Source organism: Paenibacillus sp. FSL L8-0644 (assembly GCF_038008165.1).
In the GTDB taxonomy this organism is placed as follows: domain Bacteria; phylum Bacillota; class Bacilli; order Paenibacillales; family Paenibacillaceae; genus Paenibacillus; species Paenibacillus polymyxa_D.
This window is the reverse complement of the sequence record NZ_JBBOYN010000001.1, coordinates 412501-643186: the sequence shown is the minus strand read 5'-3', so window position 1 is coordinate 643186 and position 230686 is coordinate 412501. Positions and strand designations below refer to the sequence as shown.

Here is a 230686-nt window from a genome sequence, read left to right as displayed (position 1 = left end):
TACCGCTGTAGATGACTTTAACGGCTCGCTTTCCTGTCCACCTGATCCTCCCTGCTGGCAGGCTGCCAGTAATAGCCCTGGCAGGATCAGCCCTGGAATGAGCGCTTTGGTCCATCGCTGAGATGTGCGCGTCTGTTGTATATGTCGTTTCATGCTGGTATCTCCTCCAATATTGCAATTGATACATGACTTGCAGTGACTTTTCCGTTCCCCCATTGTAACTGAACTTTGGACACTCTTCGAAGCCGTTATCCCGTTCGATGAAGGCGAATAGACTCGAAAAAGAAAGTATATACCCGAATTGTTACGGAGTATGACGTTTTTGCGGAATTGCAGCTCGGGCCCGCTCGGCTACCCGTTCACGTATGAGTTTCAATGCCTCTTCCGCACGGGGTAAACCCGGCAGCAAAGCCGTAATATCCGCTTCCTTCTTAGGAACAAGCTTCTGCGGCAGATGAATCTCAATCGCATGAAAACCTGCACCGGGACGATGTAATGCTCCTTCTGCCGCTGACTCGGCAATCCATTCGCTAATCGCAGCCGATCCACTGCGTCCGCCTTCCGGCCGCGAGGTAGACTCAAGCGCGGGGGATGTCCCCTGCACATGAGATAACTCTCCGGCCCAAGCACTGAATACGTACTCCAGCAGCTCTTCCCGCGTCATTCCGATCAATTCCAGACAGGTCTGCGGCTCGCTTTCCATCCCGGTCTGAAGAGCCTTCTTCACATCGTCGACTACACCCACGCCATCCTCCATGCTGGAAGTGGCTGTCTCAGCTGCTAGCTGAACGATCTCATCCAGCGATAGACAGGTTTTCCCTTGCAAAAAGCGGTAGATGTCCAAAGGATCTGCTTTTAGCTGCTCCAGCCATGCCTTTCGCTGTTCGGGGTTTAGTACAGGCGCTGGACCCATCCATTGGACAGCATGTGCGGAAGGTACACCCGTTGATTCGCCTTCCAAGCCATTTCTGTCTAATTCCGCTATCCATTGACCGTCAGTTACTTTCAGCTTCACTCGCGGCCTCGTCATCGCCTTCATCCTTTCTCTGCTCACTCAATCCATACATCATTTTGCAACGCTATCAGACCGCGCAATTCATCATCAGACATTTCGGTGAGCCAATGTTCACCGGAGCCGACAACCTGCTCGGAAAGTGCCTTTTTGCTCTCGATCAGCTCGTCGATTCGCTCCTCCAGTGTACCTTGACAAATCAGCTTGTGCACTTGTACATTGCGGCTTTGACCAATACGGAATACGCGGTCTGTCGCCTGATTTTCCACTGCAGGATTCCACCAGCGGTCATAGTGAATGACATGGCTGGCACGTGTCAGGTTCAGGCCCACACCACCTGCACGCAGGGAAAGTACGAATATATTCGGCCCTTCTCCCTGCTGGAAGTTGTGAACCATTTCATCCCGTCTGGTTTTCGCCAGTCCTCCATGTAGAAAATACGGCTCTTCCCCGAAGATTTTGGCCAAACGGGAGACCAGCAATTCTCCCATCGACACATATTGGGTGAATATCAGCGCCGATTCTCCGTTCTCGCGAATCGTCTCTACCAATTCCAGCAGTCGCTCCATTTTGCCCGAGTTTTGCGTTTTACCACTATCAGCCCGACCCGGAATGATCAGACCCGGATGGTCACAAATCTGCTTCAACTTGGTCAGTGAAGACAGAACAAGCCCTTTGCGAGCTATACCGATCTGCCCATCCAGTGTTCCCAATAATTGATCCACTACGCCCCGATACAATCCGGCCTGCTCTGGTGTCAGTACACAGTAGGATTTCAACTCCAGCTTCTCCGGCAAATCCTTGCGTATATCTGGGTCGCTTTTGAGTCGACGCAGCATGAACGGGGAGACGAGGCGATGAAGCTCACGCAACGCAGACCCCCGCTCCTCTCCCGCCAGACTGTACCGTTGGCGGAATGAAGACGCCGTACCGAGGTAACCTGGGTTCAGGAATTGAAAAATAGACCACAGCTCGCTCAGCCGATTCTCTACCGGGGTACCCGTCATGGCAATCCGATGTGGAGCAGACAGCTTCATGACGCTTTGTGCTTGCTTTGTTCGTGCATTTTTTATATATTGCGCTTCATCCAACACGATGGAGGACCAGTATACCGCAGATAAATCGCTACCGTCCCGTCCCGCCAAATGATAGGTAGTGAGGACGATATCATACTCACGTACACTTTCCTGAAACAGCTCGCCGTGGAGTCGCTGGTTTCCATGGTGAATATACAGTGACAAATCCGGTGAAAAGCGTTTCAACTCGCGCTGCCAGTTGCCGAGCAAGGACGTTGGACAGATGATCAACGCCGGACGTTGATCATCTGCGCCGATGCCACCGTCGAGTAGGCAGGTGATGACCTGAATCGTTTTACCAAGCCCCATATCGTCCGCAAGGCAGACGCCAAAACCTAATCCACGCATCGCGGCCAGCCATTGAAAGCCGCGCTCTTGATAGGGCCGTAATGCGCCGTGCAGCGTCTCTGGCACAGGTCGCGGCTCTACCGAACGAAGTACGCCGCCCTCAGCCAAAGACGCAAGCAATCCGGCGGATTCCGCGCCAAAGATGGACAAGCCTTTCCATGAGGCCTCGCCTGCACTTTCATTTTCTGCGGCCAGATGCATCCATTCGGACAAGCTCATCTCACCGTTCTCACCGCGCTTGATAAAGCGCAGCACCTGACGAATTTCCTTAGGATCGACTTCGATCCATTCCCCTCCGAGACGTACATACGGCAAATTAGCGGCGACAATGCTTTCCAGTTCCTCCATCGTCAAAGTTGTATCACCCAGCACAGCCTCGGCATCAAACGAAATCATGCGGTTAATGCCGACAGTCGATGTATCGGCAATCACACCATCCGGCTTGGCACCCTGCTCTGTCGAACGCATTTTGAGCCGCAAGCCTGCACGTCTTCGGCCCTCCCGGCTCCAGCGTGAAGGCATTTGCACGGTAATACCGTTCTTTTGTAATGCGGGAACGGCTTCCGTCAGGAAGCGGAAGAACATCTCCGGCTCCAGTGTCAGCCCTTCGGGATAAGGGCGGTTCAACGCTTCTTGCAATATAGGTGCCGCTTCAGCAGCCTGTCCGAGCCTCATTAGCAGTTGCGCCTGCACTTGACGATATACAATTCCGCCGCGAACCAGATCGCGTTCAGGATGCGCCCACAGTGCCAGAGCAGGCAGTCGCAACCCCGGCTCAGCATCGCTTTCTGCCCAAAAGGTAATGCGCCATTCCTTCACACTCTCTTCCAGCGAAGGCTCCAAACGAAGGCACAACCGCAGTTGCCCTTCTATCGGCTCCTTGTCTTCCCGCTCCGTGACAGGCATTGCGCTTCCCTTAAGAGAGGACGCTTGGAGAACCAGCTCCTCCATCTCCGCGGGCGTTCCCTGAATCGCCACCGGGCGGGAACCTGTCAGCAGACTGTTCCACCATAGCTCTGTCAGCGGCGATCCTCCGCGCCGATACTCTGCACGATATCGTCCCAGCTCACGGTCTGATGCTGCCAACACCGCGGTCGTTTCCGCATGGATGACCGCACACAAGAAGGAGTACAGCACGATTCCGGCTGCATCCTCGCGTGTTTCAGGCTCCTTACCCGCGAAAACGGCAGGAGCCGCCATACAAACAGCCGGCATTGCAGCAGCCAGCTCATGAAAGCGGCGTATGTCCTCCTCTTGATACAGACGAGGAATCCACACCCCGACAGCCGCTTCCGGACCGCGACGACGCGGTCCCGATGGACGCGCCTCTGTAAGCGATGGCGTAATTTCGCCCCGCTGCATCAGCTCTAGCGCAAAATAAGCGGCTTTTTGCCAATATTGCATTTCCTCGCCCAGCGTAATGCCCGATGCCGCACAGCCCTTCTCGTCCATGCGGGTCAGCAGTGCCATCGTCTCGCGCGGTTCCAGCGCCAAGCCCTCCAATGTACGCCCCAGCATGGAACGTCTTTTGCCACCTCTGCCCGCGGTTTCCACACGAGCAGTGTTCGGTATTCGTACCTCGGCAAGGCGCAACGCAGCCTGCCGAAACGGCCGAAGGTCTCCCTTTAGCGTCAGCCTGCGAATTACACTGCTCCACGCATCGATACGTGGTTCCGACGTCTCACCAGAAAAGCAAAAAAACACATCTCCGAGCCATATCCCATAAAGCGGTTGATTCATATCTGTCTCCCGTCCAGCCTTTTGAATTATTACTCTTCATCATATACGAAAACGGGCTCTTTTCAAAACTTTATCACAAAAATAAATGGAAAGTCATAAGTCAATAACCTTAAATATTCATGTGGTTAACTATAAATAAGAGAATCAATTTACAGGATTAATTGTCTTTTTCTTCATCATCCGCTTTTGCATCCTTCAGATAAGGGTTCAGGCTGTCTTGCAACAGTTGCTTGACCTGTACACGCAGTTCTTTGGGAAATACGACCTCGGCCTCTGGCCCGTATTTTAGCAAAAGTCGGGATACATATCTAAACTCTTCGACCGGAATATATCCCTGCCATTCCTGAGCCTGCCCTTCCTGATGGGAAACATTTTGGAAGAGGGCATCTGATCCGGCCAGCCTGACACCCAATGCGGTAAATTTTATTTTGGACGGAATTCCTATACGGGAATCCTCCGAAGCCAACCATTCTTGAAGTGTAGGAAGGGTGTCCAAGGTGTCGTCCAGCATCGTTATTGTGATCACTCGATCTGAACGATACAAAATGATGCGGTCTCTGCTATACGCTGGCATGTACCAATATCCGTGATCAAAATACAGTCCAATCGGATATACCTGAGTCCACTTTGCCCCGGAAGCGGAGCGGTAATGCATGTTCACCCGGCGCTTATTCAGCGCAGCCTCCAAAATGATTGAGGTGTAGGGTGACTCTGCGTGAGTAGGTAGCATACGAAAAGAAATGTACTCCTTTAATTGATCGATGCTGTCCTGCACATCCTGTGGAAGTTCGGCATAATAGTGCTCGGATAAATGCCCACGAACTGAGCCAAAAGGGATATCTGGAATGTTCTCCAACAGTTGCAGCATGAGAAAAAGACCCAAGGCCTCGTCACGAGCAAGATGAAGGGGAGGAAGAAGCCGATTGGGAAGTGCCCGATACCCCCCATGAGGACCCATTTCGGTATAAAGGGGTAATCCGGTCTGCTGCAAATAGTCGAGATCTCTTTGTATCGTCCTGACGGAGACACCAAAACGTTCAGCCAGCTCACGCGCCGTATATTTTTTTCGGGAATCCAGTATCCTCATAAGAGCAATTCTGCGTTCGTTCATAAGGTACCCCTCTAATCAAAAAATTAATTTAAAATGACCGTTTAACTACGACATACGATGTCATAAATACATTGTAACATTAGGATATAGAAAGGAGTGAATGAACACTATGAAGGATTTGAAATCAAACGCAGTTGTGCTGTATATTGCCATGAGTCTCGACGGGTATATCGCTTTGCCGGACGGTTCGGTGGACTGGCTGTATGATGTTAAAGGGGATGGTGGGGACAATGGATATGCCGACTTTTACGACACCGTTGGTACGGTGCTGATGGGCAGACTGACGTATGAGGAAGTATTGAAGCTCTCAGATGATTTCCCTTATGCTGGAAAGCCATGCTATGTGCTCACACGAGCATTAACGGAGCAACAGCAGACGCCACATATTACATTTACGGACGAAGCTCTGACTGAACTGGTTCCACGTCTACAAGGACAATCGGAAGGTGCGGTATGGCTAGTCGGTGGAGGCCAGTTAGTCCAGGCCTTCTTACAAGCTGGACTGCTGGAGAAAGCTATCATTGCGATCATTCCCAAAGTGCTTGGACAAGGAATACCGTTATTTCCAGAGGGAACACTACCAAGTACGTTTGAACTCCAAGAAATAGAACGCCGCGGGGATATTGTTCTTCTCCATTACCATATATAATTAATTTTGCAAAAAAGCCTTCGTATGTTCAGGATCATGCAATTTCCCTGACATACGAAGGCTTTATCGCGTGCTTTTGTTCTTATTTAGTCTTCAAATTTTCCCATGTTTTCTGGAAATCATCGAATAGCTTCCCAGCATCCGATTTACCTGCCACATAGGCTTGCATCTGACTTCCGAATTCTTGCTGTGCTCCTTCAGGATAGCGGCTAAAGAACCAGCCCAGCAGTTTGTTTTCCTTACTGTACTTCACCACTTCAGCACCCAATTGGCCCATATCAGCCTCTGCCCCTTCGATGCTCTTGAACGCTGGAATAAACTTGAATTCCTTGGTGATATACTTTTTACCCTGCTCGGATGTTACCATCCAGTTTAAGAACTCTTTCGCCTCGGGTTTGACAGACGAATTTTTATTAACCACCCAGTTGTTGGCGACACCTACAAACAGCTTATCTCCGGCTGTTGCGTCTTCACCAATCGGCATAGGCAAAATACCCAGATTCAGCTTCGGATTAATTCCATCAATTTGGACTTGAGTCCAGTTCCCCTGCTGCATCATGGCAGCCTTTCCAGTGGCGAAGTTCGTTACCTGCGTGTTGTAATCAGTCGTGAGCGGCTTCGTATTCCCATACTTCAGTGTCAGATCGAACAACTTAACCCACTCGGCAAATACAGCGTTGCCCGGAATCTTTGCAGTTCCATCATTCAGTCCCTTAACGAAGGCCGAAGGGTCTGGCTGATTGGCAAATGCCACGTTCAGCAAATGATTGCCCAGCACCCAAAACTCCTGATATCCATTAGAAAATGGAGTAATCCCAGCGGCTTGGAGCTTTTGTGCAGCTCCCTCCAGTTCGGACAATGTTTTAGGGGTCTCCGTAATCCCCGCCTTCTTGAACAAATCCTTGTTATAAATAAAGCCGTATCCTTCCAGATTCATCGGCTGACCATACAGCTTGCCGTCTTTGGTCATCGGCTCTTTGGCGACATCGACCACATCCCCAACCCAAGGCTGGTCAGACAGGTCCTCCAAATATTCCAGCCACGTATCCAGCTCGCGGTAACCGCCGACGTTAAAAATATCCGGCTGCTCCCCGGAAGCAAACTTCGCCTTTAAAGCCGCTCCGTAATCACTGCCCCCGCCCACGGTCTGAATATCGAGCTTGATCCCTGGATGAGACGCTTCGTATTCCGCCTTCATGCGGTTCAGCGCTTCTGCAATCTCTACCTTGAATTGAAAAATGTGAATGGTTTTTTCCTTCACTTCCTCTTTGCCTGCGTTTTGTCCGCCACTGCTGTTACAACCTGCCAAAACCAGGGCAAAGGCCGCGAGAAGCAAGATTAATGCTTGAGCTTTCTTTTTAAAAGTATGCGTTTTCATTTTGATGTTCCTTTCTATTCTAAATTCATACCAGATGAACTCGAAAAATTCATGTGGAAACGGAGCTAACGGAATGGTGCTGAACAAGCGATAGCGCTCGCCTTTGTCTCTAGATTCCCACCTTTATTCGTTTATTCAGGGAAATCTGGAGGCTAACAGCGATGGTAAGCACCCTCGTTTGGGGAGTGGCACACCGTGTACATTTTCAGCTCATCCCACACTCAACCCTTGACCGAACCCGCCATAATACCTTGTATAATATATTTTTGCATAGCCAGAAAGAATGCGATGACTGGCAAGATGCCCAGCACCAGAGCAGGCAAAGCCAAATCCCACTGCTTTGTGTATTGTCCGAAAAAGGCATAGGTCGCAATCGGAATCGTGCGCAGCTCAGCCTTTTGCAGTACCAGAGAAGGCAGGAGATAATCATTCCAAATCCAGAGCGTATTTAAAATAATAACAGTTACCATCATCGGCAGCATCAACGGATACACAATTCGGAAAAACACTCCGTAAGGCGTACAGCCGTCCACCGTAGCTGCTTCTTCCACCTCGACTGGCACACCTTTGACGAATCCATGAAAGAGAAAGATCGACATTGGAGCTCCGAATCCCAGATAACAGATGACCAGACCACTTATACTGTTCATTAAATCCAGTGTACTTACAACCTTGACCAAAGGAATCATCACCGATTGAAAAGGAATAACCATAGCAGCTACGAACAGGCTGAACAACACTCGATTATAACGCGTCGGACGCCGGACCATTCGGTAAGCTGCCATTGAGCTGATCAGTACGAGCAGCAGATTACTAACTACCGTAACCACGAATGAATTCCATAAAGCTTCGGGAAAACGCGTGATGCTCCACGCTCTAGCGTAGTTGCTCCATACAAAGGTTTGTGGCCAGGCCGCAGAATCGGTGAGCAGGTCACCAAAGCTTTTGACCGAATTCACGAATAAAAAGTAAAACGGGACGAGGAATAACAATGCGACGAGGATCATCACTATCTCGGTCGCCCATGTTCCAAAGCGGTAGCGCTTGCTTGTTTCCATTTACGCTTCCACCTCCCGACTTTTCGTCAGTCGTACCTGAAGGCTCGTAACCAGAGCAACAATGATAAAGAAAATGAGTGCTTTAGCTGTTCCCAGCCCATAACGATTATTCACAAACGCTTCATTGTAAATATTGAGTGCAACCGACTCTGTGGACCCGAAGGGACCGCCTTTGGTCAGTGACAAATTAAGATCGAACATTTTGAATGACCATGATATCGCCAGGAAAAGACAAACCGTAACGGCAGGCATGATTAAAGGAAGTATAATCGACCGCAAAATTTGCATCCGACTAGCTCCGTCAATTTCGGCTGCTTCTAGCATATCGCGGGGCACATTGGTTAGGGAAGAGATATAAATCACCATCAAATACCCGGCAGTTTGCCAGATAAACACGATTACAATGCCCCAGAAGGCCGTGATCTCATCTCCCAACCAGGACAGATTGAAGAAGGACAAGTTCGTGCTCTCTCCGATTGCTGCAAATCCCTTGACGAAAATAAACTGCCAGATAAAGCCCAGCAACAGACCTCCGATCACATTGGGCATAAAAAAGATGGTCCTTAGTACATTTTTTGTTTTCAACGGTTTGGTTAGAAAATACGCCAGCAGAAAGCCAAAAATATTCGCAGCCACCACTCCTACCACCGTAAAACGGACCGTAAACCAGAACGCTGTCCCAAATTTGTCATCATTCCATAAAATGTGACTGAAATTATCCAGCCCGACCCACTTTGCCTGATTGGCTACTCCATTCCACTCTGTAAAAGAATAGTACATTCCGAGCATGAAAGGGATTACAATAATGATAACGAAAAATAACGTCGACGGCCCTACAAAAATCCATTGCTGTAGCCATTGCGACGACTTGGCGCGATTCAAACCGATCCCCCCTTATGTTGTCTATTGGTGTCTGGAACGCTCCTTTACGGCTTTCTTTCAGCAGTATGATGTTTGGGCCGTAAGGATATGCGATTCACATGTTCATTATGTCGAATAAGCGCTCTCGAGAACACGTAGGATCGTGAACCATTAAGGGGGAAAATATTGACCTCTGGCTCGCCTTGAATTGTGAAAGGAGCTCACTGCATGAAATTTTACAGTATTCGTTCTCGCCTAATCTGGTTTTTGCTCATTGCGGTCACCCTGCCGCTACTGCTGTCGATGACCATGACCTTCGTTCTCACCAAGCACTCCTTGCGGGAGCAGGCCACACAAGAAAATGAGCGGCTTATTTTTCAGGGAATTACGAATTTGGATAACTATTTACAGGGTTTGAATCGCGCGTCCATCGGAGTCTATAATGACCCTCATTTTCTGCGTAATCTGGCCAAAATTCCGGATGATTACCGGGCCGTCGCTGAAATATACACCACTCTGCAAACGATGATGAATGCTACGTCAGGCATTGACCAGGTGTATTTGCATTCTTTTGAGGCCGGGCAATCTACGCTGATTACCAGCACGGTTCCTCTACGGGAATTCCGGCTGGAGCCCTTTACCGGTTTTATTCATTATGGGCCTTCCGGACTGTTCATACAGCCCACGCATATGAAGCATTTGTACGGCTTTTCGGCGGTTTCCTATGCGGAGCACAGCACAGAGCAGCAAGTATTTACACTTCATCGGGCGATTCGGAACATTCCTGCCTCAGAGACGCTTGGGGTACTGGCTATAGATGTTGATCTGGAGCCGCTGCGCAGTATTTGCCGTCAATTGTATGATGCGGATACAGAGGAGCTGTTTTTAATTGATCGAAACGGAACGATCATATATAGCGGAAAAGAAGCATCAATTGGAACACACTGGAAGGAATCTGACCTGCTCAATCGAATTTCTAAAGAAGGCGAGCACGGAGTGATTGAGGATGATACAGCACTGCACGTGTACGGCAAGCTGGATGCCAACTTGTCAGGCTGGACACTCGTCAAGAAAATTCCACATCGTACGCTGTATTTACGGGCTACCCGCCTGACTCAGATCAATGCGGTCATTACAGGCGCAGCATTGCTACTTGCCATTGTTGCCACGTTATGGATTTCGATAAAAATCACGGCACCTATTAAGCGACTGACTCGTTACATAAACCAGATTCAGTCCGGTCAACTGGATGTAGACATTCGGGCCATGAGTAACGATGAAATCGGAGTACTGTCGCGCCGTTTCAGACAGATGATGGATACCATCAATAACCTCATTTTGCGGGAATACAAGCTGGAGCTGGCTAACAAGACACATCAATTGAAAGCGCTTCAGGCACAGATTAATCCTCACTTTTTATATAATACGCTACAGTCTATTGGAACCCTGGCTCTACAGCATGAGGTGCCGCGAATTTATTCGCTGCTCTCTTCCCTTGCCAAAATGCTGCGCTATAATATGAGGGACCATACGGTCGTTACACTTAAGGAAGAAGCCGAACATGTAAAACAATATCTTGATTTGCAAAAGGAACGCTTCGGTGAGCAATTAGAAGTCACTTACCAGTGGGAGGATGAGGTCCTGAATGATCGGGTGCCTAAAATGATTCTCCAACCGTTGGTGGAAAACTACTTTAAGCACGGTGCCGATCCCCGGCTGGGGCCCGGTGAAATTCGCATTACAGGCAGCCGAATCCGGGAAGGCATTGTGAAAATAACAGTGGAAAATAACGGAACTAACATTCCACAAGCCGAGTTGGAGCAACTCCAGCATATGTTAAAACGTCCGCTAAAAGCCTACGAGGAGCCAGACACTAGCGAGCAGGACTCCATTGGCCTTCGTAATGTTCTATTGCGTATTCAGCTTCACTCGGAGGATGGTTCTAACACCCTGTGCGTAGACAACATTCTGCCTCATGGTGTCCGGTACACACTCGAAATTCGCACTGAAGCCCATACGGAGATTCATATTAAGGGAGAGTGATCTGTCAATGAAAGTCCTGATTGTGGATGATGAGAAGCATGTGCGCCATGCCATACGGATGCTCGTACATTGGGAAGCTTGCGGTGTGAGCGAGGTGATTGAAGCCGAGTCGGGCGATCAGGCGATTGAGGTCATTACCGCCCTTTCCCCACCCGTTGTACTCACGGATATGCGGATGCCCGGCAAGGATGGGATAGCACTGATGGAGTGGATTCAAGTCAATTCCCCAGCAACCAGAGTCGTGGTGGTCAGTGGCTATGATGATTTTGACTTGGTTCGACAGGTCATCCGCCGGGGAGGCATGGACTATATTCTTAAGCCCGTGGATCCAGTGGAGATTAACGAGGCTGTAAAAAAAGCCACTCAAGCCTGGCGGACAGCAGAGCAAGACCGGAACAGGCAGACGATGCAGGCCATGGAAGTCAATCGGATGAGGCCACACTATACTGATAAGCTCCTGACTGAAATCGTTTCCGGGATAGCGAATACCCCTCTTTCCATTACGCCCTTACGCGAGGAGCTACGTCTTCCCGCAGCTATTCAGATATGTAATGCAGCTGTGATGAGTACTACTCAGCTGGATGCCGATATACTGGACAAATATAAAACGCGGCGTGCGCTTTTGAGCTTTTCCCTCACTAACATCTGCAACGAATTTCTCGGATCTTCTCAAACCGGAGTTGCATTCCGTCATCTGGAGCGTATGGACGAAATTATTCTGCTATATTGGGGCGATCCATCTCGTTGGTCAAAGCTCTTGCAGGATATTCATACAGGAATCAAAACCGCTTTGCGGTGCTACATGCACATCGGGGTTGGCTCTTTTGGTGCCTTTCCCATAGCGGCAGCCACTGCCTACCAAGAGGCAAGGCAAGCGTTGTGGAAACGGGATGTGTTGCAAGCCGACTGGATGCACCAGAGTACCCAGACACGGCAGAGCATTCGTCTTCCCCAGTTACCTGACATGGAAGAGGAACTACGGCTTAGTGCGCTCAGCTGTAATGCCAGTCGTGTGTCTATAGCGGTAGGCCGCTGGATAGCAGCCGTAGCCGAGTTGCCTTCGGTTACAGCAGAGCAGCTAGCCAGTTGGAATCAAGAGCTGGACTGGATGCTGGCCCGCTGGTTGAATGACAGACCTGGAGATACCGATGGCGAGGAGATGGCAGATGAGTCCGGCTCCATTCATGCCTTGCCGGTCGACAACCGCGGCATGCTTTCGTTGCCCTTATGGCAAAGACAGGTCGAAAACCGACTGCTGGCAGCCGGTCAGGCACTTACACCAAGCCATAGTCCAAACAACCCGACCATCCGTGATATTGCCCGCTATCTGGATGCACACTACGACGAGGACATTTCTCTACAGGATATGGCGAGCCGCTTTTACCTCAGTCGGGAATATATTTCTCGTAAATTCAAGCAGGAGTACGGGGTTAATCTGTCGGACTATTTGTGCCAGATCAGGATGGGCAAGGCAAAGCTATTACTGCTGAATGACAAGCTGCGCCTTCATCATATTGCCGGTATGGTCGGTTATCAGGATGAAAAATATTTTGGCAAGGTGTTCAAAAAACTGGAGGGTGTCACGCCTGGCGAGTTCAGAAGACGCCATTCTGCAAATCCTCAGCCGTTATCGCATACAGCACGTGATCTTCCCACACACCATTAATCTTCAAGTAGTTGAGAGCTAGCCCTTCGCGGCGAAATCCTGCCTTTTCCATCACTCGATTGGAAGGCGTATTTCTTGGCATCACTCCAGCTTGAATACGGTGTAATTCCAACTCATTCAGGGCGTAGCGTACAATATCCTTCACTGCGGAAGTAGCATAGCCTTGTCCGTGGTAAGCAGGATCTACAAAGTAGCCCAGATTGGCGTTTTGAAAGGGGCCTCTAGCGACACCCGACAGCTCTATTCTGCCAATCAGCTTATTATTTTCCGGCAAAAAAAGTCCAAACGTATATCCCTGTCCGGCTTGTGCCGCTTCCAAACCGTTGGAAATCAGACGCGCCTGTTCTTCCAGGGTAAAGTAAACTTCAGGCCGTTCTGGCTCGAACGGTTTGAAAAAATCAAAATTTTCACGTCTGATCTCTAATAAACGTTCTGCATCATTTACCTGTAACAGTCGAATCTGTAGCCCCGGATGGGTGGTGGACTTCATCAAAATCGCGCCATTAGTTCCATGCAACATTGTCAGTTTCCCTCTTTCTCAGTTATTCCTATATTATTGTGTTCACGGTCACGAGACAGGAAAATACCCCAGGTGCATGAGAGCAGCCTAGGGTATCTCCATCATTCAAAAATTTAGTCCGTAACAGGCATCCAGCCTGGAAGGGTCGTCAACGCACCCCACAGGTAGTCAGGAATGACTAGCTCCTGCTGGGCTTGCTTGGATAAGGTCGTGCGAATGGTATCTTCTGTGCCGTTTTGCACCTTCTGTACCCATTGCGGCTCCATCAAAAGCGGACGTCCCAGCGATACAAGCGGTACACCTGTCTCCAGTGCTGCAAGCGCCTCGTCCGGTGTATTCAGCGATCCGACTCCCATAATCGGCACACGGTTACCTACCTTCTCATGAATGAGAACGGTACGTGACCGTTCGTCACTACGGTCACGGAACGAACCACCGAAGAAATGATTTACGGAAATGTGCAGGTAATCCAGCCCTTGATCCGCCAGACGGTCTACAAGCACCATCGTATCATCCAGCGTGATGCCTGGCGTGTGTCCTTCCTCAGGAGACAAGCGGTATCCGAAAATGAATGGCCCCTTTGCATGTTCTGCGATCACTTTCTTCACTTCGTGAACAATCGCCAGCGGGAAGGTCATTCGTTTTTCAACACTTCCTCCCCATTCATCAGTACGAATGTTGGAATGCGGGGAAAAGAACTGCTGCACCAGGTAACCGTTCGCTCCGTGCAGCTCCACACCATCATAGCCTGCTTCAATCGCGCGGCGAGTTGCTTCGCCATAGGCGCGGATGACGCGGTGGATATCATCGGATGTCATTTCACGCGGCACGGGTGCGCCTTCTTTTTCCTCGGCTACTGCGCTTGCACTAATCGGTTGTCCGTCTGGAATCTGATCCGGTGGACACAGGCGGCCACCATGATAAATTTGCAGGATCGCTTTCGCGCCCTCCTGATGAATCGTATCCGCCAGACGGCGCAGGCTAGGAATCATTTCATCCTTGTCCGCACCAAACTCATTAACAAATCCTTTACCATCTGGAGTTACATACACACAAGCGGTAATAACTGCGCCCACACCCCCTGAGCGTTCACGGTAGTATGCCAGTTCCTCGTCACTCACTTCACCATTTTCGTGGGAAGCAAAGTTAGTCATAGGTGCCATGGTAATACGGTTCTTCAACGTAACACCGGATGGCAGGGTAAAAGCTTCAAATAGAGAATTATATTTTGGGTTCATTCTTTCTCTCTCCTTCAGTTAAATCAGATCAGATAATATAAGGCTGTTGAGCATGAAGCCAAATACGAATTCGATGTAGTTTTCCTCCATAACGACTCAAACTATTGTTGCTTACTTAAATACAGTGGTTATAATAACCACAGTATAATGATCCGCAACTATAAAGTCAAATCTATCCTTTCTGACCATCCCTAAACTGTTCGAAAAAGCTGAACCGTAGCCACTTGGCACAAGCCACTAACAAAGCTTAATGCTTCCCGGTTGTGCTTTTCTTCTCCTCCCGGCGGGAAAACCAAGTCGCGAGCAACGAGCCGGAAATATTATGCCACACGCTAAAAATCGCACTCGGTACAGCAGCAATCGGGTTAAAATGAGCTGCTGCCAGCGCAGCACCCAGTCCGGAATTCTGCATTCCCGTTTCCAGCGTAACAGCTTTACGCTTGGAAAGATCCATGCCGAACAGCTTGGCAAACCAATATCCAAGCAGGAACCCGATTCCGTTATGCAAAATAACCACACCAAAAATAATCGGACCTGTCTCCAAAATCTTGCCTTTGCTACCTGCAATCACAATAGCCACGATGAGCATAATCACCAGTGTTGATATGAGCGGCAGCGCCTGGACACTGGCTTCTGCCTGTTTGCGAAATAGCGATTTGATGATAACACCCAGCACAATGGGGACAATAACTACGATGAGAATGTCCATGATCAGGGACTTCGCATCAATATTCATCCAACGTCCAGCAAGCAGGTTAATCATCGCCGGGGTAGCCAGTGGAGCAATCAGCGTCGACACCGAAGCAATCGATACCCCCAACGCCACGTCGCCTTTGGATAAAAGCGTCATTACGTTGGACGCAGTTCCACTCGGGCAACAGCCTACCAAAATGACACCTACCGCAATATCCGGTGGCAGCTGCAATACTAATGCCAATCCAAAGGCCAGAAACGGCATAATCAGATAATGCCCGACCACACCAATAGCCACATCCACTGGACGCCGGAATACTTCGCGAAAGTCAGCCGCAGATAAAGTTAGCCCCATCCCGAACATGACAATGCCCAGAAATAACTGTATGTATCCTTTCAACCCTGTAAACGCCGCAGGAAAGAAAAATCCCAAGCATGCAAATAAAAGTACCCAGATGGAAAAGGTCCCTCCTACAAATTTCCCTACTTTCTCCAATCTATTCATTCAACTTATCTCCTTACTTCTATATAAGTTGAATTTGAGGAAATACAGCTTATATAGTGCTTAAAATTTTTATCATTGTACTACATATGACTGCATATACATACCACTTTTTATGATTATGCCGGGATCAAGAAACTTTTACCGTTCCGACATATTCGAAAGTAAAGTGGGTATATTCATAGTAGAAGATTGTGACCAGTCAGTCATTTTGGATCATCATTCGTTGAGGAGGAGATATCCCAATGTCACGAAGCCATCCGTATAAATGGTGGAATATTATTGTATTTATTGCTGTCGTTTTCATTAACTTTCTGGCTTCTACACTTCCTATCGGTGGCAGAAGTACTGCTGCTGTATCCAACATGTACCCTACCTTGATCACCCCAGCGGGTTACGCTTTTTCCATCTGGTCGGTCATCTACGTGCTGCTCGCCTGCTTTGTTGTGTATCAAGCTACACCTACAGGGCAAGCCAAGACAAGCGTTCAATCCATCGGTATTTTTTTTATTCTAGGCTGTCTTTTCAATATCATCTGGATTTTCCTCTGGCAGTATGTATACGTAGAACTGTGCGTCATCGTTATTATTTTATACTTGCTTTCCTTGGGCGTCGTGTATGTACGTACCCGCACACCTCAGCCAACCCGCGGAGAAATGTGGTTCGTCAAGCTACCGTTCAGCCTCAACCTCGGTTGGGTATCCGTTGCTACTATTATCAATATTGCAGTGGCACTGGAAAAGAATGAATGGAGTGGCTGGGGACTCAGTGATACGACATGGGCGATCATTATCCTGCTCATCGGCACCATATTGGCGATCATGGTCAGCTTTCCTTATCGTGACAGCATTTATCCTCTCGTATTTGTATGGGCCTATGTCGCCATCGCCGTCGAGCATCCGAACCATGAAAATGTACGGCTGGCTGCATTGATCTTGGCAGCAATCATTCTGGTGTACGCCCTATGGCTATTCTTTGCCCGTAATCGAGACCGGGATTAAAGAAACTATTGATATCTACTAGCAAAAACAAGCGAGTTCGGGTCTGAATCATCTAGCCCAAGCTCGCTTGCTTTGTTTATTCATTTTATCCAATATGATTAGGTATAGACTTTGATCAAATCTATAAGCTTGCTTGTCGAGTGATCTGCATTTATCTTCTTCATATTGATAATGTAATCCGACCTTTTTTCATACAAACGAAGAATCATGTCGACAAACCGTTCAGATTCCAACTCTTCCTCTTCTAAAAATTCACAAAAGCCTTGCGCCTTAAATGATTTTGCATTTAGAATTTGATCTCCCCGGCTAACCGCCTTTGAAAGAGGAATCAATAGCATAGGCTTCCGCAACGTCAAGAATTCAAAAATGGAATTTGAACCCGCCCTAGAAACAACCATATCTGCCATCGTCATAACATCCGCCAGTTCATCGTTTATGTATTCAAATTGCTTGTAGCCATGCATATGAATGGAATGATTCACTTGATCTTTACCACAAATATGCACGATTTGAAAATAAACGAGCAAAGCCTCTAAATTCATACAGACCATCTCATTGATCTTCTTGGAACCTAAACTCCCACCCATGATCAGAATGATCGGCTTATTTCGAGTAAAACCGCAATAGGCCAAACCTTTAGCTGCCACCCCATCTTTTAGTTCATCTCTCACAATAGCCCCTACATACCGGGTATGCTTAGAGCGAAAGTACTGAGTGGTTTCAGGAAAGGTAGTACAAATTTCTGTAGCAAATGTGCTGGAAATTTTATTAGCTAATCCAGGGGTAATATCTGATTCATGAATGATTACAGGGACTTTATTTAACCACCCAGCCAGTACCACAGGAACCGAAACAAACCCGCCTTTTGAAAAAATAATATCCGGTTTTTCTTTTCTTATAATCCGGTACGCTTGAGAAATCCCCTTCAGCACTTTAAAAGGGTCCTTAAAATTATCCCAATCAAAATATCTGCGCAATTTCCCAGTTGAGATGCTGAAATAACACACATTTTCTAGTCCGGAAATCAATTTTCTTTCAATCCCTTGTTCAGAGCCTATGTATTGGACACTCCATTGTTGTTCCAGTAAGTGAGGAATCAAAGCTAAGTTTACTGCTACATGTCCTGAAGAACCTCCACCAGTGAAAATTATTTTTTTATTAATCATCTCCACCTCCACTCTGTATTCAACAAAACAAAACACATTAAATTTGAGCAACCGGGTGCCTCTATTTAATAGGGACACCCGGTTGCCATGCAAACTTTTTATTTTATGAACGGACCTTTCAGACTATTCGCCCTTCAATGCAATGACTTCAATCTCCACCAGTGCATCCTTAGGCAGACGGGCTACCTCCACCGCACTGCGTGCTGGATAGGGTTGCTCAAAGAAAGAACTGTACACCTCATTGACGCTGACAAAATCGTTCATGTCCTTCAGGAATACAGTCGCTTTCACAACCTGGTTCATGTTGCTGCCTGCCGCTTCCAGAATGGCTTGTACGTTGCTCAAGGACAGGCGTGCCTGCTCCTGTACATCCTTACCAAACTCACCTGTTGCCGGATTCAGTCCAAGCTGTCCCGAAGTGTAAACAAACCCGCCTGCCTCTACCGCTTGGCTATAAGGGCCGATAGCACCGGGTGCTTTTTCAGTCGCAATTGTTTTTTTCATATGGGTTGGATTCTCCTTCCTGATACTGGTTCACCGTATTATAGCATGTGAAGCCCAAAGCCACTATTCCGTGCGACGGATTAACGCACTTGATGAATTAGAGATTACGATCGATGTGCCGCAACATACAGACCACCCATAAAACACAAATAACGCCGCTGCTGCCCGAATCATCGGGCAACAGCGGCGTTATTATCATTTTTAATCCTAAACGTGGTTTTACACGTTTACATCCGCATCCGCACCCGTTCCTGAACCAGTTTCCTCAACATCGGATGTTAGCTCCGCACCGATGACCCGAATGATGTCGTTCGGATAAATATGTACGCCGCTCGCCTGCGCAAGAGCGATTCGTACCATGGCTCGTGCGATGACCGAAGCCGGGATGGCACGGTAGGAAGCCAGCTTGCCCGTCATCAGACCGTCCAGCGCTTTCATGACAACAGCGGCAGCGGCTTCGCCCAAACGTCGTTCAGGTCTCGCTCCCAAGATCAGCGACGGACGGAACAAATGCAGCGCAGACAGCCCGATAGCGGCAAGCGCCTCTTCAGCCTCACCCTTGGTGCGATTATAAAACACGCGTGAATCTGGATCGGCCCCCATCGCTGAGATAGCTAGCATCTGTACAGCACCAGCCTCTTTGCCCAACTGGGCAGCTAGCACTGGATAGTCCACATCCACCTGACGGAACTGCTCCTTGGAGCCAGCCTTTTTCATCGTTGTCCCAAGGCAACAAAAAACATCATCCACCCCCTCGAAGGCGAACGCCGCTTTCTGTGGCTGTTCCCAATCGATAAGCGCCTGCTCCAGCTTGGGATGCTTGATGTCCAACGGACGTCTGCCCATAACCATGACGCGGTTGTATTCCTTTTGCACCAGCAGCTCTCGTACAACATAACCCCCGACAAGCCCTGTTGCACCCACAACGACCGCTTTACGTTCCATGATAGACCTCCTTTGTGCCATAACGCTCCTGCTCCTACAATTGCGATTAGGTTAATTTAAAGGGTTGTTCGTCCGCCTCCTTGCTTTTGGACGGACACATCGGTAGGTACAGGGAAAATGTACTTCCCTTGCCCTCCTCACTCTCCAGACGGATAAACCCGCCCAACAAGCGGGAAAAATCACGGCTGATGGACAATCCCAACCCAGTTCCTCCATATTTTCGATTAATGGAACCGTTCGCCTGCTGGAATGCCTCAAAAATAACGTGTTGCTGAAGCTTGGAAATGCCGATGCCCGTATCTTTTACAGCAAATACAACCCAATCTCCCTCCTGTCCCTTTCGATCCAGATGTTGTGTACTGATTTCCAGCAATACACGTCCTTCATGAGTGAACTTAAAGGCATTGGACAACAGATTACGCAAAATTTGCTGTACTCGTTTGGAATCGGACCGAATTTCATTCGGTATAGGCTCATGCTCCTTTAAGCTGAATTCCAGGTTTTTATCCTTCGCAGTGACTTCAAACTGCATCATCATCACCTGCGCAATTTCACGCACATTGACCGGCTCACTTACGATTTCCATGTGTCCAGCCTCGACCTTGGACAAGTCCAGAATGTCGTTGATCAGTTGGAGCAAATCATGCCCCGAGGCATAGATGAGATCGCTGTACTGGTATAACTCGTCCTCATCCAGTTCCTTTCCCTGCTCGTTGATAATCTGCGCCAGGTTAATAATGCTGTTAAGAGGTGTACGTAACTCATGCGACATCGTTGCCATAAAATCCGATTTATATTGGGAAGCCATCATCAGTTGCTTGGCACGTTCCTCTAGAATGACCTTTGTCTTCTGCAACTCATCTCGCTGCTCTGATAACAACTCATTCGCCTGCTTAATCTGATGATTCCGCTGTTGCTCCATCTGAAAGTCCCGTAAAATCAGAGCAAATAGAAAACTGAGGACGATGCCGATTGGCAGTGTCAGAGGAACAACCTCCGCTACATAATAGCGCCAGGGAATGACGCCCAGGCAGGCTATATTTAACGTATTTACGATATTAACCGCTAAAATGGTCACCGATGCCTTGATAATCAGACGCCAGGTGGAACGCCGCATCCAGTAGTTCAATCCGGCGCACAGGACGCCCAGAATGCTCATATTCAAAAAGCCGACCCACGCCGCCATATGCAAACCGAAGGTAAATCTCGTAAGTCCGATTGCGACCCCAATAATAATAAGCGTATAGGAGCGGGGATACACCAATGCCGCGATAATCAGCGGTACAAAACGCAGATCAAAAATAACCGTTTCACTAAAGTTAAAACCAAAGCAAGAGCTGACCCATCCGCCAAATATCACTAGCAGCACGGAGCTGACATATTTGAACCGCGAAGAGGTACGACTCAAACCATATTTATAAATCACGTTCGCCACATAGGCAACGGCAATCAGCATCCCTAAATTCATTAAAAACATCATTGAAAATTGCATGGACTCACACTCCCATAGCGCAAAAAATTGGATGCCAGGCCTATGTTAACCGCGTTTGCCTTTCTTGTACATCATAACATGAAGCCCCATCTTTCGACATGTCAAAAGATGCTTAGCTCCCTATATAAAAAAGCGAACCTCAATGGCTCGCTCTAATGTGCTGATACCTATAGAATCAGCTTGTGATGCCTTTGTTCCGGCGCCACTCCTTGACAAATAATTCGGCAAAATAAGGGTCCCATTGGGTTCCCTTTCCCTCCTCCAATATCATAACCGCCTTCTCTTCCTTCATACCTTGCCGATAGGGGCGATTAGACGTCATTGCATCATAAGCATCCGCTACAGCAATGATTCGTCCAAATAAGGGGATATCTTCCCCAGCGAGCTGGTCAGGATATCCTTTGCCATCATAACGTTCATGGTGCGAGCGCACGCCAGGCAAATAAGGGGCCATAGCATAAGCCGGTTCAACTTGCCGGAGAATGCTCTCCCCCATAACCGGGTGCATTTTAATCTGATCAAACTCCTCGTCCGTCAGCTTGCCGTCCTTGAGTAGCACAGCGTCAGCCACGCCGATTTTACCGATATCATGCAGCAAGGCTGTTTTGCGCAGCAAATCGATGTCCGCCTCATTCAAACCTCCCTTGCGCCCAATGAGTACAGAGTATTCAGCTACACGCAAAGAATGTCCTGCGGTATAGGCATCTCGTGCATCCAGTGCTGCCGCCAAGGTGGCGAAGTAACTGTCCAATAGCTGACCGTTCTTTTCTTCCCGTTCCTTTAGGCCCTCAATCATCATGTTAAATCCTTCGACCAGCTCCGCAAATTCGTCCGAATACAAATCGCTGGCATTACTGTTCAGGCGGCCTTCCTTCACTTCATTCATTTTTTCCAGCAGGTGGTGGATCGGCTGTTCGATCTCACGGGTCAGCAACCTGCCTCCCAGATAAGCAAAGGCTACACCAAAGATTAAAATCGCACCCGCCCATGCCCAATAGGAACTAGAATTCGCCGCCTCCAAACGTTCCAAGCGAATCTGTGTAGCTAAACAAAATAAAAATAAAGGAAAAGCACCAATGAGCGTCGCACTTAACTGAAATTTATGCCGAAGCGATAGCAGGACTCGTCCTCGCAGGGACAGGCTCAATCCATATTGCTGGTAGGTTCGATCCCGAATTTCCTCCAGCAGTGGTTTGATTGCTCTCATGGTCAGGAAAAATTCAACCAGTGCGTGCATGGAAGCGACCAGACAAGCTCCTATACAAGCGATTCCTACATAATAAAAGGGAAAAGTAAGTTGTCCAGTATGTATCATCCATAACGCAATGACGGTTGCCGGGATAGAGAAGCCTAACAAATGCGGTCCTACAATACGTAAAACTGACAAATTAGGCAGATGATGAACCCGGATATACACCGCTTCTACATCCTTGAGTGTTTCCTGGTTACCTAGAAAAAAACGATGAACCGGTCTCAAATGGATTCGAAACACTATGGTTTCACAAGCAATCATAATAACACTGGAAAATACAATAATTTTAACAAGACCCCAAATTTCATGGTGGGCTACATTTAAGGTGGAAAATACAAAAATCATACCTACCAACAATACAGCGATAAACGAACCTATAATATAGTTCAGGATAACATGCTGAATAAAGCGCTTATAGGTCGGCAAATTGCTACCCCTCTTTTCATCCGTACACTCTAAAATATCTTGTGTATTCAATATCGGAGTCCAACCATCAAAAGTTTACCTTCTTGCTTGAGCATTTTACAATACGAAGACGGCTTTTAGTCTGCAATTTATAGATGGGAAATCGTGCTATTCTTAATTAAGAAACCAAACACACCTTGTGTTTTAGATATATTCCTGCTATACTATTAAAGTATGTATTAACCCCATAAGATTCCACGCAACAAGCTATTACTCCTAATCACCGTATGGAGCTTCTCCAAATTTTATGTATAACCCTAATGTAGAATTTTGAGCTTTTGCCGAAGATTTTCACATTCACACTGGCGCGGTCATCGGAGCCGCAAGGACGAAAGAGAGGTAGGGCTTTTGTCGTTTGGAAAATGAACAGTGGAATCACACTGCCCCTTATGAACATGCTGACCATATATTGCAAGGTAGCAGGGGTTGAATATATATTATGCCATCAAACGATGAAGTTTGGGCAAGCTGTGCAGTACATGCAAACTGCACCCATCCTCCGGATGATCCCCGGGGGATTTTTCATTTTACGGAAACCGTATCATGAACAAAAAAATGACCCCGTCGATACATCGACAGGGCCTATAGCTTGATCAAAAAGGGGTTAATAGGGTCATTATAGTCTCGCTTTCTTAAAACTAAATGATATGCACCTTAAAAACTCATTAATTCTCCAGTTTTATATACCTTTTAATAATTCGTCCAATATTCTGTACCATCGGTCGGCATCGTTTGCGTAGTGGAACGTCTTGTTTCGGCTTGAGTGCGCCTTTGGGTCGAGGGACGCTCCCATCCTTCCAGTAAAACAACATGTTGGGTACCCGAATTGTTTTCCCAAGTGATGTAGCGCTCCTGTTCCATATGTCGCAAGGCGACTGTAATTTCAGCGTCTCGCTTGCCCGTTTTTACGGTCAATTCCGCCATTGTGGGCATGTGGCGATGCTGGGCGAAATAATTATACAAAATACGTAGCAGCTTTCGTTCCAAATCTGGCAACATCGTCTTCCCTCCTACAAAGAACATATGTTCCCATTATAACACATAAAAATGCACCCTCCTACTGGAAGATGCACTGGGCTTGTATTCCCATGTTGAATTCAGTTTTTTTCCTTCTCTTGACGACCGACAGAGCGCAGCCACCAAGCGACTCCACCAACACTTCCAAGTGCCAGAACCGTTAAGAAAATAATATAGAACAAATGAAATGCACGATCACTCATGGCAATCGCCTCCCTTACTTTATGTATACACTTTCCAGCTAAGCCTGTAAACCTCTTTTTGATCCCACATTCTAAATTTCCCCAAGAACTCGACAATAGATACTTGCTTGAGATCCATCGGTGCATACTAACTAAAAATGGTTAATACCAAATATGAGACAGACCAAGGAGGTTATCGAATATGAAATTCCTATTGATCGTGATCATCGTCGTGCTGATCGTTGTGTTGCTTATGAGAAGACGCAGATAAGCGGAGACATCCTGCATGGTTAAGAAGGAATACAAAAAGGGCTTTCGGCACATCACCGAAAGCCTTTATTCATATGAGGTTAGGGCTAAATTACGCCTTGTTCTTCTTGCTATATTTAATAAAAGCAATTACAAGCGCTACAGCAAACAATATTCCGCTGACTACCCATGTTGTCAGAAATGCCATACCCAAACCCACATTAGACCCCATCGTCGGGTGCTGCATGGCAGTAAACACCGAGCCCTGCATCATAAATATGGTACAGAATAAAACAACGGGCGCCAAAATAATCGTGCTTGCCGTCTTCCGACTACCAGATACTGCGATCACGCACAGAGCGGAAATCACCAAGATTACCCAATATATAACTGCTTCCCAAATCACTGAAGTGCCCACTGTTCAACCTCTTTTCTATCCATTCGTATATGCCTCTTCTATTGTAACAGACGTCACACAGTGAACCAAGCCATAATTTGATCAGAAAAGGGGTAAACTCTGCGAATAACGTAAATAATGTACAGTAGCAATCCTACATTAAAGACAGGAAAGGAAATGATTCCATGAGAAGTGCAAGCCCTTTTGTCATTGTAAACGACGTGCAGCAGTCAATTGACTATTACCAATCGGTTTTAGGCGGAAAAATCAAAGTGCTAAACAAGCAGGAAGGCAGACTCTTGCACGCTGAACTTCACCTGGGTAGCAGTCATATCCATTTTTCGGATTCCTACGGTAAGCCGCTGAAAGCACAGCATGTACAAATCATTCTCGACTGTGAAAGTGAGGACGAGCTTAAGCAGGCTTACCACGCACTAGCAGAAAAAGGTACCGTTACCGTGGAGCTACAAGATACTTTCTTTGGTGCGCTGCACGGCGAAGTAACGGATCACCTTAACCAGATTGGATGGGTGATGAACTATTTTAAGAGATGATCACGTTCAGCCATAACCGAATACGTCTTATAGCCACCATCAACGTTCCTCACCCGATAACCGTATTGGGTCAAAATTCGGGCCGCAATATAGCCTCGCAGACCAACTTGGCAGGATACCGCGATCTCCAGATCACTAGGGATTTCCGCCATCCGCTCTCTAATCTCGGCCAGAGGAATATGAATCGAACCTGGAATGGCTCCTGCCTGTAGCTCCACTGCATCCCTAACATCAATAATAAGACCACCCTTTCGGTGAAAATCATCAACTTCATGCCACTGTATCGTTTGGACCAGCCCATCCATGATATTCGAAGCCACGTAGCCCGCCATATTCACAGGGTCTTTTGCTGAAGAATAGGGAGGTGCGTAAGCAAGTTCAATATCAGCCAGTTCTCGGACGTTCAAATGACCACGAATAGCCGTCGCAATGACATCAATTCTTTTGTCTGCTCCATCAGCTCCAACAGCCTGCGCCCCATAGATCATCCCATTCTCGGGATTAAAGAGCAGCTTCATAGCGATGGGTGATGCGCCAGGATAATAACCAGCATGCGAACCGGGATGAATATGAACAGCCTGATAAGGAACGCCCAGCCGCTGTAATGTTTTTTCATTATTACCTGTAGATGCTGAAGTCAATGCAAAGGTCTTAATGACGGATGTTCCGAGCGCCCCATCATAAGAAATTGTCTGACCGTTAATATGATCCGCTGCCAAGCGCCCCTGACGATTGGCTCCCCAAGCTAGCGATACCATCGTTGCAAACCCATGATTGCGGTCCTTGACCTGGATGGCATCCCCCACCGCATAAATGGCCGGATCGCTGGTTTGCAGTTGGGCGTTGACCTGGATGGCGCCGCGAAAACCAAGTTCCAATCCGCTTTGCTTGGCCAACTCATTTTCAGGAACAACACCGATCGCCAGAATAACCATGTCCGTCTGAAGTACACCCCCGGAGGTCAAACGAAGTTGTGCACCCTGCTCTTCAAAAGCCGTGACTCCTTCCTCTAAACGCACCTCCACCCCGTTCAGTCTCATATGCTGTTCTACCCATTTGGCCATTTCAGGGTCCAGCGGATTCAATAATTGTTGTCCCATATCAATAATAGTTACTGCAAGTCCACGCTCTCGCAAATTCTCGGCCATCTCCAGCCCAATAAATCCGGCCCCGATCACCGTGACATGCTTTGGATGTCTTTCATCTACATATGCCTTAATAACGTCCGTATCATGAATATTTCTTAATGTAAATAGATTCATAGCTTCATGTAATCCGGGAATGTCCGGTATCATCGGTTTGGCTCCCGGCGACAATACCACAATATCATATGGCTGCTCATCTGTTTCCCCTGTAACCATATCGCGGAAATGGACGAGCTTCTGCTCCCGGTCTATTTGTATCACTTCTTTCAGTACCCGCACATCTATATTAAAACGGTCTCTTATCCCTTGAGGTGTTTGGAGAAACAGCTTCTCTCGCGCAGGGATTACCCCGCCAATATAGTAGGGAAGGCCACAGTTCGCAAAAGAAACATGCTCTCCGCGTTCAAACAGAGTAATCTCGTCTTCCTCATTCCATCTACGCAATCTCGCAGCAGCAGAAGCTCCACCTGCTACCCCGCCAATAATAACTATTTTTCTACCCACTTCTTCCCCTCCTTATATACCCTATGGGGTATAATATATACCTATGGGGGTATGTTGTCAACACGCAAAAAAAGACGGAGGTTGCCCCCCGCCTGATCAACCCTGAACGAATACCGATCTGGGTCGAAAAATCACTTGCGATGCTACACGAATGCTCTGTCACACTTAGTCTAAGAAGAGTCTACTGCTACTACTGCTGGCTGGCCGCGATCGCCTGCTCCAGATCATACAATATATCGTCTATTGCTTCTGTCCCGACAGATAGGCGTAACAGCTCCGGTTTGACTCCGGCAGCAACCTGTTCTTCCTCATTCAACTGCTGGTGCGTTGTGCTTGCCGGATGAATAATCAAAGACTTGGAATCACCTACATTCGCCAAATGAGAAAATAGCTTTACATTCGCAATTAGCTTGCTTCCCGCCTGGCTTCCACCTTTAATACCAAAGGTCAGGATTGCTCCTTGTCCTTTCGGCAAATACTTTTGAGCTAATGCGTAGGACGGGTGGCTCGGCAACCCGGTGTAGCTTACCCACTCCACATCCTTGTGCCCTTCGAGATATTGCGCTACCTTCAAGGCATTTTGACTATGTCTTTCCAGCCGCAGATGAAGTGTCTCCAAGCCTTGAAGCAGCAGCCATGAATTGAACGGAGAAATGGCAGCTCCCAAGTCCCGTAGCAATTGCACCCGTGCCTTGATAATATATGCGATAGGTCCCACCGCCTCGGTGTAAACAACTCCGTGGTAGCTCGGGTCCGGCTCAGTCAGCCCCGGGAAACGACCATTCGCTTTCCAGTCAAACTTGCCGCTGTCCACGATCACCCCACCAATAGACGTACCATGTCCGCCAATAAACTTCGTTGCCGAATGCACGACAATGTCCGCTCCGTATTCAATAGGACGCAATAAGTAAGGACTTGGGAACGTGTTATCCACAATCAGCGGAATACCATATTCGTGCGCAATCGCCGCTACTGCTTCCACATCCAGCACATTGCCCTGTGGATTGCCAATCGTTTCGGCAAAGATGGCCTTCGTTTTATCCGTAATGGCATGGCGGAAATTCTCTGGATCATCCGAATCGACAAAATGCACCTTAATACCCAATTTGGGCAGTGTGGTAGAAAACAGATTATATGTACCGCCATACAGGCTGGAGGCTGATACAATTTCATCTCCAGCTCCCGCAATGTTCAGAATGGAGAAGGAAATCGCCGCCATTCCCGAAGCTGTGGCCAACGCGCCAGCCCCGCCTTCCAGTGCGGCAATCCGTTGCTCGAACACATCCGTGGTCGGATTCATCAGACGCGTATAAATGTTGCCGAATTCTTTCAGCGAGAACAAATCAGCCGCATGCTCGGCATCCCGAAATCCATATGAAGTGGTTTGGTACAACGGAACGGCGCGGGAAAAGGTAGTAGGATCAATCTCTTGTCCGGCATGGACAGCGAGAGTTTCGAATGACAGCTTGCGTTCTTCTGACATGATTATTTCCTCCCTTGTTATACGTGCTGTATGAATCGTCTCTTCCTGTATGCGTAGTCATGGATGATTTTTCAATTATTCTCGCACAAAAAGAACGATTTGGGAAGATAATTCTCATTATTCAGGTAGGATATTATCATTTTATTTAAAGCATCAGGTTTCGGATCGAAAGGTTTTGCCCAAATGCTCACCCAGACCAAAATAATGGCGGAAATTATAGATGAGCGGACTCCACTTTGTCGGATCAATATGGTTCTCGCCGAGGATGATATCCTGATGAACATGCACCTGTATGGCTTGAGTTTCGACGATAGCAAAATAAGGAGAATGGTCAGGAATTCTTACATCCCTCACCTTGGCTTCAATTTGAATAGGGCACTCCCTAATTCGGGCAGGCTTGACCCTATTCGACTCAATCGAAGTGAGTCCGCTGATCTCATACTTATCTTTATGGTACATAAATCCATGTTCCTTTTTTTCCGCTGGAACAGGATTCTTACCTGTATAAGGAGCCAAACGTTCTACATTTTCCCACATGGAAGGTCCCGGAACATTGATTACACATTCGGGATGCCGCTCCATATTTTCTAATGCTTTGCCACCTGTTCCAATGCCTAGTACCACACAATCTCCTAATGCCCACGAGGAGGAAATCGGGCTAATATTGGTCGTTCCATCCTCATTCACCGTATTGAGTAAAATCACAGGGGTTCCGTAATATAAAATGCTAGGGTTAATCGTTTTAACGTTTGGGGTATGATTCATCTCATTCATCTGATTTGTTGGGTTCATTATCTCTTCTCCTTCTATTCAGATCTACCTCCCTATTGTAAAATATAAATATTTCAACCTTCATCGAAGTATGGATTACAAAGGGGGATAACCGTGCCATGAGTACCAAGTCAAATGTAGCTATGATTGCTTCTCTTGTTAGCGAGCCTTCTCGTGCAGCTATACTCACCGCTTTATTAGACGGCAGATTCCACACGGCAAGTGAATTGGCCCATATGGCAGGCATCAAACCGCAAACGGCCAGCTTCCATCTGGCTAAAATGACCGAGGCACACGTCGTTACTGTGGAAAAACAAGGGCGTCACCGTTACTATGGCATTCAAGACCCCGAAGTTGCCCGGGTGATGGAGTCATTTTTATCCATAGCTCCACCTGTTCCAATCAAGTCATTCAAACAAGCCTCCGAAAACGAGGCCATACGGTTGGCAAGAACTTGCTACGATCATGTTGCGGGTCAATTAGGCGTACAGCTCATGAATTTTTTCATGCAAAAGGGGATTCTTTCCGAGGATCAGGACGGGCTTCATATTACGGACCAAGGAGAGACTTTCTTCACTGACTTTCAGATTGACCTTACAAAAACAAGACAAAAGCGCCGCTCTTTCTCACATAAATGCCTGGATTGGAGTGAACGACGCCATCACCTTGCCGGTGCTTTAGGAAGTGCTATTCTGGACAGATTATTCGAATTACATTGGATCGAGCGTCTGCCTACAACCCGAGCGATACGTATTACAGCCGAGGGTAAAAGAGGTTTTAAAGAGATATTTTCGATAGAGGTCGACTAGATCATCAGAGTCCTTTTATTTTTCGCATTACCTCAAATCAAGCAGACTGTTTGAATTGGGCAATAGCAATGGCGGAGTCCTGAAAGTTAACTCCTGTCGTAGTAAGCAGGATAAATTAAGAAGCTTTCCCGCTCTGATCCGCCGCTTTTGCCCCATCTGCCGGAGAAGGTTGAATGGTATTATGAAAAAAAGGTAGCCACAGCCACATACGTCTCCTTTTCATAGTCAATGATGTGTATACATATGACTAATCCGCATATCAAGACTGTGCGTTTCCCCAGAGTAATGAAACAGGTGTGGGCTGGATGAAGCTGTTCATTGATCAACCTCTCTTGAAGAACTCTACCGTTTCGTTAAATGATTGCTGAGCCGAATGTACGTTATATCGGGGAGAGTACGGATCACTGAATCCGTGCTGTCCGCTGAATTTATGTACCCGGATATTACGGTTATCTAAAATTGAAATGAGCTCATCCACATTAAATGATGGTTCTTCCTGTGGGAAAAAAAGCAGTGTTGGACAATGTGGAGTTATTTCTAAATAATTCCTAATACGAGAGCCATAGTATCCTACAATTCCATCAACATACTTTTCTTTACTACACAGCCAGGCAACCGTTGCCCCTATGCTAAAGCCGACGATAAATACCTTTTTATAGCGAGCTCGAATACTTAATAATAAACTTTCGATATGATAGAAAGAGCGTTCAAATCCTATATTTTCTATAAAATTGGTATAGGCACTTTCCTCTTGCGAATAGTCATAAGGCATTTCTTTGCCTAGTAAATTTGGACAAATGACATCATAACCCTGATCTGATAATAGGCTACAAAAATTTTGTATATGCTTGTTAATCCCATAAATCTCATGCAGTACAACAATTAGGGTGCTCGACTTTTTATCTATGCTTATCATATTGTCCCCCTAACCAGTTTTGAATATGGGAAAATAATTCATCCGGATACGCGTATTTATACTTAGCTGCCACTTCCGAGGATAATCGTTTGAACAACTTTAAGGATACGACCAATGCTTCCCAACTATGATTGGGATCGTATTTCCCAAAAGATTTCTTCAAATCAGTAACAACATCTTGATCAGCCCATTCATTCATGAATTTCCCTGCATGCCAAGTATCATATTCCGATCCATGTACAGCTTTTGCATGCCACTCTATCATTTGCAGCAATAATTGTTTACAGTCCATATCTCTTTGCTTAGCTACCCACAGATCATTACGCAAAATTTGTTTAGCCACATATAGAGAGGCGAAGCAATACATGCTAACAACCTGTAGATAAGCACCTTCAGATATTAGAGGAGTATCCGGGATCGTTGTGGTTTGAGAAATGATTTGATTTCCATTCCCCGTCTTATCGAGCAGCATCCTGACCCCCCGCTGAAATCCTTCAGGAATACGTCCATTTTTGATTATATGATCCAGATCAGAAATATGACGGAATAGAAAATCAACCTCAGCCCCTTGGTCAAAGAGAACGAGTTTTTCCGGATCCCCTTTTGCCGTTCGAAACATAAAGCTGGTCCAAACTTTGCCGATGTTTAGTAACCATTGATCATTTTGAAGATAGTAATCTGGATTCGTTGAAAAGACGACTACATCCAAGTCAGAAAACTCATCAAAAGGCTTGTCCTCTCTTGCCCGGGACCCAACGATATAAACCGCAATAATTTCCTCATTAGAGATTCCCCATTCGGATATACGCTCCTCAAGCACTTCGTAAGCATTATTCATTACAATATATCCTCCTTTTTTAGAAAACATTATATCCAATCCAATAATTACGGTATATATTTTTAGTTAACATTCAAAGGAATGCTGCCTGATATACACCATTCATCAAATCAATTTCCCAATCTTCATCCTGTGATATAATTCTTTCAATATTACAGTTTGGAAGGATGGTGCAGATGTCGGAGCAGCGAGTATACATCCGGTTCTCTGAGGAGACGGACGCCGCAGAGTTGGCAGCAATGTACAAGCGCAATCGAGAATTCTTTGAGAAGTTTTCGCCAAACAACCAAGAGAAGTACTATACGGAGGAGCACCAGCTCCAGACGATTATTAAAAGCAAGGCCGACATGATGGAAGACCGGAAATATTCCTTCGTGGTATGCCACAAGGAGGACGACCGGATTATAGGCAGCATAAGCCTATCTTTTGTGGTGAGAGGACCGCTTCAGAGCTGTATGATCGGATACAGCCTAGATCAAGCATATAACGGCAAGGGCTATATGACGGAGGCGGTGAAGCAGGTGGTTCGCTATGTTTTCGATAAGCTAAAGTTTCACCGGATCTTCGGGGAAGCCTCTCCCCAGAATCCAGGATCCATACGTGTGCTTGAGAAGGCTGGCTTTCACAAAGAAGGCATCTCTCGAAGCAACGTAAAGATCAACGGAAAATGGGAGGATCACCAGGTTTTGGCGATTATAAATCCATCTGAGGATATCTAGTTTTTCGGAGTGAACAATCATTTAACCATTGTAGGTGGTAGATAAAAGTACCAAATTTCAATATTCTTATTATTGTAATTGAATTTCGGGAAATTCCAAGGAGGTTATTATGAAGTATCAATCCATCAAACTGAATGAAAAGTTATCTAAGTTTAGTGATCATTGGTCTCCGAAAGTTATTGGTGAAATGAATGACTATCAATTTAAATTGGTGAAAATAGTTGGGGATTTTGTATGGCATGATCATCAGGATACCGACGAGGTCTTTATTGTACTTGAAGGTGAGATGTTCATTGATTTTAGAGATGGACGGGTACAAGTTTCTCAGGGAGAGATGTTTATTGTGCCTAAGGGGGTCGAACATAAACCTTTCGCCCATGAGGAGTGCCATATCATGCTAGTAGAGCCGAGGGGAGTGGTAAATACTGGAGGAGCAGAGTCAGAATTAACGGCAGCCAATGATACTTGGATTTGAATATATAGCAATAATTAGAAGTGAACAAGAAAAATTGAAGCTGATCGGAGATGGGGCGTATGCACTCCGTAGCTGTCTATTATTGCATTAAGCAACGGGCAGGGGGGATAGTTAAACAAAAATTTCGAGAAAGGAAGAGTATAGTGGATGATAAGAAACGCAGAATTTAAGAATAGTTATGCAGGATGGCGAGAAGTAGAAATAAAGGATTCCTCTCTAGGCATTACATTTCCCATGATGGTAATGTATCCAACGAACGAACCCGAACAAATAGAGCGATTGGGTCCATACCAGTTAGAGTTGGCGAGAGAGGCAGGGCCATCGGAAGGAAGGTTCCCTTTGGTTATCATCTCTCACGGTACTGGCAGTACACCGCTTGTGTATCGGATTTTGGCGCAGTATTTAGCACGTAATGGTTTTATTGTCGGCATTCCAGAGCATCCATTTAACAATCGAAATGATAATAGTCTGGAAGGGACTGCCCAGAATCTTATCTATAGACCTAGACATCTTAATATGGCCACCGATTGGTTTTTCGATAGTATGCTTTTCAAGGACAATTTGATAAGGAATGCTGTGTCGCTCATTGGACATTCCATGGGTGGTTATACGGTATTAGCAGCGGCAGGTGGCGTGCCGACTTCTTTTCCTCACGAGACCTCGGACGGAAAGCCCCAGCTTATAGAGGTTACACCAGATTACCGAGTAAAATGCCTCGTTTTACTAGCGCCAGCGTCGGTCTGGTTTCGAGCTGAAGATAGCTTGCGTACGGTTAATCTACCTATCTTAATGATGGATGCAGAGAAGGATCAGTACACTCCTTCTTTACACGCGCGTATAATATTGGATGGCGTGCTGGACCCTAAGAAGGTACAATACAAAACAGTAAAAAACGCCGGACATTTCTCCTTTCTGAGTCCCTTCCCGAAATCGATGAGGACTCCAGCCTTTCTCCCATCGCAAGACCCTCCCGGCTTTGATCGCGAACATTTCCATAGGGGACTTAATGCTGACATATTGGATTTTCTATATGCTCATACACGTTAGTTGGATGACAACAGCGGCTGTCTAAGACTTTATCTTTCAAGTCTTGGTCCGCCGCTGTTTGATTTTTTGTTCAGTCTAAAGCTTTATTTCCACTGGATATTTTACAGAAACTGTGTTCTTTTGGCTGGGCTCTCTCAGTGCATGATTTCTCTCTTATTCACCTTAACACCTGATAAGGATTGATCAAACATATCGAGAATAAAAAGGAACCTCTCAGCTTCACGAAATACATGATCGGCTAATAAAGGATGGATAATGCTTTTTATTCGGCACTCGTCGATTAAATCACGCGCTGTTTTCTTAAAATCACGCAAGGACTTCACAGAGACACGGTTCTCATCAACAAATTGACTCAGGAGTGGAACGGTTTGTGACTGTGGTCGCATATGACTTAGGTCAATCGCTTGAAACATTAGCATATCAAAATCATTACTAAACTCCCTAGCTTGTTCAACCAGTTTACGTTCGGATGGATCAAGTAAATGGCCTATAAATTTTGCGTGATCGGCCATGATTTTTAAGAAAAATACATTTTCGTCAATAATAGCATCAGGTAAGGGTTCAAGTGTTCCTGAATTCAGTTCTCCTAAACGGTTTCTGAAATAATTTGCTTCCCGACTTACGTGATCTACCAGTAAAGGAAAATTGGTTTGTCCAGGAAGCTTGCATTGTAATATAAGGCCCAGTACCATCCTCTTAAATGCCCAAATATTCGTCGCCGCATTCTGAACTTCCGTATTAAACTCTTTGATTGTATAAGGATCTGTCTTGTTATTAAATTCATGCGACCTTTTCTCGATATCCTCGAAAATAGCGTAAAACTGATTGGCTTCTGTTTTAAGTTGAGTATCTTCCGCTCTAAAACCTAACCCCAGAAAAAAGGAATGCTCCTTCATAATCCTCGACCAAAATCGTATTTCATCTAATGAGCGCGCTACGAATGCATCCAATCATATCCCTCCTCTATGTGAGCAAAAAGCACTTACTTAGTCATATGGGATATGCCAGGTCATTATGAATGATGAAGTTCCAAATCTCATACAAATCTAATTTTGAAGTTGAGCTATTGTGACTCGTAACTCTGTTGCCTTATTTATGTACCTGAAATATTTCTTCATACTGGCTAATGACCGTCAAAGTTATTAGATCTTTTAGAGTTTTCTCCTTTTTATACTTTCGACGACCTAGGTTCCCCTGAAACAAATTAAATTCCATAATAATACTCATATTTGAATTTATATCATTTAATGTTTGGACAATTCTCCCATTCTAGTTCTATAATTCACTTGTTATTACATATATTTAGGAGGAAGTCATGAACAATATTATATTCAAAAAACTAGGAACAATAGTGTTAGCCCTTCTCATTGGAGCTTCGGTGTTCTCATTGTTCCCTACCGTTACAAAAGCTGAGACTACAAATGTGACTTGGAAAAACGGGTCTGTAGTAACTACTCTTGATGGGATTTCAACAAGCGACAGAGCGACAGTGGGGAAAACAAATGGGAAATGGTATTGGGAAGTGAAGGTCAACAATGTTGCTTCATTCGTAGGAATAACAGGTGAATCGGACAAACAATATCAAGCATTTTATGGGGCTAGTGGTGAAATTTGGAATAACATCAAATCACCAGTAAAGCTAGCCTACAATTATGGTTTTGGAGTTGATTACGTTATCGGCATTGCATTGGACTTAGATAACGATAAAATAGTTTGGTACGCTAATGGGGTTTCACGCGGAGCTAATTCCATTAAACCATCTGAACTAGAGGGGTCACAGATTTTCCCTGTGGTTTTAAGTGGAACTGGTCAGAAAATAGCTTTTGAGGCTAATTTCGGAGCAAGCGATTTTAAATATCCGATTCCTGAAGGATTTTTACCTTATCAAGATTCGGGTACATCTACAACACCTGATCCATCTACAAAGCCTGACCCGTCTACAACACCGGATCCATCCACTAAGCCCGATCCGTCTACTACACCGGATCCATCCACTAAGCCCGATCCGTCTACTACACCTGATCCATCTACAAAGCCTGACCCGTCTACTACACCGGATCCGTCCACTAAGCCCGATCCGTCGGATACAGATGGGGCCTCCCAACCAACTGGTGACCGCGCCATTCTGACTGTAACGATGGACAATGGATTTGATAAAGAATTCGATTTGAGTAAAAAAGAACTCAATGCCTTCATCGCATGGTATGACGCTAAAGATGCTGGTAGAGGTGCTTCTTTCTTTGCCATTGACAAACATAATAACAACAAAGGTCCATTCAGTAATCGCAAAGACTACGTAATCTTCAACAAAATTCTCACATTTGAAGTAAGCGAATATTCAACGAAATAAACATATGAAGGGCTTCATGTCGGCTAACATGCCGATGAAGTCCTTCTTTACATTTACTCTAATCTCGAGATCACGCCTAAACTGCTATACTGGACGATACATTTTTTCTAGACTAAAAGTTTGCAAATCGTTTTTTAAACAAAAAAGCACGGTTTCCAAAAAGCCTGGAAGCTGTGCTTTGCTTATGTATTCAACCCTAATATTCGATAATAAAGGTAACAAGATAAAATGAGCAACTACCTCAACCGATGAGGATACTCACAGGAGAATTCGTCATGTTAAAAAAAGCTCTACTCATTGCTCTACTTTCTGTAGCTCTAACAGCTTGTGGAAGCAATTTCAAAGAAGCAACGACAAGGTCTGGGTCTTCAAGTACATCCTTTGCTACTGAACAAACAGCAAGCAATGAAAATACTGCTCAGCAAGCTTCTACAAATCAGGTCACAGATAAACAATATTTATTTGCTGAATTCATGAAAGATGGAACCCCCATGTTAACAGAAGATCAAGCTTCTATGGAACAAACGTCTTATGACTTCATTGCTAAAAACAGTGACTTATTTCCTTCCACAGATAAAAGCAAAGTCATTAATCTAGTAGACAAATCCGTAACAACAAAACACTTAAATAAAAATTTGAACTTATACTTAAACAAATTTGTAAAAATAAGCGGCGATGTAATAGATATAGAAGAAGATAACATTCCTATAGGAACAACGGCTATCGTTTATATTAGTGATGAAAATGATAATACAGTAATGGCAGTTTATCCGGGAGCAAGTGGGGAAATTTTTGAAGGAGACGTTGCTACAGTTATTGGAGTTCCTATCGCTAATTTTTCATATGAAAATATTTCAGGTGGCTATACGAATACTACACTGTTAGCAGCTTCTTTTCTCACGAAAGAAAATCAATAAATTTTAATCATGCAAGCCCTTAAGCGAGTATTCAACTAAATACACAACGATAGAGACTCTATCCGGCTAAATAAAGTGATTAGGAAATTGTTCAAATGCAAAAAGCTCTGCCGACCCATAAGGTTAGCAGAGCTTTTTATCTAATCTAATTTCGGACAGAATGAAAGAAGGTCGTTCAACTTGATTGATGGGTCATTATCATACAATTCTTTTCGCAAAATTAAACCCAACATGATTTAAGGATGATAACCAAGAGGATATAGAGCACCAAAATAGCCGCTGTAGAAGTCCACACACCGCAAACAGCTGCACCTGCACATCCGCTCATAGCTTTAGCCCTCCTTTATTTGTCTTCATCTTAATATATGTGTAAATATGTTTTATGACCGGGCATTCAGGTAAACATAAAAAACACTCCATTTACGCATGCCAGCGGAATATTAGGATACTTTCCGATCGCGTGCTGATATCTTTGTTAATATGGAAGATGAGATATACACCGCGAAAAAGCCATGCTTAATAGTTCCTGATTGTAAATCTGATACTTACGGTTTTGATCTAACACCCAATTTGCAAATCCCACAGCTTTAGTGTAGCAATTATAATCATAGGGATTAATTTTAAACTCAAGAATATTCAGCATCATCTGATTCTCTTCATCTGATAATTCCAAGCCCAACTGGCTAAACTGTCTTTGACGAATTCTCCGAGCGGTGTCGTCTTGTATGGCTCTGTGCTGAATGGACACTTGTCCTTTATGTTGACGATAATATAATAAGCTTATGGGGAGGTTTGCTATTTGTACCTGAGAGGCTAATCGGTTCCACAGTTCGTAGTCTTCGGCATGAGGATAACTACTATCATATTGAATGTTTAGCCGATGTATCATGCTATTGCGTAATATTGTAGCAGGATGGCAGATACAGCAATGAAATAACAACCATGTTCTAATTTCTTCATGACTAGCCGGATTCACCTTAAGTGCCCCTCCACTAGAAGTAGTAAAAGCAGCACCACATACATCAATTAAGGGATTTTGATCCATGAATGATATTTGCACATCCAATCGATCTGGAGTAGAAATATCATCGCTATCCATACGAACGATATATTCACCAGTTGCCCTATTGAATCCCTCGTTTAAAGTAGCAACCAAACCTTGATTGGTACTATGGAATATTTTAACCACTCTAGGATCTGTTATTTGTGAAATAACAAAAGCGGATCCATCTGTTGAGCCATCATCAATAATAATCAATTCAAAATCGGAATAGGTTTGAGCTAATATACTGTGGATTGCTTCCCAAACAAAGGACACAGTGTTATAAACTGGCAGTATAACTGAAGCTCGTGGCACAAGAAGTTCCCTCCATTCTACATTTTAAAATTAGAAAATATTATTTTGCATAAAAGCCAACTTCCCTATTTTTCTCGAAAACTATTTCTTCGAATGTTCATGCTCCAAGTATATGTATTGAAATATATTTTGAGGCGGCTTCTCGGTAAAAAAAGCTTTCCATAGCCACCCTTTGGGGTATTTATAGAAAGCTAATCTGCTTTGCAGCGTCTATAGCGCTCACTTAAAATTTTTCAGGAAACTGTTTGACAATGCCTTCTGTCAGAATGTCCGCTAAATGAATCATATGGATCTCGTTTTTGTCGGTTGCTGCAATCCCCGCTCTCCAATCTCCTTTGGTATAGTCAAGGACTAATTCCGTAATCAACTGAAGGTGCGTATACAGCATATCTTGTAACGTTTTAAACTGCCAGTTCGGATTCGCATCACTTAAAAATTTGGCGATATCGTCGGCGTTTGTATGCCAATCCGCCTCTAGCTTTTTCACATCCGCCTGATTGCCCGCTTTGGCAGCCGCTACAATTTTGCCTGCGATCAGAATATGCTCCCTCAGGAGATCAGCCAGCTTATTACCAGCGGCTTCCCCATAATAAGGCTTGATCAGATTGCCTATATCCTGCTGGTTCCGTAAAAGCCTGTCCAATACGTCCTTCTGATCTTGAAGATTAGATATGGCGCTGACAATATAGTTCCTCGTCCATATCGTATGGTCGATCCATACCTTCTGCATATCGCCTTTCAGTTGCACCATTTTGGAACTTAGGCAAGCAGAACCCTTCTCCTCCCCTACCTTCGCTTGCGCGATACTAACGGAGTTATGCTAAAAACGAGCGCCAAGGTTAACGGCAACAGCCATTTGTTTTTCAATTTTATCTACTCCTCTGTACGTTTGGAATAAAACAGGCTGTCTTATTATGGTTGAAATATCCGAAATTTTATACAGAGGATTAGTGATTATCTACAGCTTTCCATCATTGTGGGAGCCATGCGCGCTCAAGTAGTAACAAGACGAGACAGTTGCCTTAATGGTTTCTAAAATACTTATCTTTGTATCTAGCAGAATGATGATCTTTGACTTGGTTCCACTCTTAAGAATTCTAATTGCTGCTAAAAACTCTCAAGATATGCATTATCACATTAGTTAGAAAATTGTTTCAATGGAACAAATAATGAAAGAAAATAACAGGAAATACCGATAATATGTATGGCAGATAAAAAGCAAATACCACAACCGATGTGGATATATGAGAACATTTAATAAATGAAAATAGTAAGTGTATAGAATTAAGTTCTAAATAACATAAGGAGAGTTAGAATGGAATATATGATAGAAGTATTCATGGGCTTGTTTGCACTAATTCTTATATTATATCCTTTCAAAGTACTGGTACGATGGTTATTAGGATTCTTAAATTTTAAAAATGTCGTCACTTCCTTTATTACTTTTGGCACGCTTGCATTGTCGTATCTAATATTTATTACAGTTAGATCACAATCAATAGAGGATATATTAAAAGGAGCTTCGATTGCCATACCTGTTTTTGTACTATACTTAATAATTGATCTTCAAAAAAGTAATGAACATAGTAAATTTATAAAATTTATTCATCATCTGGCGGTAAGGATTATTGTCTCTGTCTTTACTTTTATTTTGGTTTTGTCTTTCTATTATCAACAATTAGATGACATTTTCTATATAAAGTCACTTTTGATTGCTATAGTTTATATGTTCGTCATTCTTAGACGGAGAACTAAGAAAATAACAAGAAAAGTTAAAAATAACGAAGAGAAGGAAACTGCATTACCCACTACTCCATAAAACAGAAAAGATACCCTGACGTTTTAAGTAGCGGAGTCCTTTCATTTACTCTAAATTCACATTGATCACGGAAAAATAAGATTAGTTAATCTTAATAGCTATTCGGTGATCGGTGTGTTGAATCTAAAAGTAAACAATCCCCGCTAACCAAGTATGGTTAGCGGGAATTGTTTAGTTGTTTTTGAGTTGTTGTTTACGATTATCTTTTACTGTGGTTTTCAGGCTCGCGACGTTTTAAACCTGCCAAGCCAATTAATCCCAACAGGCCAAGCCACCCCCAATTATTATTATTATCGTTATCATTATTATTAGTAGTAGTTAGCATTTGTGTTCTACCATTGTCGTTTGTGGCCATATTGTTTTGACTGTTTTCAGCAAATGCTACTGCCGCTCCAAAGCTTGAAATCATTAATGCAACAACAGCCATTATCTTCATTTTTTTCAACATACCTAAACCACTCCTTTAAATTTGTGTTTGCAATCAATTTTTTAATGTATTTAGCATGCCAATTGAACTTATTTCTTATACACACATTAAATCTTCACTACTGGGAATCATAAATTCGTACATCATTAAAATTAAAAAGGAGTGGTTTTTATAATGGGTATCCTAAGCGGGAATCCAAAAGACGAGCCCATGCATTACGGAGAAGTTTATAGTGTATGGCAGTTTTCAGCGTTAGCGAAAGGCAGCGTTTCATTTTACCAAGCATGTTTAAACCACGCAGGAGACAAAGAACTCAAAAAAATACTGGATGATCTTATTGATCAAGCTAAACTGGAAATCCAAGAATGCGACGCAATGCTTACTGATAATGGGATTGCCCCAGCTCCTATTTTGCCTGAAAGACCCCCTGTGAAACTTGAGGATATCCCGGTTGGTGCAAGGTTTACTGATCCCGAAATCGCAGCTAAAATCGCATTAGATACCTCTGTAGGATTGACATCTTGCAGCCAAGCTATGGGTCAATCCATTAGAGAAGACATCGGGGCTTTATTTGCGAAATATCATCTAACTAAAACTGCTTTGGGAGTTCGTATTTTAAAAATGAATAAAGAAAAGGGTTGGCTAATACCTCCCCCTCTTCAATTAAAAAGACCTGAACCCGTTAAAGCCTAAATTTCCAGTACGATTCCTCAACATACTGTTCCCCTTAGATTGTTCAACAAAAATCCCCGCCGACCAGTTAAGGTTAGCGGGGATTGGTTTTGTTACGTTTAAGCACCTCCGATGGTAACGTAAGGCTGAATACTATTGTGGTGGTTAAGGGCTTGATCCGGCACAGTAACAATAAACAAAAAGCTAGCCGCGATGATTAGCAGTACCATTTTTTTCAACATTGGTCATCCACACCTTTTCCATAAAATTTAAAAATGCTGCTTTGGTTTCAGGAGTCGCATAATCCCGAAAATGTAAAAACAAACCCAAACAGTTTATAAAACAAGTCTCATTATTTAGTGTATGATAACTTACTAATGAATACATCAAATGTTTAAAACCATCAATGTAAGAACCTCGATGTAAATAATAATAAGATAACTCGTAACCAAACCACGCGATATAATCCGGTATCACTTGTTGGGTATACATATCATCTGATGATAGTTGCTGTTGTGCAAAAGCATTTATTTCGGCTTCAAATTGCTGAAGTATACCTTCTACATCTATACTATATTGGTTTGCTGAAATTATAACATTCAACAGTTTTGAGATTTTCTCATTCTCGTTAGTGGCGGATGTTGCTGCAATATATTCAACATAATCTTGAAGCACACTTATATCTCCTGACAACAGTTTATATACGTAAGTATTACCTTCTGCCCAACTTTTGAACAAGCTAATCCAGTGTTGAGTATCGTCGTCAGTCTCTTTAACCCAATCTAGATTAGCGTAGGTGTATGTATATTCTAGAGCTTGTTGATAGTTGCCTTGAGCTTCACAGACACTCGCACACAATAAATCGGCATAAGAAATGTATACAAACAAGGGACGAGTTAGCTTCTTAGTAGATTCATTACGCTCTCGACTCTTCTGTTCATGTTTCAAAGTATATTGGATTTCCGCTTTATCTCTCATTTTTCGGGCTAGTTCATCAACCTTGTCCCATTTACGTAAAGACCTATATACGTTAGCCAAATCCTTCAATGCGTCAAGCTGATCTAATTCATCTAGTCGCTCGACATAAGGCTCAAACAGTATAGCTGCCTTGATATTTCGGCTTTGATCATCTCCAATCTGAATCGTGAATATGCGATATTGACAGATGGCTAAACGTTCAGAATGTTGGTACTTCTCGGCTTCAGCTACGCCCTCATAGAGCAGCAATGCAGCATCATTTCGTCCCTGCGCTAATAACATTTCTGCAATCTCAAATAGTTTGGGTGAATAGAGTAGATTGTCCATGATGGTTCCCACCACTTGACGGATCGCGCCTAACTTGTCCAACTCCGCACAGCGAAACAAAAACGGCTCGATTCGCCTCATATTCGGTGGGGTGTCGATGATGTAGTTTTCTATGAATAAATCGTAAAAGTAGCCCTCCGGTAAACCCATAGCTTCAGTAATTAGGTCAAGCTGGTTAACAGACATAGACTTATTCCCCGTCACAATAGCGCTTACTATTCCCCTATTCATGCCTGCTATATGCCCGAATTGCGTTAGACTCATGCTCTCTTGTTTTAAGTATTTGTCTAATTCTGTTCGTATCGTAGGTGTATGCTTCATGCCATAGCCACCTTCCGCTTAAATATTCCATATTTTTTAAAAACTAACTTCATTTTTCACCAAAATTGACCATCTGTCAATATACTATGCAACTAATGTAAGAATTCGGCCTTTAGCATGAAACAAAGCAAAAAAACTAATTATATTTAGCATAATAATCCTACTAAAAAGACCTCAGCGTAGAAGATTGTCCAAAGTCACAAAAAAGCGCGACCTCCAAAAAGCTTGGAAGTCGCGCTGTGCTTGAGTTTCATAGAATGCTGGTGAAGGGAATTGAACCCCCGGCATACGCATTGATGCCTAATGCTCTCTAAAGTACCCTTCTCCGTCTCCTGCGTGCATGATATCTTCTGATTGCGATTCCAGTCCTCCAGAGGACGATATCCTGTAGTGTAGAATTATCCGCCTCCCTGTCTTTATCTCCAGATCCTTCATAGCTGGCATATTACAGCAGCCTACTGAAAAGTTGCAGACTAGTCTGAACGGCGACGTTAAGCTAACGGGTAGGATATTCCAATATGTAGCAAAATTGTACTAAAATGAGTTCGTCTAGGTAAACAAAGGTATCATCTTTTATGTGAAGGAGAGGAGTACGATTATGGTTAGTAAAGAAATAAGGGACATCATATTTCAGGAATATTTCCAATGGGGAAACCACCACTGAGACCAGAGGAATATAAGCATTTAGGAAGTTGGCAGAGCAATCGTCAACAACAAAGAAATTTATAAAATTATGCTACTCAAGTCTCAAGACCTATTCACCAAATAAATTTAAAATTGAATAGATCGTTTTACAATTAACATTGGTATGCGGCGAAGAGGGAATTTAATCGCCCGGAAAAGGTCAGTTGTTCTCTCTCCTATTCAGACATCTTACAAAAGAAGAGCACGTTAAATTACTCAGTCGGGGGAATCACTATTTTGAGAAAGCTATCATTCTTTATTTCCATTATTATGTTGGGTGCAATGTTGTCCGCTTGTTCTGCCATTACATCCACCGTGGATCAAGCGACTGCAGGCGTTACGTCCGGCGAGAGCAAAGAAATCGAAAAATACAATGCGTATGTGAGGCTGAATAACTTGATGACAGGCAGAATCAATGAGGTTCTGGTTCATTATTTCGAGAAGTTCGGAGTGGATACACAGCCTGTAATCGAGAAGAACTTCAGCTTCATCATGCTCGGCGTTGCTGAAACTGAGCGGGAAGTTATTGATAAAGCGAACGGCTATACCGCAAGCCAACCTGCTTTTGCGAACGCAGACCCCGTAGTGATCAAACTGACACCGGTCATCAATGATCTGTTGTCCGTCCTGGACGAAATGAAAGCCTACTATGATACAAAAGGCTACGTGGATGATGACTTCGCAAAAGGAAAACAGCTGCATACCAAGCTGGTAAGTGCCAATCTCGCTTACGAGACTGTCTCCAAACAATACTTCACGGCTATGCAAAAATTGGGTAACGAGCAGCGTCTGGCTGAACTGCAAAAACTCAAGGATTCAGACCAGCAGATCAGGTATAATGCCTTGAAGTTCATGATAGATGCCGAGGCTACGGCCATTGAAATGGATGAGCAGGGTATCACCGCCAACAATGTGCTGCAGCTTGATATGACGAAGTTTAAAGCCAAATACGACATTATGACCGCAGATCTAAGTGCGCTCATGACAATCTCAAAAGACAAGAATCGAGTTCAAAAAGAAGGGATTAACAGCTTCAGTATCAGAAACTACGTTGATTCAGCCACTGAGGCAAAAGCGGCTGCTTCGAAAATTATTGAACGCATCAATAAGAAGGAACCTGTATCTGATTCTGACCTGAACGGCCAGTTCCTGAACACTACGGATGGCACACCTGAGAATTTCAATTATAAGCTAAGCAAGGCAGTCGAACGATATAATGAAATAAATTAAGCGTATCTAACGATAGGGGCTGCGAAAACAAATACGGAGTTCCGGTAACGAACAAGCTCTGCCAACCATAAGGTTAGCAGAGCTTGTGCTTTAAAATCCTCCAATGGTAACTTGAGGGTGAATGCTATGATGGTGGTTAAAAGCTTATCCGGCACATTAACAATAAGATTTAAAAATGCTGCTTTAATTTCTGGAACCGCATAATCCTGAGAGTGTAAAAATAACCAACCTTACTTCTCAAAGCTGGTATTCATCCGAAGAACGTTCAAGAGCAACTTGGACATTCGTCTATCAATGTAACTCTGGATACCTATTCACATGTTCTTCCGAATCTCCAAGAGGCGGTGTTAAAAAACATTGGCGATTCAATTACAGGTGAGAGTATTAGCACTGAAAAACCCACTTTACTAGATTAAAGATTAGAAGAATGGTAGAAAAATGCTCACTCCAACAAAAAAAGCGCGTCCTCCAAAAAGCTTGGAAGCCGCGCTGTGCTTGAGTTGATAGCTATGCTGGTGAAGGGAATTGAACCCCCGGCCTACGCATTACGAGTGCGTTGAAATAGAGTTTTGATGGGTTCTACAAGGCCTCTATAGCCTATCCAACAATAAATAGGGTTCCGTCAGGTATTACAGATATCCGTATTCCGGTAGAAGATTTGGTAGAAGAAAATAATTGAGTAACAAGACGAGACTGATGCCTAATGCTCTTTAAAGTCCCCTTCTCGTCCTACGAGCATGATGATCTTTTGATTGCGATGCTAGCCCTCCAGATGACGATATTCCGTGTGTATAATTATCCCTCCCCATAAAGTTATATTGCTCTAAAGCAAGCAACATAACTTTTATGTCCTCTGTGCGCTTTCCCATCTTTATCTCCAGCCCTTAATAGCTGGCATCTTCGCGGCCTGCTGAAAGCATGTAGAATGAACGGCGACGTTAAGCTAACGGGTGTCATAGCCTAACAATAATCAATCACATCCACTTTGACGGTTTTCACAATCGATTGGAGGTAAAGATCATGATTAGAGCTGCTAAAATATCGTGATTGGCTGCTTTGTTCATTTAGCGCACAGTATATTTATAAAATGCTAAGCCCCAACCGACTGCATCCGGAAGTATTTCGACATGGATTTGACTCCATTGAAAACAAGATGAACGATCAGAAACGTTTGGCAACTTCCTTTGCTTTTGCAATTGCTTTTTCCTTAATAATTGGTGCTTGCTCTAACGATGCCACTCCCTCCACAAAAATGGCCTCAATAGATTGAATTCCATAGAAGTGTAATATCTTTTTTAGATAGCTGTATCCCATTTCAACTGGTGCAAGAGGACCTTCCGAATAAACGGATCCGGAAGCTTGAATGTGTAATGCTTTTTTACCGGACAACAGACCCACAGGACCATTCGTGGTATATCTGAAAGTCTTACCCGCAACTGAAGTCGCATCCGTGTATGCTTTCAACACCGGTGGGATCGAGAAATTCCACATAGGTGAGACGTACACATATTTATCGGCAGCCACGAATTGGTCAATAATCGCTTCATGACGAGCTACTTTTGATTTCTCAGCATCAGTCAGTTGATCGAAAGACAAACCTGATCGAATCTTTCCCCAACCGCGTAAGACATCAGCATCGATTTGCGGAATGTTCTCCTGGTACAGATCTAAATAAACAACTTCATCTGTTGGATTTGCCTTGCGGTATGCTTCAATAAATTCGTTCCCAACAGCGAGACTATAAGATGATTGAGGATCAAGAGGATGTGCGGTGATGTATAGTAGGGTTGACATGATTAAAAACTTCCTTTCGTAATTAAACTAAATATACTTTCTGGATTAATCATATCGTATATATACTATTTGGGAAGTACGCACAATCATGTGGTATAGTATTAAAAAAGGTACTGTAACGGAGGAGAACACATGCAAAAGAACCCTGTCCAATGTCAATTCGTTGTGGCGCTGGATTCAATTGTCGGCAAATGGAAGCCGATGATTCTTTACCATCTATTTCAAGGTGAACCTTTGAGGTTCAATGAATTAAAAAGATTGCTGCCTGATATCACGCAAAGGATGCTTACGCTCCATCTACGCCAGTTGGAGGAGGAAGAGATCGTGAAGCGAGTCGTTTATCCTCAAGTTCCTCCGAAAGTGGAGTACTCCATCACGGAATACGGCATGAGCCTTTCTCCGATTTTGGAAACCTTGCATCAATGGGGAATGTCCCATATGGAGAGAAAGCAGTTCAAAAAAGCGGAAAATGAAGATACAGAATCAGAATAGCGATCATTAAGAATCAAGGAAGGAACTTGTGCCTGTGCAAGTTCCGTAACGAAGCCTGTAAGAATTGGAGAAGTATGTTTTAATAACGCTGAATAGAAATAGCCAATCATTTAAATGGTTGGCTATTTCTTCGTATATCATATATTGTGCTAACTGGAAACTTTAGCTAGCGATTCTGAATAATACTTTGCTCTTTGCGTCCCATAGTATATCTTCCTTGCAAATATCTCAAAACTTTTCATAGAGTTAAGTTAGTAACATTCCAGCTTTCAAATCTTCAATTTTAGAAAACGGAGATTTGATTTTAAAGAATTCCTTATATGTCATTGGTTTTCGGCCAATCAGACGTTCAAGATCCCCAGACGTCTCCGAGAATTCTCCAGTGTTGATTCCTCGCACCCAACCTAATAAGAAATCAGTCATAAGAACAGGCAAGCCATTTGCTACCATAGTGTCTATATATTCTTTTTCGCTAATTGCCTCATAAGGGATATTTATCTCATTAATCTCCGAGAGGGCTTCAGCGATGTCTGCAAATGAGCTTCCCTCGCTGCCACTTAAAGTATATGACTTATTTTCGTGCCCGTTTTGAGTAAGAACGGCTACGTTGGCTGCCGCCAAATCGTCCAGAGATGCAGCGGCTACTTTACCGGAACCCGCTGGTACTCGTACGCCGACTTTAAGCGCATCTCCGAAATACGAATGCATGACTTCAAGATACGGTGGATTCCGCAGTATGGTATAGGCTAATCCGGATGCTTTAAGCGTTTGTTCAGCAAATAAGTCTGACATCGATACTTCGGGCACAATAAGATTTGAATTTTCTTTTCGTATGATCGACGTGAAAACCACTTGTTTGACACCAGCCTGTTTTGCAGCTGCGATGACATTGAAATGTTGCGTATTGCGGTCGGTAAATGCTTGCGCGGAAATAAGCATAACTTTTTCAACACCATTAAAAGCTCGCAGAAGTGAGTCATAATCAAAATAGTCGCCCTGGTGAGCTTCTATACCTTCTTGAACAAACTTTTTGATTTTCTCGGATTCCGGATTACGTACCAATACAGCGACCTGATTGGACGGAACCTTTTTAAGAAGAAGCTCTAGTGTCCTGCTGCCGAGATTACCTGTTGCTCCAGTAATAAGTATTTTACCCATATTAATAACCCCTTTGTACTTTTATTAATGCTTTAATCGTATAACTAGAAACCAATCACAACTTTCCGAATCGTTCACCAGTTTTATGACCATTGCTTGACTGAAAGCCCTTGTTTCACATTCTTATTCTCCAATAAGGTAAATGAGGTATGATATTATGTAAATGTAACAATTGTAGTTACATTACAATCAAAAAAAGGTTATTAACTTACTGTGTAAGTGATAATACTTACCTTTAAAAAAAATTACTGTCTAACATTCGTCAGTGTACTTCCCCATTCACCGACTGGTTCAAGCCAGCTTACGATTCTATCATCAATAAGGTTGGTAAGTGCACCTTCATACTCAGCACGATAAGGTTTAGTAAGTTCGTGTTGAACCCAACTTTCTCTTGTTCCCTGCCAGATCTCATAGATGACAAGATCATCAGAATGATCAAGATCATCGGAGACGATCGCATTGACAAAGGCAGGTTCACTTTTGAAGTTGCTAATCATTGCAAATAGACTTTCACGGAAAGCTTCTTTCTTACCAGGCTTAATTTTAAAACGTATATTGAGAATTATTTGATTGTTGTTTGTTGACATCACTACACACTCCTTTTATTAACTCTTTAATTTTCTTCATGGCCACAAGTCCCATTATGTACTATGTATCACTTTTAAAATAGTACGTACTTTTTGGTTATATAGTAACCAAGAAGTGATAATTGTGATGAAGTAAAGAATAAATTGATTTTTAAATTACTCTATTCTACATTTAATCTCCGATATTCATCCTTTTTCAATGTCTTCTCTGCATAATCCTGACCCCAATCACAAAGTGCTCGCAAAGTGGGTTCAAGTGACATACCCATTTCTGATATTGCATATTCCACTTTTGGTGGAACCTGATTGAACATTGTTCTTATAATCAAATTATTACTCTCCAACTCCCGCAAAGACTGTACTAACATTTTCTGAGAAATTGATGGGATGAGCCTTTTCAATTCACCGGTCCGTTTAGGACCTTTTATTAAGTAGTACAGAATAAGAGGTCTCCACTTTCCGCCAATGACATCTAAGGTTATTTCCAGATCACAATAAAAAGTTTTCAATTGAGAAACACCATCCCATTTAATTTTCAATTATTATATTACATGTGTTGATTCAATCAACCTACATTGCCGCATATTCTGTCTGTTTTTATCATTGTCAATAAAACTAAAATACATAGTTAAATTTGCTTTCGAGACAATTAAACTAACGGGAAGCGTTATTTCAATGAAACAGATGAAGCAGCGACAGTCTAGGGCATATTTTCTCGTCCTAGCCTACCGTTGTTTCTTTTATTGTAGTTATCAAAACTTTATTTTCTGCGAACATTTAAAAAGTGGATTCAGAGCACCTTGAATGTCGTCTGTAAACAATTTTTCAACTAAAAAGCTCTGCCGACCATAAGGTTAGCAGAGCTTTTTAGTTTATTTAAAGTATTCACTTACTTCAAACGTTAGAATACAATCCTACAACCTAAAATCCGTACAGCTGCTGAATGGACATTTGTTTTGTCATATTCTGCAGAAAGCAAATTTCAAAATCATAAAATTAATGACTATAGATGCAGGAAAATAGACCCATTTAGTCAAATTATAATAACTTATAGAAATGAAAAATTAGCATAAGGGCGGCTAGATGAATGTCAGACAATCAAATTCTAAATATTACCTTACCATTTTTATTTATCTTTTTACTGGTGATCTATGTATCTACTAGATTATTTATGTTTAAAAATCGCAAAATTTTGAACAAAATTATATTTCGCTATTTTATTATTTCTTTGATAACTTGTCTGCTTTTCTCGTTTATCTATTTATTTATTTTCGTTGGTGATCTTCAAGAAATTGGGGGGGATAATCTCAACCCTCTAAAACTCAAACATGTATTTTTCGAAAACTCAAACCAGTATTCAGAGAACAAATATCTAATATTATTAGATATATTTTTTTATAGTGCATCAGTTTATTTTCAGTTCCCATCAAATGTGCAATTCTCTGGGTTGGCCCAAATAGTCATTTTAACTGAACGTTTTTTGGGCAACATAATACCGATAATACTAATATGTCAAACTATCATGGAAATGAGAAGCCAAAAAAATAACTATCAGTTACTTCAGATATTTTTGAATCGTGGATGGAATATTTTAAGGATACGTGACAGCTATTATGGAAAATCTAAAGCATTAGAAATTATAGATTCTAACATGACTATTAAACCCTTGTTTGTAGAAAATATAGAAGAGATACAAGATGAATTGAAATACTTTAAAGTCAATTGGAATAATGCTGACAAAGAACTACTTCCGTATTTTCTGAAAGTATTAGAAGAACCACTTCGAGACAAAGATGTAGAATTATCATTAGAATCGTTACATCTCTTTTATAGTAGAGACACCGATAATAAAAAATATTATGTTCAATACTATGAATTTCTAAAAAAAATAGAGAAGCATATATTTACCAATGAATCAATATTTGGAGATTTTAATATTGTATTGGATGAGTTAGAACGTATTAATAAAAATATGATTGACCAATCATCTAGTCACTCAGAGGAACTTGCAGATGAATAAGAAACAAACATTAACAAGACTCTTTCAATTATCCATACAAGTTGCGATACAATTGGAGAAATGTAAAATTAACGCTATGATTTTAAATGTTCCTCGATTAATTAGCATTTTTATATTTTTTATAAGCATATTTCAGATTACCCCTCTTTATAAACTGGGGTCTACTTCACAAAACATTATAGGATATGTTCTAGTTGTAATCTCAGCAGCTTCCATATTCATAGACTTTCAAAGCGAGAAGAAGCAAATTTTTAATGATATGCATGTAAAATTGGAGAAGTATCTTAGTGAATTTCAAACGCTCTATGTACAAATTGAGGACTGTAAATCTAAAGACTTTAATGTACTAACCTATCATCTAATGATTGAAGGTTTCGAAAAAGATTTTAAAGAAAGCAAATTGCCATTTAACATTGTTCCCCATAACTTTGCTTACAAGATAGTAAAAAGAAAGGAGTCACAGAGTTCGCGTCTTTGGATTTTTGAAACTGATAGGAATGTAAAAATATGAGTAAAAGCAATAAGGAAACAACATTTACAAAATCCTTGTTCGTTATTGCTTTTACTTGATTTTGAATTTTCATAAACAAATATAATTATTATCCATCAGAAATTTTTACATCAGTTCTAAATTCAAATTGATTCCGTAAGAAATATGATCCATCAATTTTAATCGACTCAGGTGTAATCTTCTCCACTGTACCGCCATAATCCACAATATCTATCAAATTCTCTCCCAACGGCTGTACAACATATACTCTTACCTGACTTAATGCTGCTGTAAATAATTCAATATCTGATTTCAACACTTTATATGTATGGTTCATGCTGATCACCTCAATACATTCATTCGATGAATAGTGTGGTAATTCCTGCAAGTTAAAAATCCCCGCCGACCAATTAAGGTTAGCAGGGATTTGCTTTACTTACGTTTAAGCCCCTCCAACGACATCCTGTAGTTGAATAATTTGATGACTATGCGACTGAACAGGCACAGTAACAATAAACAAAAAGCTAGCCGCGATGATCAGAAGAGCTAATTTTTTCAACATTATCTAACCACACCTTTTCAATGAATTTTGAATATTCTTTCTTGGTTTCAGGACTTAGGTGAGCACGAAAACGCTCAAGCAGCCCTATACAGTTTATATAATAAGTCTCATTATTCAATGTATGATAACTTACCATTGAATACATCAAATATTTGAAGCCATCACTAAACATACCAAGATGTAAATAATAATAAGCCAATTCATATCCAAAGCGTGCGAATTGCTCTGGTATTACTTGGTTAGTGTACATATCAGATGATGGCTGCCCCTGCTGCACAAAAGAGTCAATAACCGTTTCAAAACGTTTAAGTATGCGATTCACATCTAACTGATATCGGTTAGCTGCCAACATTACGTTCAGTAGCTTTGTTACCATTTCTTTATCGGCTTTATTGGTTGATGCAGCAATGTATTCAACATAATCCGTTAGCACACTTGTATCCCCAGACAAAAGTTTAAATACGTATGTATTAACTTCTGCCCAGTGTCGAAACAAGCCGATCCAATGTTGGGTATCATCATCTGTCTCTTTTACCCAATCTAAATTAGCATAGGTGTATGTATAGTCTAGAGCTTGTTGATAATCACCTTGGGCTTCGCAAACACCTGCACACAGCAGGTCAGCATAGGAAATGTATACAAACAAAGGGCGAGTCAACTTCTTATGCTCGTCACACTCTCGATTTTTCTGTTGATGCTTCAAAGTGTATTGGATTTCCGCTTTAGCTCTCATTTTCCTTGCCATTTCGTCAACCTTGTCCCATTTACGCAAAGACCTGTATACGTTCGCCAAATCCTTCAATGCGTCAAGCTGGTCTATTTCATCCAGACGCTCGACAAAAGCTTCAAATACCGCTGCTGCCCTAATGTTACGACTTTGATCGTCTCCAATTTGAATCGTGAATATGCGATATTGACAGACTGCCAAACGTTCAGAATGTTGATATTTCTCCGCTTCAGCTACCCCCTCATAGAGCAGTAATGCAGCCGCGTGTCTTCCCTGCGACAACAATTCCTCTGCAATTTCAAATAGCTTGGGCGAATAAAGTAGATTGTCCATGATGGCTCCCACCACTCGACGGATCGAATCCAGCTTGTCCAACTCCGCACAGCGAAACAAAAACGGCTCGATTCGCCTCATATTCGGAGGATGGTCGACGATGTAATTTTCCACGAACAAGTCGTAAAAGTGACCTTCAGGCAAACCCATAGCCTCAGTAATGAGGTCAAGTTGGTTAACTGACATAGACTTATTCCCTGTTACAATAGCACTTATTATACCCCTATTCATGCCTGCAATTTGTCCAAATTGCGCTATGTTCAAACCCTCTTGTTGTATGTATCTGTCTAATTCTGCTCGAATCGTAGGTGTATGCTTCATGTCATAGCCACCCTTCGCATAGAAATTCCAGTATTTTATAATCATTTACTATTTTTGTCCAGTAATTAACAGTTGTCAATATCTTTTTTGCGAATCATGTGGAAAAGCTGCGTTTGTCATAAGAGCATCCCTAAAAACAAAAAAACACCCCACCGGCTTGAGCCAGCGGGGTGCTACCGATGCTTTCGGATTATAAGATAAGTATAATTTGTTTTTGAATGATTTTGTAAATACAATATATATGTTTATGCCGGTTACCTCAGGATAGGTATTCGGTAGTGGTAATTCCTTTAAACATAGAGACATCCTACTAACTTATGCCAGTAGGATGTCTTCATACTCAATGACACTATTTTTGTGTTACAGGCCGTAATAAATGCTTACTTTTTAGATCACGACTGCTTCAGCAAATCGCTATAATATCTTCTCATCGTATCCTCATTAATGGTTTGTTTTGAATAAGCGTCATCAGGAAGTCCCTTTCTTGCTTCCTTCCATGGTTCTTCATTATGCGTTAATGCTTCGAGAAACTTCGCATCATATGACCCATATACACCCCATACCTCAGTCATGATACGTTTTTCGCTTTTATCTAAAGCTGGTTCATTATATGTACAATCAATTGGATCCCAACCATAATCTTTATATTTCCTAAATAGTTCGGGATTAACTGGTCCATGAACCCAAGCCTGAAATTCACCATTAAACAATCTTTTATTATTGTTCAATACCAAACTCCAAGCTTGAGCATAATAGCAAAGTTTTTGAAGTTTCAAATGAGTGATTGGCATATCTATACTGTGTGATTTTTGAATAAAAAAATCTGCAACATCAAAAATTTTAGCCATTTTTTTCACCCCTTCTATAGTGTATTAAAACATACGTTATTGAGAAAGTAAATTATTCTTCACTTTTCATCTAGCTTTACGTACTCTTTTGCGTTCCTTAGAATTAGGTTTAAATTCTTTGTATCTCTCCTTCTCTTTCTTCAAATCATCACTTATAATTTCCAAAAAATCCTTTTCAATTCCTGCCTCATCAACAAACTTTGAACTAAAAAATAATAATCCATACTTGTCTCCAGCCTTTTTAATCTTCTCAACAAGATAATCTACCTCAAATTTAATACCTGAGATCTTTATTACTGGTTCCACGGTATTATTAAAATTAATTAGTATACCTTTTCTTAAAACAAATTTTTGTTGGCAGTATAATAATAAAGACATCTTTTCAAAACAATATCTTATTGTAGTGGAATTGAAATTAAAGGATACAGCCACATTAGAAATAACATTATTTTTAAGATAAGGGCTTTCTTGTTTTTTGTTAGTTATTAAATTATCAATTACAATACTATAAACCCTTTTGATAATATCTCCTTTAAAGTTCGTGACCATAAACTTTATTAAAAACCCAGTACAGCTATAATGGGAAAGTTCAATTGTTTTTACTAAAGCCTGAAATAACATGTAAATAATGCACTCATTTTGTTGAATGTTTTGTTCAGGGGTTGCCATAAAAGGAATAGGAATTCTCCCATTTTTCAATCTCATATCCTCTGTTTTAAAATTTTTTAACATGGAGTAAACAATTCTTGACAAGGATTTAACATCATTATTTTCTATGGCTATAATTAAAAGCTGTTTAAATATAATATTGACATCATTGACACTGTCATTTTTATGTCTATACGTTTCCATTATATTATTCAATCTGATTAAAATAGTGTCCAATATATCAAGCTTAAAACTCAAAATAGCAATCTCGTGCAAAGCAGTATAATACGCTGATTTTTTTGACTCGAGCTTCTCTAACATTTCAAAAGCGATATTAGCATCCTCGAACCTATGCGATTTTATCAACTTTATCAAAAGATTAATTTGGTTATTTAAAATGCATTTGTACAAATTTAAATAAAGATCATCTCCCTTAGTTAAGCTCGGTCCACTTATATACTTCTGATTTTCAGGCTTCTCATGTATGTCACTTAATATTCTATTCCAATTTTTAACACAGTAATCATAATATGTAGAAGTACTTTTATCAATTGACAAAAACATTAATTGATAAAGCGTCTCCACATTATCATACAGTCTGTTGAAGTACATCTTTTTTTGAAATTTGGCAAATGAGTATTTAAGACAATGTAAATTTTCTTTTATTTGTTTAATTGAATAATCTGTTTGAGATTTAACATGTAGATTTGAAATATGCAACTTTACAACAATAATGCCTTGTCGAAAAGCCATAAAACAAAAAATGAGCCATACACCAATAGTGCCTGAAAAGTATGCGTCTAACTTTTCGATTGGCATCGACGCTTTAGTTTTAAGAGCCACTGATAAATGAGTTCCGAAAGCTACAGCCATTATACAAGTAAAGACAAACGCGAGAGCAGAAGCATAAGAAAAAGAAGCATTACTAATAGCCAGCGCTTTTTGTTCTTTGTAACTAAAATAAAAAAATGTCAAGCTCAATGGGATAGCAAATGCAACAACAGAAGTCAGAGTTTTAATTACAGCGATATCTGTACTCAAACCAGGAGAAAAGTTCAAAACTGTATAAAAACTATGAAAAATATCTAATATTCCGTTTAGATGCATTCCCTGAGCGAAACCCAACAATAATATATATATTATTGGTAAAAGAAATATCGCGAGTGTAGGGATAGAAAAGACTTTTTTTATAACCCAATTAACAGAATCATGAAAAAATATGAAAAACAATGCTAATGGCCTAAATATATAAGTTTTGCCCCAAAAAAGTAGATTCCATAGAAATGAATAGATATTTAACATTACTATTACCCCAGTCAAATAGGATTATTTACCCAAATAATTATCCCATAAGACCCAGAATCTATCAACTTTAAATAATTTTTTTCCTAGTATTATACTGTTATTATACAGGAACAAGTGTTCTTATTCAAGATAAAATTCCCTCACTCTCCAGTTTCCATCCTACATCTGTACTGCATATATAGTTAAATTAATGCCCTACTTAACAACCAAGAAAACAAAAAAATCCCCACCAGCCGAAGCCAGTAGGGTGTTTCGTAATTCCAAACGCTTGTAAATTTACAAATCGTCAGTGGTTGATGTCTCAGCCGACTTACCATCTACGTAAGCCTCAGCCAGAATGTAAGCAATTACTGCACCAAATGCACCGATAACGCCAGTCACCTGGATAACTGTATCATTGTTCGCACCAAAAGCAGTTAGCAAACTCGTGATCAATGCGGCTAGTAACGCCCAGAACTTACGGCTAGACAATTTACGTTTCCAGTCTGTCATTATGCAACGCCTCCCTTCTTGAATACTCCAGCTCGGTCAAGCAATGTGACCAGTCTGTAAAAGTCATAGGAGCCATCGTTTGCTGTGTCCAATACTCCGGCAGCCTTAGCATTAATACAGGCTTGCTTGGCCCACGCTGGTACCTTGGTGAGTTTATTCGCGGTCTCCAATGCGATTACACGATCTTGCAACGCCTTAAAGGCCGCTTTTTCTTCTGCTGTCATTTTTTCATCCTCCGTTTTATTTATCTTAGCTAAAGCTGCATTAAGCTGCGTTTGAGTTGGGCGCTTGCCCTCACGAAATTGAGCCGTCGTGATTCCAAAGATCATCTGCAGGTGGGGCATGTCCTTAAAGCTGCGCCAGTCTCCTCCCCACTCAAGCCCTAGTTTCTTCGCTTCTTCAACAACTTCCGACCAGTCTGGAAGGGAATCCTTATCATCATCCTTCAGCGTGTCCCAGGAAACTGTGCGGCCATCTCGTAATAGCAGCGCGAAGTCGGCCGCAAACCCAAAGTTATGATTGCTATATCCGCCCCTGGCTTTTGTTACTTTGGGACGCTTATCTCCATTCCGTCCCTGGGCATAGAGTGCGTCCTGCTCCGCATATGTTCGTAAACCTTGGGTAATCACGATCCAAACACCACGGGCATAGCAGCGCTCAATTAATTTTTCCATTACAATTTTAAAAACTGGATTCAGCCCGACAAGCCGATTAAGAGACTTTTTTTGTATCTGTTCCAGCGTCAGTTGTACCATCCTGTCCATCTCCCTTGTCTTTTAACTGCTGCAAGAAACTTTTAAGCTTAAAGGGCAGTGGTATTCCCATTGCTCCCCAGTTCTCGGCCAAGGAAAGTCCTTCACGGCCAGCGTAGAAGTAAATAGCCGCCGTCCGGAAGATCGGTGCGCCTGGTTGTAGCCAATTGTCCAATTGTGCAGACAATCCCACCACCGTCAAAACCGTAGCCTTTCGAATGCCTCCCCAAAACATCACATCGCTGTCCATTTTTTTGTTTTTAATAGCTGCGGCAACTCCAAAAATATAATCCAATACCATCATCGTAAGCAGCACCTGAAGCGGCTTGTCCCACCCACCCAAAAATGTAACAATCAGACCAGTCAGCGCCGTCACTCCCCCTGCTGCCGCCTCCTTTTCCGATGTCCCAACGATTGCAGTCCATACGGTGCTGCCAAACATTTTTATTTGGCTCACTACCTTTTCCCCCTTAAAAAATAAAGCCCCCGACCACTCACCGAGGGCATAAAAATAGCGCATCCGGTTTGGATACGCTGGTTAAACATTTTGTGTTGTTGCTAAAATCGCTTCTCGTTCTTCCTCGCTAATGAATTTTGGCGTGTATGAAACTAGCCGCTGTTCATCAACCTTTTTCATAATCCACATGCTCAACAAAAACCCATACATAAGGCTTCACCTCCTTCCATTAAGCTTTTGTAACATCCATAAGAGCAAGCAAAGCGGCCTCCGTGCTGTCCTGGCGCGTCTTTAGTTCTGTCACCTGATCTGTCAGAGGAACTTGCTGTGTAGGAGTCTCGCTACCGCCGCCATCAATATAAACAAACTCCAGCTTCCCGGTATCAGGATTGACCACATACGACTTTGCACGTTGAAAGTCTTCGTAATACTGGTGATGGGTTAATTGCAACACCTCAACCTGTGCTGGGTTGAATCCCTTGAGTTGCGGGTAAAACCCCATATCATCCTCTTTGGTTGTCTCACGAACATGTTCCGACTCGATTTCCGGCGTGATGAAGATTACTTCTCCGCTGCTTTTTCTCCAATAAACCTTAGAACCGATTTGCATATTACCCACCCTTTCATTTTTTTATTCGAATGCCCACCATTCGTACGCCCATACTTTAGAAATGGGTGATCCTCCGGCGTATGCGTCTATTTTGCTGCCTTCGATGGTCGCGTTAAATCCGCCGGCTTGTTGACGCAAAGGAGGAGCCCATACACTGTTGCCTCTCCAGCCGTAAATGGTGTCTCCGGTCGCGGTGCTGAGGCGGGCGAAAGAATCTATGTGCCGGAAGCCGTCCGATTCAGTTAACCTAACTCTTATAAAAACCACAGAAGGCGTGAAAGAAAGACCTCCAACAGAAACCACCATTGATATGGACTGTCCCCAACTACTAGCCTGAGCACTTTGACCGTTGAACGTACCAGACGCAAAGCGTTTTACAGGTGCATTTGTGATTACTGCTGCTATCTGATCGCTACTCATATCAGAACCGGCGCCTCCAAATTTGCCGTTGATCGCGCCTACGATTTTATTTTTAAGATCAACGGCCTGCGTAAAAGCTTGGTCTGCCCGGCTGTATGCTTCATTGGCTCGATCATATGCCGTCTTGACCGCGATCGGCGCCGCTGCCTGATCTGTAGAAGTGCTGCTTACCGATGTATTAATCTGTACAATTCCGCGCGCCTGTGTTGATGCGGAAGGCAGATCCGATGCAGGATGCGTATGCGCCTTGGGTGCTGCATACTGTTCCGTATACTTCTTGGCATTGCCCTCTGCTGCATTCCATGTCGCTTGCTTGGCGGCTGTAACGTGCAAGTTGGTATCGGCAGCATGTTTGTCCAGTGCTGCCTTGGATGCAATGTCGTTCCCGGCTGGATCGGTTTTGATGCTCTCCAACTGCGCAGCCAAGGCCTGGTCATTTTCATAAAGCGTATCAATCGGCTGATTAAAAACATCGGCGTGCCCTTGATCCGTGGTAACAAATCTACGTGGCTGTTTTATCGCCATCAGACTCATCCTCCTTAGTAGATATCATCAATTTCAAATATAAACTCCATGTCGCTGTCCTTAATTTTGTTGGTCATGGTGCGAACAGCAGTCAACTTGCCCGCCGAATCTACCAAAGCAAGCTCATTGATGGCTTTCCCGGCTAGTTCGGTCTCTGCTAGCGAGCAGACATAACGAATAGTCGCTGGGGCTATAAATTCATAACTGGTAATATCCTTTTGCAGCAACTCCCCTTTTAAAGCATGCTCAGTACCGTCCAGCGGAAGTGGTTTGCCTTCTGCATCCACCCCGCCGCTACCGAATGCCATTTTGACCACCTTCGTTAGCATGCCACCTTCGGCACGAGCGCGGGCCATCTGCTCTCTGGCGTAGGCAGTTGTTACCGTTAATACTTGTTCAGCCATAATTACCTCCTATACAGTTTCTATTTCTTCAGTGGAACTGAGTAATCGGCTACCATCGAGCGCAACACTACCATTCAGCAGCCAATAATTCTGCCGGACCCTTACAATGCCTTCCTGTCGGTTCTGGATCGGATGGCTCACCTTCAGCTCCAACCGGTTCCGATATCGCTGGCGCTCTTCGGTCCATCCAGACAAGGATGCAGCACCGTTCAGTAACTCAACACCATCCAGATACCAAGGACGACCACCAAAGAAGCGAACGCGGGAGCGAAAATGAATACGTGAATGGATCTGGAACGCATGATGAAAGTCAATATGAATCGAGGGCAGAGCTTTGTTTATGTGGACAGGCCGGATATATTCGAAGTCTTCCATCAGGCTTTTAATATCCACATCCGATTCGACTGAGTAAACAAAACGAATTTGCTTGGCGAGAAAATCCTCTTGTATATCCAACAGTTTGCCGTATTTATTACCCATTAGCCGCAGTGTGGGCAGCGTAAATGGCCGCTTGGCCCAGCGCTTACGACGTATCGCATCACGGCGCTGCTCCAGTGTCCCAATCTGCTCCAGTGTCCCAATCTGCTCCTGTCGGAAATATATCCACTCCCAAATGGGCAATGCCCAAGTAGCAGTTTTCAAAACGAACTGATTTCCCAGATCGTCAATCGACTTTTCCCGATCGTTTACTTCCAACTCCATAACGTCAAAATGCCGCTCGGCCATGTCGATCTCATACATGTGTGGCGGCAGCATTTCCCGGTATCGCAGAGGTATCATGTCAGGTTCACCTCAATTTGCAATACGGACGTTACTGGAACCTCAACATCTTGAGTCGTTCCATTAAGCGTAAGATTTTCATAATCTTCCACGCCTTTGACCAACAAAGCTGCACCAACGTAATTAAAGACAAGCTTTGTACGACCAAGAGCATAATCAGCAATACGCTGTCTGATTGGTTCGACCAGTTCAGTAAGCGGAAGAACAGTATTTAATTTCGCAGCTACTTGCAACGTGAACACCGGGGCAGGATGAACGGCCAGATCATGCCCGGCAATCCGCTTACTTTCCCATAAATTCGTCTTAACTTTAGCGGCGAACTCTTCTGTTGCTGGTTTGCCCTGCAGGTCAGTCAGGTACAAATCTATGGACACATCGCTACGTGCCTTCTCCACGGCAACAGCACCACCAACGCCCTCCAGCTCCTTCGCCCATGTCTCATAATCCTTTCGACGCCCGCTGCCTTCCTCAGTAAACGCACGCTCAAGCATTCGCAATCGGTACGTGTCGTCGTCCTCCCCCACCTTCCGAGGCATACCATCCGACCATCCGTGACCATCTAAATACTCACTGTCTGCCCAAATGGGGAAGGCTTGGAGAAAGGCATATGTTAACAACTCCTGCTGTTCAGCGTATTCCATAGCGATGGGATACCACAGATCATAAAATAACTCTCCCGGATCCGTCGGGGGTGGAGGTAGACCGCGTTCTTGTGCCAATGTAATCGCCCGGTTGACCCATCGGCGGTAAACTTCCTCTGGGGTTTCCTCCAAAATTGCCATCGGTGGCAGTGCAGGAAGGTCTGTTAATTTCACATTCACAATTCAATCGCCTCCTCCAATTCTACTTCTCCGGCCAGCCCGGTTAATTTAATTCGCAAATACATGTTCTGGCCGTTCCGCTCCATCGACAACACCTCAGCTTGAGAGATTTCCGTATGAGCTGCCAAAGCTTCCTCAATGTCGCGTTTTATTTCAACGTCCTCCCAATTGGCCCATTCAGATCGTTCGACACCGATATCAGCGTCATACACCACATATTGAAATCGCTCGGTGTTCAGGATTTTTAGCGCCGTCTGCACAAGGTATTCACCATACGTAGCCGTTTTTTTGGGACGCCCGTCGTCGGTGGTTGCCATCTGCCGCGTGCGATAGTCGATCACGTACGTCCATTTGGTTTCAGATGCTACGGTTTCGGTCAGCTCCACCTCGTCCAATGCGGAAAAGTCTATATCCGGAAATAACGTTTCATCGTCAGCCACCAGCGCCCACATCCTTCCCATGGACGTAGTACCGCTGTCCGCTCAGCCTGGAGACAATCAGGCGATCTCCGACCTGCAAAGGGCTAGGAATAACCAGCTTGCCACGTAACGAACTGCGTAAACCCTGCTTGTAAGGCTCTCCTGTCTCGTATACCACCCCGTCAGCCAATATGCCTGTGACACTGCCTTTGGCTTCGTCACCTTCCAGGTATTCGGCCACTACAAAATCCGCTTTAACTTCCCGATCCAACAAATACTCAGCAAACACTAGCCTTTCCGCTGGATATGGCTCAGGGTCACCGTCAACCTGTATTGATGGGCTATCCGGCCAGTTCCGGAGTGTAGCTCTTTCAGTGTCCCGTGCGTCGATTCTGTCTTTGGTCTGTTCTTTTAGAAGCTTGAGCGCATCATTCAGCACCCCTATTCCCTCCTTTCCAGTTCCAACGTGACGGTATATGTTCCATTCTTATAGCTGCTATCAGCAGTCACCACAATCCATTTAGAGGTATGATCCGTCTTGGTGAGTACGAGCCAGCCAGAGCGTAAGCCGGATAACGTATGGTCCGTGTGCCGAACTATAATCTTCTTGATCTGTTTGGCAGCAGATAAAACTTTCAGCCGCTGCGTAGCGATGGTCTCCGGCTTTTCGTCCTCACCGACTTCAATGATTTCTTCCATTCGGCCCATCGCCTTCACCGCACCCGCTGCCGTTTTGGTAACAGCGGAAGCAATCTTATCATCCTTCCATTTTTGCGCGGTTACGACTGTATAGGTTTCCTCGATGCTGTATCCTGCCGTGCTGGAGGTCATCTGTTCAGGTACAAAAATAGGGACCTTGGTATTGGTCCCTTCGCGCATCACCTGCAGATAAAAGCTCTTTTCCGTCCTAACAAGGTCTATATAGTAACGGTAGCCGCTACGCTCATATGCCTTTTGCAATACGTCGAGGATGATTTCCGAATGGGCCATAGTCCCATAACGCTCGTCCAAATTAAAGCCGAGAGCAGGACAACGGAAGTCAATGCCTGTGCTCTTGACGTATCTTTGCAGCTCCGCTCCCGCTTCACCCTTTAAGTACGGTCGGGTCCCCTTGTTTTTGGACAAGTACCAGCCGATCTCCCGCCCTTCAATTTCCCAGGCGTTTGTGAATTCGTCTTGCTCATATTTGATTATCGGCCCGTGAAAAAATTGGTTTTTGTGATGATATAAAGCACCACCGACCTTTTGCGAAAAGCACATCAGCATACCAGCTACCTTTATATTGCTTGCATTGCGAAGCCGCACCGTAGCGCTGCGGGCAATCTCATCGCGACCAGAGGACCAGGATACTTCCTCGATGCCATCGGTCAGCATCTGCCGGGCGTTCTCCTTGCCATATACAACCGCAAATCCGTCCATAATACATCACTTCCCTTTCGCTTTGGAAACCTTGTCCGATATTCGCTTTTTGGAACCCGTATAGTCAAAAGTACCCCTAGCGTTTGGGTCCTCTTTGGCTTTTTTGCTTTTATCCTTGGCCTTCTTTTTTTTATCATCTTTTTTCTTATCGTTCTTTTTGTCCTTTTTGCCTGTAGTATTAGGGCGACTTTTCGACGGTTTAGTGATCACGGTTCCAGGCTTGAGAACCTGTTTAGAATTAGAGTAAGAGACGATTTTAACAGGCTTATACTCCACAAATGAATAGTTACCATGAAGATTCCCCTGTCCATCCTTGTACGTCTGATCCATCCCCTCCAAGAGCATCGTTTGACTAAATAGGTTCTCAAAGTTAAGTACAACCGGCTTACCTTTCCATTGCTCCAGCAGCTTCCACGTTACTTCCGGTGTTTTATACGTGACCGTCTGTTTGCTATCCGTCTCCCAAATTTCTTCCCAATAGCGTGGAAGAATAGCAGAAAAAGAAACCCGTTTCACCTTCGAGACGGGTTTCCCTGTGCGTTCCTGACCAGTTATGACAGTGAAGGTTTCAACTTCATTGCCTCCGGTTATTTGAATCTCTGCCGGGGTGATCGGAAAGGTAAGACGGATCTTGCCTTGCGATAGTGCCAGCATCGCCTACCCTCCATTCTCCAATACTTTAATCAATTCCTCACCAACCACCTTGCGGATCAGAGCTCGCCCCTGCGGGCTACTGAACATTTTTGCAAATTCTACAAAGTTGGTTATTCCCTTCGCGAGTTCACCAAAATCAATATTGATATTCTCAATGTTCACTGACTTCGGGGCAACCGAAGCGGATGGATTAAGCATCTGTGCCATCGGCATCATACTGGACGCACCGATCAGGCTTGGCCGTCCGACTTGGCCGCCGTTTGCATATGGCCGAACGCCCATAATAATCCCGGCCCGCTCCCACAGCTCCTGACCACGGTTGCGTCGGCTGGCCGACAACGGAATAATCATTTCTGGACCAGCTTCACCCACTAACCCAACATGAGGACGGTTAATATAGCCGCCTTGAGCATATGGACGTGGCTTGGGTTTCGGTGTAGTACCGCCTCCGCCAGAGTTACCGTCTTTCACGTCCTTCATCTTTTTAAGGACTACAGCAACGCCACTGACTACAGAGGAAAGTGTCGGAAACTGGCTACGCATCCCGGCAACAAAACGGGAAATAAGATCGCTACCCCAGCTATTGCCTTGGCCCGACACACTTTTAAGAGAGAGCAGATATTGCTTTGCTTTTTCAGCAGCCGTCTTGGCTGCATTTCCGACCTCTTGATAAGCTTGTTTGGTCTTGGCTGCACCCTTGGCTACTTCATCAGCGCTGCTCTTTGTAGCGGTTCCTACGGCCTTGACATCTTTTTGAGCCTTGCTACTGTCACCCATCTTCCAAACAGCGCCGAATGTATTTTTAAGCGCATTAAGGCGTTGCTTGACTTCTGGCTGTTCAGCAACAGTTTTCAGTCCCTCTTTAAGACCTTTATCGACTATACTTTTGCGCACATCGTCGCCAATCTGCTGAAGACGCTTCTGCTTCTGCTCAGTCAGATTGTTGATCGTAATTTTGGCTTCAGGAGGGGGGCCGGGCTTCTCTTCCTTCTTGTCTCCAGTAAACCAGTTTTTAACACCGCTCCAGCTATCCTTAGCAGAATTGAAAATACCTACTGCACCGTCCACCACTTTACGAGTCAGTCCACTTTCATCCGCAAATTTCCCTATCTTTTCACCGACGACATTGCCGATGTATGCACCGGCCATTGTGCCAAGCGGACCAAGAACAGACCCAAAAGCACCGCCAATAGCACCACCAGCTACACCGCCAACCATAGCACCGCCCTGAGTAGATACAGCCTCACGCAAGCCCTTATCCTTGGATGCTTGGTAGAGGTCATATGCGCCGGCTGCTACGCTTGCGACTGTTCCAACAATACCGCCAACTTTAGCCGCTTTACCTGCTCCTTTAAGAAAGCCTCTCAGGCGGCCACCGCCAGAAGGCGGACTCGGTGGTGGCGGTGGATTGGGTGGAGCAGGACGACGAACACGATATGGATTGTCACGCGATCCCCTTGGGCTTGGATTCGGATTAGGTGGATTTGGTGGAGTGGGACGGGGGCCATTAATGCGTATGCGTCGTCTACCGCCAGCGCCTCCTGCTCCCCTACGCCCTCCACGACGGTTTCGTCTACGGCGGCGATCTCTGTCACGGTCGCCACCATCGCCACCACCATCATCTGCCCCGCCGTCTCCACCACCGGACACAGAGCCATTAATATAAACTTTAGTCGCATTAACGGTCATCGAAGCAACAGAGCGTAAACCTCCAATACGATCATCGACAGGGTTACGGTTTCCACTCAATTGGCGTCTAATACCACGCCCACCCATCCGCTCCCGTATTCGTGCAGCTCGTTGGGCTGGTGTTTCTTCAGGCGGTGGAGCTGGAGGTTCAGGAGGTTTCCGACGAATCCAATTCCAACCGGCTTTGACTCCTCTGCCTGTGGCATTTGCCCCCGCTTTCCCCTTCTCTCCTACCCATTTAGCGGCAGTTGAAAGATCATCGTTGAACTTCTTTACTCCTTGTGCAAAGGCCCATAATTTTTTAGCTACCAGTACAGCAGCTAACCCCATTAAGGCAGTATTTATGGCTTTAAAATGATCTTTATAGAAGCTAGTCGCTCCGGTTATCGCACTGGTTATTCCAGTACCAAGCGCCTGAATGTTGTCCTTATTCTGCACTAGCAAGGCGTTAAACTCCTTCAAAGCTGGAAGGGCTGCTTGAGCAACGTTTGTTCCAATCTCTTGCATTTGCAAGCTCATTTCAGCACGAGTTTGCTTCATTTCCGTCATCGGATCAGCAGCTTGCTGCTTACGAAGCAAATTATCAGTCGTTCCTCTCATATCTGGAGCCTTTTCAAAAGGCGTTCCATATGTTTTGAGGATCGAATCAGCATTATCTTCCGCTGCGCCAGAGCCCAAAGTGACAAGAGACTGCTTTAACTGGTCACGTGATTGACTTCTTAAATCTGCTACTAGAGCCATAATGGCTCCCTGTGCTTGCTGCTTGTTCCCTGAATTAATATCGGTAGTAAATGATTGGGCTTGACGTTGTGCCTCATCCTTGCCTGCTCCGCGACTGATAAAGTAATTCGCCATGTCACCAGTGTTCAAAGCTTTTACACCAAACGTTTCCTTGAAAAAATCCGCAGGCTTGTCGAAGTTGAAGGCCCCACCCTTCACCGTCTGCGTTAAAAAATTACTCATTTGCTCTGAGTCAGTTCCGCTGCTGGAGAAGTAAGGACTGTATTCCCAGAACGTATCGAACAGATCCTGTTGTTTGTCACCTACCTCCTTATAGGCATACATCATGCTATCAGCGACTTGACTGTAGGATTCTTTAAAACTGTTCGACGTTTGAGACAACGCCCGCTGTACTTCCTCAGCTCCGGCATCCGGGCGAATGTACTGGATTTTAGCAGACGCACTTACGAAGTCACTCATCTTGGATTTGTCCTGAACTAAAGGAGCTGCATCGGCAAGTTGTCTGGTTCCTTCAATACGATCTGGGATAATGGCCTTTTTAACTAAATCATCTACCGTACTAAGGCTCTGCTGACGAATGTTTTCCGGCATGTAAGCCGCACTTCGCGCCGCCTCACGGCTGTAGTCGGACACGCCTCCAAACATAGAGTCACTAATGCCGCTACCAAGCACAATTCCGCCCGCCAAAGCTGCCAAGGCTGAAATCTTGTCAGATACCTGGTCAACGACTGGACTTATGGAATCCTCAGCACGTAATTTCACATTAGCATCACGAATACTACGGATATCCGCGTCCGCACGATCCGCTGAACGCCGAAGATCGTCGGCTCCAGCACGGGCCCGCCGAAAGATATCATCGAGCTGGATCTGATTCATACGCCGTACTTCGTCGGACGCGCCATTAATCCGTCTACCTAGATCGTCGGCGGATTCCCGAGCTCTACGGCTACCGGATACAAAATCATCGAACATGCTGCCCGATGCCCGCCGAAAATTCATTAAGTCGTCATGCGCCCCTTGAAGCATACGGCGCATATTTCGGACAGCGCCGGTTATCATATCTCGTGCCTCAAATGGCACCGTAACTGACGTAGTTGCTATTGTTCCCACCCCCTTCCTGTTTCGACCTGGTTATTTCCTGTTTAGACGCGCCATTTCTTCCTCAGCGATCATCGACGCAGCCAGGCAAAAATAATACTGGCGCTGTTCGTCTACTTCATATGGCAAGACTTCGGCAGGCAATTTCTTTTGGTTAACCCAAAAGTGGGCTACCCAACTCGCTTCTCCGTCTCGCCGGATGAGTTTTTTGCTTCGGCCAAAAGCGATTCCTGAGTCTCTTTAAAATTACGTACAGCCTTGCTGAGTGCAGCATAATCATCCGCATCATCCAAAATGCGCGGTGGCAGTTCAAATTTACTCGTTGCACCGTATGCTTTTAACAGGTCTTTGTTATTCCAATCAAATTCGTGTTCAGTAGCTTTGACGATCATCACGTCAACTTCCGTGTAAAAAGGAGATGTTGGTTTTCCGTCTTCGTCATAAGCAAGTTCATAAACCCGACGGGTTTCCAGTGTAGTCAAACGTTTTATAGACCAATCCTCACCATCAACCGATACTGAGATAAAGTCGTCTTTACGGTCTTCTTTCGCTTTGGAAAGGTACTTCTGCAATCTATCGTTTTTGTAGTTTTGTTGGTTGCTCATTGTTGTTTCCTCCATATTGGTTGTATTTAAAAAAAACAAAAAGAGAGCGAATAAATCGCCCTCTTACTCCCACATATAATCTGGGAACTTTTCGACAAAATCGAAATCCGTCGCCGTGCCCTCCAAAGTAATATCGATCCCGTTGTTATCGTCGATTTTGGCAATCAGGATGTCCATTTCTCCGTGAATGTGAACACCAGTAATCAATACTTTCTCCGTGTTGCCAGTGATCCGGTCTTCAAGACCGCCTGTAATGCGTGCCAAAAACATGGTCCTACCCGCTTTAAAATCCTCCAGCAATCGGTAACGCAACCGTGATTCTAATTTGGACATGACGATTTTGACCGGGATTTCATAACCTGTCAGTTGCTTTGTTTTCGTCATACGGCGTGCTCTGACAATATCCAATGTTTCCGTAGTCAGCTTAACCTCAACTTCCTTGACAGTATGAATGTCCTCGCCGTTGTCGTCTTGGAGCGAGAGATTTCGCCCAATAAGTTCGCGTTCCATCTATTATTCCACCTCCCAGTCAGTATAGAAAATTTCGATAGCATCAAGCGGTTTGGCGCCGAGCTTGAAATAGGCATAATCGTTCTCGCTTGTCTTATCTGGATTTTCCGAGAAACTGAATTTGTCTGCAATGGCCTTCTGCTGAGCACGAATTTTGAGATATTCCAACACAGCAGCAATAAACATGCTCCGGCCTTCCTTGTCATTATCAAGCTTGGCCTTCCAGCGCTTACCCGCTTCGTAGATATCGTTCATTACTTGGTCAATCGTAGCGGATACGCGAATCTTCCCAAAGTCCTCACGCTCATTTGGTCCGATTGTGGTCAGGGTGTTAATAGCAGATTCGATAATGTATTTGTAACCATCTCGTGTAGCCATCAGCGTTCCCTCTGCCAGTCCTTTTAGTGCCTCAGTATGGCTCCAGTCCACTTTTGCCAATGTCATAGGCACTTCAACACCCGTAAATGACTTATTGGCAGGCGTACCCGCAACCAGCCCAGCCACCCATGCAGCCCATTCGACGGATGTGTAGGTCTTGCCGTTGGTGTGTTCACCAGCCAACGAGCAGTTAATTACATAACGGGCATTCATGGCCCGTGAACGTGCGTTGTGCGCCTCAATGTCGCCGTCCGTAGCTGCCGGGCCAGCGACAACCACCGTCGCCAGCTTATGACCCTTATCGCGACGATCTAGCAGCCATTGTTTGGCGGCAGCTTGTACAGCCGGATCAGTAGCGGAAAGGTAAATAGTATCAAACGTCAGGCCGTACACCCGGTTGAAGATGCGATTCCAGTCGGTCGCTGCCAATGTGGCCGTGCCAGTTGTACCGCCATCCAGCTTGGTGTAAGCCGTATCTGTAAAAGCAGTCGCGCCGGTATCTTTAAACCGAACCATAGCGGACTTTTTAAGAGCTTCCACAGCAGCGGCTTTGTCAGCTACAAGATACGTTTCGGTATCATATACGCCCTTGGTGTCGCGGACTACGATCTCCTTTTTGGTGTCATCGATAAGAGCCGGACGCACCATGTATTCGAAATCATTGCCTCGTGTCCCTGGATAACGTGCCTCGATCGTGTAGCTGTCAGCAACAGCGACAGATGCAGCCTTCTCTTCCCCGTTTGTAACTCGATAGCCAATAACAGTCGCCCCGCTTTCGGCAGCAAGCTCCAGTACATCAACAAGCTTGCCGGACTCCTTAAGGCGCTCCGAATCATTAGCCATATCTACGGCTTGGTTCGGTGCGCCCCATTCGGCCTGATAGGGAATGAGTACGCGGCCAGTTGTTGGAACAACCCGAGACCGTGCCTTTACTAGCAATTCAATGTACGCGCTGGGCCTAACCCGCTGAATTGTCATTTGGCGTTTCCTCCTTTGGTTTTTTCACTTGTGGTACTTCTGGTTTAACAGGCATAGAAGCAGGGACTTCCTTGACCGGATGCAAATACGCATCCAGTCTTTGCTCCACTTCTGCCCGCGAAAGCAAGGCGCAAGCAGCGCAATCAAAAAGAGCGCCCGCAATCTCGTAAGGCTCTGCCTTCAAGACCACTGCGCTCCCTATCCATTCCTGCTTATTCCGTTTGTTTAAATCGTCAGTCATATGTCAAATTCCTCCCCGTTGTGACTGATGTAGAAATCATTAATCTTTTGTATCGTGCTGCCATCGTCATTCACCATCGGTTTCGGTATGTGCAACAGATAAGAGTATCGAAACGTAAGTTCCACCTGATCTGCCTTCTTCCGAGTTCGTGGTGGCTCGATAACCAACACAACCCCGAAGCGCTTGGAAGCAACGTTAAACCGCTGCTGCCGAAGGTAGGTGAAAAACGGGTCAAGATCAAGCGGTATAGGTTCCCCTTCGTTCTCTTCAGTAACTCGTTCCTTGTCATAGTGGAATACCAGCCCCACATCCTCAATTATCCTGTCAGCCCTCGGCGTGTGAACCTTGTCCGAAACAATGTCCGTCTCGATGAACACGGCTGGCAATTTGAAGTCACCAGCCATCCATTTAGACCGATCTCGCAGGATAGACAGATCAGGATACACCCGCCGCACGATCTCAGCCCAGGCTTTTACTCCCACATCCATCATCAGCGCAACATCCTTTCGAGTTCGACTTCCAGGCGTCGCATGATCAGTTGGTTCATCCCGCCCTCAAGGTGCTCCACGGCAATATCGAAATAGTGCCGACCGATGAAACTGCGGGGCTTTGCCATAAACCCGGTTTTGGCAGATGGATCATACACGAAAGAGCCACCACCATTCCAGTAACCCGGCACAAAATGTTTTTTCTCAATGGTGTAACCATCATTGACCAATTGTGCATAAGGCAGGTTGGAACCAAGCTCCAGCGTGATCGCGTTGCGGTCTACATCCCATTCCCATACGTTGTTATCGTCGCCACGGGAAAAGGACTGCCACATGGCCCCAGTGTCGATCAGATCCTGTCGGTCGATTTCATCAATGATCAGGTTGAGCAGCGTTTCCCCGGCTGCCTCTGCGATGTTACGTAAAATGCGTTCCATCCCCTCATCTGCAATGCGCCTAAAACGTCGGGCCAGCCCATCAAAATCATGCACGGTCATTTCCCTTCACCTCACATGTTACAAGCAGCTCGCGCCAGTAACGACGCGGAATGGAGTCGATCACCAGGTATCGGCGGCCTAGCAGCACCACTTCGTCGCTGAGTTTAACGTCAGCCTGTTTCGGAATACCTATCGTCTTTTTGACGATGTACATTACCGGCTTAGAATCTGCTTTCGCTTCCGTCTGTGTTTTCACGACAAAGCATTTCAGATCAGCAACTTTACCGGATTTCCGATCATCGAACAGGTCGTCATCATCCCTTTTGCTCTCTGTCCGATACACAGACAGTGGCGTGTGAAAACGATGGTTCATAACAAATAAGCCGTGATGTTTCCATCATCCGGTCCAGTCTGCTTCTTCACCCACAAGAACAGGATAGCGTCCACATCGGCATTACCAGTTGTTTTGCCCTCCACGGCCTGCCGGGTGTACGTCCAAGCCCCATCGCTTTCGGACGCGTAGTTACGCGCTACCGATGCGAGATATTCCTCGCTGTCCTGTAGGGCTAACCCCTCAGAGAGCTTCACCCAAGCAAGCAAGAGCTGCTTATCAGGTTCAGCCGGGAAGGGAACAGGCAAGTATAACTCAATCCGTACCTGTGCGTCGTCAATGTATTGTTGTAACAGCTCTGCCGGTGCCTCTTGGATAGGGGTTACGCGGCTACGCTGTTGGAGTATTGTTGGCGTCAGCATTTTTACCGTCAGCCCCTTCAGGTTTCGGTTGATCACCTGCAGGTGGCGTATTGTCGGTAGGCTTACCTCCACCGCGTAGCGCAGTGATCAGATCCTGTGTATTCATGTTGCTAAATCCCTTAATCCCGGCAGCCTTAGCTTTATCTTTAAGCTGTACCAACGTCAGGTCTTCCAGCGGAATAACCCTTTCTTCCTTGATATCAAAATCGGATCGTTCACGAAAATTTTTAATGACAGATTCGCTTTCAACCAACACTGGAACTTTGGCCGGGAAGCGGATGCCGTAAAGCATCAAAGAGGTGTTTTCTCCTCGATATGTGATATAGGCCATTAAAATTCCACCCCTTCGACGTATGCCACGGCTCCTGGCTCTTCGAAGATAGAGTCGTAATCGGAATGGATAGCGTAGAAACGCTTGTCCGCGAGAATGGCTTCTCTGCCCTCGGTCGTCTTACGAATCTGCATATCGTACGTATTGACCAAGACAAAGTTCTGTTGGTACGTAAAGATGATAGCTCCCTCTGGCATATGAGCTACTTCCTCAACCTCATAGCTGTTCACCTTCTTCACGCCGCCCGTAATCTGCAATTGGATGGATGCACTGGTGTCCTTCTCAGCCAAAGCCTGAAGCCGCTTAGAAAAGGTATTCGGATGCATGAAATACTTAAATACACCACCAGTACGCAGACGAGTTGGAATCGCACGTTCCAGTTCAAACAGTACACCCTTTTTCTGAGGGTCCTTCAACGTGGTCCAATCAATGTAATTGCCTTTGGTCTTCGCATGTTTCAACCAACCGTTATTCATACTTAGGAAAGCATAATCCGGGTCTGTATTCGGCGTAGCAGTATCCCCGTTAAACCCAATATCCTGCATATTTTCACCATAGTTTTTGGTCATGGCTGCCATAATAATATCCTCACCGTTCTGACCACGTACACGAGCGGTTTGACGGATAAATTCCTCGGTGATTTCGAATGGCAAAACAACTGGCTCTACGGCATACGGAACTTGCGGTAATGTTGGGGTAGGCGTATTGTCAGCCATAATATTTTCCTTTTTGCTGCGCAAGTTACGGCCAGTAACACCGATTTTGTCAAGTGTACCTTTAGAGCTGATCTTGTTAACCGTTCGAATCCCCTTTAGAAACTCCGTAGATTCATAAGCCATTTCGGTAAACTTGTCCACCTGCTCATAGTTCAGGGCTGTTTGGTCCGACGTAGTCGTGATGGTAGACTTAATAATTTGTCCGTTTGTTCTCATGTTTATCTCCCCTTTCGATTACAGAAGGCCGCCGAAGCTTACGCCGCCAGATTTTTGAATTTCGTCTATGGTACCGCCTTGAGCGGAACCACCACGGCTGTTCTTTACAACTTGTACGTCAGTAGCCAGCGCTTGGACCTGCTCAGTCAGCGGTGCCAGCGCCTTAGTAATCGCATCAGTCAATGCGTTTGCTTGTGGTTCAGCAGGCTGTTCTGTTCCCGCTGGCTGTTCAGGCTCCGCCCCTTCTTGTTTCTTCAATTCAGTAACTTGCGTCGACAGGGTTTCTACCTGCTTGGCAATTGGAGCCACGGCAGCCTGTACAGCCTTTGCAATGTCTTCAGCTTTCAAATCGTCTTCCTCCTCGTTCCCCTCATCTTCTTCAGGGGCGGTTTTTGTTTTTAATTCGGTTAATGCAGCAATGGCATCATCAATGTGCTTCAGGTTGCCGGCAGAAATCTTCTTCCCTGCTTTAGCAATCTGTTTAGGTGGGCTACCGATTGCCTTCACAATATCCTCTTGAACGAGCACTTCCTGAGCGATGTCCACAAAGTCCTGAAGGGCTTCGCGGATTAATTCAGGATCGCTCCCCATGCCGCTCTCCCAACTATCCCAACGAAAAAGAACCGCGTTTAAAGCATCCTGTGCAGCCCAAAATTCGCGGTTCTTACGGTTCTTATTGTATTTGTCAGCGACTGCGCCTTTCTCAATCAATCCCATTGCACCGAGCGCTTTAACGATTTTACCCAAGAGTCCTTTGGATACCTCCCCATCTTCATTGATCTCTTCCCGCTTACCGACCCCCCACATAGAGAAACCAGTAATTTCGCCTTTCTGAATGTCATCCCAAGTGTCGTCATCCGTTACCTTTACCCCAGCTACCCAGGAGCCTTTAACAATAGTCTGTTCACCGATTTCCATATCACAAGGAGCAATATAGGATTCGACTACATAACCCTTGTCCGTATCCAGATCATGCTGCTTGTCGATGTTATAGGTATGCTGTTTCTCCATGAAGAGATGGGCGGCCTTCTCAATTTCTTCCGCATCCATCTGATCCCCATGAGCGTCAGCCACGTCCGGCTGATATACCACACCGATTACAACCTTCTTGGCATCGTCAATCTTCGCAATCTGTACTTGCTTCTGGATGGCATTTTTTCCGGCAGATTTAATGATTGCAAATGGAACACCGTTGGCTCCTTTATCAACCAGCGAAATATGTGTAATCTTTGCATCTTTCAATTTAAAGGTCATATTCTCTTTCACCTCCTTTCTATATTGGAAATTATCCCAATTACTTGTATAATAAACTTACCTCTAAGAAAGGGAAGTGATTAGTTGACAAAGCTTTTGATCTTCCCTTGTTCTTCTAGATAGAAGTATTCTTTAATTTATTGAATCTGAGAGACCGAATTAGGTCCAAAGTGGACCATAACTAAGGTCAATTGTAGATGAAAAGTTTCAGAATACTCTCTCTGCCATGAGCTATAAGGGGATAATAATTTAGCAGGGTCACGTCTGCATAAGTCATGGCATCGCCCATAGAAGCTGAAGTGGCACCTTCAGTGTTACCGATTATTCAGCCAACGATGCTGAAAAACCAGCGGCCATACTGGACGGAGTTCCACTATCCGTGATCGGTATCTGCAGGAGATTAAGAAGTAAACAAGCGTGAGACAATCCCCAGGAGTGGTGCCAAACTCCTGGGTTTGTTATTGATTTAACACCAATTGCATTGTGCACCGACAATTAACAATCTCCTTTGCCTCACCCGCTGGATCACCGGGATACATCAGTTTACTGTCGCCGACTTTAAACGGTTCATCCAACGGAACCACCTGACCATTGGCCTTGCGGTGGCTCTTTCGGGTACGTGTGCCAGAAGCAGAGCGCCATTTCTTGCCCTTGCCAATCTCCGACTGTTTCCAGCCCTCCAGCTTGCCACCGTTGGCAGCCGCCGTGCTCATGGTTCGTGATACCCGCTGCGCACGTTGCATGCTGAAAGGTCCGTCCTCGCCGCTGGCAGCCTGTGCGCTGACCTCCTGCACCAACAAAGCCCGCTCCGAAGGTGTAGCTCCTTCCTCAATGGCTTTGCCGAAGCTACGCAGCAACACATCCGTAGAAGCTTTGTTCATGTCCGGTACCAGCTTCTTGAGCTTTTTGGAAAAACGGCCAGCAGCCTTGTTCCCTGTGCTCCATACCTTTTCCTTGTCCAGTGCCATCAGTTCCGTTTCACCGGCCAAGTGAAACAATGGCTCAAATGCTTCCTGCACCGCCTGCTCGAATAGCTCCGCGAACACATCCGTAGTGTGCAAGGCAATAAGCACCTTACCCAGTTCCCCGATATTGCCCAGGGCATCCTCGCTTAGTTCTGAAATGGCATCATGAAGGGCTTGCCCCTGTAACTCCAGAATCTCAGTTATGCGATCCTCGCCCTGCTTGTACAGTTCTTCCAGCACCTTACGCTCAACATAGCTTAGCTCAAGGCTATCCAGAAATTCATCGTCGTCAGCTTTGGCGATCAGCGCCCAGCAGGACTCACACATGTAAGCCTGCCTCCTTGTCAGCCTGTTTTAACAAGCGTTTGGCAATTGTAGCAACACGCTCTTGCAAATCGTCTGTATCGGTGTCAGGCTCTGGCTCAAGCAATGCGGGCTGACTGGCTGCAAGTTGTGCAATCGGTGTGTCCAGATATTCCTCGGTGAACTTGGTTTCGTCGATGGTAGTTCCCAGCACGTCCTCGGCAATCGGAATCAGATCCCGCACCAGCATAATGCCCCGGTCTGCGATAAAGTCCAGCATAGCCTTACGATCCGCAGGGTCAATGATCTTCGGCCCACGTAAAACAGCACGTACCCGGAAAATGTCCATAGCCGGAAACAAGCGCTTATTAAATATTTCTGCCATGATCCACTTGCGGTAAGGCTCAAAAACTTGTTCTTCTGCAAAGCGTAGAGCTGCATCGGCGGTCGCCCTGTTGTAATCCGAGCTTTGACCGACCAAGATTGGAGGCAGTCGGAAGGCGGACAGGATATCAGCTTTCTTTTCCTTTCCATACTCTAGAAAGAGTGCATCTTGTTGCAGCAGGTCGTTAAGCTTATCCAGCTTAATAGACACCTTCTCGACCTTTTCATCGATTGGGCCGCCTGTCTCCTCCCCCTTAGCTTCGAGATACAAAATCCCGCCTTGAGAATCGGAACCCTTCACCTTTTTAAGCAGCTCCATAGACTGTTTTGTCAGGCGGCCATTCGTAACGGTCAGCAACATAGAGAGCATACGACCATTGGAGAAGTAGGAAACGTTCAGTTCCTCGGCTTCACGGCTGCCGACCACGCCAGGCGCATTGCCGAACCAACGTGGCTCCCCATAGGGGCCGTCATGACCGATACGAAGCGGGATAATCTGATTTCCCTCCCTACCTTCCTCTGCCTCCGTACCAAATAAGCGAAACCATACGACGGAAGTATTACGTTTCATCGCATATCGCCGGGTGTAAAGCTCCTGTGAAAATTCTTCCACTTGTTTCGTAGAGCTGATTCGACGTTTGCGCTTGATAGTCGCCTTCGTACTTTCCTTCGTACAGCGGATATATTTCGGGTTCATCCGGAAGATAGTCGGGAACTCCGACCCTACAGGCCAAGCTACCTCTACATGAGCCATTCCCGTACTTTCCAAGTCTTCGATCAACTGACTTATAATCTCGTCCGGTGTGTCTTCCAGATTGCAAGTTTCGAGAAACTTCTCCGCCTTGTTCCAATCGTCCAGAGCGGTTTTATCGTTTTCCCCCGGCAAATACTCCAGGGCAATACCATAACCAGCGATGTTGCGTTTATATGCCTCTATGCATTGCGGTATGATGTTGGAGTTTTTGACCAGCAGCTTGCAGGAAGCAGGGTCATTGCCGAGTGCGAAGGGTAACAGACCGTGAAGATCGTACAGATCGTCAAATAAATCCGGCAATTGAGCGCTGGACGGTATATGTTGTTCATCGTCCGCCTTGCTGATCTGAAACCACTGTGCATTTCCCTCACTCATTGCTTAAATCCACCCCACTCCCTCGTTGTAATCATCACGGGATTCAGCCCGTTTTTGCTGTTTCTTCTTGAACCATTCAAACCATTTATCAGCTACTTGTCGCACCTGCAAGGCAATGGAGTACGCAAGAATTCTATCGTCATGGCACCCACTGTCTGCTTCAGCTCTGCCGTTCTTGTCTATTAACGTCATGCACTCGCTGTACAGTTCGGGGCAGTAGATATCATAGAGCTGGTCCCGAATCGCTTCTTTAAAGTCACTAATCATGACTGGTCGCGTCGCTTGGTTGGTATTCCAGCCTAAACTCTTCTTGTGCATGAACAACAGCGGATAGTGGCAAGTATTGAACAACGTATTCAGGACGGATTCCCCAGTGTTGTTGTTCTCCACGGCCAATAGTGCCGTATTGTAATACAAACCAAACGTGTTCAGCTTCTTGCCATACAAGTCGGTGTCCCATTTGCCGTGCAGAGCCGCGCACATTTCGCCAGTGCGTTCTTCCAGCACATAAGCCGCATCATAGTCACCGTCCTCTTTCCCCTTAGCAGTATCAGCCGCCAGAACGTACCTTTTTCCTTGCTCCGGCTGTCGATACATAACCAGCTCGCCAGCATGCGCCGGGATGATCTTGTTTTTAACAAAATCAATCTCGTAGTGGCTGCCAATGATACTGATTCCATCCCGCAATTGTTTGATAAATTTGTTATCAAAGATGCCTTCACCGGATAGTAAGAAAGCATCACCGGGCTCAGAAGGATACTCCTGGTCAAACTGCCGCGGATCGCCACCGCAGTCGTTCCGAATGGTATATCGACGCCATTGCAATTGTTCATCGTCCAAACTATATTTTGCTTTTAGCTCCCGTTCTTCTCCGGTTAACTCAAAGCCTGGCGGAACTGGCTTACGATAGTCAGGCATTTCGAACCACGCAAAAAAGAGCGGAGTAAAATCACTCTCGCCCTTAACGGCTGCATCCCACATTTTTTTGAACTCTTCCATGCCATTGGCGGTAGATTCGATCACGCCCAAGCTTCCCGGTTCCTTGGACAAGGCTGCCAGTAGGGACAATAGATGCTTCTTTTTCTTCTTGGCTGGCCAGAACGCCACCTCTGAAGCATGAAGATAATGGATCGTGTCCGAACGGGCAAGCACCCGGCTTTCCGCAGTCTGTACAGTGATCTTCGATTTGAGCCCCGGATTCTTCCGGCGGTCCGCTGTCCGAATCGTCGGATTTTCAAAGGTGAGTTTCTTAGCATTGTTCTTTCGGCTCATTGGTTTGATGATTGCCGGCACCTTTTCATAATAGAACTGGAACATATCATAAAGGTTGCTAGAAGCATCAGAAGACTGCGCGACGATAAAGGCGTTCTTGGCCTCTTGCAGGGACGTGAAATAATAGATAAGTGCTTCCGTGACAGTGGAAAAACCCATCTGCCGGGCTTTAAGGATAATAATCCGGACAGGCTTGCCAGCTTCGATCTGCCTAAATACTTCACGGACAAATGTCCGTTGAGCATCATTAAGCGTCAGCGGCATAATACGGCCACTCTTCGTTTTTATCTTGAGCATACGCCAGCAGAACTGTTCAAAGTCGGCTAGGATTCCTTTTAGCTCATCCAGTTTTTCAGGTCGATCCCTTAGCCGCCGCTTGGCTCTTTTTCGATGCTCCTTAGCAAGAGTAATTACCATTCGTCGTCATCTTCCTCATCGTCTTCATCACTTTCATCCCCTTCCGCGCCGCCATAGCCTAACAACTTACGTTTCTCCAGCTCCAGCCGTTCGCGAGCAATCTCCAGCTTTTCTTCCTCCTGCTGCAAGCTGGCAATAAGGTTAATAACCCGAAGCTTTTTATCACGGGTTTTGACCAGCGCTTCTTCCTGTTTCAAAATCTTATCCAGCTTGGAAGTAGTGACGGTCGTAATTTCAGTGACCTTCATCCCTTCAGTTTCAACGGACAGATTGATTTGCTTACCTGTCTTCGGGCTAGTGTAAGGAACCTTGTCCTTGCGCTGGTGTAGCTCCTGTTTGATCTTCTTTTCCTCATCCGTCAGACCAGCTTCAAGCTGCTTGACCCGGCGCATGTGCCGTCGCTCTTGGATAGACAGCATAATAAGCTGTTCGTTGAGCTGGGCCAAAGGGGAAGTATCAATCTGATCAAACAGCTCTTGCTCGTCTTCCTCCAACGTATCCAGAAAGATAGTTTCATACATCCCTGTCTTGAGGGCCTTTTTATTACGAAAAGGACCACCCAGCCCACCACTATTTCCCTTGGCGTTTTGGTTACCTGGGGGAGCACCGCCGCGATTGCCAACAGCGTTCTTGTTCCCCTTTGGCGCTCCCCTTGGGTTAGGAGCGTTCCCTTTCGTTCCATTTGGAACGTTCCCATTGGAGGAAGCAAAAACGTTCCCTTTCAATTCATCCTGCCAGCAGTCAATAGACTTCCATTTGCGGACCCTGCCTTCAGGAATAGAAAGAGCGGCGGCGATGTCTTTTAACTTCATCGTTCCGTCGCTCTCCAGCCACATCTGTTTTGCCTTGTCCCGCTCAGGACTTCGCTCTCTTGCCATGCTACACAATCACCACCCCCAACAAAAAAAGCGAGCCTCATAGGCTCGCTTTCCCAGCAATTATATTTAAAAATTCGTATTAGTACTAGTCCGAACTCCGAGCTTTCCAGACATGGAGCCAGAACCACTACTTAAACTAACATAAAATTTCCCTGAGGACCACGCCTTGCTTTTATTTAATATTTCATCGAATGTTTTACCGGGTTTTACTGTTCCACTGTACTTTTCCGCACCAGATACACTTCCCTGATTTACGGTAAAGGATATAGTAGTGTCTCCTGTATTTCTCAAGTACAGTCTTACGTATCCATATCCTCCTTTAATGTCAAAATCAGCAGAATCATTAAATCCAGCTACTGGACGATCGACAATTTGTCCATCAGTAGCCTGTGGAGTAATGACATGGTCACCAGTAGTTGTTGTAACAGCATCCTGGGTCGCCGTAGTGGATGTTTTTGCAGAATCAGTTACAGTATCTGAATCCGCAAAAATCGCATTGGGTACGGCAACAGCCCCTCCAATAATACCTAAAGCTAAGGCTGACGCAACTAAATGTTTTTTCTTCAAAGCTTATTCCTCCTATATTTGTATATTAAACTACCTCCTCATTCTACTAAAAGATTCCATGTTTTTAATTTTCCTTACAATAAAATCATAATGTTGTTTAATAAATCCATTTTTATGCATTGACTAACAATATTATAATACGGATTTACAGCTCATCCTTCTGAAGCTTAATATCCAATTCAATCAGGCGATCCAGATCCTGAACCGTCTGCATTTTTATATTTCCAGCCTGTAGGTCTTTGACCCACTGTGCGATTCCTGCCTTAACAATCTTTCGGTACTGCGCCTTGGATTCGAGGATTCCCTCGACGATCTCTATTTCACGTTGTAGTAATGCATCTTGTTGTTCGTTGTCTGTTCCCATTGTCGTATCCCTCGGCTTCCGTTATTATGGAATGCGAGATAGCGGATGTCTGCAAAATGCCACGCGTGGCGGGCCGCTGTCTCAGCCGGGGGATACCCTGGATTGGGGGGGAGGACGTTAGCGCGTCCTCCTTTTTCCTATACTACGGGTTCAGCCCGCTGCAATAGGACCGGCTCAATGCCGGTGTTCTCCAGGAATCTTTTTTTAATTACATCGCAGAAGATCGGGTCCAGCTCCAGTGTCCGGCATGTCCGGTCCATCTGATCACATGTCATGAGTGTGGAGCCGCTCCCGCCGAAGAAATCAACGATCTCGTCACCACGCAGACTGCTGTTCTTGATCGGAATAGCCAACAAATCAAGAGGCTTCTGGGTAGGATGGACATACTTGTTCACATCTCCCCTCGAAACCTCCCATACTGTCTCCGGTAGAGGGTCCTCAACAGGCAGACCAGCCTTCCATACCGTTGTCTGTGTCCGATCACCGTACCAGGCTGGAGCTTTGCCCTTCAGGTGGGCATAAAAGACCGGCTCATGTTTAAAGCGGTACTGTGCCCAACCGAAGGTAGCTGAATTCTTAACCCAAACGCATTGTGTCCGGACGACGATGCCGGCTGCGTTCATCGCATCCTCGAACTCCCGCTGATAGGACGAAGGATGGAATACATATATAGCTGCAGTCGGCTGCATTACCACTGCATAGTTGGAAAAAACGGCAAACAAAAAGCCCGCGAAGTCCTCAGCGGGCATGTTGTCGTTCATTATGCTGCTACGGCCATCAGCGGCCAGACGCTCTGAGACACTCTCAACGGCCACATTATAAGGTGGATCAGTAACGACCAGCGCTGCTTTGGCTCCATCCATTAAAAGTGCAACATCATCAGGCTTGGTCGCATCTCCACACACCAAGCGGTGCCGGCCTAGTTGCCACACATCCCCGCGCCTGGTCTCCGGCTCCTTGATTTCATCTAGAGCACGCTGGACGTCAAAGTCATCATCGGTAACCGGAAGGTCCAAATCTTCATCATGTGGCACAGCAAACTCTGCGGCCAGATCCTCGAACTCTTCCAAATCGAAGCCGGACAGGGCCAGATTAGCCCCACTCACCTGCAGATCATCAAGCAATCGATAAAGGGCTTCATCATCCCAACTCCCGCCGACCTTATTAAGCGCTAGGTTGAGAAGCTTTTCCTGCTGGTCGTCCAGGTCGACAACACTTACAGTCAGCTCCGTATGACCCAGCTCATTGACCATGATCTTGTACCGCTGATGACCGCCAACCATGTTCCCAGTGCGCACGTTCCAGACGATGGGCTCGACATAACCAAAGGATTCGATGCTGGCTTTAAGCTTCTCGTATTCTGGATCACCAGGCTGAAGGTCATCCCGTGGGTTATATGCTGCTGCGTTGATTTGTTCGATTGGTAGGACTCTGATTTCCATGATGAACACCTCCAAAAATTCTTCCGCACATAAAGATGTAGATAGATAGACTACTAGAGTGAGAACAAGAGAAGGGAGGAAGCTACATGCTTACCGCACTGAGTGTAACAATTCCATTCATCTGCTTGACGTTGGTTGTTTACTTCATCTATAAAATCATTGCTGTAGTCATCAAAAACTCAAGGTAAAACAAAGAGGGCAGACCATGACGGTTTGCCCTGTATTTGTGTTGAGTTGGTTTCCGTTATTCGGGTGGCAGGATAATAGGCTGTCAGACTGTGTGTATGCCCTCTCTCTGCTTTCTTATGCACTTCTTCCGGCATTCGTCCGTATAACAGGAAGAAGGCTCAGAATAGCTCACATATTGTAGAATGAGGGCAAAAGAAAAAGCACTCAATTATGAGTGCTCAGATTCTCGTCATTAATTTCACTAAGAGAGTTAATTCTCCAAAACCAAAATAAAATGTATAAAAACAAACACACACAACACACAACGACAGAATGTATCGTTCCCTTCCATTCTGCTCCAAGAATTCGATAGAATAGTATAATGTTTAAATATGATAAAACAGAAAAAAAGGTTATATTCAAGTTTAACATGAATAGTTGTTCAATTAGAGTATACGATAGTGACTGTTGTTTAAATTCACTCCAAATTGTCATTCTGGAAATAAATAAAAACAACAGAATTAGAATACTCAAGTATAAAGATGCCTCTATTACGATTTTACAAACAGGAATAATACCCGCCCAAGCATTAAATTCAATCTTCTTAGCAAAATACTTCATTGCTTGAACAAAACCTAGATAGACATCCGGATAAAAAAAATCTGTTAAGTAAATAACAATACTTATAAATAAAGACCCTGATAAAAACTTATTTAGCGTTAAATTCTTAAATTCTTTAAAGTTGAATAACATATCCATCTAAATATTCACTCCTTTAATTGATCATGATTCGACAATCAGAAAGATTTTTCCTCTTTGACACATGGTCGTAAGCAAAACTGTTTTACGCCATCCCATCTACCCCATACACAACCTTTGCATTTCTTCGGCTGTTTGGGTTGAGAACGTAGCGACAGGAGCTTATTACGTTTTCGGGCCATGACGACGTTCACTCCTATTTCTTGGTGCTTCTGCTCGGCTGTGCGTGACTCTAATCAGCCATTTAATGAATTTCACCATGGATATAAACACCCCTGGACTAATCCGCGCTCTGAATCTGGATTCTCGTTGGCAACAGCTTCAGCGGTTGATTGACAATACGGGCATTTCAGATCTTTGCCTTAAGATTTTTTGATGTTTACAAGGAACGATTCTCTACACTCTCTATTAATGCATTCGTATTTCTCCAACAATGGTTGTTCCATGTTACCGCCCCTTTGAATGCCAAAAAAAGCCGATCCATGAAGGAACGACTTTGGCTGATATATGTACGATTTTGGCTGTTTAAATTACGTTTCCGCAAAAAAATACCGCTATCTGCTGCTATTACGTCTTATAAGAATGGCGTCCGTACCGTCCGCAGTAAAAACGCTGCGCTCTTTACTAAAAGCAATTGAACTTAGTAACAAGAGAGGAAGAACAAGACCATTTTACTGATTTCAGAAATTGGCCGTCAAAGAACTAAGACCGGACAATACCGGAAAATGGGCAGTTAAACCATTATAAGCTGGCTTTTGCTCACTTTCTCGATATTAATCATCCCAGACAATTCTTTCACCCAGTTTATCCTCATCACCCGACTTCATGGTTTCCCAGCACGTATCACAAAAGGATGCACCCATTGTTGTGTTCTCTGGATTCGGATTGGGGTCATTGCAAAGCATACATTTCCCTGCTTTCGGGCTCTTTTTCACAATATCGCTCCCATCGATGAAAAAATAAAAGACACGCTGCGGAATTGAACCGCGCAAGGGTTCTGACCAGGCTGTTTCATGTTTCCGCTGGTTAACTGGTTCCTTGCCGCCTGCGCGTGCCATGAGTAATGTGGGCGGGGGCCACTCTCCCCCGCATGGAATGACTTACCGTTTAACCGCAATCTGCAAACTGTGTCGATCTACCGCTGTGCGTTACGGGTGCCCCTAAGTGAAGCAAGGATCTACCCTTGTTCGCGGCCACATAATCGGGCCTTCCCTTGCGCGCACTGGTCTATGCCGCTGAGCAGTATGTCCCTCTATCCCCTTGCAGGAGTCACTGAGGCTATCAACTGTCATCTGCAGGTGTCATCCTACGTTGTAGCGTCTCTCTTCCGCCACCACATTCAAAAACTACAGGAGCTTTGCTGCGAGTTGCTTGAGCACCAACGGTGTCGGGATAAGCTGGCCATCTTTCTTGTTGCCTTTGACGTAAGCCTTGTCCTCAAAGGCATAGTACACAACGCCCTGACCCTCAACGACTGGGTAGCCACTCTCGTCGTCAGTCAGGCTTGTTTGTACGTGCTTGCCGTGCTGCGAAGCGTGCTCCTCATCGTGTAAGCGTAGGATTCCGTCCTCACTCAAAAATGCGAAACGTGGTTTTGTAGACATGATTAATTCCTCCGAATATAGTTTTATAGAGAAATCAAAAAGGCCGGCACATTGGCCGACCTGATCACCGAGGCTCGAAAGCTGCGATGCGTTCCTTATTTGATTTTCCATGATATAAATTTACTACATGAAAAGTCCAGTGGCGGATCATAAAACGGTCAATTTCCGGTCAAGATTGAGACAGTTCATTCCAAATACGCATCATGTATATGATTACTAAGACCATCTAAATCCGGATACATAGTGAACTGAGTAATATTGTTGAGTTTCAAAAAGTATCTAATCTCTTCAAATAAGGATTCTGGAATTTCGATTTTCTTCAGTATACTTTCGCGAATTAAAGCACCATTACATTCTTCCTCAAGCGGTATGTTACCGTCTCCTTGGACTGTAAACACACCCTGTTGAATTACTTGGCGTGTGGTATTTCTTGTTGGGAAGATTGCTGCCGTTCCAAATGAAAGACGATTTGGTGTCATAATGTACCGCTCATAGGAGACTATCATGGGCATTGAAAATACGGTATACTCACCTGCGCATTTTTTATTAAGTTTTCTGGGGTGCAACATCCAGAGTACAGGTGCTTCATTTTTTTGTGTAGCAAAAAATAGAGCTGTTAAAAGAGATGGTGACCAGTCCAACAGTCTTGTCTTTACTCCATGATGTTGCATAATAAATAGAAGTTCCCAGTCTTTCTCACCATTTAAAAAAGGATGACCAAGACTTATAAATCTACGATATGCCGTCTCTTCATAATTTTTTTTATCTTCAATCTCTTTAAGCTGGTCAATCCTAAATAAACCGGAGTTCAAAGGCTTGTCACATGTTTGGCCCCGAAACCAAATCTCTTTATTATGATGAAAGTCACAAAATGCTTTTATTTCATCAAAAAACATCTTAAATTCAGATGAAAACCCCATGTTCAATCACCCATTCCACATTTTTGTATTCCAATTATAATCTAAACTAATGATTTTGGATTAAAAAGGTCGACATCAGCCGACCTCAAACGATATTTCATCAGTCTTATTAAAAACTGTTAACTTTAACGCAGTTGCAAGAATCCCTACCGCTTCTCCTTTTAAACGTCGAAACGTACTATCACTAATTCCCATCTCTCCGCAACTGATGTAATCGAATTCCCCTTCATGATCCAGGTAGCTTCGCTGAATAACCTCCCGTTGCATACTGGACAATTTGCTCATTGCAAGCTCCAACAGCCGATCTTTAGCCTGAAGCTCTGCCTCCTTGTCCACGTTGTATGTGGCAATTTCCTCCGTCTGCTTGCTGATCACATTGGTGGATTGATGCTCTCTATAAGTATAGGACTGCGTTATAGCAGCCTCGCGCCGTACAAAACCAATCTGCCGATACTGCCGAACTGTCTCCAGATATTCCTCCACCGCAAGGCGGGTGGCTTTCTCATCGACCGGCAGAATGTTAAAAGTCAGTTGTAAGCTGTTTTTTCTTCTTTTCCCCATTATGTTCCCCTCACCCGTGGTATAATTTGGTGAGGTTTAAGAGTGCTGACCCCCGCGAGCCCGGCCAAGGAATGCGGGGTTGTTTGTATTCTTGTGGAAGAAGAACAGCATTACATCTCTTCCTTTGCAATTTTCATCGCTTCTTGCACCAGTTGCTTCGCGTAGTCCCCATTTGGTCTCGGAGCATCCAACACATCGTATATATCCTGTAAATGAAGCAACACACGCTCGTCCGTCCCTGCCTGCTGGCGGTCCGATGCTTCCGGGTCAAAACCGAGCAGTCGCATCGTATCATCCAGCTCCAAACGCATATCCATGAGCCGCTCTATCGCTGCGTTAATGTTTGCCAAGGTTCACACCTCCTTAGTAGCAAGGTCCTCTGAATTTCAAACTTTAGTCATCACTCTTCCAAGATGTTTACCGTAGTCGTAGAGCTTCTTAGTAGTTGTTCCATGTCACTCACCCTTTCAAAATTCTTTTTGGGAAATATGAATCTTTCTATTAAGTCTGCCGTTATAACAAATGAGGTGATATTATGACGTACAAAAAAATAAAACGCTGGACGAAGACCGTTTTAAAATTACTTTTTATCGTGAATGTAACAGGACTTGTTGTTTTTATAGGCTATCTAATATTTGATGTGCTTACTGACAAAAAAGCGCTAGTTAGTACTCCAGCTGTTAACTCAATTGCATTAATATTAGGAATGCTTTCACTGCCGGGAATAGTTGTTCAACTGGTATCTCTACTTAACATCAATGAGAAGAAAACTTTTTCATTGACTTCCCAGTGCCCTCATTGCAGACATTTAGTTGAAATGAAAATGAAAGAGGATTAAGATCATATGTTCCGTTTATAAAATGCAGGTGGCCGCCGTAGCCCGTGAGGGTAGGGGCCACGTTGCTTTATGAAAGGAACGGCTTACGCCGCTCCCCCGCTTCTCATTTGTTTGGCAACCATCTTCTTATAAGCCGTCCATTTGGTAGTAATCTGGCCACTGGTCAAGCCGATGCTTTTAGCAATCTGCATCCACGTCTTGCCTTCTTCACGACGCTGATGAAGCAATGTAGGGAAATCAAGAGGGATGTCGTCGAAGTTAGGACGGACTTTCAGAATATATTCCTCCAGCTCCTCATTATTGATTACCGGCTCGGAATTTGTGTCAGTATCAGGATTTGAGCCGTCCTCCGGCTTGTTGTCTTCAGATTCATTTTCTTCAGTCTGCTCGGACGAATCAGTATTAGCACCTTCTTGTTCTTCTTGCTGACCGTTTACTGGCTCCTCATCTTTCGGTGGTACCGTATTGACTTGGCCTTTGCGCCATTCATCCCACTTGGCAGCCATTGGCGCGACCCGCTTCCGGTATTCATCCACCATAACCACAAACACGCCCACACCCATACCAATATCAGCAGCTATTTTCAGATAGGTGTCCCCACCGGCCAAGCGCTCTGTAATTTCCACAAAGTCATACTGCATGTCGTCAAAGCGTGGCGCCAGACCGCTGAGTATAAATTCCTGAATAATTTCAAGGTCAATCTGCTCTGGATCAGCTTTAACCTCCACTTTCTCAGGAGGAAGCCCGAGATCCATGGAGAGCTGTTCCCCTTCTGGCTTCGCTACAGAAACCACACCACCATCATCCACGGTGTATTTCGTGATTGGCTTGCCTGTTCTGGCATTTTTCAAAACTTTGTACGTGACAATCTGTGAATCCAGACCTCCGATAACTTTAAGCTCCAACATGCTTTGAAGCGTATTATATTGACCGTCCAGTTCAGAAGCTGGGATACTGATTGTAATTTCCGTTTCTTCCGATGACTTGAGATTGATCTTTTTAACCGTACCTTTGAAATTGATATAGCTCATCTTTAAGCCACTCCCTTAATGAAATTTTGATGATAGGCCCAGCAAAGTGCGATAGCGTCTGAAGGATCAAAAAGACGTTCCCTTATGTCCCCGATTTTGTACTTGCCCCGTGGATCGTTTTTCTTGTACAGGACAGGAACCGCAATTTCGTCATAGTCGAGGTCGAACAGCATCTGCATTTCCATGGCGACTGTCTCTTTGTCCGCATTCCCTTTACCAGTCTGAATTTTGAGCTCCGAAGGACGGATGCCCACAATCGGCTTGTCCAAATGCAGGGCAGCCAAGGAAACAGAAGTATACGCCCCTACAAGTGCTAGTACACTGTTGGCATTTTTAAAGTGAACTGGACGCTCCAGTACAATCAATTCCGGTTCTTCCTGCTCGATCAGTCGGAATGTGTCCTGGTAGATGGCGTCCAAAACACCAGGCATTGCAATTGACGAATAGTCCCTTAATCCAAAGTCTATCGGCTTACCATTTCGCATTGTGGCCCAACCAGCAAAATTCGTGCCGTGGTCAATCCCCATGATCTTCAAAGCTGCTTCCCCCTTTTTTTACGCTTACGTGACTGTTTGGCCAGCAACATACTGTGTTCAAGGACAAATACCTCGCCTATCACCCTGCCGCTTCGGTCTCGTACAGTTTGCTTTAACTGAGTTTGATATATCGGGTCCTTTATCTGGGGCTGCATGACCTGTCACCTCCAGCGATAGGCCAGTCACCAAGAATCAGGCGAAATTCGGCCATTCCTTCGATCAGTTCGGTCTGGTCGATGTCCGGCAGTTCCTCAAGTAATTCCGATTTATTCGGAACTCGTCCAGTACGGACGAAACGGTGCTTCATGTACTCGTAGACACTCCAACGTGTCCAACATGACGGCTGCATCAGGCTCGTACCTTGTATGGCTGCAATGCCCCATAGTGCTTATTTAGCAGCCACCGCTTCCCCGAGAATTTGTTTAGCAGCACGACTCCATCTGCCGTTTCTCTTTCAGAGAGCCAGTTGTCTAGCGTCACGCCTGGTCTGGCCTTTAGCAATCCAATCTTTTGCTTCTTGGTGAGTCGTTTCCCCTGTTTCATGTTCGTTCCTCCCCTAAGCGATTTGTTGTGTGTCTTTCTCAAATTTGAGCTTCACCACTCCAGTAGGACCATTACGTTGTTTGGCGAGGTTGATTTCCAAAATACCTGGGTCCGGTGTGTCAGGGTTGTAGTATTCGTCCCTATACAGCAGAAGGATATCGTCAGCAACTGCGCTGATTGCTGCGCTGCCTGATAAGTCTGAAACGAACGGCCTTTTATTCTGCCGGCTCTCCACATCCTGCTTGACCTGTGATAAACCGATCAACGCGCAATCACAGTCTTTTGCCGCCTTCCGTAGCTTCTGACAAACCCTGTGCAACCCAGAACCGCTGTTGTCGTTTCGTTCAGCAGGCTCGACCACTTCTTGCAAGTAATCTACAATGACCAAATCAAGTCCTTCTTGCCGCTTCAATCGGCGCATTTCGGAACAAATGTACTCCGCAGTCACACCACGGCTATCGTCAATATGAATTTTCCGCAGAAACTCCATCTGCATAGAAATACGCTCGATCTGTTCCGGCTTCAGATGCCCTGAACGTATAGCTTGCAAAGGAATGCTGCACAGATTAGCGATCATCCGGTTATAAATCTGCGCCTTGGACATTTCCAAGCTAAAGTCCGCAACCTTATGTCCCCGCTGGGTGGCCCGCATCTTAATTTCATTGGCAACGGCTGATTTACCCATGCTAGTTCGAGCTCCAATGACAACTAGGTTAGTACGCTGGAACCCTAGCGTCAGTCGGTCCAATGCTGACCAGCCTGTCATAATGCCAAGCGCTCGGGAAGGATCTTGCGTTTTAAGTACCAAGTCCTCATACCACTGGATGATGTCGTCAACCGCCGTATCCTTTTGCAATGCTTTAGGACGAATATCCAGTGAACGCTGTTCAAATTCATCCAGTAATTCCTCAAACCCGCCTGATGACAAATCCAAAAATTTATCGCGGTATTCACCGACCAAATCCAGCGCTTTACGACGAGCATCGGTTTCGATAAGCTGCCTGATATTCTGCTCCAGCATTGAAACTGCAACGGCAGAGCTGGCCAGTTTAGACAGGTAATAAACTCCACCCACCTTTTCAAGATGCTTTTCGAATACCGTCACCAACATAGTCATGGACAGTTCCTGTTCAGTCCGCTGTAGTTCTAGTATCATTTTCAGCAGATTGCGATGCCAAGGTTGTGTAAATAAGCTTGGTTCTAGTGTTACGGCGACTTCCCCAACAAGGGAGGGGTCTCGAAAAAAGGAACCTAATATTTCAGCCTCAAGTAACTCCGTATTCAGCAAGTCGCTGCTCATCTGCCTTTCTCATCAAGATCGTAATGGGGTCGTCTTCTTGAATTTTTGCTTCCGCCGGTGAAGCCCGATCCATTCGGCGTTCCGCTTCTGGTCCCCCGCGTTTACGGTATCCTTCCAGCGTGCCACGTACATAAGCCAGACTCTTTTTCTTCTGTCGAACGGCTTCCCTCATGGCTTTCAGAAGCCATTCTCCACCGTAATCGTCGAAAAGGGCTCCCAAGTCTTCGGTTTCAAACGGGGTGACCTTCCCTGAATCTGCAAAATTGTTTTCGTAAGCGCGGTAGATATAGCCAAAGGAATGGTCCGAAGGAATCTCTCCTCCCCCATCCCTTTGTTCTGTATCTAATTCCTGTACAGTATCTAAAGATGTAGTAGTGTTTTTTTTAATAATTGCTTTAAATATTGTTTTAGAGAGCTGAAATCCCTTGGTATGACAGCAAAAATCGCGCTTCACAGTTACCTTTTTAGTAACTGGCGAGTTACCTTTTTGGTAACTGAACAGTTGCCTTTTGTGTAACTGAGTTACCTTTTTAGTAACTCGGATCGGTTGCCTTTTTGGTAACTCAGTTACTTTTTTAGTAACTGGTTTGCCGAGATTTGGGGTATGAGTTTCAATGTTAATTTTGATTAAATCGTTCATCATTTTGGGGTCATATCGTTCCACCACATCGACAGTCCACGTGTCATAGTACTTATTGATCTGGAACACATTCATGTGCTCGTCCCAAAACAGCACATGATTTTCAACCAGCTTTTTTAGTTCCTTTTTGATATGTTCCTTCCGAACACCGCATAGCTCAAAATGTTTAAGCATAGGAATCTTAGCCGATGGCTTCCCGCATCCCCAGCTCAGCGTGAGGACAAAATCAATAATATCCCGCTGCCGCTGAGTAAACTTCCGCCGGATCAGCTCTCGATGTATTTCATGTGATATGCGTATATGTGCGTCCGTAGGCTGAGGATTTACATTGGAGTCCACCGGCTTCACCACCTAATCTCTTGCGTTTTATATATAAATACCGTTCGCTTCTTCAGACCGCTTGAATCATTTACACACTCTGCTCCCTACCATCCCGCAGAAATATATAAGGGTACTTAGCTCGAACCACTGTCCAACCTGGATAGCCCCGCGCGAAGTATTCTCGCACCTCGCGCTTAAAGGCTACAGGGTCGGACTCTTTAATCCGCCAAATGTGTTCACCGATCATGCTGCGTAACAGCGGCTTGCCAGTAATCTCATCTATAGAACTCATTCAAATTCCAGTTCGTCCTGACCTGATCCATCAGCAGGCTGCTGCGAATCAGTGTTATTTGGCTGAGCTGCATCACCTGTCTGAGGTGTTTCACCGTCTTTAGGTTCGGCTGGCATATCAAAGACAAAAGGTTCATCGTTTGGAGTGATATCTTTACGCACCGTTTCATCCTGAGTAACCGCAGAAGCAATCTCCACGCTGATGGGTAGCCACTTCCACCCGGAACGTACAACTGTCTTCTTGCACATTTCGGTATAGTCAGTCACCCAAGGCCCTTTACTGGATGCTTTGGAACGCTTCTTATGTTCCTCAATCTCGCTGATCGGCATGTAATGGATAAAATGACCGCCGTCATTAAACTTGGCAACCATATAAGCTCCGATGATCTTCCCTGACTCGGCAGGTTGAGCGTCCTTGCGCAAAAACCAAGGAACGTGCTGCAATTTTTCCTCCAGCCCATATGTCAGCTCAATGAAATCATTTTCATAGACTTCGTGAGCGGCAATAGACTTGATGTTTCCAGACCGTCGTGCCAGATCAATCATGCCTTTGTAGCCGATGATGAATGTGGCTTCTGTGCCGTATGGGATGATGTAGCAATGACCGATTAGACCCGGTTCCAGACCAAGTTGCGCGGCTTGCATGACCGCCCCCATGAGAGACGGCATAGAGCATTCCAGTAGCTTCGGATTCGTGCGGATCGTCGTCAGCGCAATACGGCTGAGCCGATCAATGCTCATATGCTTTGGCATAGCCTCCGCAATCTGATACTTCATTTTGTCCATATAAGCAGCGATAGTCTGAGAAGGTGTAGGCGCATCGTTTTTTGCCCCAGCCGCCTTATTTTGGAGCTTCTTCTCAAGTTGTGTTCCGGTAGCACGTTGTCCTGCCATAATAGCCTCCTTACTTCACCAAGAACCGTCGAGAAGACGTGGTGTTTGCGTATTTTTCAAAGATGTGCGGCTGTTCCTGCTTCAAGCGCTTAGTGTCTAGGCGCGTTGTTTGACTGGATTTCCAAGTTACCAAGGGTTCCCCGTTATACGTGGCAACCTCATTTTCACCGATAGCTGCCTTCAGCTCATTCTCCAATCGCTTAACCTGTTCTGTAGCCGCTTGTGCATCCTCTTTAGCCGCAATGAGCTTGTCGACCAGCAATGCCTGATCTTTCTCCAGCGTAATTTCTGTCGCTGGCCGAGAAGCAGGATACAAGCGATTCAGTAGCTCAGTCGAAGCAGCGCTACCGTCTACCATTGGTGGAACCCGTGGAATTACATGCTTGTTCCAAAACTCTTCCTCGATCTGTATGAGAGAATCAATAATGCCCTCGCTTCGTTCAACCAGCTTGTATTGGAATTTCTGTCCACCAATTAAAACAGCGAAGTAACCATAATCCACACCAAGCACAGCCATGTAATGTTGGAGCTGAATTGCGTACTCATCAGGAACCTGATCGTCAGCCCATTCGCTCAGCTTATAAGCGCTGGCCGTTTTACATTCCAGGATGCCAAGTCCTCGACCACCCTTGTCTAAAATCAGGCGGTCCACGTTACCCAACATAAATTTATGTGTAGGATGCTGGTACATTTTATTGCTGCGTTGCACTCGTAAACCAGTTTGATTCATAAACTCACGGGCGACTAAATCTTCTAACTGGTTACCCCAGTAAGCTGCTTCGCCTGGTTCGTCTGGTACAATCTGATCGGTTTTCTCCAGAAATACACCAACGGGTGATTTATACCGATTCAATCCGGCCACCGCAGATGCATCCGAACCACCGATACCACGCTTACGCAGTCTCAACCATTCGTCACGTTCAATGCCTTTTGTAATAGCAGCTACATTCATAGCCATATACATATCGCTCCCTCTTGTTAGGAACGGCCACCCATGATAAGATGGCCGTATTCACATATTTAGTTTTCAAAAGATCAGTGATAGCCCGTTGCCGCGGGCTATTTTTTTATAATGAAAAAGCTAACTCGTTTCGGTACAACTTCGGTATTCGCTATCTTGAGGCCAGTACCAATGATGCTTTTGAACTGCTCTGTGACTTCTCGTTGTCCCACTGTCTTGATTTTCAGCGCAGTATAAAGCCCCACATTTAACGCGATAGCTTCTAAAAACTCAGTAGCATCCACAGATTCGTCGGTGCTAATTTTCGCAAAAAACTCCACCACTTTTTTATGAGTTGCGTTCATGCCGTTTCTCCTTCCATGATTTCGTCATGCTCTGCAATCTGTCGATACTCGACGACCACCGGGGCATTTTCAATGCTTACGATAAGCACGTCATCTTCGTCTAAAACATGGAATTCCGAATGGACACTATTTTCATACTCCGTACCAACTTGTTTAATCTCAATGACTTCGCAGCCATTTAGCTCCGTTCCAACTTCAAAAATCCTTGTTGGATTAGAGACAACGGTCAAACGTTGAATAACTTGCACAAAGTTTCCTCCTTCCTTATGTAATTTCAAGCAGACTGGATTCGAACCAGCAGTCAGGCGCGCTCCGCCGTTTTCCACCTGATATTCTCACCATCGCGTGTACACGTACCATCGTGCCGCTGCTTTGTGATGCGTCAGTCGCATCTTCGACCCTCGAACGGGAGTAGGTTATATTACCGTCCGGTGGTCGAAGACAAGGCCGACATGGCCTGTCCCCACTTATTTCCTCACTACGTCGATTGCAATATGTTGCCGAGAAATTGCGCTCTGTCATCTGAAGGAAGGAAATTTAAACTCATCAAAGCATTGTTCCATTGAAAGTACGCTTCTTCCCGTTCCTGTAGTAGCTCCCGAAATTCAGGTGATACCACTGAACCTCCCCCTTGCAGAAAAGCTTCTATTGCATCCGTGTTGGCCTGCGTTCCTGCCTTCTTATCAAGAAAGTTTTTAATGAGATGTTCCTTTAACTGCTGCATCACGCACCCTCACCCTTGCTTTCTCTCGCAGAAGGAGATAGAATAAGCAACACAAGAGACTTTAATCGAGTTCTCAAACCAAGCGTTCGGCCCGCCAGCCGAGCGTTTTTCTTTTGTTCAAGCTCTATAATTTCCTTGTTCAAAAACCAATCCCATTTCCCATCCTCAATTTGTGTCTCTGATAAACGTTGACGCATGGAAACTAACTCATCTATGCGTTGTTGTACTATGCTCATAGCTAAACCTCATTTCATATATTTTTTTGCCTTCAGGTCAGCTCGGTGTTCTTTCCAAGCACCCAACCAGGAAAACGAATACTCTTTACATAACACTGCCGCGAAATGCGTAAGGGCAGTAATAGCTTCAACCGTCTCCATCAGTAGACGTTTCATGTTCTGGCGCTCAGAATCAGTAAGTTGGTCAGCAGTTTTGCTAATTGGGACCTCAGCAGACAGAACAAGAACTTCCCTCATTTCTTCAATCGTCTTGAACAGTACACTTGCCCTATGTAGATCTACATTGTCCAGCCAGGGCGCAAAGGCACCGCCTGTCACTTCCCCGGCTGCTGCAATGTAAAGCTGGCCGTCATCATAATGCTCCGCCGCTTGTTGCATGAGCTCTTTCGATGGTTTGCGGGAGCCTTTGATGATCTTTCCAATTAATGAAGCATCCACGTGAGCAGCTCGCCCCGCTGCGTTACGCGTTTCCCCCCGTCGTTTCAAAACCTCCTGAAGATTGGGACCAAACTGTCCAATTGACATGTTTTTTTCCTCTCCTTTGTCCGATTGACACGTTTATTACGGACAGAGGGCTGATGTAGTATTAGGTTGTAAGTTCTTCCCCCCGTATCTCCTCAACCCGCTGGAGCCGGTACAGCCCGGCGGGTTTCTTCCTAATTCATATGGACCCTGATTTGTTCTCTCTTAGCCATTCCAAGGGTTCCGGCCAGAGGACTCGTTTGCCGCGAGCACCACCAATGTTATATATAGGAAAGCCTGGCTCCTCAACCATGTCATAAGCCGCCTGCTTCCGAATTTTCATTCGTCTTGCCATTTCAGGAACCGTGATAATCTCGCCAGAATGCCGATTCAATTACTGTACCTCCTTTCCATATCAACAGACTTCTGTGGAACAAATCCAGTAAAAACGCATAGGCTAAAACTCCTACGATGTTTTATCTTTTTTTGACTCTATATGTGCCGCTAATTTGCTACTGTATTTAATCCAGTAGCAAATTAGCCGTTTATGTGTCCGCCGCCAAGCTTCTTCGCTCATAGTTGACGATTTACTCATTTAGCCGGCCCCCTTTTGTGTTCTTGTACTTTTATTTTGCGATGTATACTGAACCTGTACTTTTAGTCCAAAAAAAAGATAGTTGATATCGGCTTTTAGGATTTCAGAAATTTTAAACGCATCTGTAAGGGAAGGATTAGAATAACCATTTTCCCAATTGCTTACCGTAGCTTTTGAATAACCTAGTTTAAATGCAAGTTCTTCTTGAGTTAGACCGCTTTTTTTTCTAGCATCTGCTAGGGCGTGATTTTTCAAATTTATCACCTCTCTTGTACACCAATCTTGTACCTATGACTCTATTATAAGTACAAGATTGGTGTATGTCAACAATAAAATACAAGGTTAATGTACTTATTTTATATATAGGGCATTTTCGATGTACAATATACATGTACTTTTATAATTATTGTTTAGGGGGAAGTTGTGTGTTTCGCGGAGATAGAGTTGCGTATCGAAGAAAAAAGAAAAAGCTAACTCAAGAAGAATTAGCTTCAAAAGTTAACTTAACCAAGGCGGCTATAAGTAATTACGAAAATGGGCATAGCACTCCTTCAAATGAGACCTTGGTAGCTTTGGCGGACACCCTCGACGTTGATACGGATTATCTACTCGGGCGTACCGACACCCCTTGGAATGAACAAAGTGGCTCTAATTCTAAAAAGAATGATTTATCTCAAGAGACTACAGACTATGTACTCAAGGAGTTGGTGAAGAAATACAATATTGATCTAACCGACCCACAAAATAGAGAAACATTGGAGAAGATGATTAAGTTGGTCTATGAAGACTTATAAGTGTCTATGTAATCAAGCAATTTAGTTTCTATGAATGCATAGACTTCTTCCGGCTTTTCTTGGTTCAGTTGTTCAATGTCCGATAACATATTTTTAAATTCGTTTTTCATAGTTGGTTGCACTTCCATTCAATATCTGGATTAATTTCATGTTTTGCACAGTATAATTTTATACGTTTATTTGTATTCTATTGTTTCAAGAATATAGGAGATTGAGTTTATCAAACTATAGACAAATAAATTATATATCCATATGCCCTTCCCACGAAGAATGACTTTTTAGGGAAGGATATTTTTGTAACTTTTTTCACCACCAATACAAATCAGCAAGTCCCCCAGCCGATGGGGCAATATTAAGGAAGATTAACGTGAAAAGAATTCTATTAACAATTATTATGACAACAGTAGTTCTAGCAGGGTGTGGCACAGAGGGTGAAGCACAAAATCAAAATACTGAAACTACCGAGACAGCTCAGGCAACAGTTGATACCCCTACTAATAAAGATGTTAAAGCTGCTTCCGAAGTTGACTTAAACACATACGTATTCGATATGACAGTGGGAGATTTTACAGAAGCATTCAACACCGTTGCTCAAAGATATAAATTAGACTATTTAAAAATATCCGAGCTAAAATCACAATTTAATAAAAATAGGGTATTGGCATTCCAACATGCTTTTAATGAAGATTTGCGTATGATAGGTACTATAAATACTGAACTGAAGTTGTCAGAAGTCATGGTCCTCGGGAAAGGAGATCTGACAAATAAGACTGGTGAAAAGTTATTTGCCGCTATTGGGACGCTTATAATGACGACTAATAATAAATATACTTCCGATGATGCACAGGAAGTTTTAAAAGATATAGGACTGTTTGATAAGGATATAAACCTGCAAGATTTTAATAAAGCTACAGTTCGAAATGGCATCAAATACAGATTGGGAATACATGACAAAACGACAGTGGTTTTTGATATCACACCTGCCAAATAAAAACACCCAAAACAAATTTCCAAACGTTTGGAGTTTCGGTACAATATAACCTAAAGCCCTTTTCGGGCTTTTCTTTTGGAACAAAAATAGAACATACATTCCCTATTTTAATTAGGAGGTTCGTCATGAGAGGACATATAGCCCAGAAAGGGAAGAAATACTACATCGTCGTGGATATGAAAGATGAAGTAACAGGAAAGCGTCGCAGGAAGTGGCTTACCGGCCCCAATGGAGGCTTCGATAAGAAAAGAGATGCTGAACGTGCAATGCCTGACATTCTCAGTGCTTTTAATAAAGGAACCTTTGTAGAACCGACCAAGAAAACTTTCGGTGAAATTATGGAGACCTGGCTCAAAGACAAAAAAACCTCTGTTAAACACGGTACTTGGAAGTCTTATGAGTGGCTTGTAAACACACACATTGTGCCGAATCTGGGGAAAGTGCAGATGACAAAATTAAAACCACAGCACCTCCATAATTTATATCACGAAACATTGCTACCCAAATTATCTGTAAGCTCTATCAAGAAAGCTCACGTCCTAGTTTTAGATGCTTTAAACCGGGCAGTAGCCTGGGGGGTTATCACACAGAATGTTGCCTCGTATGTGGACTTGCCCCAAGGAAAAAAGAAAAAATTTGAGGTTTGGAATGAGCATCAATTAAAAACATTCCTTGACGCCGCATCTGAAGATCAATACTTCATGGCCTTCGAGCTCGCTGCCTCTACTGGCATGCGTCAAAGTGAGATACTCGCCCTCCCCCGAACAGAGGTAGATTTGCAGAGGAAAACTGCTTCGGTTCGACAAGCTTATACCATTTCTGAAATAGGACATGACCTTGACGATACTAAAAATGATAGCAGCGTTCGCTCCATCGCACTGTTTGCTAATACCGTTAATTTTTTGGAAAATCACTTTAGAAAGCAAGAATATGAGCAAGCCAGAAATAAGCTATACAATGATTCAGGCTTAGTAATTCAAACGAGTGTGGGAACGCCTCTTGGCCCCCGCAATCTAATGAGACATTACTATCGTATTTTGGACAGAATTGTAAAGGAACATCCCGATTTCCCCCGAATTCGTTTCCACGATCTGCGACACACTCATGCAACGCTACTTCTCAAAGCTGGTATCCATCCAAAGATCGTTCAAGAGCGACTTGGACATTCGTCTATCAATGTAACTCTGGATACCTATTCACATGTTCTTCCGAATCTCCAAGAAGCGGTGTTAAAAAACATTGGCGATTCAATCACAGGAGAGAACATTAGCACCGAAGAACCCACTTTACTAGACTAAAGGGTAGAAAAATGGTAGAAAAATGCTCAATTTAACAAAAAAGCGCGACCTCCAAAAAGCTTGGAAGCCGCGCTGTGCTTGAGTTTTATAGAATGCTGGTGAAGGGAATTGAACCCCCGGCCTACGCATTACGAGTGCGTTGCTCTACCCCTGAGCTACACCAGCAGGTCAGTGTAACTGACAACAAAAACTATTATACTCTTAGTTACATAAAAATCAATCACTTACATCAACTTTTTCAACTAGGATTTGGATTTAGTTCGGTAACATTTCCTGTCACGGTGCCAGATAGTTTCTCTGCGACGGAACGGAGCTTTTGGTGACTGGAGGAAGGCTTGTCACGGCGATCATCAATTTTGACCGAGGTGGAAACACGCTTCGCTCCTGACAGGAATGGTGCTTCGTGCAGCGCAGCGATGGCGGTGAATACATCGTCCAACGAACCTTCAATAATCGTACTCATGGAGGTAAGCTCATAGGTAATTCCTTTTTGCGTCTTCAACACTTTTTGCATCTGGGCAACGTAGTCGCTCAGGCTTGTACTCCCCGTTCCAATCGGGATCACTGTCACTTCTGCAATAGCCATCGCCAGGTTCCTCCCTAAAATTAAAATCATCGCTTCTTTAAAAATCTAAAATTTCAGTCCGATAGAGCGAGCAGCCTTATTTCACAAAAAAAGTTCATATGTATGCTGCTTGTTTCTGTAGGAAACATCTTTATCATTCATTGTACCGTTCAAACTGTCTCAATTCAAATACAGCCCGCGACTTCTCTGTATATTTTGATTTTCCATTCCTTTTCCTTTACGTATGGCTTCGAATGTTGCTATAATACTCCTTGCACTTATTTGAAATTTTAAGTTTTTACACACAATATGTTGGGTTAAATATTCATAACACGTCTAAATATAGTGATGTAGCCGATAAATCGTACGGGAACCATCTTTTCCCCCTTCATTGGCAGGTACATCGCTATTTCTATGTTATTGGATTACATACAGCCCCCAAATGCTGTCTGACCATCGCTTTTTTCGCCATTATCTTCTCATCATGATCATTTTCATGCCTATTCCCAAGTATGATTCCAAATCAGGAAAGCGAGGAATTAATCCTATGCCACAACTCGTAACCAAACCAAACAATCGCCAGTTGGCTTTTGACGAAATACGCATCTCCGTATATGCCGACCGTGTACTCAGCGGACTGGACAAGCTGGATAAGGATCGACTCATTCGCGGTGTAACTAGCAAGCTGCGCCGGGACGAAGTCACGGGGGATGACATTAGCAACGCGTTTGCAATGGCTGCCCTTGAATTGGTTAGTAAGGAAGAACCGGACTGGAAATTTGCCGCTGCACGTGCTTTGCTCACTTCCTTGTATAAAAAAGCGGCTACTCACCGCCGTTACAAATCCTATGCGGACGAGCCTTACGGCGCTTTTTATCCACTGATCACTGATTTGGTCCAAAAAGGAATTTACCGTCAAGAACTGCTCGACTACTATACCAAGGAGCAGATTGATGAGTTGGGCGATTCCATTTTGCCGAAAAATGACCTGTTGTTCGATTATATCGGGCTGTTAACACTGTCTGAGCGCTATTTGGCCAACGATTTTGACGGACGCGTAATGGAACTGCCTCAAGAACGCTACATGATCATCGCGATGTACCTGATGCACCAAGAGCCTGCCGACAAGCGGATGGAGCTGGTCAAAGAAGCATACTGGGCGATGAGCAACATGTACATGACAGCAGCTACACCAACTATGTCCAATGCCGGAAAAAAGGTGGCCGGACAGCTCTCCAGCTGCTTTATCGACACCGTAGACGACTCATTGGAAGGTATTTTCGACTCCAATACGGATGTAGCCCGTCTTAGCAAAATGGGCGGCGGCATCGGCGTATACCTTGGTAAAGTACGGGCGCGTGGCTCCGATATCCGTGGACATAAAAATACAAGTTCCGGCGTCATTCCGTGGATTCGCCAGTTGAACAATACAGCTGTTAGCGTAGACCAATTGGGTACTCGCAAAGGTGCAATTGCCGTATATCTGGACGTATTCCATAAGGACATCCTCGCATTCCTTGACCTGAAGCTGAACAACGGTGACGAGCGGATGCGTGCACATGACGTGTTCCATGGCGTATGTCTGCCCGATCTGTTCATGGAGCGGGTCGAAGCACGGGGCGAATGGAATCTGTTCTGTCCGCATGAAGTGAAGAAAGTAATGGGCTGGAAAGATGACAACGGTCGTCCACTGGGACTGGAAGATTTTTATGATGAAACCTTCGGTTCAGGTACCTTCCGCGAAAAGTATGAGGAGGCGTCACAGCATCCCATTCTCTCTCGTATTACAGTGCCTGCCATCGACATTATGAAGCGCCTGATGAAGTCGCAACTGGAAACAGGTACGCCTTACATGTTCTACCGTGATACGGTAAACCGGGCCAATCCGAACCGCGCCCATGGTATGGTGTATTCCTCCAACCTGTGTACGGAAATTATGCAAAACCAATCTGCAACTGTAGTGGAAAAAGAAGAATTGGTCACCAAGGACGGACAAACGCGCATCGTTATTTCCAAAATTCCTGGCGACTTTGTGGTGTGCAACCTGAACTCCATCCATCTGGCTCGTGCGGTTCCGGCAGGTGTGCTGGATCGCCTCGTGCCGATTCAGGTACGTATGCTGGATAATGTTATTGATATCAACAACATTGAAGTACTGCAAGCACAATATACGAACAGCCAATATCGCGCTGTCGGTCTGGGTACATTCGGACTGCATCATCTACTCGCACTGGAAGGTATCCGTTGGGAATCCGATGAAGCGGTAACCTATAACGATCATTTGTATGAAAAGATTAACTACTTGGCCGTCAAATCCAGCATGGAGCTAGCGAAAGAAAAAGGCCGTTATGCCAAATTCGAGGGCTCTGACTGGTCTACCGGGCACTATTTCACTTCCCGTGGCTATACAGACGGTACACGCGAAGGCAAATTTGTCACTACCTCCGAGTGGAGTGAGCTTGCAGAAGAAGTCCAACAAAACGGTGTCCGCAACGCATGGCTGTTCGCCATCGCGCCTAACGGTTCCACGTCTATTATTGCAGGCTCTACCGCCAGCATTGATCCATTGTATGAGCTGCTTTCCTATGAAGAGAAAACAACTTACAAGATTGCTAACCCTGCACCGGACTTGAACGAAAAAACTATCTGGTACTACAAGACGGCTTTCTTGCTGGATCAACACGCTTCGATCAACATGGCTTCTGCACGTCAGCGTCATATTGACCAGGGCCAAAGCTTTAACCTGTATGTACGGCCTGATATTAAAGCAACTGAATTTTTAGAGCTGCACATCCATGCCTGGAAATCAGGTATGAAATCGACCTATTATGTACGCAGCCGCGCACTGACGATTGAAGAATGTGATAGCTGCGCATCCTAAACTAAAGGAGAGAAGCTCTCATGCAGTTACAGAAGATTTTTAACACGGAAGCGCCAAATCGCTCTACCCGTATTATTGAAGGCGAAAGCTCCGGTATTTTGAATTGGAACGATATTCGGATGCCGCATATGTACAAATTGTATAAAGTGCTGCTGCTGAATCACTGGATTCCAGATGAAATCCCGATGTCCAAGGATGCGTCCCAGTTCCCTGTGCTGGATGCCGAAGAACAGCGCACCTTCAAAATTAACATCGGCCTGCTGGCTGTACTGGATTCGATGCAAACGATGTTTGTCGGGGATGTAAAACGTTATTTTACCGACTCTTCATTGGAAGCTATTTCAGCGATTATCGGGCAGCAGGAAGTGGTGCATAACCAGTCCTACTCCTACGTTCTGTCTTCTTTGGTGTCAGATCAGGAACAGAAGGAAATTTTTGAATACTGGAAAAACGATCCCGTCCTGCTGGAGCGTAACACATTCATCTCGGACATTTATCAGGAGTTCCGCGATGAGCAGAACCCACAGACCTTTTTCCAAGCGATGGTAGCGGATTTGATTTTGGAGGGCATTTTCTTTTACAGTACGTTTGCGTTCTTCTACAACTTGGCGCGTGATCAGAAAATGATGGCAACCAGCCAAATGATCTCGTATATTCAGCGTGATGAAAATCAGCATTGCTACTTCTTTGCCGAAGTGTTTAAGCAACTGTTGTCTGATTTCCCTGAGCTGAATACCAAGGAAAATACGGACTATGTCTATCGTATGATTGACCGCGCTGTGGAGCTGGAAACGAATTGGGCGCATTATACGCTCAAAGAGGTTCGCGGCATCGACTTGAACGAGCTGAGCGATTACATCAAATACATGGCAAATATGCGCCTGAGACTGCTTGGTATGGACAAAGCGTACGAAGGCGTAGATGTAAACTGTATGCCTTGGATCAAACCATTCTCAGATGAAGCGCTGAATGCGACAAAAACGGACTTCTTTGAAGCAAAATCACGCAATTATGGCAAGGTCGGAGATGACAACGGATTTGACGATTTGTAAGTCATAAGATACAGCCTTAGCTCGGTGCTTACCGGGCTAAGGCTTTTTTCATGAGAATTTACGCAAATACGCAAAAAAATCATGAAACATCTGAATAACTATTCATATTTTCCTATTTGTACACGATATATATGAAGAAAAAAAAACAAAGTAAGGAGCATATTATGAAAAGCAGCGTCAAAAAAAGAATGGGATTACAATCCAAACTCTACTTCATCTTGCTCATTCCTTTAATAGTGATTGGCGTCATTGTTCTGTGGACGACCAATCAATCTATCCAAAATGCTTCTCTATCAACCATGCAGCTAAACAATGAAACACTGGCAAAGAACACGGCCCAGTTACTGAACAAATCCGCAGTCAAGAGCTTAAATACGGATACATCTGAGCAAAGCAGAGCGTATAAGCAGCTTCGGAACGAGTTAAATACGCTCAGGCTGCAAACTGGAATCCTGTACATCTATATGTACAATCGGGTTGGCAATGAGTGGAAAATTACGGTGGATGGAGCCGCATGGGACGATAAAGACTACAGTCCATTCGGAACTCCTGTAAGTTTTACCCTTAAAGAAACGGAAGAGAAATTAAAACAAGGGGAAACGGTAACTACAGATATTACAACGGACCCTGAGTGGGGGACGATGTTTTCCTCCTTTACTCCCATTAAGGATACAGACGGAACCATCATTGGTTATTTGGGAATCGACAGATCCCTGTCCTCTGTAACTGAAGTATACGAACATACCTTGCCCGAAGCCTACCGATTAGTTATCCCTGTTATCTCCATCATTCTGATCATCTCCATTGCGGCTATGATGCTGGTAACCCGGCGGATACTGCGTCAGGTGAGATTTATTAAAAATACACTGGAGCAAGTAGCCGACGGCAACCTTACGGTTACATCGTCGCAAGTAACATATGATCAGTTAGGCGAAATCAGCGGATTGACGAACAAAATGGTGGAAGCCATGTCGAATATGATTGTGGATATTCAAAGCAGTTCAAGTACACTCCAGCATGCTTCGAAGAATATCGTCGTGACAACGGAGGGGACACTCCATCAGACTGAGGAACTGTCCCGTACGCTCCAGCAAATTGCCGATGTCTCTATTAACCAAGCAGAACAAGCGGTGGAATCAGTTCAACAATCTGACCGATTAGGACAAACGCTGGATGAAGTCGGAAGCCATGTGCAGCAATTCACGGATACAGCCCATCATCTCAATGAGGTTCGCAATCAGGTAGCCAGTGAGCATGAACTGTTATTAGAAAAAGGACGAGAAAGCGCCCTGCGTATCAAGCAGATGCAACGCATGTCCCACGCGTTAACCGAAAAATCCCGCGAGGCGGCTAACATCGGTCAGCAGGTACAGGGCATCGTAAAGCAGACGCAGATTTTGTCCTTTAATGCATCTATTGAAGCCTCACGTGCAGGCGAAGCTGGCAAGGGTTTTTCTGTAGTCGCTCATGAAATGGGACAACTTGCCCAACAATCCGCCATATCGATTCGTGAAATCGATGAAATCTTAAGCAGCTTTGTTGAGCAAATTGAGCAAATGGGTGATCAATTTGATGAAAACATAAAGACCGTCAATGAACAAGAAACCCAAATTTCGGTATGTCTACAGTCTGTTGACAAAGTCACCCAGGTCTCACAGGAAGTTCAGGAGTTAGCTGCACATCTGGCTCAATTGACGGCAGAGATGCAAGAGGTACGTCACAGCGTAGATCAACATTTAAATCACACAGCCAGCGCGGCACAGCAGACTGCCGGAATGACAGAAGATGTATCAGCAAGTGCTCAGAAGCAGGCCCTAGCGGTAAAAGAACTATCCGAAGTAGCCCGCAATTTGACCACACTATCAAACAATCTGCAGCGTCATGCCGACCAGTTCCGGGTAAAAAACGCTGAATAGTGAATATTATGTTGGATTCGATTCAACTGAACGAAAAGAAGTAAACTAAAATGGAGCATTCGCTAACGTAGCGAATGCTCCATTATTATGTTTTGAAAGCCGAGCAGAGTTCACCTTTATCCGAGTAGGTGCATACATATAACCTAGAAGTGTGTATTCAAGCACTCCAGACTCATATCCGTTCTTATGACGGGGGTAGCGCCGCTGTTTTCACCTGTTTCGTATAAGAAGGATAGCCTCCCGTATGCTGGAGCATTTCGATTTCACGCAAAATACGCGGCAAGTCAGCGACCGAGTTCATCACGATGTGGGCTCCTGCTCTTTTCAAACCATATACACTCTGTCTGCGCCGTTCCTCAGCCACTCTGTCTTCCGCTTCATGACTGGTCGTTTGAGCTACGGTCGTCACGCTTTCGCTATGGTTCAAGACACCAATCGTCCATACACCGGCGTTCCGTCCTTCTTGCATATCGGCTGCTGTATCTCCTACTTTCACAATATCGCTCAGCGGAAATACCTGCAAGCGATGTGCAATTTCATAGATCATCCACGGATAAGGTCTCCCCTGCGAAACTTCACAAGGGGCAACCATACAATCCAGCGTATAGGGTGACTGTGCAGGCGTAAATACGTGACTGAGCATCTCCATTGGACAGGATGCAGTGGCACCTGACTGAATGCGACGATCCTGCAACTCCTGCAGCGCCCTGTCTATACCGATAGCAGGCTCAGCCCCTTGGATCAAGGAGCGGAGAACAGGGACAAGCTCAAGATAAATATGCTCAATATCCACTCTGCCAGGATGCGCACCAAAGCACTCCAGCCATTTTTTCCGAACCTCTGAAAGTCCCAGCACATTCGCAATATGATCCCGGATCGGCATTCCTCGCCCATGAGATACCTGTTCTTCAGTTACCTGTATACCTTTCCATCTGAAAATATCACGCATTCCCTGGGTTAAGCCTCGTCCTCCGGGGTCTAACAATGTACTTTCGAGATTAAAAATAACCGCCTGTATCATGCAATCCCCGCCTTTCCGTACCGCGGCTATCCGCAATCTTTATTTTGCTTAGGAACATGATACACAGCTAACGTAAACTGAAATGTCGTAAACGGTAAGCGGATTGTAATTGAAAATAAATCCCTTGATTGGTTGTGAATACCGAGTGTGATCAGAGGAGGAGTCGCAACATGAGACAGCCTTGGAATGAATTTAATTCCAAAATGCCTTGGCGGATGGAGCTTGGTTGTTATGCGCTGAATAAACTGGCCTGTGGAGGATTGGTTTTTGGTCTCTTATGGGTCTACTGCTATCTGACAGAGGAAGTAATAGGGGTTCCTCTGACTATAGCAGGCAATAGTGGTGAACTGACCGCGCAGCTGTGGGCCTATGGTTTTGCCCTTCCTGCCGCTCTTGTCGCTGATGCGCTATGCGATCTTTTACCCTGGCTTCGCAAGCCCGAGCAGCTCACCCTATACCTCGCTGCAGGATTCAGTGTCTTTCTCCTGCTAGGTTCTTTGATGTCGCCTGCCGGAACGGGCATTTCATGGAGCAACGGCATAGCAGGTGCAGGGATTACACTGCTGTATTATGGAGGAAGGCACTGGCTGAACCGTGAATATGGATTACAGATCATGCTGGCCTTCCTCCTGCCACTGCTGCTATGGCCTATAGGGCTTCAATAATGTCGCCAGCGATCACAGAGGCAGGATGCTGGCGATGACGTGCGGCTGTTTCTCCAGCCGCACCATGCAAATACACGCCAAAAGCTGCTGCCTGCGAAGCACTCAGGCCCTGAGCCAGCAAACCTGCGATGATGCCTGTTAGCACATCGCCCGCACCGCCTGTCGCCATCCCAGCATGGCCTGTGGTATTGACGTAGGCCGCTCCGTCGGGACAAGCGATGACGGTGCGCGCTCCTTTGAGCACCAGCGTGACCCCACGTGTTCGGGCGTACTCCCGGGCATGGGTGATACGGTCACGCTGCACCTCTGCTGTCGGTATGCCCAGCAGACAAGCCATTTCACCGGGGTGCGGCGTCAGTACGACTGCCGCACTTCTCGGCTTCCAAGCCTCTAGCTCAGGCCCCGCCGAGGCGAGGATGTTCAAGGCGTCCGCATCAAGTAGGAGCGGACCGCCGTATTCCTCCCACAGGCGGCGTAGCCAGCCGGTGTCCCCTGCAAAGCGGCCGAGGCCGGGGCCGACGGCCAGCACATCACGTGCCTGCGCGAGCTGTAGCAGCTCGTCTGCGGAGTCGGCGTTCCATTCGCCGTCTCCGCCTGCTGCTGCGGCAGCGAGCATTAGTTCCGGCGCGGCGCCAATGACGCGCGGCAGCAGCGCTTCGGGCACCGCCCACGTGACAAGGCCGCTGCCGATGCGCAGGGCGGCACGTGCGGCCAGCAAGCCCGCGCCGCTCATGCGCAGGCTTCCAGCCGCGACCAGAACGTGGCCGTAGGTGCCCTTGTGTCCATCCGGCACGCGGCTGCGGCTTACATCCACGTCCAGCGCAGCGCGCAGCGTGTCACGGGTCAAGAGCTGCAGCTGCACGCCGCACTCACGGGCAAGGCCGGGTGGAATACCGATGTAGCGTACCACCACATCGCCTGCGGTCCCGGCGCCTGGATATTGGACGAGCCCACGCTTCAAGTAGGCGAGGCATACGGTGACGCGCGCACGAATGCACGGCTCGTGCAGTGCACCTGTGTCGGCGTCAAGGCCGCTAGGCACGTCTACCGACACCAGCGGCACGCCGCTGGCATTGGCCTCGCGGATCAGCGAGGCGTAGGGTTCGCGCGGCGGGCCTTGCGTGCCCGTGCCCAGCAGGGCATCGACGATGCCGGAGGCGCCGCGCAGGTCGAGGGTATCCCGGCCATAGAGGATCACCGGGATACCCAGAGCCGCGATGATATCGCGCTGCGCAGCCGCTTCACCCCGCAGCGTGTCTGGCGGCTCGACGTACACAACGGTGACGCGTAGACCTGCATCGGTTAAATGGCGGGCCGCCACCAGTCCGTCACCACCGTTGTTGCCTTTGCCTACGAGGATATACCAGTGTTCTCGTTCCCGTAAGTCATGTCGTCCTTGACTCCACGTCTCTGTCCGTATAACACCGCCATGTTCCGGTATATCCCCCGGCCCTATGTGTGAAAGCTTCAATACTTCGTCAGCTACCGCGCGCCCGGCATTTTCCATCAAGGTAAGGGCCGGAATACCCAGCTTGTCAATTGTATAGCGATCCAATTCTCGCATTTCTTCGGCGGTCACCATATACATGCCTTTCGCCTCCCGTATGGCTATCCCTGCTTATTAATATCCAACTGTAAAACGGGAATTGACAAATTCCCCTTCTACTAACTCATCAATCAGGGCTACCGCATAATCTTCGACCGAGATACGGCTATGGCCTAATTCGTCAACCACCAAATGATCCAAACCAATACGGAACTGTCCTGTACGTTTTCCTGCTTCAATCATTCCGGCAGGACTACAATAGGTCCAGTCTACATCCGCAGCGCGGTACAGCTCCAGTGCATCTGCATGGGCAGCCGCCAGCGGCTTCACTTCCTCCGGAAACTCGGCGGTATCCATGAGGCGTTCACCGTTTTCTGTTTTCAGACTTCCCGCTCCACCAACGACAAGTATGCGCTCCGCGCCAGAACGCCGAGTTCCTTCCAGCAAAGAACGAGTCGCTTCGAGCAGTTCTTCCTCTTCTCCAAACTTGGGACCGTATGCGCTAATGATAGCATCGTGCCCCTTAGCCACTTCCGTAACGGAATTCGGATTTAGAATATCTGCTTGAACCACCGTCAAGTATTCACTTTGCTCCGTCACACGTTGCGGATCGCGCACCGCTGCTGTCACCTCATACTTACGCTTGATAGCTTCCTTTACTAACGCTTTGCCGATTGTTCCTGTTGCCCCGAAAATAATAACCTTCATATTCACTGCCTTCTTCCTGTCTATAATTTACTTACTGTTATTTATCCGTTTTATCTCCAGCTTAAACCCGTGCAAGATATCGATTCGATGTCTCATGATCTTCTGTTGCAATTTTTATATTTTTATCCATACCGAATCTACCCTCCTGCTTGTATCTTGTCTATTTTACCAAAAAATACTTCATATATCCTGGTCAAAGGTATACAAGCCCTTGAAATGCCTGTGTAGTCTGTGCAATAGTGTAGAAAGAACAATGGAAGGAGGGATTGCGGGTGTCCCCGACGGACTTCGCGGCGTTAGTCGCATATATCTCACCCGGTCTGATCGCCTTCCTGCTGGCGTTGTCTTTGCTGGTATGGCTGTATGTTCACAGTGCAGCCCAGCTTCGAAATTCGCGTCAGCAGCGGCTGGAAGAATTACAGGAATCGCTGCGTATCTATGGACGATTAGCTGGTTGTCTCCAAACCACTACCCAGAACGGGTTCAATAACAGCGAAAAGCAGTACCAGAACGGACTCATCCACGCTCTTCAGGAAGCCAAAGCTGCTCCCTATTTGACCCCTCACCTTCAAGAGCAGGTTCAAGCATCCCTTCGGGAGTGTGATGCGTTCCGCAGAGAATTGCTTCTCAAATCACTGGAGCGTGAAATGAACAAACTCATTGAGGAACGGCGTCTTGTTCTGCTGGAATCTCATGCTCCGGGCTGGGGAACAGCATTGTGGAAGCTATTGCGTCCAGCAGCTGGTCCGCTGGCACTGGCAGGAATCGTCTGGTTGGTCACAAGGCTGGTTGTGGAACTGACAGCCTCCAGCCATGTTGATGTTAGTCTGCCCGACACTGCACAATCTGCCTCATGGCTCAAAGGGTATGCATGGATGAAATTCGTTTCAGGCCTGATCGCCCTACTGTATGTATATCGGCTGATGACCCTGCGCAGACAAAATGATCTGGACGTGACGGCATCCCATTTTCCAACAAGCCTGTTGTGCTTGGTAATCGCCGCTGTCGCCCTGTTTCAATGGATCGGACCCGAAGCGTCTCCCTACATACTGGCTGTTCAGCTTGTGCTGTTCTTGATCGGCTTCCGACTTACCCGAGGCCGCTCTCGCAGTGATCGTCCTTATGTTGGTCATCCCGGCTTGATCAAGGCAGATGCTTCTCAACATCAGGATTTACGCGTAGCAGATAAAGATAAAACGGCTGACTCTTCTTTGGCAGAAGAACATATCCGATCCTAAACACCAATCGACATGCCTGTACCCGTATCCTGCCTGCAAATCACATACCATCACAGGACATCCCAACAACAAAGAAAGAGTTTATGGGGTGTCCTGTTTTTTGAACAATTTTTGGATTTTTGTGGGGTTAGGCTTGTGCCAATGATCAAGGAAAGGGTATATTGTTTATATAAATGTAAATCATATCGTTTTTTATGTATTATTATTGAAAAAAATCCATATATGTTAAACTACCATCAATTTATGATGTGCGTTAGAATTGGAGGAACTATGCAACTGGACATTTCTGAAAAATCACTTCCCGTTTATGAGGCGCTGGCCAGTGAGGTTCGGCTAAACATGATTGTTCTGCTTGCGGAGAAGCCTATGAATATACGTGAGCTGGCGGAAGCTTTGGGGCTCAGCAGTGCGATTATGACGATGCATGTCAAGAAACTGGAGAGAGCGTCCATTATTTCGACCAAAATGCTGCCCGGACGAGGCGGGGTACAGAAAGTGTGCTCGCTGGCAACAGACAAAATTGAAATCGCCATGCCACGCTATCAGCAGGATGTACGGCAATTCCATCAGACAGAGATTTCCGTCGGACACTTTACAGATTTTGAAATACAGGCGACCTGCGGACTGGCTACCGTCGAAAAGATCATTGGTGAATTCGATGAGCCTCGTTCGTTCTTGGACCCTGAGCGCTTCAATTCCAAAATTCTTTGGTTCAGCCAAGGATATATGGATTATAAGGTGCCGAATTTCCTACTGTCCAGCCAAAAAGCTGAGGAACTGGAAATTTCGATGGAACTATCATCCGAGGCCCCTTTTACCAATGATAATTGGCCTTCAGATATCACCTTTTTCCTAAATGATGTGAATTTGGGTACATGGACCAGCCCAGGGGATTTCGGGGATAACCGTGGTAAATACACACCTGCATGGTGGCCTGATTTTATCAATCAATATGGTCTCCTCAAAAGACTTCGCGTTACCTCCGAGGGTACCTTTATGGATGGGAAGCAAATTTCTGACGTGACTTTAAGCCAAGTGCTGATTGATCAGAAACAATGGAAATTCCGTATTGCCATATTGGATGATGCCCAGCATGTGGGAGGGGTTACTCTGTTCGGCACCGGATTCGGTAACTACAATCAGGACATCTTGTTCCGTTTGTACTACAAACATGCAGAAAATCATACCAAAACAGTAACGGTAGAAGCTGGCGATAGCAGCAAATAGTTTTAGTCCACTTCAAGACCTGAACACGGCGTTTTGCCCATGCCTTTCATGGGAAACAAAGCGCCGTGTTTTATTTTTCATTCACTTATATCGTACTCTTTTGCCACGTGCTATCCGATTAGCGTACAGGTTCAATACACACAGGTGAAGGAACCTCCAGCACATATCCCGTTCGGGTCAGCCTTCCATCCTCACTATGGATGGCAAAGGATACGAGGTTGTTTCCATCCTGATTCGCCACTACCAGATAACCGGACAGGATGTTGAAGTTACGCGGTGTGCTGCCGAAGGTTTCCACCCATTCAACCGTCTTCAGCTTGCCGCTGTCCAGATCGACATGGTATAGCACGATGCTGTCATGGCCGCGGTTTGACACATACAAAAAGCGTCCACAGGGCGTAATCCGAATATCGGCTGCTGTATTATCTACATTTATAAAGCCTTCTGGCAGTGTGGACAGGCTTTGCAGCAATGTAAGCTCACCATTACGTTCGTTATAACTAAACACAGCGACGGTATTGTTCAACTCATTGGCGACAAAAGCATATGGACGCGAAGGATGAAAAACCAGATGACGCGGTCCAGAACCAGGTGGCAAATCTGTCTCACGATGGGTCACCAGTTTGCCATCCTCTGTCAAACGGTATACCACAATCTGATCCAGCCCCAGATCACATATCAGGGCATACTGTCCTGAAGGATCTGGAATAATCAAATGCGGATGTGCCGCATCCTGACGGTCCTGGCGAATACCTGAGCCGGTATGCTGAACTTGCCCCGACATGTCTCCTAATCCTCCGGCTTCCGTCACAGGGAACACAACGGCATTGCCGCCTGAATAGTTGGAAGCCAGCACATATCGTCCATCGGTTGTTACGGAAACATAGCAAGTATGTGCTCCCTCTGTCCCTTTGCGATCCAAAGGATGTAATTCCCCCGTCTGGGTATTCACCTGATACGCATACAGCTCGCCTCCTTCTGTTTCACTGGCAGCATACAGCTTTGTCCCATCCGGGTGTAGCGCGAGAAAAGAAGGCCTCTCCATCCCTTCCACACCTCCAACCATGCGCAGATCACCATGGGTCACATTCAAAGCACATACATATATTCCTCTTTCCTGACGAGACGCATAAGTCCCTGTATAAAATAACTGCTCATTCCGCTCTTCCATCGGCTCTCAGCTCCTTCTAGCTTTTTTTATCTGGCTTTTAGCTCTACTATTTGTCTTGTTGTAAAACCATCATGCATTATTACCCAAGATTCTGTCGTTTCATTAACGTTTCGCAATGTATGCAAAAAAATAGCCTCCTTCGGCGCCATCTGTGGTTCATAAGAACGTCACAGTTCACACCAAAAGAGACTAAATTTACGACAAGAACAACATTAAACCGCTGTGGTTTGCGTATCTCTGCTATTCCATTTTACAGCCAGCCCCAAACTAAGGATGAGAATGACTGCCCCAAAAATGTATGGCAAATTGATATGCACATCGAACAATTTGCCCGCAAGCGCAGGCCCCAGAATATTACCAATACTCATATAAGCATTGTTCATGCCGGCTGCAACTCCCTGCTCATCCCCCGCCATTTTGGATAGAGCAGTATTAATGGCTGGCCGCAGCAACGACGTAGCGGTAAAGAAGATAAGCGATACCCCGAGTACATAATAAAAGTTGCCGGAGAGCAGCATAAGCACAAGGGAAATCGCTGAAAACAGAAAGGAACCGATAATGACACCCTTTTCGCCAAAACGATTCAACATCGGGCTAATGACCACAGCTTGAATCACGGTTCCGACCAGTGCTCCTACGGTAATAATGATAGCAATATCACGCTCATTGTAATGAAACTTGCCCGTCACGAAGAAAGGAAACATCGTTTCAAAATGCGTCAATCCAAAGGTTAGCGTGAATATCATAATCAGCAGCATAAAGTAAGGCTTGCGGAAAGAAAGGGCAAACTGTTTAATCACATTATCCCGTTTGGCCTTGACATTCCGAAACTTCAACTGTTTCTCCAGCGACAAGGTTTCGGGCAGCATAATCAAGGAAATCAGTGCAGCTACGCCCGATACGGCCGCCGAAACATATAAGGGCGTACGAATCGAGATATCTGCCAGCAAGCCGCCCACACCAGGACCGATCACAAAGCCAAGAGACATGGCAGCACCCAACAACCCCATTCCTCTACCGCGATTGTGGACCGTTGTAATATCAGCAATATAGGCCATCATCGGAGGAATCATAAAAGCTGCTCCTGCACCTCCCAGCAAACGGGAGATATATAGTATGGTTAACGATTCCCCAATCGCAAACAATACAGAAGACGCCGTCATGATTACCAAACCGATAATAATCATTTTTTTACGTCCGTATTTATCGGACCATTCTCCCGCTAACGGCGAAAACAGGAATTGGGTTAAGCCAAACACGGCAACCAAATAACCACCCGTTTCACCACTGCCTCCCAAGGAGCTCATAAACTTGGGAAGGATCGGAATAATGAGGCCAATCCCCAGCATGGCAATAAACATATTAATCATCAAAATGACCAGCGGCCCCATTTTCAACTGTTGTGAATCTGACATGTAGCGTTTTGTCCTCCTCAGGTTCTTTATTTCGTATACGAAAATCTTATTTTGCAACCATTCCAGCAAAACTCTTCATTATATTAATAGAGAGAAGGACAAATAACAATCATAAAATACTTCCGATAACCCTGAATCTTTCCTTTGGGCAGAACAGCAAAAAGGAACAACTTGAAATGGCGATGTTGTCCCTCTCATAACGAACGACCAGGATGAATTTCTGGAACGGTCTGGCGGTCCCTACGAACTTTATTGTGGATCTTCGAATAGCTCCTGTATCATCTTTTCCCTGTTATTCAGAAATTGTTTCGTAATGATAAAATGATCGGTTTCCTCTAGCGTCCGGGTGTCAATCCCTTCATGTGTCAGATGATACAAGATGGAATCTGGATAAGCCATCAAAATAGGGGAATGAGTAGAAATGATAAACTGTGAGCCCTGCTGCACCAGCTCGTGAATCCGTGCAAGCATGGCCATCTGGCGCAAAGGCGATAATGCAGCTTCCGGTTCATCCAAAATATACAATCCTTGCCCTCCAAACCGATGCACAAAGGCAGCAAAAAAAGACTCGCCATGCGACTGCTCATGCAGCGATTTACCCCCGTAGGAATCTCGAATCGGTCGCCCTCCTCCTTCTCGATCCAGCTCGTCGATGTGAGTCGCCACATTATAGTAGCTCTCCGCCCGGAAAAAGAAGCCATCCCTTGGCTTTTCTACCCCTCTCACCAGCCGGATATGCTCATACAGTGAGGAATGCGTGGCTTGTGTAGAAAAATTGAAATTTTTAGTACCTCCCTCTGGATTAAATCCCCACGCGACCGCGATTGCCTCCATAAGCGTCGATTTACCTACGCCATTTTCTCCAATAATATAGGTGACGGAAGGATGAAATTTGAGTTCGTTCCACTGGTGTAAGGCTTTTAAGTTAAACGGATATTGGCTCTTGTCCGCATCTGGAGGCCATATCAGCTCCAGGCGACGTATAAAAAGATTACGGTCCCATATACTCATATCCAAATCAGCTCCATTGCCAAGCAATTCACTAGGTTTTCCATCATTATATTGGAATTATTTACAGCAATCAATCTGAAATCCCATTTCGTAACCCTTCTGTTGTTATTGAAGCGATTATTACAGGTATAATATATAGTAATGTTCATCGGGTATGAAATCTAAGCACCTCATTCCGTGTATATCTCATTCTTTTCCAAGCAGGTGAATCTATGAAATCTAATCACAAACCGATTCAATCTTTTAAAATCGTACAGTTCATAATGACCATCTACAGGCAGCGATTGACACGTATTTTGCTACCGTTGGCTGTACTGGCTTTTATTATATGGGAGGCCGGACGAGAACTAAAAGACTTTAATCTGGCGCGTATGCTTCATGAGCTGCGGCGAATGGATGCCACCTTTCTCATCGAGATTGGCTTGTTCTCACTGGTTGCTGTGGCGGCTATGAGTGCATATGATTACGTAATCAGACATCATTTCAAGCTTCAGGTCAAGCCTGGAACAACATTTCGCTACGCCTGGATCTCCAATACCTTTAATAATGTCTTTGGTTTTGCAGGCTTTACAGGAGCGGGACTTCGCACAGTACTGTATAAGAAAAGCGGTGTGCCGTTGGGTGTCATCACCTCTGCGGTCGTGTTTCTTTCGCCAGTCGTCATTACCGGACTATCTTTGCTGGCTTGGGGAGCCATTGTTCATCTGTATCCGGTACAGCCTGTACTGGATGCTCACCCGTGGCTTCATTGGGCGCTGTGGGGAATGGCATTGTACCTACCGCTATTCCTGATCATGCAGCGCTCCAAACGGTACTCCACATGGTTCAACAAGGGAGAAGGACAGCTTTCCTGGTCCACCATCTCCGCTTCCATCAGTGCTTCCCTGCTGGAATGGCTGCTGGCTGGCCTTACCTTTGCATGGATCGGCTCGCACTTGCTCCATGAACTGCCGATGCATGCTGTGTTCGGTATTTATGTAATAGCCGCGATTGCCGGGTTAATCAGTCTTGCACCCGGAGGGGTCGGGGCATTCGACATCATTGCCCTGCTCGGGCTGCAAATGGCGGGAGCCAACTCAGATCGGGCACTGGCTGTCCTACTGGTCTTTCGCGTCTTTTATTACATCATCCCGTGGCTCATCGGCTTGGTATTAGCCGCGCTGGAAATGATTCCGCGTAACGAGCGCCTGAATCAGCTAGCTGAGACAGGTTGGGATTACTCCCTTAATGCCTGGCAGAAGGTATGGGGCTGGCCTGGTCAATTCCGGTTTTTGGCCGATCTAGGGGTATGGGCGCTTGGTAAGCTGGTACTCATCTCCGGCGTGGTGCTTCTTTTGTCGGCAGCTACGCCCGGTCTGTTATATCGGCTTCGTTTTGCTGAGCATTTGCTCAGCCTGCCCGTCATGCGCTTGTCGCATGAAATCTCGGTCATCATCGGAATTATGCTTGTCGTTCTGTCCCATGGAATCTCTCTGCGGATTCGCAGAGCATTACGACTGACATTGATACTGCTTCTGACAGGAGCTATTTTCACCTTCACTAAAGGTCTGGATTTTGAAGAAGCTTTATTCCTACTGTTTGTGGCGTTAATGCTATGGATTTCGCGTTCGCGGTTTTATCGGGTCAGTGCGCCGCTGAATCGGCACAACATTTTAATATGGGGTGGATTATCTCTACTCGTAACCGGGGCTTATTTTATCATTGGGGCAGGCTCCAACACTCCCTTTATGCGCCATTTGCATGCCAAGGTCCATCTAGACTTTTTTATGAACCGCAGCGATTACGGAGTTACCGCCGTGTTTAGTCTGATTTTGGCATGGGTATTCCTGACGGTATATTTCTTTCTTCGACCTCAGCGTAGCATCGCTAATCTACCCGACGAGCAGGAGCTGGATAAGCTAAAAGAATTTTTGGAACGGCAGGGTGGTAATCTCGTCTCTCATATGCTTTTTCTGGGCGATAAATATCTGTATTGGACCAAAAATGAACAGGTTGTCATTCCCTACGCTCGTAGCCGGGACAAACTGATTGTATTAGGTGACCCACTCGGTCCAAAAGAACGTGTGAGTGAAGCCATTCAGGAATTTCAGCGGTTCGCAGATCGGTATGCGTTAACGGCTGTATTTTATCAGGCCTCGCCGGAGTATTTGTCCATCTATCACGAGAACGGCTATCGCTTTTTCAAACTGGGCGAGGAAGCACTGGTGCCGCTGGAATCATTTACACTGACGGGCAAAAGCAATCAAGCGCTACGCAGCGCCAAAAACCGTTTTGACCGCGAGGGCTACTCGTTCGAAATCATCCAACCGCCTCTAGAGGCGTCACTGATTGAGGAGATTCGTCAGGTTTCGAATATTTGGCTGGATGGGCGCAAGGAGAAGGGATATTCACTCGGCTGGTTCAAAGAACCCTATCTTCAGTTGGCTCCGATTGCATTGCTAAAGGACTCTGAAGGGAAGGTCATCGCTTTCGCTACGATGGCCCCTGCCTATGATCATGGACGGACGGTCTCCATTGACCTGATGCGCCACTTGTCTGACACGCCAAATGGCACGATGGATTATTTATTCACACGGGTCATTGAGTGGGCCAAGGAGAGTGGGTATACGACATTTAATCTGGGAATGGCACCGCTGTCCCAGGTAGGACAAAGTGAAAAGGCATTGCGCGAGGAAAAACTGGCTCGACTTGTTTTCCAATACGGGGGACATTTTTACGGCTTTCAGGGGCTGCGGCGCTTTAAGGATAAGTTCAAGCCGCAATGGGAGCCGCGCTATCTGGCCTATCCAGCTTCTGTCTTTCTACCGATCCTGACGCTGGAGCTGGTATATCTCGTGTCCAAACGCTCGGACTAAACAAAGGGCTGACAACAGGACTTTAATAGTCTAACACGACGTAAAAAAGGGTGTTCCCCAACCACGAACGGTTGCTGGAACACCCTTTTATATTCACAAATCTTCTTAGAAGCTGCCTTTTACAACAACTTCAGAGAGTGGAAAACGTCCTGATGGACGTGCTGGCACTTGTGCCTTACCTACACTAATAAGCAGGGTTGGCAGGTAACGTGCTGGAATATTGAATTGCTCGATCAACTGTGCTGGAATGAAACCGCCCATTGCGCAAGTGTCGTAGCCCAGAGATTTAGCAGCCAACATAATATTTTGTGCTGCAAGAGCAGAGTTCAGGATGGCTGCATCGCGAGCTACTTGCGGGTTTTGGTACGCGCCATTGATTTGACCTACCAATGCGTCACGGATTTCCGCTGGCAGTGCGCCTGCTTCTACCGCTTGATCATAAATGACGGTGTTACGGTTCGCTTCCAAATCACCCAATACGGCAATCGTAACGGAACTTTCCGCTACTTGACCCTGATTGTAGGCGATAGGCAGCAATTTTTGCTTGTCCGCTTCGCTTTCGATAACAAGGAATTTCCAATGTTGAAGGTTCCAAGCGGAAGGAGCTTCTATCGCCGCAGTCAAAATAGCCTCCAAATCTTCCTCTGGCAATTTAAAATCCTTAACATAGCTCTTTACCGCGTGTCTTTCACTAATCGTAGATAGGGTTTCATTTTTTGGACTACTCGACATTCTGGGCACACTCCTAATTTCTTATGATATATATCTAACTTGAATCCTCATTAACTTCCCAAACTACTGCAATTATAAAAATGATAGTTAGTCATGTCAATATGTTTAAGTATGACCCTGCACTCAAAATACAGTACAATACGGATAAAGACATACATATCGGCAGATGCCTGCCGATGGGACAAGACATAATGAGTTCATTTTGTTCTCATTTGAATTAAAAAAGGAGCGTTACTATGATTGGATCGTTTAAAAAAACAGATATTGCTTTGTTTGCCGCCTGGGTTGTAGCTTGTGTGGCAACTTTGGGCAGTCTGTATCTCAGCGAGATTTTGGGGTATGAGCCTTGTAAGCTATGCTGGTTTCAGCGCATTCTGATGTATCCCCTGACCCTTCTACTCGGGATCGCCTATTTTCGAGGGGATTCGGGGATACGCCGTTATGTCATGCCGTTGGCTATCATTGGAGGTGCGATTTCGGCCTATCATTTTACCATTCAGCGCATCCATGCAGCCGCCAAAGCAGCTACGCAAACTTCAACTTCCTGCGGCAGAGTATCCTGTGAACAGGATTACCTAAACTGGTTCGATTTCATCACCATTCCTTTTCTCGCACTGATCGCCTTTATCCTTATTATTGTAGCCATGGGTTATATCATGCGAAAGGAGAAAAAATCAGCTCAGGGAGAGGTACAAGCAACAGAACTCGCATAAGTATGAAAGAGACCCAATTATAGGGCCAGTGTTATCACCAAGAGGCGTATAATCCGCTTGCCGGGGGAGAGACTGTAACTAAATATATCCATTGCATATGTGGTATAATGTGAAAGGTTTGCAGTCTGTCCAATAACGCTTATATTCCTTATAGAGGGGGCCAGTCCATGTTTCATATTAGCACCCCATTGCTGCAATATGGCGCAACCTTCGGTATGATCTTAATCGCTATATCGGCTATTTTCATCCGTATGAAGACAGGTCATCGCCCGATTAATGCCAAAAAAATCATCATCCCTCCGCTCGGCATGAGCACCGGTTTTATGATGTTCGTGGTACCGGAAGTACGGGTTCCCTGGCTTTGGGCGCTGGGCGCTTTTCTGGTCGGCTGGTTTATTTTTTCTTACCCGTTGATCCGCAGCACCAAATTTGAGTTGCAAGAAGGGCTGGTTTTCGTGCAACGCTCACGTACCTTCTTCTTTATCCTATTCAGCCTGCTGATCGTCCGATTGCTGCTGCATGAATTTATTCAGCATTACATTACCATTCCGCAGACAGCAGGGCTATTTTTCATCCTAGCCTTCGGCACCTTGTTACACTGGCGGCTCCGTATGTATTTTCAATATCGTCAATTCGTTCCGGACGAGACAGAAGTCCGCATCTGACCAACGGTTTTTTAACATGCTTGCTAGCATATTGCTGTATAGACCAAAAAAGGACACGTTCTCCCAGCCAGGAGGCCGTGCCTTTTTGGTCTTTTCGTCTTTTTAGTCTATCGGAGGCTACATTTCCGCCTTGCCCGGACGCCGGGCGCTAGGCACTTACTGGGAGCTTTCTTTTGTAAACAGCGTGCTGCCGTTTATGTTGTTCTGCGGAGCATAAGCGCCGTCCCAGGTGATAAAGAAGCTTGCTCCGGTGTAGATTTCATTCAGGGCCTTGTTCCAAAGCGAATAATCGAATTCCTTGAGCTGATTATTGTTGCGATCCACATGGTCGCCACCCACGGCTGGTCCAATTTCGCAGAAGCCATAAGTTTTTCCAAGTCCTTTGATGTCATTGTAAGCCATCTTAATTTCATTGTCATTGGACGGATCGTCGCTGTAAGCGTCGATGCCAATCCAGGTGACATAGCTGGAGCCGGGGTAATAAGCAGCCGCGTTGGCTCCTTTATTTGGAGCATAGACAAAATTGACGTTGGACATGCCATTGGTCGTCACAATGTAATTGTACAGATTGATGTACAGGTTCTTATAGTCCGTCGTGTTCTTGTCCCCCCACCAGAACCAGCCTCCGTTCATTTCATGGAAGGGTCTGTAGTAAACGGGGGATGAATTAAACTTTTGCAGGCCGGTCACGACATTGTCAACCTGGGCCTTATAATTTTGCAGCCATGCGGGGCTGGACGAATTGATGGATGAAATGTCTGTATTAGCCAAGATCTCGAAATCGGAATCAGACATCGGGGCGTTTACATTTCCACCCTGGGGATTGGGCATGTGGGTGGAAACGGTGACGATTTTCCCCAAGGCTTGGATGGCGGAGGCGCTATTGGAGGTAATGGAGGCTGCATCGGTTCCCCCCTGGTTCCAGTTCAGCAGATCATAGGAGACGATGTCAGGATTGTAGTTCCAGACAGGACTGGTGTTTACACTTCCGTCATAGCCCAGGAACATGCCAGTATAGTTGATATTGCTCTCCGCGCCTGCCGTCATTGGTAGCGAGAATAATAATGCAGCCCCGGTCAGAGCGCTGATCAAGCTCTTCGTTTTCTTGAATGAATTCATAATGGTTATCCTCCTGATGTTTATATCTTGCTACTTGTAATTGCAAGACTTAAGATGTGACCGATATTCCCCTAGGACAATGCTGACTCGCAACCTACATGTTTTTCGTTTTAGCGAGTGGATCTCCATCTTCCTAAAGGAATACGTTTTTGTGATCCTCAATTACATCGACATCAGGGAGAAAAGTTGAAATAGTTCTATTAGAGCAAAAAAATAATTCATATAACAATGAACAAACAATTTCTCCAAAATGTGGTAGGGACTAAATGTGTAATAAAGGAAATTTTTTCATTTCATTCTTATGAATTTGTTTTCAAATTATTGTTATTTTTGTACTATATAGAAGATTCATAATCACACACTTAGCGTATCCTAGCGTCCAGAACTAAGCTGATCACTCTGATGGCATAGTGTATATTTCGTTAAAATGGTGGCCTGGCACTCATGAAATGAAAAAAACCGATATTCGCCTTTTGGCCAAAATCGGTTTTTGGAGGTGAAACCATTATTCCCCGCAGTAAGGCACGAATGTCCTGAGCTAAAAGCTTAGGTTCTTCACCCGCCGCAGCAATTTTTTTTGTACTGGACCTTTATAGAATGCACGTAACAAAAGGGACTGTCCTCTGGACAGCCCCTTTTCTGTAATATGTCCAGACCATTCACCACGGTAGTCTGTATGCTTGCGGTGGATGCCTGCTTTTATTATTGCTGGGTCAAAATGATCGGACCCTCTGCTGTAATGGCCAGCGTATGCTCGTATTGCGCAGACAAGCCGCCGTCCAACGTGCGTGCGGTCCAGCCGTCCGCATCAATTTTACTGCGGTATGTGCCTGTGTTGAGCATCGGCTCAATTGTAATGACCATACCCTCTTTTAAGCGTGGTCCACGGTGTGGAGGTCCGTAATGTGGAACCTGCGGTTGCTCATGCATCTCTTCTCCGATACCGTGCCCAATAAATTCGCGTACGACCGAGAAGCCTTCCGCTTCCGCGTAGGTTTGTATCGCATGGGAAATATCACCGATCCGGTTACCGATAACGGCTTGCTCAATCCCTTTATACAGCGATTCCTTGGTAACATCCAGCAGCTTTTGCGCCTGCTCAGACACATTACCCACCGCATACGACCAAGCGGAATCTGCCAGCCAGCCATTCAGGTTCACAACCATGTCGATCGTCACGATGTCCCCGTCCTTCAACGGTGTCTTATTCGGAAAGCCGTGGCAAATCACATCGTTAGGTGAGCCACAAGTTGCAAACTGGTAGCCGTTATAGCCCTTTTGCTCCGGTGTTGCGCCATGCTTCTTCATAAAGGATTCCGCAAAGGCGTCAATTTCCAGTGTCGTAATGCCCGGCTTGATCATTTTGGCAATTTCCCGGTGGCAAGCAGCCAGAATGTCTCCAGCTTTTTTCATATTTTCAATTTGTTCTTTGGTTTTAATGATAATCATTAAACGGTCTCCTTCTTTTCCGTGTTCGTTCCACTTTTCACTGCTTCTTTTTTCTGCTTCTATTGTAACGCTAAAAGCAGCGAAATGGAACCGATGTCAACTGATACCGTTTACAATGATCTTAAACGGGGTATATAATATTCCATAACTTGTATACCAGTATGCAAAATCATTTCCTAGATAGGAGTATCCTATGAAATATCCAACAACCTGGTTACAGGGCGCATCGCTTGGGGAAAGGATTGCTTGTGAACTTCGGCTTCAGATTATACGCGGCGTTCAGACACCAGGCACTGTGCTATCTGAGAATCAGATTGCTGCCGATTTTGGTACCAGTCGTTCTCCGGTGCGTGAAGCCTTGAAGGCACTCTCGGGCGAAGGACTGATCCGTCTGGAGCGCATGGGGGCGATTGTCGTCGGCATGACACCCGGTGATATGGAGGAGCTATTCGATGTGCGAATGCTGATTGAACATTTTGTTGTACAAAGGTATGTACATAGTGATAATGCCACATTGGTGACTGTTTTGAATCAGATGATTGACAAAATGGAAGTCGCTCTCAAGTACAGGGATGTCGTTGAATTTTCTCTTCAGGATTTTAATTTTCATGAGGCTCTGGTTCTGGAAGCAGGCCATACCCGTATTCTTCATACCTGGAACGGTATGAGACAGCTAATCCTAACCGTCATGTTAGCTGCGACAGAACAACGATTTGCGTCCAACATCGAAGAATCACAAGTCACGATTCACAAACATCGAACCTTTGCAAACGCTTTAAATCAGGGGGATGCTCAGGAGTTGTCAGGATTTATTGAGGATCATTATCGAGATACCCGCAACGCGGTTAACGATAGCGTCCTGTCTCCCTACAGAAGAAAGACATCGTCCTAGCCACAATATGCGTGACAAAGAGCAGATGTACCGCGCTTTATGCGTTTCTCGCTGGCGCGGCTCTCTTTTAATTGAAGTTGTCGACAAGTATACATTTAGCTATACATATAAGAATAAGGAGGCAGACCTTCATGAACACATTATTCGGCTTAAGCCATAACGCGTCCCTGCTCATATGGGCGCTAGTTACCGTCATTCTTTTGATTTTGCTGATTGCTAAATTCAAATGGAATCCCTTCGTTTCACTGCTGCTTTCGTCGGTATTTCTCGGACTGGTTAACGGGATGCCTGGTCATGAAGTTACTGCCTCCATCACCAAAGGGCTCGGCAGTACACTTGGCTCCATCGCCATCGTGATCGGTTTAGGCACAATGCTCGGTAAAATGATGGCAGAATCTGGCGGTGCCGAACGCATCGCGACTACACTGATGGATCGTTTTGGTGAAAAACGCGTTCATTGGGCGATGATGATCGTAGGCTTTATCGTGGGAATTCCGGTGTTTTTTGAGGTTGGTATTATTTTATTAATTCCCATCCTGTTCACGGTTGCCCGTAAAATGAACATGTCTCTGCTGAAAATCGGTATTCCAATGCTGGCAGGACTATCGACGGTACACGGCCTTTTACCACCCCACCCGGCTCCGATGATCGCGATTGAAGCCTTTAACGCCAATATTGGACGCACGATAGGATATGCACTCATCGTGGGCATCCCATCCGCCATTATTGCAGGCCCGGTCTTCGGCGCTTGGATTGGCAAAAGAATCATGGTCAGACCTTCCGAGAGGCTGGACGAGCAGTTCAGAAATACGACGGGGCGGTCGTTGCCTCCCTTTTGGATTACTTTGTTCACCATTTTGTTACCTGTTATTCTAATGCTTAGCGGATCAGTCGCTGAAATTGTAGACCCGGCCAATACACATCCGCTCACTGTATTTTTCAAATTCATTGGTGATGAGGTTATGGCATTACTGATTGCGGCCGTGTTTTCTTTTTTCTCGCTAGGCTATGCACGTGGTCTAAAGAAAGAGGACTTGTCCCGTTTTACCAGTGAATGTCTGGCACCAACAGCCTCTATTATCTTAATTATCGGGAGCGGTGGTGCATTTAAAACGGTATTGATCGACAGCGGTGTAGGTCAGGCCATTGCAGCGGTCGCTACAGGAGCCCATATGAATGTGATTGTATTTGCTTTTCTGGTCGCTGCGCTCATTCGTGTAGCCACTGGATCAGCGACAGTCGCGATGACGACAGGCTCCGGTATTGTCGCACCTGTGCTGGCACTTACACCCGGCGCGAATGTCGAACTGGTCGTCCTTGCTACAGGAGCAGGGTCGCTGATCTTGTCTCATGTGAATGACGCCGGTTTTTGGATGATTAAAGAATTTTTCAATATGACGGTTCCGCAGACTCTAAAGTCATGGACCGTTATGGAAACCATCCTCTCCCTGGTCGCTTTCGGTTTGATTATGCTGCTGAGTGTGTTAACTTAACGATAATGAGCTAATAACGGTAAGTGAAGGGGAGATTGAATATGACAGACACCCGATATATGATCGGCGTCGATATCGGTACGACCAGTACCAAAGCAGTTCTTTTCGAAGAAAACGGCAATATTGCCGCCCAGCACCATGTGGGTTATCCGCTCCATACACCTGAGCCGGATGCGGCAGAACAAGATCCGGAAGATATTTTCAAAGCTGTTGTGACGACGGTGCAAGAGGTCATGCAACAAAGCGGAGTGTCAGCCGAGCATGTGCTGTTCGTCTCCTTCAGTTCGGCCATGCACAGTGTACTGGCGGTGGATAAGAATGGCAAACCGCTGACCGCCTCTATCACTTGGGCAGATAACCGTAGCGCCAAATGGGCCGAAGCGCTCAAACATGAATACAACGGACACGATATTTACTTACGTACCGGAACGCCTATTCATCCTATGTCACCGCTCACAAAACTAATGTGGATTACACGGGATTTACCAGATGTTGCGACCCAGACGTACAAATTCATTTCCATTAAGGAGTACGTTTTTGCCCGGTTATTCCACCAATATGTCGTGGATCACTCGATTGCCTCTGCAACTGGACTTATGAATTTGCAGCAGTTGGACTGGGACGAGGAAGCGCTGCATATTGCAGGTGTGACGAAGGAGCAGCTATCCGAGCTGGTGCCGACAACTCATATGCTCATAGGGCTGGATGAGACCTATGCACATGACATGGGCCTACTGAAGACGACTCCTTTTGTGATCGGAGCCAGCGATGGTGTCTTGTCCAACCTTGGTGTGAATGCGATCAAGCCTGGAGTTGTCGCTGTTACCATCGGCACCAGCGGAGCCATCCGCACCGTAGTTGATAAGCCGCTCACGGATGCCAAAGGGCGCTTTTTCTGTTATGCCTTGACCGAAAAGCTGTGGGTCATCGGCGGCCCGGTGAACAACGGAGGTATAGTCTTCCGCTGGATCCGGGATGAATTTGCAGCCTCCGAGGTGGAAACGGCCAAACGACTGGGACTTGATCCGTATCATGTGCTGACCCAAATTGCGGAACAGGTACGTCCTGGCTCTGACGGTCTGCTCTTTCTTCCGTACTTATCCGGTGAACGTGCGCCCCTATGGGACCCGAATGCTCGCGGCTCCTTCTTCGGTCTGTCCCTGCGTCACAAAAAAGAGCATATGATTCGCGCCGCTCTGGAGGGTGTGCTATTCAATTTGTATACCGTCATGCTCGCCATGGAAGAAGTCATCGACAGACCGTCAGTCATTCACGCCACGGGTGGATTTGCACGCTCGGAGCTATGGAGACAGCTCATGGCAGATATTTTTGATCAGGAAGTCATTATCCCCGAAAGTCTGGAAAGCTCATGTCTGGGTGCAGCTATTCTAGGCTTGTACGCACTGGGACGGATTGATTCGCTGGATGCTGTGTCCGGTATGATTGGTACCACTCACCAGCACAAACCGGTAGCAGAACACGTGGATATTTATCGCGATTTACTGCCGATTTATATTCGCATTTCACGTAAATTCGAAGAAGAATTCAAGGATATTGCGGAATTTCAAGCCAAGTCCCTACAGTCTTGAGTTACAAGGTAAACCGAATGGAGTTACAGCAGCGAAGCCATAGGCCCTTAAACTTGTAAAGCGAAGACCCTTCTCATCAAGGGTCTTCGCTTTATTGTTGTGCGCCCTTCGTCACGTAGAGCAGCATTTGTGCATTTTACAGGAAATCGGCCAAGACCGAAATTACAGAAACAGGGTTTTAGAGATGATCACCAACAAAATAAACAGAACCAGAATCGCTCCTACAGAGGTCCATGCGCCTACGCCGCAACCCATACCGCCTACTCCGCACATATGACTCATTTACAACACTCCCTTCGCTCATTTACAGGATCATTGTATGTAGACCTGGTCAAATGCGTAAGGGGGGCATTCCACCATTTTTGCGGCGAATGCCTGTTTATTTTGGAGACTAGCATTATGTATTAACCTCAAAATTATAGAACCCCTCAAGTGTTGCTCTCTTCATCATCAATACTGCACAAGTCCCAAGGAATCCACTCAGCAAGCCACACCTCATGCCCTGCATAATAAAATGCGATTCCCTCTTCTCTTGCTTTAATCGTGTTTACCTTGAGCATGACCAATTCACCTCTTCGGCTCCCTGCTAATGCTGCAAAGTTAGTGCTTTCAGATAAATGTACATACTTTCTGCCAACAGGATCTAAACCATCCGCCATAATAAATGGCAATGCTTGCTTATTCGTACCATGGTATAGTACATCTGGTGGATTCCCGGGAGTATACTCTATCTTTTGATAGCTATGTCCATATCTAGCTCTGATTCTACCGTTATGGATTTCAAAACGCTGCTTATCTGAATTGCGCACGATCCGCTCAATATCAGTCTGCTCTACACCTGACCAGCCTGGCAAGCTTTGAATGATTTGAAGTAAGTGTTCCACAGTACAAGAGCCGTCTGTAATGTCTAACTTTAGCCCGGATTCCTCGGGTTTGTGTCGCAGCATTTTGCTCATTATTTTACTTAGCTTCATATCTTCCTTTTGTTTCTTCATTGAATTTCTCCTTCCTTTAATATAGTAGATCAAAAGATATTTCTACATAAAATTAAGGATTCCTCTTATTTCTTCTTTATACGCTAAAAGACCATCAGAACCGGGAAGGTCTGATGGTCTTTATCAGAAAAGATGCTAGTTATGCCTCTCTGCGTCTGCGTGGTGTCAGACCAAGCCAGGACAACAACGAACTGCGCGATTTTCGTTGTCTGCCCTGGTAGGTACGCAAATTCGTAATTAACTGCCGATCCCGTTCCTCGTCGATTTTTTCTTTCATCCAGCGTTTTTGATCCTCCAGTTGGTTAGACAAGTTGATATTCTTTTCCACCAAACGACTATGCTCTGCTTCCAGTTCCTCCAAACGGCTCCGCATTTCCAACAAAGCGTTTTGCACCATGTCCTGCATCTGCGCCAGTTCTTGTGGCTCTACGGACTCCTGTGTTTGTACAGATACAGGCGCTTGCTTCAATCTATACTCAATAGTTGATGCCAAAATCTGGAACTCTTCCTGCAACTGTAGCTGCATGGGTTCTTCTGACAGTGTCTGAGCATTCATTTCATCCTGTAACTCTGTCAGTTCAACCGTAGCAGCGACTTGAGCCTGCATGACCGTCTCTTCCCTGCCTTCAGCCGCCGCCATTATTTCTTCCCAGGTTGCGGTCAGTGACTCAGCATCCGAGATGGGTGGCAAGCGGAATTCCTCATCCTCCATTGGAAAGGGAGCGGTCACTCTCTCAAGCACCACCTGAACCGCCTGCTCCATCGTCATATGCTGCTCACGCAACGCCCTCCGCATCACCTTCAAGCACTCAACATCCTCAGCACTGAACATTCTTGATTGATTCGCGGAACGCTGAAACACATACCCCTGCTCCTCCAGCGCCGCTGCATATTTACGAAGGGTACTCGCCCCGATTCCCAACTGTTTTGCTGCTTCCGTCGTCGATTTGATTTCTTCCATTTAATCATTACCTCCCCGGATGGTATGGAAAGAAATAAGCTTGTATATGTAGAATTCGCGAAATCCATTGGAAACCCTTTGGCAAAAATGTTCTAATATTGCAGACTGCTAAGAACCTTTGTCATAACGGAATCTTTGTAGAAATACAAGAAACGACATTGCAGAGAATACTTCGTTCTATGTACACTAAAGACTCTTTAAAGAGCGTCACATAAATGTCATACTTTTATAATTCCTATGGCACTATTCCTTCCATCAACATAGTTCATGTTATAATTTATACAGCGGTCACCTTAAATATAAATTGAAATGCACTCTCCTACCTTCCAGTAAAAGTATTGATAATTTACGTTCATTCTACAATTAATCGCAGAAAGACACCTCTTTCACAGTTCATTTTTAATTTTCCGGAATGGAGACAAAAAAATGGATATTTTCAAAAGATCAGCAATATGTTATGTTATGTAACGTAAAATGGATTTCAGGCATAATTTGTAGCATATTAACGTTCGCTGGAACGAGGAGGCAACATAGATGAAGGGGAAGGCAAGGAAAGTAGCTATTGTCGGCGCGGGAATGGTCGGTTCGAGCTGTGCCTACTCAATGGTTAATCAGTCCATTTGTGATGAAATCATGATGATTGACCGCACGTATGATCGGGCTTTGGCCCATGCACTGGATCTGTCCCATTGTATGGAGTTTACGTCCACACGCACTAAGGTACGTGCAGGCACGTATGCAGACTGCACGGATATGGACGTGGTGATTATAACGGCTGGAGCCAACCCTAGACCAGGTCAAGACCGCCTGTCTGTACTGGACGACGCAGTGCTTATCACCAGAGAGATTGTAACAGCGATTATGGAGGGTGGCTTCGACGGTATATTCGTCATTGCCGCTAATCCTGTCGACATTGTAACGTATATGGTACAAAGTATATCCGGTCTGCCGCGCAACAAGGTGATCGGCACGGGCACCTCTATCGACTCGTCCCGGCTCAAGACGTTGCTTTCTGAGGTGTTTTCCATAGATCCGCGCAGCGTACAAGGATATGCTCTTGGCGAGCATGGCGAATCCCAATTCGTTGCCTGGTCACACGTAACGATTGGCGGTAAGCCGCTTTTACACATTTTACGGCAGCATAAGGAACGATTCAGCCACGTCGATCTGGACGACATTGCCCGTAAAACCAGGGATGCAGGCTGGGAAATCTTCACCCGCAAAGGCGCCACTTATTTTGGTATTGCCAATGCTCTGGCATACATTACCCGTTCCATTTTAAATGATGATGGTAAAATTATAGCGGTCTCTGCTGTATTGGACGGCGAGTACGGGCACACCGATGTCTGCACGGGCGTTCCAGCGATTATCGGCAGCGGAGGAATTCAAGAGGTCATCGAGTTGGAACTAAGTCCAGAGGAACAAGCGAAGTTCGACGCCTCTTGCCACTTTATCAGCAATAATATCCGTGCCATTTCAGACTTAGTGTAAACCAATAGCACAGAAAAAAACTCCTTACCCTCATTGAGGATAAGGAGTTTTTGCAATCCCCGTATTTCGCCCTATATCTCTTTATAACGAAATACCGTCAGTCCCGCCAACGTAAATACGACAAAGCTGCCCATTATAACCGTCAATAGTGTATCAGTTGGCACCATGAACGCCCCAAAGTTGTCTCTTCCACTCGGCATCATCGCCAATAAAGGCTGTGTCCATGGATAGTACGGACCGTAGGTTTGAGAATTGGCGACCAGAATATTCGGCACGGTGAACACAAAATTCAACGCAAGCGGTGCGGCAAAGCTGGACCACAAGAAGGATACCATCAACTGCAACGCAGCCAGCGGCAGGCAGGCCACCCAGCCTGCGAGCAGACTTTGAGCGATCACAGCCCAAGGAATCGGTCCGTTCATCCCCTGCACAGCTCCAACACTCAGCAACGCTCCCCCGAACAGTAGCTGGGTCAATCCGACCAAGGCCATAATGATAGTCAGCTTAGCTGCGTACAGACTGGTGCGGGACAATGGCAATGACATCAGCTGCTTCCAGCCGCCGCCCCCATGCTCGAAACGGCAGACCAGAGACCCAAACACGGCCGTCAGCATCGGCAGGAACAGCAGCGCATGAACTGTAAGCATGGCTGACAACAGCAACAGCCAGTTCCCTCCCGGATTCGCCAGCAAACCAATCAGGACGGCAATCGCCGGGCTGACGAGCGCGAGCAGCCAGACGGGCGATTTCGCCATTTTCAACCGTTCAACAGAAAGTAACCGTGCATATCCTCCGAACATTACGCCACATCCTCTCGGCTAAAATGGGCCGCTGTCAGCAGGCTGAGAAGCATACCCGTTCCGCACCCGACGGACGCAAACATCCACGCTTGAGGTGCAACCCAGGCGAATTGAGGCCAGGCCAATGGAAACCATTCGGACAGCTGTGAAGCAAACAAGCTGCCGATACCTAACGTAATGCCCAGTGTTACAGGTAGCGCTTGATTATGGAATGTGACTGTTAACCACAACAATAATACGAGCATAGGCAACGTGCCGCCTAAGGGCCAAAATCCGAGTCGTAGCAGTTCTCCTACGGGTGCAGGTTCTCCCCCGAAGCCAAGGATCATTCCCAACACCCAAGTCCCTACCGTCAGGAGTAGACAGGACACACACAGCATCCCAATCGCCAACGTCAGCTTGGCCATATAGACGCTGAATTTGGAAATCGGCAAGGCCAGCAACTGCTTCCATGAGTTAGATGTATGCTCCACATTCGCCAACATGGAAGCCACCATAGTAGCTCCTAGCACCAGCGCAAGGGGTACAAAAAGAGCGATGTTATCCATCAAAACTTCCCACAGATGACCCTTGTTACGCGGAATCAGATAGTCATATCGAAGTCCAAAGTTGAGCGCCTGCATGGCCACCAGCCCAAGGGGACCGAGGAACACCAAGAACCAGATTCCCTTTCTGCGTGCTTTGAGCAGATCCGCCGTGAGTGCTCGCAGCATCATAAGGAAGCCCCTCCTTTGCCCACCACCTGCATGAACATATCCTCCAGCGATTTGCGGCGTTCCTCCACACGGTATACGGCATGCGTATTTTCGACCAATCTTCTGACCAGCAGCGCAACAGCCGCATCATTCATGTTCTCGAACTCCAGCGCCGATCCGTCCTTCACCGAATGGTAGCCCTGCTCACGCGCAATCAATTGGGCTGCTTCCGGTTCCGACACGACGATCCGAATTCCGCCCGCGGATTCCTGACGGAGATTATGAATCGTGTTTTGAAAGACCAGCTCTCCTTCACGAATAATACCTACGGTATTCGCCATATGCTCTACCTCGCTCAACAGATGGCTGGATACCAGTACGGTGATCCCCCGTTGCTTGGGCATCGCCTGAATCAATGTGCGCATTTCCTGAATACCCTCCGGGTCCAAACCATTCGTAGGCTCATCCAAAATGAGCACTTCTGGATTCCCAAGCAGGGCTGCTGCAATACCAAGTCTCTGCTTCATGCCCAGCGAGTAGCCTTTGACTGGACGTTTGGCATGCTTGGTCAGTCGGACGACCTCTAACACTTCCGCAATGTTTTGCTTGGGTACATTCAAAATACGGCGAATGGCCTCCAGATTTTCAATGGCGTTCAAATGACCATAATACGAAGGATACTCCACCAACGAGCCGACTTTACGCAAAATATCAAGCTTATGTCTGCGAATATCTTTGCCGAATATACGGATCGTTCCTCGAGTTGGGCGAATAAGTCCAAGCAGCATGCGGATCGTTGTCGTTTTCCCTGCTCCATTTGGACCCAGAAATCCGTAAATATCTCCCCGAGCTATTTTCAGGTCCAGCTGATTAACCGCCGCGCGGCCTTTGTATATTTTGCTGAGACTGTTCGTTTCAATAATGTATTCGTTCAAGTTCCTCACCTCGACACCTATCGTAACGTGCCAAGTTTAAAGCCAAGGGAACTCTGAGTTTAAGTTTTGTTTAAAAAACGGATTCGGGTCCCGGCTGATGAACTGAAAATCTCCCTCTCCAAATTCATTTCGCGAGCCAGCAGTTCTGTAATCGCCAACCCAATCCCGGCTCCTTTTTCACTGGACTGTTGCTCCATACCAGGCCCTTTATCTGTGATAACCAATGCCTCTGTCCCATTATCCTTCTGGACTTGAACACCAATATATCGGCCTGAGGCAGCATGGCGAACTACATTTTGAAAGAGATTGTCCAGCAGACGACGGAAGCCTTGCTCATCGACATTCCACACCATACTATGCTCAGGCAGGTCGATATCCACTTCAAAGCCCTCCTTCTCCCACACCGGATACCAGCTGGCTACACACTCCCGCACTAGCCGCAGGATATCACGCGGTGTGTTATTCATGGTGTATTTGCCACTGGATAGGAGATTATAGGTCAGCAAGTTGTCGATCAGACTCCCAAGGTCCTTTAGCTTGTTTTCCATTAGTGTAATCGACTGTTTCCCTCTGCTGCTGAGATTTTCACCATCTAGTGTATACAGATGGCTACGCACGACCGTAAGCGGCGTCCGAATATCGTGTGACAGATCCGCGACCAGTCTCTTCCGTAGCTCTTCCTCCTGACGCTCACGTCCCCGACTCTCTGCCAACTGCTCGACCATCTGATTAAATGCTTCTTCCAGCTTGCCGATTTCATCCGGGTGTCCAGTGGCAACAAGAATAGGCAAGCCGTCCTCTCCTCGCTGCGACATGGCGGCCTGAAGCTGCAACAGTCTACGCCGAATGTCTCCAAAAAACAGAAGAGATACGGATATAAAAGCGCCCAAAATCAATACAATAAAAAAGAAATAGTACATCAACATACTACTATCAGTAGGTGGCTGTTCAAAGAACGAACGAGGCACTTTTAATACCATATAGCCCTGATTTACATCATTCTTGCCCCCGCCAATAAAGGCTACTACCGTAAACGGCCCCTCATAGCTTGCTTGCTTCATAAAAGCTATAGCCTGCGCAGCGTTCCATTGTTTTGGCAGGGTAGGTTGGGTCGGTAACTCCAACCTAGTTAACCCTGCGGTATCCACCCAAAATATTTGGGATTTAGGGAACATATCTTGTTGTATTTTGCGCAGATGGACTGAGATTTGCTCTGGTGTGGCTCCCTTCAAGGCTACAGCTTCGCGATGCCAGCTATTTTCGGTATGGGTAGCAGAGGGATAGTAAGCGTTTTTAGGCTTGGACCCCGCCCCCCAATTGAATAACACGCTATATATCAAGGCTGTAGCAGGCAACACAATGGGCAACAGCATCATAGCAACCACAATGATGACCAGATAACGGAACAACAGTGAACTGCGAAACCGACCTCCCTGATCCGGCTTAGAGCTGGGATGCAACCTCCTCCAACCCTTGCGCGTCCTGTTCATTATGCTTTCACCCGATATCCTACACCACGGATCGTCTCAATGATGCGAGGTGTCGCAGGATCAATCTCCAGCTTTTCGCGCAGGTGTCGGATGTGAACCATTAAAGTTTTGTCTCCGTCGATATATGGATCTCCCCATACCGCTTCATACATTTGCTCTTTCGTCATAATCTGGCCCAAATGCCGCAGTAAATAAGCAAAAATGTGATATTGCTTGCCTGTCAGTGTAATTTCCTCCCCGGTATCACGGTTCACAATACGGTTATCAGGAGAGAACACAGAGAGATGCCCCAGTTGTAAGGATTCTTCAGGCACGGTTCCTGATCGGCGCAGCAAAATCTCCATACGTGCTATGAGCTCGTCCGGGTGAAAGGGCTTGGTTACATAATCGTCGGCGAAATCCAGTCCTTGCAGTTTATCGTCTATGGAGGTACGAGCAGACAACATGAGAATGGGAAGCTCCGGGTACTCTTTCTTGAGCCGTTTCCCTATGGTGAATCCATCCAGACCAGGTAACATCACATCCAAAATCACGAGTTGGCACGTACGGGCTGCCTCCACAGCCCCATCCCCGCTGCGAAGCCATACTACAGCGTAATTCCGCTCTTCCAAATACTGATGCGTCCAAGCACCGATATCCTGGTCATCTTCGATGTATAACACATTTGTTTTCATCATGAGCACCTACTTATCGTTTTTCTTTTATGTAATGGGCATTATAGCATTTATGGTACATAACCCACTTAAAAAGGTTAATAACTATCTTATACGACATACGCTTCACATTTTCAAATTTGAATGCTTATGAAAAAAGGAGGCCTACCCGATGCTGCTGGAAGCTATATACCATCACCCGAAACGCAATTGGGCTTTTGGTTATAATGATGAAACGATATTTCTACGGCTACGTGCGAAGAAAAATGACCTGAACACCGTTCATGCTCTCACCGGAGATAAATACGATTGGGACCGCACCCGACAGCTTGTCCCGATGTCCAAATTCGCTACTGATGGCAGGTTTGATTACTATGAGTGCAGTATAAAACCTACTCACCGTCGGCTGAAATATGGATTTTTGCTAGAAGACGGTGAGGAAGGTATTTGGATGAACGAGGACGACTTTACTACCCAAGAACCCGAAAATGCAGATAAACTGTTCCAATATCCGTTCTTGAACCCGATTGATATTCTGAAGCCACCTGCATGGGTGAAGGATGCGGTATTTTATCAGATTTTCCCGGAACGATTTGCGAACGGTGACCCCTCCATCAGCCCAGAAGGTGCAGAGACATGGGGTGGAACCCCACAAAGAGACAATTTTTTCGGTGGCGATCTACAGGGGATTCTGGATCACCTAGACCACCTGAACGAGCTGGGAATTAACGCCATATATATGACTCCTGTCTTCAAGGCGACGACCAATCATAAATATGATACAGAGGATTATATGGAGGTGGACTCACATTTCGGGGACAAAAAGACATTGAAAAAACTGGTCGATGCCTGCCACGATCGAGGAATTCGGGTGCTGCTTGATGCGGTGTTCAACCATTCAGGGCGTACTTTCAAACCGTTCGTCGACGTCCAGGAAAAAGGCGAAGCCTCGCCTTACAAGGACTGGTTCCATGTACATAGCTTTCCCCTGAAAGTGGTGGATGGCATACCGACGTACGATACATTCGGGCTGGAACCGATGATGCCCAAGCTGAACACCGAACATCCTGAGGTAAAAAAGTACCTGCTGGATGTGGCAAAGCACTGGATCGAAGAAATCGGCATCGATGGTTGGCGGTTGGATGTGGCAGACGAGGTGGACCACGCCTTTTGGCGGGAATTCCGCACTACGGTCAAGCAGGCCAATCCGGATGCGTACATTTTGGGTGAAATGTGGAATGAATCGTCTGAATGGCTTCAGGGGGACCAATTCGATGCAACGATGAATTATCCGTTCACCTACGCGGTGAATGATTTTTTCGTCAAAAAAGTGACCGATGCCCAAAGCTTTGCCTACGCCATCGGACGACAGCTGGCCCGCTATCCACAGCAAGCATCCGAGGTTGCTTTCAATCTGCTGGATAGCCATGATACACCGCGCCTACTGACGCTGTGCGGGGGCGACAAGCGACTGATGCGGCTGGCTGCTTTGTTCCAGTTCACGTATATGGGCGCACCCTGCATTTTTTACGGCGATGAGATCGGCCTGGATGGAGATGCCGATCCAGGCTGCCGCCAGTGCATGGAGTGGGATGCCGATAAGCAGGACCACGAGCTGTTCGACTTTTACCGCGAGCTGATTGCGCTTCGTAAGGGGCACCCGGTCCTCCGTGACCAAGGAAGCATCACTTTCCTGGAGGCACAGCCGGAGGGTGCCTCACTTGCCTACGAGCGCCGCAGCGAGGAAGAAGTGCTGCTCGTGCTGCTCAATCGTTCCGATGAGGATCACGTTTTTGAATTGGACATTCCTGAGCAGGAATGGCAATTAGCCTTTGGCGAAAGCCAGTGGTCCGTAGGACCGAAGGGACTGCATGCCGAGCTTCCTCCTTACGGATATGCTGTGCTGAAGGCAACGCCTGTGCGATCAATCAACTCTGCAAAAGAAGTCGACAACAAGACGCAAAGCAAGGCATAGGCTATGTAGACGCGGATGCTGATGAAAGTACCTGCCGAATACGGCAAAAAAAGCGAAACCACCAGGAACAAGATAGTTAACTTGTTCCTGGTGGTCTTTTTACGTTAAATATGGGCTTCTATCCAAGTCGATTATTTGTTTTTAACATCTGTTCTTACTACCCCAACGTCTGAAGCATTGATAGAAATGGGGTTGCCGCCTTGCCCTGTTTGAGCTGAAGAAGATTGTCTAACGTCCACCCTAATTCTTTTGCCCTTAAAGCCAGTTCGTCTCCTTTTTCCCAATGCAGTGGCCTCCTTAAGTCTTCATGGCTTCATAAACCTCTCAATATGACCTAACTGTGGAGAGATATGCTATATGCATATGCCGCTGAAGAAAACAGGTCTCGGCGAATATCAGATCATAGAGAAAAGAGGCTATTAGTACCCGAGCTGGCAAGCTCCTCCAAGAAATTGCAACGAACATACTAACAGCAAAAGAGCGGAACCTGCTTTTACAGGCTCAATGTGGCTTTAAAACCATCATTGAGCCTGTAGTGATTAATGATATAGAATCATTGCTTATATCAGCTATCAACAAGCCAGCAGCCTTTCATGACTATCGTTGAACGCTAGCAGATTCGCTTGTAGATGATTGAATATTTTAATCCGTAAAATTTAAAGCGTTTACAAGTTAAGCGGCAGGTTGCCGGTCAGAGACGGCTGCTTGACCGGATCACTTTACAAATTGGCTTAAGCCAATACACCAAGAGCGTATCCAATAATTCCTATTGCGAATAAAGCAAAAATCAGAGCTATAGCATTTACTTTCTTTTTGAGCAGTCTCATGCATAAAAAAGTCAGCAAGAGAGGTAACAGACCAGGTATCAATTGATCCAGAATCATCTGTATCGTCGTAACAACCTCTACTCCATCCGAACGGGTATATCGGGATACTTCGAGTGGTATATTCAGAGTAGTCCATTTGGATACGAGGGCGCCCATAACAAATAGTCCCAGGATGGAGGCCGATTCCGTAAGCTTTTGCAGTCGGTTTCCGGACATGTCGGACACAATCTCCGTCCCTTTTTTGTAGCCGTATTTCAGTCCGTACCACTTAGTGGCCAGGCGAATAACATTAAAAAGCAAGAAAAATAGGACAGGCCCGATAACGCTTCCGGACAACGCAATGGAAGCTCCTAATGCAGCCAGAACGGGGCGTAATGTTCCCCAGAAAATAGGGTCTCCTACTCCAGCCAAAGGTCCCATTAAGCCAACTTTCACACCACTTATGGTAGCATTATCAATCGGCTGGCCATTGGCTTTCTGCTCCTCCATAGCGGCCGTTACCCCCATAATCGGTGCAGAGATAAACGGTTGAGTATTAAAAAACTCCAAATGCCGCTTTAGTGCTTCTTTTTGGTCTTCCTTCTTGCTGTATAACCGCTTGATTGCCGGAATCAAGGTGACACAAAAACCAATCGACTGCATACGCTCAAAGTTAAACGAGCCCAGCAGGAACCATGAACGGAAAAACATTTTGTTTAAATCGCTTTTGGTCAACTTTTTTTCTTCCATAGTACCCCACTCTTTCATTAAGAATTTCTTTAGAGCTCTTCAATTTCACCCACTTGATCTTTGAGCTGGCTATATTTAGGATTGAGCTGGATATACAGCAGAGCCAGAACCGCTCCCATGATTCCAAAGCCAACCAGATTGATGCTTGTAAATGCCGCGATGACAAAGCCCAAGAAAAAGAAAGGCATCAGATATTTGGCTGCCATCATGTTAATAACCATGGCATATCCTACAACGACGATGAATCCCCCTGCAATTTGCAGCCCTTTTGTAATGACCTCCGGGATGGCATCCAGCAAAGTCGTAACTAGACCGGTTTCTGCTGCAATAGCCACCAATACGGCAGGCAAAGCGACACGTAATCCCTGAAGAAGGAGGGCTATGAAGTGACATAATTCAATTCCTTTGAAATTTGAAGATTCGGCATATTTATCTGCCAGATGCTGAAAGAACACGGTAATCGTTCTAACAAAGATAGTTAACACTTGTCCGCCAGCCGCAATCGGAATCGCAACGGCAATTCCCGCACCGATCGATTGGTGCCCGACAATAACCAATATGGTTGAGACTACACTGGCCAAAGCCGCATCCGGAGCCATGGACGCTCCGACATTCATCCAGCCCAAAGCCAACAATTCCAGCGTACCGCCTAGAATAATACCGGTTTTGAGATCTCCCAGGACCAGACCGATCAGTGTACACGCAACTATAGGACGATGAGTCTGTCCTTCATCCAAAACACTGCCCATTCCGCAAATGGCTGCAACCAGCGTGACCATTACGATTTCAAAAACACTCATGTTTGACCCCCTCTCTTATGCGTATGTGTTGTTAAAACTGGACATTTTGGAGCTTGTTAATCAAATTAATTTTAGGATCACTGGCCACTTTTCTAATCTCCAGTTCTATCCCCTTTTCGTGCAATTTATAAAATGCCTCTACATCCTGCTTGTCTACGGACACTGCTCCGGTAATTTGTGTTTTGCCTTCTTTGAAGCACATTCCACCTACATTTACCGATGTAAACGGTACCCCACCTTCTACAACCCGCAGTACATCCGTGGGATTGGTAAACAGGAACAAGGTCTTGAAATCGTTATATTTAGGATTGTTATAAGCTTCAATCGCTTTCGCAATCGTGACAACATAAGCTTTAATCCCCGGCGGCGCCACTTGTAACAATAAGGTTTTGCGCAGCGTATCCGCAGCGACCTCATTGCTGACGGCGATAATTTTGTTACACTTCGTTTCCTTCACCCACACCGTAGCCACCTGACCATGAATTAGACGGTCATCAATACGAACAAATGATATTTCCATACCTATAATTCCTCCTCTGTTTGTATGTCCCGGATGACACGAAAAGACTTCATTGAATCCTGACCCGCACGGATGGCCAGATCACTTAGATTCTCCACGTTCTCCAGCCCTCTATTAGTCAGCAGGTCTACGATCATTGGCAGGTTTACCCCTGTTACAATGTCCATTTTTTCATACCTGGCCACAATCCTACTGGCCGCATTATAGGGACTGCCACCAAACAAATCGACGAGAAAAATCAATCCGTCCGTCCAATCAATTGTTTCCAAGGCCGCTTTGTACTTCTCAACAAGTCCGTTAACACTTTCACCTGGTTCAAACGTTACACCCACCACATTTTCCAGATGGCCAAAAATCATTTCCGTGGATCTTAGGATCTCTTCAGAAAATTTTCCATGAGTGCCAACAATAACACCTATCATTTGTTTCACCCCCTCCTTGCATCCTTCGCCTATACTTATATGCAAGTCTCATGCCAAGATTCTGTATGATGCGATTAACTATCAAAAAAAAGACCAAACCCTCGGCTGCTCCGGGAATTTGGCCTTTTCTCACCAACTACTTATTATCCTTATCCGCATGATTAATACACATCCAGCATCGTTTTATACACTTGCGCCACTACTTGGGGATACAGTTATATACTTCGCTTAGGATTTCGCAAATATAATATTTTTCATCATTAGTCAGCTTAATGTTAATACTGGAGGCAAATATATTGCAGGAACGGTTCACCACATCGATTAATCGTTGGTCAAGCAAGGATACATCCTCCTGATACACTAGCCCTTCTCCAATGACCATTCGTTCCAGCGCATGAGCCGTATGAACAGCAAGCTGAACCTTCTTTGCATAATGGAAATCAGCCTCCAGTTCCTGTTCCAGCTGCTCGATAAATTTCATCAAAATCCCCAAAATTTTGTGAGGATTCAAATAAGTCATAAACTCCTTTAGCGTATCCTCACATAGATCTCTTACGATCACGCTTCCGTGTTCATGCATAACAGGCAACTGATTGTTGAGCAACAATTCTCTTAATGCCTGTTCACCGCTTGCCTCGATCAGTTTTTCCAAAGGGATAAACGGTACATTGAGCTCGCTTGGCCGCTTAACCCCAATCACCGCAAGAAGCGTATGCTTGGCCCGTAAATCCTTCACCACTTTATCCAATTCCCTGACCTTTGCCGGTACAACAACTATTTTCTCTTCGGTTAAGTCATAAACAACCTTCTCTACAAACTCCTTTAGCTTGGCGGCGGCACCTTTGCCGGAGGAACAGACCGTCACGATTACCTTATTACTGGTCTTTTCCGCTTTCACTCCAGCATTTCCAGTGTTATATCCACGAAAATCCTTCAAAGATTGATAAATTTCCTCTATATTCATATCAAAAATACTGGCCTTTCGCACAGCCTCCAACACAAGCGGGGTTGAAACCATATCGATAGTCTTCACCTTAATCCCGACACGTTCCATAATGGTTGCTTCAAGATTGAGCAAGGAGCCCATATCAACCAGCAGCAATACGCCTCTGCCATTGTCAATGTCCCTCACTTTTTCCACAATAACTTCCAGGATTTCTCTGGGGCTAACATCCAAAGGCATGTCTACTGCGCAAATATTTGAGCTCCCCAGCAGGCTGTCGACAACGCTAACGACACTGCTTGCCGTACTGTTGCCATGTGCAGCTACGATGATTCCCACATTTCCCTGGTGCTCCTCTTCTACCGATTTCAGAAGAATCGCCACATAGGTGGTCTCGGCATCGGGTACGCTGACTTCAAACTTGGACTCGATCAAATCCTTGATAATGAGTGCCAGTCTGTATTCTTCATCCTGATCATTCATCGGTTCATAGATTTGTTTACTGACATATTTTTTCTCCCGGATTCGCTTTAAAAAAGCACTTAAATGAAGACTGAAGGCATAAACAAACCTGTCGCTGTAATTTCTGTTCAATTCTTTTTGAGCCATCTCTTGCACCTGTTCAGCGAACTCTAGGATATTTCTGCCTACGATCTTAAGGATCCGTTCCCTTCCCCCTTTGATGTTATAAAATCGGTTATAGAAGCTTTTGATGTGAATATTGACATCTGTAGTAATAAACTTATTGATAAAACTGTCGTCGAGTCCTTCTTCTTTGAGCATCCCTATCTTGTCTTCAATCAATTTGTACAAGTTGAACGGCAGTTCAAAAGCGTCTACTTCATCCATTCCTTTGCTGCCTTCAGGAGTAATATACAGCGAGGAGTTGACCATCTCCATTTCGGCAATCTCCTTGCGGTTCTTCCCCATATTAAATAGACCTTCCTTGATATTTCCGGGCAAAATTTTAAAATCAAGTTCAATCTCTTCCTTATTTTCATGTATGCTGTTCAAAAATCCTTTGGCACACACAAGCTGAATGTTCGATTTCAACTGACCGATATTTCCATAGGTTACGCTGCCAATCAGTGCTTTTACAGTTTCCAATTCAACCCTAATAGGCTTGTTCACACGATGGGCTTCGTTTGCAAAGAGATGCTTCAGGATCAAAAACCTCTCTTCAACAGTTCGCTCTTGCAAGGAAGGAATGTTGATCGTAATCGGTATCCGTCTGATAAAGGTTTTCAGCATGGAAGAACCGGGATCTTCGGTCGTAGCGCCGATGAGCAGCACATTCGCTTCCCGCTTGCGCTCCGACTCGCCCAATTTGTTGTAACTGTTCGTGTCCATGAAATAAAATATCATTTCTTGGCCTTCTGGGGGCAGCCGATGAATCTCATCCAAAAACAGAATGCCCCCATCCGCTTTCTCGACCAGTCCCTCTTTCTCCCGATCAGCCCCGGTAAATGCTCCTTTTACATGACCAAAAATGTGGGAAAGTAGCAGCTGAGGGTTATTGTAATAATCAGCGCAGTTAAATACGATAAACGGTGCTTGCTCTGAAAAGCGCTTCATATATTTCCCATAATTATACATCAACCTAGCGAACATTGTTTTTCCAACGCCAGTCTGTCCCACAATCAGCGTATGTAGGCCCTTCGGCGGGTATAATATTGCCGCTTTTCCCTGCTCAACCTGGTTCCTCATACTCCCCATGAAACCAATTAAGGCGTGAAACGGATCCACTTGCTCTCCAGGCAGCAATATTTCATGAATACTGTTGACTTGGATTTGTTTCTCTTTAAGCTGAACCCGAAAGGTCTCCTCGATCACCTGCTTGTGCAAAAACTTGACGGGTCTCCCCTTGATTTTAATAATCAAGTCGGCGCGAAGTAGGCTATTAAGCTCCTTGCTTACATTATTTCTTAACATATTCTGTTGATCGGCTATTTCCGCAGCCGTAATTCCACCGCCGTCCTGCAAGGCCTCTACCGACAGTTTCTTTGTCCCATTGGCAATATACTCTAAGATCTCATCAATTCGTTTCACGGTATTCCCCCATGCTGACTAGTTCTTATTTAATTAGTATATAAAAAAAGAAATAATCCTCTACAAGAAAATAAACTGACAAGTTAATCATTAATCTGATACCCTTTTTATTGAATCTATCCAAAACTCAAATTCAGCCCATTCCATTCACTTCTTTTCCAAGATCAAAGGTTGGCAGTATAATTGCATAAGCTTCACGAATAAGCTGCATAAAAAGTTATTTTTGTTTCCCAGTAAGGAGCTGAGATAAAATAATGCGCTACGGATTACAGCAAGAGCAAACATTCAGGCTGGCTATGACTCCAGAATTACGACAAGCCATCACGATTCTTCAATATTCTTCGGTCGATCTGATGTCATATCTTCATGAGCAAGCAAATGAAAATCCGATCATTGACTTGGCAGAGATCGATATGTCCATCGAAAGAATCAACACAGAAGAAGAATATTCGCTACGAAAAAATGATAATCCGGTAGACCTTCTGGACTTTGTCTCTAATCCCGCAGATAATTTATATAGACATCTCAAAGCGCAGCTTGGGATGGTCCGCGGGCTATCCAAACTACAACAGATGATTGGCATGTTTCTAATTGGGAATTTAAATGAAAAAGGCTACCTTGAGCTGGATGTAAATACAGCTGCCGGAATACTTGACGTCCCCACCGATGAGGTTGAAAATATACTTGCCCTGATCCAAGGCTTTGAACCGGCAGGAATCGCTGCCCGCAGTCTGGAGGAATGTCTTCTTTTGCAGCTGCGATATGCCGGGAATGATGATGTTTACCTGGAAGAAATCGTGCGACATCACATGGTCAATCTTTCATGTAACCGCATACAAAAAATCGCGGATGCTCTAGGGATCGACATTCACATGGTACAACAAATGATCGATCAGATACGCAAGCTGAATCCTTGTCCGGGAGCGGCATTTGCTCCATATGAACGCCAGTATCATATAGCAGATATCTCAGTGGAGAAATCCAAAAACGACTACGTTGTGACAGTTAATGATATCACAGTCCCACGCGTCGGGATTAATCCTTTTTACCAAAGTATGCTTCGAAAGCCGGCGATGGAGGAAGAGAAACGATTTCTTCGTGAGAAGATGAATACAGCATTATGGCTTATTCATAGCCTTGAGCAGCGCCGCCTGACCCTGATGCGTGTGGCCCAGGCTATTGTTGATAGGCAACGGGAATTTTTTGAGCATGGCGTTTATCATCTGAAATCGATGACCCAAAAGGAGATTGCTGGAATAACCGGCCTGCATGAATCCACGATCAGCCGGGCGGTCAGTAATAAATACATGCAGACGCCCCGTGGATTGTTTGAACTCAAATATTTCTTCACCTCCGCCCTAGGATCGAAAGACGGGGATGCTACTTCATCAGAGAGCGCAAAAATGCGGATAAAGCAGATCATCGACAGTGAAGAGAAGCAAAAACCATTTTCAGATCAGGCAATCACAGAGCTGATGGCAAAGGAAGGACTAGAGCTGTCACGCAGAACGGTAGCCAAATACCGTGAAGAATTGGGGTATTTATCCTCCACCAGGAGAAAAGTGTATTAAAGCTTCAGCAAGCGGTTGTGAAAACTAAAAAGCAGCGCTATCACATTCTCCCGGCTGCCTCCCTCGTAGAATCTCCAATAGAATAGGCCAACCAGTAATCTCTGGTTGGCCTATTCATACGACCTGAGCCAGTACAGCCGTTTACGCAGGTAGCGTCTGTGTTTTCAATTGCACGTACAACTGGTGCGTCACCTGCTGCGGTTCAATACCCAACTCATCTTCCAATATTCTGACGAAGCTTTCATAATGCTTTTGCGCAGCGGTATAATCGCCCAGTTGGGCATAGGCGGTCAGCAGCAGACTGCAGATATCGTCTGAGTACGGCTCCCGCTGCTGTAGGCTGAGCAAGCGCTGAACAGACTGCCGGGTACGACCTGAGCGAAGCTCTTCTCTCGCCAGCTCAGAAGCACATGCCAGATACATACTGCGCAGCTTCTCCCTTTTTGCATACGCCCACGGGTAATCGTGCTCCTCCAGGTAGTTGCCACGGTATAGAGCCAACAGGCTATCAATACGCGGCGTACCGCCGCTACCGGATGCAGCCCATTCGGATATTCCCCGCTCGAATAGCTCTACATCTGTAATCCAGCCATTGCGGTTCAAGCGGTAGCGATCCAGATTGTATTCTAGTTTTGTATCTTGCATCCGTTCTTTCAACGCCTTGCGAATTTGGTAAATGGACGTGTGCAGGTGAACAACAGCCTTGTCCAAATGATATTCAGGCCACAGCGCATCCAGCAATTGTTCTTTGCTCACCCATTCCCCTTCATGGTGTAGTAAAAAGGAAAATAGCTCCTGTGACTTTAACGTGCGCCATTTGAGTGGTTTCGCTCCTACGGCTTCCTGTCCAACCTCCAAAATTTCAAGCTTTTGAAAACAACGTACCTTGGGGGATTGCTCTGCTGCAACTCCCAAGCTGGAGGAACGGGAATCAGCCAGCGTGGCTGCAATCCGATCTATCGTTTTGGATAGCCGCCGGGCATGAACGGGCTTTAACAAGTAATCCAGTGCTTGCAGCTCGAACGCTTCAATAGCATATTCCGAGTACGCGGTCACAAAGACGATATGAATATGGGAATCCAGCTGTTGAATCCACTCGGCGGCCTCCAGACCGTTCATCTCTGGCATTCCGATATCTATAAAAACAATATCCGCACGTTCTGACGCCAGATGATCCAGCCCCGCTTGTGCAGACGTATATTTCCCCATTACCGTTAACCGTCCGTCCGCCTCCAGCAACCGTTCCAAGTAGGTTAATGCCGACCTCTCATCATCAATCAAAATCGCCTTCATTTGTGTCCGTGCTCCCTTCCTGCTGCAACCATCCATCATGATGCTCTATCTACATGCTATCTGCTTTATCCTTACGAATTTTAATTTCTTATATTTTATATATCGTATCGTCGCGGGCGTGACATTAGCTTTTCCGACGAATGTACTGTACTTTTTTTATTCATCGGTATTCCGGGGCGAAATCGTTTCCGGCACACGGAAGCTTACCGTCGTCCCTTGCATAGGATTACTTTCAATCCTCAATCCTTCTCCATACATATGGATAAGACGGCGATGGATATTACGCAGTCCCACGCTGGAAGATATATGATCCTCCGACAGCAGTTGTTCCAGTCGCTCCGGTGGAATCCCTACGCCGTCATCGGTCACGCTGACCACAAAATCGGTTCCATCCTCCTGCACAACCACTCGCACGGTTCCACCTGTTGCCCGTTGCATCACACCATGCCGTATCGCATTTTCCACGATGGGTTGAATACTTAACGGCGGGATGAGCGACCGGATGTTCCTCCCTACCTCTACGGTTACCTGCAAACGTTCTTCAAATCGTGCTTTTTCCAGTGCCACATACGATTCTACCAATTCCAGCTCCTTGGATAACGGTACCGTATTCTCCCTGTTCTGAAAATCAAAGCTCCCCCGCAAATACTGGCTTAGCTCCATGAGCAGCTCCGCTGCTTTGTCCGGGTCTACGGCTACGGTCGAAACAATGACATTCAAGGCATTGTACAGAAAATGCGGCTTGATTTGTGCCTGTAAAAAGGCCATTTCAAGACGCACCGCTTCCTCCGCTGAATGGCGCATGTTCAGCAGCGTGCGCACACGCGCTTTTAATTCCTCAGCATCAACAGGCTTACGTAGAAAATCATTCGCTCCGGCCATAAAACCTGCGCGGATATCGCCGGGCAGATCGCGTGCCGTCAGGAGCAACACCGGTAGCTCGGACAGGGAATACCGTTCCCTTATCCGTCGGCACAGCTCAATACCGGACATTTCCGGCATCATCCAGTCCGTAATGACCAGGTCAAATCGGGTACGGCCATTCAGCATGTGAAGTGCCTCCTCGGCATGATCCACAGCCACCACGCTACAACCTGTGGCATATAATAGTTCCTCCAGTACCCGAAGGTTAACCTCGTCGTCATCTACAGCCAGCACTTTGTAAGGAACAGTCTGGACTCGCTCCAGTGCGTCCTCTTCATGCGGAATCACATTCGGACCCGACGTCACGCCAGGCTGCAATATAACCGCAGGCGAAACATCTTTTTGAGCTTCATGTCCCAACGTTCCGGTCTGCGCCAAGGGCAGTGTAAAATAAAAGGTCGAACCCTTGCCTAATCTAGATTCTACCCGGATATGACCCCCATGCAGTTCCACCAGACGACGGACTATGCCTAATCCAAGCCCTGTCCCACTGTATCCTTCATCCTCAGCATTCGCCCCTCGGTTAAAAGGTTCAAATATATGCGAAAGATGCTCCTGGGCAATACCGGAGCCGGTATCCTTTATACTGATTTCCATTTCACGGGTCCCCGCTTTGGCAGAGATTACGATTTTGCCTTCCTCCGTAAATTTCACCGCATTACCCAACAAATTGTATAAAATCTGAATCAGCCGATCCTCATCCGCATCTACTTTGGGCAACGAACTGGGCCATTCTTTGACGAATTGAAGCTTTTTCTTACCCACCGTATGCCCCAATACCTCCAGCACGGAATTCACAGCTGCCTGTACATTGACAGGCCGACGATTTAAGGCTAATCTGCCATTTTTCAAATTAGAAAAATCCAGAATATCGTTAATTAAATAAGAAAGTCTGCGTCCTACATTCGCAATCAAGGCCAAATTGTGCTTTTGCGGCTCATTGAATTGTGTCCCGTAGCGGTCTAGCATGGATTGAGCGATATTAATAATTCCATGCAGAGGAGTGCGCAGTTCATGTGACGTGTTCGCCAGAAATTCGTTTTTCAACCCATCCAGTGTGAGCAATCGTCGTGACAGGTTCTCAACCTCCATAAACGAATGTACAAAACGTTTGGCCAGCAGCAGCGTTTGAGCCAATACGAATATGAGCATTTCATAGGCTGTCACCCCACGTACATCTCCCCAGCCCAGAATATACACAAAACTAGTCACTACAATCATAAGAATGCTCATAATACTAATGACTAGCAGTGCAGCGTCATCCGTCTGTTGAAGAAGCCCACGAATCAAGATTAGTAACACGTATCCCACACTGACTACACCAAAAAGAAGAATAAACAATTCAAAGGATGAGAGTACCAATGTAGGCAAAAATAGCCCCATACCCAGCATCAGTGCGGTTGTAATATGATAGAAGCGCAGCACGATCCGATTCATAACAATCTGCGTCGAAAGATGAACATAGCGGATCAGAAAATAGTAGAACAGCGTTGACGAGAACGACTGTATTTTCAGTACCCATTCATAAGGTAAATCCGGTATTCCCCAAACCAGCAGCTTTTCTCCATGTGTCAGAATATAAAATAAAGCCGCGATGCAAAAGCATCCTAAGTAAAGTAATGCCTTCTCCTTTTTACGCAAAAGGTATAGCATGATAAAAAATACGGTAGGAATAAAAAATCCTGCGATCAGTACGGTGTCCTCTGCCATTGCAACTTCCCGGCTATGCGTAATACTCTCGTAATCCCCAAATAACAGTGGATAAATAATCCCACCAGAGGAATAGCTATAATTAGCCACATGCACGGTAATATCAGCCGAATGTCCATCTACCGATGCAAACCCAACATAGGGAACATTGCCCTGCTTACCCTTGTCGGCAGAAACAGAGGGAATACCACTCGCTCCGACGTTTTCTCCGTCAATCCATACTTGGCTGGCACTGCGAATGTTTTGCATATAGATGCCGTACAGATTTTCCGCTTTTTCAGGCAACAGCACACGGATATGATAGGTTCCATATCCGGTCGCCTGTCCCTTAGGCATCCACTGATTCCATCTACCTGGCACATCCACAATCTTGGCAGAAGATCTCGTTTCCATCCCCAACTCTGAAGAACTCTGATGACTTTCCCAATCCTTATCTTGTTGCATTTCATGAAAGGATAAAGGTTGCACAAGCTGATTAGGGTAAAATTCCCACTCCCCTCCCAGCTGTACAGGGCCTTCCTTATGAGGGTCCCAATTACGCAAATCAATAATACCGTTATGAGCTTTCCAATGACTGTTTCCGGATAAAACACCCGACACTAACGGATACACTGGTAACGCAACCGCAAGCAGAAGTATAATAAAAAATAAAACACCCTGTTTTTTCATAAATCCTCCGCTCTTTTCAATAACGTCTATCTTTTGTATCGGTTATTCTATTCAGCTACATTAGAAGCGTTGTCCATACAAAAAAGGACGCCCGCCGCAGATAAAATCTGTGCGGAATCGTCCCCTTCAATACGTACTTGTAGTTTCTAGCCTCTCCTATTAAGGAATCATAACGCCATCAATACTACCGCCAGGAATCGAGCTTGAATCGTCTCCACTGTTATCGCTCGGCGGTGTTGCTCCACCGTTGCTGTCACCGCTTCCTGTTCCGTTGCTATCGCTCGGCGGTGTTGCTCCACCGTTGCTGTCACCGCTTCCTGTTCCGTTGCTATCGCTCGGCGGTGTTGCTCCACTGCTGCTGTCGCCGCTTCCTGTTCCGTTGCTATCGCTCGGCGGTGTTGCTCCGCTGCTACTGTCGCCGCTTCCTGTTCCGTTGCTATCGCTCGGCGGTGTTGCTCCACTGCTGCTGTCGCTGCTTCCTGTCCCGTCGCTATCGCTCGGCGGCGTTGGTCGACCGTTACTGTCACTGCTTCCTGTTCCGCTGTTTTGTTGCTGGCTGGCTACAAAATCTTTATACTCCTGAATCGCATCTTCCAGATCCATGTAATTTTTCTTAAGTTCTGGCATAGGCAAATACTGGTCCAAACGATTGAATGCATCCACTACTCTGTGAAAGTAGACCGTCGTAGGATCTGTACCATTTACTGTAAGCAGATTGTTCGCAATGTTCTTAAGCTCATTGATATCAAGATCAGTTACGATCCATTTGAATTGGTAGTTCGCAAACGCTGTAATCAGATCCGTATTAGCTTGGTCTACCTGTACCTGTGTGCTATCCGGATTATTAAGCACAAGGTTTGCCAGATTAATCTGCCCTTGAAGTTCTTCGTTATCTTGTTCCGTATAATGACGGCCGAACGTCAAAATTTCATTATTGGCCAAATTGATATTGTGATTCAACAACGTAGTATCCACCGTTATAGGTGCAGCATACTGGCTCTGTACTTGTTGCAGCTCCTCATATACAGGAACAACGTCTTGTAATTCAAAGCTGGACAAGCCTAAGAAAGTAGAGGCATGCTCTGAAGCAGAAGACAAGGCTTGCTGAGCCTCAGCGCTTAATGCGCCTGAATTTTGCAGCAAAATTCCATTGATCGAAGTCTGCATTTCAATGACTTTGTCTCTCAATTGTAGTCTTTTCTCGTTATATTTTTCAAGATAGGTCCCTTTAGCCTGACTTAATTGATTATAAGAGATGACCAATTGCTCCTCAGGAGTAAATGGCATAATGAGTGCAAAGTTGGCTTGTCCTGTTTGTTGCTCTAAAGACAGCATTTCCGTATTCAAGTAATTACGAGCCACAGGGTTAGACAGCAGTTTTAGTTGAATATCTTGAACCAGCTGCTGCAGTTTTTCCCGAGTTGTAGCAGGCAATGGCACAGTGAACTCCGTAAGCCTTTGACTCAGCTCCATGTTCAAGTTCAATACGTCCTGCTGGGTCATAGCAGTGTGCATCTTCTCTGTATATTCCTGAATCAAGTTATCTAGTTCAGCATTTTGAGAACCATTCTGATCGTAGATAACCTGCGCTTCTTGTAAAGTATTCTTAAGCACCGAGAAGTCCGCTGCTTGCAGTGCCAAGAATGATTCTGTAGCAAGATCTATTTTTTGTGTCCATTCTTCCAACTGCTCAGTTGTAGCCAATGGATTCACATATACATTTGATCCTTCTCTTACTAAGGACTTGTAACGCGCTTTATCTGTTTTCAAATTATCCACACGATCCGTTACATCGACAAAATGCAGATAGGCATCTCTGAGTTTTACTGATGCTTTGTATACCTTTATTACTCGACGCAAGCTTTCTGCTTCCCGATCCACAATATTTTGAGGCGCATTTCCTTCCAACACATTGTTGCCAAATTGAATCGCTTGACTTAGTGAGTCGTCCCAAAGAGGTGGAAATTCATCACCAACCATTCGGTTTTGTTCAAGGGTAGTCGAAGCTAACTGAACCAGTCTAGTTAATTCCTGTGTTCCAATCACCGGCTCTGTGGCTGAGGTTGTGTACACAGAAACATCCTGTTTCAATGTGCTGAGCGCTTGATCTACTTCTGCCTGTGTAGCTGCCGTATTGTTCAGTACCAGCATAGCCTGATTGATTGCTATGGACAGGTTTTCCTTCGCTGCGACCGTGTAAAGCGCCTGATCCAGTCCACCCTCACCTGCACGCTCCAACAGTTCTTTGGCTGCATGGACTTCCGTCTCCAACTGACTGCGGTCTATACTGACGATATCACTGTCACGTTTTTTCTTATCTTTGCTATCTGTGTCCGTGACAACCGATCCAACAGAGGATGAGTTCTTCGTACCATTTACGAGACTAACAGCTTCCTTCATCGCATTATAGTTAACAATAACATCCTGCGGCTGTTTTTGTTCCGGCAGATTGAGCTGGTTGATTGCAGCCCCCTTGGCCAGTGTGATAAAAGGAACACCCACATATTGTGATGCATCCAGCAAACCAATACTTCCGCTCACCAACAGCTTGCCTAGTCCCTGTTGCAATGAAACACGACTAATCGCTGCATCCCCCTCGGTCCCGATCGATGCATCATTTTTCAGCGTAAGGTTGTCAATCTTTGTCGTCCCGGTTGCAGTCAGTTTGGCATCCTTGGAGCCCAGTTCTACACCGGACCATGTCGTATTTTCCAAAATGGCCGATACAGGCTGGGTCCCTGAGCCTTTGATTTCTAATACGCCTGTGGAGGACATGTTTTTCAAGGTTACCGAACCATTGACGATCAGGCGTCCATCAAAAGACACACCCTTACCGTCAAATACACCACCGTCTGCGTTAATTTCCAGCTTATTTACACCTGTGAGTGTACGCAAATTACGGTTAAGATCGATTTTTGCCCCTTTTAATACAGCTTTGTTATTTTCACCAAACAAGCCTTGCAAAGATCCTTCCAACTGGTACGGGATATTTCCGATTCGAACGGTATTGCCCTCTGATTTCACTTCTCCTACCGGATGATCCAGCAGGCTGACGAATACTTCTGCACCACTCTCCCGGTTCAATGGATTTTTCAAATCCGTTGCAGAAGCATCCTCTGATAACAGACCGTAAGAGCGGGCAACCTGAACTGCATTTTGCTGTGCATCCGCAGTACTTGTATCCTGCAAGTGCATTGCACGTACGAGCGAAACAATCAGTTCTTCCTTGGTAATGGCATCCCCCGGACGGAAGAGTTCTCCGTTACCTGTCATATACCCGGCTGCACGTACGGCCTCAATATAGGGAGCGCCCCATGCATCGGACGATACATCCATAAAAGAAGTCTGCGGCTGATTGTTAACTTCCAACTGGAACAGACCGCACAAAATTTTGGCCGCTTCAGCGCGGGTCAAATTCTTTTGTGCCATAAAATCGCCCTGATTCCCACCTGTCATCAAACCCAAAGTACGAGCTTGTGCTACAAATCCAGTTTCACTTTGTGTATCTGCTGTCGCTGCATAAGCAGTCTGAGCGCCCCCCAGCCAAGGCAAAGATACGATGGAGCCTGAAGCAATCCCCAATACCATCGCAGATGCAATCCATTTATTTCGATTTATAAGTTTCAACATTTCCACTCCTAGACGCTATTTATTGGCATATATCCTGTTTTATCAAAGTCTTTAGTCATGTTTAGTTCTACGGATTATGCAACCAAGGAACTATGCTAAGAGAATTATACGAAACCCCACTGAACCGATTCTGAACAATTAGTCCTATATGAAGGCATCACGCAACAAAATCGCTTGACTTGGAGTGAACTCCAAATGTAATAATATCCGGTGTAAGTAGCTGGAGTAGAACATTTGAAGAAAACAATATCTAGGAAAGAGAGGTATAATCAAATGGACTATATGAAACTTGGAAATACCGGCTTGGATGTATCCCGGCTTTGTCTTGGGTGTATGGGCTTTGGGGTTGCAGAACGATGGATTCATCCATGGATATTAGATGAAGAGCGCAGTCGTCCCATTATAAAAAAGGCCCTGGAGCTAGGCATCAATTTTTTTGATACCGCGAATGTATATTCAGACGGAACTAGCGAAGAAATCGTCGGACGGGCTTTAAAAGATTTTGCGAATCGAGATGAAATTGTCCTTGCAACGAAGGTTCATTTCCGTATGCATCAAGGCCCCAATGGTGCGGGACTTTCTCGAAAGGCTATTATGAGTGAAATCGATAAGAGCCTTAAGCGACTGGGGACAGATTATGTGGATCTGTACCAAATTCATCGCTGGGATTACACTACCCCTATTGAAGAGACGATGGAAGCATTACATGATGTTGTGAAGGCTGGGAAGGCAAGATATATCGGAGCTTCTGCCATGTACGCATGGCAGTTTCTAAAGGCTTTGCATATAGCTGAGAAGAATGGATGGACCCGGTTTGTATCGATGCAAAATCATTTAAACCTCTTATATCGTGAAGAGGAGAGAGAGATGCTGCCGCTTTGTAAGGAAGAAAAAATCGGTGTGATTCCATACAGCCCACTTGCAGGTGGAAGATTGACGCGTGATGCGCAGGAAACAACACATCGTTCCGAAACCGATCAAGTGGCAAAATCTAAATACGATGCGACTGCAGATACCGATCGATTGATCGTGGAGCAGGTTGCGGCCATCGCAGAAAAACGCGGAGTTCCACGCGTTCAAATCGCACTTGCCTGGTTGCTACAGAAAGAACCGGTAACAGCTCCGATTATCGGTGCTACAAAAACGTCTCATCTTGAAGATGCAGTAGCTGCTCTTTCGATTACGTTAACACCTGAAGAAATCGCATTGCTGGAAGAGCCGTATGTTCCTCATCCGGTAGTTGGCGCCCAGTAAATATGGATGAAATGACAGTTTCGAAATAAGAAACGACAAGAACGCCCTATCCATTTACATAGGGCGTTTCTTGATCAGAAATCAGGAGGTGAAGTCTGCATGTTGATCGCAGAAGTAAGCAAAAAATTCGAACTATCTCAGGATACACTCCGCTATTATGAACGCATCGGACTTATTCCGCGTGTGAACCGTAATAAAAGTGGCATCAGAGATTACACGGAAGAAGATTGCAGATGGGTTGAATATATTAAATGTATGCGAGAAAAGAACTCCTAATAGAGCAGCGCAAGCAGCTCATTGCAAAAATGAAAGATATGAACAACGTATTGGAACGCATGGATTATAAAATTACAAGCTATGAACAGACAATAGGTGAAAAAAAACATCTAATTTAACCCCTGCGTGCTTTACGGGACAATAGGTTCCCCAAGGACTGAACACCTTGTACAAACAAGACTAGAATGATGACGGTAATCAGCATAACCAGCGTATCAAAACGTTGATAGCCATATGCGATCGCCAGATCGCCAATTCCGCCTCCGCCGACCGCACCAGCCATAGCAGTAGCACCAATCAGACCAATGGCTGCTGTCGTTAACGACAAAATCAGAGAACTGAATGCCTCAGGAAGCAAAAAGTATCGAATGACCTGGAACGGGGTCGCCCCCATCGCATCTGCTGCCTCCAATATCCCCGGATTCACCTCCAACAGCGAGTTTTCGACCAGCCTTCCGATATATGGCGCAATATATATAATCAAGGGGACAATTGCCGCGCTGGTCCCAATGGATGTATGCACAATCAGACGGGTTAACGGAATGATCGCAATCAGCAAGATAATAAACGGTAAGGAACGAACAATGTTAATGATCGGATTCAAAATATTGTGCAGCCATTTGTTCTCCAGAATTCCGCCCGGGCGTGTGATGACGAGTAAAATACCGATAGGGATACCGATCAGGGCGCCAATGAATAAGGATATGCTGACCATGAGCACGGATTCATACAAAGCTTCCCACAGTTGATCCCAGGTTATCGTGGTTCCTGTAATCATCATAGACTCTCTACCTCCTGAATGTGGACTCCTTTGCTCTTGATAAAATCAACAGCCTGCTGAATGGAATGCTGCCCACCACGCAGTTGGATTGTCATATAGCCAATCGTCGTTTCTTGAATCTCCGTCATATTGGCAAACAAAATGTTCACATGGATATCATGCTGCCGAATTAATTCATGAACCACCGGATCAGAAGCAACCTGTCCTATAAATTCCAGCTTGTAAATCCGCTGTGATTCTTGCTGTTCGAACGTTTGTAGCACACTCTCGGGTACTGCATCGTGAATGACCGTGCGTACAAAGCTCTGCGTCGTTGGGTGCTGCGGCTGTCCGAATACCTCCAGGACATTGCCCTGCTCGATGATTTCCCCTTTTTCCATTACGGCAACCTTGTTGCAAATTCGCTGAATCACCGACATCTCATGGGTAATGATCAATATGGTGATCTTGTATTCCTTGTTGATTTTGCGAAGCAAGTCGAGAATAGACTGCGTGGTCTGCGGATCAAGTGCCGAGGTCGCCTCATCACAGAGCAAAATGGACGGGTTGCTCGCAAGCGCCCGTGCAATCCCGACACGTTGCTTTTGTCCGCCGGAAAGCTCGTTGGGATAGCTGTTCGCCTTGTCCGACAATCCTATGAACGCCAAAAGCTCTTTCACACGCCCCTCTATTTCGCGTTTGTTGCGCTTAAGCAGCACCAACGGAATTGCAATGTTGTCGAACACCGTTTTTGATTCCAGCAGATTAAAATGCTGAAAAATCATTCCAATCTTCTTCCTTACCTTCCGCAGTCCAGAGGTCGAATAGGTATATAACTGCTCCCCTTCAACAAGAACCTCTCCGCTGGTTACTTTCTCAAGACGATTGACCAAACGGATTAGCGTACTTTTCCCTGCGCCACTGAATCCGATAAATCCGAAGATGTCCCCTTTATCCACTTTGATATTTATATTTTTTAACGCTTCAATACTTAGGCCTTTTCTCACGTAGGTTTTAGATACATTCCTAAGTTCAATCATGAGTCCTAACTCCTTCCGTTCTTACAAGTATGTAAGATATTCTGAGCTGATGCTTTTCTTCGGCATAAACGATCGAATTAAATCCGAGTATTCTAGTGAGTTTTATAAAGTATACTACTTCGATTTAATATTCATGTCAATATGAGTTTTACATTCGGTCAAAGCATGTCCTTGCATAAATCAGTACGATATTGCAGATGGTATGAAATATGTCGAAGCATACACACCTTACCCGAACGGGACGAAAGCGGAGGAAAATAGATGAAGCGAATATTTACCTTGTGGCTATGCATTGCAGTAACGGGTATGTTGGCAGTTACGGCGGAACCCGCATGGGCTACTCAGACTGTTGACGGACAGCCTTATCATTTTGGGTTTAAAAAAAGTAAAGGAGGGGAGCTGCCTTCCATCGCACAAGAAGGCTTTATGCACCTGATCGAAAGACAAGGTGGCATCTTTCTGGGGGATACGACTAAAAAAGAATTATTTCTCACTTTCGACAACGGCTATGAGAATGGGTATACTCCGAAAGTGCTGGATGTATTGAAGGCCAAAAAGGTTCCGGCCGCCTTCTTTGTGACGGGGCATTTTGTAAAAGACCAGCCAGCTTTGATGCGACGCATGGCGAGTGAGGGCCATATTATCGGCAACCATTCATGGAGCCATCCTGATATGAGCACCATTTCTTCGGCAGAGATCCGGTCTGAGCTGGATCGGGTACGAAATGCATCGGCAGAGCTAACCGGGCAAAAAGAAATGAAATATGTCCGGCCGCCTCGCGGCATTTTTAGTGAAAAAGCATTGGCTTCCTGTCGAGAAGCCGGATATACGAGCGTATTCTGGTCTGTGGCTTACAAGGACTGGGACACAAAAATTCAGCAAGGAACGGACTATGCCTATCGTCAAGTCATGCAGCAGCTCCACCCTGGAGCGGTCATTTTGCTCCATTCCGTATCCAAGGATAATGCCGAGGCGCTTGCTTCTATCATCGACGAGGCTCGCAAGCAAGGGTATGAGTTTAAAAGTCTAGACGACCTTAAGGTGAAACATTATCACTAAAAAGTAACTACATTTAATGAGACCATATCATAATGAGCCCGATCCACACCTGCCCATGGTAGCCAGTGTGGATTGGGCTTTTTAGTTTACTCCAAGGAAGGGAAGGCTCTATGGGCCTTCCCTTCCTTTTACCATTCTAAAGATAGCAAAGCCTAATGCATGGTTAGCTTATACACTCTGGCTTCATAAGGCCGCAGCTTCAAGGCATGCAGTTGTTCCCCTTGTACCGGTTCGTAGTTGGAGAGAAGTAGTTCCGCCTTGGCGGCAGGAAGCTCCTCACCTTCGGGCCAGTGGAACACCGGATCACGGTCAAAGAAATTCAAAATGACCAGCAAACGCTCTTTTCCCAACATACGAGTGAATACATACAGCTCTGTATCCAGTGGCAACAGAAGCTTGTATTCGCCATAGACTATGACCTCATGTTGTTTGCGCAGAGCAATCAACTTACGATAATAGTGGAAAATCGAGCCTGGATTATTTCTTTCAGCCTCTGCATTAATGTGTGTGTAGTTATCGTTAATCTTCATCCACGGCTCTCCATCGGTAAATCCGGCCGCAGGACCAGCATCCCACTGCATAGGAGTGCGTGCATTATCCCGGCTTTTTCGCCAGATTGCCGCCATAATCTGCTCCTCCGGCTCACCAATCTTTCGTTGCTGCTCATAATAGTTTAACGTTTCCACATCCCGATAATCATCAATCGACGGGAATGCAATATTCGTCATCCCAATTTCCTCACCCTGATAAATATAAGGCGTACCCTCAAGCATATGTGTGAAGGTTGCCAGCATTTTGGCGGATTCCACACGATATTGTCCATCATTCGCAAATCTGGAGAGAGCCCGAGGTTGATCATGATTGTTGAGATAATTGGCATTCCATCCTTCCTGATGAAGCACTGTCTGCCAACTGCTCATTATTTTTTTCAGCTCCACCAGCGTCCATGGCTTGGATTTCCATTTTTCCGTCCCTAGCCCTTGTGCATCAATAAACATGTGTTCAAACTGGAAGACCATATTCAATTCATGCCGCTGGTCTCCCACATAATCAAGCGCCTGTTCCGGTCCTAAGCCAGACGTTTCGCCAACTGTCATTAAGGGATAACATTCCAGCACCTTTTCATTCAGCATCCGTAGAAGCACATGTACCTGTTCCAGATTGGAAAAGAGCTGATAAGCCCGTACCAAGGTTCGTTTGTCGGGATTATCGGCATCCGGCAGCCCTTCGGCTTTGACAATATGGGCAATAGCGTCAAAACGGAAGCCATCGACTCCCTTTTTCAGCCACCATTCCACCATGCGGTAGAGCTCGCCCACCATCTCTTCATTTTCCCAGTTCAGATCCGGCTGATGCTCGGAATATAGATGCATGTAATATTCGTCTGTAAGCTTGTCATATTTCCACACTGAGCCAGAAAAATACGATTCCCAGTTGTTCGGATATCCGCCATTTTTGCCTGTTCGCCATATGTAGTAGTCCCGCTTCGGATTATCCTTGGACGAGCGTGACTCCGTAAACCACGGATGCTCATCCGATGTATGGTTTAATACCAAATCCATCATGATTTTGATACCTCGTTCATGCGCCTGGTGAAGCAGTTCGTCAAAATCCTCCATTGTTCCAAACTCATCCATAATGGCATAATAATCGCTAATATCATATCCATTATCGTGATTGGGCGATTTATATACCGGACAAATCCAGATAACATCAATACCCAGTTCACACAAATAATCCAGCCTGGACAAAATGCCTCGCAAGTCCCCTTTACCGTCTCCGTCAGAATCCTGAAAACTGATCGGGTAAATCTGATATACAACGGCTTCCTTCCACCATATTTTTTTAGGCATGTTTCCCTCCTGTAGCTTCTCTGTACATCCAATAGCTTATGCTCTTAACATACACGCAATACCTGGCTGCGAATCGTTGGTAATTGGGAACAAGAGTCTTGTAAGCTTGCTTCGACGCATTAGCAGAACCGCTATAATCTGCGGAGGTTTATTTTAAAAAAATATTTTGTAAAACAGGTTGTATAAATGGATCTGGCGTTACCTATATTTATGAACTGCCCATATACATGTACCCAAAGCGGTGCCACTTTTGAATAAAAGGAGGAATTTACATGAACCATCGATCCAAGGAGCCAAAGGATCTGATTGTGGAAACTGCCGTGATCCCGCCCAACATCCATGTGGATGTGGAGTCAGCCACTGAGGGCGGAACACGCCGCCTGATGCTTAGCGATAACCCGGAGACGCTTACCCATGTGACGGTACCTACCGAGCAAGCCACCCTGTGGCATGACATGGTTCGCTCGACAACCCGAACAGTCAAACATCGCATTTTCGGCTGGCATTATAACAAAATCGACAGCCCTGTTAAACTGGGCATCACTGTAGAGAACAGGAGCGCTGCTAAACTGGAAGTACGCCATATTGAACGCGCTCTTAAGATTGTGCCTGAGGACGGCAACTGGATTATTGATGTCGGGCAGTCTATTGCCAAAAGCTGTTTGGCGGGTACGATGGAACGTGTGAAGCCAGCAGACCGTCATAAATTCGGCAAAGGCACCGCTCTGCTGGAGGAATTTGAGCTGCCCGAGGGATCGCTGGCCGGATTCATCTATGACCTTACCGTAGAATTTGCTGAAGGCCACGGTACGCTGGATTATGTGATTCGCACCGTGATCAGCAAGGACACGCAGACCGATCTGCGCCAGATTCATATGGATGCGCTTCCTCCCGTACCTCCACCACAGGCGCATCCACGAGGGGTGTGGTCCTTTTCCGAAACGAATGCGCGGATGCCAGAGTACGTGGTGGGACAGAGCGCAAACTATCGGGCGTGTGCCACCAAAAAGCTGAACGGTGAGGCTCCTGCCGATCTGCTGTTTACCGGGGCACGCAGCGAGCTGGGGCCTGCGCTAGATAATCGCGGACAATTCGGAACCATATACAACGCGACCATTCCCATCGTTAACGACAGTGACGAGGTACGTATCGTCAGAATCTACGCGAATCCACGTGGGGGCGCGTTCGCCGGGGCTGTACGCGTGGATGATCGTGTATATGGTATCCCTTTGCTACGAGATAATACCAAGGTATGCCGATTGGCTGATATCAGCGTTCCCCCCGGCAGATCCAGCTATTCTCTCAGCTTCATGGTTGCAGGTAGCGCAACTACGCCGCTAGGTCTGTACGTCATTACACTATAGCTGTGCTCACGATGACTGGATGAGCGAACGTGGGGCCAAAATGTTACGGGATATGGTCTCCTCTATAGTAAATGGAGCTGTCCCAAAGTGGTTTTAAACTTTATTGGACAGTCACGCTTCATCATTAGTATAAAAAAGCGCGAGTGCAAGGGTTATTCCCCCCCCTGTAGCTCGCGCCTTTTGGTTCATGCTCACCCATTTGAGCAGGTTATGTTCAAGCGAAGGCACGTAGTCCTCTTCGCCGCCATACCCGGCATCGGCGATGACCATACCCGGTCACCCGGTTTGTGTCAGAATAAATATCGCTCTATTTGAACCGCTGGACCTGCCTCGAAGGCATAATGGTCAACTCTGGAATATTGACATGCTCCGGCTGCTCTAGTGCATAAAGGGCAGCTTCTGCAACATCATCGGGATGCAGCGGCAAAACGCTCGAAGCAAACGCCCGAATTTCCTGCTCGGGATATCCGGCCACCTGCGAAAACTCCGTCGCCACCGCCCCGGGGTGAATCGCAGTTACACGAATTCCTTGCGTACTGGTCTCCAAACGCAATGCAGAGGCTATGGCGCTAACGCCGTACTTGGTAGCGCTGTATAGTCCTCCTCCGGCAACCACTTCCTTCGCTGCAATAGAGGAGACAATGACAACATCCCCCTTGGCCTGTTCCCTCATTGGCTGAAGTCCGTACTTCAGTGTCAGGACAAGACCGTGCACATTCGTCTTGTAAAGCTCCTCCCAGCGTTCCAGTTCCACCTCTGCCAGCGGACTTCGATACCCGAAGCCGGCATTGGCAACGATAATGTCAAGCCGCCCCCAGCGTTCAAGAATGGCGTGGACCGCCTGCTGTATGTCTTCAGCCTTTTGGATATCGGCAGGTATTGCCATGACCTCATACAATTCCTCTTGGTGCAAGTCGCGAACCAATTCATCCAATCGCTCCTGACGGCGCGCCAATACAGCTACATACGCGCCACGCTTTGCCAGTTTTTTTGCAATCGATGCCCCAATGCCGCTGCTTGCGCCTGTTACCAAAGCTACTTTCCCGGCCAGGCTTTCCTTCGCTTTCCAGGATAATTTCAACTCATCCAATATCATGTTAAACCCTCCCCAAGCTTATTTGGTTAAAAGCACTCGATGAACACCCTGGCTGCCTCCAGGAGCTGTACCTATATATAAATATCCGTCATGGTTTACAGCCGTGGTTACCCCATAAAGCGAGCCTTCAGGATCATGCCAGCTTCCGATGAATTTACCCTGCGGATTAAGCTCCACAGCAAGTCCATGCTTCACAGGTGCGCTTGCACCGCTGAGCAGCGATTGAGGCAATTTGGCCATCATTCCAGCCAGCCACGGGCTTCCATGCATCTGATCTACAAAGGGAATACGTGTCGTGAAGAGACCGACCCAGAAATGGCCTTGATCATCACGCGTAATGTTATCCGGAAAACCGGCGAGATTATCCGCAAAAATATCCGAAGTCCCCTTCTTCGGCCCTTTGAGCCAGTATCGGGTCAATTGGTAGTGATACGACTCTGCCACAAGTACAAAATCTTCGTCCGCAGACAAGGCAACCCCGTTCGCAAAATAAAGGCCTTCCAACAGAACTGTCGTCTGCTTGGTCGCCGGATCATATTTCAGCAAACGTCCATGCGGCTTGTTCTCGGCGATTTCTTTGAAGACTACACTGCCATAATTGGAGGTGTCAGAAAAATAAATAGTACCATCTTTGGCAATATCCAGTTCGTTGGCCAAATAGATCGGTGTGTCGTCGACTTGATTGGCCAACACCGTCACGTTTCTGGAAGGATCTACCGACAGTAGCCCCTTCTTAACATCCGTAACGATCAGATTTCCACTTGCGTCAAACATAAGTCCATTGGGCGTTCCTTTGGTATCTGCATATAGCTGGGCCTTTTGCGGATTGCCCTTTGTATCAAAGGCAACCTTATAAATTTTCCCGTTGGAGTCTCCCGTATATAAATTTCCTTCCTTGTCAAAGGTGATAAATTCCGGAAACTTAGGGGCATCTGTAACAAGCTCGGCGGAGCTGAGTTTGTTGTTTTGTTGCCATGGACCCGCTTGTTCAAAAGAGGGGGCCGAAGGTGCAAGCCATTTTGCAGGCTGTACAGGGGAAGGGATGAGCATAAAAATAACCACTCCCAGAAGGATTACCGACAGCAGCGATAATCCGGTTCTGCGTACCCATTTACGCGGTTTCTTATTCTTTCTTTCTTGAGAATCTTTGACAGATAAATCAGGTTTACTGGGCATTAGAGTGCCTCCTATGTAATGTGAATAATATTTCAGCATTTTGCATAATTCAATTCCCAACGCTCGAAAGTACACTATATAGACGAACTAAACCGTTTCGATCTATATAGTGCTGATTTGAAATTGCTCTTGGGATTTATGCAAAATGCTCATTTATATTTGAACGACGATTTTACCGAAATACTGTTTTCCTTCAGCCAAAAGTGCGAAGGCTTCGCCGATTCGGCTGAGCGGGAATACCCGGTCGATGACAGGATGTAAACGATGGCGGGAAATGGCACGATTCATGTTTTCGAAATGTTCCCGGTTACCAACCTGGCTGCCGCGAATCGTCGCAGCCTTCTGCAAAATGCTGGTGACATCGAACTCAGGAATGGTCAAGCCCGATAAGAATCCGACCATGCTCACAGTCCCTCCAGTACGAAGTGCATTGATGGATTGCGCCATTGTTGCCGCTCCCCCTACATCCAGAACATGGTCGACTCCGCCGCCTGTCAGCTCCAGAGCTACCTTATCCCACTCTGGAACCTCCGAATAGTTGATTGTCTGCCATGCGCCGAGAGCCTTTGCCCGTTCCAGCTTGTCATTGCTGCTCGATGTGATAATTACCCGTGCTCCCGCCATCAGAGAGAATTGAAGCCCAAAGATGGAAACACCGCCTGTTCCTTGCAAGAGCACCGTATCTCCCGCTCGTAGCCCACCGGATTCCATCAGCATGCTCCATGCGGTTAATGCCGCAATCGGCAAAGTGGAAGCCTCCTCCCAAGATAGATGATCCGGAATGGCGACGACCCCTTCTTCATGCAGAACGATATATTCAGCCGCCACTCCACTGAGCGGGCCTCCCAGACTGTCCTTTAAGACCTCCGCTCTCGTGCTCCCGCCAATGAATTTCTGTTGTAAATTTGCCGCTACCCTTTGTCCAACCTGAAATTTTGTCACCCCTTCGCCCACAGCTACAATTTCACCCGCTCCATCGGATAACGGAATGAAGGGAAATTGAATGCCGATCGGCATGACTCCGTTGATAACTACCAAATCACGGTAATTGAGGGACGCTGCCCTTATGCGGATCAGAACTTCCAGCCGTCCAGGCACCGGTGTGTCAAGTTCCGTCAAGGTTAACTCTTCAAAGCCAAAACCGTTTTTCAGTTGCACTGCTTTCATTTTGGTTGTCCTCCCTGTATTGTTAAACCTTTTACCTAATATAGATACATCGTATCACCAAGGAAACAATGTTTCCTATATAGTACACTGTATCCAATTGTCTTCAAAACGTCAATCTTTACTTTTAAAAAAAACGGTCGTAAACTGCTTCCGGGCTTTTAACGTCCCTTACCAAGTAAAATTGGAGACTGGATGGCTTTGCTTGCCAGAGCTTGTTCAGGTGGGCAAGCATGACCAAAAAACGCGAGTTGCAGGGGTGAAATAACCTCTGCACTCGCGTTTTTTACATTAATGCTTATACGACAGCCTTATTTAAGCTCCAATTTTTATAAACTACATCTACTTAAATTTGTTCCTGACTATATTACGCTGCTAAGCATAAAATTGGAGGGCGGACCAGGCTCCGGCTTGCCAAACAAATAACCCTGAGCCAGTGACACACCTGCTTCACGACAAAATTCAAAATCCTCTATCTGCTCTACTCCTTCAGCCAACACTTGGCCTCCAAAACGAAAAGCCGATTCTACAATTCCTGTGATTTGCCGCTTCTGATTACTGTTACTATGACAGCCGTCAATTATACTACGGTCAATTTTGACATAATCCGGCTGAAGGCAATTCATAAGCTCTGTCGTAGAATAGCCTGCCCCCACATCGTCCAGGGCAACTGAAACTCCTCGATTACGATACTGCTCAAAGATATGATGCAAAAAATTAAGGTCGTCTATCTCTTCCGTTTCTACGACCTCAAATACAAAATCCTTCGTACTCATGGATAACCGATCAATCGTCTCAAAGGTGTGATTCAAGCAATAAGCCGGATTATAAATGGTGGAAGGGAGAAAGTTAATAAAACGTTTAATCCCCGCCGGAAGGCATGTTGCACTTTTTTCAATAGCGGAAAAACGAGCCGAGCGATCCAGATGAGCATGCAAGCCAGCTTCACGGGCGACTTCAAACAGTCGGAAAGGCTGAAAGGGTCTCTCTGCATGTGACGGACGCAGCAAAAACTCAAACCCGATAATATCCAGCTTGTGGTCAACAATAGGCTGCATATGGCTGGAAAAACTTTGATCCTTAATAATACTCACGATATCCGGATGTTGCAGTCTGGCTTGCAATTGACTAAATAAAAGCCAGTCCTCATATCCTTCGACATGATGCAAGCCAGTCACCACAACTTGTATATGGTTCAAGTATTCCTGCGGCAGACGAGCCAGTCCGTTAACCAGCTGTTCCAACTCTGAACGGCTCTCATAGCGAAACTCTATGCCGCCCTCACGCTCATGTTGCTGCTTCATTTGTTCCGATAGCATACCCAAACCATCTAATGCTGGAGTAAGCGACACCCTGGAATACCTAATTCTAAGCAATCCTTGATCCTTTATAGGTAATATGATGCTGCAATTGCTGCATGTCATAATGGTCCTCCTCGGAACAATTTTCCGGTTTTTTCACCATTATATCACAAATAACTAGAACAAAAGTACTATATAATTACGTTTTTTTACAAAAAAGCAGCTTTTTTTAACGATAACTTAGGACTTAAGTACATATTCGACAAAAACAAAACCTTTTTACACTCATAATAATTCGGGGCTGTTTTTTGATATTAAAAAAAGCAGCAAATCTCTTGGTTAAAGAGACTTGCTGCTTCATTCTGATATCAAACGAAAACTAAAATTCGAAGTTATTTGGATGCCTTTGGCTTTGTTGTTTTAGCTGGTTTAACAACCGCCGGTTTGGTCGTTTTAACAGCTGGCTTTGCTGTTGCTTTCGCGGGAGCCACAGCTTCCTTTACAGAAGTCGTTGCTGTACTAGGCTTAGCGCCAGCTTTTAAGCTGTATTTGGCAAAACCGTCTGCCGCGCTGCTCAAGTATGAAATTTGTTGATTGCCTGCCAGCACGTCTTTGGCATCAGGAGAGGACTCGAAAGTAACCTTTGCCTGACCAAAAGAAGCAATAGACCAGTTGCCATCCGCCGATGGATTAATCGTTCCGTTCGTACGGATATAGTCAACAACGACTTGACGACTTTCATCCGGTGCTGCCATCACAATTCGTTTGCCATCTGGGTTGGCCAGTTTGGATGAGGAAGCACGATAGTTATTGGTGGCTACGATAAATTTCTGTGCAGGATCTATAGCCTTTCCATTGTATTGCAGATCCTTGATACGATGCGCTGAAGAATCAATAATAGTTCCCTTGGCATCATACCGTGCAGGCTGCGTTACATCAATCTGATAATTCACACCATCAATGACATCAAAATTGTAGGTTGGGAAATCCTTGTTGATCAGCGATTGCTCCTCAGTTTGCTTTGGATCAATACGGTTGAACTGACCCGCAGACCACTCCAGCCATTCCTGAATTTCAGCACCGGTCACTTCTACAGCATGAACCGTGTTCGGGTACACATACAGGTCGGACACGTTTTTAATCGCTACCGTACCTTCAGGAATATTAGTGTAATACTCGGCTCCGTTTCGACCGCCGGCCTTGAATGGAGCGCCTGCCGACAATACTGGAAGATTTTCGTATTCAGTTCCTTTGAGATGGTTTTGAACATACCATTTCTGTGCATTCGTCACAATTTGAATGGAAGGGTCGTCCTGCACTAATGCAAAATAGCTGGTAATTGGCGCCGTCGTTGTTCCTACAGGCTGGCGAATATAATCCAGCGTTCCTTGATGCTCTTCTTTAATCGCATCTATCAGTTTAAATTCAGGGATAAACTGCACAGTCTGATTAGTAGTGCTCACAACCGGACGCACTTGAGATTGAGAGTTAGTTACGTTCCACTCGCGATTTCTCTTTTCTAGGCTCAGGTCAATGATACCCAGATCCTTGCCCCATGAGGAAGCTTCCACGGCCGGTACGCCATTAATGGTTCCCTTATCCAGATCTACACCCTTCATATCTTTAAAATCAGGGCCAGGGAAAGATTTATGAGCATGCCCAAACAGAATAGCGTTAATTCCGTCCACCTGGCTTAAATATTTAACAGCATTCTCCATCATTGGCGTTTGCGGCACATCCTCATAACCGGTGTGCGCAAGCACAATAATAATGTCAGCACCATCTGTTTTCATTTGAGGAATAAACTTTTTCGCCGTTTCCACAATATCTTTCGTAACGACTTTATCCTTCAAATTGGCTTCATCCCACTGCATAATTTGAGGTGTGACCAGGCCGATCACACCCACTCTGAGTGTATGCTCTTCGCCCTTCTCGTCCGTTACTGTTTTATCAAGAATTCGATAAGGGGTAAAATAATTTTTAGTAGCTTGGCCCCCTTTATCAACATAAACGTTCGCATTTACATAAGGAAAATCAGCACCCTTGAGCGATTTGTCCAGAAAGTCGAGACCGTAGTTGAATTCATGGTTGCCCACTGTAGCTGCATCATAGCCCATCAAGTTCATCATCTTGTAGACCGGATGGACACCGCCTTCTTTCTCAAAGGTTTTGTTGCGGGCCATATAATCGCCTAATGGGTTGCCCTGCAGCAAATCACCATTATCGAACAGCATACTGTTTCTTGTTTCACTACGTGCCTTCTGGATCAAACTAGCTGTACTAACCAAGCCATATTCGTTGGTTTCTTTGTCCGAATAGTAATCGTAGTTCATCAGGGACGCGTGAATATCCGTTGTTTCCATGATCCGCAAATTCACCGTAGCGCTATCACGAGAATCAATAGCTGCCCAGGATGGAGCGGCTGAAAACACCAGCATGCTACAAGCTACAACTGCTGCTGTAAACCCTTTAAACCAATTTTTACGTAATAACAAAATATACCCCTCCTCATTAAGGTGTATGCCTCATATACATACTTTTGCACATATATGTAAGCCTTGAACCCACCATTTCTATTTTAATCCAACGCCAGACAAAAGAGTAGTCATTTACTTAAAATTATTTATGAAAAAATAATTAATTTTCTCAAAAACAAAAAAACCAGCAAACCTCCTGAAAAACTTGGAGATTTACTGGCTTATCCATTTATATTCGTATTATTTCTTCCACACCTGGCGCTCCATTTGCTGACCCACATACTCAATGCGAGTCGGATTCACGTCCAGAATGACATAATCGGGATCGTCCGGTCCGGAAAACCACTCCTTCAAGGAGTCGTTCCACACTTGTTTGCGTAGCCCCTCATCAGCTGTAATTTGGACGGTAGCCTCCACTTCAACAACTTCCTTCGTACCGCCAACCTCATAACCCAGCAGCAGATAAGCATTCGGATTGTCCTTTAGCTCATCCACTTTATGCGTTTTGCGATCTGTCGCCAGATGAATGTTCATTCCATCGTTAAAAAGGGCCATATAGCGTACTTTCGGTTTGCCACCCTCTACCGTACCTAACGTACAAAATTTGTTGTTATCCAAAGCCTTCACAATGGCTTGTTCCAGTTGGTTGCGATCCAATGTTTCCGTTTTACCCACAGTACAACAACTCCTTTTCACGAATTAGAATTCTCTACGGCCATGCCATTGGGCACCAGCCCATCTGAACCTACCTGCGCAGCTGTTCTGAAAATAACATGACCGGATCGAATCGGATTGATTCATACTCATTTTCAGATCAAAGCTCACAGTAAAAGTGTACCCTGTCGTTCGGCAAATGAACCGTCATCTCTCCCTTCATGCTGGACAGACCCGCATTCAAAGCATATAATCGTCGTAGTAAACCCGAATAAATGAACCCATTAAACCATACAATGCCAGGGGTGCTGGAATCGGCCGGCTGAGAGTGTGTCCCAAGACACTGACCCTTACAACCTGATCTGGGTAATGCCAGCGTAGGAATGCTTAAGCAAGATGTGCCTTCTTTACATAGGACCATCCCTTACTTTGGTATATACAAGCGCAAGCGTCCCGGAAACTCGGGGCGCTTTTTTGTTGAGGATTAAGTTGTTGGAAAGATCGCGTCCGGCAGATGTTATTTTTATGAAAATGGGAAACTTAAGCTGTCTGATTGGATGGATAACGGGTAATCAAAAGGAGAGAACACTAACGATGAAGCGCATGAAAATATTAAGCCTGGGACTGATCAGTCTGTGGCTCATGGCCCTGACCCTGACCGCTTGCGGTGGAAGTCCCCCTACATCCCAAGAAGCAGCTTCCGCTACCGACACTCAAACGTCTACTCCGGCAAAGGGGCTCAAAGATGTTAAAATCGTGCTCGACTGGACACCCAATACGAATCATACGGGACTCTATGTCGCCAAGGACAAAGGATTTTACGAAAAAGCAGGTTTGAATGTCCAAATTGTTCAACCTGGTTCAGGCGGAGCCGATCAAATGGTTGCTTCTAATGCTGCACCTTTTGGTATCAGCTACCAAGAAGGCGTCACACAGGCCCGCACGCAAGGTGTGCCGCTTGTATCCATCGCTGCGGTGATTCAGCATAATACCTCAGGCTTCGCAGCCCCGGTAGATCGCGGAATTAAAAGCCCGAAAGATTTTGAAGGTAAAAAATACGGCGGTTGGGGCTCTCCCGTAGAAGAAGCGGTCATGAAATCCATCATGGATTCAGACAAAGGCGATGTGAGCAAAGTGAAGATCGTCAACATGGGCAATGCAGACTATTTTACAGCCGTGAAGCGGGATATCGACTTTGCCTGGATTTTCTACGCATGGACCGGAATCGAGGCCCAACTTCGAGATGAGCCATTGGATATGCTGTATGTAAAAGATTATTCCAAAAGCCTCGACTACTATACGCCTGTAATTGTGAGCAACGAACAGACGATAAAAAATGATCCCGAGCTGGTCAAAGCGTTCATGGACGCTACCGCCCAAGGCTATGAATACACTATCGCCCATCCGGAAGAAGCCGCGGACATCTTAAGCAAAGCTGTACCGGAGCTGGATAAAAAACTGGTACTTGCCAGCCAAAAATGGCTAAGCCCACGTTATCAGGATGATGCCGCGCAATGGGGCGTGCAAAAAGCGGAGGTATGGCAAAACTATTCGGACTGGATGTACGAACGCAAGCTGCTCAGCAAGCCTTTGGAAGTCGATAAGGCCTTCACAAACGACTTCTTGCCCAAGCGCTGACCATTTGTTAAAACGCTAAATAAGACTGAACTAGACAAGTGAACGAAGCGCCACTACGCAGTCGGATGATGCTTCCCATCGCTGTTGTACCCAGATTTCTTAATAAAAACTTATGATTAGTGTAGAAATCCGGGGAGGTTATGCTTCCGAAGCGAGCTTTCCTACGGAAAGCTTTTAAAGCGAACGCTAACGCTTGTACAGCACCATTCCGCCCACTTCGTTCTCGTTCAACTTGGTTTATTCTTTAGTTTCATATTATCTAAGCGCTAAGTAGGTGCGCTTGTGTGTTAAAAATGCCGCACAAACCAGCTTTAAAAATAGGGTGCTTTTAAGGCGGGCAGCAGCGGAGCGGTTCATTTGAATCTGGAGAAGCGGAGCGTTCGCCTTTGCAGGGGAATTCTTACCTTTGAAAACTTAAATAATCCAAGAATCCCCCTGCAACAGCGATCGTAAGACCAAATGAAACGCGAAGCGGTCTCAAACGCCTTAAACCACCCTATTTTCTCTAAAACACTCCAAATGAAGGACAGGTGAATTTGCATGGCTAATACACTGCTCAGTATTCAAGTAATCCCTAAAACTCCTAATAACGAGGACTCTTACCCGTATGTAGATAAGGCGATTGAGGTCATTCAGCGCTCCGGTGTCAAACATCAGGTGAACCCATTGGATACGACCATGGAGGGCGAGCTCGACGAGTTGCTGAAAGTGGTTAAAGAAATGCATGAGGCTTTGACGGAAGCGGGCAGTCCCAGCGTCATTTCACAGATCAAAATCGCACATAACCCACAAGGCATCAGCATGAACAAGCTGACCGAGAAATATCGCCCATGAATCCGAAAGGCAAGAACGCATCCTGGTGGAAAAGCGTATGGCCGCCCCTTGTGGCGGTCCTCTTCTTTTTAGCAGCCTGGCAGGGGGCGGTTTCCTATTTACATATTGAATCCTGGCTACTGCCAGCTCCATCCCTCATCGTACAGGAGGGCATGGCCCAGGCGGCGCTGCTTGGTGCCCATACATGGGCTACAATTCGCCTGACACTTGTGGGATTCGCTATAGGGACAGCAACGGGACTGTTGATCGCCATCGTTCTTCATACCATTCCTTTTCTCAAATCCGCCCTGTATCCGCTGCTTATCCTGAGCCAAAACATTCCGATCATCGCCCTGGGGCCGCTGCTCATGGTGTGGTTTGGTTTTGGCATGCTGCCCAAGCTGATGGTCATTACCTTAGTATGCTTTTTTCCCGTGGCTGTAGCGACCATGGACGGGCTGACACGGACGGACCGTATGATGATGAACTATATGCAGATGTCGGGTGCCGGTCGCATGGCTATTTTTATGAAGCTGGAGTTGCCACACTCGTTGCCGCAAGTATTCTCCGGCATCAAGATTGCTGCCACCTACAGTGTGATGGGCGCAATTATTGCCGAATGGATTGGTGCGAGCGAAGGAATCGGATATTATATGCTGCTGCAAAAATCGGCCTATCGCACGGACCTCATTTTTGCCGCCATCGGCATCATTGTCGCGCTCAGTTTACTGATGTTTGTCATCATAGTACTACTGGAAAAATGGCTGGTTCGCTGGAAACCGGATCAGGAATAGCTTCCTCCTTGAATTAAATACAGCAAAGAAAGGACGTGGCACATATGAGTCTGGATCCGACTGACTTATCATCACACAACGTGGCTAATGAACAACGAGCCGGGGACCAGCAGAGTCCTTCGACTGCCCCTTCTGCTCTGGAATTGGACGGGATCAGCCTCGCCTTCCGCGAAAAGCGAAGCTTACTGCCCGTGCTGCAGGATGTATCCCTCACAGTCAAGCCGGGAGAATTCGTTTCTCTCATCGGTCCGTCAGGCAGCGGCAAAAGTACGCTGTTTCACATCATCGGCGGGCTACTCAAACCACAGCAGGGACGTATCCGTATGCACGGACGAGACATGACTGGTGAACGTGGGCATATCAGCTATATGCCACAGCAGTCCGCCCTTTTCCCGTGGCGCACCACGCTGGATAATGTACTGCTTGGGCAGGAAAATGCTCCACGTAAAAATACAGCAGTCCCCCCTCAGTACGCCAGTGAACGCGAACGTCGCAAAGAAGCCCTGCAATGGCTCGAGCAGGTTGGACTAGGCAAATTCGCCAAGGCGTATCCACATACGCTGTCTGGTGGAATGCAACAGCGTGCAGCCTTTCTTCGCGCACTGCTCAGCCCGCAGGAATTAATGCTGCTGGATGAGCCGTTCAGCGCACTCGACGCGCTGACACGTGCAGATATGCAGCAATGGTTATTGCGGATGTGGGAGAAGAACCGCCGCTCTGTGCTGTTCATTACCCACAGCATTGAAGAAGCGTTGCTGCTCTCCGACCGCATTTATGTGCTGTCAGCGCGACCTGCTTCGGTGGTGCATGTCGTAGATGTCCCTTTTCCCCGCCCGCGTAGGGAAGAAATCACCCTCGATCCACTCTTTATTGAATGGAAGCGAACCATGACCGGCTGGATGCGTGAGGAAAAGTACAAACTGGACGGCGACATGGACAATGCTCAGAGCGTTCACAAGAATATCCCGGAAGATGGATTGAATCGGCATGAGTGACGTAAAAGTTCGATGTGCATCGAAATGGAACAGCCAAACAAAGCTAGGCTTGGATTTGACCACAACAAGACCCGCTCCATTAATCGACGCGCACATTCATGTAGACAGCTACCCGCCCGAACAACAGAAGCTATTGCTCGCTTCACTTGCTGATAGCAGCGTCCAAGCTGTGATAGCCGTGTCGATGCATCTGGACTCCAGCCGAGCCAATCTACGGTTAGCCGAGCGTTACCCTGGGCTAGTACGGCCAGCCTTTGGCTTTCATCCCGAACAGGCCCTTCCACCGCAAACTGAGCTTGACCTCTTGTTCGACTGGATGGACGAACATGTACAGCAGATGGTCGCCGTGGGTGAAGTCGGCTTACCCTATTACAATCGGCTAGAAGCCTCGCAGAGCGGTTCACCTTTTGACCTCGCTCCCTACATAGTGCTACTGGAGCGTTTCATCCAGTTTGCAAGCAAGCATAGCAAGCCCATTGTCCTGCACGCCGTTTATGAAGACGCAGACATCGCCTGTGACCTTCTGGAACGTCACGGCGTCATGCAGGCGCATTTTCACTGGTTTAAAGGCTCTGCCGCCACGACCGAACGTATCGCCCGGAACGGCTATTATGTCTCCTTCACACCGGATCTCCTGTACGAAGAAGAGATCCGCAGTTTGGCAAGACAGTATCCGTCTGATCAGATCATGGCAGAGACAGACGGTCCCTGGCCGTTCGAGGGTCCTTTTACCGGACAACAGACACATCCCCGGATGACTGCCGACGTCATTCGCGCGTACAGCAAGCTGACCCAGCAAGATGAATCTGCCGTCCATCAATTATTTTATGAAAATACGAGACGCTTTTACTCACTATCTGATGGATAAAGGTATACCAGCTGTTTACTGACTGGAAGGTTTACAACCACAACATGCAACCAAAGCAAAGAACCTCCTTATTTACGCGGAACTTCATCATACGTAAATAAGGAGGTTCTTGTATTTTCAAACGTATATAGCTCAAATGTACTTGTATTTTGCAGAGTTTTTTGTCGCTACTCAAATTTTATTGCTTCAGGAAACCCTTCTGTTCCAAAAATGGCTTCAACTGCAAGCGTGCTGGCTCGGTCAATCTTCCGGCCATTTGCTCAGACCATGGCGTAGAGCGTTGACCGCCCGTACGTTCCTTCAAATATTCCGCTGATGTGTGATCGTATACCTCTACAGCTTTCATCGTCTGATTTTTGTCGTAGCCGTTCATATGCAAAACACCGGACAGCGGAAGGCGTGGACGCAAGCCCGTTTCCTGATCCGGTACACCAATACACATACCGAATACTGGATACACCAGCTCTGGCAACTCTAACAACTCAGACACCTCTGCTATGTTAGTACGAATGCCGCCAATGTAGACGATGCCCAAGCCCAGTGATTCAGCGGCTACCGCTGCATTTTGTGCAGCTAACGCGGCATCAATGGTCGCAACCGTATAATTTTCAACGGACCCCTCATAGGAAGGCTGACCTGGCTGATGGTGGAGCGTGACCTGTTTCAAGCGATACAGGTCTGCGCACCATACCAAAAACGCAGGGCATTGCTCAACGTAAGCCTGCCCTCCTGCCAACTCCGCCAGTTTTGTTTTCAAAGAAGGCTCGGTAACGGCGATAACGGTATATGCCTGCACATTGCTGGACGAGGAAGCCATTTGGCCAGCTGCCACAATAGCTGCGAGCTGCTCGTCGGTAATGGGGTCTGACTTGAATTTTCGCACAGACCGGTGATTCATCAACAAGGAAATCGTATCATTCATGACTGCTTCACTCCTAATCCATAATATAAGCTCTTTATCTACTTCAAGCTGTGAGTATACGAAGAAGTTCTTGCATGCTTGCATGGCACTCCTACAAATATTATGGAACTTTCGCGAATGATAAGCAACCTGACGTAATGAAAGTTGATGGTTTTAAAAAACCAAACACAACAAAAAGCAAGCACGCAGAGAAACCAACCAATTGCGCGTACTTGCTCTATACTCTGATTAATAACTTTATCTCGAAACAGAAATCCGACAGTACGTTATCCTGCCGATACATCCATACACTTACAGCTTTACTCGTTGGAGACGCAGCGCATTCAGCACAACTGAAACAGAGCTAAATGCCATGGCCGCTCCCGCCAACCATGGGGCAAGGAAGCCCAAAGCAGCTATCGGAATACCGATCACGTTATACCCGAGCGCCCAAAACAGATTTTGCCGTATGTTTGTCATGGTCCGGCGGCTCATTTCAATCGCGTCAGGAATACTGTTCAGGTTGCCGCGCATGAGGGTAATATCCGCCGCCTCCATGGCCACATCCGTTCCCGTGCCCATCGCCATCCCAATATTAGCAGTAGCCAGCGCAGGCGCATCGTTAATACCATCCCCAACCATAGCTACGATCATGCCCTGTTCCTGAAGTCGTTTCACTTCTTCAGCCTTTCCTTCAGGCAATACCTCCGCCAGCACTCGTTCAATTCCAGCCTCGGCGGCAACAGCCCGCGCAGTCCGTTCATTGTCACCCGTAATCATGATGACTTCAATGTTCATCGCCCGCAGACGGGCAACGGCCTCCCGTGACGTTTCTTTAATCGTGTCCGCCACGGCCACCAGTCCGGCATAGGAACCGTCCACAGCGACCAGCATCGCGGTTTTCCCTGCGTTTTCCAGATCATTCATATACTGCTCAGCTAAGTCATCTATTGCGATGCCTTCCCTGCTCATCAATCGGCGTGTACCGGCCAATACCTGTTTACCTTCCACATGTGCCTTCACACCATAACCCGGAATATTTTCAAAATCTGTCGGTCCTACCAGCTCAATGCCTCGATCTGCAATCCCCTTTACAATGGCTTCCGCCAGCGGATGCTCCGAGCTTTTTTCTGCCGCACCGAGCAACCGCAGCAGATCCTTTTCAGCCATGCCGCTTGCTCCAACCATAACATCCGTCAGCTCGGGCTTGCCATTCGTAACCGTACCTGTCTTATCCAACACCACTGCGTTGACTGAACGGGTCATCTCCAAATGCTCGCCGCCCTTGAACAGAATACCATATTCAGCGGCACGTCCCGATCCTGCCATAATGGACGTTGGAGTTGCCAATCCGAGCGCACAAGGGCAAGCAATGACGAGAACTGCAATCATTTTCTCCAGTGAGCCTGCAAAATCAGTCGGCGTCACAAGGAAAAACCAGACGATAAAGGCCAACACAGCGATAGCAACAACAATGGGGACAAAAATACCGGAAATCTGATCCGCAATCCGCTGAATGGGAGCCTTGGAGCTTTGCGCATCTTCCACGACCTTAATAATACGGGACAACGCCGTATCACCACCCACACGCTCAGCCTGGATACGTAGAACCCCGTTTTTATTGAGCGTCGCCCCTGTAACTGCGGAACCAGCTTCTTTTTCAACCGGAAGACTCTCACCACTTAACATGGATTCGTCCACTGCCGAACGTCCGTCTACGACCACACCATCGACAGGAATTTTCTCGCCGGGTCGTACAATAAAGATATCCTTCACACGTACCTGTTCAATCGGAATATCAAGCTCTTGCCCATCACGTACTACACGTGCCGTTGTCGCCTGTAGACTCATCAGGCTCTTGATCGCCTCGGACGAACGCCCTTTGGCTACCGCTTCGAACCATTTACCAACCAAAATAAGCGTAATTAGCACCGCGCTTGTCTCGTAATACAGTTCCGGCATGGTCATGACAGGCATTCCCGCCATCCCCTCCATAACATCAGCCGGACGCAGAGTAAGGTACAAGCTGTAAAAATAAGCCGCAGACGTACCCAGTGCAACTAACACATCCATATTCGAACTGCCGTTACGAAGCGCTTTGTACGCGCCCACATAAAACTGCCAACCAATGACGAACTGAATCGGCGTTGTCAGCACTAGTTGGAACCATGGATTCAAGAACAGTTCTGGCACATAAATCCATGATGTAAAGGAAAAATGAGCCACCATCGCCCACAACAACGGCAACGACAGTACTGCGGACACAATCCACTTCCATTTTTTACGCTGAATATCCTTACTTCGCACATCCGCAATGTTGTCCTCTGCGCTCTGCGGGATCGCTCCGTAGCCCAGCTGTTCGATCTTGCTCACCAGATCACCGACCGCAATACTCCCCGCGGCATATTCCACATGAGCTGTTTCCATCGCCAAATTTACCGTGGCGCCTGTTACACCCGGCATCCGGTTCAATCCCTTTTCAATCCGGGTTGCACAGGCCGCGCAAGTCATACCCGTTACATTCAGATTGGCTTCTTCACTTACAGTTCCAAACCCAAGAGAAGCAATTTTGTCGCGAAACTCAGGGATCTCCACCTGCTTGGGATCATAGGATATCGACGCCTGCTCCAAAGCCAAATTCACATTAGCCTGTGCCACACCATCTATTCGCTTTAAACCTTTCTCAATACGGCTTGCGCAGGCAGCACAGGACATCCCTGTAATGTGAAGCGTTGTCTGCTTGTCACCGTCGGTCGCACGGTTTTCCATGGCCATCCTCCTCCCATACCCCAGTGGGGTATATTATATCCAAAAAGAAAAAGCTTCTAATATGGAAGCTTCCTCTTCGAAACAAGTTTTTTCACACATAAAGCTTCAGCTTAAACAACATCATAGCCTTGGTCTTCAATGGCTGTTTTCAGCGCCTCGACGTTCAGCTTGGACTCGTCATATTCTACATTCACTTGTTTCGTTTCGAGGCTGACCTTGCCGGTAGCGCCAACTTTCTCCAAAGCTCCTTCTACTGCCTTCACGCAATGATTGCAGCTCATGCCTTCTACATTCAATGTAACTTGTGCCATTTTCTTTTCCTCCTCTGGGGTACTTCCGTACCCATAATGTGTATGAATACTACTCTTAACGGATTAGCTTTTTGACCGTAACCAGCAGCTCGTCAATCACTTCCTGCTCTCCTGCCTGCATGCGCTCAATGACACAGCTTTTCATATGCCCTTCCAGCAGCAGCTTACCGACACCATTCAGCGCGGACTGGACAGCCGCAATCTGGTTCAGTACATCGTCACAGTAGGTATCCTTCTCAATCAAGCCTTTAATTCCGCGAACCTGACCTTCAATGCGGTTCAACCGGGATACGAGGCTGTTCTTGAACTCTGCCGAATGATGACTTTTTCTAATTGTCTTTTCCCCGTCTGTTCCACAGTGATTCTCATGGACTTCAGTGTGGGAAGCAGATTGCTCCTCAGCCATACATCAGCCTCCTGTGTGGTGTATATATGCATTTAAACATTTGTTATATCCCCATCATAATATACCCCCACGGGGTATGTCAACATTCCAGGAAAATGTCACTTTTTCGCCTTGATTTTCGCCACTGTTTCTACTCAAGCGAATTAAATTGATCAAAATAAGGCTGTAGCAACTCTAACTGTTCCTCATAATCTTTTCTATCCCTCTCAGATAAACGATCTGGATATAGTACACCTTTGGCCCCTGTAATGCGGGGTACATACTCGTAGAACTTCGTGAACAGTACACGAAACTTTACAAATTCATCCTCAGTCAGAACCTTTTTCGCATAGTCCAGCTCGACCTGTAAATCGATGCCTGCGTGGGCCTTTGCATCTAATGTGCCCGTAATGGCAGAATCACCGCCATCTTTTTTACCATCGTCCGTTTGGGTTAGCGCTTTCCCCTGATTCAACTTGTCATAATACGGCTCCAGCTTGGCAGATATATGATCGTATTCACGCTGTTCCTCTGCGCTTAAGCGCTCCTTGTGGAGTGCGCCGTTTTCATCCGTCATTTTCAGATTATAGGCCCCGAGTTCTCTCAATAACCCTATAAAAACAGTGAACTCCTCTTTCGTTAAATGCCCCTGCACCTGCTGCAACTTGGATTCTACTCTATTATATTCCTCTGGCGATCCTCCCATTTCAATTAGCTTTTCCTGTGAACCATATATTGTATCCGCCAAATAAGTGTAAGTAGCAAAAGCACCTGTTGGAATTAGTAATAACACTACGAGAAGAGTTATCACAATATACCTTTTCATAGGTTTAGGTCCTCCTTTTTCAAGCCGTTCAATTTGACCCATAATGTTTTCTTTTAATTCAGCCGGAGCCAATATGTGGTCATCATCCTGCTGCATCACCCTACGTAGTTCTTGCTCAAGCTTCATGGATCTTCTCCACCTTTCCGATTAGAAAATGTTCCTGCTGCTCTTTCGATCGAAGCTTTTGCAAAGCCGCGTGAATTCGTGATTTCACCGTGCCTAACGGTATCTCTAAAATATTGGAGATTTCCTCTTGGGAATATTCCTGCAAATAGTGCAACACAATTACCTGTTTAAGCTTGAACGAAAGCTGCTGAACTGCTTGGAGCAATACATGATTTGCAACCTTGTCCACAATTTCCTCAGAAAAATCATGAGATGTATGAAGTTCGAGCCTTTTTGCTTTGCTTGTGATTCGTAGCCTCATCCATTGTTTTCTACGGTAAGCCCGCATCTGACGCATAACGACCCCCATTAGCCAAGGCTGAAAAGGACGTCTTTCGTCAAATTGCTCAAGTGATTTATATACATGAATATAAATTTCCTGCACCACATCATCAGCATCCACTTTCTCTTCCAACAAAAAATGCACCGTTCTATAGACTGTATGAATTGTTTGATCATACAGTTCTCTGTAAGCCTCACGACTGCCAGCCAGCGTCTCCGTAACAAGAGCAACCATCAAATCATTCTTTGTCAAATTTGCCCGCCTCCTTGCGTTGTCCAATCCTGATCTCCCCCTTTCTTTCATCTCACATCTATATATTTGGCAGGAAACCGAAATATCGTTCGATTCTGTCTCAACATCAGGAAAATAGTCTCCGCATAATCATTCTTTAGCAGGACTACTCTTTTGGTAATATATTGATATAATATTAAAGTTGCAATTCCCACTTGTCTTGTATATATACAAACGAGCAATCATAACAAATCATACGTCGAAGGAGCTTATTAGAAGTCAATGAAAATAAAGATTACACCCTTGTTACGGCTTATCCAAGGCCTGTTGTGGTTTAAAATCCTTGTAATCATTATCGCAGGATGTGTATTTATTTCAGCCCAACCGATAGGTGGGGAGTCTCGGTTAATCCATATGGCCTCCCGCACCCTATCCATCACACCTCCACTTGAAGGTTCTACCGCTCATATGGTCGGATTTGTATTCGGAAAATTGCTCTTTCGATTACTTCCTACAATAATGATCTTGCTGTTTATTGCGACAAAAAAGTATAAACTTACCCTTACTTTACTGCTTTTCGTATCCATTTTTGGTTTAAACATCAACGGAATAGACCCTTTCTTTCCCGTTCATATCTGCATGCTTATTTCAATTCTGGTTCACAAACCATCTCGTATGTACTTAAAGCAGACACCTCTGCCCGCAAAGGAAGCCGAGGATATCTCGATTGCAAAACGGTAAAAAACTCCCATGGACTGAAATGGTTCACGTATCAGTCCATGGGAGTTTTTTAGTTCAATTCGCCTTATTTCAAGCCTTCGCGCGTGTTTCCTTAGCAAGTACGGCAAAGCTTATTAGCGCACCAACCTCGGCTATAGCTATAACGATCGCCATCGGTACGGGGGTGGTTCCACTCCCCAAACCTACTAGCGGTGAAGCGATGGAACCAAGCAATAGAGGCAGCAAACCAAGCATGGCGGACGCACTACCTGCGGAGCGCTGCTGACTCTGCATTGCCAATGAAGTCGTCGTTGTACTTACAATCCCTACGCAGGAAACGACAAAAAACAGAGGAACTAAAACAGCAAACAATTGACCTCCAGTAAAGGCTACAGTAAGCAAGCTGATTCCGGCTACAGCCGCAATGACCAGACCCGACAAGAGTAACTGTCGTTCGCTGAAGCGACCCACAAGTCTACCCGTTAACTGGGAAAACAGTACAATCCCCAAACCATTCACTGCAAAAATGATGCTATACGTCTGAGGGGAAACCCCGAAAATATCCTGAAGCACGAATGGTGAGCCAGCAATATACGCGAACATCGCTCCCGTAATCAGCGCCTGTGAGAAGGCATAGCCCATAAAGCGTCGATCGGCAAACAAGTGACCGAGTGTCCCCAGCGTCTGCTTCAAACCACCGGATGAGCGGCGGTTCGTTGGCAACGTTTCTGGCAAACCCAATACGACGGCAATCAGCATAGCCACGCCGACCACACAAAGTACCATGAATACACCACGCCAGGAAACAAAGTTCAAAATGGCACCGCCCAGTACTGGTGCAGCAATGGGGGCCACGCCGTTCACCAGCATGAGTAGTGAGAAAAAGCGTGTCAATTCTTTGCCCGAGTATAGATCACGGGCTACAGCTCTGGAAATCACAATCCCTGCCGATCCTGTAAGCCCTTGAATAAAGCGAAGTGCAATGAGCATACCGATATTCGGCGCAAACACGCATAACAGCGAAGCAGCAGCGTACAGAATGAGCGAGATCACCAGCGGTCCTCTGCGCCCCCTTACATCGCTAAGCGGACCAGCAACGATCTGTCCAACGGCCAGGCCCAACAGACAGGCGGTCAAACTAAGCTGCGCCAACGAAGTAGTCGTATGCAAATTGTCGGCTAATGTAGGCAGCGACGGCAAATACATATCTATGGACAACGGCCCGAAAGCACTCAATGCACCCAGGACAAAGGCGATCCATAATATTCGCGATTTGGTCATATCTGCGGCAACCATAACAGTATTGGATAACCGGTTCATAATAATAATCATCCTTTTCACAAAAATATAAATAATTACTTCAATATATCATGATATCACTCATTTCGTCTGGCTTCGAATCATTACACGCTAATCCGCAATTTTTTTTCAAAACTGCTATATATCAGGCAGGAATTTACCAATTTCAGGTCGAATTATACGGTAACCAAAACAAAAAATTTGTGGAATCTGGAGAATGATAATGGTCTATGATGGAGTGCTACTGGGTCTCATTGTAGGTCTGTTCAGAGGAGGCTGGCGGCAAGGTCTGATCCGTTTCAGTCAAATTCGCCTTATAGCCGGCTGGATGTTCCCCGTGCTGCTACTGGTACAATTCATTATTTTTTATTTCCAAGAAAAATGGACTGGGCTGGCAGCCATTAACGGGTATCTATTTATGGGAGTCTACGTGGTTGGATTGATATTTCTCTGGTTGAACAGACATCATAAGGGATTCAAGCTTATTATCATCGGCGTATTGATGAATTTTATCGTTATGGCGGTGAATGGCGGCAGGATGCCAGTCTCGTTGAGCGCTTCGGAGGTGCTGGGTCCCTATTATACAGATATGCTTAAATCCGGAAGTGTCATCTCGAAACATTACATGATGGATGCGAGCACGCGTCTATCATTGCTTGGTGACATTATTCCTCTCTCCAAGCCCTATCCCCGCACGCAGGTAATTAGTATTGGAGATGTTGTCATGAACTTCGGGATGTTTCTGTTTATCCAAAGCATTATGGTCGTGAAAAGGACCACGGATAAGCAGCAAGAAACCAATCCCCGCCACGCCTAGTGCGTACCTTATTCCAAGGAAGGGAGGGAACCCTATGAAAAACTTGAAATACTCCCGTGTGATTATCAATGCTATTATTGTAGCTTCTGTCATAATTGCTTTGACTTCCGGTTACAAAATCGGGGGCTAGTCACCGATAAGAAAAAAAGGAAGCACAGGCTCAACAAAACAGGCTGGATTCCGGCCTGTTTTTTCATGTGAAATTTTCGATTATAAAATTGTAAATTATCCCATTCACCCCTGGTAGCTTTGACATCAAGATACGACAAGGCAGGAGAAGAAATGATGAGTATAATAAAAAAGCTGCAAGAACGGGTTACCGCGACGGGAATATATGTGTTTTTCATATGTTTGGCAGGCTTGATCGTCCTCCTGTATACGAATCAGTGGTCCTTTTTGCACTATACGACAACAGAGTGGGTCACGATCTATTCCCTATTGGGAGCAGTTCTAATTCTGGAGCATTTTACATTTCAGCTACCCCCAGCCAGTAACAAGCAGTCCATGGATTCCTCCGTGTATCTGGCTTGTATTTTTGTGCACGGCACCGAAATTGCTATTCTAATTTTACTGTTAAACGTAATCATTGCTATGTTCCGGCACACAGAACTGTCCTGGTGGAAGCATACCGTCAATTTTTCTATTTACGCCCTTTCCATTTTCCTGTCTTCAACAGTATTTGAACTAAGCGGCGGAACGCAGGGAGCTTTAAACCAAGAGCATTTCGCTTCCTACCTGCTGGCGTTAATTTGCTACTTTGCGGTGAACACAATCACACTGGGCATCTACTTTTATATCGCATACAAAGGGTCCTTCAATGAGCTTAAACAGGCTTTTTTGGCTGAATCCCTGCTCGTATACTTATGTACACTCATTCTGTCTTTGGTATTGACTACACTGATTTATAACAATGGCATTCTAGGACTTTTGCTGTTCCTTGGGCTAAGCATGCTCCTATCTCACGCATTCAAGCAAATGTTCACGCTGTATCGGGAAATCGAAGAAAAAGCAAACATGGATCGCAGAACAGGGCTATACAATCACAGCTACTTTGAAAATACACTTGAAGCTGAATTAAATATATCGAGATCCGAGAATACTCCCCTCAGTCTGGCGCTGATTGATATAGATGATTTCAAAAAATACAATGATCATTTCGGTCATCTTAAAGGCGATCAGCTACTGGGATTTCTCGGTGAGTTTCTTAAGAAGGAAACCTCCGACACCCCCATCACCGTATCCCGCTACGGTGGAGAAGAATTCACCCTGCTTATGCCTGATCATACCGCTGAACAAGCTTATGAAATAGTCAATGCTATTCGAAAAAGATTAAATGATTCTCGTTATGAGGGTGTCGAAATTTTTCCACATGGCTGTCTGTCCTTCTCCGCAGGTATTGCCCAAAGCCGCATTGACATCTACGACAAATCACAGCTGGTCGATCTGGCGGATAAAGCCCTGTACTACGCCAAGAAACAGGGCAAAAACATCGTTCATACGCATGGAAGCTTAAATGAAGTGGAGCGTGAGGTGGATCTGGGGCAGGATATTCGTGATCTTGAGCAGCAGCTTAATTTGTTCTTATACAAGGATATTAATACCTTCAAGCATTCAAAACGGGTGTTCAGATATGCAGCAGACATGAGCGATGTGCTTCAACTCGGACCGGAGGATAAGCGGCGTTTCATACTAGGAGCTCTCATTCATGACATTGGTAAACTGGAGATTCCCTGGAATATCCTCAATAAAAAAGAGAAGCTGTCCGGTGAGGAATGGCAGATGGTGCAAGCGCATGTCATGTGGGGCAAGCGTATTGTAGAAGCCAACGAACGATTCGTAGATTTGATTCCTTTTGTGGAGCTGCATCATGAACGTTATGACGGAGGAGGCTATCCGTTTGGCTTTAAGGGCGAGCAAATTCCACTTTTATGTCGGATGCTGACGATCATCGACTCTTTTGATGCGATGACAACCGAGCGTCCCTATCAACCCACCAAAACGTTCGAGGAGGCCATTGAAGAATTACGTGCTTGCTCGGGTAGCCAATTCGATCCCAAACTAACGGCTATTTTTATCCATTATATTCAACATAAGCAACCTGCTTTCACGGATCTCATGGAAACAGGGCTCTAATTCCTTCATAGGCTCTTCCTCTTTGCCCCTAGCATGGTTGAAATCGTCCTGAATTCAACCACACTAGGGGTTTTCATATGATTGGAATTTTGTATAATGCTTATTATTTTAAATTTCATATAAATGTCATAATTCGCTCCATCTATTCGCGCTTTATGCACTATGATTAAGATAGGAATGGATTTGTCCGTCAGGCAAAATCCTCCTGTATAAAATGTTATAAATGGGGATATCCTCGCTTCAAGTAATCGAGAGAAGGTGACTTCACAAGCATGTTGTATCCGTCCAGACCAGCCCGTGTGGCTTGTCTTTTATTGCTGTGTCTCCCCCTTCTGGTCCTGTTTCCTCACTCTTCGTGGGCTCATGCATTTGTCATTGAATCCAGTCCGACCGAAAATCAGGTTTTGGACAAGTCGCCTTCTCAGGTGACCATTACCTTCAATGAAGATTTGCAATCTGCCTTCATGTCGATCAAAGTGACCGACGAAACAGGCAAGCGGGTCGACACAGGAAAAGCACAGCTTGACCCGAATCACAAAGCCACCATGGAAATCCAATTGATCCCAGGGATGAAAAATGGAATTTACTCTGTTAGTTGGAGAGCTTTATCCGCAGACGGACATCCAGTTAATGGAGTTATTCCATTTCAAGTAGGCAGCGGTTCCAATGCGCCTACCCATCAAGCTAACGCACCTGAAGGCTCAGGGACATCACGAATCGACTTAATCGCTGTCCGTTGGTTTCTTTACATAGGACTATCGCTGCTTTTTGGAGCGATTTGTTTCCGGCTGTTCATCTTACCGAGCATAAGCCAAGACAAGAATCAAAGTACACAGCATAAGCATAATCAGCGGCCCTTTGAAACATCGCCCCGCTGGAATAAACTGCTATGGAGCGGCTACGGCATAACGTCTGCCGCCATTCTGATCAGCCTGCCACTTCAGGCTTCATGGGATGCCGGGGTTTCCATCAGGGAGGGCTTCTCACTCCCGATTCTGGGAGAAGCTCTCCAGTTTACTGGAGCCGGACAAATTTGGTTTATCCAGATGATTCTCGTGCTACTCCTAAGCGTAACGCTGATTTACGCGCTGGATTACAGCATTTCGAGTCGCCAGCGCCGTCTTTGGGGCTACAGCTCGGCTCTCCTAACGCTATGCCTCATGCTGTCCAAGGCCTTTGTCGGTCACCCGGCAGCGGCTACCCATCCAGCTCCAGCCATTGCGGCGGACTTCGTCCATCTCGCGGCAGCAGCCTTTTGGATCGGCTCACTTGCCGTCATGGTCGTGTGCCTGCCGGTTGCCGGAGCAGAGTTGCCCGTATCCGAGCGGGCAACTCTACGACAAGCCGCCTTGCGCCGCTTCGCCGGCTGGGGCATTGCTATGGTGGCGGCGTTACTCGCCACCGGTATATATGGAGCCGTGCTGTACATTCCGGCTCCCTCCATGCTGCTGAACACGTCCTATGGACTCGTTCTGCTCGGCAAGGCAGCGCTGCTGCTAGTCATGCTGGCCTTCGCGGCCAGCCAGTTCCGCAGCGCACGGCAAGCGGCGCCCAGCAAGCAAGCCGCCCGGGGATTGCGTGCCGAGTTGTCCGTCGGCCTGCTCGTGATGCTGTTGACTGCGGTGCTCACTCACCTGTCACCCGGTCAGGCACCTGCTGTACCGTTTGAGGAGACTCGCACTACGGGTGGATATAACGTTACCCTGGCAGTCAGTCCCAATGCTGTGGGCAGCAATGAATTTAAGGTATCCGTTCAGGACAGCAAGGGTGCTGCCGTTTCAGGAATCCAGCAGGTTACATTAACGCTCACTCCAGCAGACCCTGACCAAGATCAACAGGAATTTGTTCTACCTGTGAAGCAGCAACAGCCATTCCGCAGTCAGGAATTGATGACCTCCGAAGGAACATGGGCGGTAAAGGTACATGCTCTGACGGCTTCACTCGATGCGGTTGATGCTGAATTCACCCTGCATGTAGGCGGTAAAAAATAATTATTTTATACTTCAGGATTTTGTGAAATCCTCACTTAAAAGGAGCGAATAATTGAATATGAATACAACAATTCAAACAGCAAAATCCAGATTTTCCAGGTTTGCGACCTCTGTGGGTCTAATCGCAGCGGGTGCCTTACTTTTTGCAGGTATGGCCAGTGCACATGTGACAGTCAAGCCTTCTGTTTCACAACCTAATGCGTGGGAAACGTACACATTGAAAGTACCCGTGGAAAAAAACATTCCAACCACCAAAGTCGCCTTGAAAATTCCGAAAGAGGTCGTTTTCAAACAATACGAGCCTGTACCGGATTGGAAGGTAGCCACCGAAAAAGACAGCTCTGGCAAAGTAATCACCGTGACCTGGACGACTGAAAAAGACGGCATTCAAGCAGGTCAATATCAGCGTTTCGGCTTTGTAGCGCAAAATGCAGACCAGAATACCGCAGCAGCCTGGGACGCCTTCCAGTATTACAGTGACGGAAGTATCGTGGAATGGACAGGCGACGAAGGAAGTAGCAATCCTCATTCCATTACCGAAATCACGGCGGATGCCACGTCCGCAACTCCTGCCCCTGCCGCAGACAGCGGACACGATTCGGCGGGTACGGCAGCAGGCCACGCCAGCACAGATACGGCTAATGATAGCAACCCCGCACCTGCTTCGAACAATGCTGTAGAAGCTGCACCTGCCGCTTCTGCTCCAGCCAGCTCTGCTGCACAAACGACAGCACTCGTTCTCTCGATCATTGCAGTCGTTCTTGGTGCCACAGCTGTCGGCATTGCACTCAAGCGCCGCAAGTAATCTGGGTTACGTATAAAGTTAAGAGCGTTTTAAAAAGAAAAAGCTGATACCTATTTAAAAGGTGTCAGCTTTTTTTGTATGAAAGAAAACGATTAATAGTCAGCTTTAATACATACTCAGATTCATCTCATCCTATTATTTCACATTCACCTTTCTATCATTTTTTTGGTAAAATAGGTAGAACCCTCACGATTCTAACATGATAGCATTGCAATCTATTGAGCATAGGAGATCATAGGATGAAAATCGTAAATAAAGCTCTGTTATCTAGTGCTATTTTTCTGAGTACCACAGTGGGCATCTATAGCCCCTTGGCACAAGCTGAAGCCGGCAAGATCAGCATTATGCTGGACGGATATGCATTACCGTTCCCTGTACAACCTGCCATGATGAACGGCACGACCATGGTTCCCTTTCGTGCGATTTCTGAGGCTCTTGGCATTACAGTGAAATGGGATCAAGCCAGCCAAAGCATCACTGCTACCAAGGCGCAAGGCTCTTCTACCAAGCAGGTGGTTCTAAAGATGGGTAGCCGCAATGCCACAGTGGACGGACAAGCGGTTCAACTAACAGCCGCTCCGCAAACCGTGCACGGCAGCACCATGATTCCGCTGGGCTTTTTCGGGCAGCAGTTTGGAGCCACGGTGAACTGGAACCAAGGAACGCGGACGGTCTCCATTACATCGCCACGTGAAGCCATGTATACAGTAGGCTTCTATGCGCTGTCTTCCTTTGACCAAAAATCCAAAATACCGGATTTTAACGTCGTTGCCTTCGGCTGGAGTCGAATTGATACGAACGGACAATTTACCACAAACGGCAAAGAATACAAATGGCCTCAAGCCGCTGGAACTGTAACGCCAGAGTCCATTGTGCAGGAGGCAGACAGCCAGGGGACTTCCCCTTACCTGATGGTCTATTCCGGAGATGGCAATCACGAGCTGACCAAAGTTTTGGAAAATGCGCAGCTTCAAGAACAAACCATTTCCCAAATTGTCAGCACCGCCACCGACAAACAATTTAAAGGCATTACGCTAGACCTGGAAGGATTGGGCTGGAGCGGCGACAAAGCCAAAGCTCGTTCAGACTACAACACCTTTATTAAAAAGCTATCGACCAAAGCGCATCAGGCCGGGCTCAAGCTCACCGTCGTTCTGCATCCGCTGAACAGCTCTTACTCTGGCTATGACTACAAAACGCTGGGCAATCTGGCGGACGATCTGATCATCATGGCTTATGATTACGGACAAAAGGCTACACCTGAGCCTTTGGAAAAAGTGGATGAAGCCATCCAACTGGCCTTGAAGGAAACCTCGCGGGACAAGCTCATTTTGGGGATTTCGATGGGTAGCGAAAAAGACAGCACCGTTAACGCCAAGATCGGTTTAGCCAAACGTTATGACCTCAAAGGAATCGCTATCTGGCGCTTGGGCATCATTGGAGAAACGGCCTGGTCACAGATGAACGAAGCCATCGAGTTTAAATAAGTGTACATTTTATCCAAGTAAAACCGACCTTATTTCGCCCGCCAGATGATTTCTTATGAGTCTTCTATGAAATCATCTGGCGGGCTTTCCTCATTCCCTTTAACAAAAGTGCTTGCCTGATTTGGAAGTTGTCGTCACAGGCTCGCAACCCTGTTCTCCATAGAAGATCCCCCAGTCTCTCATAAAATCCAGCAATGGCCTTAACGTATCTCCTAACGGGGTAAGCGAGTATTCCACACGCGGTGGGTTCTCGTTATAAATTTCACGGTGCACAATGCCATCTCTCTCTAATTCACGCAACTGCAAGGTTAGCATCCGCTGTGTAATATTAGGCAAGGTCCGTCGAATTTCGTTATAGCGCCGCGGTCCTGTGGTCAAATGATACAAGATGACTCCCTTCCATTTGCCGCCTATAACCCCGACGGTTTTCGCTACCGGACATCCAAAATTAACGCTAACTGCATGTTCCATCTCCTGTGCCATGTATACCCTTCTTTCTGTAGAATGTGTAAACCAATAGCCTCAGACGTATGACAAGAAACAAATATGTGCGTACTTGTTCCCTGCAAAAACTTTCTATATGATAACTATATATTCGATATCAGCTCTCATTATAGTAGCAGAAAACCCATAGAGCACCAACTAAACCCATACCCAAAGGAGTACATTTTATGTCTAATACATCAGCTAAAAAACAGGAAATTCTGGACGCCTTTCTGTTCAGGCACGCCACGAAAGAATTTGATCCCAATCGCATCATACCGGAAGAGGATTTTCAGTTCATTCTCGAAACCGGGCGACTTTCTCCAAGCTCCGTCGGTTTTGAACCATGGCAGTTTGTAGTTGTACAAAATCAGGCATTAAGAGAGAAGCTGGCTGCGGTTTCCAGCGGTGGCCAAAAGCAGATTCCTGCGGCTAGCCACGTCATCCTGATTTTGGCGCGCAAGGATGTTCGTTATGATTCTCCTTACGTGGAGTATATGTATAAAGAGGTTAAAGGTATGTCTGAGGAGGAATTTGCCTCACTGCCAGGCCGCTATAAGATTTTCCAGGGTGAAAGTCAACACCTGCTGGAAAACGAACGTACGCTATTTGACTGGGCTTCCAAGCAAACCTATATTGCCTTAGGCAATATGATGACCGCGGCGGCTCAGATCGGTATTGACTCCTGTCCGATTGAGGGTTTTAACTACGATCAGGTGCATGCCATTTTGGAGGAAGAAGGACTGCTGGAGAACGGGCTGCTCGATATTTCAGTCATTGCTGCCTTCGGTTATCGCGCTCATGAACCCAAACGTGAAAAATCCAGACAACCCCTGGAAAAGGTCACACGCTGGATTCTGTAATCTAATATCCCGATTCTCTCCCAAACGATGAACATTGAAGCATCAGAAAAGCGGGCTTGCGGCACTTCATCTGAATGATGAACCTACCACAGCCCGTCTTTTTTAGGTCACTTCAATTTCTATTAAAATCCCCTTGGAAGCCAGGTTATCCAGGCACTCCTTCATATACTCATCGTCATGCTCCACATATGCACCCGCGCCTGCCAGTTCCTCACCCAGCTCTGCCTCCCAAGGCTCACACTGCTTACCGCGATACAAAGGCTGTTCCCATAGTGGGTCAACATTGTACCCTCTGCTTTTCATTTCGTCCATAATGAGCCTATGATAGCGCACCAGCAGCATGGGGTGATAATCGAACACATAATTCACCGTGGCGTGTGGCTTGCCCCACCCATTCCCGCGCAGGGCACAGCACTCACGATGTTGCCCCAGCAGTTGCGGACGGGGTAACTTGTCGATTAAATGTTCATGCCAAAGCCTCATGCTTCCACAACCCTATCTGTAGCTTTTTCTGATCTATTGGATTAGCATACGGATACCTGTCAGCACAATGCCGATCAGGAAGCCTGTAACTGCGCCATTAATACGTATCCACTGCAAATCCTGTCCCAGTTTGTCCTCCATCAGTGCAATCAGGGATTTGTTATCCATTTTGTCTACATTTTCGCGCACCAAGTTACCAATCCGACTATGGTTGGCTTCCACCAGTCCAGTAATACCTTCCACAATTCGCACATTAATCTTGTCCAGCAGCTCGGTATTCCCTCTTAAATCAGTCAACATTCGATCCAATAGCGGTAAAATATAGGTCTGCACATAGCTTCCGTCTTCCATGTAGTCCAATAAGCGTATACGCAGTTCCTCCATTTTTCCCAGCACCGACGCATCACCTTCCCAGGCTTCAACAAGGCTATCCTTCCAGCCGTCCAACCCTTCCTGAACCGTATCTTTCGTCGCCAATCGGGTCACCTGTGTTCTTAGACCATCCAGCACGGCCTGACGGCGCGGGTGCTCTTCCCTTTGCAGTTCTGCTACCTGATCCAGCAAAAAATGACGAATCATTTCACCCATACGCTCTTCGTTCAGATAGCCGAGGAATGCGTTCAAGGCAAACTGCATCAGTCCGCTCACCTGCAAACCGCTGACAGCCTGCATACCTAAGGTACCCAGCGTATAGCCCGTTTCGGGTCGCAAAAGCCAGGACTCGGCTTGTTCCAGCGTGTAATCCAGCGCGCGGCGATCATAACCCTTCTCGCTGGTCTGACGAGCAAGCGCCTCCAGCAGCGGTCCGGCGTCAAAGTCAGTCATCTGCCGCTTGAGCTCTGCCACGATGACCGGAGCCAATTCCGCGAGCGGGAGCGACTGGACGAGCCGCTTGGCAAGAACATCTATGGATGCCGCCGCCTCCGGCGTGCGCAAACCTTTTTCCACACCACCCAGCACCAAATCGGCCAAACGAATATCTGCAATTTTAGACGCGATGCTGTCTTTGTTTAGCAAGTTATTTTCCACCGTACTCACCAAGGCATTTGTGAGCTTGTCCCTATTTTTAGGAAGCAGCGCGGTATGTGGTATCGGAATGCCTAGCGGATGACGGAACAAAGCAGTGACAGCGAACCAGTCCGCCAGTCCCCCTACAAGTCCTGCCTCAAAAGCTCCGGCTAACAAACGAGCCCAGCCATATTGCTGGAAGGGCAATGTGGCTGCAAAGCCTGCCCCTAGAATAACAAGCGACCAAGCCGCTGCGGTTTTCGTATTTTTGGGTTTTCCCATCCTGTAATCCTCCAAACTGACTGTCGAGTAAGTAAAGCACTATACCTGTATTACCCATCATATCATTGCCCGTGTCATTTCCAAAGTTGAAAGCACTCTTGATGAAACGCGTAAGGCCACTTTTTGCGTAATTTTTTATGCATATATCTCTCTTTTTTACATTCATGTTCGTGAACTAAATCACAACACTAGGCCCAAAATCTCATTTTTAATAATAAGCCTTACGAACCATTTTATCAGAACCAAGTCCTAAATTTCTTAAACCGAAAGGAGAAGTGAAGGGAAAAGTTGAATGGGCATGTAAGATATCTTTTTCAGCACTAATTCTATCTTTGACCCCAGAAAGGATTTGAATCCATGATGACCTCAGAATTCTTTCAACAATATTCGACCTTTTATACGGATGATCAGGTTAGATGTCCATAAGAGCGAGGCTTCTATAAAACTTACAAACATATTTTGATATATAGACATATTTCATGTGATAAAATAAACTTTTATATATAGTAAATCATGTTTAATCAGCCATTATATATTGGTTAAATCAAACCAAGATAAGCTAGATAAAATTGCTTCTTTGTAAAGGAATTGAATATGACAACAGACCAAAAAAACAACGAGGGCCTCTGGAACGGCGAACCTGTCGTAATTGTGCGCACTCCCTCCGCTTTTGCCAAGCAATCCCTTTTATATATTCAGGAATTAGGCTACTTCCAAAAAACTTCTGCTTTTACGGTGGAAAGAAAAGAACTCGCCTCTTTTTTGCTTGTTTTTACGTTGTCTGGTAAGGGAGAATTACTATACCGGGACAAGAAATATATTTTAAAGCCTCATGATTTGTTTTTTATTAATTGTGAGGAGTATGTGCAATATAGCACCTCCGGTCATGAAGCCTGGGAGTTTATCAGCTTATACCTGTACGGCAACCTGATCGGAAACTTTTACGAACAATTTGCCAAGCATAATAAACCGGTAATATCCATGCATAATCCGTATATTATATTGGACAAACTGCATGCTCTGATTTGTGGGCAGTCTGACAGAAGTCTTTCCGCTGAACTGCTAACGTCCAGGCTCATTGGTGAAATACTGATGTGCATCTTGCAGCATCCCTATGATCACCAGCATGTGAATGCTGAAACCCTCAGCGAAGTACGTCGGGTACAGCAATATTTGGATCAGTCCTACTGTGAGCGAATAACACTGGACTCGCTGGCAGATATGTTTGAATTAAACAAGTTTAATCTGGCTAAAAATTTCAAAAAGCAGATCGGTTTCTCTCCGATTGATTATCTCATTAATGTCCGTATCACGGCCGCTCAAAGCTGGCTTAAAACCAGTGACATGTCCATTGTGGATATCGCAAGGTACGTAGGTATTCCCAATACGAGCCATTTTATTAACCTGTTCAAGGAGCATGTAGGAGAAACACCTCATTCCTTCCGCAAAAAGTGGGGGAACCGTTCCAAGCTGTAAATGAGAGGTTACATGAAACCAGTTTGATAGATGATAGACGCACAAGCTATTCAAGTTAATGGCAAAGCTGTCGAAAGGCAGTGACGCAAAACTATAGGGCCTTCCTATCCGGATGGCAGCCAGCTACCAGATGAACGAGCTTTTTATTATGCCCTTTTTTACATAGATCCACCACAATTTGCTATGCCTATCTCGAAAAAAGCCCTGATCGCTATGATCAGGGCTTTTTTTTCTATTGGGATAGTCATGTCAGCCTAGCATGCTGAATATACTAATTTCGAACGAAGCATTGCCATATTACGATGAATAGGAGAATCACTTGGAGCATGAGAACAAAAATAAATGTAATGATCATTGCCTTATTGCTCATTGTCCAAAGCTTTTTCAACGCAACACTGGCTTACGCAGATGCTCCAGCCCCAGAACTGCCGCAGAGTGCTGTATCCGATCCTACACATACCGTTACGGATGCTGTATACGGTGTCCCAAACCTTGAACCTCCCAGGGAGATTCCTTCAAACACGCCCCCCTTCGTTCAAGGAGCAGTCAGTTCAAAATCTCAACATGATGCAACTCCGCAGAGCATACTAACGAAGTTGAGCCTGACCGACGAATCAGGGCATGTCATTGATGCAGTATATAGTCCCGACAGCCAATTCGACATCGGATCAGCCATCCAACTAGGCTATGAATGGGAGCTTCCTGACAATACCTATAAGTCAGGAGACACTTTCACCTTTCACTTACCAGAACAGTTTGTCATCTACACTGATATCTCATCTCCGTTAGTCACTACCGACGGAACCGTGGGATACTTCACAGTAGATCGTCAGGGCAAGGTGATCATGACCTTTAACCCATATGTAGAGACTCATTCCAATGTCAGCGGCAAACTGCAAATCAAAACCGAGTTTACAAAAGAAATAGTGAAAGGTAGTACAGAGGTCATCATTGCGATTCCGATCAAAGGCGGGGTGCAAACGGTCATCGTGAATGTAAAGCCCCAGTCAGGGCCGACCCTAAGCAAACAAGGGAAACTAGCTGGCACAAATCAGATCGACTGGACCATTGATGTGAACAAACAGCTAAACACCGTAAAGCATGCCTTCATCACCGATCCAATTCCTTTAGGACTGGAACTCAGAAGAGACTCTATCCGGCTCTATCATCTCCAAGTCAATATCGACGGATCGACCGTTGTTCGAGACCTAGTAAATGCGAGTGAATATGCCATTGAAGCAGATCAAGCCGGGACAGGGTTTGTGATTCGTTTTCAAGACGATAGCATGAACACGGCCTACCAGATTCAATATTCCACGCGCATTACTGGCGACGAAACTCGTTTTTCCAACACAGCAACGCTTTCAGGAGATGCGATAGAGAACGTTGCTGCTACCGGTACTGTTCAGGTAGAACGTGGTGAGTTTTTGTCCAAAAAGGTTGAAAAATATGATCATGCCACACAAACACTCTCGTGGGCCATACGATACAACTTCGGCGAGACAAAAATCCCCGAAGCCAAAGCTCTTTTAATTGATCATTTCAACAAAACTCAAGAATTGCTACCCGGTTCCTTGAAAGTATTTAAAGGAAACACGCTGGAGGAACTCCCATCGTGGGCGTATACTGTCATCCCAGTTGATTATCCGGACCGCAACGGCTTCAAACTTCAATTTAACTTCGACGTAGATTCAGCCTATACCATCCGATACCAGACTCAAGCCAGAGGCCGTGTCTATGAAAATGGAAAAGTTATAAACATCATAACCTCAGATGGAATCCAGAAGATCGTATCGACAGAAATCACAAGCGGAGTTATGACTAAAATGTATGACACACCCAATTACAACACCAAAATCATACCTTGGGTGATTACCATTAATACAGACTTATACACCATGAAAAATATTGTCATTCACGATGTGTTTCCAAACGGGGGCTTGGCCTTGTTGCCGGACACCCTGAAAATTCAAACTGTTGACGGAACAACGGAGCTACGTGCCCCCACGGATTATGAGCTGATTCCGCTATCACAGGACTATAAACAAGGATTTACGCTCAAATTTCATAAAACCATTCATAAAGCTTATACGATCAAGTATTCAACCACCTATAACAATGACTGGAAAACGGATACGACGAAGCCTGAGTTTCGTAATAAATCCATTATAGAATACCAGTTTGAAGACGGAGAAACATCATCGCATGCCGTGGAGTGCCCGATCTGGCCGGACTTTATGACACAACGAAACGGTGCCAAGCAAGGAAGCTATAATGCGACCTCCAAGCTCATTACCTGGGACATTAAAGCCAACTACAATCGCAAGATCCTAAACCACGCGGAAGTGAGAGACCCCTTGCTGCAAGGTCAGAAGTTACTGCCCGGCTCCGTGAAAGTACACGATATGACCTTGCTGGGATGGTGGGATGGCGTACAAAAAGGGGCTGAAATCCCGGCAGATCAATACACCATTATCCCTCCCTCCGAGCAAAATGGGAATGAATTGCGTATCCAGTTCAAGGAGCAGATACAGACTCCCTACTGGATTACCTTTCAAACTTCATTGGAAGGAGAACTGATTGACAAGGAAATTCATAATCAAGCCCTTCTACTGGATGGACAAAAAACAGTCTCCAAATGGGCAGCGCAAGTCACGGTACCTCATGGTGGAGAATATGTATCTAAAGTCGGTACACAAAATGGAAATAAGATCGACTGGAGCATCCGCATCAATGAAGGACAGTCACATGTATCCAACGCTAAAATTATAGATCAGCCTAGCAGCAATCAAATCTTAATCGAGGATTCCTTTCATTTGTACTCTACAATCATCGCTGCCAACGGAAATACCACCAAGGGCACCGAGTTGATTAGAAACCAAGATTACAAGCTGTATATCAAAACAGATGCTCAAGGCCAGCAAACTTTTGAACTTGCTTTTGCCAAGGATATTTCCTCTGCTTTTATTCTTGAATACCAATCATTCATTCATGCTGAGGACAAAGCCAAAGTGAGTAATAAGGTTGCCTTTGAGGGGGATCGCTTGACGACAGAGATACGGGAAACCAGCCAGGAAATCATTGTACGAACGTCTTCCGGCTCCGGTTCCGGCGGGGGTGTGACCGAAAGTCTTGAGTTGACCAAGGTAGACCAGGATATGCCTGAGAAGGTACTGCCTGGCGCACAGTTTGCACTCTATGATAAAGGTCAAAAAAGAGCCCCTCTCATTCAGACCACCAATCAGGAAGGCAAAATCATCTTTTCCTCCTTGCTTCATGACGATTACATCTTGGAGGAATTGGCAGCACCGGAGGGCTATAAAATCACCGAGAGCAAGCTTGAGATCAAAATAGACGCAACACTGCGACAAAGCTCTGGTGTAAAAAAGATTGTGATCACCAACCGTAAAGAAAAGAAAAACGAACCAGGAACGCCTACTCATCCAGACCCGTCACCCCCGTCTGGAGGCTCAGGTAAGAAACATGACAGAGATCCGGAAATACCCGATACTCCGTCTGTAACCGTTCCTCCGTCATTGCCAATGTCTCCGGAGGACATAGCCCTTCTACAGGAGGAACCTGCACCTATACCGCCGGAGCCGCCAGCCGTCATGCCTCATCAAGATCCTTCTCCTCCGGTGGATTCGAAAGACGATCCCAAACCTAAGATCCGTGTCAAGGTTCCCGGGAAAGAGCCAGAAGAGCCAGAGGATCCACCTGCGGTACATCAGTTGCCCCAAACAGGTGAAAGCAGCCCCGTTCCGTTCTATTTGACAGGCATAGCGTTGGTTATGTGGGGCGTATTGTTGAAATTCACACGGACGAACAAAAAATAAAATGGATCACCTGCCCTGATCTCTCGCCTCATTCCATTTCCGATTGGAATGAGCCGGGAATGGGGATTTTTCAAAAAAATATGTATAATCCGTACTTTGCTTAGGGGAGGCGAGATTGCTGAGTCTGCGTAAACTTTCCTACGTATTTATTTTGTTAGGCTTACTTTTTATTTTGTTTCCTAAAGCGACGGAATGGAATGAGGATCGGGAACAAAGCAAGCTATTAAAAGCAGCAGAACTACCATCAGGAAAAAGCGATGCGCTATGGCCCCCCAGTCTTACGGACAGCTATGCTCGCTTGTCCACTACTCTTACGGAAGTTCCGGTTAGTGAAGCACGACAAAATACTTCCACACCCCCTGTTACCATTGGAAGCGCTAATGAACAAACTCCCATAGCCACTATTAGTATAAGTCGTATTGCTTTAAAGCTCCCTGTATTGGAAGGCGCAACGAGGATAAATATGAGACACGCGGCTGTACATATGCCGGAAACGGGGACGCTGGGACAGGCGGGGAATGCCGCCATTGCTGCTCATCGAGCCCGCACCTCTGGACGTTTATTTAATCGTCTAAATGAATTGAAGATCGGGGATAAGATTGTTGTTAACACTCGGGGTAACCAATATGTATATAGCGTTTATAGCCTGAAGATGGTCGATCCTACGGACGTATCTGTTCTGAAAAGCTTCAAAAAACAAAAGCTGCTCACCCTGATTACATGTGACCCTCTCATAAATCCCACCCATCGTCTCATTGTTCAGGCCAAACTAAGCACCTAAAGCCATTAAAGCGCCTATTTTTATGAGTAAAAATAAATCAGGCGGGCCATTCCTGTTCATTTACAGAAATACACCCGCCAATGTTCACATTACGATTCAGTTGGATTCTTGGCAATCAACTTGAAATCATCAAAGTGGAATCCTGGTGCAACCACACAGGTTACCAGTACGGGCTCATCCCCAAGCGGACGTGCCGTTTGCCATACTGCTCCTGGGACGAGTGCTTGTGGATGCTGTCCTGCCTCCACATCTGCACCAACAATAATCACAGTTTCTTCACCAGGCTCTTCTCCGCTTCCACCCAATTTCAACTCTACAGGGCTTCCGCTATGATATAACCACAGCTCATCAGAATGGACCACATGCCACTCGGAGAACTCACCCGGATGCAGCAAGAAATACGTAGACGAAGCTGCAAAGCGCGGACCAGAATATACATCCGGCAATACAGGCTTCGGAATTTGAAAATTGGCCTTCCACATCTCTTTGTACCAGCCGCCTTCTGGATGGGGCTCCATGCCCAATGCCGTGACTAGCGGTGAAATAGCTTTCGTCATTGTCTAACCTTCCTTTACCCTAAATTCCTTCTTCCCTACTGTAAAACATAGCGTTGCTTTTGTCACGTTTCTCCCTTGGCTTGTCGGGGATCAATAATTTATGTGAAATTTAATAACATAAAAATACGGATGTTTACTCATTTTCATCATATAAATAATAGTTCACTAGTAAAAATCACACCAAAATACATTACACGTGAAGTTTTATGACATAAAATCTTGTTTTTTATTGTAAGCTTATAGTATCATGAGAGAAATTTTTAAATTCTAATAGAGCTTGGTCATGTCAATCCGTCTACTAAGCTATGTATCCAAGCCTAAAAGGGGTGAGCTCTCTGATCCAGTTTCGCAATGTCAACAAGCATTACGGTCACTTTCATGTACTCAAAGACATTAATCTTCAGATTAAGGAGGGCGAGGTCGTCGTCATCATCGGTCCCTCCGGCTCGGGTAAAAGCACCCTGCTTCGCTGCATCAATCGTCTGGAAACGATATCGGATGGGGAACTGATCGTTAACGAGATCCCTGTACATGACAAAAAGATTGATATTAATGCCTTCCGTCGCAATATCGGAATGGTGTTCCAGCATTTCAATCTGTATCCCCACAAAAAGGTAATTGAAAACATTGTACTGGCACCTATGAAGGTACTGGGCATCTCGAAAGAAGAAGCTACTCAAACAGCCATCACTTATCTAAAGCGCGTCGGAATCGAGGAAAAGGCACAGAGCTACCCCGCCCAATTGTCTGGTGGACAGCAGCAGCGGGTCGCGATCGCCCGCGGGCTCGCGATGAATCCAAAAATTATGTTGTTTGACGAGCCTACCTCAGCTCTTGATCCCGAAACGATCGGAGAGGTACTGGATGTTATGCGCTCGCTCGCCCATCAGGGCATCACAATGGTCATTGTCACTCATGAAATGGGCTTTGCACGTGAAGTGGCGGACCGCGTGATTTTTATGGACAAAGGACAGATTTTGGAAGACGGCCAACCTGCCGAATTTTTTCAGAATCCGGGTGAAGAACGGGCCCGCCTGTTCCTGAGCCGTCTGATTCATCATTAAACAGACTTACCAATGTAGCGTAAATCGAAAGGGGAATGTTCTGATGAGAAAAAGATTTCAATGGAGTACTTTGGTGCTGGTAGCTTTATCTTGTCTGCTCGTCTTGGCAGGCTGCGGAGGCAAAGAAGGAGCGGCAACGTCGGGAAATGAGCCGGCAGCAGCCAACGGACTGGAAGCGATCAAACAGCGTGGCAAACTAGTCATTGGTGTGAAATACGATACCAAGCTGTTCGGACTGAAAGACCCGGCTAGCGGAAAAGTAGAAGGTTTTGATATCGACATCGCCAAGGCTGTAGCCAAACATATTTTTGGCGATGAAACCAAACTTGAACTAAAAGAAGTCACGTCCAAAACACGAATCACCTTATTGCAAAACGGGGACATCGACGCCATTATCGCGACGATGACCATTTCGGATGAACGTAAAAAGCAGGTTGATTTTAGCGACGTCTATTTTAACGCCGGGCAATCTCTACTCGTGAAAAAGGGGAGCCCCATCACCGGGCTGGAGTCCCTGACCCCGAATACCAAGGTGCTCGCCGTGAAAGGCTCTACTTCCGCCAAAAATATCCGTGAAAAAGCACCAGAAGCGACGATATTAGAATTCGAAAACTATCAGGATGCTTTCAATGCCCTCAAAGCAGGTAAAGGAGAAGCGTTAACTACCGATAACTCTATTCTGCTCGGCATGCAGAAACAAGATCCGAATTATATTCTTGTAGGCGGGAACTTCACAGAGGAACCTTACGGCATTGCAGTAAAGAAGGGACAAACCGAACTGCTACAAGCCATTAATGATACGATCAAGGAACTGAAAAGCAACGGTGAATACGATAAGCTCCACGAGCAATGGCTTGGGGTTAAGCCCGAATAGTATTCTTGTGAAGGAGCCGCGATTGCGAGCTCCTTCCTTTCTTAAGTCTGGATAAGGAGGTATACCTGTAGATGCTTACTTTTGATATCAACGTACTTTTCGATCATAGCGACCGTTTCAGAGAAGGCTTGCTTCATACCGTTCAAGCTAGTGTCATTGCCTTGATCGGAAGCTTTATTCTGGGGGCTATTATTGCCATCCTCCGAATTGCGCCTTTTAAATGGCTAAACTGGATCGGTACCGTCTATGTAGAGGTCATCCGCAATATCCCATTGCTGATCGTCGTGCTGTTTTTTTATCTCGGGCTTCCCACTTTGGGCATCCCTTTGGACGGATTCGTATCTGGAACGCTTGGATTGACCGTATACACAGCCTCCTTTATTGCTGAAGCCATACGTGCCGGCATTCAATCTGTGCCCAAGGGGCAATTTGAAGCGGCAAGGTCTTCCGGGTTGAGTTACAACCAGACGATGATCAGCATTATTTTACCGCAAGCCATCAAAATTGTACTGCCTGCGATCGGCAACCAATTCATTAATCTGGTCAAAAACTCTTCCGTGCTGGCTATTGTGGCCGGACTGGACCTCATGTATTACTCGGACCTCATTAACTCGGATACCTTCCTGCCCATCACAGTCTACGCCATCACGGCGTTGTTGTATCTTATCTTGACAGTTCCGCTTAGCTTTCTTGTACTGTACATGGAACGGCGTCTGTCCAAAACATCCTAAGGAGGGAAGCCTGTATGGATTTCGGTGGATTGTTTGTGTGGCCTAATATGCGTTTTATACTGGAGGGCTTCCTGCTCACGCTGGAGGTTGCTATTTACTCTATCGTGTTCAGCTTCACTCTCGGTATCATGTTCGGCATCCTGCGCTATACCCGCTTACCTGTCATTTCACAGGTTGCAGCCTTTATCATTGATCTCATTCGCAATCTTCCATTATTGCTCATTATTTTCTTCATCGGCATGGTTTTACCATCTATCGGTCTTTCCATTTCCCTCAAGTGGGCAGCCATTACAGGCCTGTCGATCTTCGAGGGAGCCATGATTGCCGAGATTGTGCGTAGCGGTCTGAATTCGGTCCATAAAGGACAGGTGGAAGCCGCACGTTCCTCTGGTCTAAGCTATTCTCAAACCTTATGGCATATCATTCTGCCCCAAGCGCTTCGTCGCATGGTGCCCCCGATTGTCAGCCAGTTCATTTCCCTATTCAAGGATACCTCACTGGCTGTCATTATCAGTTTGCCGGAGCTGACGCATAATATTCAGATTGTCGGTGGGCAAAATCAATCCTTTGTCATTCCAGCCCTGCTGTTCGCAGCTTTCCTGTACTTTGCTGTCAATTACAGTATGTCACTGATTGCACGCAGGCTGGAAGTTCGTACACATTAAAGCTCGTGATACTCATCAGGGTTGCCACTAGTTGGAACGCACGGTTAGTACAGCTTGTATCTCTTTAATCAATTGCTTCAACGCTTCTCCCTGATAACGGCCAGACCGATAAACCAGCTCTAGCTGACCCTGGAGCACGTCGCACAAAATAGGTACAGTGCAAAATTGTGAGTGATCCAATTCTGTTGCAAGGGACTCCGTCTGTAGGGTTACGGCAAGTCCATCCTGCACCCATCGTAGGATGGAAGGTATGGAATTGGTCTCCAAGACAGTTGCAAAGGGATACCCGTGATCACGGAAGCACTTCTCAATCAGTTTCCTGCCGGGATGACACTCTGGCTGCATCCCCCAGGGTACATGCCTCAATTCGTCCAGCGTAATGGAAGAACGGTTGGAAAACACATGCTCTACCGGAACAACAAGACAGTAGTTCTCCGTACGAAGAGGAAGCTGGACAAGCCTTTCATCCGTACCCGAATGCAGCGTGATGCCAACATCCACTCGGTTATCCAGCAGCTGTTCTGTGACATCAAATGATGGATGGATGTGCAAGCTGACTCTAGGAAATGACTGATGAAAATGGATAAACATTTCTTGTAATGGTTCCTCCAGCTCCGGTAATGCGATACCAATCCGCAAACTCCCGCGTTGCTCGGTGCGCAACTCCTCAATGGAAGCCTTTGCTTGCTGTAAATCCTTGAGCGCATGTGCACTGTGTTGCAGCAACAATTTCCCGGCATCTGTCATCTTAATTTTCTTGCCTGCACGGTCAAAAAGAGTCATGCCCAATTCCTCTTCCAACGCCTTAATTTGCAAGCTAAGTGTGGGTTGGGAGATTCCGATCTTTTCCGAAGCTTTCGTAAAATGCAGTTCCTCGCATACCGCAATGAAGTATTGAAGCTGACGTATCTCCGTCTTCCTTCTCTCCCTTCGAGAATCCCCAGAATGATTGCATAAAAGGTCAAAAGAAGCGCAAAATCGGATCAAACCGGTTCGCGCTTCTTCTTCAGGTTATTGCGCTTTTTTTAGATTATTGGGCTACTTCTGCTTTTTCCGCAGTCAACGTAATATTCGCAAACGTATCTGCATCATACTCCTTGCCACGGGTAATATCGTAATTGGCTACCCGATTATTCACTGCCTCCAACGAGTAACGGAATAACGTCGGTACAATGGGTGCCTCCTCGCTCATATACGCCTGCCACTGATTGTATATATCTTTACGATAATTGTCGTCAAAGGCTTTCACAGACACCCCTTCCTGCAACAGCTTATCATTCTCTTCACTGGTAAAGCGCGAGTAGTTAAAGCTGGCTCCGCGTCCATACAGCCCACTAGGGTTTACATCTGTACCTGTACTCCATGCGCCGCCAAAAATATCAATGCCAGGGTCATCCTTCTGCACACGGTCATAGAAAGAATTGAACTCAAGCAGACGACCGTCCACCAGCTCGACATGAAGCCCGACATCCTTCCAATTTTGCAAATAAAACTTCGCCAGCGATTCGGCTGTCGCATCCCCGCTCATTGCCGCATAATGGAGCACCAGTTCCTTGCCCTTAGGGTCCTCACGGTATCCATCTCCATTGGTGTCCACATACCCTGCCTCGTCCAGCAGCTTTTTTGCCTTGTCCGGATCATACGCAATGCCCTTCGCATTCACATCATGATATCCCTTAAAGGCGGGCGGGACCAAGGATGTCGCAGGAGTCCGAAGCCCATGATAGAGCTGCTTGCCAACCTGCTCGTTATTCAGCGCATAGCCGAGGGCCTGACGTAATGACTTGTTCGCCAGCTTGGCGTTCGGGTCCATGATATTTAGACTCTTGGCCTGATCGAATTTGCCCATCTTAAAGCCTACATAGCTATAAGATAATTCCTCCTGACCGAGAAACTGTACATTTTTCGGATTGCTGGCCTCATTGTAACGGGTGGTTGGATAGCTGGCCCAGTCGACTTCTCCACTTTTCAGCGCCTCGGTAATGACATTCGGGTTCACCACCTTCAGATGAAGGCCATCCAGCTTGGGTACACCGTGAAAATAATCCTCATTTTTGACAAATTCCACAGATTCACCTGTAACCATGGATTTAATTTTGAACGGCCCATAGCCAATCGGATTTTTACGGACAGGGTCTGATCCGGCCATATCTTTCACGGGGATATTCTGAAACACCTTTTTCTCCAGGGGGGTAGACCAAAGTCCCGATTTCACCGAAGGATTAGGTTCCTTGAAATGAATGGTAACCTCTTTCTCATTGAGCACTTTGATGCCAGAAATGGTTTTGGCCTTACCCGAGTGATAATCTTCCATACCCATAATATTCGTCATAAAACTATCATAACGCGGACCTTCGTAGTCTTTATGACCGATCACTTCATAGGAAAAAGCATAGTCCTCCGCCGTTACGGGATTACCATCCGTCCAGTTCAGTTTGGGATCAATTTTCACAGTCACCGCCTTATTGTCTGGGGAAAAGGAAATCGTCGCCGCCCCTTTATTGTCAATATTCAGATTGGAGTCAATCGAAAACATAGAAGGGTAAAAAAACTGGAAGACTTCAAAATCAGGATTGCCATCATAAAATACAGGATTCAGAATGCCTTCAAAGGGGGTATCAGACACGAGTGCATAATTGATGATGCCACCCTTAATCGGTGCCTTATCGTTCTTGACCGCCTTCGCCAGCGCTGTCGCATTCACCTGTTTGCTGTCGGACCCTGAGCCGCCTGTACCGTCAGACGATTTCCCTCCATTTGAAGCGGAAGGCGAACCGCTGCATGCCGCCAATGAAAGTACAAAAATTGCAGATAGAACAGGCAGAATCCCTTTTTTCCAGTGTTTAACCATTGTAAATCCCTCCTTGTCATTGTCCTTATCCTTGAACTTCAGTTAACCCAATCGTTGTCTGGCATCCGTGGCGCGTTTGAGCGCCTGGCCAATAAAGTTAATCGCCAGCATTAACACCAAAATAAGCAGTGAGGCAGGTAACCACATCCACCAGCTATTCTGCAAAACATCCGGGTCATTGGCATAACTCACCAGTGTACCCAAGCTTGGCGTAGATTCCGGTAAGCCAAAGCCGAGATAAGAAAGCCCGGTCTCAATCCCGATATTCCCCGCGAGACTGAGGGTCAGATTGACGATCACGACCGAGCTAAGATTGGGCAGCACGCCAAACCAGATGATTTTCCAATTGGGTGTGCCAAGGGTTTTGGAAGCCTGCACATAATCCAGTTCGCGCTCCGACAACACCTTCGCCCGGATCAGGCGTGCTTTTCCAATCCATAAAAAGGCAGTCATGATAAAAATAAAGGACCCTATGCCGCTTTTGGGCACAATGCTGACAAATACGATAACCAGCATCAAGAATGGAAGCACCAGGATAAAATCAATGATTCGCATGATGATGTTATCGACCATTCCCCCATAAAAACCAGCCAGTAAACCTAATGTTAAGCCAATAGCGGCGGATAACAATGTAATCGTAAAGCCAATAGTGAAGGAATTGCGGGCTCCAATGACCAGTTGGCCGAAAATATCTCTGCCCGCTCGATCTGTCCCCAGCCAATGCACTGAGCCTGGAGCTTCACGAATCGCGCCCAAATCGACCGTCGTGACTACATCCTGATTTACAAACAGGACAGAGGCATATATAAAGATCAAGAACAGAATCACAAAGCCAATGGAAACCAAGGCCATTTTGTCACGCACCAGCTCACGACGCAGTACAGACCAACTGGATGGTGATTTATGAATGATTTCCGGCGTGAAGACCTCCTCCACCTGTATAGACACCATAATCCCTCCCTTTCTCTAGACTTGTTCGCTATTCAATTCGAATGCGGGGATCGACCTTGCTCAGGATGACATCAGATAAAAGGGTCCCTAATAGTGCCAAGAAGCCAGAAATCATGACCAGCGCGTTCACGACTGAAAAGTCCCGTTGAGTGATGGACTGAAGAAATAATTGGCCCAACCCCGGATAACCGAAAATAGATTCAAGAAAAATGTTGCCTGCAATGACTCCCGTCAGGTCATAGCCCAAAAAGGCAGCAATCGGCAATAGAGAGTTTTTGAAAATATGGCGGGAATAAATTTTACCTTCGGGCACCCCTTTGGAACGCGCTGTTTTCACAAAATCCTTCAGTCTTGTGTCAATGACCTCATTGCGCAAATACTGAATCGTAGCCGTTGTACTGAGCAATGCGCCTGTAACCGCCGGTAAAATGAGATGATACGACTTGTTCACGTAATATGACCATGCCCCCGGCTCCACACCTACATCCACACTGCCGCTGGTTGGAAACCAGCCGAGCCTGAAGCCGAATACATACAGCAGCAGCAACGCGAGTATAAATAGAGGTGTCGCAAAGCTGAGATAGGTATAGCCCACTACAGTTTTGTCCAGCAGACTATGCTGATAACGACCGCTGAGTACGCCGAGCGGGATGGCGATCAGATACGTCAGAACCAGAATGACTACGCCCAGAAAGAACGTGTTCCCCAGACGGCTGCCAATCAGATCGGTAACGCTAATTTTATGTACATAAGATTTGCCCAGATCCCCGTGAGCAAGCTGGACGAGCCAGTTCCCATACTGCATCCACACCGGGTCATTCAGTCCCAGTCTTTGTCGCTGCTCTTCCAGTGCGGCCTGATTCAGATTGGGTGTCGAAGTAATAAGTCCTGTCAGGGCATCCCCCGGCATAGCCTTAGCCAGGAAAAATATAAGCACGCTCAGTGCAAAAAGTTGAGGGATCATAACCAGTAGCCGACGCAGTGTAAATTTCCACATTTCTGTACCCCCCTTATGGTAGTGCGACTTGATGGGATGGACTTACTGATTTTAGTGCAAACGGTTTTCCACTCGCGTCTAGATGTTTGGGTAGCTCTGTTTTGTAGGAGGATAAAAGCATTCGCCTTTTTTGAGCATTTTCCAGCCGTTTTGTAGGATCAATATTGGGAATGGTTGCAATGAGGCGCTGGGTATACAGATGCTGTGGACGCTCATAAATATCTTGCTCGCTCCCCTGCTCCACTAGACGGCCCCGATACATAATACCGATTTGGTCGCACATATGGCGGATAATACCTAAATCATGGCTGATGAACAAATACGTCAAATTAAATTCCTGCTGCACATCCTTCATAAAATTAAGCACCTGTGCCTGCACGGAAACGTCCAGTGCTGACACTGGCTCATCAGCAATGATCAGCTTGGGGTTTAATGTCAGCGCACGCGCGATCCCGATCCGCTGTCGTTGCCCCCCGGAAAATTCATGCGGATATTTATAGGCTGCATCGGCGTTCAAGCCGACCTTTTCCAGCAACGTCTGTACTTTTCTCCGTTCTTCCTCACTACTCAGCCTTTCAAAATTTCGCAGCGGTTCAGCAATGACATCCAATACGCGCTTACGCGGGTTAAGCGAAGAGTATGGGTCCTGAAAAATCATCTGAATATCTCTACGCAATGGATGACGATTGTTACTACTTAGAGCTGCAAGGTCCTTTCCTTTAAACAAAATCCGTCCGCTCGTCAGCTTATTTAGACCGATGATCGTCCTGCCTGTCGTCGTTTTCCCACAGCCAGATTCCCCCACCAGCCCGTAGGTCTGGCCTGCCTCAATGCTGATCGACACGCCATCCACTGCTTTCACCTGATCGATAACACGCTGGAAGAAACCACCTCGCACCGGATAGTGCACCCTCAAATCATTTAACTCCAGTAGTGCCATGAGCAGCCTCCCCCTTTGCCTCGTCTTCAAAATGAAAATGCTGATAACATGTACAACGGACCCAATGTCCAGGGGAAATTTCATTTAATTGGGGATGGTCTTCATGCACCCTCTGCTGAATCCAGGGAATACGTGGAGCAAAGCGGCAGCTATTGCGGGGGATATCTTGTAATGAGGGAACAATGCCGCCGATGACATGCAGTGATTCCCCCTTGGTATGCGATCCCGGCATGGAAGCAAGCAAAGAACGCGTATACGGATGCTGTGGATGCCTGAATAATTCAAAAACATCAGCGCTCTCCACGATTTCTCCGGCATACATGACCACCACGCGGTCGGCTACTTCTGCCACAACACCAAGATCGTGCGTAATCAGGATAATACCGCTCCCAGTCTCCTGTTGAAGCTGTTTGAGCAAGTCGAGAATTTGCGATTGGATCGTTACATCGAGCGCAGTCGTCGGCTCATCTGCAATAATAAGAGAAGGTCGGCAAGCTATGGCAATCGCGATCATCACACGCTGCCGCATCCCTCCTGACAGTTCATGCGGATACTGATCATACACACGCACTGGATTCGGTATATCTACACTTTCCAGCAGCTCAAGCACACGTTCCCTTTTTTGCTTCGTAGATAGTGACGTATGATAATCGAGATTTTCCTCAATCTGCTTGCCAATGCTCATCAACGGGTTGAGTGCTGTCAACGGGTCCTGAAAGATCATGCCAATTCCCGCTCCGCGGATTTTATTCATTTGCCCTGAGGAAAGACGGTTCAAGTCCGTTCCTTTAAAAAAGACCTCCCCCTCTACACGCGTGCGTTCCATGTCATGCAGTTGCGGGATCGAAAGCGCTAACGCGCTTTTGCCACAGCCGGATTCTCCGACTACAGCCAGTACTTCATTGGGGTTGACCGTCAGATCCAGATGGTCGACTGCGGGGTGATATTGATCCTGGATGCGAAAAGATACGGATAATCCTTTAATTTCCAACACGGGTTCGGTATTCAATGCGCGCTTCCTCCATTCTCCATGGTCTTGTCCCGCTTATTCTCACCATGTTTGATGTTTAAAACCTCTCATGAACATTACATACCGTTTTTGTCGGAATAATTTGAATACATCCTATCACCAGTATATGGATATATCAATTAAGATTATGCTATCAACATCATTTAAAAAATCAATGATCCAGCAATAGTGCGGCCTTTCTGGCACAAAATGTAATGAAATAACCAACCACAGGTTAATTTTCATCACAAAAAAAGTCGCCTGATCCCTCAGCAGGGATCAAACGACTAACTAACCCAAGCTCACATTGAGCTCCTGACAATATAATTTACGAAGCCGCTCCATAGGAGCCAGACTTGAATGTTCTAGGATCGTACCATTTGTAGCCTGCTGCCGGAGCAGACCAAGGCTCAGGCTGTGGTTCCGTGGACGCCGCAGGCTCTTCGAATGGCAGAAGCTTCGTTGGTTGATCCAGAGTCAAACCTGCCACATCAGACAATTTCGTGTAGTCCTGCTTCCATGCAAGCCATTGAACCGTTTGCACCAGGAAGGTTGAATCATCCACTTCTTTGAAGCCATCATATGTCTTCTTCGACTGTCCGTTTTCCTCACGCACATATTTCGGTGTAGCATCTTCTACAGGGGAAGAATCACCGATGAATGCCGCCTTGCCTTGGCCTACCTTGGAGATAGCGGCATAAGGTCCTTCCGCACGGCCCCCGCCGTTATAAACCCCCTGATCTACCGCATTCCCCCATTTTTTCGTGCCTGAAGGGATATAAGCAATGCCTTTAGCCTTGGTAGGATCAATAATAGCCAGCGTAGATCCTGCATGCATGGCAATCGAGCGCACACCCTTGGTAATACCGAAAGATTGATCTGCGGCTACAATGTCGGTAGCATTCACATCACCGAGCGCATTGTAACGGAAACGAACGCCAAAGTTGGCCGCCAGCCAATCGGAGCTTGTTAATCCTTGCATTGCCGGTGATGCAGCCTCTTCTGCAGTCATGCCTTTGGCCGGATTAGTATAGGCTCCACGACGGTAGCCATTCATAACCTCGGAGGAATCCCAACGGTTTTTGTTACGATCTGCATTATAATGATCGGAGATGAAGAAGACGCTCCCTCCGTTATTCACGTATTGCAGCAGGGCAGCCTGCTCGGATGCCTTAAAGGCAACATTCGCTTCACCAATAATGAACACATCATATTGGCGCAGCTTGTCATAGGTTATGGCCTGCTCTCCATAAGTAAAAGGAATGGGACGATTTAATGGGTCTACCGTAAAGCCTACATTACGCAGTCCATTGGCAAAGTCGGAGAAGGCGCCTTCAATGACCCAATCTGCTGCACCAGCGGTCTGTGCGTGCGTATTATCGAACAGCACCTTTTTGCCTTTTCCATCCGGCAATGTAGTACCGGGTTGACCCGGGTTGCCAGGTTCAGGTTCACCAGGTTCACCTGGTTCCCCCGGCTCGCTTCCGCTCACCAGTTCAACAGCGCTTGGGCTTTTCACTCCACCAAAATTATTGTAGGCGCCAAGTGTACCCGTCACACGAATTTTGCTGCCGATCAGCTCAGGATGGCCTGACAGTCCAAATTGCCCTCTGTACGCGGATGTCAGCTGTACATCCAATAGATTAGAAGTGCTACGTTCATTAGCCTGGTCAGCAATCAGTACGTTAAAATCATTCGCAAACGGAGAAGAAAAGTTAGCCGTTTTCGATCCGGTAGCATGTCCGACGATATAACCTTCTACCGTCACCGTACCTCCACTGCTTTGGCCCTGAAGTGCTTCGGCTACTGTCAATGCTCCCTCTGCCTTGACCTGACCGAACGGAACGAAGATCCCGATCAGCAGTGATGCGATCGCTGCTAGATGCAGCATCCCTTTTAAGCGTGAACCTGTGAACCGCAAGCCTTTTACCATACGTCAATATCCCTCCTATGATTTCCATAAATGTACTTGTCCTCTATCAGATTAGCCGCCAATCTTCTAATTCCTTCCTGATTTCATCCATAATTATGTAAACTTTAATCTTTTTTATTGGAAATGCACCTGTTTATGTAAAAATTAAACCCTGTGATTGACACCGAGCACGTCATACATTACGCTAAGAAAGACATGTAGAACGGTATACGCGAATGAAGATGACGGGAGAGTCTGTCCAGGGGGCTTACACTCTGGCGGCACCGAAGGAGCAAGACGCCAGCACCCGGCTGGCGGATAATCTCTCAGGTCCATGTATCGTCATCTGACGCAACTCTGGAGAGAGCGCAAGCCACCCAAGGGGTAAGGCGGTAAGAACACCGCACGAAACTCTCAGGTAACGAGGACAGAGATAAGGGAAACTTCCTTATCCTGTCCTTTTTTGTGCTCACATTGTGCGTCAGCATTAGGAACCGTCATAACCGCGCAAAGACGCGGAAATACCATATAGTATGGTATTAGAACATACAGGGGGCCACACCATGCGTTTCAAAGATGTATTTTCTATTATCGGCCCGGCCATGACCGGACCTTCCAGTTCACACACCGCAGGCGCGGTGCGACTCGCACGCGTTGCCCGGCACTGGCTCGGGGCGCAGCCTGACCGTGCCCGTATGACACTGTACGGCTCCTTTGCCGATACGTATAAAGGACACGGTACGGATCTGGCGCTCATCGCAGGACTGCTTAATTACGATACGGACGATCACCGGATTCCAGATGCCGAGCAATGGGCCGAGCAAGCCGGGATGACCGTGGAATTCGCCGTCAGTGGACTCCCCGCTCCTCATCCGAACACCGTCCGTTTCGAGTTGTGGAAGGGCGAGGATCAGCGCACACTGCTGGGCTCCTCCATCGGCGGCGGCAGCATCCATGTCCAGCAATTGAACGAATTCCGGGTCAATCTGACCGGGGAGCTGCCTACGCTGGTGCTTCTCCACTCGGATAAGCCCGGTACATTGGGCGCAATAACTTCAGCGCTGGGCGCGGCCCACATTAACATTGCCTATATGCACGTAGATCGCAAAGGCCGGGATGGTGAAGCACTCACCGCCATTGAAACGGACAGTTCTGCTCCAGCTGAACTGATTGCGGAACTGCGTTCTTTACCTCATATGTATGAAATTAAGATGATTAATTTGAAAAAAGGAGCTGAATCCGATGCGGTTTAGCCATCTGCATGAGATCAGCGCTTTATGCGCTGAAGAATCCACCACGATTGGCCGCTTGATGATTCAAGAGCAGGTACAAGAAACGAATACAACGGAGGAAGAAATCTTTCGCCAAATGTCTGATTATTATGAAATCATGAAGGAAGCCGTTCATCGCGGTCAGACACAAGACACCGTATCCCGCAGTGGATTGACGGGCGGCGACGGCAAGCGCCTGGCCGAGTATCTGCGGTCAGGGGAGACCTGCTCCGGTGATGCCTCTGCGCTCGCCATGGCTTATGCCCTCTCCGTGTCGGAGGTTAATGCATCCATGGGTCGCATTGTCGCCACTCCTACCGCAGGCTCATGTGGGGTTATCCCTGGTGTGTTCATCAGTGCGCAGGAACGGTTCGGCTGGGATGATGAGCATATGGTGAACGGCCTATTCGCCGCTGGAGCCATTGGCTACGTGATCGCCAACAACTCCTTCATTTCTGGCGCGGAGGGAGGCTGTCAGGCTGAGATTGGCTCAGCTATCGGGATGGCCGCTGGCGCTATGGTCGAGCTGCGCGGTGGTACGCCTGAGCAGGCTGTTCACGCCGTGGGCCTCGCTCTTAAGAACACGCTCGGCCTGATTTGCGACCCCGTCGCCGGACTCGTGGAGATTCCGTGCATCGTGCGCAACGGGCTGGGAGCCGTGACTGCGCTTGCCGCAGCGGACATGGCTTTGGCGGGTGTGCGCAGCGCTATTCCGTCTGACGAAGTCATTGACGTGATGCTTGAAGTCGGCAGCGCGATGCCGTCGAAGCACCGCGAGACCGCCAAAGGCGGCTTGGCTCAGACGCCGACTGGCAAGCGTTTGACCGAATCACTTACACGCAACGCATCAATCAAGAAGAATAAGTCGTAATTTCTAAGCTTTAAACCAATTACTTTTCCTCTATAAAACAAGGCGACTACCTCTCCCCTACATTGTCCTAGGGAAAGAGAATTCGCCCTTATAAAGAAAAGAGCAAGCATATCGTCGCTGGACGTATGCTTGCTCTTTTTCTTTTTAGTCGGGTTACAGATTACTGAACGGTTACCTGTATCTTCGTCATTTTACCTGCATATTTCACAGTAATTACTGCTTTGCCCTTGCCCTGTGCCTTAATGTTACCGTCTTTGACGGTCGCCACAATAATTCTGGACGAGGACCAGACAGCCGGTTTGGAAACATCCTTCTCCGACTCATCCTTATACGTGGCTGTAGCCGTAACCTTAGCCAGCTGTCCTGCCTTCAAATTCAAGGCGACTTCGTCTGTTTGCAAATATTTAAGCGTATCAACATCTACAGGTACGCTGATTATCTTCCCGCCGAACTTCGCCTGAATGTTAGCTTTACCGTAGCTGACCGCGGTAACCTGACCCTTTTTAACAGTGGCTACCTTATAATTGGACGTTTTCCATTCAGCTTGGGTTGTAACATCCTTTTCTTTACCATCGCTTGATTTAACCACAATCGCGATGGTTTTTTGATCTCCAGATTTGAGCGATAGCGCGATTGCATCCGCTTCAATCTTTTGCGCTACGTCCACTTCTACCGTAAACGTAATGTTTTGCTTGCCATATGAAGCAGTCACAGTTGCCTTACCACTACCATTCGCTTTGATCAAACCTTCGCTAACTTCAACCACTTTTACATTGCTAGTTGTCCAGGTGGCATCCTTGGTTACATCTGTTTTTGTACCACCACTCTTAACTCCTGTTACTTTCAGCTGCTTCGTTTCCTGAGCACCAAGCGCAATTACACGCGAGTCTGTTTCCAGACGGTCTACAAGGCCCACTTGTACGTTAATTGTTAGTTTTTTGCCATTATAGGTCGCTGTAATAACCGCTTTACCAGCAGATTTACCCGTAATCGTTCCTTTGGACACAGAGGCAATATCTTCCGCGCTTGAAGCCCATTCTGCATCCTGTGTTACATCTTCCTTACGCCCATCCGCATAAGTAGCCGTCAAAGTTGCAGTATAGTCCTCATTAATATCAATCGTTGCCGTTTTGGAGGACAGAGACAGATCCCCGGGTACATTTACGGATACCGTAGCTGTAACTGTCTTGCCGCCATAAGAAGCGGTGATGGTAGCCTCACCTGTTTTATAACCTGTGACTTCCCCCGCGCTGACAAAAGCGATATCTTCATTGCTGGACTTCCACTCTGCCTTACTTGTGATATCTTCTTCCGTACCTGTTACGTACGTTGCGGTCAGCTTGAGCTTTTTGGATTCCTTGGCATTCAAGCTCAGCTTGTCCTCGCTCAAATCCAGAAATCTAGAGGTTTCGACATCTGTCTTGATCGAAACGGTCTTATCTCCATACTTAGCGGTCACCGTTGCCGAACCCGCACCGATGGCCATAATCGTTCCTTTATTCACCGTTGCAATTTTTTCATCGCTTGATGCCCAAGCAGCTTTATCTGTGATATCCGTTACCGTCCCATCCGGATAAACGGCAGAAACTTGTATTTTTTTAGATTCATCCAGACGGAGAAAAATATTGGATTCGCTGGCTTTCAGCTTATTCGTTTGATCGACATCCACCGAAATCGTAGCGGACATCGTACCATATTTACCTGTAATTGTCGCCTTTCCTGCGCTGTAACCGGTAATGGTGCCTTTCAGTACATCCGCCACAGCTGCATTGCTGGAGCTCCACTCAGCGGACTCTGTCACGTCCTGTACCGATCCATCCGGGAACGTCGCTGAAAGTTTAACCTTCTCAGTATCCTTCAGCAAAAGAGAAACCTCTGATGAACTGACATCAAGACGTTTAACTTGCTCTACCTGTACAGCAATGGTTACGGTCTGCTGACCATATACGGCCTTAATATTGGCTGTACCTGCTCCCTGAGCGGTAACCAAACCGTTAACTACAGTTGCAATCTTTTGATTATCCGAGGTCCAAGTAGCATCACCCGAAACCTGAGCTGTTGTATTATCACTGTATGTCGCTGTCAAATCAACCTGTCCTGTACCGCTTGAACGCAAGTTCAGGCTTTGTACACTAGATGTCAGCGCCTTAACCTTTTTCGTTACATGTACCTGAACCGATTGTACCTTATCTTTATAGGTCGCAACCACGGTGGCTTCCCCTTCAGCCTTGGCCGAAACTGTACCATTATACACAGTAGCAATAGCTGTGTTATCACTTTTCCAATCCGTGCTTACGGTTACATTTGAGGTTGTCCCATCACTAAAAACAGCCGTAGCCGTCAATGCAGCTGTATCCCCCTGTTGCAAAGTTACCTCGTTAGACGAAAGGACAATCTTGGAAAGCACTGCTTCTGCTGCAGATGCAAACCCTGCATATGATGTAAAACTTGAAATCAGGATGACCAACGCCAGAAAACCGGACCATCTATTCTTCAAAATCTAATTCCCTCCCATTTCAAAACTTAAATTAAGGATTTCGCAAAATCCTTATACCTACGTTTTATGTCGTCATATGGAAAAGAATAGTTTAGGCTTCAAGGGAAATTTGGTCCTTATTAACTAGATCATTTCTGATAAAGATTTAGACATTACAATTTGTGTATCTTCAGAGCCATAGTGAAGAGTTTTCACAACAGATCCACAATCCCGCATTTATAAACAGCTATAAGCTGCCGCGCGAACTCTCAAATGATGGTACTCTTCCATATTGGGATCGAGCTGATGCATATATACGACGGAGAATTGTTCGCTCGGATCTATAGAAACCCAGGTGCCTGCCATTCCCGTCCAGCCAAATTCTCCAATCGAGCTGTTTGCATGCCCAGCCGCTTTATCCATTAACGTGCGCACACCAAGTCCATAGCCATAACCTGTATGGTATGAATTGGTGAAATCCGATAGTTGAGCTGTATTCAGATGATTGGTGCGCATTAAATCAATGGTTTTTCTCCCCAATAAGTTCACACCGTTTACCGTGCCGCCATTTGACATCATTTGTGAAAATGTGAGGTAATCTTTGACTGTCGAATATAAACCTGCGCCTCCGCCTTCATATATAGCATCTGGCTGATGATATTCATCCAGGAAACCCTCCATTTTTTCAAGTTTTCCGGCGTCTGTCCGTTGATACATGGAGGCCATCCGCGATTCAATATCTCCACGATAACGGTAACCTGTATTGTTCATTCCAAGTGGATCAAAGATTTCATCCTTTAAAAATTGTCCTACTGATTTACCTGAAATCACTTCAATAAGACCTGCAACAAAATCATGTCCATATCCGTATAACCAGCGTGTTCCCGGCTCAAACGCAAGTGGAACTTCAGAAAGCGCTTCAATTTCTGTGCGTAGGTCATATTTCCCCTGCTTTTCCTTTAATCCTGCAATGGCCTTCTGCATAGCTTTTCCTGTTTCTGAAGACTCGGAAGCGTAAGGAAGACCCATACTCATATTGAATATATGCTTGATTAAAATGGGATTCTCTGCCTTATCCACGTAGGTGTATCCGTTAGGAGCGGTTTTGAATACATGCGCATTACGATATTCGGGAAAATATTTATACAAGGGTTCATTCAACAAAAATTGCCCACGTTCGTACAGCATAAGTGCAGCCGTACAGACAACAACCTTTGTCATGGAAAACAAGCGATACACTGTATCCTCAGTGATTGGCTTTCCCGCTTCCAGATCAGCATATCCATGATACCCTTCATACAACACTTCACCATTCTGGGCAATGGCACAACCGCAACCTGCCGGCCCATTTGCTATAAATTGTTGCAATAGCTGATCTACCTTGTCAAAACGAGACATATTCATCCCTCCTATTTTTCCTTCAAAAGAAACAAGCTTCCCCTCGCGCTCTAATTCCTATTCCAACAAGTTCAGCGTGATTTCTTGTAAGCGCTTATTCCCTCGCATTTATTTTAACGGTAAACTTGGTAAATACATAGATTATTTATCATAATCAGATGGCCTTACATTAACAGCTCAGCCACCGTTTCCTTCCAGCGATGGATCACCGATTCCGGTTCCTTGAGACGAACCGTGACACCTGTCAAAATATCCGCATATTGGGCCGAATCCTCTCTGGCTGCAAAAACATGAGCCGCAAATCGCTCACGTACATGCTTGGCTCCGGGCAAAGCAGGCAGATGTTCCAGTGACAACCGCACATAATGCGCCTTCCCCCCGGTAAACACCGCAAGCGTCGCCTTCCCAGTGCGGATCATGTTGCTCGTCGTGGTCGTACCCGGCCATAGGGCCAGACGCAGATTCCCCTCGTCCAGCGCTACAACCTCGCCCACACTAATCATCGCTATGTGCGGCCACTGATCTTCCGTGACCGTCAGCAGCATCATGGCTTCATGCTGCTTGTTCTCCAATGTCTTGCCGTCCAGTAGCGTGAACAGTTCCTTACCGATCCTTGGTGTCTGCATGAAGTATAATCCCCTTTACTTTTGGCCTATAACTTCAAAGTACCATAATTTACGGCTACTTACGAACGACCCTATATCCGCTCTGGAATAGGAGGAACATGAGCAGCATTCGGAATATCTTTGGGGTTTACCTTGAACGCCGATTTATACTTTGCTGGATCCGTAATGCTATCCGGTTCTGAGGTTCGCCATGTGAACAGGCATACAGGGCACAACAAAACCTCCCAGGCATCTTTAACCGGCGAATGGGAAACAACTTCTGAACGATTGGACTCACAACGGGGACAAATATGCATCTGTCAGCACTCCTTTAATCTTTCTTTGTTTTTAAAAATATTTAGCGAAGCATTTGGCTCAACTTTTTCTCCCATTCCGCTACACCCAGCGGGGAATCGAGCGGCTGCGAGTAATGGCCTCTAATATCCGGTGCTACAGGTGTCGTCGCATCCAGTATCATTTTGTGCGTCATGCCTGCCGGATCAGAGCCGGGGTCAAGCGGTAAAATAGACAAGCCAGGAACAATGACAGCATCATGCTTTGGATGAAGCTTGGTGGATAAAGCCCACATGACTTGCGGCAGATTGAACGGATCGACCCCCTCGTCCACCACAATCACCAGCTTGCAATACCCCAATCCATGCGGAGTCGTTAACGCACGCATTCCCACAGCCTTCGCAAAGCCGCCATACCGGGTTTTCGTGGAAATAATAGCGACCAGCCCATGCGTATACATAGCATTAACGGCTACGATTTCATTAGGAAAAGCATCCTTAAGCTGCTGAAACAACGGTACACTTGTATTCACACCGATCATATAATCCGTTTCCGTCCAAGGCATCCCGATGTACAGATGCTCAAAGATAGGCTGTTTGCGGTGATATACACGATTAATCTGGATGACTGGCATCGCGCGACCGCCGGAATAGTGACCTGTGAATTCACCGAATGGACCTTCATACTCACGTTCACCTGCCAACACTTCGCCCTCCAAAATGACCTCGGCTCCCCAAGGCAGATCCAGATCTGCGTCCTTCGCTTTGACCACACGATAAGGCTCACCCTGAATGGCCCCAGCCATCTCATATTCGGATTGATCGTACAGCAGCGGTGTAGAAGCAGCCGTTGTAATAACAGGCTCACATCCGAGGGCAATAGCCACCTTCAGATTTTCGCCGCGTTCCTCAGCCTGACGGATATGGATCGCAATATCATGCTGTGGTACAGGCTGGATGCCCAAACGGTTCTTTCCTTTCACCTGCATCCGGTACAAGCCGACATTTTGCTTACCGTAGGTGTCCGGGTCATCCAGATCGCGTGAAACTAAAATCGCTTTGTCCAGATAAAATCCTCCGTCCCCCTGGTTCAAACGAAACAACGGCAAAATATCAAACAAATTAATATCCTCTGTAATCTCGACTTCATGAAAAGGAGCCGTTTCTTCCCGCTTCACGGGCACCGGAAATTGTTCATAGCGTCTGGCGAACTCAAAAAACTGCTCCTTGAGCGGCGTATTTTTTGGCATTCCCATCATAAGGGCATGATTGGGCCAGGAGCCCATCACATTCATTGCAATACGAGCATCCGTATATCCATAGATATTGTTGAAAAAGAGAGCAGGTGTCTTATCTCCAAGATTGCTTAATGCTTTGTTAGCTGCCGCCAGGTCTGGCTCCGGCTTTACCTCGTCGCTGATCGTGAGTAGTTGTCCCTCCTTTTCCAAGGTGTTTAGAAAATCGCGAAAGTCTTTATAAGCCATCATTCATTCTCCTTCGTCTTTCGATTTCTCAATTCTGGTGCAGTCTGGAGTCAGTTTGCTTCATTCCATCCCATCGTTTGGCTGCGGTTGTGACGATACCGAACTGATCTAATACGCGAAAAACAATATGATCTACCAATTCCTCGATACTTGCAGGATGATTATAAAAGGCAGGCATCGGCGGCAGGATCATCACGCCTATACGTGACAGCTCCAGCATATTTTCCAGATGGATACTGCTTAATGGTGTTTCCCTGGTCATGAGCAGTAGCTTCTTTCGCTCCTTCAGCATCACATCCGCTGATCGGGTGAGCAGGTTGTCCGCCATACCGATACGAATAGAGGCAAGAGTCTTCATGCTGCAAGGGGCGACGACCATACCGTCTACCCGAAAGGAGCCGCTGGAAATACGCGCAGCCTGATCCTTATACGAGTAGACTGCATCCGCCATTGCCTCCACTTCCTTCACCGTATAGCCTGTCTCATAGGGAATGTTCGCAATAGCCCACGGGGATAGTACCAGATGGCTTTGAACTCCAGCCTCTCGTAATTGTTGCAATATACGGATACCAAAGATCGACCCTGTCGCTCCCGATATTCCTACAATCATTTTTTTCATATGTCCCCTCCTTCCACTCCATCGTTTTATGTTCACCCATGCATTACTGTCAAAATTATACGCCTGTTCCCTGCACACGAAAAATATATATAATATATGGAATACATACTTTAAAAGTATCCAAATTGAAGCGTTGTTTAGAAATAAGGAGGAATCCCAATGGATATGAAGCATCTGTATTACTTTTGTGTCATCGTGGAGGATGGGCAAATCACCAAGGCTGCCAGAACGCTCAACATGGCCCAGCCTCCACTGAGTCAACAACTCAAAAATATGGAGGACGAGCTTGGCGTAAAGCTGATTTACCGTGAAGGAAAGAAGTGGGAAGTTACCGAGGCCGGGTATACACTGTATACACGCGCCAAACGATTATTGGCTGAAATGGAGGACACCTGTAGAGAAATTGGGGAGTTTGAAAACAAAGTAACCGGCACACTTGCTATAGGCACGTCATCCGCCTGTATGTCTCTGATTACTGAACAACTCAGCCGCTTTCATCAGGATTATCCAGAGGTATACATTAAAATAGGACACGGAGACACACATCATCTGGAAGAGCTGCTGCACCAAAATAAAGTGGATCTGGCCCTGTTGCTGCTTCCGGTAGATGACAAATCGTACCATTCAATTGAGTTGGAGGGCGTTTCCTTTGTTGCCGTACTTCCGTCTGAATGGGCAGATCGTCATCCCAGTGGGGAAATTACGTTACAAGAAGCTGCCAACTATGACCTCTTGCTGGGACGCCGAACAGAGGGACACGGACTATACGAAACCGTCATACGCAAATTTCAGGAACACCATCTTGTTCCGCGCGTCGTATTGGACTGTCCTGAAATATCGACCATTCTCTCGCTCGTTTCCACAGGCATGGGAATTACCATCATTCCAGACGCTGGCTTGGGACAAGAATACGGGGACAGATTTCGCACACTCTCCATTAAGGAGCCGTTCCCCTTCACACGGCCTGCCGTCGTATGGCGCAAGGATCGTTATTTATCCAATGCAGCTCGCAAATTGGTTGAACTGCTACAAGCTGAAAACACAAAAAAGACTGTTCCCGAGTAGATGCTCTACCGCTCTACTCCTGAAACAGTCTGATGCTGGATAAACTTCCTTCATTCGGTCGTTGATATCGCCTTACTTGACTCCCTGATGTCGATACTCGGTTGGAGTCATTCCACATTTGCGCCGGAATACCTGTGTAAAATGCCGCATATCCTGATAGCCGATCCGCTCTGAAATATCAGCCAGCCGCAAATGAGGATCACTGAGCAACCGCTTCGCCTCCTCCATACGCAAGGAAATGACGTAATCCTTATAGCCTTGTCCCGTCTTTTGCTTAAATAACTGGCTAAAATACACCGGATTTAAAAATACAATTGAGGCCACTTTTTCAAGTGACAGCTCCTCTGTAAAGTGAGCCCGAATGTATTGCAACGCCACATCTACCGTATGCATGCCTTTGCGGAGACATTCTCCTGTATCCGTTGCTGCGGCTGCAATCTCCTCTGGCGTACGTCTTAGCCGCGCCACCTCTTCAGGTATGGAAGCAAAATTGTGATGAACACCCGAACGTGTAATTTGTAGGGGCACCTTCACATAACGCTTCAAATGGGATTCGAGCAACGTCTCTAGCCGTGCGGCCTCTGCCTCACTCCTTAGCCTTGCAATGCCCAGCAGACTATGGCGGTCTAGACTAACGACAAAGCCGCTGCCCCCTGCCTCAACGAGTTCGGACAGTACATTTTCAATCATAAAATGCTCCAGATGTGTCTGCTTGTGATCAGGTTCCATGCGAACCATGAAGAGATGGAATTCCGGATAATTTTCGACAAAAGGCTGTATATCCAGCTTACCAGTATCCAATCCAAGGGCATAGCGCTGGAAAACGGCCTCACGCAAATAAACCATATTGGATTTGAGAAGCCTACCCTCGTTCGCCTGCTGCGAGGCTACAAGCGCCTCGGCTGCCAACATTTCAATGCATTCCAGCAGCTTTCTTTTACCAATCGGCTTTAACAGGTAGTCTTTGGCACCCAGCTTTACTGCTCTTTGTGCATAATGGAAGTCGGAATGGGCCGAAATGACAACCCACTGCAGATGAGGATGCTTTCGCTTAGAAATACGCATGAATTCCAGACCATCCATGCCAGGCATCAGAATATCAGTTAATACAATATCTACAGGATGCTCCGCCAGAATGCCTGCTGCTTCCTCGGTGGAAGCAGCGAGATGAATGCCGCAGGTGGGTAGAGCTTGGCCAATGGTACGCCGAATCCCCTGCCGTATCATACTTTCATCGTCAGCTATCAGAATATTCATGTTTCTCCTCCTTCTGTGGCAGAGGCACACTTACAGTGGCTGTTGTTCCGGCCCCAGGTGCGCTAGAGATCCGTAGGCCGTACTCTTCTCCGAACATGTGCCGTAGCCGTAAATTTAGGTTTTGCAGGCCGATGCCTCCCGCCTGCCCGCTGCCCGCCTGTTTGCCGGGTTCTGCCAAAGCGACCTGGACCACCTCCCATCGTTCGTACTCCATCCCTGCACCGTTGTCGATGATGTGCAGGCTCAATACACCCTCATATTCCTCCGCTCTGACGAGCAGCTTGCCACCTGTATTCGCATGAAGAGGCTCCAGTCCGTGCTTCACCGCATTTTCAATTAAGGGCTGTAAGGTCATTTTTGGCAAGCGGATATCCATCCATCGTTCATTAATGCTAATGTCTACAGATACCCTGCCCTCCAGCCGAGCTTGAATAATGGTGAGATAGTGGCCAACCTGCTCCACTTCTTCACGAAGGCTTACATCAGCCCCCTCTTCCCAATGGCTACTGTAACGGAACATATGGGATAAGGACAGGATCACCTCTCCGAGCTGATCCTGTCCCTCTTCGTCCAGCATCCAATAGATCATATCCAGCGTATTATACAGAAAATGTGGATTGACCTGCGTCTGTAGCGCGTGTAGCTCCGCATTTTTTTCACTGACCGATGATATACGCACCAGCTCGATTAGCTCTGCAATTCGTCTTACCATATGGTTAAAGGAAGTAGCTAACTGATTGATTTCTTCATAGGATTTGGTGTTTACCGTATGGCGGAAATTCCCTGTCTCTACTCGCTTCATCTCCCGAATGACTCGCTTGAGCGGAAGGGAAATGCTTCTGGAGACGATGGACGCAATTAACGCCGACACAATAATAAGTATAGGTACCACGATAAATAGGTACCTTTGATTTTGCACCAGCTCCACGTTCAGATCCTCACTAGGTGTCACACTAATCACAGACCAATCGGCAAACGGCAACTTGGAAGCGATTACAACATTCTCATTACTTCGATTTACAATAACTTCCCCCTCTGGCACCTGCTGCTCTAGATTTCGCAAATCCGGTGGCGGATCAGGGGAAGTGGCCGACACAATTCGATTTTCATGACCCAGCAGATATACCTGACTATTGGTACCTAACCGCAAATTGTGGAGAGCCGACAAAACAGAACCCGGCTCAGCCTCAAACAGGACAATACCAATCGGCTTGTGCTCATCCAAATCATAGAGCTGCCGTCCAAACGCAAACACGGGTCTGGTTTCCACCTGATCAATGACAGAGTGAGGATACACGCCCAGCCATGCAATTTTTCCCGCCGACTTTCGAATTTCCTTATACCATTCCGTCTGTTCGTAATGAGTATCAATGACATTCATATAATTGCCATAGTTATATACCTTGCCTGTGTCTGTGATGACATGGATGCCAATCAGATCTTCACGCGAATAATAGATAGCCCCCAGAATATTCGTAATCGTACGTTCGTTGATGTAATTGACAGCAGGTAAATCACTATTATCCGTCGTCAACAGACGAACCAAATCCATATTGTTGCTGATTGATTTGGAGAGACTATTATAGCTGCCGAGCAGCAATTCGAACAGTCCTGCCGTCTGGGATACATTTTTACGCGCCAGCTCGCTGACCTTATCATGGAACTGTACTGTAGTACGGTTGTAAAATAATAGACTGACCGCCAGCACAATGCCCGACATGCTTAATAGGAAGAGAACAAACAAGCGGTATTGAATGGATTGAAAACGGCGCATCATACCTCTCTGCGCTCCTTTCGCATCGGCCGCCTATCCTTTAACCGCTCCCGCAACCATACCCTTGGTGATATTTTCGGACAGAACAAAATAAATAATAATGACCGGTAAGGCACCCATGACTAGAAAAGCACCAATATTACCGTAGTTCACAGAATACTGGCTGACGAACGTATATACGCCGAAAGGGAGAGTTTTGAGCTTCTCGGACGAGATAAAGGTGGCAGCCATAATGTATTCATTCCAGATATTAATGAAAGTTAAAATACATACCGTCATGGTAGGCGGAATCGAGATGGGTAAGATTACACTGCGGAAAATACGATAAATGCTCGCTCCGTCAATGTAAGCGGACTCTTCAATTTCGTGGGGAATGGACCGCATAAAGCCGGATAGGATGAAGACCGCAATCGGTGTCTGAAAAGCAATGTAGGGTAAAATCAGTGAGAAATACGTATTCAGAATATGGACATTTTTAAACATCACCATCAGCGGCAGCAGTGTAGCTTGCATCGGGATCATCATCCCGATCAGAAACATGGTCAGCACAACAGCCCCGAAGCGCCAACGAAAACGTGTAATCGCATAAGCAGTCATCGAGCTTAATAAAATGACGAAAAGCATCGTAACCCCGGTTACCAGCACACTGTTTCCTAAATAACGCAAGTAGCTCCCTGATTCATAGGCTTCCTGATAGTTGTGCCACTGAGGCACTTGAGGGAGTGCAAAGAAGCTTGAGCTCAATATCTCTTCATTTGTCTTCAACGAATAGGTCAGAAGCCAAAAGAGTGGATACAGCTGCGTGACCATTAAGATTGCCAATAAGGAAAAGACTCCCGTTTTTTTCAAGGCATTCAACAGTTCCATCTCCTTTAGCTTACCTTATTTTCGATTCGTTTGAAAACAAAATTTATCACAATTGTAAATGACAAGCAAATCACTACGAGAATTGAAGCCAATGCACTGCCATATCCGTATTTCATCGATAAAAAGGACATATTGTACATATACGTAGATACTGTATCCGTCGCATGGGCTGGTCCTCCCCCCGTCATCACCCAAATCAAATCAAACGATTGCAGGGAGCCGATAAATGCTAATACAATTGATATCTTGAAAATAGGTACAATGAGCGGCAGCGTAATATAGCGGTCTGCTTTGAATCCTTCAGCTCCATCAATTTTGGCTGCTTCGTATAGCTCATTCGGTATATTTTGTACCCCGGTAAACTGGATAAGCAAATGATAGCCAAAATACTGCCATAACGATACAAAATAGAGGGCGTACATCGCGATCTGCGGTTCCGTCAGCCATGAGCGTGTCCAGCTTTCCAGCCCAATCGCCAGCAAAATACCGTTCAGCATTCCACCCATCGAGGCTGGATTATAGATCGTCTTCCACAGCTGCCCGATAATGACCACCGACAGAATAACCGGCAGAAAATACATCGTTACCAGCGTATTGGCCTTACGCACATAGCGATTAAGCAAGATCGCCAGCAGCAGACAAAACGGAATTTCCAGCATGGAAAACACAGCGAACATCATAGTCCGTTTCACGGATGGCCAGAACACTGAATCTGATGTGAAAATCCGCTCAAAATTAGCCAGCCCCACAAACTTTGCCTTGGCGATTCCGTTCCAATCCAGCAATCCGCAATATACCGACACCAAAATTGGAACAAATACCATACAGGTATACAACAACAGGCAGGGTAGCACGAAAACGGCAATGGTACGTGCTGGCACCTTCAGTACATTCATGCTCTAATCTCCTTTATGTTGATTCTGAACATCTTCTGAGGATGTACAACCTACATGATTTCCAATCAGGGAAGAAGCATTCCGCCCCCTCCCTAGTGCCTGCTACTTCGGGATTTTGCAAAATTCCATTCCAGTCACTCCAAAGTGCAATATCTAGATGAACTAGGCCATTTCGATCTATATACTGTTCATCGGAAGTCGCTTACTGGATTTTTGTAAAATCCTCACTTATTTATTCGCTTCAAAAGTGTTTTGATGTTCCTTAGCAACTTGTGCGGAGTCTTCTTTTTGTACGAACAGGTTTTGAATGCTACTCAGATGCGCCTGCGCAATAGCCGGATTCATCGTATTATCAAAGGCGAGATCGCCCCCTTTTACATTCTTGAACAGCTCATTAAGACTAATTGCTAACTCGGAGTAGCCCGCTTCCTTCAGATCACCTTTCATTTTCTGACCGCTGCCAATCGCATTTTTCAGATCAAACTGAATTTTGGGCATCTCCTTAACAAAATAATGCAGAAAATCCTTCGTCTCCTGTAAATGTTCACTGTTCGCAGATACCGCAAATGCGCTGCCCGGCGCAATTACATACTCATTCACATCACCCTTGCCATTCACCGTAGGGAATTGAAACGCTCCTACCTTACCCGCTACCGAAGAAGCATCAATTGACCCCGTTTCCCATGTACCCATGATATACATCGCGGCTTTTCCTGTTTTAAAAATATTACCACCTGCATTGTAGTCAATAGACGTAGCTCCATCCGGGAAAGCTCCTGCCTGCACCAATTCCTGAAATGCATCCACCGCTTCCACAAAAGCCGGGTCGTTAAACGTCTTCTTACCGTCCAATACATCATTGAGAAAATTCGGTCCTTCATTCGTACGCAACAAAATGTTCATAAAAAGGAGGGACCCCGTCCATGAATCCTTTTCCCCAATGGCAATCGGAGTAATTCCCTTCGCCTTCAGCGTTTTGACCGTCGTAATCAGCTCGTCAAAGGTGGTCGGCAACTTCTGGATTCCCGCCTGCTTGAACAGTTCCTTATTGTAAAACACCACTTCTATATTGTTGCCGTCCGGAAAAGCGTAGAGCTTATCGTCGAAGCTATAGTAATTAAGAAGTCCATTCTGGAACGTATCTTTTAACCCCTCTTTATCAGCCACATCGTTTAATGGAGCTAGCAGCCCGGCATCTACGAATGGCTTCATCTGTGCAGCAGGGTTTACAATCGTGATATCAGGCACTTCCTTCGCCGCTGCCTGTGTTTTCAGCTTAAGCTTTTGTTGATCTGTATTTAGCGAATCCAATTCAATTTTGACATGAGGATGATCCTGCTCGTATTGACCTACAATTTGCTTAATCATTTTGTACGAAGGGGTGCTCGGATCAGGATTGATGTTCTGAAAGGTAATCGTAACATCTTTCGTTGCGGTGCCTTTGCTCGGTTCTCCTGAATTTCCCGGACTTGCGCTTTGTCCGTTATTACAAGCTGCCAGCGTCAATGCCAAGGCGCTCGCCATCATAATAGCAAACGCTTTCATTTTTGTTCTGCTCATGGTCTTTTTCCTCCTCTTGTTGAAGCATTGCGCAATTTGCCCTCCTTATTGGTGGACACTCAATGCCCGCTTGTTCTTTTCATTATGTTCCATAGAAAAGACGTGAACAATGCGTGAACTTAAGGAGAAGGGTTTGTTTTTTCAAGCCCTCATTTGCGTGCTTCAAAATTCATTCATATCATAACTTGCAATTTATCTAGAACACAGGCATAATATGAATAAGATTGTTTTTTTGATAATGATTATCATTATTAAATGATAAATACACATAGACTTTAAAGGAGGCAGGACCACAGTGAAAGAAACTTTTAGTAAAACCTCCCTGCATATTGATGATTATTTGGACCTTCTCAATCTTGCCGTACAAGTCGGAGATACCAAGTGGCAAAAAGAAATTACCCGTAAACTTCAAGCCTTGAGTGTCCTTCAGACAGAACAGGTTGAAATAGATTAACTGCCCCAGTTAATACTGTCCTCAGTTAAAAATGCTGACTAGGCACCACTATATAAAGGACAACCAAGATACCATAAAACTTTTGACCGAATCCATAATGGTGATCTTTCAGGTGAATGATAAATAAATCGGTTATAGGAAAAAGAGCACAGCCTTAACGGGCTGTGCTCTTTTTATCGTGCTTGGCGACGTCCTACTCTCCCAGGACCCTGCGGTCCAAGTACCATCGGCGCTGGAGGGCTTAACGGTCGTGTTCGGGATGGGTACGTGTGGAACCCCTCCGCTATCGCCACCAAACATGAATTTGCTGTGCAAATTCTTCCGTACGGTTATTCGCTTCACCACTTATCGTGTGAATGAATAGCCATGCGCTTGTTGTATGTCACTTGTACATACGTTCAAGGTTACACCCTGAAAACTGGATCCGAAACTCTTTTGCGTTTTATCTTAGGATAAGCCCTCGACCGATTAGTATTGGTCAGCTCCATGCATTACTGCACTTCCACCCCCAACCTATCTACCTCGTCGTCTTCAAGGGGTCTTACTAATTGGGAAATCTCATCTTGAGGGGGGCTTCACGCTTAGATGCTTTCAGCGCTTATCCCTTCCGTACATAGCTACCCAGCGGTGCTCCTGGCGGAACAACTGGTACACCAGCGGTACGTCCATCCCGGTCCTCTCGTACTAAGGACAGCTCCTCTCAAATTTCCTACGCCCACGACAGATAGGGACCGAACTGTCTCACGACGTTCTGAACCCAGCTCGCGTACCGCTTTAATGGGCGAACAGCCCAACCCTTGGGACCTACTTCAGCCCCAGGATGCGATGAGCCGACATCGAGGTGCCAAACCTCCCCGTCGATGTGGACTCTTGGGGGAGATAAGCCTGTTATCCCCAGGGTAGCTTTTATCCGTTGAGCGATGGCCCTTCCATGCGGTACCACCGGATCACTAAGCCCGACTTTCGTCCCTGCTCGACTTGTAGGTCTCGCAGTCAAGCTCCCTTCTGCCTTTGCACTCTTCGAATGATTTCCAACCATTCTGAGGGAACCTTGGGGCGCCTCCGTTACTCTTTAGGAGGCGACCGCCCCAGTCAAACTGCCCACCTGACACTGTCCTCGCACCGGTTCACGGTACCAAGTTAGAACCTAGATACGATCAGGGTGGTATCCCAAGGATGCCTCCCCTCAAGCTGGCGCTCAAGGCTCAACGGCTCCCACCTATCCTGTACAGATCGTACCCAAATTCAATATCAAGCTGCAGTAAAGCTCCATGGGGTCTTTCCGTCTTGTCGCGGGTAACCTGCATCTTCACAGGTATTAAAATTTCACCGGATCTCTCGTTGAGACAGCGCCCAAGTCGTTACGCCATTCGTGCGGGTCAGAATTTACCTGACAAGGAATTTCGCTACCTTAGGACCGTTATAGTTACGGCCGCCGTTTACTGGGGCTTCGGTTCATAGCTTCGCCCCGAAGGGCTTACCACTCCCCTTAACCTTCCAGCACCGGGCAGGCGTCAGCCCGTATACTTCGCCTTGCGGCTTCGCACAGACCTGTGTTTTTGCTAAACAGTCGCTTGGGCCTTTTCACTGCGGCCCCCTCGGGCTATTCACCCTACCGAGGCACCCCTTCTCCCGAAGTTACGGGGTCATTTTGCCGAGTTCCTTAACGAGAGTTCTTCCGCGCGCCTTAGAATTCTCTTCTCGCCTACCTGTGTCGGTTTGCGGTACGGGCACCTTCTCCTGGCTAGAGGCTTTTCTTGGCAGTCTGAGATCATGACCTTCGCTACTACAATTTTCGCTCCCCATCACAGCCCAGCCTTACGATGTGCGGATTTGCCTACACACCAGCCTCACTGCTTAGACGGACATCCATCCGTCCGCGTCACTACCCTACTGCGTCACCCCATCGCTCATAGCGGATTACGGTGGTACAGGAATTTCGACCTGTTGTCCTTCGACTACGCCTATCGGCCTCGCCTTAGGTCCCGACTTACCCTGAGCGGACGAACCTTCCTCAGGAACCCTTAGGCTTTCGGCGGATCTGATTCTCACAGATCTTTTCGTTACTCATACCGGCATTCTCACTTGAATGCAGTCCAGCGCTCCTTACGGTACACCTTCAACCCGCATTCAACGCTCCCCTACCCCTGATGCAAGCATCAAGCCATAGCTTCGGTGGTGTGTTTAGCCCCGTTACATTTTCGGCGCAGAGTCACTCGACCAGTGAGCTATTACGCACTCTTTCAATGGTGGCTGCTTCTAAGCCAACATCCTGGTTGTCTGTGCAACTCCACATCCTTTCCCACTTAACACACACTTGGGGACCTTAGCTGATGGTCTGGGCTGTTTCCCTTTCGACAATGGATCTTAGCACTCACTGTCTGACTCCCGGAACTAAATCTATGGCATTCGGAGTTTGACTGAGCTTGGTAACCCTTGCGGGCCCCGCACCCAATCAGTGCTCTACCTCCACGATTCTTCTTTCCGAGGCTAGCCCTAAAGCTATTTCGGGGAGAACCAGCTATCTCCGGGTTCGATTGGAATTTCTCCGCTACCCCCACCTCATCCCCGCATTTTTCAACATGCGTGGGTTCGGGCCTCCAGTGCGTGTTACCGCACCTTCACCCTGGACAGGGGTAGATCACCCGGTTTCGGGTCTACGTCCACGTACTCATTCGCCCTATTCAGACTCGCTTTCGCTGCGGCTTCAGCTCTTCACCTTAACCTTGCACGGGAACGTAACTCGCCGGTTCATTCTACAAAAGGCACGCCATCACCCCTATATCGGGCTCTGACTTCTTGTAAGCACACGGTTTCAGGATCTATTTCACTCCCCTTCCGGGGTGCTTTTCACCTTTCCCTCACGGTACTGCTTCACTATCGGTCGCCAGGGAGTATTTAGCCTTGGCAGATGGTCCTGCCGGATTCATACGGGGTTTCACGTGCCCCGCACTACTCGGGATCCGTCTCGAAGGGAACAAGTTTTGAACTACAGGGCTTTTACCTTCTCTGGCGGGCCTTTCCAGACCTCTTCATCTAACCGGTTCCTTTGTAACTCCATGTGAGACGTCCCACAACCCCAAGGAGCAAGCTCCTTGGTTTGGGCTAATCCGCGTTCGCTCGCCGCTACTGACGGAATCACTATTGTTTTCTCTTCCTCAGGGTACTTAGATGTTTCAGTTCCCCTGGTCTGCCTCTATTCTGCCTATGTATTCAGCAGAAAGTGACTGTCGATGAAGACAGCCGGGTTTCCCCATTCGGACATCCCCGGATCAAAGCTTGCTTACAGCTCCCCGAGGCCTTATCGTTGTTCGCCACGTCCTTCGTCGGCTCCTGGCGCCTAGGCATCCTCCGTGTGCTCTTTGTAGCTTAACCTAGACTTTTCTTTCAAAGAAAGAAAATGTCGATGT

At 46.2% G+C, this 230686-nt stretch carries 217 protein-coding genes, 1 tRNA gene, 2 rRNA genes, 3 pseudogenes and 3 riboswitches (1 of these 226 cut by a window edge); of the genes and pseudogenes, 64 read left to right on the top strand and 159 right to left on the bottom strand.

Annotation, left to right across the window (positions count from 1 at the left end):
* The 4 genes from NSS94_RS02960 to NSS94_RS02945 all read right to left on the bottom strand — a co-directional run.
* Positions 1-153, bottom strand: the 5' end (the start) of a protein-coding gene (locus NSS94_RS02960) for a M15 family metallopeptidase (protein WP_029515983.1). Its footprint begins 753 nt before the window's first position; only the first 153 of its 906 coding nucleotides appear in the window; its start codon is at positions 151-153; the stop codon falls past the left edge of the window.
* Positions 154-304: 151 nt separating this feature from the next.
* Entirely contained in the window at positions 305-1030 is a 726-nt protein-coding gene (locus tag NSS94_RS02955) for a hypothetical protein (RefSeq protein ID WP_029515984.1), read from the bottom strand.
* A 20-nt stretch (positions 1031-1050) separates the two neighbouring features.
* The gene (locus NSS94_RS02950; protein WP_069010809.1) at positions 1051-4176 is read right to left on the bottom strand and encodes a DEAD/DEAH box helicase; all 3126 of its coding nucleotides are present in this window, start codon (positions 4174-4176) and stop codon (positions 1051-1053) included.
* Positions 4177-4333: 157 nt separating this feature from the next.
* Positions 4334-5287, bottom strand: a complete 954-nt coding sequence (locus NSS94_RS02945; protein ID WP_341038619.1) for a helix-turn-helix transcriptional regulator — start codon at positions 5285-5287, stop codon at positions 4334-4336.
* 109 nt (positions 5288-5396) lie between these two features.
* On the opposite strand from NSS94_RS02945, the gene NSS94_RS02940 reads away from it, so the two are divergent.
* Positions 5397-5936 (top strand): dihydrofolate reductase family protein, encoded by a 540-nt coding sequence (locus NSS94_RS02940; RefSeq protein WP_341038618.1) that lies wholly within the window; start codon positions 5397-5399, stop codon positions 5934-5936.
* An 82-nt stretch (positions 5937-6018) separates the two neighbouring features.
* Here the strand turns inward: NSS94_RS02940 and NSS94_RS02935 are convergent, their stop codons facing one another.
* The 3 genes from NSS94_RS02935 to NSS94_RS02925 all read right to left on the bottom strand — a co-directional run bounded on the left by NSS94_RS02935 (position 6019) and on the right by NSS94_RS02925 (position 9254).
* Positions 6019-7314, bottom strand: a complete 1296-nt coding sequence (locus tag NSS94_RS02935; RefSeq protein ID WP_165148071.1) for an ABC transporter substrate-binding protein — start codon at positions 7312-7314, stop codon at positions 6019-6021.
* Between the two features lie 221 nt (positions 7315-7535).
* Positions 7536-8372: a carbohydrate ABC transporter permease gene (locus NSS94_RS02930; protein ID WP_029515989.1), complete on the bottom strand. Its 837-nt coding sequence runs from the start codon at positions 8370-8372 to the stop codon at positions 7536-7538.
* Entirely contained in the window at positions 8373-9254 is an 882-nt protein-coding gene (locus NSS94_RS02925; protein WP_029515990.1) for a carbohydrate ABC transporter permease, read from the bottom strand. It abuts the gene before it with no gap.
* A 207-nt stretch (positions 9255-9461) separates the two neighbouring features.
* Between NSS94_RS02925 and NSS94_RS02920 the strand changes: the two genes are divergently transcribed.
* Complete coding sequence (locus tag NSS94_RS02920; protein WP_165148068.1) at positions 9462-11276, top strand: sensor histidine kinase; 1815 nt, start codon at positions 9462-9464, stop codon at positions 11274-11276.
* Between the two features lie 7 nt (positions 11277-11283).
* A complete protein-coding gene (locus NSS94_RS02915) occupies positions 11284-12942 on the top strand; it encodes a response regulator (RefSeq protein WP_029515992.1) in 1659 nt (552 codons plus the stop codon).
* On the opposite strand, the gene NSS94_RS02910 is transcribed toward NSS94_RS02915, so the two are convergent.
* The 3 genes from NSS94_RS02910 to NSS94_RS02900 all read right to left on the bottom strand — a co-directional run bounded on the left by NSS94_RS02910 (position 12872) and on the right by NSS94_RS02900 (position 15898).
* Positions 12872-13462 (bottom strand): GNAT family N-acetyltransferase, encoded by a 591-nt coding sequence (locus tag NSS94_RS02910; RefSeq protein WP_341038616.1) that lies wholly within the window; start codon positions 13460-13462, stop codon positions 12872-12874. The two genes, NSS94_RS02915 and NSS94_RS02910, sit on opposite strands and share 71 nt — an antisense overlap.
* Before the next feature lie 113 nt (positions 13463-13575).
* Positions 13576-14700: an NADH-dependent flavin oxidoreductase gene (locus NSS94_RS02905; protein WP_039270351.1), complete on the bottom strand. Its 1125-nt coding sequence runs from the start codon at positions 14698-14700 to the stop codon at positions 13576-13578.
* 247 nt (positions 14701-14947) lie between these two features.
* Positions 14948-15898, bottom strand: coding sequence for a bile acid:sodium symporter family protein (locus NSS94_RS02900; RefSeq protein ID WP_318627633.1), 951 nt, complete (start codon positions 15896-15898; stop codon positions 14948-14950).
* Positions 15899-16140: 242 nt separating this feature from the next.
* Here NSS94_RS02900 and NSS94_RS02895 point away from each other — a divergent pair, with 242 nt between their 5' ends.
* Positions 16141-16896 (top strand): tryptophan-rich sensory protein, encoded by a 756-nt coding sequence (locus tag NSS94_RS02895; protein WP_029515996.1) that lies wholly within the window; start codon positions 16141-16143, stop codon positions 16894-16896.
* Between the two features lie 98 nt (positions 16897-16994).
* Here NSS94_RS02895 and NSS94_RS02890 read toward each other — a convergent pair whose 3' ends face one another.
* The 8 genes from NSS94_RS02890 to NSS94_RS02855 form a co-directional block, all read right to left on the bottom strand.
* Positions 16995-18059, bottom strand: a complete 1065-nt coding sequence (locus NSS94_RS02890; protein ID WP_029515997.1) for an undecaprenyldiphospho-muramoylpentapeptide beta-N-acetylglucosaminyltransferase — start codon at positions 18057-18059, stop codon at positions 16995-16997.
* Between the two features lie 126 nt (positions 18060-18185).
* A complete protein-coding gene (locus NSS94_RS02885; RefSeq protein ID WP_029515998.1) occupies positions 18186-18566 on the bottom strand; it encodes a RidA family protein in 381 nt (126 codons plus the stop codon).
* Positions 18567-18785: 219 nt separating this feature from the next.
* A complete protein-coding gene (locus NSS94_RS02880; RefSeq protein ID WP_341038614.1) occupies positions 18786-19511 on the bottom strand; it encodes an NAD(P)H-binding protein in 726 nt (241 codons plus the stop codon).
* Between the two features lie 46 nt (positions 19512-19557).
* Positions 19558-21003 (bottom strand): ATP-binding protein, encoded by a 1446-nt coding sequence (locus NSS94_RS02875; RefSeq protein ID WP_340954006.1) that lies wholly within the window; start codon positions 21001-21003, stop codon positions 19558-19560.
* A 175-nt stretch (positions 21004-21178) separates the two neighbouring features.
* Positions 21179-22681, bottom strand: a complete 1503-nt coding sequence (locus NSS94_RS02870; RefSeq protein WP_341040382.1) for an HD-GYP domain-containing protein — start codon at positions 22679-22681, stop codon at positions 21179-21181.
* A gap of 729 nt (positions 22682-23410) precedes the next feature.
* Entirely contained in the window at positions 23411-23719 is a 309-nt protein-coding gene (locus NSS94_RS02865; RefSeq protein ID WP_029516002.1) for a hypothetical protein, read from the bottom strand.
* Between the two features lie 98 nt (positions 23720-23817).
* Positions 23818-23940: a hypothetical protein gene (locus NSS94_RS02860; protein WP_256026045.1), complete on the bottom strand. Its 123-nt coding sequence runs from the start codon at positions 23938-23940 to the stop codon at positions 23818-23820.
* A gap of 340 nt (positions 23941-24280) precedes the next feature.
* Positions 24281-24586 carry a hypothetical protein gene (locus NSS94_RS02855; RefSeq protein WP_238794843.1) on the bottom strand — a complete coding sequence of 102 codons (306 nt, stop codon included), beginning with the start codon at positions 24584-24586 and terminating at the stop codon, positions 24281-24283.
* 164 nt (positions 24587-24750) lie between these two features.
* Between NSS94_RS02855 and NSS94_RS02850 the strand changes: the two genes are divergently transcribed.
* Positions 24751-25119 carry a VOC family protein gene (locus NSS94_RS02850; RefSeq protein ID WP_029516003.1) on the top strand — a complete coding sequence of 123 codons (369 nt, stop codon included), beginning with the start codon at positions 24751-24753 and terminating at the stop codon, positions 25117-25119.
* Here the strand turns inward: NSS94_RS02850 and NSS94_RS02845 are convergent.
* From NSS94_RS02845 to NSS94_RS02835, 3 genes are all read right to left on the bottom strand, one after another.
* Entirely contained in the window at positions 25104-26768 is a 1665-nt protein-coding gene (locus NSS94_RS02845) for a CoA-disulfide reductase (RefSeq protein ID WP_341038613.1), read from the bottom strand. The two genes, NSS94_RS02850 and NSS94_RS02845, sit on opposite strands and share 16 nt — an antisense overlap.
* Positions 26769-26958: 190 nt before the next feature.
* The gene (locus tag NSS94_RS02840) at positions 26959-28251 is read right to left on the bottom strand and encodes a homocysteine synthase (protein ID WP_165148041.1); all 1293 of its coding nucleotides are present in this window, start codon (positions 28249-28251) and stop codon (positions 26959-26961) included.
* 153 nt (positions 28252-28404) lie between these two features.
* Entirely contained in the window at positions 28405-29043 is a 639-nt protein-coding gene (locus tag NSS94_RS02835) for a flavin reductase family protein (RefSeq protein WP_165148038.1), read from the bottom strand.
* Between the two features lie 98 nt (positions 29044-29141).
* Here NSS94_RS02835 and NSS94_RS02830 point away from each other — a divergent pair, with 98 nt between their 5' ends.
* The gene (locus NSS94_RS02830) at positions 29142-29831 is read left to right on the top strand and encodes an ArsR/SmtB family transcription factor (RefSeq protein WP_029516008.1); all 690 of its coding nucleotides are present in this window, start codon (positions 29142-29144) and stop codon (positions 29829-29831) included.
* Positions 29832-30153: 322 nt separating this feature from the next.
* On the opposite strand, the gene NSS94_RS02825 is transcribed toward NSS94_RS02830, so the two are convergent.
* Both NSS94_RS02825 and NSS94_RS02820 read right to left on the bottom strand, forming a co-directional pair.
* Positions 30154-30747, bottom strand: a complete 594-nt coding sequence (locus tag NSS94_RS02825) for a dienelactone hydrolase family protein (protein ID WP_341038611.1) — start codon at positions 30745-30747, stop codon at positions 30154-30156.
* Entirely contained in the window at positions 30731-31585 is an 855-nt protein-coding gene (locus tag NSS94_RS02820; RefSeq protein ID WP_341038609.1) for an aminoglycoside 6-adenylyltransferase, read from the bottom strand. The genes NSS94_RS02825 and NSS94_RS02820 overlap by 17 nt, the downstream gene beginning before the upstream one ends.
* Before the next feature lie 176 nt (positions 31586-31761).
* Between NSS94_RS02820 and NSS94_RS02815 the strand changes: the two genes are divergently transcribed.
* The 3 genes from NSS94_RS02815 to NSS94_RS02805 all read left to right on the top strand — a co-directional run bounded on the left by NSS94_RS02815 (position 31762) and on the right by NSS94_RS02805 (position 33826).
* Positions 31762-32304 (top strand): GNAT family N-acetyltransferase, encoded by a 543-nt coding sequence (locus NSS94_RS02815; RefSeq protein WP_341038607.1) that lies wholly within the window; start codon positions 31762-31764, stop codon positions 32302-32304.
* 109 nt (positions 32305-32413) lie between these two features.
* Positions 32414-32779, top strand: coding sequence for a cupin domain-containing protein (locus tag NSS94_RS02810; protein ID WP_039270324.1), 366 nt, complete (start codon positions 32414-32416; stop codon positions 32777-32779).
* Between the two features lie 147 nt (positions 32780-32926).
* Positions 32927-33826 (top strand): alpha/beta hydrolase family protein, encoded by a 900-nt coding sequence (locus NSS94_RS02805; protein ID WP_318627640.1) that lies wholly within the window; start codon positions 32927-32929, stop codon positions 33824-33826.
* Between the two features lie 134 nt (positions 33827-33960).
* Here the strand turns inward: NSS94_RS02805 and NSS94_RS02800 are convergent, their stop codons facing one another.
* Positions 33961-34776 carry a DUF2935 domain-containing protein gene (locus tag NSS94_RS02800; RefSeq protein ID WP_039270320.1) on the bottom strand — a complete coding sequence of 272 codons (816 nt, stop codon included), beginning with the start codon at positions 34774-34776 and terminating at the stop codon, positions 33961-33963.
* 365 nt (positions 34777-35141) lie between these two features.
* Between NSS94_RS02800 and NSS94_RS02795 the strand changes: the two genes are divergently transcribed.
* A complete protein-coding gene (locus NSS94_RS02795; RefSeq protein ID WP_341038603.1) occupies positions 35142-36176 on the top strand; it encodes an SPRY domain-containing protein in 1035 nt (344 codons plus the stop codon).
* A gap of 275 nt (positions 36177-36451) precedes the next feature.
* Positions 36452-37093 carry a hypothetical protein gene (locus NSS94_RS02790; RefSeq protein ID WP_029516017.1) on the top strand — a complete coding sequence of 214 codons (642 nt, stop codon included), beginning with the start codon at positions 36452-36454 and terminating at the stop codon, positions 37091-37093.
* A 220-nt stretch (positions 37094-37313) separates the two neighbouring features.
* Here the strand turns inward: NSS94_RS02790 and NSS94_RS02785 are convergent, their stop codons facing one another.
* From NSS94_RS02785 to NSS94_RS02775, 3 genes and pseudogenes are all read right to left on the bottom strand, one after another.
* On the bottom strand, positions 37314-37421 hold the full coding sequence (locus NSS94_RS02785) for a hypothetical protein (RefSeq protein ID WP_023986758.1): 108 nt from the start codon (positions 37419-37421) through the stop codon (positions 37314-37316).
* Positions 37422-37568: 147 nt separating this feature from the next.
* Entirely contained in the window at positions 37569-38450 is an 882-nt protein-coding gene (locus tag NSS94_RS02780; RefSeq protein ID WP_029516018.1) for a glycosyltransferase family 2 protein, read from the bottom strand.
* A 223-nt stretch (positions 38451-38673) separates the two neighbouring features.
* Positions 38674-39317, bottom strand: a pseudogene (locus tag NSS94_RS02775) (glycosyltransferase).
* 448 nt (positions 39318-39765) lie between these two features.
* Here NSS94_RS02775 and NSS94_RS02770 point away from each other — a divergent pair.
* Positions 39766-40269 carry a hypothetical protein gene (locus NSS94_RS02770; protein ID WP_039270313.1) on the top strand — a complete coding sequence of 168 codons (504 nt, stop codon included), beginning with the start codon at positions 39766-39768 and terminating at the stop codon, positions 40267-40269.
* 199 nt (positions 40270-40468) lie between these two features.
* On the opposite strand, the gene NSS94_RS02765 is transcribed toward NSS94_RS02770, so the two are convergent.
* Positions 40469-40717 (bottom strand): WGxxGxxG family protein, encoded by a 249-nt coding sequence (locus NSS94_RS02765; protein WP_340931250.1) that lies wholly within the window; start codon positions 40715-40717, stop codon positions 40469-40471.
* A 153-nt stretch (positions 40718-40870) separates the two neighbouring features.
* On the opposite strand from NSS94_RS02765, the gene NSS94_RS02760 reads away from it, so the two are divergent.
* The gene (locus NSS94_RS02760; RefSeq protein WP_029516021.1) at positions 40871-41389 is read left to right on the top strand and encodes a DUF3231 family protein; all 519 of its coding nucleotides are present in this window, start codon (positions 40871-40873) and stop codon (positions 41387-41389) included.
* A 183-nt stretch (positions 41390-41572) separates the two neighbouring features.
* On the opposite strand, the gene NSS94_RS02755 is transcribed toward NSS94_RS02760, so the two are convergent.
* Positions 41573-42994, bottom strand: coding sequence for a helix-turn-helix transcriptional regulator (locus NSS94_RS02755; RefSeq protein WP_039270311.1), 1422 nt, complete (start codon positions 42992-42994; stop codon positions 41573-41575).
* Positions 42995-43915: 921 nt separating this feature from the next.
* Between NSS94_RS02755 and NSS94_RS02750 the strand changes: the two genes are divergently transcribed.
* The gene (locus tag NSS94_RS02750; protein WP_340953985.1) at positions 43916-44908 is read left to right on the top strand and encodes a YiiG family protein; all 993 of its coding nucleotides are present in this window, start codon (positions 43916-43918) and stop codon (positions 44906-44908) included.
* A 227-nt stretch (positions 44909-45135) separates the two neighbouring features.
* Positions 45136-45324 (top strand): annotated as a pseudogene (locus tag NSS94_RS02745) (tyrosine-type recombinase/integrase); the annotation flags it as partial.
* A gap of 745 nt (positions 45325-46069) precedes the next feature.
* Here NSS94_RS02745 and NSS94_RS02740 read toward each other — a convergent pair.
* Positions 46070-46702, bottom strand: coding sequence for an FMN-dependent NADH-azoreductase (locus NSS94_RS02740; RefSeq protein ID WP_341038599.1), 633 nt, complete (start codon positions 46700-46702; stop codon positions 46070-46072).
* A 132-nt stretch (positions 46703-46834) separates the two neighbouring features.
* On the opposite strand from NSS94_RS02740, the gene NSS94_RS02735 reads away from it, so the two are divergent.
* The gene (locus tag NSS94_RS02735) at positions 46835-47194 is read left to right on the top strand and encodes a winged helix-turn-helix transcriptional regulator (protein WP_341038597.1); all 360 of its coding nucleotides are present in this window, start codon (positions 46835-46837) and stop codon (positions 47192-47194) included.
* Positions 47195-47440: 246 nt separating this feature from the next.
* On the opposite strand, the gene NSS94_RS02730 is transcribed toward NSS94_RS02735, so the two are convergent.
* From NSS94_RS02730 to NSS94_RS02720, 3 genes are all read right to left on the bottom strand, one after another.
* Positions 47441-48352: an SDR family oxidoreductase gene (locus NSS94_RS02730; protein WP_341038595.1), complete on the bottom strand. Its 912-nt coding sequence runs from the start codon at positions 48350-48352 to the stop codon at positions 47441-47443.
* Between the two features lie 245 nt (positions 48353-48597).
* On the bottom strand, positions 48598-48939 hold the full coding sequence (locus NSS94_RS02725; RefSeq protein WP_326080155.1) for a putative quinol monooxygenase: 342 nt from the start codon (positions 48937-48939) through the stop codon (positions 48598-48600).
* A gap of 161 nt (positions 48940-49100) precedes the next feature.
* On the bottom strand, positions 49101-49448 hold the full coding sequence (locus tag NSS94_RS02720) for a winged helix-turn-helix transcriptional regulator (protein WP_341040381.1): 348 nt from the start codon (positions 49446-49448) through the stop codon (positions 49101-49103).
* Positions 49449-50026: 578 nt separating this feature from the next.
* Between NSS94_RS02720 and NSS94_RS02715 the strand changes: the two genes are divergently transcribed.
* Both NSS94_RS02715 and NSS94_RS02710 read left to right on the top strand, forming a co-directional pair.
* Positions 50027-50959, top strand: a complete 933-nt coding sequence (locus NSS94_RS02715; protein ID WP_341038590.1) for a hypothetical protein — start codon at positions 50027-50029, stop codon at positions 50957-50959.
* A complete protein-coding gene (locus NSS94_RS02710; protein WP_341038588.1) occupies positions 50952-51470 on the top strand; it encodes a hypothetical protein in 519 nt (172 codons plus the stop codon). The genes NSS94_RS02715 and NSS94_RS02710 overlap by 8 nt, the downstream gene beginning before the upstream one ends.
* Positions 51471-51558: 88 nt before the next feature.
* On the opposite strand, the gene NSS94_RS02705 is transcribed toward NSS94_RS02710, so the two are convergent.
* The 41 genes from NSS94_RS02705 to NSS94_RS02505 all read right to left on the bottom strand — a co-directional run bounded on the left by NSS94_RS02705 (position 51559) and on the right by NSS94_RS02505 (position 86464).
* Positions 51559-51786, bottom strand: a complete 228-nt coding sequence (locus tag NSS94_RS02705; protein WP_341040380.1) for a hypothetical protein — start codon at positions 51784-51786, stop codon at positions 51559-51561.
* A 187-nt stretch (positions 51787-51973) separates the two neighbouring features.
* On the bottom strand, positions 51974-53392 hold the full coding sequence (locus NSS94_RS02700) for a transcriptional regulator (RefSeq protein ID WP_341038586.1): 1419 nt from the start codon (positions 53390-53392) through the stop codon (positions 51974-51976).
* Between the two features lie 392 nt (positions 53393-53784).
* Positions 53785-54240, bottom strand: a complete 456-nt coding sequence (locus tag NSS94_RS02695) for a Panacea domain-containing protein (RefSeq protein ID WP_341038584.1) — start codon at positions 54238-54240, stop codon at positions 53785-53787.
* A gap of 66 nt (positions 54241-54306) precedes the next feature.
* Positions 54307-56190: a hypothetical protein gene (locus NSS94_RS02690; protein ID WP_341038582.1), complete on the bottom strand. Its 1884-nt coding sequence runs from the start codon at positions 56188-56190 to the stop codon at positions 54307-54309.
* 279 nt (positions 56191-56469) lie between these two features.
* The gene (locus NSS94_RS02685) at positions 56470-56685 is read right to left on the bottom strand and encodes a hypothetical protein (protein ID WP_341038580.1); all 216 of its coding nucleotides are present in this window, start codon (positions 56683-56685) and stop codon (positions 56470-56472) included.
* A complete protein-coding gene (locus NSS94_RS02680; protein WP_445671532.1) occupies positions 56685-57440 on the bottom strand; it encodes a M15 family metallopeptidase in 756 nt (251 codons plus the stop codon). The genes NSS94_RS02685 and NSS94_RS02680 overlap by 1 nt, the downstream gene beginning before the upstream one ends.
* Positions 57397-57894: a phage holin family protein gene (locus tag NSS94_RS02675; protein WP_341038576.1), complete on the bottom strand. Its 498-nt coding sequence runs from the start codon at positions 57892-57894 to the stop codon at positions 57397-57399. Before NSS94_RS02675 ends, NSS94_RS02680 begins: the two co-directional genes overlap by 44 nt.
* Positions 57895-57975: 81 nt before the next feature.
* A complete protein-coding gene (locus NSS94_RS02670; RefSeq protein ID WP_341038573.1) occupies positions 57976-58104 on the bottom strand; it encodes a hypothetical protein in 129 nt (42 codons plus the stop codon).
* Between the two features lie 19 nt (positions 58105-58123).
* Positions 58124-58504, bottom strand: coding sequence for a hypothetical protein (locus tag NSS94_RS02665; RefSeq protein WP_341038571.1), 381 nt, complete (start codon positions 58502-58504; stop codon positions 58124-58126).
* A 21-nt stretch (positions 58505-58525) separates the two neighbouring features.
* Entirely contained in the window at positions 58526-59449 is a 924-nt protein-coding gene (locus NSS94_RS02660) for a phage tail protein (protein ID WP_341038569.1), read from the bottom strand.
* Positions 59450-59463: 14 nt separating this feature from the next.
* Positions 59464-59853 (bottom strand): phage tail-collar fiber domain-containing protein, encoded by a 390-nt coding sequence (locus NSS94_RS02655; RefSeq protein ID WP_341038567.1) that lies wholly within the window; start codon positions 59851-59853, stop codon positions 59464-59466.
* Positions 59854-59862: 9 nt separating this feature from the next.
* Complete coding sequence (locus NSS94_RS02650; protein WP_341038565.1) at positions 59863-60633, bottom strand: putative phage tail protein; 771 nt, start codon at positions 60631-60633, stop codon at positions 59863-59865.
* Positions 60630-61454, bottom strand: a complete 825-nt coding sequence (locus NSS94_RS02645; RefSeq protein ID WP_341038563.1) for a baseplate J/gp47 family protein — start codon at positions 61452-61454, stop codon at positions 60630-60632. The genes NSS94_RS02650 and NSS94_RS02645 overlap by 4 nt, the downstream gene beginning before the upstream one ends.
* Complete coding sequence (locus tag NSS94_RS02640; protein WP_110455509.1) at positions 61451-61894, bottom strand: DUF2634 domain-containing protein; 444 nt, start codon at positions 61892-61894, stop codon at positions 61451-61453. The genes NSS94_RS02645 and NSS94_RS02640 overlap by 4 nt, the downstream gene beginning before the upstream one ends.
* The gene (locus NSS94_RS02635) at positions 61887-62312 is read right to left on the bottom strand and encodes a hypothetical protein (protein WP_341038559.1); all 426 of its coding nucleotides are present in this window, start codon (positions 62310-62312) and stop codon (positions 61887-61889) included. Before NSS94_RS02635 ends, NSS94_RS02640 begins: the two co-directional genes overlap by 8 nt.
* Before the next feature lie 2 nt (positions 62313-62314).
* Positions 62315-63292: a hypothetical protein gene (locus NSS94_RS02630; protein WP_341038557.1), complete on the bottom strand. Its 978-nt coding sequence runs from the start codon at positions 63290-63292 to the stop codon at positions 62315-62317.
* Between the two features lie 6 nt (positions 63293-63298).
* A complete protein-coding gene (locus tag NSS94_RS02625) occupies positions 63299-63946 on the bottom strand; it encodes a hypothetical protein (protein WP_341038555.1) in 648 nt (215 codons plus the stop codon).
* 3 nt (positions 63947-63949) lie between these two features.
* Complete coding sequence (locus tag NSS94_RS02620) at positions 63950-67456, bottom strand: tail tape measure protein (protein WP_341038553.1); 3507 nt, start codon at positions 67454-67456, stop codon at positions 63950-63952.
* Between the two features lie 188 nt (positions 67457-67644).
* Positions 67645-68079 carry a hypothetical protein gene (locus NSS94_RS02615; protein ID WP_341038551.1) on the bottom strand — a complete coding sequence of 145 codons (435 nt, stop codon included), beginning with the start codon at positions 68077-68079 and terminating at the stop codon, positions 67645-67647.
* A gap of 63 nt (positions 68080-68142) precedes the next feature.
* A complete protein-coding gene (locus NSS94_RS02610) occupies positions 68143-68589 on the bottom strand; it encodes a phage tail tube protein (protein ID WP_064796729.1) in 447 nt (148 codons plus the stop codon).
* A 3-nt stretch (positions 68590-68592) separates the two neighbouring features.
* A complete protein-coding gene (locus NSS94_RS02605; protein WP_341038548.1) occupies positions 68593-69945 on the bottom strand; it encodes a phage tail sheath subtilisin-like domain-containing protein in 1353 nt (450 codons plus the stop codon).
* On the bottom strand, positions 69926-70186 hold the full coding sequence (locus tag NSS94_RS02600; protein WP_341038546.1) for a hypothetical protein: 261 nt from the start codon (positions 70184-70186) through the stop codon (positions 69926-69928). Before NSS94_RS02600 ends, NSS94_RS02605 begins: the two co-directional genes overlap by 20 nt.
* Positions 70183-70677 carry a hypothetical protein gene (locus NSS94_RS02595; protein WP_341038544.1) on the bottom strand — a complete coding sequence of 165 codons (495 nt, stop codon included), beginning with the start codon at positions 70675-70677 and terminating at the stop codon, positions 70183-70185. The genes NSS94_RS02600 and NSS94_RS02595 overlap by 4 nt, the downstream gene beginning before the upstream one ends.
* Positions 70677-71171 carry an HK97 gp10 family phage protein gene (locus NSS94_RS02590; protein WP_014599841.1) on the bottom strand — a complete coding sequence of 165 codons (495 nt, stop codon included), beginning with the start codon at positions 71169-71171 and terminating at the stop codon, positions 70677-70679. Before NSS94_RS02590 ends, NSS94_RS02595 begins: the two co-directional genes overlap by 1 nt.
* Positions 71158-71484 carry a hypothetical protein gene (locus tag NSS94_RS02585; RefSeq protein WP_076293301.1) on the bottom strand — a complete coding sequence of 109 codons (327 nt, stop codon included), beginning with the start codon at positions 71482-71484 and terminating at the stop codon, positions 71158-71160. Before NSS94_RS02585 ends, NSS94_RS02590 begins: the two co-directional genes overlap by 14 nt.
* Positions 71481-71900, bottom strand: coding sequence for a hypothetical protein (locus NSS94_RS02580; RefSeq protein ID WP_341038541.1), 420 nt, complete (start codon positions 71898-71900; stop codon positions 71481-71483). Before NSS94_RS02580 ends, NSS94_RS02585 begins: the two co-directional genes overlap by 4 nt.
* Entirely contained in the window at positions 71833-72195 is a 363-nt protein-coding gene (locus NSS94_RS02575) for a Rho termination factor N-terminal domain-containing protein (protein WP_076293302.1), read from the bottom strand. Before NSS94_RS02575 ends, NSS94_RS02580 begins: the two co-directional genes overlap by 68 nt.
* Positions 72195-73127 (bottom strand): phage major capsid protein, encoded by a 933-nt coding sequence (locus NSS94_RS02570; protein ID WP_025682608.1) that lies wholly within the window; start codon positions 73125-73127, stop codon positions 72195-72197. The genes NSS94_RS02575 and NSS94_RS02570 overlap by 1 nt, the downstream gene beginning before the upstream one ends.
* Before the next feature lie 18 nt (positions 73128-73145).
* Positions 73146-74381: an XkdF-like putative serine protease domain-containing protein gene (locus NSS94_RS02565; protein WP_341038538.1), complete on the bottom strand. Its 1236-nt coding sequence runs from the start codon at positions 74379-74381 to the stop codon at positions 73146-73148.
* A 458-nt stretch (positions 74382-74839) separates the two neighbouring features.
* Positions 74840-75673, bottom strand: a complete 834-nt coding sequence (locus NSS94_RS02560; protein WP_341038537.1) for a phage minor head protein — start codon at positions 75671-75673, stop codon at positions 74840-74842.
* Positions 75666-77162, bottom strand: a complete 1497-nt coding sequence (locus NSS94_RS02555) for a phage portal protein (protein WP_341038535.1) — start codon at positions 77160-77162, stop codon at positions 75666-75668. The genes NSS94_RS02560 and NSS94_RS02555 overlap by 8 nt, the downstream gene beginning before the upstream one ends.
* Before the next feature lie 3 nt (positions 77163-77165).
* Positions 77166-78851, bottom strand: coding sequence for a DNA packaging protein (locus NSS94_RS02550; RefSeq protein ID WP_341038533.1), 1686 nt, complete (start codon positions 78849-78851; stop codon positions 77166-77168).
* A complete protein-coding gene (locus tag NSS94_RS02545; protein ID WP_341038531.1) occupies positions 78845-79729 on the bottom strand; it encodes a phage terminase small subunit-related protein in 885 nt (294 codons plus the stop codon). The genes NSS94_RS02550 and NSS94_RS02545 overlap by 7 nt, the downstream gene beginning before the upstream one ends.
* A gap of 66 nt (positions 79730-79795) precedes the next feature.
* A complete protein-coding gene (locus tag NSS94_RS02540; protein WP_341038530.1) occupies positions 79796-80296 on the bottom strand; it encodes a hypothetical protein in 501 nt (166 codons plus the stop codon).
* A gap of 145 nt (positions 80297-80441) precedes the next feature.
* Entirely contained in the window at positions 80442-80660 is a 219-nt protein-coding gene (locus NSS94_RS02535) for a hypothetical protein (RefSeq protein WP_013372024.1), read from the bottom strand.
* A 137-nt stretch (positions 80661-80797) separates the two neighbouring features.
* The gene (locus NSS94_RS02530) at positions 80798-82102 is read right to left on the bottom strand and encodes a site-specific DNA-methyltransferase (protein WP_341038529.1); all 1305 of its coding nucleotides are present in this window, start codon (positions 82100-82102) and stop codon (positions 80798-80800) included.
* Between the two features lie 1700 nt (positions 82103-83802).
* Entirely contained in the window at positions 83803-84087 is a 285-nt protein-coding gene (locus NSS94_RS02525) for a hypothetical protein (protein ID WP_341038527.1), read from the bottom strand.
* Between the two features lie 288 nt (positions 84088-84375).
* Entirely contained in the window at positions 84376-84633 is a 258-nt protein-coding gene (locus NSS94_RS02520) for a hypothetical protein (protein ID WP_341038525.1), read from the bottom strand.
* Between the two features lie 185 nt (positions 84634-84818).
* On the bottom strand, positions 84819-85529 hold the full coding sequence (locus NSS94_RS02515) for an FRG domain-containing protein (RefSeq protein WP_341038523.1): 711 nt from the start codon (positions 85527-85529) through the stop codon (positions 84819-84821).
* A 99-nt stretch (positions 85530-85628) separates the two neighbouring features.
* Positions 85629-86114 carry an ArpU family phage packaging/lysis transcriptional regulator gene (locus tag NSS94_RS02510; RefSeq protein WP_341038521.1) on the bottom strand — a complete coding sequence of 162 codons (486 nt, stop codon included), beginning with the start codon at positions 86112-86114 and terminating at the stop codon, positions 85629-85631.
* 110 nt (positions 86115-86224) lie between these two features.
* Positions 86225-86464: a hypothetical protein gene (locus NSS94_RS02505; protein WP_250273330.1), complete on the bottom strand. Its 240-nt coding sequence runs from the start codon at positions 86462-86464 to the stop codon at positions 86225-86227.
* 185 nt (positions 86465-86649) lie between these two features.
* Between NSS94_RS02505 and NSS94_RS02500 the strand changes: the two genes are divergently transcribed.
* Positions 86650-86952: a hypothetical protein gene (locus NSS94_RS02500; protein ID WP_029517865.1), complete on the top strand. Its 303-nt coding sequence runs from the start codon at positions 86650-86652 to the stop codon at positions 86950-86952.
* Positions 86953-87035: 83 nt separating this feature from the next.
* On the opposite strand, the gene NSS94_RS02495 is transcribed toward NSS94_RS02500, so the two are convergent.
* The 16 genes from NSS94_RS02495 to NSS94_RS02420 all read right to left on the bottom strand — a co-directional run bounded on the left by NSS94_RS02495 (position 87036) and on the right by NSS94_RS02420 (position 96085).
* Complete coding sequence (locus NSS94_RS02495) at positions 87036-87983, bottom strand: hypothetical protein (protein ID WP_341038517.1); 948 nt, start codon at positions 87981-87983, stop codon at positions 87036-87038.
* A 2-nt stretch (positions 87984-87985) separates the two neighbouring features.
* Positions 87986-88510: a crossover junction endodeoxyribonuclease RuvC gene (locus NSS94_RS02490; RefSeq protein ID WP_341040378.1), complete on the bottom strand. Its 525-nt coding sequence runs from the start codon at positions 88508-88510 to the stop codon at positions 87986-87988.
* Between the two features lie 148 nt (positions 88511-88658).
* Entirely contained in the window at positions 88659-88868 is a 210-nt protein-coding gene (locus NSS94_RS02485; RefSeq protein ID WP_341038516.1) for a hypothetical protein, read from the bottom strand.
* Entirely contained in the window at positions 88868-89062 is a 195-nt protein-coding gene (locus NSS94_RS02480) for a DUF6906 family protein (RefSeq protein WP_043921414.1), read from the bottom strand. Before NSS94_RS02480 ends, NSS94_RS02485 begins: the two co-directional genes overlap by 1 nt.
* 13 nt (positions 89063-89075) lie before the next feature.
* A complete protein-coding gene (locus NSS94_RS02475) occupies positions 89076-90362 on the bottom strand; it encodes a replicative DNA helicase (protein ID WP_341038513.1) in 1287 nt (428 codons plus the stop codon).
* A complete protein-coding gene (locus tag NSS94_RS02470; protein WP_341038511.1) occupies positions 90328-91341 on the bottom strand; it encodes a replication protein in 1014 nt (337 codons plus the stop codon). Before NSS94_RS02470 ends, NSS94_RS02475 begins: the two co-directional genes overlap by 35 nt.
* A 70-nt stretch (positions 91342-91411) precedes the next feature.
* The gene (locus NSS94_RS02465; protein ID WP_318627246.1) at positions 91412-91615 is read right to left on the bottom strand and encodes a hypothetical protein; all 204 of its coding nucleotides are present in this window, start codon (positions 91613-91615) and stop codon (positions 91412-91414) included.
* Positions 91612-92508 (bottom strand): recombination protein RecT, encoded by an 897-nt coding sequence (recT, locus tag NSS94_RS02460; RefSeq protein WP_341038508.1) that lies wholly within the window; start codon positions 92506-92508, stop codon positions 91612-91614. Before recT ends, NSS94_RS02465 begins: the two co-directional genes overlap by 4 nt.
* Positions 92509-92518: 10 nt before the next feature.
* Positions 92519-93466, bottom strand: coding sequence for a YqaJ viral recombinase family nuclease (locus tag NSS94_RS02455; RefSeq protein WP_341038506.1), 948 nt, complete (start codon positions 93464-93466; stop codon positions 92519-92521).
* A 101-nt stretch (positions 93467-93567) separates the two neighbouring features.
* The gene (locus NSS94_RS02450; protein WP_341038505.1) at positions 93568-93813 is read right to left on the bottom strand and encodes a hypothetical protein; all 246 of its coding nucleotides are present in this window, start codon (positions 93811-93813) and stop codon (positions 93568-93570) included.
* Complete coding sequence (locus NSS94_RS02445) at positions 93810-94061, bottom strand: hypothetical protein (protein WP_257126884.1); 252 nt, start codon at positions 94059-94061, stop codon at positions 93810-93812. The genes NSS94_RS02450 and NSS94_RS02445 overlap by 4 nt, the downstream gene beginning before the upstream one ends.
* 230 nt (positions 94062-94291) lie before the next feature.
* On the bottom strand, positions 94292-94537 hold the full coding sequence (locus NSS94_RS02440; RefSeq protein ID WP_341038503.1) for a hypothetical protein: 246 nt from the start codon (positions 94535-94537) through the stop codon (positions 94292-94294).
* Complete coding sequence (locus tag NSS94_RS02435; RefSeq protein WP_014599868.1) at positions 94537-94773, bottom strand: hypothetical protein; 237 nt, start codon at positions 94771-94773, stop codon at positions 94537-94539. The genes NSS94_RS02440 and NSS94_RS02435 overlap by 1 nt, the downstream gene beginning before the upstream one ends.
* 9 nt (positions 94774-94782) lie before the next feature.
* Positions 94783-95298, bottom strand: a complete 516-nt coding sequence (locus tag NSS94_RS02430) for a helix-turn-helix domain-containing protein (protein ID WP_341038499.1) — start codon at positions 95296-95298, stop codon at positions 94783-94785.
* 136 nt (positions 95299-95434) lie between these two features.
* Complete coding sequence (locus tag NSS94_RS02425; RefSeq protein WP_064796763.1) at positions 95435-95629, bottom strand: hypothetical protein; 195 nt, start codon at positions 95627-95629, stop codon at positions 95435-95437.
* 201 nt (positions 95630-95830) lie between these two features.
* Positions 95831-96085, bottom strand: coding sequence for a helix-turn-helix transcriptional regulator (locus tag NSS94_RS02420; protein WP_049817010.1), 255 nt, complete (start codon positions 96083-96085; stop codon positions 95831-95833).
* A gap of 170 nt (positions 96086-96255) precedes the next feature.
* On the opposite strand from NSS94_RS02420, the gene NSS94_RS02415 reads away from it, so the two are divergent.
* The 3 genes from NSS94_RS02415 to NSS94_RS02405 all read left to right on the top strand — a co-directional run bounded on the left by NSS94_RS02415 (position 96256) and on the right by NSS94_RS02405 (position 98913).
* Complete coding sequence (locus tag NSS94_RS02415) at positions 96256-96624, top strand: helix-turn-helix domain-containing protein (RefSeq protein WP_341038495.1); 369 nt, start codon at positions 96256-96258, stop codon at positions 96622-96624.
* Between the two features lie 367 nt (positions 96625-96991).
* Positions 96992-97615, top strand: a complete 624-nt coding sequence (locus NSS94_RS02410; RefSeq protein ID WP_341038493.1) for a hypothetical protein — start codon at positions 96992-96994, stop codon at positions 97613-97615.
* Positions 97616-97740: 125 nt separating this feature from the next.
* The gene (locus NSS94_RS02405) at positions 97741-98913 is read left to right on the top strand and encodes a site-specific integrase (protein ID WP_341038491.1); all 1173 of its coding nucleotides are present in this window, start codon (positions 97741-97743) and stop codon (positions 98911-98913) included.
* 93 nt (positions 98914-99006) lie between these two features.
* Here the strand turns inward: NSS94_RS02405 and NSS94_RS02400 are convergent.
* Together NSS94_RS02400 and NSS94_RS02395 are read right to left on the bottom strand one after the other, a co-directional pair.
* A tRNA-Thr gene (locus tag NSS94_RS02400) sits at positions 99007-99078 on the bottom strand.
* A gap of 73 nt (positions 99079-99151) precedes the next feature.
* Positions 99152-99499 carry an MTH1187 family thiamine-binding protein gene (locus NSS94_RS02395; protein ID WP_029517883.1) on the bottom strand — a complete coding sequence of 116 codons (348 nt, stop codon included), beginning with the start codon at positions 99497-99499 and terminating at the stop codon, positions 99152-99154.
* A gap of 526 nt (positions 99500-100025) precedes the next feature.
* Here NSS94_RS02395 and NSS94_RS02390 point away from each other — a divergent pair.
* The 3 genes from NSS94_RS02390 (at position 100026) to NSS94_RS02380 (ending at position 105327) form a co-directional block, all read left to right on the top strand.
* The gene (locus NSS94_RS02390) at positions 100026-102359 is read left to right on the top strand and encodes a ribonucleoside-diphosphate reductase subunit alpha (protein WP_029517884.1); all 2334 of its coding nucleotides are present in this window, start codon (positions 100026-100028) and stop codon (positions 102357-102359) included.
* Positions 102360-102379: 20 nt separating this feature from the next.
* Entirely contained in the window at positions 102380-103411 is a 1032-nt protein-coding gene (locus NSS94_RS02385; protein WP_029517885.1) for a ribonucleotide-diphosphate reductase subunit beta, read from the top strand.
* Positions 103412-103575: 164 nt separating this feature from the next.
* Complete coding sequence (locus tag NSS94_RS02380; RefSeq protein ID WP_341038489.1) at positions 103576-105327, top strand: methyl-accepting chemotaxis protein; 1752 nt, start codon at positions 103576-103578, stop codon at positions 105325-105327.
* Positions 105328-105511: 184 nt separating this feature from the next.
* On the opposite strand, the gene NSS94_RS02375 is transcribed toward NSS94_RS02380, so the two are convergent.
* Positions 105512-106348 carry an HAD hydrolase-like protein gene (locus NSS94_RS02375; protein WP_340931246.1) on the bottom strand — a complete coding sequence of 279 codons (837 nt, stop codon included), beginning with the start codon at positions 106346-106348 and terminating at the stop codon, positions 105512-105514.
* 170 nt (positions 106349-106518) lie between these two features.
* On the opposite strand from NSS94_RS02375, the gene NSS94_RS02370 reads away from it, so the two are divergent.
* On the top strand, positions 106519-107013 hold the full coding sequence (locus NSS94_RS02370; RefSeq protein WP_165148014.1) for a hypothetical protein: 495 nt from the start codon (positions 106519-106521) through the stop codon (positions 107011-107013).
* Here NSS94_RS02370 and NSS94_RS02365 read toward each other — a convergent pair.
* Positions 106997-108601, bottom strand: coding sequence for an NAD(P)H-hydrate dehydratase (locus tag NSS94_RS02365; protein ID WP_341038487.1), 1605 nt, complete (start codon positions 108599-108601; stop codon positions 106997-106999). The two genes, NSS94_RS02370 and NSS94_RS02365, sit on opposite strands and share 17 nt — an antisense overlap.
* A 33-nt stretch (positions 108602-108634) precedes the next feature.
* Positions 108635-109267: an NAD(P)-dependent oxidoreductase gene (locus NSS94_RS02360; protein ID WP_039270303.1), complete on the bottom strand. Its 633-nt coding sequence runs from the start codon at positions 109265-109267 to the stop codon at positions 108635-108637.
* 272 nt (positions 109268-109539) lie between these two features.
* On the opposite strand from NSS94_RS02360, the gene NSS94_RS02355 reads away from it, so the two are divergent.
* Both NSS94_RS02355 and NSS94_RS02350 read left to right on the top strand, forming a co-directional pair.
* Entirely contained in the window at positions 109540-110505 is a 966-nt protein-coding gene (locus NSS94_RS02355; protein ID WP_341038485.1) for a hypothetical protein, read from the top strand.
* A 270-nt stretch (positions 110506-110775) separates the two neighbouring features.
* A complete protein-coding gene (locus NSS94_RS02350; RefSeq protein ID WP_039270301.1) occupies positions 110776-111732 on the top strand; it encodes an ArsR/SmtB family transcription factor in 957 nt (318 codons plus the stop codon).
* A gap of 118 nt (positions 111733-111850) precedes the next feature.
* On the opposite strand, the gene NSS94_RS02345 is transcribed toward NSS94_RS02350, so the two are convergent.
* From NSS94_RS02345 to NSS94_RS02335, 3 genes are all read right to left on the bottom strand, one after another.
* Positions 111851-112903, bottom strand: coding sequence for a lactonase family protein (locus NSS94_RS02345; RefSeq protein ID WP_341038483.1), 1053 nt, complete (start codon positions 112901-112903; stop codon positions 111851-111853).
* Between the two features lie 212 nt (positions 112904-113115).
* Positions 113116-114318, bottom strand: a complete 1203-nt coding sequence (locus NSS94_RS02340) for an MFS transporter (RefSeq protein ID WP_029514730.1) — start codon at positions 114316-114318, stop codon at positions 113116-113118.
* Positions 114319-114567: 249 nt separating this feature from the next.
* Positions 114568-115329 carry an AAA family ATPase gene (locus NSS94_RS02335; RefSeq protein WP_029514729.1) on the bottom strand — a complete coding sequence of 254 codons (762 nt, stop codon included), beginning with the start codon at positions 115327-115329 and terminating at the stop codon, positions 114568-114570.
* Positions 115330-115541: 212 nt separating this feature from the next.
* On the opposite strand from NSS94_RS02335, the gene mprF reads away from it, so the two are divergent.
* Positions 115542-118184 carry a bifunctional lysylphosphatidylglycerol flippase/synthetase MprF gene (mprF, locus tag NSS94_RS02330; protein ID WP_029514728.1) on the top strand — a complete coding sequence of 881 codons (2643 nt, stop codon included), beginning with the start codon at positions 115542-115544 and terminating at the stop codon, positions 118182-118184.
* 105 nt (positions 118185-118289) lie between these two features.
* Here the strand turns inward: mprF and NSS94_RS02325 are convergent, their stop codons facing one another.
* On the bottom strand, positions 118290-118916 hold the full coding sequence (locus NSS94_RS02325; protein ID WP_069010781.1) for a nitroreductase family protein: 627 nt from the start codon (positions 118914-118916) through the stop codon (positions 118290-118292).
* A 236-nt stretch (positions 118917-119152) separates the two neighbouring features.
* Between NSS94_RS02325 and NSS94_RS02320 the strand changes: the two genes are divergently transcribed.
* Together NSS94_RS02320 and NSS94_RS02315 are read left to right on the top strand one after the other, a co-directional pair.
* On the top strand, positions 119153-119629 hold the full coding sequence (locus NSS94_RS02320) for a disulfide oxidoreductase (protein WP_039270297.1): 477 nt from the start codon (positions 119153-119155) through the stop codon (positions 119627-119629).
* Between the two features lie 167 nt (positions 119630-119796).
* On the top strand, positions 119797-120294 hold the full coding sequence (locus NSS94_RS02315) for a CcdC family protein (RefSeq protein ID WP_029514725.1): 498 nt from the start codon (positions 119797-119799) through the stop codon (positions 120292-120294).
* Between the two features lie 156 nt (positions 120295-120450).
* Here NSS94_RS02315 and NSS94_RS02310 read toward each other — a convergent pair whose 3' ends face one another.
* Together NSS94_RS02310 and map are read right to left on the bottom strand one after the other, a co-directional pair.
* Positions 120451-121413 carry a glycoside hydrolase family 26 protein gene (locus NSS94_RS02310; protein ID WP_341038482.1) on the bottom strand — a complete coding sequence of 321 codons (963 nt, stop codon included), beginning with the start codon at positions 121411-121413 and terminating at the stop codon, positions 120451-120453.
* A gap of 702 nt (positions 121414-122115) precedes the next feature.
* Entirely contained in the window at positions 122116-122862 is a 747-nt protein-coding gene (map, locus tag NSS94_RS02305; protein WP_013308498.1) for a type I methionyl aminopeptidase, read from the bottom strand.
* A gap of 193 nt (positions 122863-123055) precedes the next feature.
* Between map and NSS94_RS02300 the strand changes: the two genes are divergently transcribed.
* The 3 genes from NSS94_RS02300 to gntK all read left to right on the top strand — a co-directional run bounded on the left by NSS94_RS02300 (position 123056) and on the right by gntK (position 126836).
* On the top strand, positions 123056-123754 hold the full coding sequence (locus NSS94_RS02300; protein WP_165147990.1) for a GntR family transcriptional regulator: 699 nt from the start codon (positions 123056-123058) through the stop codon (positions 123752-123754).
* Between the two features lie 131 nt (positions 123755-123885).
* Positions 123886-125247, top strand: a complete 1362-nt coding sequence (locus NSS94_RS02295; RefSeq protein WP_341038480.1) for a GntP family permease — start codon at positions 123886-123888, stop codon at positions 125245-125247.
* 41 nt (positions 125248-125288) lie between these two features.
* Positions 125289-126836, top strand: coding sequence for a gluconokinase (gene gntK / locus NSS94_RS02290; RefSeq protein WP_341038478.1), 1548 nt, complete (start codon positions 125289-125291; stop codon positions 126834-126836).
* A 162-nt stretch (positions 126837-126998) separates the two neighbouring features.
* Here gntK and NSS94_RS02285 read toward each other — a convergent pair whose 3' ends face one another.
* The 3 genes from NSS94_RS02285 to NSS94_RS02275 form a co-directional block, all read right to left on the bottom strand.
* Positions 126999-127118, bottom strand: coding sequence for a hypothetical protein (locus NSS94_RS02285; RefSeq protein ID WP_013369112.1), 120 nt, complete (start codon positions 127116-127118; stop codon positions 126999-127001).
* A gap of 146 nt (positions 127119-127264) precedes the next feature.
* Entirely contained in the window at positions 127265-127831 is a 567-nt protein-coding gene (locus NSS94_RS02280; RefSeq protein ID WP_318627652.1) for an RNA 2'-phosphotransferase, read from the bottom strand.
* A 139-nt stretch (positions 127832-127970) separates the two neighbouring features.
* On the bottom strand, positions 127971-128792 hold the full coding sequence (locus tag NSS94_RS02275; RefSeq protein ID WP_341038476.1) for a MerR family transcriptional regulator: 822 nt from the start codon (positions 128790-128792) through the stop codon (positions 127971-127973).
* Between the two features lie 534 nt (positions 128793-129326).
* On the opposite strand from NSS94_RS02275, the gene NSS94_RS02270 reads away from it, so the two are divergent.
* Positions 129327-130283: an L-lactate dehydrogenase gene (locus NSS94_RS02270; protein ID WP_029514718.1), complete on the top strand. Its 957-nt coding sequence runs from the start codon at positions 129327-129329 to the stop codon at positions 130281-130283.
* Positions 130284-130354: 71 nt separating this feature from the next.
* Here NSS94_RS02270 and NSS94_RS02265 read toward each other — a convergent pair whose 3' ends face one another.
* From NSS94_RS02265 to NSS94_RS02245, 5 genes are read right to left on the bottom strand one after another with little or no spacing between them, the layout of a single operon-like run.
* Positions 130355-131083, bottom strand: coding sequence for an ABC transporter permease (locus NSS94_RS02265; RefSeq protein WP_069010775.1), 729 nt, complete (start codon positions 131081-131083; stop codon positions 130355-130357).
* The gene (locus NSS94_RS02260) at positions 131083-131799 is read right to left on the bottom strand and encodes an ABC transporter permease (protein WP_341038473.1); all 717 of its coding nucleotides are present in this window, start codon (positions 131797-131799) and stop codon (positions 131083-131085) included. The genes NSS94_RS02265 and NSS94_RS02260 overlap by 1 nt, the downstream gene beginning before the upstream one ends.
* Positions 131796-132713, bottom strand: a complete 918-nt coding sequence (locus NSS94_RS02255) for an ABC transporter ATP-binding protein (RefSeq protein ID WP_069010774.1) — start codon at positions 132711-132713, stop codon at positions 131796-131798. The genes NSS94_RS02260 and NSS94_RS02255 overlap by 4 nt, the downstream gene beginning before the upstream one ends.
* Before the next feature lie 59 nt (positions 132714-132772).
* Positions 132773-134203, bottom strand: a complete 1431-nt coding sequence (locus tag NSS94_RS02250; RefSeq protein ID WP_341038471.1) for a sensor histidine kinase — start codon at positions 134201-134203, stop codon at positions 132773-132775.
* Entirely contained in the window at positions 134203-134877 is a 675-nt protein-coding gene (locus tag NSS94_RS02245) for a response regulator transcription factor (RefSeq protein WP_029514713.1), read from the bottom strand. Before NSS94_RS02245 ends, NSS94_RS02250 begins: the two co-directional genes overlap by 1 nt.
* Positions 134878-135028: 151 nt before the next feature.
* Between NSS94_RS02245 and NSS94_RS02240 the strand changes: the two genes are divergently transcribed.
* Positions 135029-136831, top strand: a complete 1803-nt coding sequence (locus tag NSS94_RS02240; protein WP_341038470.1) for an alpha-glycosidase — start codon at positions 135029-135031, stop codon at positions 136829-136831.
* A 131-nt stretch (positions 136832-136962) separates the two neighbouring features.
* Here the strand turns inward: NSS94_RS02240 and NSS94_RS02235 are convergent, their stop codons facing one another.
* From NSS94_RS02235 to NSS94_RS02210, 6 genes are all read right to left on the bottom strand, one after another.
* Positions 136963-137115, bottom strand: a complete 153-nt coding sequence (locus tag NSS94_RS02235; protein WP_176715694.1) for a hypothetical protein — start codon at positions 137113-137115, stop codon at positions 136963-136965.
* 447 nt (positions 137116-137562) lie between these two features.
* On the bottom strand, positions 137563-138405 hold the full coding sequence (gene manZ / locus NSS94_RS02230) for a PTS mannose transporter subunit IID (RefSeq protein ID WP_275041127.1): 843 nt from the start codon (positions 138403-138405) through the stop codon (positions 137563-137565).
* Between the two features lie 11 nt (positions 138406-138416).
* A complete protein-coding gene (locus tag NSS94_RS02225; RefSeq protein ID WP_318627655.1) occupies positions 138417-139187 on the bottom strand; it encodes a PTS mannose/fructose/sorbose transporter subunit IIC in 771 nt (256 codons plus the stop codon).
* A gap of 31 nt (positions 139188-139218) precedes the next feature.
* Positions 139219-139707, bottom strand: coding sequence for a mannose/fructose/sorbose PTS transporter subunit IIB (locus tag NSS94_RS02220; protein ID WP_013369100.1), 489 nt, complete (start codon positions 139705-139707; stop codon positions 139219-139221).
* 2 nt (positions 139708-139709) lie between these two features.
* Entirely contained in the window at positions 139710-140129 is a 420-nt protein-coding gene (locus NSS94_RS02215; protein ID WP_013369099.1) for a PTS sugar transporter subunit IIA, read from the bottom strand.
* A 199-nt stretch (positions 140130-140328) separates the two neighbouring features.
* A complete protein-coding gene (locus tag NSS94_RS02210; protein ID WP_341038469.1) occupies positions 140329-143121 on the bottom strand; it encodes a sigma-54-dependent transcriptional regulator in 2793 nt (930 codons plus the stop codon).
* Positions 143122-143375: 254 nt separating this feature from the next.
* On the opposite strand from NSS94_RS02210, the gene rpoN reads away from it, so the two are divergent.
* Entirely contained in the window at positions 143376-144692 is a 1317-nt protein-coding gene (gene rpoN / locus NSS94_RS02205; RefSeq protein WP_318627656.1) for an RNA polymerase factor sigma-54, read from the top strand.
* 141 nt (positions 144693-144833) lie between these two features.
* Here the strand turns inward: rpoN and NSS94_RS02200 are convergent, their stop codons facing one another.
* From NSS94_RS02200 to NSS94_RS02190, 3 genes are all read right to left on the bottom strand, one after another.
* Positions 144834-145985, bottom strand: coding sequence for a response regulator (locus tag NSS94_RS02200; protein WP_069010770.1), 1152 nt, complete (start codon positions 145983-145985; stop codon positions 144834-144836).
* Positions 145986-146141: 156 nt separating this feature from the next.
* Positions 146142-149288 (bottom strand): ATP-binding protein, encoded by a 3147-nt coding sequence (locus NSS94_RS02195; RefSeq protein ID WP_341038467.1) that lies wholly within the window; start codon positions 149286-149288, stop codon positions 146142-146144.
* A 159-nt stretch (positions 149289-149447) separates the two neighbouring features.
* Entirely contained in the window at positions 149448-152918 is a 3471-nt protein-coding gene (locus NSS94_RS02190; protein ID WP_341038465.1) for an S-layer homology domain-containing protein, read from the bottom strand.
* A 273-nt stretch (positions 152919-153191) separates the two neighbouring features.
* Between NSS94_RS02190 and NSS94_RS02185 the strand changes: the two genes are divergently transcribed.
* Complete coding sequence (locus tag NSS94_RS02185; RefSeq protein WP_165147951.1) at positions 153192-154172, top strand: aldo/keto reductase; 981 nt, start codon at positions 153192-153194, stop codon at positions 154170-154172.
* Positions 154173-154271: 99 nt separating this feature from the next.
* Positions 154272-154567 (top strand): annotated as a pseudogene (locus tag NSS94_RS02180) (MerR family transcriptional regulator).
* Here NSS94_RS02180 and NSS94_RS02175 read toward each other — a convergent pair.
* Positions 154564-155229, bottom strand: coding sequence for a methionine ABC transporter permease (locus NSS94_RS02175; RefSeq protein ID WP_029514704.1), 666 nt, complete (start codon positions 155227-155229; stop codon positions 154564-154566). The pseudogene NSS94_RS02180 and the gene NSS94_RS02175 overlap by 4 nt on opposite strands.
* Entirely contained in the window at positions 155226-156248 is a 1023-nt protein-coding gene (locus tag NSS94_RS02170) for a methionine ABC transporter ATP-binding protein (RefSeq protein ID WP_340953943.1), read from the bottom strand. The genes NSS94_RS02175 and NSS94_RS02170 overlap by 4 nt, the downstream gene beginning before the upstream one ends.
* 261 nt (positions 156249-156509) lie before the next feature.
* On the opposite strand from NSS94_RS02170, the gene pdaA reads away from it, so the two are divergent.
* Positions 156510-157307, top strand: a complete 798-nt coding sequence (gene pdaA, locus NSS94_RS02165) for a delta-lactam-biosynthetic de-N-acetylase (protein WP_165147948.1) — start codon at positions 156510-156512, stop codon at positions 157305-157307.
* Positions 157308-157459: 152 nt separating this feature from the next.
* On the opposite strand, the gene NSS94_RS02160 is transcribed toward pdaA, so the two are convergent.
* A complete protein-coding gene (locus NSS94_RS02160; RefSeq protein WP_029514702.1) occupies positions 157460-159160 on the bottom strand; it encodes a glycoside hydrolase family 13 protein in 1701 nt (566 codons plus the stop codon).
* Positions 159161-159432: 272 nt separating this feature from the next.
* Between NSS94_RS02160 and NSS94_RS02155 the strand changes: the two genes are divergently transcribed.
* Positions 159433-160524 (top strand): hypothetical protein, encoded by a 1092-nt coding sequence (locus tag NSS94_RS02155; protein ID WP_165147945.1) that lies wholly within the window; start codon positions 159433-159435, stop codon positions 160522-160524.
* A gap of 111 nt (positions 160525-160635) precedes the next feature.
* On the opposite strand, the gene NSS94_RS02150 is transcribed toward NSS94_RS02155, so the two are convergent.
* From NSS94_RS02150 to NSS94_RS02120, 7 genes are all read right to left on the bottom strand, one after another.
* Complete coding sequence (locus tag NSS94_RS02150) at positions 160636-160794, bottom strand: hypothetical protein (protein ID WP_341038463.1); 159 nt, start codon at positions 160792-160794, stop codon at positions 160636-160638.
* Positions 160795-160831: 37 nt separating this feature from the next.
* A complete protein-coding gene (locus NSS94_RS02145; protein WP_029514700.1) occupies positions 160832-161620 on the bottom strand; it encodes an SDR family oxidoreductase in 789 nt (262 codons plus the stop codon).
* Positions 161621-161638: 18 nt separating this feature from the next.
* Entirely contained in the window at positions 161639-162796 is a 1158-nt protein-coding gene (locus tag NSS94_RS02140; protein ID WP_341038461.1) for an SMP-30/gluconolactonase/LRE family protein, read from the bottom strand.
* Between the two features lie 153 nt (positions 162797-162949).
* A complete protein-coding gene (locus NSS94_RS02135) occupies positions 162950-163963 on the bottom strand; it encodes a zinc-dependent alcohol dehydrogenase family protein (RefSeq protein WP_029514698.1) in 1014 nt (337 codons plus the stop codon).
* 359 nt (positions 163964-164322) lie between these two features.
* On the bottom strand, positions 164323-165384 hold the full coding sequence (locus tag NSS94_RS02130; protein ID WP_341038458.1) for an EAL domain-containing protein: 1062 nt from the start codon (positions 165382-165384) through the stop codon (positions 164323-164325).
* Between the two features lie 269 nt (positions 165385-165653).
* Entirely contained in the window at positions 165654-167756 is a 2103-nt protein-coding gene (locus tag NSS94_RS02125) for a bifunctional 2',3'-cyclic-nucleotide 2'-phosphodiesterase/3'-nucleotidase (RefSeq protein ID WP_341038456.1), read from the bottom strand.
* 222 nt (positions 167757-167978) lie between these two features.
* The gene (locus NSS94_RS02120) at positions 167979-168413 is read right to left on the bottom strand and encodes a pyridoxamine 5'-phosphate oxidase family protein (RefSeq protein WP_340953933.1); all 435 of its coding nucleotides are present in this window, start codon (positions 168411-168413) and stop codon (positions 167979-167981) included.
* 270 nt (positions 168414-168683) lie between these two features.
* Positions 168684-168793, top strand: a riboswitch (TPP riboswitch).
* 193 nt (positions 168794-168986) lie between these two features.
* Between NSS94_RS02120 and NSS94_RS02115 the strand changes: the two genes are divergently transcribed.
* From NSS94_RS02115 to NSS94_RS02095, 5 genes are all read left to right on the top strand, one after another.
* Positions 168987-170030: an ABC transporter substrate-binding protein gene (locus NSS94_RS02115; protein ID WP_029514694.1), complete on the top strand. Its 1044-nt coding sequence runs from the start codon at positions 168987-168989 to the stop codon at positions 170028-170030.
* Positions 170031-170570: 540 nt separating this feature from the next.
* Positions 170571-170864, top strand: coding sequence for an MTH1187 family thiamine-binding protein (locus NSS94_RS02110; RefSeq protein ID WP_016818835.1), 294 nt, complete (start codon positions 170571-170573; stop codon positions 170862-170864).
* Complete coding sequence (locus NSS94_RS02105; RefSeq protein WP_341038454.1) at positions 170861-171637, top strand: ABC transporter permease; 777 nt, start codon at positions 170861-170863, stop codon at positions 171635-171637. Before NSS94_RS02110 ends, NSS94_RS02105 begins: the two co-directional genes overlap by 4 nt.
* 44 nt (positions 171638-171681) lie before the next feature.
* Complete coding sequence (locus NSS94_RS02100) at positions 171682-172632, top strand: ABC transporter ATP-binding protein (RefSeq protein ID WP_341038453.1); 951 nt, start codon at positions 171682-171684, stop codon at positions 172630-172632.
* Positions 172633-172687: 55 nt separating this feature from the next.
* The gene (locus tag NSS94_RS02095; protein WP_341040377.1) at positions 172688-173500 is read left to right on the top strand and encodes a TatD family hydrolase; all 813 of its coding nucleotides are present in this window, start codon (positions 172688-172690) and stop codon (positions 173498-173500) included.
* 178 nt (positions 173501-173678) lie between these two features.
* On the opposite strand, the gene nfsA is transcribed toward NSS94_RS02095, so the two are convergent.
* From nfsA to NSS94_RS02065, 6 genes are all read right to left on the bottom strand, one after another.
* Complete coding sequence (nfsA, locus tag NSS94_RS02090) at positions 173679-174422, bottom strand: oxygen-insensitive NADPH nitroreductase (RefSeq protein WP_341038450.1); 744 nt, start codon at positions 174420-174422, stop codon at positions 173679-173681.
* 291 nt (positions 174423-174713) lie between these two features.
* Positions 174714-177170 (bottom strand): heavy metal translocating P-type ATPase, encoded by a 2457-nt coding sequence (locus NSS94_RS02085; RefSeq protein WP_341038448.1) that lies wholly within the window; start codon positions 177168-177170, stop codon positions 174714-174716.
* 110 nt (positions 177171-177280) lie between these two features.
* On the bottom strand, positions 177281-177481 hold the full coding sequence (locus NSS94_RS02080) for a copper ion binding protein (protein ID WP_013308457.1): 201 nt from the start codon (positions 177479-177481) through the stop codon (positions 177281-177283).
* Positions 177482-177536: 55 nt separating this feature from the next.
* Positions 177537-177887 carry a metal-sensitive transcriptional regulator gene (locus tag NSS94_RS02075; protein ID WP_029514687.1) on the bottom strand — a complete coding sequence of 117 codons (351 nt, stop codon included), beginning with the start codon at positions 177885-177887 and terminating at the stop codon, positions 177537-177539.
* Positions 177888-178017: 130 nt separating this feature from the next.
* A complete protein-coding gene (locus NSS94_RS02070; protein ID WP_039270283.1) occupies positions 178018-178818 on the bottom strand; it encodes a DUF3600 domain-containing protein in 801 nt (266 codons plus the stop codon).
* Positions 178808-179374: a sigma-70 family RNA polymerase sigma factor gene (locus NSS94_RS02065; RefSeq protein ID WP_341040376.1), complete on the bottom strand. Its 567-nt coding sequence runs from the start codon at positions 179372-179374 to the stop codon at positions 178808-178810. The genes NSS94_RS02070 and NSS94_RS02065 overlap by 11 nt, the downstream gene beginning before the upstream one ends.
* Before the next feature lie 279 nt (positions 179375-179653).
* Between NSS94_RS02065 and NSS94_RS02060 the strand changes: the two genes are divergently transcribed.
* Positions 179654-180112, top strand: a complete 459-nt coding sequence (locus NSS94_RS02060) for a hypothetical protein (RefSeq protein ID WP_318627667.1) — start codon at positions 179654-179656, stop codon at positions 180110-180112.
* Between the two features lie 69 nt (positions 180113-180181).
* Here NSS94_RS02060 and NSS94_RS02055 read toward each other — a convergent pair whose 3' ends face one another.
* Positions 180182-181411: a multidrug effflux MFS transporter gene (locus NSS94_RS02055; RefSeq protein ID WP_318627668.1), complete on the bottom strand. Its 1230-nt coding sequence runs from the start codon at positions 181409-181411 to the stop codon at positions 180182-180184.
* Positions 181412-181613: 202 nt separating this feature from the next.
* On the opposite strand from NSS94_RS02055, the gene NSS94_RS02050 reads away from it, so the two are divergent.
* The 5 genes from NSS94_RS02050 (at position 181614) to NSS94_RS02030 (ending at position 188623) form a co-directional block, all read left to right on the top strand.
* Complete coding sequence (locus tag NSS94_RS02050; RefSeq protein WP_165147924.1) at positions 181614-182207, top strand: DUF5317 domain-containing protein; 594 nt, start codon at positions 181614-181616, stop codon at positions 182205-182207.
* Between the two features lie 282 nt (positions 182208-182489).
* Entirely contained in the window at positions 182490-184340 is a 1851-nt protein-coding gene (locus tag NSS94_RS02045) for a bifunctional diguanylate cyclase/phosphohydrolase (RefSeq protein WP_049816859.1), read from the top strand.
* 272 nt (positions 184341-184612) lie between these two features.
* Positions 184613-186331 (top strand): copper resistance CopC/CopD family protein, encoded by a 1719-nt coding sequence (locus NSS94_RS02040; RefSeq protein WP_341038446.1) that lies wholly within the window; start codon positions 184613-184615, stop codon positions 186329-186331.
* Positions 186332-186389: 58 nt separating this feature from the next.
* Positions 186390-187136, top strand: coding sequence for a YcnI family copper-binding membrane protein (locus NSS94_RS02035; protein ID WP_341038444.1), 747 nt, complete (start codon positions 186390-186392; stop codon positions 187134-187136).
* 239 nt (positions 187137-187375) lie between these two features.
* Complete coding sequence (locus NSS94_RS02030) at positions 187376-188623, top strand: stalk domain-containing protein (protein ID WP_341038443.1); 1248 nt, start codon at positions 187376-187378, stop codon at positions 188621-188623.
* A 99-nt stretch (positions 188624-188722) separates the two neighbouring features.
* On the opposite strand, the gene NSS94_RS02025 is transcribed toward NSS94_RS02030, so the two are convergent.
* Positions 188723-189106, bottom strand: coding sequence for a winged helix-turn-helix transcriptional regulator (locus tag NSS94_RS02025; protein ID WP_023986690.1), 384 nt, complete (start codon positions 189104-189106; stop codon positions 188723-188725).
* Between the two features lie 188 nt (positions 189107-189294).
* Between NSS94_RS02025 and NSS94_RS02020 the strand changes: the two genes are divergently transcribed.
* Positions 189295-189969 (top strand): NAD(P)H-dependent oxidoreductase, encoded by a 675-nt coding sequence (locus tag NSS94_RS02020; protein ID WP_029514680.1) that lies wholly within the window; start codon positions 189295-189297, stop codon positions 189967-189969.
* A gap of 102 nt (positions 189970-190071) precedes the next feature.
* Here NSS94_RS02020 and NSS94_RS02015 read toward each other — a convergent pair whose 3' ends face one another.
* Entirely contained in the window at positions 190072-190452 is a 381-nt protein-coding gene (locus NSS94_RS02015) for a TIGR02328 family protein (protein WP_029514679.1), read from the bottom strand.
* A 33-nt stretch (positions 190453-190485) separates the two neighbouring features.
* A complete protein-coding gene (locus NSS94_RS02010) occupies positions 190486-191742 on the bottom strand; it encodes a DUF445 domain-containing protein (protein WP_341038440.1) in 1257 nt (418 codons plus the stop codon).
* A gap of 594 nt (positions 191743-192336) precedes the next feature.
* On the opposite strand from NSS94_RS02010, the gene NSS94_RS02005 reads away from it, so the two are divergent.
* From NSS94_RS02005 to NSS94_RS01995, 3 genes are all read left to right on the top strand, one after another.
* On the top strand, positions 192337-193218 hold the full coding sequence (locus tag NSS94_RS02005; RefSeq protein ID WP_029514677.1) for an AraC family transcriptional regulator: 882 nt from the start codon (positions 192337-192339) through the stop codon (positions 193216-193218).
* Positions 193219-193268: 50 nt separating this feature from the next.
* Positions 193269-193349: riboswitch (cyclic di-GMP riboswitch) on the top strand.
* 195 nt (positions 193350-193544) lie between these two features.
* Positions 193545-197054, top strand: a complete 3510-nt coding sequence (locus NSS94_RS02000) for a collagen binding domain-containing protein (protein ID WP_069010737.1) — start codon at positions 193545-193547, stop codon at positions 197052-197054.
* Between the two features lie 115 nt (positions 197055-197169).
* Complete coding sequence (locus NSS94_RS01995; RefSeq protein WP_340884137.1) at positions 197170-197835, top strand: class D sortase; 666 nt, start codon at positions 197170-197172, stop codon at positions 197833-197835.
* A gap of 89 nt (positions 197836-197924) precedes the next feature.
* Here the strand turns inward: NSS94_RS01995 and NSS94_RS01990 are convergent, their stop codons facing one another.
* A complete protein-coding gene (locus tag NSS94_RS01990) occupies positions 197925-198392 on the bottom strand; it encodes a cupin domain-containing protein (protein WP_029514674.1) in 468 nt (155 codons plus the stop codon).
* 305 nt (positions 198393-198697) lie between these two features.
* Between NSS94_RS01990 and NSS94_RS01985 the strand changes: the two genes are divergently transcribed.
* From NSS94_RS01985 to NSS94_RS01970, 4 genes are all read left to right on the top strand, one after another.
* On the top strand, positions 198698-199456 hold the full coding sequence (locus NSS94_RS01985; protein ID WP_069010735.1) for an amino acid ABC transporter ATP-binding protein: 759 nt from the start codon (positions 198698-198700) through the stop codon (positions 199454-199456).
* Positions 199457-199499: 43 nt separating this feature from the next.
* Positions 199500-200330 carry a transporter substrate-binding domain-containing protein gene (locus NSS94_RS01980; protein ID WP_069010734.1) on the top strand — a complete coding sequence of 277 codons (831 nt, stop codon included), beginning with the start codon at positions 199500-199502 and terminating at the stop codon, positions 200328-200330.
* Positions 200331-200401: 71 nt separating this feature from the next.
* Complete coding sequence (locus NSS94_RS01975) at positions 200402-201061, top strand: amino acid ABC transporter permease (protein ID WP_023986681.1); 660 nt, start codon at positions 200402-200404, stop codon at positions 201059-201061.
* A 14-nt stretch (positions 201062-201075) separates the two neighbouring features.
* A complete protein-coding gene (locus tag NSS94_RS01970) occupies positions 201076-201726 on the top strand; it encodes an amino acid ABC transporter permease (RefSeq protein ID WP_341038439.1) in 651 nt (216 codons plus the stop codon).
* 27 nt (positions 201727-201753) lie between these two features.
* Here NSS94_RS01970 and NSS94_RS01965 read toward each other — a convergent pair whose 3' ends face one another.
* The 7 genes from NSS94_RS01965 to NSS94_RS01935 form a co-directional block, all read right to left on the bottom strand.
* Positions 201754-202713, bottom strand: a complete 960-nt coding sequence (locus tag NSS94_RS01965; RefSeq protein WP_165147906.1) for a LysR family transcriptional regulator — start codon at positions 202711-202713, stop codon at positions 201754-201756.
* A 43-nt stretch (positions 202714-202756) separates the two neighbouring features.
* The gene (gene opp4A, locus NSS94_RS01960; RefSeq protein ID WP_341038438.1) at positions 202757-204577 is read right to left on the bottom strand and encodes an oligopeptide ABC transporter substrate-binding protein; all 1821 of its coding nucleotides are present in this window, start codon (positions 204575-204577) and stop codon (positions 202757-202759) included.
* Between the two features lie 42 nt (positions 204578-204619).
* Positions 204620-205528, bottom strand: a complete 909-nt coding sequence (locus NSS94_RS01955; protein WP_029514668.1) for an ABC transporter permease — start codon at positions 205526-205528, stop codon at positions 204620-204622.
* Positions 205529-205556: 28 nt separating this feature from the next.
* Entirely contained in the window at positions 205557-206525 is a 969-nt protein-coding gene (gene opp4B / locus NSS94_RS01950) for an oligopeptide ABC transporter permease (protein WP_318627676.1), read from the bottom strand.
* Positions 206526-206538: 13 nt separating this feature from the next.
* Positions 206539-207465 carry an ABC transporter ATP-binding protein gene (locus tag NSS94_RS01945; RefSeq protein ID WP_209949239.1) on the bottom strand — a complete coding sequence of 309 codons (927 nt, stop codon included), beginning with the start codon at positions 207463-207465 and terminating at the stop codon, positions 206539-206541.
* A complete protein-coding gene (locus NSS94_RS01940) occupies positions 207443-208474 on the bottom strand; it encodes an ABC transporter ATP-binding protein (protein WP_069010731.1) in 1032 nt (343 codons plus the stop codon). Before NSS94_RS01940 ends, NSS94_RS01945 begins: the two co-directional genes overlap by 23 nt.
* A 328-nt stretch (positions 208475-208802) precedes the next feature.
* Complete coding sequence (locus NSS94_RS01935) at positions 208803-210407, bottom strand: DUF6359 domain-containing protein (RefSeq protein WP_341038431.1); 1605 nt, start codon at positions 210405-210407, stop codon at positions 208803-208805.
* Between the two features lie 215 nt (positions 210408-210622).
* Positions 210623-210738, top strand: a riboswitch (glycine riboswitch).
* A 211-nt stretch (positions 210739-210949) separates the two neighbouring features.
* On the opposite strand from NSS94_RS01935, the gene sdaAB reads away from it, so the two are divergent.
* Entirely contained in the window at positions 210950-211639 is a 690-nt protein-coding gene (gene sdaAB / locus NSS94_RS01930; RefSeq protein WP_069010729.1) for an L-serine ammonia-lyase, iron-sulfur-dependent subunit beta, read from the top strand.
* Positions 211629-212528: an L-serine ammonia-lyase, iron-sulfur-dependent, subunit alpha gene (sdaAA, locus tag NSS94_RS01925; protein WP_069010728.1), complete on the top strand. Its 900-nt coding sequence runs from the start codon at positions 211629-211631 to the stop codon at positions 212526-212528. Before sdaAB ends, sdaAA begins: the two co-directional genes overlap by 11 nt.
* Positions 212529-212688: 160 nt before the next feature.
* Here the strand turns inward: sdaAA and NSS94_RS01920 are convergent, their stop codons facing one another.
* The 6 genes from NSS94_RS01920 to NSS94_RS01895 form a co-directional block, all read right to left on the bottom strand.
* Entirely contained in the window at positions 212689-215025 is a 2337-nt protein-coding gene (locus NSS94_RS01920) for an Ig-like domain-containing protein (protein WP_341038429.1), read from the bottom strand.
* Between the two features lie 216 nt (positions 215026-215241).
* Complete coding sequence (locus NSS94_RS01915; RefSeq protein ID WP_341038428.1) at positions 215242-216402, bottom strand: serine hydrolase domain-containing protein; 1161 nt, start codon at positions 216400-216402, stop codon at positions 215242-215244.
* 164 nt (positions 216403-216566) lie between these two features.
* Positions 216567-217028 (bottom strand): pyridoxamine 5'-phosphate oxidase family protein, encoded by a 462-nt coding sequence (locus tag NSS94_RS01910; protein WP_341038426.1) that lies wholly within the window; start codon positions 217026-217028, stop codon positions 216567-216569.
* A gap of 71 nt (positions 217029-217099) precedes the next feature.
* Entirely contained in the window at positions 217100-217324 is a 225-nt protein-coding gene (locus tag NSS94_RS01905; RefSeq protein WP_039270242.1) for a non-oxidative hydroxyarylic acid decarboxylases subunit D, read from the bottom strand.
* Between the two features lie 41 nt (positions 217325-217365).
* Complete coding sequence (locus NSS94_RS01900; protein WP_029514657.1) at positions 217366-218784, bottom strand: non-oxidative hydroxyarylic acid decarboxylases subunit C; 1419 nt, start codon at positions 218782-218784, stop codon at positions 217366-217368.
* Between the two features lie 28 nt (positions 218785-218812).
* The gene (locus tag NSS94_RS01895; RefSeq protein ID WP_209949228.1) at positions 218813-219403 is read right to left on the bottom strand and encodes a flavin prenyltransferase UbiX; all 591 of its coding nucleotides are present in this window, start codon (positions 219401-219403) and stop codon (positions 218813-218815) included.
* 159 nt (positions 219404-219562) lie between these two features.
* Here NSS94_RS01895 and NSS94_RS01890 point away from each other — a divergent pair, with 159 nt between their 5' ends.
* Positions 219563-220468 (top strand): LysR family transcriptional regulator, encoded by a 906-nt coding sequence (locus NSS94_RS01890; protein ID WP_069010724.1) that lies wholly within the window; start codon positions 219563-219565, stop codon positions 220466-220468.
* Positions 220469-220540: 72 nt separating this feature from the next.
* On the opposite strand, the gene NSS94_RS01885 is transcribed toward NSS94_RS01890, so the two are convergent.
* The 5 genes from NSS94_RS01885 to NSS94_RS01865 form a co-directional block, all read right to left on the bottom strand.
* A complete protein-coding gene (locus NSS94_RS01885; RefSeq protein WP_029514654.1) occupies positions 220541-221725 on the bottom strand; it encodes a response regulator in 1185 nt (394 codons plus the stop codon).
* Positions 221706-223502, bottom strand: a complete 1797-nt coding sequence (locus NSS94_RS01880) for a cache domain-containing sensor histidine kinase (RefSeq protein ID WP_341038423.1) — start codon at positions 223500-223502, stop codon at positions 221706-221708. Before NSS94_RS01880 ends, NSS94_RS01885 begins: the two co-directional genes overlap by 20 nt.
* 30 nt (positions 223503-223532) lie before the next feature.
* A complete protein-coding gene (locus tag NSS94_RS01875) occupies positions 223533-224366 on the bottom strand; it encodes a carbohydrate ABC transporter permease (RefSeq protein WP_413466309.1) in 834 nt (277 codons plus the stop codon).
* A gap of 5 nt (positions 224367-224371) precedes the next feature.
* Positions 224372-225262, bottom strand: coding sequence for a carbohydrate ABC transporter permease (locus NSS94_RS01870; RefSeq protein WP_029514651.1), 891 nt, complete (start codon positions 225260-225262; stop codon positions 224372-224374).
* A 228-nt stretch (positions 225263-225490) separates the two neighbouring features.
* The gene (locus NSS94_RS01865; protein WP_203055953.1) at positions 225491-226822 is read right to left on the bottom strand and encodes an extracellular solute-binding protein; all 1332 of its coding nucleotides are present in this window, start codon (positions 226820-226822) and stop codon (positions 225491-225493) included.
* A gap of 295 nt (positions 226823-227117) precedes the next feature.
* On the opposite strand from NSS94_RS01865, the gene NSS94_RS01860 reads away from it, so the two are divergent.
* Positions 227118-227276: a hypothetical protein gene (locus NSS94_RS01860; RefSeq protein ID WP_165147892.1), complete on the top strand. Its 159-nt coding sequence runs from the start codon at positions 227118-227120 to the stop codon at positions 227274-227276.
* 180 nt (positions 227277-227456) lie between these two features.
* On the opposite strand, the gene rrf is transcribed toward NSS94_RS01860, so the two are convergent.
* Both rrf and NSS94_RS01850 read right to left on the bottom strand, forming a co-directional pair.
* Positions 227457-227573 (bottom strand): 5S ribosomal RNA (gene rrf, locus NSS94_RS01855).
* 151 nt (positions 227574-227724) lie between these two features.
* Positions 227725-230651, bottom strand: a 23S ribosomal RNA gene (locus NSS94_RS01850).
* Positions 230652-230686: the final 35 nt, after the last annotated feature.

Coding starts and splice junctions, on each gene's coding strand:
- NSS94_RS02955 (WP_029515984.1), bottom strand. CDS start 1,030: ATGACGAGGCCGCGAGTGAAGCTGAAAGTAACTGACGGTCAATGGATA.
- NSS94_RS02950 (WP_069010809.1), bottom strand. CDS start 4,176: ATGAATCAACCGCTTTATGGGATATGGCTCGGAGATGTGTTTTTTTGC.
- NSS94_RS02945 (WP_341038619.1), bottom strand. CDS start 5,287: ATGAACGAACGCAGAATTGCTCTTATGAGGATACTGGATTCCCGAAAA.
- NSS94_RS02940 (WP_341038618.1), top strand. CDS start 5,397: ATGAAGGATTTGAAATCAAACGCAGTTGTGCTGTATATTGCCATGAGT.
- NSS94_RS02935 (WP_165148071.1), bottom strand. CDS start 7,314: ATGAAAACGCATACTTTTAAAAAGAAAGCTCAAGCATTAATCTTGCTT.
- NSS94_RS02930 (WP_029515989.1), bottom strand. CDS start 8,372: ATGGAAACAAGCAAGCGCTACCGCTTTGGAACATGGGCGACCGAGATA.
- NSS94_RS02920 (WP_165148068.1), top strand. CDS start 9,462: ATGAAATTTTACAGTATTCGTTCTCGCCTAATCTGGTTTTTGCTCATT.
- NSS94_RS02915 (WP_029515992.1), top strand. CDS start 11,284: ATGAAAGTCCTGATTGTGGATGATGAGAAGCATGTGCGCCATGCCATA.
- NSS94_RS02910 (WP_341038616.1), bottom strand. CDS start 13,462: ATGTTGCATGGAACTAATGGCGCGATTTTGATGAAGTCCACCACCCAT.
- NSS94_RS02905 (WP_039270351.1), bottom strand. CDS start 14,700: ATGAACCCAAAATATAATTCTCTATTTGAAGCTTTTACCCTGCCATCC.
- NSS94_RS02900 (WP_318627633.1), bottom strand. CDS start 15,898: ATGAATAGATTGGAGAAAGTAGGGAAATTTGTAGGAGGGACCTTTTCC.
- NSS94_RS02895 (WP_029515996.1), top strand. CDS start 16,141: ATGTCACGAAGCCATCCGTATAAATGGTGGAATATTATTGTATTTATT.
- NSS94_RS02885 (WP_029515998.1), bottom strand. CDS start 18,566: ATGAAAAAAACAATTGCGACTGAAAAAGCACCCGGTGCTATCGGCCCT.
- NSS94_RS02880 (WP_341038614.1), bottom strand. CDS start 19,511: ATGGAACGTAAAGCGGTCGTTGTGGGTGCAACAGGGCTTGTCGGGGGT.
- NSS94_RS02875 (WP_340954006.1), bottom strand. CDS start 21,003: ATGCAATTTTCAATGATGTTTTTAATGAATTTAGGGATGCTGATTGCC.
- NSS94_RS02865 (WP_029516002.1), bottom strand. CDS start 23,719: ATGTTGCCAGATTTGGAACGAAAGCTGCTACGTATTTTGTATAATTAT.
- NSS94_RS02860 (WP_256026045.1), bottom strand. CDS start 23,940: ATGAGTGATCGTGCATTTCATTTGTTCTATATTATTTTCTTAACGGTT.
- NSS94_RS02850 (WP_029516003.1), top strand. CDS start 24,751: ATGAGAAGTGCAAGCCCTTTTGTCATTGTAAACGACGTGCAGCAGTCA.
- NSS94_RS02840 (WP_165148041.1), bottom strand. CDS start 28,251: ATGTCAGAAGAACGCAAGCTGTCATTCGAAACTCTCGCTGTCCATGCC.
- NSS94_RS02835 (WP_165148038.1), bottom strand. CDS start 29,043: ATGAACCCAACAAATCAGATGAATGAGATGAATCATACCCCAAACGTT.
- NSS94_RS02830 (WP_029516008.1), top strand. CDS start 29,142: ATGAGTACCAAGTCAAATGTAGCTATGATTGCTTCTCTTGTTAGCGAG.
- NSS94_RS02825 (WP_341038611.1), bottom strand. CDS start 30,747: ATGATAAGCATAGATAAAAAGTCGAGCACCCTAATTGTTGTACTGCAT.
- NSS94_RS02820 (WP_341038609.1), bottom strand. CDS start 31,585: ATGAATAATGCTTACGAAGTGCTTGAGGAGCGTATATCCGAATGGGGA.
- NSS94_RS02815 (WP_341038607.1), top strand. CDS start 31,762: ATGTCGGAGCAGCGAGTATACATCCGGTTCTCTGAGGAGACGGACGCC.
- NSS94_RS02810 (WP_039270324.1), top strand. CDS start 32,414: ATGAAGTATCAATCCATCAAACTGAATGAAAAGTTATCTAAGTTTAGT.
- NSS94_RS02805 (WP_318627640.1), top strand. CDS start 32,927: ATGATAAGAAACGCAGAATTTAAGAATAGTTATGCAGGATGGCGAGAA.
- NSS94_RS02795 (WP_341038603.1), top strand. CDS start 35,142: ATGAACAATATTATATTCAAAAAACTAGGAACAATAGTGTTAGCCCTT.
- NSS94_RS02790 (WP_029516017.1), top strand. CDS start 36,452: ATGTTAAAAAAAGCTCTACTCATTGCTCTACTTTCTGTAGCTCTAACA.
- NSS94_RS02785 (WP_023986758.1), bottom strand. CDS start 37,421: ATGAGCGGATGTGCAGGTGCAGCTGTTTGCGGTGTGTGGACTTCTACA.
- NSS94_RS02770 (WP_039270313.1), top strand. CDS start 39,766: ATGGAATATATGATAGAAGTATTCATGGGCTTGTTTGCACTAATTCTT.
- NSS94_RS02765 (WP_340931250.1), bottom strand. CDS start 40,717: ATGTTGAAAAAAATGAAGATAATGGCTGTTGTTGCATTAATGATTTCA.
- NSS94_RS02760 (WP_029516021.1), top strand. CDS start 40,871: ATGGGTATCCTAAGCGGGAATCCAAAAGACGAGCCCATGCATTACGGA.
- NSS94_RS02755 (WP_039270311.1), bottom strand. CDS start 42,994: ATGAAGCATACACCTACGATACGAACAGAATTAGACAAATACTTAAAA.
- NSS94_RS02740 (WP_341038599.1), bottom strand. CDS start 46,702: ATGTCAACCCTACTATACATCACCGCACATCCTCTTGATCCTCAATCA.
- NSS94_RS02735 (WP_341038597.1), top strand. CDS start 46,835: ATGCAAAAGAACCCTGTCCAATGTCAATTCGTTGTGGCGCTGGATTCA.
- NSS94_RS02730 (WP_341038595.1), bottom strand. CDS start 48,352: ATGGGTAAAATACTTATTACTGGAGCAACAGGTAATCTCGGCAGCAGG.
- NSS94_RS02725 (WP_326080155.1), bottom strand. CDS start 48,939: ATGTCAACAAACAACAATCAAATAATTCTCAATATACGTTTTAAAATT.
- NSS94_RS02715 (WP_341038590.1), top strand. CDS start 50,027: ATGTCAGACAATCAAATTCTAAATATTACCTTACCATTTTTATTTATC.
- NSS94_RS02710 (WP_341038588.1), top strand. CDS start 50,952: ATGAATAAGAAACAAACATTAACAAGACTCTTTCAATTATCCATACAA.
- NSS94_RS02705 (WP_341040380.1), bottom strand. CDS start 51,786: ATGAACCATACATATAAAGTGTTGAAATCAGATATTGAATTATTTACA.
- NSS94_RS02700 (WP_341038586.1), bottom strand. CDS start 53,392: ATGAAGCATACACCTACGATTCGAGCAGAATTAGACAGATACATACAA.
- NSS94_RS02695 (WP_341038584.1), bottom strand. CDS start 54,240: ATGGCTAAAATTTTTGATGTTGCAGATTTTTTTATTCAAAAATCACAC.
- NSS94_RS02690 (WP_341038582.1), bottom strand. CDS start 56,190: ATGTTAAATATCTATTCATTTCTATGGAATCTACTTTTTTGGGGCAAA.
- NSS94_RS02685 (WP_341038580.1), bottom strand. CDS start 56,685: ATGACAGACTGGAAACGTAAATTGTCTAGCCGTAAGTTCTGGGCGTTA.
- NSS94_RS02680 (WP_445671532.1), bottom strand. CDS start 57,440: ATGGTACAACTGACGCTGGAACAGATACAAAAAAAGTCTCTTAATCGG.
- NSS94_RS02670 (WP_341038573.1), bottom strand. CDS start 58,104: ATGTATGGGTTTTTGTTGAGCATGTGGATTATGAAAAAGGTTGATGAA.
- NSS94_RS02665 (WP_341038571.1), bottom strand. CDS start 58,504: ATGCAAATCGGTTCTAAGGTTTATTGGAGAAAAAGCAGCGGAGAAGTA.
- NSS94_RS02660 (WP_341038569.1), bottom strand. CDS start 59,449: ATGGCGATAAAACAGCCACGTAGATTTGTTACCACGGATCAAGGGCAC.
- NSS94_RS02655 (WP_341038567.1), bottom strand. CDS start 59,853: ATGGCTGAACAAGTATTAACGGTAACAACTGCCTACGCCAGAGAGCAG.
- NSS94_RS02650 (WP_341038565.1), bottom strand. CDS start 60,633: ATGATACCTCTGCGATACCGGGAAATGCTGCCGCCACACATGTATGAG.
- NSS94_RS02630 (WP_341038557.1), bottom strand. CDS start 63,292: ATGGACGGATTTGCGGTTGTATATGGCAAGGAGAACGCCCGGCAGATG.
- NSS94_RS02625 (WP_341038555.1), bottom strand. CDS start 63,946: ATGCTGGCACTATCGCAAGGCAAGATCCGTCTTACCTTTCCGATCACC.
- NSS94_RS02615 (WP_341038551.1), bottom strand. CDS start 68,079: ATGAGCAACCAACAAAACTACAAAAACGATAGATTGCAGAAGTACCTT.
- NSS94_RS02610 (WP_064796729.1), bottom strand. CDS start 68,589: ATGGAACGCGAACTTATTGGGCGAAATCTCTCGCTCCAAGACGACAAC.
- NSS94_RS02605 (WP_341038548.1), bottom strand. CDS start 69,945: ATGACAATTCAGCGGGTTAGGCCCAGCGCGTACATTGAATTGCTAGTA.
- NSS94_RS02600 (WP_341038546.1), bottom strand. CDS start 70,186: ATGACTGACGATTTAAACAAACGGAATAAGCAGGAATGGATAGGGAGC.
- NSS94_RS02595 (WP_341038544.1), bottom strand. CDS start 70,677: ATGATGGATGTGGGAGTAAAAGCCTGGGCTGAGATCGTGCGGCGGGTG.
- NSS94_RS02590 (WP_014599841.1), bottom strand. CDS start 71,171: ATGACCGTGCATGATTTTGATGGGCTGGCCCGACGTTTTAGGCGCATT.
- NSS94_RS02585 (WP_076293301.1), bottom strand. CDS start 71,484: ATGAACCATCGTTTTCACACGCCACTGTCTGTGTATCGGACAGAGAGC.
- NSS94_RS02575 (WP_076293302.1), bottom strand. CDS start 72,195: ATGGCCTATATCACATATCGAGGAGAAAACACCTCTTTGATGCTTTAC.
- NSS94_RS02570 (WP_025682608.1), bottom strand. CDS start 73,127: ATGAGAACAAACGGACAAATTATTAAGTCTACCATCACGACTACGTCG.
- NSS94_RS02565 (WP_341038538.1), bottom strand. CDS start 74,381: ATGACCTTTAAATTGAAAGATGCAAAGATTACACATATTTCGCTGGTT.
- NSS94_RS02560 (WP_341038537.1), bottom strand. CDS start 75,673: ATGTGTGAGTCCTGCTGGGCGCTGATCGCCAAAGCTGACGACGATGAA.
- NSS94_RS02555 (WP_341038535.1), bottom strand. CDS start 77,162: ATGAGTGAGGGAAATGCACAGTGGTTTCAGATCAGCAAGGCGGACGAT.
- NSS94_RS02550 (WP_341038533.1), bottom strand. CDS start 78,851: ATGGTAATTACTCTTGCTAAGGAGCATCGAAAAAGAGCCAAGCGGCGG.
- NSS94_RS02545 (WP_341038531.1), bottom strand. CDS start 79,729: ATGGCAAGAGAGCGAAGTCCTGAGCGGGACAAGGCAAAACAGATGTGG.
- NSS94_RS02535 (WP_013372024.1), bottom strand. CDS start 80,660: ATGGGAACAGACAACGAACAACAAGATGCATTACTACAACGTGAAATA.
- NSS94_RS02530 (WP_341038529.1), bottom strand. CDS start 82,102: ATGGAAATCAGAGTCCTACCAATCGAACAAATCAACGCAGCAGCATAT.
- NSS94_RS02525 (WP_341038527.1), bottom strand. CDS start 84,087: ATGGCACGCGCAGGCGGCAAGGAACCAGTTAACCAGCGGAAACATGAA.
- NSS94_RS02520 (WP_341038525.1), bottom strand. CDS start 84,633: ATGTCTACAAAACCACGTTTCGCATTTTTGAGTGAGGACGGAATCCTA.
- NSS94_RS02515 (WP_341038523.1), bottom strand. CDS start 85,529: ATGTTTTTTGATGAAATAAAAGCATTTTGTGACTTTCATCATAATAAA.
- NSS94_RS02510 (WP_341038521.1), bottom strand. CDS start 86,114: ATGGGGAAAAGAAGAAAAAACAGCTTACAACTGACTTTTAACATTCTG.
- NSS94_RS02500 (WP_029517865.1), top strand. CDS start 86,650: ATGACGTACAAAAAAATAAAACGCTGGACGAAGACCGTTTTAAAATTA.
- NSS94_RS02495 (WP_341038517.1), bottom strand. CDS start 87,983: ATGAGCTATATCAATTTCAAAGGTACGGTTAAAAAGATCAATCTCAAG.
- NSS94_RS02490 (WP_341040378.1), bottom strand. CDS start 88,510: ATGGGGATTGACCACGGCACGAATTTTGCTGGTTGGGCCACAATGCGA.
- NSS94_RS02485 (WP_341038516.1), bottom strand. CDS start 88,868: ATGCAGCCGTCATGTTGGACACGTTGGAGTGTCTACGAGTACATGAAG.
- NSS94_RS02480 (WP_043921414.1), bottom strand. CDS start 89,062: ATGAAACAGGGGAAACGACTCACCAAGAAGCAAAAGATTGGATTGCTA.
- NSS94_RS02475 (WP_341038513.1), bottom strand. CDS start 90,362: ATGAGCAGCGACTTGCTGAATACGGAGTTACTTGAGGCTGAAATATTA.
- NSS94_RS02465 (WP_318627246.1), bottom strand. CDS start 91,615: ATGAGTTCTATAGATGAGATTACTGGCAAGCCGCTGTTACGCAGCATG.
- recT (WP_341038508.1), bottom strand. CDS start 92,508: ATGGCAGGACAACGTGCTACCGGAACACAACTTGAGAAGAAGCTCCAA.
- NSS94_RS02455 (WP_341038506.1), bottom strand. CDS start 93,466: ATGGCTATGAATGTAGCTGCTATTACAAAAGGCATTGAACGTGACGAA.
- NSS94_RS02450 (WP_341038505.1), bottom strand. CDS start 93,813: ATGAACGCAACTCATAAAAAAGTGGTGGAGTTTTTTGCGAAAATTAGC.
- NSS94_RS02440 (WP_341038503.1), bottom strand. CDS start 94,537: ATGCAGCAGTTAAAGGAACATCTCATTAAAAACTTTCTTGATAAGAAG.
- NSS94_RS02435 (WP_014599868.1), bottom strand. CDS start 94,773: ATGAGCATAGTACAACAACGCATAGATGAGTTAGTTTCCATGCGTCAA.
- NSS94_RS02430 (WP_341038499.1), bottom strand. CDS start 95,298: ATGTCAATTGGACAGTTTGGTCCCAATCTTCAGGAGGTTTTGAAACGA.
- NSS94_RS02405 (WP_341038491.1), top strand. CDS start 97,741: ATGAGAGGACATATAGCCCAGAAAGGGAAGAAATACTACATCGTCGTG.
- NSS94_RS02395 (WP_029517883.1), bottom strand. CDS start 99,499: ATGGCTATTGCAGAAGTGACAGTGATCCCGATTGGAACGGGGAGTACA.
- NSS94_RS02390 (WP_029517884.1), top strand. CDS start 100,026: ATGCCACAACTCGTAACCAAACCAAACAATCGCCAGTTGGCTTTTGAC.
- NSS94_RS02385 (WP_029517885.1), top strand. CDS start 102,380: ATGCAGTTACAGAAGATTTTTAACACGGAAGCGCCAAATCGCTCTACC.
- NSS94_RS02380 (WP_341038489.1), top strand. CDS start 103,576: ATGAAAAGCAGCGTCAAAAAAAGAATGGGATTACAATCCAAACTCTAC.
- NSS94_RS02375 (WP_340931246.1), bottom strand. CDS start 106,348: ATGATACAGGCGGTTATTTTTAATCTCGAAAGTACATTGTTAGACCCC.
- NSS94_RS02370 (WP_165148014.1), top strand. CDS start 106,519: ATGAGACAGCCTTGGAATGAATTTAATTCCAAAATGCCTTGGCGGATG.
- NSS94_RS02365 (WP_341038487.1), bottom strand. CDS start 108,601: ATGTATATGGTGACCGCCGAAGAAATGCGAGAATTGGATCGCTATACA.
- NSS94_RS02360 (WP_039270303.1), bottom strand. CDS start 109,267: ATGAAGGTTATTATTTTCGGGGCAACAGGAACAATCGGCAAAGCGTTA.
- NSS94_RS02350 (WP_039270301.1), top strand. CDS start 110,776: ATGCAACTGGACATTTCTGAAAAATCACTTCCCGTTTATGAGGCGCTG.
- NSS94_RS02345 (WP_341038483.1), bottom strand. CDS start 112,903: ATGGAAGAGCGGAATGAGCAGTTATTTTATACAGGGACTTATGCGTCT.
- NSS94_RS02340 (WP_029514730.1), bottom strand. CDS start 114,318: ATGTCAGATTCACAACAGTTGAAAATGGGGCCGCTGGTCATTTTGATG.
- NSS94_RS02335 (WP_029514729.1), bottom strand. CDS start 115,329: ATGAGTATATGGGACCGTAATCTTTTTATACGTCGCCTGGAGCTGATA.
- mprF (WP_029514728.1), top strand. CDS start 115,542: ATGAAATCTAATCACAAACCGATTCAATCTTTTAAAATCGTACAGTTC.
- NSS94_RS02325 (WP_069010781.1), bottom strand. CDS start 118,916: ATGTCGAGTAGTCCAAAAAATGAAACCCTATCTACGATTAGTGAAAGA.
- NSS94_RS02320 (WP_039270297.1), top strand. CDS start 119,153: ATGATTGGATCGTTTAAAAAAACAGATATTGCTTTGTTTGCCGCCTGG.
- NSS94_RS02315 (WP_029514725.1), top strand. CDS start 119,797: ATGTTTCATATTAGCACCCCATTGCTGCAATATGGCGCAACCTTCGGT.
- NSS94_RS02310 (WP_341038482.1), bottom strand. CDS start 121,413: ATGAATTCATTCAAGAAAACGAAGAGCTTGATCAGCGCTCTGACCGGG.
- map (WP_013308498.1), bottom strand. CDS start 122,862: ATGATTATCATTAAAACCAAAGAACAAATTGAAAATATGAAAAAAGCT.
- NSS94_RS02300 (WP_165147990.1), top strand. CDS start 123,056: ATGAAATATCCAACAACCTGGTTACAGGGCGCATCGCTTGGGGAAAGG.
- NSS94_RS02295 (WP_341038480.1), top strand. CDS start 123,886: ATGAACACATTATTCGGCTTAAGCCATAACGCGTCCCTGCTCATATGG.
- gntK (WP_341038478.1), top strand. CDS start 125,289: ATGACAGACACCCGATATATGATCGGCGTCGATATCGGTACGACCAGT.
- NSS94_RS02285 (WP_013369112.1), bottom strand. CDS start 127,118: ATGAGTCATATGTGCGGAGTAGGCGGTATGGGTTGCGGCGTAGGCGCA.
- NSS94_RS02280 (WP_318627652.1), bottom strand. CDS start 127,831: ATGAAGAAACAAAAGGAAGATATGAAGCTAAGTAAAATAATGAGCAAA.
- NSS94_RS02275 (WP_341038476.1), bottom strand. CDS start 128,792: ATGGAAGAAATCAAATCGACGACGGAAGCAGCAAAACAGTTGGGAATC.
- NSS94_RS02270 (WP_029514718.1), top strand. CDS start 129,327: ATGAAGGGGAAGGCAAGGAAAGTAGCTATTGTCGGCGCGGGAATGGTC.
- NSS94_RS02265 (WP_069010775.1), bottom strand. CDS start 131,083: ATGTTCGGAGGATATGCACGGTTACTTTCTGTTGAACGGTTGAAAATG.
- NSS94_RS02260 (WP_341038473.1), bottom strand. CDS start 131,799: ATGATGCTGCGAGCACTCACGGCGGATCTGCTCAAAGCACGCAGAAAG.
- NSS94_RS02250 (WP_341038471.1), bottom strand. CDS start 134,203: ATGAACAGGACGCGCAAGGGTTGGAGGAGGTTGCATCCCAGCTCTAAG.
- NSS94_RS02245 (WP_029514713.1), bottom strand. CDS start 134,877: ATGAAAACAAATGTGTTATACATCGAAGATGACCAGGATATCGGTGCT.
- NSS94_RS02240 (WP_341038470.1), top strand. CDS start 135,029: ATGCTGCTGGAAGCTATATACCATCACCCGAAACGCAATTGGGCTTTT.
- manZ (WP_275041127.1), bottom strand. CDS start 138,405: ATGAAAGAGTGGGGTACTATGGAAGAAAAAAAGTTGACCAAAAGCGAT.
- NSS94_RS02225 (WP_318627655.1), bottom strand. CDS start 139,187: ATGAGTGTTTTTGAAATCGTAATGGTCACGCTGGTTGCAGCCATTTGC.
- NSS94_RS02220 (WP_013369100.1), bottom strand. CDS start 139,707: ATGGAAATATCATTTGTTCGTATTGATGACCGTCTAATTCATGGTCAG.
- NSS94_RS02215 (WP_013369099.1), bottom strand. CDS start 140,129: ATGATAGGTGTTATTGTTGGCACTCATGGAAAATTTTCTGAAGAGATC.
- rpoN (WP_318627656.1), top strand. CDS start 143,376: ATGCGCTACGGATTACAGCAAGAGCAAACATTCAGGCTGGCTATGACT.
- NSS94_RS02200 (WP_069010770.1), bottom strand. CDS start 145,985: ATGAAGGCGATTTTGATTGATGATGAGAGGTCGGCATTAACCTACTTG.
- NSS94_RS02195 (WP_341038467.1), bottom strand. CDS start 149,288: ATGAAAAAACAGGGTGTTTTATTTTTTATTATACTTCTGCTTGCGGTT.
- NSS94_RS02190 (WP_341038465.1), bottom strand. CDS start 152,918: ATGTTGAAACTTATAAATCGAAATAAATGGATTGCATCTGCGATGGTA.
- NSS94_RS02185 (WP_165147951.1), top strand. CDS start 153,192: ATGGACTATATGAAACTTGGAAATACCGGCTTGGATGTATCCCGGCTT.
- NSS94_RS02175 (WP_029514704.1), bottom strand. CDS start 155,229: ATGATGATTACAGGAACCACGATAACCTGGGATCAACTGTGGGAAGCT.
- NSS94_RS02170 (WP_340953943.1), bottom strand. CDS start 156,248: ATGATTGAACTTAGGAATGTATCTAAAACCTACGTGAGAAAAGGCCTA.
- pdaA (WP_165147948.1), top strand. CDS start 156,510: ATGAAGCGAATATTTACCTTGTGGCTATGCATTGCAGTAACGGGTATG.
- NSS94_RS02160 (WP_029514702.1), bottom strand. CDS start 159,160: ATGCCTAAAAAAATATGGTGGAAGGAAGCCGTTGTATATCAGATTTAC.
- NSS94_RS02155 (WP_165147945.1), top strand. CDS start 159,433: ATGAACCATCGATCCAAGGAGCCAAAGGATCTGATTGTGGAAACTGCC.
- NSS94_RS02150 (WP_341038463.1), bottom strand. CDS start 160,794: ATGGTCATCGCCGATGCCGGGTATGGCGGCGAAGAGGACTACGTGCCT.
- NSS94_RS02145 (WP_029514700.1), bottom strand. CDS start 161,620: ATGATATTGGATGAGTTGAAATTATCCTGGAAAGCGAAGGAAAGCCTG.
- NSS94_RS02140 (WP_341038461.1), bottom strand. CDS start 162,796: ATGCCCAGTAAACCTGATTTATCTGTCAAAGATTCTCAAGAAAGAAAG.
- NSS94_RS02135 (WP_029514698.1), bottom strand. CDS start 163,963: ATGAAAGCAGTGCAACTGAAAAACGGTTTTGGCTTTGAAGAGTTAACC.
- NSS94_RS02130 (WP_341038458.1), bottom strand. CDS start 165,384: ATGACATGCAGCAATTGCAGCATCATATTACCTATAAAGGATCAAGGA.
- NSS94_RS02115 (WP_029514694.1), top strand. CDS start 168,987: ATGAAGCGCATGAAAATATTAAGCCTGGGACTGATCAGTCTGTGGCTC.
- NSS94_RS02110 (WP_016818835.1), top strand. CDS start 170,571: ATGGCTAATACACTGCTCAGTATTCAAGTAATCCCTAAAACTCCTAAT.
- NSS94_RS02105 (WP_341038454.1), top strand. CDS start 170,861: ATGAATCCGAAAGGCAAGAACGCATCCTGGTGGAAAAGCGTATGGCCG.
- NSS94_RS02100 (WP_341038453.1), top strand. CDS start 171,682: ATGAGTCTGGATCCGACTGACTTATCATCACACAACGTGGCTAATGAA.
- nfsA (WP_341038450.1), bottom strand. CDS start 174,422: ATGAATGATACGATTTCCTTGTTGATGAATCACCGGTCTGTGCGAAAA.
- NSS94_RS02085 (WP_341038448.1), bottom strand. CDS start 177,170: ATGGAAAACCGTGCGACCGACGGTGACAAGCAGACAACGCTTCACATT.
- NSS94_RS02080 (WP_013308457.1), bottom strand. CDS start 177,481: ATGGCACAAGTTACATTGAATGTAGAAGGCATGAGCTGCAATCATTGC.
- NSS94_RS02075 (WP_029514687.1), bottom strand. CDS start 177,887: ATGGCTGAGGAGCAATCTGCTTCCCACACTGAAGTCCATGAGAATCAC.
- NSS94_RS02070 (WP_039270283.1), bottom strand. CDS start 178,818: ATGAAGCTTGAGCAAGAACTACGTAGGGTGATGCAGCAGGATGATGAC.
- NSS94_RS02065 (WP_341040376.1), bottom strand. CDS start 179,374: ATGGTTGCTCTTGTTACGGAGACGCTGGCTGGCAGTCGTGAGGCTTAC.
- NSS94_RS02060 (WP_318627667.1), top strand. CDS start 179,654: ATGAAAATAAAGATTACACCCTTGTTACGGCTTATCCAAGGCCTGTTG.
- NSS94_RS02055 (WP_318627668.1), bottom strand. CDS start 181,411: ATGAACCGGTTATCCAATACTGTTATGGTTGCCGCAGATATGACCAAA.
- NSS94_RS02050 (WP_165147924.1), top strand. CDS start 181,614: ATGGTCTATGATGGAGTGCTACTGGGTCTCATTGTAGGTCTGTTCAGA.
- NSS94_RS02045 (WP_049816859.1), top strand. CDS start 182,490: ATGATGAGTATAATAAAAAAGCTGCAAGAACGGGTTACCGCGACGGGA.
- NSS94_RS02040 (WP_341038446.1), top strand. CDS start 184,613: ATGTTGTATCCGTCCAGACCAGCCCGTGTGGCTTGTCTTTTATTGCTG.
- NSS94_RS02035 (WP_341038444.1), top strand. CDS start 186,390: ATGAATACAACAATTCAAACAGCAAAATCCAGATTTTCCAGGTTTGCG.
- NSS94_RS02030 (WP_341038443.1), top strand. CDS start 187,376: ATGAAAATCGTAAATAAAGCTCTGTTATCTAGTGCTATTTTTCTGAGT.
- NSS94_RS02025 (WP_023986690.1), bottom strand. CDS start 189,106: ATGGCACAGGAGATGGAACATGCAGTTAGCGTTAATTTTGGATGTCCG.
- NSS94_RS02020 (WP_029514680.1), top strand. CDS start 189,295: ATGTCTAATACATCAGCTAAAAAACAGGAAATTCTGGACGCCTTTCTG.
- NSS94_RS02015 (WP_029514679.1), bottom strand. CDS start 190,452: ATGAGGCTTTGGCATGAACATTTAATCGACAAGTTACCCCGTCCGCAA.
- NSS94_RS02010 (WP_341038440.1), bottom strand. CDS start 191,742: ATGGGAAAACCCAAAAATACGAAAACCGCAGCGGCTTGGTCGCTTGTT.
- NSS94_RS02005 (WP_029514677.1), top strand. CDS start 192,337: ATGACAACAGACCAAAAAAACAACGAGGGCCTCTGGAACGGCGAACCT.
- NSS94_RS02000 (WP_069010737.1), top strand. CDS start 193,545: ATGAGAACAAAAATAAATGTAATGATCATTGCCTTATTGCTCATTGTC.
- NSS94_RS01990 (WP_029514674.1), bottom strand. CDS start 198,392: ATGACGAAAGCTATTTCACCGCTAGTCACGGCATTGGGCATGGAGCCC.
- NSS94_RS01985 (WP_069010735.1), top strand. CDS start 198,698: ATGTATCCAAGCCTAAAAGGGGTGAGCTCTCTGATCCAGTTTCGCAAT.
- NSS94_RS01980 (WP_069010734.1), top strand. CDS start 199,500: ATGAGAAAAAGATTTCAATGGAGTACTTTGGTGCTGGTAGCTTTATCT.
- NSS94_RS01975 (WP_023986681.1), top strand. CDS start 200,402: ATGCTTACTTTTGATATCAACGTACTTTTCGATCATAGCGACCGTTTC.
- NSS94_RS01970 (WP_341038439.1), top strand. CDS start 201,076: ATGGATTTCGGTGGATTGTTTGTGTGGCCTAATATGCGTTTTATACTG.
- opp4A (WP_341038438.1), bottom strand. CDS start 204,577: ATGGTTAAACACTGGAAAAAAGGGATTCTGCCTGTTCTATCTGCAATT.
- NSS94_RS01955 (WP_029514668.1), bottom strand. CDS start 205,528: ATGGTGTCTATACAGGTGGAGGAGGTCTTCACGCCGGAAATCATTCAT.
- opp4B (WP_318627676.1), bottom strand. CDS start 206,525: ATGTGGAAATTTACACTGCGTCGGCTACTGGTTATGATCCCTCAACTT.
- NSS94_RS01945 (WP_209949239.1), bottom strand. CDS start 207,465: ATGGCACTACTGGAGTTAAATGATTTGAGGGTGCACTATCCGGTGCGA.
- NSS94_RS01935 (WP_341038431.1), bottom strand. CDS start 210,407: ATGGTAAAAGGCTTGCGGTTCACAGGTTCACGCTTAAAAGGGATGCTG.
- sdaAB (WP_069010729.1), top strand. CDS start 210,950: ATGCGTTTCAAAGATGTATTTTCTATTATCGGCCCGGCCATGACCGGA.
- sdaAA (WP_069010728.1), top strand. CDS start 211,629: ATGCGGTTTAGCCATCTGCATGAGATCAGCGCTTTATGCGCTGAAGAA.
- NSS94_RS01915 (WP_341038428.1), bottom strand. CDS start 216,402: ATGTCTCGTTTTGACAAGGTAGATCAGCTATTGCAACAATTTATAGCA.
- NSS94_RS01910 (WP_341038426.1), bottom strand. CDS start 217,028: ATGCAGACACCAAGGATCGGTAAGGAACTGTTCACGCTACTGGACGGC.
- NSS94_RS01905 (WP_039270242.1), bottom strand. CDS start 217,324: ATGCATATTTGTCCCCGTTGTGAGTCCAATCGTTCAGAAGTTGTTTCC.
- NSS94_RS01900 (WP_029514657.1), bottom strand. CDS start 218,784: ATGGCTTATAAAGACTTTCGCGATTTTCTAAACACCTTGGAAAAGGAG.
- NSS94_RS01895 (WP_209949228.1), bottom strand. CDS start 219,403: ATGAAAAAAATGATTGTAGGAATATCGGGAGCGACAGGGTCGATCTTT.
- NSS94_RS01890 (WP_069010724.1), top strand. CDS start 219,563: ATGGATATGAAGCATCTGTATTACTTTTGTGTCATCGTGGAGGATGGG.
- NSS94_RS01885 (WP_029514654.1), bottom strand. CDS start 221,725: ATGAATATTCTGATAGCTGACGATGAAAGTATGATACGGCAGGGGATT.
- NSS94_RS01880 (WP_341038423.1), bottom strand. CDS start 223,502: ATGATGCGCCGTTTTCAATCCATTCAATACCGCTTGTTTGTTCTCTTC.
- NSS94_RS01875 (WP_413466309.1), bottom strand. CDS start 224,366: ATGGAACTGTTGAATGCCTTGAAAAAAACGGGAGTCTTTTCCTTATTG.
- NSS94_RS01870 (WP_029514651.1), bottom strand. CDS start 225,262: ATGAATGTACTGAAGGTGCCAGCACGTACCATTGCCGTTTTCGTGCTA.
- NSS94_RS01865 (WP_203055953.1), bottom strand. CDS start 226,822: ATGAGCAGAACAAAAATGAAAGCGTTTGCTATTATGATGGCGAGCGCC.